The organism is Pedobacter sp. GW822-FHT03F06, from assembly GCF_058801365.1.
On sequence record NZ_JBXANE010000013.1, the window covers coordinates 1 to 185,112 of the forward strand.

165 protein-coding genes and 1 pseudogene are annotated in these 185,112 nt (G+C 38.6%); 87 read left to right on the top strand and 79 right to left on the bottom strand.

The window, feature by feature from the left end:
• Window positions 1-398: 398 nt before the first annotated feature.
• The 5 genes from AC1RJ8_RS20350 (at window position 399) to AC1RJ8_RS20370 (ending at window position 7,520) form a co-directional block, all read left to right on the top strand.
• Window positions 399-1,601 carry an ankyrin repeat domain-containing protein gene (locus tag AC1RJ8_RS20350; RefSeq protein ID WP_492955377.1) on the top strand — a complete coding sequence of 401 codons (1,203 nt, stop codon included), beginning with the start codon at window positions 399-401 and terminating at the stop codon, window positions 1,599-1,601.
• A gap of 9 nt (window positions 1,602-1,610) precedes the next feature.
• Window positions 1,611-2,957, top strand: coding sequence for an ankyrin repeat domain-containing protein (locus AC1RJ8_RS20355; RefSeq protein ID WP_492955378.1), 1,347 nt, complete (start codon window positions 1,611-1,613; stop codon window positions 2,955-2,957).
• 130 nt (window positions 2,958-3,087) lie between these two features.
• Window positions 3,088-3,660, top strand: a complete 573-nt coding sequence (locus AC1RJ8_RS20360; protein WP_492955379.1) for a hypothetical protein — start codon at window positions 3,088-3,090, stop codon at window positions 3,658-3,660.
• Between the two features lie 407 nt (window positions 3,661-4,067).
• A complete protein-coding gene (locus AC1RJ8_RS20365; protein ID WP_492955380.1) occupies window positions 4,068-5,387 on the top strand; it encodes a PQQ-dependent sugar dehydrogenase in 1,320 nt (439 codons plus the stop codon).
• 81 nt (window positions 5,388-5,468) lie between these two features.
• Window positions 5,469-7,520, top strand: a complete 2,052-nt coding sequence (locus tag AC1RJ8_RS20370) for a TonB-dependent receptor (protein ID WP_492955381.1) — start codon at window positions 5,469-5,471, stop codon at window positions 7,518-7,520.
• 55 nt (window positions 7,521-7,575) lie between these two features.
• Here the strand turns inward: AC1RJ8_RS20370 and AC1RJ8_RS20375 are convergent, their stop codons facing one another.
• The gene (locus AC1RJ8_RS20375) at window positions 7,576-7,923 is read right to left on the bottom strand and encodes a single-stranded DNA-binding protein (RefSeq protein WP_492955382.1); all 348 of its coding nucleotides are present in this window, start codon (window positions 7,921-7,923) and stop codon (window positions 7,576-7,578) included.
• A gap of 241 nt (window positions 7,924-8,164) precedes the next feature.
• Between AC1RJ8_RS20375 and AC1RJ8_RS20380 the strand changes: the two genes are divergently transcribed.
• The 6 genes from AC1RJ8_RS20380 (at window position 8,165) to AC1RJ8_RS20405 (ending at window position 11,349) form a co-directional block, all read left to right on the top strand.
• Window positions 8,165-8,530 (top strand): hypothetical protein, encoded by a 366-nt coding sequence (locus AC1RJ8_RS20380; protein ID WP_492955383.1) that lies wholly within the window; start codon window positions 8,165-8,167, stop codon window positions 8,528-8,530.
• A gap of 99 nt (window positions 8,531-8,629) precedes the next feature.
• Window positions 8,630-8,968 (top strand): avidin-fold protein, encoded by a 339-nt coding sequence (locus AC1RJ8_RS20385; protein WP_492955384.1) that lies wholly within the window; start codon window positions 8,630-8,632, stop codon window positions 8,966-8,968.
• Window positions 8,969-9,056: 88 nt separating this feature from the next.
• Complete coding sequence (locus AC1RJ8_RS20390; RefSeq protein ID WP_492955385.1) at window positions 9,057-9,590, top strand: MepB family protein; 534 nt, start codon at window positions 9,057-9,059, stop codon at window positions 9,588-9,590.
• An 80-nt stretch (window positions 9,591-9,670) separates the two neighbouring features.
• Complete coding sequence (locus AC1RJ8_RS20395) at window positions 9,671-10,510, top strand: methylated-DNA--[protein]-cysteine S-methyltransferase (RefSeq protein ID WP_492955386.1); 840 nt, start codon at window positions 9,671-9,673, stop codon at window positions 10,508-10,510.
• 6 nt (window positions 10,511-10,516) lie between these two features.
• The gene (locus tag AC1RJ8_RS20400; protein WP_492955387.1) at window positions 10,517-10,765 is read left to right on the top strand and encodes an Ada metal-binding domain-containing protein; all 249 of its coding nucleotides are present in this window, start codon (window positions 10,517-10,519) and stop codon (window positions 10,763-10,765) included.
• The gene (locus AC1RJ8_RS20405; RefSeq protein ID WP_492955388.1) at window positions 10,741-11,349 is read left to right on the top strand and encodes an alpha-ketoglutarate-dependent dioxygenase AlkB family protein; all 609 of its coding nucleotides are present in this window, start codon (window positions 10,741-10,743) and stop codon (window positions 11,347-11,349) included. Before AC1RJ8_RS20400 ends, AC1RJ8_RS20405 begins: the two co-directional genes overlap by 25 nt.
• Before the next feature lie 268 nt (window positions 11,350-11,617).
• Here the strand turns inward: AC1RJ8_RS20405 and AC1RJ8_RS20410 are convergent, their stop codons facing one another.
• Window positions 11,618-12,406, bottom strand: a complete 789-nt coding sequence (locus AC1RJ8_RS20410) for a hypothetical protein (protein ID WP_492955389.1) — start codon at window positions 12,404-12,406, stop codon at window positions 11,618-11,620.
• A 261-nt stretch (window positions 12,407-12,667) separates the two neighbouring features.
• Between AC1RJ8_RS20410 and AC1RJ8_RS20415 the strand changes: the two genes are divergently transcribed.
• From AC1RJ8_RS20415 to AC1RJ8_RS20445, 7 genes are all read left to right on the top strand, one after another.
• The gene (locus AC1RJ8_RS20415; protein ID WP_492955390.1) at window positions 12,668-13,141 is read left to right on the top strand and encodes a response regulator transcription factor; all 474 of its coding nucleotides are present in this window, start codon (window positions 12,668-12,670) and stop codon (window positions 13,139-13,141) included.
• Window positions 13,142-13,398: 257 nt separating this feature from the next.
• Window positions 13,399-13,941 carry a DUF4199 domain-containing protein gene (locus AC1RJ8_RS20420; RefSeq protein ID WP_492955391.1) on the top strand — a complete coding sequence of 181 codons (543 nt, stop codon included), beginning with the start codon at window positions 13,399-13,401 and terminating at the stop codon, window positions 13,939-13,941.
• Between the two features lie 54 nt (window positions 13,942-13,995).
• Window positions 13,996-14,346 carry a DHCW motif cupin fold protein gene (locus AC1RJ8_RS20425; RefSeq protein WP_492955392.1) on the top strand — a complete coding sequence of 117 codons (351 nt, stop codon included), beginning with the start codon at window positions 13,996-13,998 and terminating at the stop codon, window positions 14,344-14,346.
• A gap of 49 nt (window positions 14,347-14,395) precedes the next feature.
• Window positions 14,396-14,899: a DinB family protein gene (locus AC1RJ8_RS20430; RefSeq protein ID WP_492955393.1), complete on the top strand. Its 504-nt coding sequence runs from the start codon at window positions 14,396-14,398 to the stop codon at window positions 14,897-14,899.
• A 39-nt stretch (window positions 14,900-14,938) separates the two neighbouring features.
• Complete coding sequence (locus tag AC1RJ8_RS20435) at window positions 14,939-15,463, top strand: GNAT family N-acetyltransferase (protein ID WP_492955394.1); 525 nt, start codon at window positions 14,939-14,941, stop codon at window positions 15,461-15,463.
• Window positions 15,464-15,538: 75 nt separating this feature from the next.
• Window positions 15,539-15,937: an META domain-containing protein gene (locus tag AC1RJ8_RS20440; RefSeq protein WP_492955395.1), complete on the top strand. Its 399-nt coding sequence runs from the start codon at window positions 15,539-15,541 to the stop codon at window positions 15,935-15,937.
• 75 nt (window positions 15,938-16,012) lie between these two features.
• The gene (locus AC1RJ8_RS20445) at window positions 16,013-16,936 is read left to right on the top strand and encodes a YihY/virulence factor BrkB family protein (protein WP_492955396.1); all 924 of its coding nucleotides are present in this window, start codon (window positions 16,013-16,015) and stop codon (window positions 16,934-16,936) included.
• 31 nt (window positions 16,937-16,967) lie between these two features.
• Here AC1RJ8_RS20445 and AC1RJ8_RS20450 read toward each other — a convergent pair whose 3' ends face one another.
• From AC1RJ8_RS20450 to AC1RJ8_RS20465, 4 genes are all read right to left on the bottom strand, one after another.
• Window positions 16,968-17,402 carry a MarR family winged helix-turn-helix transcriptional regulator gene (locus AC1RJ8_RS20450; RefSeq protein ID WP_057932573.1) on the bottom strand — a complete coding sequence of 145 codons (435 nt, stop codon included), beginning with the start codon at window positions 17,400-17,402 and terminating at the stop codon, window positions 16,968-16,970.
• A 133-nt stretch (window positions 17,403-17,535) separates the two neighbouring features.
• Entirely contained in the window at window positions 17,536-17,955 is a 420-nt protein-coding gene (locus AC1RJ8_RS20455) for an organic hydroperoxide resistance protein (RefSeq protein ID WP_057932574.1), read from the bottom strand.
• 171 nt (window positions 17,956-18,126) lie between these two features.
• The gene (locus tag AC1RJ8_RS20460) at window positions 18,127-18,717 is read right to left on the bottom strand and encodes a porin family protein (RefSeq protein ID WP_492955397.1); all 591 of its coding nucleotides are present in this window, start codon (window positions 18,715-18,717) and stop codon (window positions 18,127-18,129) included.
• 12 nt (window positions 18,718-18,729) lie between these two features.
• Complete coding sequence (locus AC1RJ8_RS20465) at window positions 18,730-19,026, bottom strand: hypothetical protein (RefSeq protein WP_029277458.1); 297 nt, start codon at window positions 19,024-19,026, stop codon at window positions 18,730-18,732.
• Window positions 19,027-19,159: 133 nt separating this feature from the next.
• On the opposite strand from AC1RJ8_RS20465, the gene AC1RJ8_RS20470 reads away from it, so the two are divergent.
• A complete protein-coding gene (locus AC1RJ8_RS20470; RefSeq protein WP_492955398.1) occupies window positions 19,160-20,314 on the top strand; it encodes a tetratricopeptide repeat protein in 1,155 nt (384 codons plus the stop codon).
• Here AC1RJ8_RS20470 and AC1RJ8_RS20475 read toward each other — a convergent pair.
• The 6 genes from AC1RJ8_RS20475 to AC1RJ8_RS20500 form a co-directional block, all read right to left on the bottom strand.
• Window positions 20,311-20,772 (bottom strand): DUF4268 domain-containing protein, encoded by a 462-nt coding sequence (locus tag AC1RJ8_RS20475; RefSeq protein ID WP_492955399.1) that lies wholly within the window; start codon window positions 20,770-20,772, stop codon window positions 20,311-20,313. The two genes, AC1RJ8_RS20470 and AC1RJ8_RS20475, sit on opposite strands and share 4 nt — an antisense overlap.
• 172 nt (window positions 20,773-20,944) lie before the next feature.
• Complete coding sequence (locus tag AC1RJ8_RS20480) at window positions 20,945-23,593, bottom strand: family 78 glycoside hydrolase catalytic domain (RefSeq protein WP_492955400.1); 2,649 nt, start codon at window positions 23,591-23,593, stop codon at window positions 20,945-20,947.
• A gap of 169 nt (window positions 23,594-23,762) precedes the next feature.
• A complete protein-coding gene (locus tag AC1RJ8_RS20485; protein ID WP_492955401.1) occupies window positions 23,763-24,347 on the bottom strand; it encodes a riboflavin synthase in 585 nt (194 codons plus the stop codon).
• A gap of 129 nt (window positions 24,348-24,476) precedes the next feature.
• Entirely contained in the window at window positions 24,477-25,982 is a 1,506-nt protein-coding gene (gene accC, locus AC1RJ8_RS20490; protein ID WP_492955402.1) for an acetyl-CoA carboxylase biotin carboxylase subunit, read from the bottom strand.
• Between the two features lie 84 nt (window positions 25,983-26,066).
• Window positions 26,067-26,765: a hypothetical protein gene (locus tag AC1RJ8_RS20495; RefSeq protein WP_492955403.1), complete on the bottom strand. Its 699-nt coding sequence runs from the start codon at window positions 26,763-26,765 to the stop codon at window positions 26,067-26,069.
• Between the two features lie 48 nt (window positions 26,766-26,813).
• Window positions 26,814-27,836: a threonine aldolase family protein gene (locus tag AC1RJ8_RS20500; protein WP_492955404.1), complete on the bottom strand. Its 1,023-nt coding sequence runs from the start codon at window positions 27,834-27,836 to the stop codon at window positions 26,814-26,816.
• 220 nt (window positions 27,837-28,056) lie between these two features.
• Here AC1RJ8_RS20500 and AC1RJ8_RS20505 point away from each other — a divergent pair, with 220 nt between their 5' ends.
• Window positions 28,057-28,917 carry an N-acetylglucosamine kinase gene (locus AC1RJ8_RS20505; protein ID WP_167293179.1) on the top strand — a complete coding sequence of 287 codons (861 nt, stop codon included), beginning with the start codon at window positions 28,057-28,059 and terminating at the stop codon, window positions 28,915-28,917.
• 200 nt (window positions 28,918-29,117) lie between these two features.
• Here AC1RJ8_RS20505 and AC1RJ8_RS20510 read toward each other — a convergent pair whose 3' ends face one another.
• Window positions 29,118-29,807: an NUDIX hydrolase gene (locus AC1RJ8_RS20510; RefSeq protein ID WP_051692040.1), complete on the bottom strand. Its 690-nt coding sequence runs from the start codon at window positions 29,805-29,807 to the stop codon at window positions 29,118-29,120.
• A gap of 111 nt (window positions 29,808-29,918) precedes the next feature.
• On the opposite strand from AC1RJ8_RS20510, the gene pfkA reads away from it, so the two are divergent.
• Genes pfkA through gap (AC1RJ8_RS20525) form a run of 3 tightly spaced genes read left to right on the top strand, consistent with a single transcriptional unit; the run spans window position 29,919 to window position 32,755 of the window.
• A complete protein-coding gene (gene pfkA / locus AC1RJ8_RS20515; protein WP_057932582.1) occupies window positions 29,919-30,905 on the top strand; it encodes a 6-phosphofructokinase in 987 nt (328 codons plus the stop codon).
• A gap of 1 nt (window position 30,906) precedes the next feature.
• Entirely contained in the window at window positions 30,907-31,749 is an 843-nt protein-coding gene (locus tag AC1RJ8_RS20520; RefSeq protein WP_492955405.1) for a hypothetical protein, read from the top strand.
• A gap of 7 nt (window positions 31,750-31,756) precedes the next feature.
• Complete coding sequence (gap, locus tag AC1RJ8_RS20525) at window positions 31,757-32,755, top strand: type I glyceraldehyde-3-phosphate dehydrogenase (RefSeq protein WP_029280245.1); 999 nt, start codon at window positions 31,757-31,759, stop codon at window positions 32,753-32,755.
• A 624-nt stretch (window positions 32,756-33,379) separates the two neighbouring features.
• On the opposite strand, the gene AC1RJ8_RS20530 is transcribed toward gap (AC1RJ8_RS20525), so the two are convergent.
• The 4 genes from AC1RJ8_RS20530 to AC1RJ8_RS20545 are packed head-to-tail and all read right to left on the bottom strand — an operon-like array spanning window position 33,380 to window position 35,219.
• Window positions 33,380-33,820: a DMP19 family protein gene (locus AC1RJ8_RS20530; protein WP_492955406.1), complete on the bottom strand. Its 441-nt coding sequence runs from the start codon at window positions 33,818-33,820 to the stop codon at window positions 33,380-33,382.
• Complete coding sequence (locus AC1RJ8_RS20535; protein ID WP_492955407.1) at window positions 33,798-33,998, bottom strand: hypothetical protein; 201 nt, start codon at window positions 33,996-33,998, stop codon at window positions 33,798-33,800. The genes AC1RJ8_RS20530 and AC1RJ8_RS20535 overlap by 23 nt, the downstream gene beginning before the upstream one ends.
• A 16-nt stretch (window positions 33,999-34,014) precedes the next feature.
• Entirely contained in the window at window positions 34,015-34,446 is a 432-nt protein-coding gene (locus AC1RJ8_RS20540; protein ID WP_492955408.1) for a hypothetical protein, read from the bottom strand.
• Window positions 34,447-34,469: 23 nt separating this feature from the next.
• Entirely contained in the window at window positions 34,470-35,219 is a 750-nt protein-coding gene (locus AC1RJ8_RS20545; RefSeq protein WP_492955409.1) for a DeoR/GlpR family DNA-binding transcription regulator, read from the bottom strand.
• Between the two features lie 96 nt (window positions 35,220-35,315).
• Between AC1RJ8_RS20545 and AC1RJ8_RS20550 the strand changes: the two genes are divergently transcribed.
• Window positions 35,316-35,867 (top strand): 5' nucleotidase, NT5C type, encoded by a 552-nt coding sequence (locus AC1RJ8_RS20550; protein ID WP_492955410.1) that lies wholly within the window; start codon window positions 35,316-35,318, stop codon window positions 35,865-35,867.
• 185 nt (window positions 35,868-36,052) lie between these two features.
• On the opposite strand, the gene AC1RJ8_RS20555 is transcribed toward AC1RJ8_RS20550, so the two are convergent.
• The 9 genes from AC1RJ8_RS20555 to AC1RJ8_RS20595 form a co-directional block, all read right to left on the bottom strand.
• Window positions 36,053-37,408, bottom strand: a complete 1,356-nt coding sequence (locus tag AC1RJ8_RS20555) for a glycine-rich domain-containing protein (RefSeq protein ID WP_492955411.1) — start codon at window positions 37,406-37,408, stop codon at window positions 36,053-36,055.
• A 417-nt stretch (window positions 37,409-37,825) separates the two neighbouring features.
• Complete coding sequence (locus tag AC1RJ8_RS20560) at window positions 37,826-38,434, bottom strand: Crp/Fnr family transcriptional regulator (protein ID WP_492955412.1); 609 nt, start codon at window positions 38,432-38,434, stop codon at window positions 37,826-37,828.
• 366 nt (window positions 38,435-38,800) lie between these two features.
• The gene (locus AC1RJ8_RS20565; RefSeq protein ID WP_492955413.1) at window positions 38,801-39,772 is read right to left on the bottom strand and encodes a PorP/SprF family type IX secretion system membrane protein; all 972 of its coding nucleotides are present in this window, start codon (window positions 39,770-39,772) and stop codon (window positions 38,801-38,803) included.
• Between the two features lie 40 nt (window positions 39,773-39,812).
• On the bottom strand, window positions 39,813-40,748 hold the full coding sequence (locus AC1RJ8_RS20570; RefSeq protein WP_492955414.1) for a T9SS type B sorting domain-containing protein: 936 nt from the start codon (window positions 40,746-40,748) through the stop codon (window positions 39,813-39,815).
• Window positions 40,749-40,780: 32 nt separating this feature from the next.
• A complete protein-coding gene (locus AC1RJ8_RS20575) occupies window positions 40,781-41,500 on the bottom strand; it encodes a hypothetical protein (protein WP_492955415.1) in 720 nt (239 codons plus the stop codon).
• A gap of 38 nt (window positions 41,501-41,538) precedes the next feature.
• The gene (locus AC1RJ8_RS20580) at window positions 41,539-43,764 is read right to left on the bottom strand and encodes an Ig-like domain-containing protein (RefSeq protein WP_492955416.1); all 2,226 of its coding nucleotides are present in this window, start codon (window positions 43,762-43,764) and stop codon (window positions 41,539-41,541) included.
• 440 nt (window positions 43,765-44,204) lie between these two features.
• On the bottom strand, window positions 44,205-45,641 hold the full coding sequence (locus AC1RJ8_RS20585) for an AAA family ATPase (protein ID WP_492955417.1): 1,437 nt from the start codon (window positions 45,639-45,641) through the stop codon (window positions 44,205-44,207).
• 179 nt (window positions 45,642-45,820) lie between these two features.
• Window positions 45,821-47,785 carry a 1,4-alpha-glucan branching protein GlgB gene (gene glgB / locus AC1RJ8_RS20590; protein ID WP_492955418.1) on the bottom strand — a complete coding sequence of 655 codons (1,965 nt, stop codon included), beginning with the start codon at window positions 47,783-47,785 and terminating at the stop codon, window positions 45,821-45,823.
• Between the two features lie 60 nt (window positions 47,786-47,845).
• The gene (locus tag AC1RJ8_RS20595; RefSeq protein ID WP_492955419.1) at window positions 47,846-50,308 is read right to left on the bottom strand and encodes a glycoside hydrolase family 31 protein; all 2,463 of its coding nucleotides are present in this window, start codon (window positions 50,306-50,308) and stop codon (window positions 47,846-47,848) included.
• A 339-nt stretch (window positions 50,309-50,647) separates the two neighbouring features.
• Between AC1RJ8_RS20595 and AC1RJ8_RS20600 the strand changes: the two genes are divergently transcribed.
• Entirely contained in the window at window positions 50,648-51,775 is a 1,128-nt protein-coding gene (locus AC1RJ8_RS20600; RefSeq protein ID WP_492955420.1) for a TlpA family protein disulfide reductase, read from the top strand.
• Window positions 51,776-51,911: 136 nt separating this feature from the next.
• Here the strand turns inward: AC1RJ8_RS20600 and AC1RJ8_RS20605 are convergent, their stop codons facing one another.
• Window positions 51,912-54,836, bottom strand: a complete 2,925-nt coding sequence (locus AC1RJ8_RS20605) for a TonB-dependent receptor domain-containing protein (protein WP_492955421.1) — start codon at window positions 54,834-54,836, stop codon at window positions 51,912-51,914.
• Between the two features lie 196 nt (window positions 54,837-55,032).
• Here AC1RJ8_RS20605 and AC1RJ8_RS20610 point away from each other — a divergent pair, with 196 nt between their 5' ends.
• The 3 genes from AC1RJ8_RS20610 to AC1RJ8_RS20620 are packed head-to-tail and all read left to right on the top strand — an operon-like array spanning window position 55,033 to window position 58,831.
• Window positions 55,033-57,462 carry a penicillin acylase family protein gene (locus AC1RJ8_RS20610; RefSeq protein WP_492955422.1) on the top strand — a complete coding sequence of 810 codons (2,430 nt, stop codon included), beginning with the start codon at window positions 55,033-55,035 and terminating at the stop codon, window positions 57,460-57,462.
• Between the two features lie 6 nt (window positions 57,463-57,468).
• Window positions 57,469-57,828, top strand: coding sequence for a hypothetical protein (locus AC1RJ8_RS20615; RefSeq protein WP_138820517.1), 360 nt, complete (start codon window positions 57,469-57,471; stop codon window positions 57,826-57,828).
• A gap of 19 nt (window positions 57,829-57,847) precedes the next feature.
• Window positions 57,848-58,831, top strand: a complete 984-nt coding sequence (locus AC1RJ8_RS20620) for a LuxE/PaaK family acyltransferase (RefSeq protein ID WP_492955423.1) — start codon at window positions 57,848-57,850, stop codon at window positions 58,829-58,831.
• A gap of 3 nt (window positions 58,832-58,834) precedes the next feature.
• On the opposite strand, the gene AC1RJ8_RS20625 is transcribed toward AC1RJ8_RS20620, so the two are convergent.
• Genes AC1RJ8_RS20625 through AC1RJ8_RS20660 form a run of 8 tightly spaced genes read right to left on the bottom strand, consistent with a single transcriptional unit; the run spans window position 58,835 to window position 63,032 of the window.
• The gene (locus AC1RJ8_RS20625) at window positions 58,835-59,272 is read right to left on the bottom strand and encodes a Fur family transcriptional regulator (protein ID WP_492955424.1); all 438 of its coding nucleotides are present in this window, start codon (window positions 59,270-59,272) and stop codon (window positions 58,835-58,837) included.
• Window positions 59,273-59,292: 20 nt separating this feature from the next.
• Window positions 59,293-59,742: a hypothetical protein gene (locus tag AC1RJ8_RS20630; protein WP_492955425.1), complete on the bottom strand. Its 450-nt coding sequence runs from the start codon at window positions 59,740-59,742 to the stop codon at window positions 59,293-59,295.
• Window positions 59,739-60,173: a hypothetical protein gene (locus AC1RJ8_RS20635; RefSeq protein ID WP_492955426.1), complete on the bottom strand. Its 435-nt coding sequence runs from the start codon at window positions 60,171-60,173 to the stop codon at window positions 59,739-59,741. Before AC1RJ8_RS20635 ends, AC1RJ8_RS20630 begins: the two co-directional genes overlap by 4 nt.
• Complete coding sequence (locus AC1RJ8_RS20640; protein ID WP_492955427.1) at window positions 60,173-60,613, bottom strand: hypothetical protein; 441 nt, start codon at window positions 60,611-60,613, stop codon at window positions 60,173-60,175. The genes AC1RJ8_RS20635 and AC1RJ8_RS20640 overlap by 1 nt, the downstream gene beginning before the upstream one ends.
• A gap of 16 nt (window positions 60,614-60,629) precedes the next feature.
• The gene (locus tag AC1RJ8_RS20645; RefSeq protein ID WP_492955428.1) at window positions 60,630-61,832 is read right to left on the bottom strand and encodes an ABC transporter permease; all 1,203 of its coding nucleotides are present in this window, start codon (window positions 61,830-61,832) and stop codon (window positions 60,630-60,632) included.
• Complete coding sequence (locus AC1RJ8_RS20650) at window positions 61,832-62,458, bottom strand: ABC transporter ATP-binding protein (RefSeq protein ID WP_492955429.1); 627 nt, start codon at window positions 62,456-62,458, stop codon at window positions 61,832-61,834. The genes AC1RJ8_RS20645 and AC1RJ8_RS20650 overlap by 1 nt, the downstream gene beginning before the upstream one ends.
• The gene (locus tag AC1RJ8_RS20655) at window positions 62,451-62,609 is read right to left on the bottom strand and encodes a hypothetical protein (RefSeq protein ID WP_492955430.1); all 159 of its coding nucleotides are present in this window, start codon (window positions 62,607-62,609) and stop codon (window positions 62,451-62,453) included. The genes AC1RJ8_RS20650 and AC1RJ8_RS20655 overlap by 8 nt, the downstream gene beginning before the upstream one ends.
• 27 nt (window positions 62,610-62,636) lie before the next feature.
• Complete coding sequence (locus AC1RJ8_RS20660) at window positions 62,637-63,032, bottom strand: MerC domain-containing protein (RefSeq protein WP_492955431.1); 396 nt, start codon at window positions 63,030-63,032, stop codon at window positions 62,637-62,639.
• An 86-nt stretch (window positions 63,033-63,118) separates the two neighbouring features.
• Here AC1RJ8_RS20660 and AC1RJ8_RS20665 point away from each other — a divergent pair, with 86 nt between their 5' ends.
• Window positions 63,119-64,321 (top strand): GTP-binding protein, encoded by a 1,203-nt coding sequence (locus tag AC1RJ8_RS20665; protein WP_492955432.1) that lies wholly within the window; start codon window positions 63,119-63,121, stop codon window positions 64,319-64,321.
• A gap of 366 nt (window positions 64,322-64,687) precedes the next feature.
• Here AC1RJ8_RS20665 and AC1RJ8_RS20670 read toward each other — a convergent pair whose 3' ends face one another.
• Together AC1RJ8_RS20670 and AC1RJ8_RS20675 are read right to left on the bottom strand one after the other, a co-directional pair.
• Window positions 64,688-65,404, bottom strand: coding sequence for a LytR/AlgR family response regulator transcription factor (locus AC1RJ8_RS20670; protein WP_492955433.1), 717 nt, complete (start codon window positions 65,402-65,404; stop codon window positions 64,688-64,690).
• Window positions 65,379-66,494, bottom strand: coding sequence for a sensor histidine kinase (locus tag AC1RJ8_RS20675; RefSeq protein ID WP_492955434.1), 1,116 nt, complete (start codon window positions 66,492-66,494; stop codon window positions 65,379-65,381). Before AC1RJ8_RS20675 ends, AC1RJ8_RS20670 begins: the two co-directional genes overlap by 26 nt.
• A 202-nt stretch (window positions 66,495-66,696) precedes the next feature.
• On the opposite strand from AC1RJ8_RS20675, the gene AC1RJ8_RS20680 reads away from it, so the two are divergent.
• A complete protein-coding gene (locus AC1RJ8_RS20680) occupies window positions 66,697-69,057 on the top strand; it encodes a TonB-dependent receptor (RefSeq protein ID WP_492955435.1) in 2,361 nt (786 codons plus the stop codon).
• 44 nt (window positions 69,058-69,101) lie between these two features.
• Here AC1RJ8_RS20680 and AC1RJ8_RS20685 read toward each other — a convergent pair whose 3' ends face one another.
• Together AC1RJ8_RS20685 and tyrS are read right to left on the bottom strand one after the other, a co-directional pair.
• Window positions 69,102-69,542, bottom strand: coding sequence for a hypothetical protein (locus AC1RJ8_RS20685; RefSeq protein ID WP_492955436.1), 441 nt, complete (start codon window positions 69,540-69,542; stop codon window positions 69,102-69,104).
• Between the two features lie 14 nt (window positions 69,543-69,556).
• On the bottom strand, window positions 69,557-70,840 hold the full coding sequence (tyrS, locus tag AC1RJ8_RS20690) for a tyrosine--tRNA ligase (protein WP_492955437.1): 1,284 nt from the start codon (window positions 70,838-70,840) through the stop codon (window positions 69,557-69,559).
• 171 nt (window positions 70,841-71,011) lie between these two features.
• On the opposite strand from tyrS, the gene AC1RJ8_RS20695 reads away from it, so the two are divergent.
• From AC1RJ8_RS20695 to AC1RJ8_RS20720, 6 genes and pseudogenes are all read left to right on the top strand, one after another.
• On the top strand, window positions 71,012-71,686 hold the full coding sequence (locus tag AC1RJ8_RS20695) for an ACP phosphodiesterase (RefSeq protein WP_492955438.1): 675 nt from the start codon (window positions 71,012-71,014) through the stop codon (window positions 71,684-71,686).
• A gap of 35 nt (window positions 71,687-71,721) precedes the next feature.
• Window positions 71,722-73,224: a hypothetical protein gene (locus tag AC1RJ8_RS20700; RefSeq protein ID WP_492955439.1), complete on the top strand. Its 1,503-nt coding sequence runs from the start codon at window positions 71,722-71,724 to the stop codon at window positions 73,222-73,224.
• Between the two features lie 30 nt (window positions 73,225-73,254).
• Entirely contained in the window at window positions 73,255-75,270 is a 2,016-nt protein-coding gene (ligA, locus tag AC1RJ8_RS20705) for an NAD-dependent DNA ligase LigA (protein WP_492955440.1), read from the top strand.
• A 114-nt stretch (window positions 75,271-75,384) separates the two neighbouring features.
• Window positions 75,385-75,738, top strand: a pseudogene (locus AC1RJ8_RS20710) (GxxExxY protein).
• Window positions 75,739-75,803: 65 nt separating this feature from the next.
• On the top strand, window positions 75,804-76,691 hold the full coding sequence (gene dapA / locus AC1RJ8_RS20715; RefSeq protein ID WP_492955441.1) for a 4-hydroxy-tetrahydrodipicolinate synthase: 888 nt from the start codon (window positions 75,804-75,806) through the stop codon (window positions 76,689-76,691).
• A 223-nt stretch (window positions 76,692-76,914) separates the two neighbouring features.
• A complete protein-coding gene (locus tag AC1RJ8_RS20720) occupies window positions 76,915-77,205 on the top strand; it encodes a hypothetical protein (RefSeq protein WP_492955442.1) in 291 nt (96 codons plus the stop codon).
• Between the two features lie 140 nt (window positions 77,206-77,345).
• Here the strand turns inward: AC1RJ8_RS20720 and AC1RJ8_RS20725 are convergent, their stop codons facing one another.
• The 17 genes from AC1RJ8_RS20725 to mraZ form a co-directional block, all read right to left on the bottom strand.
• Complete coding sequence (locus AC1RJ8_RS20725) at window positions 77,346-77,828, bottom strand: GNAT family N-acetyltransferase (protein ID WP_492955443.1); 483 nt, start codon at window positions 77,826-77,828, stop codon at window positions 77,346-77,348.
• 188 nt (window positions 77,829-78,016) lie between these two features.
• Window positions 78,017-79,000 (bottom strand): helix-turn-helix domain-containing protein, encoded by a 984-nt coding sequence (locus tag AC1RJ8_RS20730; RefSeq protein ID WP_493008059.1) that lies wholly within the window; start codon window positions 78,998-79,000, stop codon window positions 78,017-78,019.
• A 302-nt stretch (window positions 79,001-79,302) separates the two neighbouring features.
• Complete coding sequence (locus AC1RJ8_RS20735; protein WP_029278061.1) at window positions 79,303-79,479, bottom strand: Hc1-related histone H1-like protein; 177 nt, start codon at window positions 79,477-79,479, stop codon at window positions 79,303-79,305.
• Between the two features lie 261 nt (window positions 79,480-79,740).
• Complete coding sequence (locus tag AC1RJ8_RS20740; protein ID WP_492955445.1) at window positions 79,741-80,982, bottom strand: aminotransferase class I/II-fold pyridoxal phosphate-dependent enzyme; 1,242 nt, start codon at window positions 80,980-80,982, stop codon at window positions 79,741-79,743.
• Window positions 80,983-81,146: 164 nt separating this feature from the next.
• On the bottom strand, window positions 81,147-82,778 hold the full coding sequence (gene ftsZ / locus AC1RJ8_RS20745; protein ID WP_492955530.1) for a cell division protein FtsZ: 1,632 nt from the start codon (window positions 82,776-82,778) through the stop codon (window positions 81,147-81,149).
• Window positions 82,779-82,908: 130 nt separating this feature from the next.
• Window positions 82,909-84,267 (bottom strand): cell division protein FtsA, encoded by a 1,359-nt coding sequence (ftsA, locus tag AC1RJ8_RS20750; protein ID WP_055915204.1) that lies wholly within the window; start codon window positions 84,265-84,267, stop codon window positions 82,909-82,911.
• Window positions 84,268-84,272: 5 nt separating this feature from the next.
• Window positions 84,273-85,523 (bottom strand): cell division protein FtsQ/DivIB, encoded by a 1,251-nt coding sequence (locus AC1RJ8_RS20755; RefSeq protein WP_492955446.1) that lies wholly within the window; start codon window positions 85,521-85,523, stop codon window positions 84,273-84,275.
• Window positions 85,516-86,871 carry a UDP-N-acetylmuramate--L-alanine ligase gene (murC, locus tag AC1RJ8_RS20760; RefSeq protein ID WP_492955447.1) on the bottom strand — a complete coding sequence of 452 codons (1,356 nt, stop codon included), beginning with the start codon at window positions 86,869-86,871 and terminating at the stop codon, window positions 85,516-85,518. The genes AC1RJ8_RS20755 and murC overlap by 8 nt, the downstream gene beginning before the upstream one ends.
• 147 nt (window positions 86,872-87,018) lie before the next feature.
• Window positions 87,019-88,122, bottom strand: coding sequence for an undecaprenyldiphospho-muramoylpentapeptide beta-N-acetylglucosaminyltransferase (murG, locus tag AC1RJ8_RS20765; RefSeq protein WP_492955448.1), 1,104 nt, complete (start codon window positions 88,120-88,122; stop codon window positions 87,019-87,021).
• 107 nt (window positions 88,123-88,229) lie between these two features.
• The gene (locus tag AC1RJ8_RS20770; protein ID WP_492955449.1) at window positions 88,230-89,423 is read right to left on the bottom strand and encodes an FtsW/RodA/SpoVE family cell cycle protein; all 1,194 of its coding nucleotides are present in this window, start codon (window positions 89,421-89,423) and stop codon (window positions 88,230-88,232) included.
• 15 nt (window positions 89,424-89,438) lie between these two features.
• Window positions 89,439-90,827: a UDP-N-acetylmuramoyl-L-alanine--D-glutamate ligase gene (gene murD / locus AC1RJ8_RS20775; RefSeq protein ID WP_492955450.1), complete on the bottom strand. Its 1,389-nt coding sequence runs from the start codon at window positions 90,825-90,827 to the stop codon at window positions 89,439-89,441.
• A 153-nt stretch (window positions 90,828-90,980) separates the two neighbouring features.
• On the bottom strand, window positions 90,981-92,228 hold the full coding sequence (gene mraY, locus AC1RJ8_RS20780; RefSeq protein WP_492955451.1) for a phospho-N-acetylmuramoyl-pentapeptide-transferase: 1,248 nt from the start codon (window positions 92,226-92,228) through the stop codon (window positions 90,981-90,983).
• Entirely contained in the window at window positions 92,228-93,685 is a 1,458-nt protein-coding gene (locus AC1RJ8_RS20785) for a UDP-N-acetylmuramoyl-L-alanyl-D-glutamate--2,6-diaminopimelate ligase (protein ID WP_492955452.1), read from the bottom strand. The genes mraY and AC1RJ8_RS20785 overlap by 1 nt, the downstream gene beginning before the upstream one ends.
• 130 nt (window positions 93,686-93,815) lie before the next feature.
• Window positions 93,816-95,915, bottom strand: a complete 2,100-nt coding sequence (locus AC1RJ8_RS20790; protein WP_492955453.1) for a penicillin-binding protein — start codon at window positions 95,913-95,915, stop codon at window positions 93,816-93,818.
• Window positions 95,905-96,327 (bottom strand): FtsL-like putative cell division protein, encoded by a 423-nt coding sequence (locus tag AC1RJ8_RS20795; protein WP_057932628.1) that lies wholly within the window; start codon window positions 96,325-96,327, stop codon window positions 95,905-95,907. The genes AC1RJ8_RS20790 and AC1RJ8_RS20795 overlap by 11 nt, the downstream gene beginning before the upstream one ends.
• Window positions 96,324-97,229 (bottom strand): 16S rRNA (cytosine(1402)-N(4))-methyltransferase RsmH, encoded by a 906-nt coding sequence (rsmH, locus tag AC1RJ8_RS20800; RefSeq protein WP_492955454.1) that lies wholly within the window; start codon window positions 97,227-97,229, stop codon window positions 96,324-96,326. The genes AC1RJ8_RS20795 and rsmH overlap by 4 nt, the downstream gene beginning before the upstream one ends.
• Complete coding sequence (gene mraZ, locus AC1RJ8_RS20805; protein ID WP_492955455.1) at window positions 97,219-97,686, bottom strand: division/cell wall cluster transcriptional repressor MraZ; 468 nt, start codon at window positions 97,684-97,686, stop codon at window positions 97,219-97,221. The genes rsmH and mraZ overlap by 11 nt, the downstream gene beginning before the upstream one ends.
• 543 nt (window positions 97,687-98,229) lie before the next feature.
• Between mraZ and AC1RJ8_RS20810 the strand changes: the two genes are divergently transcribed.
• Complete coding sequence (locus AC1RJ8_RS20810; protein ID WP_492955456.1) at window positions 98,230-99,801, top strand: PepSY-associated TM helix domain-containing protein; 1,572 nt, start codon at window positions 98,230-98,232, stop codon at window positions 99,799-99,801.
• A 307-nt stretch (window positions 99,802-100,108) separates the two neighbouring features.
• Here the strand turns inward: AC1RJ8_RS20810 and AC1RJ8_RS20815 are convergent, their stop codons facing one another.
• The 5 genes from AC1RJ8_RS20815 to AC1RJ8_RS20835 form a co-directional block, all read right to left on the bottom strand.
• On the bottom strand, window positions 100,109-101,083 hold the full coding sequence (locus tag AC1RJ8_RS20815; RefSeq protein WP_492955457.1) for a 3-keto-disaccharide hydrolase: 975 nt from the start codon (window positions 101,081-101,083) through the stop codon (window positions 100,109-100,111).
• Window positions 101,084-101,349: 266 nt separating this feature from the next.
• Window positions 101,350-102,543: a phosphoglycerate kinase gene (locus AC1RJ8_RS20820; protein ID WP_492955458.1), complete on the bottom strand. Its 1,194-nt coding sequence runs from the start codon at window positions 102,541-102,543 to the stop codon at window positions 101,350-101,352.
• A gap of 6 nt (window positions 102,544-102,549) precedes the next feature.
• Entirely contained in the window at window positions 102,550-102,987 is a 438-nt protein-coding gene (locus AC1RJ8_RS20825; protein ID WP_492955459.1) for a GNAT family N-acetyltransferase, read from the bottom strand.
• 372 nt (window positions 102,988-103,359) lie between these two features.
• The gene (locus AC1RJ8_RS20830; protein ID WP_492955460.1) at window positions 103,360-104,697 is read right to left on the bottom strand and encodes a paraquat-inducible protein A; all 1,338 of its coding nucleotides are present in this window, start codon (window positions 104,695-104,697) and stop codon (window positions 103,360-103,362) included.
• 28 nt (window positions 104,698-104,725) lie between these two features.
• On the bottom strand, window positions 104,726-105,976 hold the full coding sequence (locus AC1RJ8_RS20835; RefSeq protein ID WP_492955461.1) for a paraquat-inducible protein A: 1,251 nt from the start codon (window positions 105,974-105,976) through the stop codon (window positions 104,726-104,728).
• 396 nt (window positions 105,977-106,372) lie between these two features.
• On the opposite strand from AC1RJ8_RS20835, the gene AC1RJ8_RS20840 reads away from it, so the two are divergent.
• Complete coding sequence (locus tag AC1RJ8_RS20840) at window positions 106,373-106,774, top strand: DoxX family protein (RefSeq protein ID WP_492955462.1); 402 nt, start codon at window positions 106,373-106,375, stop codon at window positions 106,772-106,774.
• Here AC1RJ8_RS20840 and gap (AC1RJ8_RS20845) read toward each other — a convergent pair.
• The 6 genes from gap (AC1RJ8_RS20845) to AC1RJ8_RS20870 form a co-directional block, all read right to left on the bottom strand.
• The gene (gap, locus tag AC1RJ8_RS20845) at window positions 106,764-107,759 is read right to left on the bottom strand and encodes a type I glyceraldehyde-3-phosphate dehydrogenase (RefSeq protein ID WP_492955463.1); all 996 of its coding nucleotides are present in this window, start codon (window positions 107,757-107,759) and stop codon (window positions 106,764-106,766) included. The two genes, AC1RJ8_RS20840 and gap (AC1RJ8_RS20845), sit on opposite strands and share 11 nt — an antisense overlap.
• Window positions 107,760-108,470: 711 nt before the next feature.
• On the bottom strand, window positions 108,471-109,550 hold the full coding sequence (locus tag AC1RJ8_RS20850; protein WP_492955464.1) for an MraY family glycosyltransferase: 1,080 nt from the start codon (window positions 109,548-109,550) through the stop codon (window positions 108,471-108,473).
• A 179-nt stretch (window positions 109,551-109,729) separates the two neighbouring features.
• Window positions 109,730-110,470: a glycosyltransferase family 2 protein gene (locus AC1RJ8_RS20855; RefSeq protein ID WP_492955465.1), complete on the bottom strand. Its 741-nt coding sequence runs from the start codon at window positions 110,468-110,470 to the stop codon at window positions 109,730-109,732.
• 664 nt (window positions 110,471-111,134) lie between these two features.
• Entirely contained in the window at window positions 111,135-111,707 is a 573-nt protein-coding gene (locus AC1RJ8_RS20860; RefSeq protein WP_492955466.1) for a hypothetical protein, read from the bottom strand.
• A gap of 351 nt (window positions 111,708-112,058) precedes the next feature.
• Window positions 112,059-112,481 (bottom strand): hypothetical protein, encoded by a 423-nt coding sequence (locus AC1RJ8_RS20865; protein WP_492962927.1) that lies wholly within the window; start codon window positions 112,479-112,481, stop codon window positions 112,059-112,061.
• A gap of 602 nt (window positions 112,482-113,083) precedes the next feature.
• Window positions 113,084-113,461 carry a hypothetical protein gene (locus AC1RJ8_RS20870; protein WP_492955468.1) on the bottom strand — a complete coding sequence of 126 codons (378 nt, stop codon included), beginning with the start codon at window positions 113,459-113,461 and terminating at the stop codon, window positions 113,084-113,086.
• Window positions 113,462-113,833: 372 nt separating this feature from the next.
• On the opposite strand from AC1RJ8_RS20870, the gene AC1RJ8_RS20875 reads away from it, so the two are divergent.
• The 40 genes from AC1RJ8_RS20875 to pepE all read left to right on the top strand — a co-directional run bounded on the left by AC1RJ8_RS20875 (window position 113,834) and on the right by pepE (window position 153,959).
• On the top strand, window positions 113,834-114,649 hold the full coding sequence (locus tag AC1RJ8_RS20875) for a polysaccharide biosynthesis/export family protein (RefSeq protein WP_492955469.1): 816 nt from the start codon (window positions 113,834-113,836) through the stop codon (window positions 114,647-114,649).
• Window positions 114,649-117,054 (top strand): GumC family protein, encoded by a 2,406-nt coding sequence (locus tag AC1RJ8_RS20880; protein ID WP_492955470.1) that lies wholly within the window; start codon window positions 114,649-114,651, stop codon window positions 117,052-117,054. The genes AC1RJ8_RS20875 and AC1RJ8_RS20880 overlap by 1 nt, the downstream gene beginning before the upstream one ends.
• A 120-nt stretch (window positions 117,055-117,174) precedes the next feature.
• Entirely contained in the window at window positions 117,175-117,678 is a 504-nt protein-coding gene (locus AC1RJ8_RS20885) for a UpxY family transcription antiterminator (RefSeq protein ID WP_492955471.1), read from the top strand.
• Between the two features lie 160 nt (window positions 117,679-117,838).
• A complete protein-coding gene (gene asnB, locus AC1RJ8_RS20890) occupies window positions 117,839-119,626 on the top strand; it encodes an asparagine synthase (glutamine-hydrolyzing) (protein WP_492955472.1) in 1,788 nt (595 codons plus the stop codon).
• On the top strand, window positions 119,616-120,803 hold the full coding sequence (locus AC1RJ8_RS20895) for a glycosyltransferase family 4 protein (protein ID WP_492955473.1): 1,188 nt from the start codon (window positions 119,616-119,618) through the stop codon (window positions 120,801-120,803). Before asnB ends, AC1RJ8_RS20895 begins: the two co-directional genes overlap by 11 nt.
• Window positions 120,796-121,650 (top strand): ABC transporter permease, encoded by an 855-nt coding sequence (locus tag AC1RJ8_RS20900; protein ID WP_492955474.1) that lies wholly within the window; start codon window positions 120,796-120,798, stop codon window positions 121,648-121,650. The genes AC1RJ8_RS20895 and AC1RJ8_RS20900 overlap by 8 nt, the downstream gene beginning before the upstream one ends.
• A gap of 113 nt (window positions 121,651-121,763) precedes the next feature.
• Entirely contained in the window at window positions 121,764-122,072 is a 309-nt protein-coding gene (locus tag AC1RJ8_RS20905; RefSeq protein ID WP_492955475.1) for a four helix bundle protein, read from the top strand.
• 102 nt (window positions 122,073-122,174) lie between these two features.
• Window positions 122,175-123,416, top strand: a complete 1,242-nt coding sequence (locus AC1RJ8_RS20910; protein ID WP_492955476.1) for an ABC transporter ATP-binding protein — start codon at window positions 122,175-122,177, stop codon at window positions 123,414-123,416.
• Between the two features lie 8 nt (window positions 123,417-123,424).
• Complete coding sequence (locus tag AC1RJ8_RS20915) at window positions 123,425-125,185, top strand: TIGR04325 family methyltransferase (protein ID WP_492955477.1); 1,761 nt, start codon at window positions 123,425-123,427, stop codon at window positions 125,183-125,185.
• On the top strand, window positions 125,173-126,000 hold the full coding sequence (locus tag AC1RJ8_RS20920; protein WP_492955478.1) for a class I SAM-dependent methyltransferase: 828 nt from the start codon (window positions 125,173-125,175) through the stop codon (window positions 125,998-126,000). The genes AC1RJ8_RS20915 and AC1RJ8_RS20920 overlap by 13 nt, the downstream gene beginning before the upstream one ends.
• Window positions 125,997-127,040 carry a hypothetical protein gene (locus AC1RJ8_RS20925; protein WP_492955479.1) on the top strand — a complete coding sequence of 348 codons (1,044 nt, stop codon included), beginning with the start codon at window positions 125,997-125,999 and terminating at the stop codon, window positions 127,038-127,040. The genes AC1RJ8_RS20920 and AC1RJ8_RS20925 overlap by 4 nt, the downstream gene beginning before the upstream one ends.
• Window positions 127,024-127,389, top strand: a complete 366-nt coding sequence (locus AC1RJ8_RS20930; RefSeq protein ID WP_492955480.1) for a sugar 3,4-ketoisomerase — start codon at window positions 127,024-127,026, stop codon at window positions 127,387-127,389. The genes AC1RJ8_RS20925 and AC1RJ8_RS20930 overlap by 17 nt, the downstream gene beginning before the upstream one ends.
• Window positions 127,386-128,483 carry a DegT/DnrJ/EryC1/StrS family aminotransferase gene (locus AC1RJ8_RS20935; protein WP_492955481.1) on the top strand — a complete coding sequence of 366 codons (1,098 nt, stop codon included), beginning with the start codon at window positions 127,386-127,388 and terminating at the stop codon, window positions 128,481-128,483. The genes AC1RJ8_RS20930 and AC1RJ8_RS20935 overlap by 4 nt, the downstream gene beginning before the upstream one ends.
• Window position 128,484: 1 nt before the next feature.
• On the top strand, window positions 128,485-129,243 hold the full coding sequence (locus AC1RJ8_RS20940; RefSeq protein ID WP_492955482.1) for an FkbM family methyltransferase: 759 nt from the start codon (window positions 128,485-128,487) through the stop codon (window positions 129,241-129,243).
• 31 nt (window positions 129,244-129,274) lie between these two features.
• Window positions 129,275-130,153 carry an alpha-1,2-fucosyltransferase gene (locus tag AC1RJ8_RS20945; protein ID WP_492955483.1) on the top strand — a complete coding sequence of 293 codons (879 nt, stop codon included), beginning with the start codon at window positions 129,275-129,277 and terminating at the stop codon, window positions 130,151-130,153.
• 28 nt (window positions 130,154-130,181) lie between these two features.
• Window positions 130,182-131,090 carry a hypothetical protein gene (locus AC1RJ8_RS20950; RefSeq protein ID WP_492955484.1) on the top strand — a complete coding sequence of 303 codons (909 nt, stop codon included), beginning with the start codon at window positions 130,182-130,184 and terminating at the stop codon, window positions 131,088-131,090.
• Window positions 131,091-131,119: 29 nt separating this feature from the next.
• Window positions 131,120-132,109, top strand: coding sequence for a glycosyltransferase (locus tag AC1RJ8_RS20955; protein ID WP_492955485.1), 990 nt, complete (start codon window positions 131,120-131,122; stop codon window positions 132,107-132,109).
• Window positions 132,102-132,983 (top strand): glycosyltransferase family A protein, encoded by an 882-nt coding sequence (locus AC1RJ8_RS20960; protein WP_492955486.1) that lies wholly within the window; start codon window positions 132,102-132,104, stop codon window positions 132,981-132,983. The genes AC1RJ8_RS20955 and AC1RJ8_RS20960 overlap by 8 nt, the downstream gene beginning before the upstream one ends.
• The gene (locus AC1RJ8_RS20965; protein ID WP_492955487.1) at window positions 132,983-133,660 is read left to right on the top strand and encodes a class I SAM-dependent methyltransferase; all 678 of its coding nucleotides are present in this window, start codon (window positions 132,983-132,985) and stop codon (window positions 133,658-133,660) included. The genes AC1RJ8_RS20960 and AC1RJ8_RS20965 overlap by 1 nt, the downstream gene beginning before the upstream one ends.
• The gene (locus AC1RJ8_RS20970; RefSeq protein ID WP_492955488.1) at window positions 133,647-134,399 is read left to right on the top strand and encodes a glycosyltransferase family 2 protein; all 753 of its coding nucleotides are present in this window, start codon (window positions 133,647-133,649) and stop codon (window positions 134,397-134,399) included. Before AC1RJ8_RS20965 ends, AC1RJ8_RS20970 begins: the two co-directional genes overlap by 14 nt.
• Window positions 134,383-135,438 (top strand): glycosyltransferase family 10 domain-containing protein, encoded by a 1,056-nt coding sequence (locus AC1RJ8_RS20975; RefSeq protein WP_492955489.1) that lies wholly within the window; start codon window positions 134,383-134,385, stop codon window positions 135,436-135,438. Before AC1RJ8_RS20970 ends, AC1RJ8_RS20975 begins: the two co-directional genes overlap by 17 nt.
• Window positions 135,428-136,396: a glycosyltransferase family 2 protein gene (locus AC1RJ8_RS20980; protein WP_492955490.1), complete on the top strand. Its 969-nt coding sequence runs from the start codon at window positions 135,428-135,430 to the stop codon at window positions 136,394-136,396. The genes AC1RJ8_RS20975 and AC1RJ8_RS20980 overlap by 11 nt, the downstream gene beginning before the upstream one ends.
• Window positions 136,357-137,562: a glycosyltransferase family protein gene (locus AC1RJ8_RS20985; protein WP_492955491.1), complete on the top strand. Its 1,206-nt coding sequence runs from the start codon at window positions 136,357-136,359 to the stop codon at window positions 137,560-137,562. Before AC1RJ8_RS20980 ends, AC1RJ8_RS20985 begins: the two co-directional genes overlap by 40 nt.
• Window positions 137,559-138,509, top strand: coding sequence for an acyltransferase family protein (locus tag AC1RJ8_RS20990; protein WP_492955492.1), 951 nt, complete (start codon window positions 137,559-137,561; stop codon window positions 138,507-138,509). Before AC1RJ8_RS20985 ends, AC1RJ8_RS20990 begins: the two co-directional genes overlap by 4 nt.
• Entirely contained in the window at window positions 138,510-139,556 is a 1,047-nt protein-coding gene (locus tag AC1RJ8_RS20995; protein WP_492955493.1) for an acyltransferase family protein, read from the top strand. It begins immediately after the preceding gene.
• A gap of 31 nt (window positions 139,557-139,587) precedes the next feature.
• A complete protein-coding gene (locus tag AC1RJ8_RS21000) occupies window positions 139,588-140,469 on the top strand; it encodes a glycosyltransferase (RefSeq protein ID WP_492955494.1) in 882 nt (293 codons plus the stop codon).
• A gap of 5 nt (window positions 140,470-140,474) precedes the next feature.
• On the top strand, window positions 140,475-141,332 hold the full coding sequence (locus AC1RJ8_RS21005) for an FkbM family methyltransferase (protein WP_492955495.1): 858 nt from the start codon (window positions 140,475-140,477) through the stop codon (window positions 141,330-141,332).
• 4 nt (window positions 141,333-141,336) lie between these two features.
• Complete coding sequence (locus tag AC1RJ8_RS21010) at window positions 141,337-142,353, top strand: glycosyltransferase (RefSeq protein ID WP_493008060.1); 1,017 nt, start codon at window positions 141,337-141,339, stop codon at window positions 142,351-142,353.
• Entirely contained in the window at window positions 142,350-143,288 is a 939-nt protein-coding gene (locus AC1RJ8_RS21015; protein WP_492955497.1) for a hypothetical protein, read from the top strand. The genes AC1RJ8_RS21010 and AC1RJ8_RS21015 overlap by 4 nt, the downstream gene beginning before the upstream one ends.
• Before the next feature lie 4 nt (window positions 143,289-143,292).
• Complete coding sequence (locus AC1RJ8_RS21020) at window positions 143,293-144,519, top strand: glycosyltransferase family protein (protein ID WP_492955498.1); 1,227 nt, start codon at window positions 143,293-143,295, stop codon at window positions 144,517-144,519.
• Window positions 144,516-145,793, top strand: a complete 1,278-nt coding sequence (locus AC1RJ8_RS21025; protein WP_492955499.1) for a glycosyltransferase — start codon at window positions 144,516-144,518, stop codon at window positions 145,791-145,793. Before AC1RJ8_RS21020 ends, AC1RJ8_RS21025 begins: the two co-directional genes overlap by 4 nt.
• Window positions 145,794-146,612: an FkbM family methyltransferase gene (locus AC1RJ8_RS21030; RefSeq protein WP_492955500.1), complete on the top strand. Its 819-nt coding sequence runs from the start codon at window positions 145,794-145,796 to the stop codon at window positions 146,610-146,612.
• Complete coding sequence (locus tag AC1RJ8_RS21035) at window positions 146,605-147,759, top strand: glycosyltransferase family 4 protein (protein ID WP_492955501.1); 1,155 nt, start codon at window positions 146,605-146,607, stop codon at window positions 147,757-147,759. The genes AC1RJ8_RS21030 and AC1RJ8_RS21035 overlap by 8 nt, the downstream gene beginning before the upstream one ends.
• Window positions 147,749-149,158, top strand: coding sequence for an exosortase Y-associated Wzy-like protein (locus AC1RJ8_RS21040; RefSeq protein ID WP_492955502.1), 1,410 nt, complete (start codon window positions 147,749-147,751; stop codon window positions 149,156-149,158). The genes AC1RJ8_RS21035 and AC1RJ8_RS21040 overlap by 11 nt, the downstream gene beginning before the upstream one ends.
• A gap of 13 nt (window positions 149,159-149,171) precedes the next feature.
• Window positions 149,172-150,473, top strand: a complete 1,302-nt coding sequence (locus tag AC1RJ8_RS21045) for an XrtY-associated glycosyltransferase XYAG1 (RefSeq protein WP_492955503.1) — start codon at window positions 149,172-149,174, stop codon at window positions 150,471-150,473.
• A complete protein-coding gene (locus tag AC1RJ8_RS21050) occupies window positions 150,457-151,311 on the top strand; it encodes a glycosyltransferase family 2 protein (RefSeq protein WP_492955504.1) in 855 nt (284 codons plus the stop codon). Before AC1RJ8_RS21045 ends, AC1RJ8_RS21050 begins: the two co-directional genes overlap by 17 nt.
• Window positions 151,312-151,332: 21 nt before the next feature.
• Window positions 151,333-151,914: an exosortase Y gene (xrtY, locus tag AC1RJ8_RS21055; protein WP_492955505.1), complete on the top strand. Its 582-nt coding sequence runs from the start codon at window positions 151,333-151,335 to the stop codon at window positions 151,912-151,914.
• Between the two features lie 25 nt (window positions 151,915-151,939).
• Window positions 151,940-152,494, top strand: a complete 555-nt coding sequence (locus AC1RJ8_RS21060; protein WP_492955506.1) for a WcaF family extracellular polysaccharide biosynthesis acetyltransferase — start codon at window positions 151,940-151,942, stop codon at window positions 152,492-152,494.
• 198 nt (window positions 152,495-152,692) lie between these two features.
• Window positions 152,693-153,088 (top strand): hypothetical protein, encoded by a 396-nt coding sequence (locus AC1RJ8_RS21065; RefSeq protein WP_492955507.1) that lies wholly within the window; start codon window positions 152,693-152,695, stop codon window positions 153,086-153,088.
• 175 nt (window positions 153,089-153,263) lie between these two features.
• A complete protein-coding gene (pepE, locus tag AC1RJ8_RS21070; protein ID WP_492955508.1) occupies window positions 153,264-153,959 on the top strand; it encodes a dipeptidase PepE in 696 nt (231 codons plus the stop codon).
• A 140-nt stretch (window positions 153,960-154,099) separates the two neighbouring features.
• On the opposite strand, the gene AC1RJ8_RS21075 is transcribed toward pepE, so the two are convergent.
• The gene (locus AC1RJ8_RS21075) at window positions 154,100-155,371 is read right to left on the bottom strand and encodes an MFS transporter (protein WP_492955509.1); all 1,272 of its coding nucleotides are present in this window, start codon (window positions 155,369-155,371) and stop codon (window positions 154,100-154,102) included.
• Window positions 155,372-155,611: 240 nt separating this feature from the next.
• Here AC1RJ8_RS21075 and AC1RJ8_RS21080 point away from each other — a divergent pair, with 240 nt between their 5' ends.
• The 3 genes from AC1RJ8_RS21080 to AC1RJ8_RS21090 all read left to right on the top strand — a co-directional run bounded on the left by AC1RJ8_RS21080 (window position 155,612) and on the right by AC1RJ8_RS21090 (window position 160,088).
• Window positions 155,612-156,361: a hypothetical protein gene (locus AC1RJ8_RS21080; RefSeq protein ID WP_492955510.1), complete on the top strand. Its 750-nt coding sequence runs from the start codon at window positions 155,612-155,614 to the stop codon at window positions 156,359-156,361.
• A 521-nt stretch (window positions 156,362-156,882) separates the two neighbouring features.
• Entirely contained in the window at window positions 156,883-157,482 is a 600-nt protein-coding gene (locus AC1RJ8_RS21085) for a GIN domain-containing protein (RefSeq protein ID WP_492955511.1), read from the top strand.
• A gap of 332 nt (window positions 157,483-157,814) precedes the next feature.
• Window positions 157,815-160,088 (top strand): GH92 family glycosyl hydrolase, encoded by a 2,274-nt coding sequence (locus AC1RJ8_RS21090; RefSeq protein ID WP_492955512.1) that lies wholly within the window; start codon window positions 157,815-157,817, stop codon window positions 160,086-160,088.
• 87 nt (window positions 160,089-160,175) lie between these two features.
• Here AC1RJ8_RS21090 and AC1RJ8_RS21095 read toward each other — a convergent pair whose 3' ends face one another.
• Complete coding sequence (locus AC1RJ8_RS21095) at window positions 160,176-160,466, bottom strand: hypothetical protein (protein ID WP_492955513.1); 291 nt, start codon at window positions 160,464-160,466, stop codon at window positions 160,176-160,178.
• Window positions 160,467-160,749: 283 nt separating this feature from the next.
• Between AC1RJ8_RS21095 and AC1RJ8_RS21100 the strand changes: the two genes are divergently transcribed.
• Complete coding sequence (locus AC1RJ8_RS21100) at window positions 160,750-161,259, top strand: PRC-barrel domain-containing protein (protein WP_492955514.1); 510 nt, start codon at window positions 160,750-160,752, stop codon at window positions 161,257-161,259.
• Between the two features lie 241 nt (window positions 161,260-161,500).
• Here the strand turns inward: AC1RJ8_RS21100 and AC1RJ8_RS21105 are convergent, their stop codons facing one another.
• A complete protein-coding gene (locus tag AC1RJ8_RS21105; protein WP_492955515.1) occupies window positions 161,501-162,169 on the bottom strand; it encodes a hypothetical protein in 669 nt (222 codons plus the stop codon).
• Between the two features lie 169 nt (window positions 162,170-162,338).
• Here AC1RJ8_RS21105 and AC1RJ8_RS21110 point away from each other — a divergent pair, with 169 nt between their 5' ends.
• On the top strand, window positions 162,339-162,791 hold the full coding sequence (locus tag AC1RJ8_RS21110; protein ID WP_492955516.1) for a hypothetical protein: 453 nt from the start codon (window positions 162,339-162,341) through the stop codon (window positions 162,789-162,791).
• Between the two features lie 95 nt (window positions 162,792-162,886).
• Here the strand turns inward: AC1RJ8_RS21110 and AC1RJ8_RS21115 are convergent, their stop codons facing one another.
• A complete protein-coding gene (locus AC1RJ8_RS21115) occupies window positions 162,887-163,666 on the bottom strand; it encodes a hypothetical protein (RefSeq protein ID WP_492955517.1) in 780 nt (259 codons plus the stop codon).
• A gap of 394 nt (window positions 163,667-164,060) precedes the next feature.
• Here AC1RJ8_RS21115 and AC1RJ8_RS21120 point away from each other — a divergent pair, with 394 nt between their 5' ends.
• Window positions 164,061-166,421, top strand: coding sequence for a mechanosensitive ion channel family protein (locus AC1RJ8_RS21120; protein ID WP_492955518.1), 2,361 nt, complete (start codon window positions 164,061-164,063; stop codon window positions 166,419-166,421).
• A gap of 11 nt (window positions 166,422-166,432) precedes the next feature.
• Entirely contained in the window at window positions 166,433-167,248 is an 816-nt protein-coding gene (locus tag AC1RJ8_RS21125) for an MOSC domain-containing protein (RefSeq protein ID WP_492955519.1), read from the top strand.
• Between the two features lie 97 nt (window positions 167,249-167,345).
• On the opposite strand, the gene AC1RJ8_RS21130 is transcribed toward AC1RJ8_RS21125, so the two are convergent.
• The 8 genes from AC1RJ8_RS21130 to AC1RJ8_RS21165 all read right to left on the bottom strand — a co-directional run bounded on the left by AC1RJ8_RS21130 (window position 167,346) and on the right by AC1RJ8_RS21165 (window position 180,029).
• Complete coding sequence (locus AC1RJ8_RS21130) at window positions 167,346-167,897, bottom strand: GNAT family N-acetyltransferase (RefSeq protein ID WP_492955520.1); 552 nt, start codon at window positions 167,895-167,897, stop codon at window positions 167,346-167,348.
• 631 nt (window positions 167,898-168,528) lie between these two features.
• A complete protein-coding gene (locus tag AC1RJ8_RS21135) occupies window positions 168,529-170,382 on the bottom strand; it encodes a glycoside hydrolase family 2 protein (protein WP_492955521.1) in 1,854 nt (617 codons plus the stop codon).
• A gap of 338 nt (window positions 170,383-170,720) precedes the next feature.
• Entirely contained in the window at window positions 170,721-171,800 is a 1,080-nt protein-coding gene (locus tag AC1RJ8_RS21140) for a glycoside hydrolase 5 family protein (protein ID WP_492955522.1), read from the bottom strand.
• A gap of 14 nt (window positions 171,801-171,814) precedes the next feature.
• The gene (locus AC1RJ8_RS21145; protein WP_492955523.1) at window positions 171,815-172,846 is read right to left on the bottom strand and encodes a glycoside hydrolase family 43 protein; all 1,032 of its coding nucleotides are present in this window, start codon (window positions 172,844-172,846) and stop codon (window positions 171,815-171,817) included.
• A gap of 133 nt (window positions 172,847-172,979) precedes the next feature.
• The gene (locus AC1RJ8_RS21150; protein WP_492955524.1) at window positions 172,980-173,957 is read right to left on the bottom strand and encodes a glycoside hydrolase family 43 protein; all 978 of its coding nucleotides are present in this window, start codon (window positions 173,955-173,957) and stop codon (window positions 172,980-172,982) included.
• Between the two features lie 230 nt (window positions 173,958-174,187).
• Complete coding sequence (locus AC1RJ8_RS21155) at window positions 174,188-174,889, bottom strand: DUF3823 domain-containing protein (protein ID WP_492955525.1); 702 nt, start codon at window positions 174,887-174,889, stop codon at window positions 174,188-174,190.
• 12 nt (window positions 174,890-174,901) lie between these two features.
• Window positions 174,902-176,806: a RagB/SusD family nutrient uptake outer membrane protein gene (locus AC1RJ8_RS21160; protein WP_492955526.1), complete on the bottom strand. Its 1,905-nt coding sequence runs from the start codon at window positions 176,804-176,806 to the stop codon at window positions 174,902-174,904.
• A gap of 19 nt (window positions 176,807-176,825) precedes the next feature.
• Window positions 176,826-180,029 carry a SusC/RagA family TonB-linked outer membrane protein gene (locus tag AC1RJ8_RS21165; protein ID WP_492955527.1) on the bottom strand — a complete coding sequence of 1,068 codons (3,204 nt, stop codon included), beginning with the start codon at window positions 180,027-180,029 and terminating at the stop codon, window positions 176,826-176,828.
• A gap of 911 nt (window positions 180,030-180,940) precedes the next feature.
• Between AC1RJ8_RS21165 and AC1RJ8_RS21170 the strand changes: the two genes are divergently transcribed.
• Entirely contained in the window at window positions 180,941-184,111 is a 3,171-nt protein-coding gene (locus tag AC1RJ8_RS21170; RefSeq protein WP_492955528.1) for a ligand-binding sensor domain-containing protein, read from the top strand.
• Window positions 184,096-184,920 (top strand): response regulator transcription factor, encoded by an 825-nt coding sequence (locus AC1RJ8_RS21175; protein WP_492955529.1) that lies wholly within the window; start codon window positions 184,096-184,098, stop codon window positions 184,918-184,920. The genes AC1RJ8_RS21170 and AC1RJ8_RS21175 overlap by 16 nt, the downstream gene beginning before the upstream one ends.
• The last annotated feature ends 192 nt before the right edge of the window (window positions 184,921-185,112 follow it).

Genomic DNA, 185,112 nt, shown 5'->3' on the forward strand with positions numbered 1-185,112 from the left:
AAAGCATTTAAATTAATGCTTCTCAGAAGATAAAATTTTATCAACTTTTATTTGCTTTTAAAGACAGTACCTTTCCGCTTTATCCAGATAAATCGGAGAGCAGGGCTATAAACTTAGGGCCGTGGTACAGAAACTCAACCTAATTGCGCAGGACTAACTAAACTAAACCTGATCGAACGGATGCCATTTTTCATGGCAGCAGGTAGAGCAGGAAGACATTAACCGATAGAATACTGCAATTGCTTTTCAAAAAAAAATAAACGACCATATCATAATGAGGTATAGTTTTATCTGTCTTTAGTGCAACACCCCAATATTTTTTTGTGAACCATTTCTTTGGCTAAACTTTTGTAGCGTCAAAACCATATATCTATCTAGTTTAAACTTTTTAATTGAAAATGACCGAACCTACCTTAGATCAACAGTTAAATGCCCGCAAATTCGAAGAGGCTAAAAGCATGATGCATAACGGCGAAAAACTTTCTAAAAGCATTCAGGAACATCATAAATCATCAATTTTTGATCATCTGGTGAGAGAGAAACAGTACGAAATCCTGAATATGATGCTAAAAGACAAAACCATCGAAACCGACGTCTATGAATTCGACAGTTTTGACAAAAGCATTTTTCAGGCTATTGTCCGTAACCTTGGCAATGATGATGAAGATATTGCATTTTTTAATGAATTTATTACTCATTTCGACAACTTAAATGACGAGGTTAACACCAAAACACTATTAAGTTATTTCTTCGAAAACGGGGTGAGCTTAGCACTGATCAAAGCATGTATCAATGCAGGTTGCACCACCACCTTCAAAAACAATGCAGAGGAAAACTACATCCACCAGGTAGTAAAAAGCAGTTTCCGAAGGTATAACCTAAACGATGAACAGACTACCGATCTGCTTAAAGGATATATCGATATCCTCCTTAACGAAGGTGTTGATATCAACGAAGGCAATGTGGTGCAGGAAAGTCCATTAATTACCGCAATAAAATTCAACAAGAAAAATTTAATTGCCCATCTGCTCGAAAATGGCGCCGATCCCAATCATACCGACCGCGATGGAAATTCAGCTTTCTTTTATGCAGTGGCGCATTTACAGAGCGAAAACATATATGATACGCTGCGCAATTTCGCCTCACCAGCTTTCGATCAGGTTAATAAAAACGGCGAAACACTATTATTTGAATATGTAAGGATGATGTCGAACAGTGAAAGTGGCACCAAATTCCTTAAAAAACTGATTGAAGATGGCGCTGATTTATACCAGGCAAGTACGTGGTATGGCGCTGATAAAACACCATTGGATATCATTGCCGAAAAACAGGCTGATATTTTACAGGCTGTTTTAGAAACCGGACAGATAGATGTAAACAGGGCCGATAATAAAGGAAATACCCTGCTGCATAAAGTTTGTACCTACAATGTAAATTATGAAGCAGAAAAAGCGAAAGAAACCTATCGAAAAGTAAAGCTCCTGCTCGAAAACGGTGCAGATATTACTATCACCAACGATCAGGATCAAACCGCTCTGATGCTTGCATCTGATGATAACCTGAAAATAAAAACTGTAGAACTGCTCATGAAACAATCTTAAAATATGTCGATGTCATTTATTATTGCCTGCGAAAGCGGCAAGCGCAAAATAGCCGAATTTTTATTGGCCAACCAAGAGGTAGAGGTAGGCTATACCGATGAAAAAGGCAGAACAGCCCTCCATTATGCCGCCCACCGCGGGTATTTAGACCTTGTACAGATTTTGTTAGATCGTGGGGCAGCTTTAGATTACGAAGATCATGCCGGCGAAACACCGTTTTACTTTGCCTGTTTACAAAAACAGAAACAAACCGCACTATTTCTTTTAGATAAAGGTGCAAGAGTTGACATTAAGGATTTTAAAGGCAACAGCTTATTACACCTTACTGCTCAAAGCGGGCAGATTGAAGTATTAGAAAAATTACTTAATGAAGGTCTTGAAGTTGATGGCGAAAATAATGAAGCAGAAACGCCTTTGCTTATTGCTGCAGGCTGGCGGAACAAAGAAATTGTTCAAAAATTATTGGAATTTGGTGCCAATATCAATACCACTAATAAACATGGCGATTCACCCCTAATTTTTGCGGTAAAATCTAAAAACACGCCAATGGTTGAATTGCTGATTGACAAAGGCGCCAATATTAACCATGTTAACCACGCAGGCGAATCGGCACTGCTGCTTGCCTGTTATGACGCCAACCGCATGCTCACCAAAACATTGGTAGAAAAAGGTGCCGATGTATTCGTTTCTTCAAAAGATGGTCTCTCACCAATCTGGTATGCCTGCGCCAATAACCAGAAAGAAATTGTCGATTTATTTTTAAGCCAGGGTGTAGATGTAAATTATGCGAAACCACTTTCGGGTAACGACGATTCCATGTATTCATATTTAGAATGGGTAGAAACCGCCAATAACATTTCCATTTCGGCCAGTTTCTCTTTCGATAACAACTACAATTACGGAGGCGAAAGCATGTTACATGTAGCAGCCAAAAGCGGCCATTTAAGTATGTTAAAGCTATTAACAGAAAAAGGTGCTAATGTTAATATTCAGGATGAAAGCGGAAACACAGCTTTACATTATGCAGCTGCGAATGGTAAAAAAGATGCAGTAAAATTTTTACTCGAAAAATCAGCTGACCCTTCCATTGTAAATGTTAAGGAACAGAAAGCAATAGATTATTCGAACATTAAGGGGTTCAATGAAATTACAGGACTCTTGTTAAAATTTGGTCCTTCAAACATTTCTAACCAACCAATCAAGGGTACAGCACCTGCTGAAAACAGTACAGAACCGACTAAAAATGATATCACATCAAAAAAACAGGCACTGTTAGATCTGAAAGAATTATTGGATGCCGGTATTTTATCGCAGGAAGAATTTGATGCCGAAAAAACCAAAATATTAAAAGGTTAAGTGATGATACTATAAAAAATTACCAAAAAAGTTTAAGACTTAAATTTTAGTTATAAATTTATGTCATAAGATTTTTCCTGGCTGAATGACTAAATTTAGCCAGTAAAATTCAACTTTAATGCTCACACAAATGAAAAACCTCAACAAAATCAAACTGCAGTTATTTGCCTTAATTGTTATTGCTCTTGTGATATATAGCTGTTCGCCAAAACTGTATCTGGATGAAACTAAACGCTATCAGGCAGGAACATTAACCGATTCACAAGTAGATTCCCTGCATCTTTTTTTAAAAGAAAACCAAAGGCTTGCTTTAAAAGATACCATTATCATTAAATACGATTTCAATAAAGACGACTGCTGGAAAGACCTTAGTTATCAGAACGCAGAATTCCTGAACAATGTAAGGTGGACCTTTCAGAAAAACATTCTCGAAAAAGCAGAGGCCAGACCAAAAGTTGCCATTTACCAATACCGCGAAGTAGGAAAAAGTTTCAGTCCGATTAAATCGAAAGGTTTAGAGATAGAAACCGATTCGGGCTTTCTTAAGAAATTATTATTTAAAGAGGCCACTTCTTGTGGAACTTCAGCAATCATCCTTCCGAACGGAAAATTTTTACTGGTAAAATCAGACCCGCAATTCTCTGCGCTGATCTTAAACGCTAAAGACATCGAGAAAAAATTACAGGAAAATCTGGTTAAATAATAGCCAAAAAAATCCAGCCTTCGCATTAAAAACGATTTAACAAAATTTAACTAAAAAATTAGGTGTAATACTGTAATTTAGTTTTAATTAATCGTTTTCAAATTAACAACTGGAAATTTATGCTCAAATTCCTTTGCTACACTCCCATAACTCTAAAAACGGATCGTCTTTTCGGTGATCAGATTTTTGTTGCTCAATCAATATCTCAATTTTAAAAGATTATATAAAAGTACTTCCCTGTTAACCATAGCATTGGGCCAGGGAAAATAGTATGCGCTCTCCAGGAAGGTACTTCAGGGTACTTTCCTTTTATTATTTTACAATGATCTTTGTGCACCGGCAAACCATCTGTCCGTTTTTGATGTTATATTTTTCTGAACTAATTTCCTTTATCAAAACGGATTAACATGAAAAATAGAATTTTCTGCACAGCAATACTTTCATCCATTATTTTTTTCGGATGTCGGTCTGATTCAGGTTCGCAAAAGCAAGGAGAAGATACAACACTTACTACTAAAAGCGGAACCGTAAACTTACCTGCACCAGATACCAACGCAGCCAAAAGTAAATTTAGTAAGGTTATCGATTGGCCTGAAGGTAAAACGCCAATTGCCCCAGCGGGTTTTGTGGTAACCAGATTTGCTTCAAATATTAAAAGCCCGCGCAACACATATATAGCTCCAAACGGGGATGTACTTGTGGCCCTTTCCAATTCAGAAAGAAGTACTGCAGAGGCCGTTGCCAACGCAGTAACCGGCAAAGCTAAATCTGAAGTACCTGGTAAAAGTGCCAATACGATTTTACTATACCGCGATGAAAATAAAGATGGCAAGCCAGAAACTGTTACCACTTTTTTGAACGGGCTCAATCAGCCTTTCGGAATGCTGATTATTGGCAATTCATTTTATGTAGCCAATACCGATGGCTTGTGGCAATTTCCTTATAAAACAGGTGATACGAAAATCAACGCTACAGGCAAAAAGATCCTGAGTCTCCCAGCTGGTGGATACAATAACCATTGGACGAGAAATTTAATTGCCAATGCAGATAAAAGCAAAATTTATATTACCGTTGGATCGGGCAGTAATGTTGGTGAAAATGGCATGGAAAACGAAGCAAGAAGAGCTAATATCCTGGAAATCACCACAGATGGAACTGGTGAGAAAATTTATGCGAGTGGTTTGCGCAACCCCGTGGGAATGGATTGGGCACCAGCTACAAATATGCTTTGGACAGCTGTAAACGAGCGCGATGGATTGGGAGATGATCTTGTTCCCGATTACATCACCAGCGTTAAACCTGGCGGTTTCTATGGTTGGCCATATTCTTATTTTGGTCAAAATGAAGATCCCCGTTTAAAAGGTAAAAACCCGGAGCTGGTTAAAAAAGCAATTGTGCCTGATGTTGCTGTAGGTGCGCATACCGCCTCTTTGGGCTTAGCTTTTTACAAAGGCACAAAATTCCCTCAAAAATATCAGGGAGGTGCATTTATAGGTCAGCATGGATCATGGAACCGCTCTGCCATTTCCGGATACAAAGTTGCATTTGTGCCCTTTAAAGATGGAAAGCCAGCAGGCAAACCAGAGGACTTTTTAACTGGTTTTGTAGCTGATGCAGATAAGGCCGAAGTTTATGGCAGGCCTGTTGGCGTTACCCTGACGCCCGATGGAGCATTACTGGTTGCCGATGATGTTAGTGGCATAATTTGGAGGGTTGCTGCTAAATAGTTTACAAAATAACCGCAGGTTAGCAGAATATGCGCTAAATTTATCTGCCAATCTGTGGTTAAACCATCAATTATTATCCTATTGAAACCGAACCTTCTACTATTCTTGACTTTATTTTCCTTTACTGGTTTAGCGCAAACGATAAAACCCGATTCGACCAAAAAACTCGAAGAAGTTACCGTTAAAGGTTATTACAATCCGCACTCATTATTAAGATCGGTATCAGCCGTAAATTTGATCGATAGCAATTTAATCGGAAATCAGCAGAACAGTTCCTTAGTGAGCACTTTAAATACTGTACCTGGTGTAAGAATGGAAGAACGTTCGCCTGGTAGCTATCGTTTATCGCTCCGAGGCAGTTTACTGCGATCTCCTTTTGGCATTCGAAATATTAAAATTTACATTGATGAATTCCCCTTAACTGATGCAGGCGGAAATACCTACCTCAATGCTTTAGATGTTTCTGCAGTAGGTATGATGGAAATTTATAAGGGGCCTGAAGCCAGTATTTTTGGTGCAAATACAGGTGGTGCTATTTTACTTAATCCTCCTGCCATAAACCACAATGAAATTAATATTTCAGCGATTGGAGGCTCTTATGGTCTTTTACATCAAACGGCGTCAATCAAACAGCTATATAAAAAGTATAGTTTCAGCTTTAGCGAAGGATACCAGAGAAGCGATGGGTATCGGCAAAATAGTGCAATGGGCAGAAAATATTTTCAAACGATACAGCAATGGAATTATAGCAATGCTGGCAGTTTAAAGGCTTTTGCTTTTTACAGCGATTTAAATTACGAAACACCAGGTGGATTAACGGCTGTACAATTAGATCAAAACCCTAAACTGGCCCGTCCGGCAACACCAACATTACCTGGCGCCATTTCACAGCAAGCCGCCATTTACAATAAAACCATTTTCGGGGGAATATCCAATTCATACCAAATCAATAAACATCTAAAGCATGTTATTGCTTTGTTTACCTCGTATACCAACTTCAAGAACCCGTTTATAACTAATTACGAACAGCGCTACGAAAGTACGCTTGGGTTAAGAACATTTTTAGAATACGCTCAGGCAAATGAAGACATTAAATTTAATGCCCAGATAGGACTAGAAAGTTCTGCTACCAAAAGTCAGATTAAAAACTATAATAACAATGGTGGGGAAGCTACTTCAATGCAAGCCTCAGACCGCTTAAAAGCCAGTCAGGATTTTGCTTACTTCAGAGTAAACTTCGACATTAACAATAAATTTCTGATCGAACTTGCATCAAGTTTAAACTTCTTCAGCTACAGCTATGAAAGCTACTTTCCTGTAACAATTGCAACAAAAGAGCGCAAGTTTAATACCCAATTTATGCCAAAGGCTGCTTTATCTTACTTAATCGCAAATGACCTCTCTATCAGGGCTTCTGTAAGTAAAGGTTATTCAACGCCTACTATCGCAGAAGTGAGGTCGTCTGATAACAACATCAATAATGACCTGCAAGCAGAGTCAGGCTGGAATTATGAACTGGGCTTAAGGTATAAAACGGGGAATAACCGTTTTTACGCCAACGGAAATGTATTCCATTACGAGTTAAAAAATGCTATTGTAAGAAGGCTAAATCAAAATGATGCTGAATATTTCATAAATGCAGGTGGAACAAAACAGGAAGGTATTGAATTGGAAACAGCCTTGTGGGTTATCAAAAACAATACTTCATGGTTAACAGGATTACAACTAAGAAGCAATTATACCTGGAGCCAATTTAAATTTGAAGATTTTGTAAGCGGCACTAACAATTACGCGGGTAACCAACTTACTGGCGTTCCAAAAAATATATGGGTTAATAGTCTCGAATTTAACTTTAAAAAGGAACTTTACTTCTTTGCTCAACACAACTACACCTCAGCTATTCCGCTAAATGATGCCAATACCACCTTTTCTAAAAGGTATCATCTGCTTGAAGTAAAAGCCGGAATAAAAAACCTGAGATTAAGCAGAACCCATCTTGATTTATTTGCAGGCATAAACAATCTGCTAAATGTTGATTACAGCTTAGGCAATGATTTAAATGCCGCAAATGGGAGGTATTTTAACCCAGCCCCAGGAATTAATTTTTATACTGGCCTTTCTATTAGATTGTAATCTTTAAATCGCATCATATAAATCAAATATTTACATGATGCGATTATTCTACAGGCTAAAAAGCATCCTGTTTTTCATTTTCTCTAATTACGACGTCACTAACTACTACATCTACTCCATAACGCTTTTTCCCGTCATGACCATCGTAACTATTAGCCTGTAACCTGCCCTCTACCCTTAAGCCTGTACCCTTTTTAACCTTAGCTTCGGCAATGTCGGCTTTTGCATTCCAGAAAGTTAAATTGAACCATTGTACTTTTTTTACGTCCTCGCCTGAAGCATTCCTATAGCTTTCGTTTATGGCCAGGTTAACCCTTGCTAATTTTTGATTTCCAAAAGTTTTAATCTCAGCATCTGCTCCTGCAAATCCGCTCAATACTACTTTGTTAATTGCACTTTCCATGATCTTTAAATTTTAAGTTTCTAAATATTTAACGAACAGTCATCACCTCGATAACCGACAGGACAAAAGTGCCAAGATGATCAAAAATTAGTCGGATTGTAAACATTTATAGTCGGTTATAAACGTTTATACACGGAAAACATGCATTTAAAGCTTCAAGAGGATGTTTTATATTTTTTTTATTCCACCATTTTATTTTATAAATTAGGTCATCATCCCATAATAAAAAAAAGAAATTATTATGGAACGTTTATGTTTAGACTGCGGAACCCTGATTAGAGGAAGGGCCGATAAAAAATACTGCGATGATTCTTGTCGCAACAATTACAACAATCGTTTAAAGATTGAGAATAATCTCGTGATTAAAAGGGTAAATAGCATACTCAGAAAGAATCGTGCTATCCTTGCTGCGCTTAATCCAAATGGTAAAACCAAGGTTACCGGTAAAAAGCTAATTTCGGCAGGCTTTAATTTTGAATACCATACTTATAGTTATGAAACCCAGAACAGTAACACATACATTTTCTGCTATGAATATGGCTATTTAATTTTAGGTGATGACAGGTACCTGCTGGTAAAAAGGGAGGAAAAGCTTTGGTTGGCCTAGGTTAAAACGCTTTGGTTTGCTAGGTTAAACACCTAAAATTGTAGAAGGCTCATCCTATGATTTTTTTATTCTGGAAGAGATGATTAGTTTTATCATCTTATGATAAACTATAACAACAAGCTTTTTAAAGCGATCAATAATACAGAAAATGGTGAAACATCAAATGAAACCGTTTTTAGCTATAAACAAACCGTAAATATCCTTACTGCTGAATACACGGGTGGAAAAATTATTTCCGGTCATTTAATTGGCTTAGTTGATGAAAACGGCAACATCGAAATGCGCTATCACCAGGTAAATAATCAAGGGGAACTCATGACCGGGATTTGCCATTCAAAGCCAGAACAATTAGCCAATGGCAAAATCAGGCTTCATGAAACCTGGCAGTGGACATCAGGAGATAAATCGAAAGGAAAATCGATCATCGAAGAGCAATAAGCGCTAGGCTATTTAAGCAGCTAAGATCAATCAGATAAAAACGTCTTATTTTCGTTCAGTTTCTTTCATCCCCTATTTTTTAACCAACATGTCGATAACTAAATTACCCTTGATATTACAAACTGCATCAAATTTAGTTTACCACCCGTTAGGCTATCAAATAAATAATCTGCAAACAGAAAGTGAAAGCCGGGAATATGTGGCCTGTACTTTTGAATTAAACAGGTTAAAAATCAAACATCGCCTTTCTAAAATCACCCCAACTAAAACCGGGCAATTTGTAACCATATGGAAGCGGAATGAAGCAGGAATTACTACACCCTTTAATGATCAGGATGAATTCGACCTATTAATAATCTCTACCAGTAGTGTTGACCGATCTGGCCAGTTTATTTTTCCAAAAGACATATTGGTACAACATAAAATTATTACCAAAAATGGAATAGAAGGTAAAAGAGGGATTAGGGTTTATCCGCCCTGGGATACGGTAACAAATAAACAGGCAGAGAAAACCCAACAGTGGCAAGCGCCTTATTTTCTTCAGATTGATATCAATGGAAATATCGATCTTGCAAGGGCGGAGAAATTAATCAGCAACGAAATTAAACAAACAGGATTTTAAAATCCCGGTTCAACTTAGCAAGTTTCGGGTAGTTTACCGTTTCTTTCCAAACTACTTTTGGATATAAATTATTCAAGACCATGAAAGCACAAGAAGAAATCAATTTCAATCGCATAGCCGATGCCATTGGCTATATCAAGGCGAATTTTAAAACACAGCCTGGTTTAGAAGAAATTGCAGAAAAAGTAAATTTAAGCCCTTTTCATTTCCAACGATTATTTAGCGAATGGGCGGGCACTACGCCTAAGCGTTTTTTGCAATACATTAGCATTGGTTATGCCAAAGAAATGCTGAAAGAAAACCAAAGTTTATTCGATACTGCATTAGAAACCGGTTTATCGGGAACAAGCAGACTGCACGATCTTTTTGTAAACATTGAAGGCATGACGCCCGGAGAATATAAAAACGGTGGCGAAAACCTCCACATCAATTATAGTTTTGCAGAAAGTCCGTTCGGCAACATTATTGTAGCCAGTACCACAAAAGGAATCTGCCATATCGCTTTTTATGACGACAAAAATATTGCTTTGGCGAATTTGCAACGCCAATTCCCAGCGGCTCAATATCAGCAGATATTAGATAAAGAACAACAGAACGCATTATTTATTTTCAGTCACGATTGGAACAAATTGCACCAGATTAAACTGCATTTAAAAGGTACTGATTTCCAGTTAAAAGTTTGGGAAGCTTTGTTAAAAATCCCTATGGGTAAATTGGCCACTTATGGTAACATTGCCAAAAAATTAAAAAATCCTAATGCATCCAGAGCAGTGGGCACTGCAATTGGCGATAATCCGGTTGCGTTTCTCATTCCTTGTCACAGGGTAATACAATCGAGTGGTGCCTTGGGCGGCTACCATTGGGGAGTAAACCGAAAAACAGCCATGATTGGCTGGGAGGCTGCAAAAACTAATGCTTAATGCCGTATGATCAAACATGCAGATATTTCAACGGAGGAACTCAAAAAACATTTAAAAAACAAAGATATTTGCCTTGGTGGAAATGCCCGATTGAAGATTTACGGATCACTTAGATGTACATCGGGAAAGCGGATGAAGAAAGAAAACCGTGTATTTTTCCGTTCTGTAGATGAAGCACTTCAACATGGCTACCGCCCTTGCGGGCATTGCTTAAAAACAGCATATAAACAATGGATTTATTCAACACCACAATAGATGTTAATCAAAATCTGCTCCCATACGGCGGAACAGTAAATTATTACGGCAAATTATTCCAGGTATCCGAAGCCGATCATTATTTTGATGTACTGATGAATACCATTGAATGGAAAAATGATGAGGCTTTTATTATGGGCAAACACATCATTACCAAAAGAAAAGTTGCCTGGTACGGAGATGAAGCCTATTCTTATACCTACTCCAATAAATCGAAAATGGCCTTACCATGGACAAAGGAGTTACTGGAGTTAAAAAAAATTTCAGAGGAGCAAACAGGTACCACTTTTAACTCTTGCTTACTTAATTTATACCACAACGGTAATGAAGGAATGGCTTACCACAGTGACGACGAGAAAGCCTTAGCTGAAGATTCTGCCATTGCATCATTAAGTTTCGGTGCAGAACGAAGGTTTCTTTTTAAACATAAAAAAACTAAAGAAACGGTAACTTTATTTTTAGAAAATGGAAGTTTATTGGTGATGAAAGATGAAACACAAACCAATTGGCTACACCGCCTTCCACCAACCAAAAAAGTAAATAAACCAAGGATAAACCTCACCTTTAGAACAATGGTGGTTTAGTTTACTTGGGTTTAGATATCGTCATTGCTAGAAGGCTTTTTCAGCCAACGAAGCAATCTTTATGGCAAGGGTCACTAGTATAAAAGATTACTTCGTCGTTCCTCCTCAGCAATGACGACCATTGTATTGGAGCCTGTCAATGGTAACCTGCCGAAGGACAAATATTTTGTTTCCGACCAATAAAAGGTCTTCGACAAGCTCAGATTGAAAATAATTCTAATTGAATTAAGGCATATTATAATCCCAGCCCATAAAACTTCAAAAAATTTTAGTGCTTAAACTCCTTAATATCTACAATGCGGTCATCATCAGCATTTTTCTTTAAGAAAGATGTTCCATTTGCATTCGCTACCCAAGTATAATCTCTTTGAATATTTCCGACAAGGGTTTCAGGTTCATTTATTAATGCTGCTGGCAATGGCAGGTTAAAAGTTTCGCCTGTTGCCGTATTTACCTGGTACAAAGAATTGGCGGTTAAAAAGACTAATGTGGTTTTATCGCTAGAGTACATGAAAAATTTCCCCTGGATACGCTCGTCAGGATTTTGTCTCTTAATAGGGTAAACCCTTGAATTTATAGTCGTGATAAAGAAATCGTTATTCACCAAAATATTACTACGTGTTAATTCTTCTAAACCGTTCGTATATTTTTTATCTTCAGCACCTTTTGATGGTTTATTCAAGCTCACCACTTCGGTTTTCCCATCATTAACAGAAATGATATAAAACGGAGCCATTTTACCCGTTTCATTAGCTACCTGTACCAATACAGCTGTTTTTTGTGTATTGATGAATAATGCAACAATAAATTTCTGCGCAGCGGCGTTTGGAGCATCGTCAACAATAATAGTGGTATCTTTATATTGAATGGCAAAGCGATCGGCTGCTGCCACAGTGCCAGAATCTGTTTTTAGGATAGTAAGTACATTTTTCTTCGATTTCGGGAAAACATTAAAATCGTCACTAACAGCAAATGGTCTTGCCTTGCAGGCTTTTTCAGATTTACCGCAGCCAAATAAAACAACGGAAAGTAAGAGTGCATAAAGCGTAATTTTCATAGATATGATTATTTATTTTTTTTGCTAATTTATAATCTTTATTGCGCTTATTTTATCAAAGTCACCATAAAATTACCGCATCTGCTTAAAAAGCACAACAGATCGTGTTTTATACCGGTATCCCACTATCTGTTAATCATAAAAACCACATCCGCTTGCATTTGCATCTCCGTCAGATTCAAACGACTTAGCTTCTGTATTTAGAGGGCAGAATTTGACTACTTCAGACTAAATTCCTTATTTTTGATTAACAGATAACCGATGGCAAACACACCGAATTTTCTCGCTAAAAATAAAAGCGTAATCTTATATGGGGTTTTCCTGGCTGTACTACTGTTTTTGCTGAAGTGGCTTGAACTTCGTTTCATTATCATCGACCATGCCTTCGAAATTTATGCCGGTTCGATAGCCGTTATTTTTACCACTTTAGGCATTTGGCTCGCGCTTAAATTAACCAGGCCCAAAACCATACTGATCGAAAAAGAAGTTTTTACGGAGAGACCTGAAACATTTATCCTCAACGAAAAAGAACTGACCAAACTCAACATCAGCAAAAGAGAGCTGGAGGTTTTGCAGCTCATGTCTGCGGGTTTAAGCAACCAGGAAATTGCGTTAAAGTTATTTGTATCTTTAAACACCATAAAAACACACAACGCCAGACTTTTCGAAAAACTGGAAGTTAAACGCAGAACACAGGCCATAGAAACAGCCAAAAGACTCAGTATTATCCCTTAATGAACTAATACATTGGTATTAAAAGGCTACCGATCTGAAAAATCACCCTAAAGTATGATGGTTAAAAAAAATAATCGAAGCAATTTTGTGGTGTAAACCTCTTAAAATTATAAACAGATGAAACCATCATAAGCAAACGCTCACAAACAGAGATGAACCGAGCCTGTGAGCTCTTGAACACAAAAAATCAAATAGAGACTGGTGAAAAATATTGCTCATGATAGTTTCATCACAATTAAAAAACAAACTATATACTGATGAAAAAGAACGTAATTGTATTCGGATTAATCGCCGGCTTAATTGTATCAACATTAATGGTGCTCTCTATGGCGAGATGTTATAGCGACCCGAACCTTGAGCATAGCATGCTTATAGGCTATGCCTCAATGGTATTGGCTTTTTCATTTATTTTTGTCGGCATAAAAAACTACCGCGATAAATACAACGATGGGTTAATCACTTTCGGCAAAGCTTTTAAAATCGGTGCATTGATCAGCTTAGTAGCTTCTACCATATATGTTATTGTGTGGTTGATTGATTATTATGTATTTATGCCTGATTTTATGGATAAATATGTTGCCCAGGCACTTAGAGAGGCCAAAAGTGATGGTGCATCCGCAGCTGAGCTGGCAGCTAAGACAAAAGAACTGGCTTCCAGTCAGGAAATGTACAAAAACCCGGTCATGGTTGTTCTATTTACCTATTTGGAAATACTGCCTGTAGGGATACTGATCTCGTTGGTAGCAGCACTCATCCTTAAAAGAAAACCAGGCACTCCATTAAATGTAAACACCGCTTAAGATACCTGCTTATCTGATTTCCTTTTATTAATTAAAAGCCATTAAAAAACAACTATGTATACGATACCCTTTACCAATATAGATTGGAGTCAGATAGAAAAAGTAGAATACCCTGGCGAAACAGGTATGGCAACCTGGCAAACCTTAAACCTGGATGGCTTAAGGATCAGGATTGTTACCTACTCTGCGGGCTACCTTGCTGATCATTGGTGTAAAAAAGGGCACATTGTACATTGTTTGGCGGGTAGCTTTGTAAGTGAAATGGAGGATGGAGCAACATTCGCGCTTAGCGCGGGGATGACCTATGTGGTTTCTGATAATTTAAGTTCACACCGGTCAGTATCACAGGAAAGCGTGAAACTTTTAATCATTGATGGCAGTTTTTTAAAACCAAAAGACGCTTAAGGTGATTTATTAAGCACCACCCCATTTCGCAGTTATTATAAAAAATAAAATGATGCTGGTTAAATCACTTTTGGGTGAATTTCTTCATGAAGCAGAAAACACCCGCAAACTTTTAAACGCAATACCAAACAGTGCTTTGGATTTTATACCTTCAGCATACTCCTGGACTACGGCCCAATTGGCATCGCACATTGCTGAAATATACGATTGGTATCCCGGGACTTTTCATGGTAATGAATTTAACATGGATACCTATAAGCGTGACGAGGTAGATATCAGCGATATCGAAAACATTATAGGCAAATTTGAACGGGCCTTTAACAGGGCTAAAGAAAGTATCGAATCGGCCACCGATAAAAGCATGTTCGAAGACTGGAAAATGACCGCTGGAGGTAAAACGGTTCTCCAGCCCATGCCCAGAATCCAGGTGATACGGGGCTTTTTAATGAACCATATTTATCACCACCGGGGCGAAATGATTGTATACCTGCGTTCAACAGGAAATAAGGTACCAAGTATGAACGGGCCCATTTACGAAGACAGTCTTAGATAAGGTTTAGAAATTATCTTAATTTTGAACAAAAGATTGTAAATGAAGATTTTTGCCGAAACCGAACGTTTAATTTTACGCGAATTGCTACCTACAGATGCTGAGGGCATGTTTGAAATGGACGGTGATCCTGAAGTGCACCTTTACCTGGGAAATAAACCTGCAAAATCAATCGAACAGAGTATCGCAGAAATAGAATTTATCAGAAAACAATATATCGAAAACGGTATTGGCAGATGGGCTGTTATCGAAAAAGCAACGGGGAATTTTGTGGGCTGGTCGGGCTTAAAACTAATTAAAGAATCTACCAATAGCCATATTAATTATTACGATCTGGGCTATCGGTTCAGTAAACGGTTTTGGGGCAAAGGCTACGCTACAGAAACTGCAATGGCGGCACTGGACTATGGTTTTAATGAACTCAATCTAAATGAGATCATTGGCATAGCAGATATCGATAACCTGGGGTCTATTCATGTTCTGGAAAAAGTGGGCTTAAAACGGATCTCTATTTTCGATTACCGCGGCATAAAACACCACTGGATGAAGATTGAAAAACCAATTTAGCGTTTTCAAAAAGCAATTTTATCTTTATGGTTTAGTTTTTGATGTTAAAAAGGAAAATCATTTAAACCTTACATTATGAAACACCTTATGTTCTGCGGAATGCTGATCTTATTATTGAGTTCTTGTAAAGAAAAATTAGATCCGGCGAGCTTTACCAATACCAAATGGGAGTTAACAGCGCTGCCAGGTTTAACCTTACCTACAACAGCAAAAGCAACGCTAAACTTTGCCGACAGCCTTAAAATCAGTGGAAAATCGTTTTGTAACAATTACGGTGGCCAGGGAGAAATAGCAGATAATAAAATAACCGTTAAAAATGTTTTTGGCACAAAAATGTTCTGTCAGGAAACTGATGCAGCCGAACGTGCTTACTTACATGCCCTTAATCAGGTTAATGGAGCTAAAATAACTGATAATAAGCTACATTTGCTGAATGGCGATAAAACCTTACTGGTTTTCACCAAAACAAACTAGAATCTTTACATGCATAGAAAAGGCTGAATAAAGTATTTTTACTATTTTCGGCCTTTTGAGTTTAACGCAGGAGTGATGCCATCGATAACAGAAGATCTGAAGTTTTTTTTCTCGACAATAAGAAAAGCATTTAATTTATTTCAGCAGAATGATCCCTTACGTCTGGCCGGTGCTACTGCTTTTTTTACCAATTTTGCCTTACCCCCAATATTAATTATCCTCATCAGGCTGTTTGGTATGTTTACCGATAGGCGCTTATTGGCTACACACCTTTTCGAACGTTTGGCCAGTATTCTTGACGATGAGAGTATTTTACAGATCAGAACTACATTGCGAAACATCCGGGGTATCGATCAGGCCTGGTATGTTACATTCTTTAGTTTTATATTTTTCCTTTTTGTAGCTACCACCCTATTTAATGTGATTAAAAACTCTTTAGAGCAGATTTGGAATATCGGCCAAAAAGATAAAAAAGGGATTGTTAATACCCTTAAATCAAGAGCTATATCCGTTACGATTATCCTATTTGCCGGCATATTATTTTTTATAGGCTTGCTGGCCGATAGTGTGCAGGCTTATATTGGTGCCTATCTAAAAAACGGTTCTCCTTCTTTCGGATTGGTCTTAACTTCGATCATCAACCAATTGGTTTTTGTGATCATCGTAACCACCTGGTTTACCATACTTTTCAGGTATTTAACAAACGGACGCCCTACCTGGCGTGCCGCAATTTCTGGAGGCTTGTTAACCGGATGCCTTTTTACGGCAGGAAAGTATATTTTAAGGATTTTATTGCCGTTGAGCAACATTAGCAATATTTATGGATCAGCCGGATCGATTATCGTCATTATGCTTTTTGTATTCTACTCTTCATTGATATTTTACTTCGGCGCATCATTTATAAAAGCTTTAAGTGTAGGTAGGGCTACGCCGATAATACCAAAAAATGGATCATTTGCGTACGAACTTACCGAGGTTGAACCGGAAAAAGAGAATTAATTAGGCTTGGAACGAGCGTTTACCAAATTACTTATTTGTTCAGGTTGAAAATTAACTTATCAAGAAGGCTTTTTAACTGGTTAATTTCTTCAAGGCTCACACCGAGATTATCGCTCAGCTGAGCACGCAATACAGGGGCCTTTTCTTTTAAAGCACTGCCTTTTTCTGTCAGGGATATTACAATACTCCTTTCATCTTTTAAAGACCTAACGCGTTCAACCAGTCCGGTTTCCTGCATCCGCTTAAGCAACGGGGTCAAAGTATTCGATTGTAACATCAGTTTTTGTGAAAGCACCGTCAAACTAACCGAATCAGTTTCCCAAAGCACCATTAGCACAAGATACTGTGGATAGGTAATTCCCAAACTATCGAGTACCGGCTGATAACATTTAGTTACCAACCTGGAAGCAGCATAAAGCGGGAAGCACAATTGATTTTCGAGTTTAATAGCATCATTTATTTCCATCACAACTTTCTTTACTAAGAATAACAAAATATTCAGCTAAGTAAATAATTTTTAACTGAAATTTTCTATCACGGGCCTAATCATTGAAAATCGTTATTGCGGGATGCACAATAACGATTTCATTTTGATTCTATTAAATTACTTCCAGCTTAACATCGATGTTTCCGCGGGTGGCGTTAGAGTATGGACAAATTGTATGGGCTTTTTCTACCAGTTGCTGAGCTTGCGCCGCCTCAACTCCTGGTATATGTACCTGTAGCGATACACCAAGTACAAAACCTCCCTGCCCATTCGAATGAAGAGCAACATTTGCTTTAACCGTAGAAGGTTCTTCAGGTTTAACTTTTGCCTGGCCCATAACTAAATTAAGTGCGCTATCAAAGCAAGCTGCATAGCCTGCAGCAAAAAGTTGTTCGGGGTTGGTATAGCCTTGCTCGCTTCCACCCAATTCTTTTGGCATTCTAACTTCTAATTCCAATGCACCATTTTCACTTGTTATTTTTCCATTACGGCCACCGGTTACGGTAGCACTAGTTTCATACAACGTTTTCATATTATGTCTATTTTTTTAAATCGTAAACGATTATATCGCTTACGATACAAATATATATATCTATTTATTAAAAACAAATTTTATTGCTAAAACTTATTTCTTTAAAATATTGGACACAAAAAAAGGTGTCCATTAGTTAATGAACACCTTTTAAATTTTTAATAAGTAGGCTTAAAAAATCCGGTAACCTAAGCCAACTGTAAATAAGTTTAACTTAGTTCCAGGATAACCTGCTTTATTAATTTTTGATAAGCCAAGTTCGTAACGTGCATCGAAGCTTAATTTTTTAAGGTCTAAACCTGCTCCAAACTGCCAGGCCAAAGCCTGATTTTTAAAGTCGGCCCTGAAAACGCTCCCAGCAGCCTGACCAAAACTTTGATTTTCATCTAATATCAATGAAAACATTGGTCCGGTGTTTAAACGGAGTCCAATACCAGCGGCACCAAACTTAGTACCTACCAATAATGGCACATCTAAACTTGTGAAACGTACTTTATTTACCTCTCCCGTTGACTCACTTACCAAATCTGCTTTCTTTCCCGACACATAAAGTTCAGGTTGGAAGTAAACGCCTGCCGCACCTACCCTGGCCCAAAGGCCACCGTAAAAACCAGCGCGGTTGTTACTGTTAAAAGTGTTTTCACTATCAAATTTCGAAAAATTTGCCCCAGCTTTAATGCCCAGCTGGAAAGATGGCAGTACCTGTGCGCTGGCGAATAAGCCAACAAGCAAAAAGGCAACGGTTAAAGATAAAAATTTCATATGCGATTAATTTTAGCTGGTGGCGTTGTTAATGGCTTCCTGTTCTTTTAAAGCATCAACATTGTTTTTATCACCAAAGTTTTGTGTTTTACCTGCAAAGTAATCTAAAATTCCCGAAATAGTATCTAAGTTATCAGCTAAATTTTGATGAATATCCGGTAAATCTTTTTCCAGGCGGTTATCGCCCAATTCGATATTATCGACTTCAATTTTACCAATTTTTTGAATAAGTGCCTGCTGAGAGTTTTGCAAATCTTCCAATTCACGCACGATCTTTTCCATTAATTCAAACTTCTTTAAAGTATTCATAGGTTCTTATTTTTAGTTAAACTATTCCTTATAAACCCCTTAGCGTTGGTTTTGTTTTATTTAGCCAATCTTTTAACAAAACAGATTTGGAAATACCGAAAACAACTAATAAATTAGTTTAAAATTATTTGTTATGAAAAACCTCCTTACACTATTGGTCTTATTTGGTTTAGGTTTAGCTGGTTACGCACAAAATATCAGCGCTGTAGATAAGGAGAAACTTTTCGATTTCTATCAGACCCAGCGTTACGGCGATGCCGCTCAATACCTCAAAGGTATTTATGGAGAGGACGTGAATGATTTTAAAAACCTCAGCCAGATTGGTTATTGTTTTTTAATGGCGGGCAATAATGTAGATGCTGAAAAATTTTATGCCAAGGCCTATTCACTACAACCGCAGAACCTGCCTATTCTTTTCAGCCTCGGCAGTATTAATACAAAAAGGGGTAATACCGAAAAGGCCAAACTGTATTACAGTGAAATTGTAAAAATAGACAGCAATAATTTTAATGTTTATAAGCTGCTAGCCAATTTGTACACTTCTCCAAAAGATGATTCGCTCAAACTCGTTTACCTCTTAAAGGCTAGCCTGATCAATCCACTGGAAGGCGACGTTGCTGCTGATCTCGCGGAGATCCATTCTGCTTATCAACAATATGAAAAAGCTTATCACGTACTCGATGTTGCCATTAAGGGAGACAGTGATAACCTGGTGCTGCAAAGGGCGAAACTTCCCATTGCCAACCAGCTTAAAAAGTATAGTGAAGTGATCGCTTCAGGCGAGAAATTATTGAAAGATGGTGCAGATGCAGGGGTAATAAAAGATGTAGCAAAGGCCTATTACTACACTAAGAAATATCAAAAAGCGATAGCGCTTTTCAGACAATTGGAGGCTGCAGCGATGCAAAATGAGGCTACCTTATACTATACTTCTCTCAGTTACCGGGCCTTAAAAGATTATCCGCAGGCTGCTCTTTATACTAAGAAAACCATAGATGAGGCCATCTCACCCAATACTTCCAGTTATTATTCTTTATTGGGCTTGGTTTACGAAGAAAACAATCAACTGGCTTTGGCAAGCGCAGCCTACAAAAAAGGCCTGCAATTTAAAGCAACAGCAACTTTATATTATCGTTTAGCCGTATTTTACGATACCCGCTTAAAGCAGGGAAAAAATGCACTAAAATATTATAACCTTTATCTAAAAAGCAAACCGAGTTTAACAGATGATAAAGAAGAAATTAAATTTTCGAAGGATAGGATTGCTCAACTAAACCTGGCCGATTAAACCAGATCTTCGAAAACAGGTTTGACATTATCCCAAAATTCATCTAAGGCAATTATTCTGGGTTTAAAAAAGGAGATTAATGTAGACCAGTGCTGTTGATTAAAAATGCTCACTCCGGAAATGCTGATCGAAATCTGAGATACTGTTTTACCGAAATCATCGGTTGCATCTTTAATCCAATCCCATTCTTCGTTTACGGTATTGGTAAATAAGAGTTTAAATTCTTCAAACTGTTCGAAAATAAGGTGTCTGATGTCAGTATCTGGATGTGATAACTGAATGCTGATAAAGGCCTTTTTACCATCAACATCCATTTTAAAGAAGATGTTCTTCACCCCCGTTTTGTAGTTCGTCCAGTTTACGGTAGAACCACTCGCCGAAGGGACGGGTTTCATGTATTGCCCGAAACTGATCCAAAACTGTTGGCGCAAGCGTGCTGCTTCTTCTTTACTGTACATTTAATATTTAAAATCGATAAGAGCTATATCATAAAGTTAATTTCAATTCGAATTGTCACGTTGAGCCTGTCGAAACGCCTACCATACATTATGCTGGTCCTTCGACAGGCTCAGGATGACAAATCTATAATATTTATATAATCTCTTTTAACGAAGCTGCAATTATAAGCGATTAATATTTATATTCAAAATGATAGCTACCTGAGCCTATTTCTTCCTTTTTATCGTTTTTTGGTAATATCACTGTAGCGGTTGCATTGGCAGGAACGGTTACATCGAGTTTAAAAACACCATCTGCAATCGTCCATGATGACTTAACAGTACCATACACCGTTTCCAGTTCTGCGGATGCGCTGGTTAATTTCCCGCCCGGTCTTGGTGCAATTAAAATGGTTTTGTAACCTGGTTGCGCTGATACCGGATTAATACCGGCAATATTTTTATACATCCAATCGCCGATAGCTCCGTAGGCATAATGGTTAAAAGAATTCATATCAGCCGTTTGGAAAGATCCATCTTGTTTAATACCGTCCCAACGCTCCCAGATGGTGGTTGCTCCCATTTTAACCGGATATAACCACGAAGGATAATTTTCCTGCAGTAACAGACTGTAAGCTACATCTTCATGTCCAAAGCGGCTCAATACGTGGCACAGGTATGGCGTGCCCAAAAAACCTGTCGTCAGGTGGTTTCCGTAATCTTTTACATTATCTACCAATCTTTGTGCAGCCTGTGCACGTAAGCTTTCAGGCAACATATCAAACTGTAAGGCCAAAACATATGCGGTTTGGGTGTTAGAGATCAGTTTGCCATTGGGCGTCATATTTTCCTTGATATAAGCCGCTTTAATCTGCTCCAATAGTGCAGTATATTTGGTTACATCATCTGTTTTGCCCAATACCTTTGCTGCATTTATAAGCAACTGTGTAGAATGCGCATAAAATGTTTGGGCAATCATATACTTATCTGTTACCGCGGCACGGCCATCATTATCATCATTAGGACGGTAAAACAACCAATCGCCAAAGTGGAAACCCGTGTTCCAAAGATTGTTCTTTGTTACCGAAGAAATATAATCGACCCACTTTTTCATGCTACCATATTGTGCTTCCAATATGCCTTTATCTCCGTACGAAACATACATATCCCAGGGGATAATAGTGGCAACATCGGCCCAACCAGCAGAACCGGCGTCATTTTGGTTGAGCACATTCGGAACAACAAAAGGAACACTGCCGTTAGGAAGCTGATCTGCAGAAACATCTTTTAGCCATTTGGTAAAAAAGCCCGATACATCCATATTATATGCTGCTGTTGTGGCAAATGCCTGTGCATCGCCTGTCCAGCCTAAACGTTCGTCCCTTTGCGGGCAATCTGTCGGCACATCAACAAAATTCCCTTTCTGTCCCCATGAAATGTTATGCTGCAATTGATTGAGCAAAGGATTTGAAGTCGTAAATTTTCCGCTTGTTTTCATATCCGAATAAACAGCTACAGCGGTAAGGTTTTCCAGTTTCAGTTCGCCAGGGTATCCATCTATTTTGACGTATCTAAACCCCTGAAAAGAAAAATGAGGTTCAAATACCTGTTCGGTTCCGCCTTTTAAAATATAATTGTTCTGTTGCTTGGCCGACCGGAGGTTAGTGGTGTAAAAATTCCCTTCTTTGGTTAATACCTCAGCATGGCTGATGGTAATTTTGATACCTGCTGCACCTTTGGCTTTTAACATTACCCAGCCCACTAAGTTCTGCCCAAAATCAACCACGGTTTCACCTTTTGGGGTTTTAAATATTTTTAAGGCTTTAAACGTTTCGTGTTTGCTTACCTGCGGTCCGCTCATCCCAACCAGTTTTTCAGGGCCCTTGGCGAGTTCCGTCACGGGTTTCCAGGAAGTGTTTTCTTTAAAACCAATATTATTCCAGCCTTTGGACTCTAATCGGGAATCGTAGGTTTCTCCGTCATAAATATTAGAGGCAAGTATTGGCCCATAACCTGTTTTCCAACTGTTATCGCTTATAATGGTTTCTGTGGTTCCATCAGTATATTCCACTTCCAGTTGCAGCAATAAAGCCCTGGTATCGCCATAAAATTGTTTTTGATTACTAAATCCGATACGTCCCTTGTACCAGCCATCGCCTAGCGCAATACCAATTACGTTGGCCCCTTTCTTTAGCGACTGTTTAACATCGTAAACCTGATATTGAATATGATCTTTATAACTTGTCCATCCTGGTGCAAAATAAGCATCGCTAACACGCCCGCCGTTAATATTGGCCTCATACAAACCCTTAGCCGTAATGTAAGCCATGGCAGACCTTACATTTTTTTTCAGGTTAAATTCTTTCCTGAACAAAGGACTGGCCAGGGAGGTATCTGTTCCTGCTACCGAAATCCATTTTGCACTCCAGTCTTCAGGTTTTAAACCTGTTTGAAAAAACTGAACGGGTGACCATGCAGACGCATTTCCATGGTTGTCTTTTACCCTAACCTGCCAGTAATATTTAGTTTTTGAGGATAGCCCGGGGCCATCGTAGGCAATCAATACCGATTGATCATCTTTTACCGCCGCTTTCCATAAAACTTTGTTAATATTTGCTGTTGTACCCAGCCTGATTTCGTAATTGCGCTGTTTGGTATTTTTTAGATCCGAAACGATTTTCCAGCTAAATCTGGGTTTTGGATTATCAATACTAAAAGGATTTACTAAATGCTCAACAGTTAAATCTTTTACAGAGATTTTCTGTGCTAAAACATTCGTCGTAAATATAAGCAATAAGGTAAGGGTAGCTATTGTGCCTGAGTAACGGGAATTCTTGTTCATATTGGTTAGCGTTAATTTTTTAATCTTAACTGTACGATAATCAGAAATATTATTTATCCAACCATCCTGTACTGTTATGAAAAATTAAGCGTTAGCACAACGACAATAATTAACAAAATACTATTTATCAACCACTTACAAACACAAACTAATATTAAAAGAATATAGCTTATCGGTTCATTAACCGGGCAACATATTTGCCGATAATATCGAACTCTAAATTTACGGTATCGCCAACTTCAACTTCCTGTAAATTGGTATTGTCGAAGGTATAAGGGATGATAAATACCGAAAACTCATCTGGCTCGGAATTTACGACAGTGAGGCTGATACCGTTTACACAGGCAGAACCTTTTTCTACGGTTACATTTCCGGCCGAAGCATCGTATTTAAAGCGGTATTCCCAGCTTCCGTCCAATTCTTCGCGTTTTATACAAACGGCAGTCTGGTCTACGTGGCCCTGCACAATATGACCATCTAAACGGGCATTCATCTGCATGCAACGCTCAAGATTAACTTTACTGCCTATTTTTAAACCATCGAGATTGGTTTTACTTAGCGTTTCATCTATAGCGGTAACGGTATGTGTTCCATCATTTAAGGCCACCACTGTCAGGCACACTCCATTATGGGCTACACTCTGATCGATTTTCAGCTCATGGCTAATTGCAGAAGAGATGGTAAAGTGGATATTGGTATGGTCGTTTTTAATGGCAGTAACTTCGCCAAGTGTTTCTATAATTCCTGTGAACATTTTATATTTATTTACAATAAGGTCGTCATTTCGACTGGAGTGCAGCGAAATGGAGAAATCTATATTATTTTAATAGATTTCTCCACTACGGTCGAAATGACGATCCCACACAATGACGATTCATTTATTCTAATATTTCAATCTATTTTTTCTCCAATCAGAGCCATTTTTAACCAAGCTATCACCCAACTTCACCTCTTTCTTTTCAAACAGCTTTGCTGCAATTACCGCAGCAATCAGGGCTTCTGTTTCATCATGTACCTTTAAGCTTTCTGGCTTAAAGTATTTACCTACAAAATGCGTGTCGAAATTACCTGATTTAAAAGCTTCATGCTGCATCACAAATTTACCAAAACCCAAAGTAGTTTCTATCCCGGTAATATCATATTCTTCAATAGCCCTCACCATTCGCTCAATCGCTTCTTCCCTATCTTTACCATAAGTGATCAGTTTGGCAATCATCGGATCATAATAAATCGGAATCTCCATGCCCTGCTCAAAGCCATCATCAACCCTTACGCCATTGCCTTTGGGTGTGCTGTAAGTCTCCAATGTACCAATATCAGGCAGAAAATTATTGGCCGGATCTTCGGCATAAACGCGAAGTTCTATGGCATGTCCATTGATTTTCAAATCCTCCTGACTAAAGCTCAGTTTTTCGCCTGAGGCAATTTTTAGCTGCTCTTTTACCAGATCTATACCTGTGATGAGTTCGGTTACCGGATGTTCTACCTGTAAGCGGGTATTCATTTCCAGGAAAAAGAAATCGAGGTTCTCATCCAAAATAAACTCAACGGTACCTGCGCCGGTATAATTAACCGAACGGGCCACATCTACCGCACATTTACCCATCTGTTGCCTGATTTCCTCGGTTAAAACCGATGAAGGCGCTTCTTCCACCACTTTCTGGTGACGGCGCTGTACAGAGCATTCCCGTTCAAAAAGATGAACAATATTGCCATGGGCATCGCCCAAAACCTGTATTTCGATGTGCCTTGGTGAGGTAACATAACGTTCGATAAAAACAGCCCCATCACCAAATGCCGAAGTAGCTTCACTTACGGCAAGCTGCATCTGTTCTTCAAAATCTTCAGCCTGCTCTACAATACGCATTCCTTTACCTCCGCCGCCTGCAGCTGCTTTGATCAAAATCGGAAAACCAACTTCAATAGCACGTTGTTTTGCTTCGTTTACATCCTGTATCGCTTCTTCCGTTCCCGGTACCATAGGGATGTTATATTTTAAAGCGGCTGCCTTTGCCGAGAGTTTATTACCCATCGTTTCCATCGCTGCCGGTGAAGGACCAACCAAAATCAGCCCTGCATCTGCAACCATTTGTGCAAAACCAGCATTTTCTGATAAAAATCCATAACCAGGGTGAATGGCTTCTGCACCCGTTAATTTACAGGCTTCGATAATCTTCTCACCCACCAGATAACTTTGGTTAGATGGAGCCAGCCCGATGCAAACCGCCTCATCAGCATAACGTACATGCAGTGCATTACGGTCAGCTTCAGAAAAAACGGCAACTGTTTTTATACCCATTTCTTTCGCCGAGCGCATGATACGCAAAGCAATTTCGCCACGGTTAGCGACGAGGAGTTTGGAGATTGGCTTGTTGGTTTGCTGACTCATTAGTTTGGCATTTTTCGTTGTTTCTTTTTTCTAATTGCACCATTTAAATAATGTATGGACTTTTTAAAACATCCATTTTATTTACTATTTTGACCAAAATTGCCACCAGAGCCGTTTAGCTTTTAATTCTTCTACTCTCGTATTAGCGCTATTATCAATATTTCCGATCTGAAAGGTGATAGGTACTGATGAGGAATCTGTACTTGTACTAAAACTGAGTTCATATTTTGTAATGCCACTATCCGCTACTATTTGTTTTGCAATTTTATGATCAGGCAGTATTTCTTTGAGTTGAAATACACATGTTGTTTTGTTATTTTGAGAAAATCCTGCAAAATTCTCTTTGATAAAATTGAGCACATAGAATGTATGCTGTTCAATCAAAGCCAGGTAACCTAAAAATGATAAGGCAGCTCCACTTTCAGTTTCATCAGCACTATAAATCTTACTAGCAGCATAGTGCAAGTTTTCGTGGGTGAATAATTTACCAATTGATACGCATAATTGTGAAGGCATTGGAAGCGGGTTCTCATTTTCTGATAAAAATCGTTGACAGTAAATAAAAATGTCAGTTACTTGATTCAGATTTTCGTTTTTAAATCGATTACGCAAGCTGGCGACCGCTTCTTTTCGAACATCTTCGTCCTTTGTTCCTTCAATAAGCTCAGTAGTGTTAACAATATCATCATACAAAGCCATATTAATATTTTCAATTGACTTTTCATGCTGTTGTTTTAAAATTCCTAGAAATCCATCCAAAGGTGATTGATTGTTTTCACTCATAATATTGATGTTTACATTTGGTTATAGCGACAAAATATAAGTTTCTGATTAAAGGTGCAAAATTATTTCGATAGCCTGATCGATCATTTCAGTACTAAGATCCAGGTGTGTAACCAAACGGATCGTACTTGCACTGGTGGTATTGCAATGCAGTCCTTTTTCTTTCAATTGGTGTACAATTTTCTCTGCCGCTCCCTTTTCTACTTCAAAAATAACAATATTGGTCTCAACAGGCATGACCGATTTTACATATTTTGCCCTGGCCAGTGCATTTGCCAAAGCCTGCGCATGGGCATGATCGTCTTTTAAGCGTGTTACATGATGGTCTAAGGCATAAATGCCAGCAGCAGCCAAAAAACCTGCCTGGCGCATACCTCCGCCAAAAGCTTTTCTAATTTTCCTGGCTTTATGGATCATTTGTTTGCTGCCCAATAGCACAGAGCCAACTGGTGCACCAAGTCCTTTAGATAGGCAGACCGAAATGCCATCAAAATATTTCCCGTACGCTCCCGCCTCGTCGCCTGTAGCCACAAGTGCATTAAAAATACGCGCACCGTCTAAATGCAGTTTCAATCCTTTTATATTACAGAGGTGATGGATCGGGGCAATCTGTGATAAGGTATAACAGCTTCCGCCACCTTTATTTACTGTATTTTCTAAAACAACCAAACTGGAGTTGGGATAGTGGATATTATCTTCGTTGATTTCAGGCTCAATCAACTCTGGTGTCAAAATTCCGCGCTCGCCATACAACAACCTTACCGATGCGCCAGAGTGATAGGCAATGCCTCCAATTTCGTAGCGGTAAACATGTGCGGTCTGATCGCAGATCACCTCGTCCATGGGCTGGGTAAAACATTTGATTGCAATCTGGTTGGTCATTGTTCCAGATGGACAAAATAATCCGGCTTCCATGTTAAAGGTAGAAGCCAGTTTTGTCTCTAACGCGTGCACCGTTTCGTCTTCACCAAAAACGTCGTCGCCCACTTTTGCATTCATCATGGCATCCAACATTCCGGCAGTAGGTTTGGTTACCGTGTCACTCCTGAAATCTAAAAATCTGTTATTCATTTCGCTATCTGGTTGTAAAATATTGTTGATGTTAAAAAAAAAGACCAATGCCTTTTCTGGTATAATTTTAAGGTTTTTAGGCGATTAAACACCCTATATAGTGTATTTTTTACACACTTAATTTTCGACAACAACAAATTGTTAAAAAATTATTAAAAAAAAGGATACAAAATATAAGACTTTTTATACTTTTATCGTGCTAAAACCAAAAATAAATAAAATGATAGTAATTGCAGACGGCGGATCTACCAAAACAAATTGGTGTTTGATTAACGAGGCCGGCAGAAAAATTTACTTTAACACCGAAGGTTACAATCCATATTTTTCAAAAGGAGAGTACATTGTAAAGTCTTTGAATGAGACTCTTCCAGACCACTTGGAAAGAGAGAAATTAACAGCAGTTTATTACTACGGTGCCGGCTGTTCTACACCTGCAAATGTTAAGATTGTGGCCGATGCCATGCAACTGATCTTTACCAATGCAACCATTTTTGTAGGCCATGATTTACTTGCTTCATCTAGAGCACTCCTTGGAAACGAGCCAGGATTTGCTGCTATTTTAGGTACAGGTACAAATTCATGCCTTTATGATGGATCTGAAATTACCATGAACATCGATTCATTGGGTTATTTCCTGGGGGATGAAGGTAGCGGATCGTACATCGGTAAACGCATTTTAAGCGATTACATGAAAGGTTACATGCCGAAAGGGCTACGTGAAGCTTTTTACGATAACTATGCTTTAACCAACGAAGATATTTTCGACAACATTTACAATAAGCCATTGCCAAACCGTTTCTGCGCAAGCTTTAGTAAATTCTTATACGATTTTAAAGATAACTATGAGGATTATGCCTTTGCTACCATTGATTATGCTTTTACTGCATTTTTCGAAGCTTTGGTCATCCACTACCCTAACTACAAAGACCACAAATTGAACTGTGTGGGTTCAGTAGGTTATAGTTTCCGTGATATTTTAAGTATTGTAGCCGACCGTTACGAAATGGGCGTGGGCAAGATTATCCGCTCACCTATAGATGATCTGGTTCATTACCACCTGGAGCTAGCGCCTAAGGCTTAGTTTTCAGTTTGGAGTTTCCAGTTCTGATCCCAAATTCAGAGTCCTAAGTCTGGAGTCTTTAGTCCGGAGTCAAATACGAGTTACAATAAAAATCCCCGATTTGAAATTCAAACCGGGGATTTTTTTTTTATTTATAATTGATTCAGTTGCTTTGGTCTTTAAGCTCCGCTATCTCACGTCTCAGATCTAATGTCTCACATCTAAAAAGAGATCTCCTTACCAAAAAGCTTCGCGTACTTACGCTTATCAAAACGGTACAAAGTAGCCGCCCGGTAAGAAACACCTTTTTGTTTTTCATCAAGCTCTTTTAGCACACCAAAACTCACAATCTTCTTTCTAAAGTTCCTTTTATCGAGTTTTTTACCCAAAACCAGCTCATAAACATGCTGCAATTGTGTTAAGGTAAACTTCTCTGGCAAGAGTTCGAAAGCAATGGGTTGGTGTTTAATCCGGCGTTTTATTTTTTCTAATCCTTTATCGTAAATTTTCTGGTGATCGAACGCCAGTTTAGGCAGGTCGGTAATCGGCAGCCAATTGGCGCGTTTGGCATAAGTACTGATCGGGCGTAGCTCTTTATCTCCACCCAAACGGATCAAAGCATAATAAGCCAAAGTAATTACCCTTCCTTGCGGGTGCCTGTGCGGATCGCCAAAAGCATAATACTGCTCCATATAAATACCGCGCAAACCAGTAAGTTCGTACAAAATGCGGGAGGCTGATTGATCTAAACTTTCATCAGGGCCAACAATGTTACCGGGCAATGCCCACCAATCTTTAAACGGTTCTTCATTCCTTTCAATTAGCAGGATTTTTAATTCCTTACCATCAAATCCAAACAAAACGCAATCTATCGAGAATACAGAATCTAAATGAGGTAAAATTTGTTCCAAAGTAAAATTTAGTTATTTTAAGCAGATAAAGGTATGACTTTCAATATTAAGTAAAAAAAATAAAATAAATTACTTAGTGTAAAAAATACACACTATATTCGTGTTATAAAGATGGAGCCAAATATAAAAAATATAGCTGTATTAACTTCTGGAGGCGATGCCCCAGGAATGAATGCTGCAATCAGAGCTGTTGTACGTACCGGAATTTACCATGGCATTAACATGTTTGGTGTAATGCAAGGTTACCAGGGTTTAATTACCGACAACATAAAACCAATGGACGCCCGTTCTGTAAGTAATATTTTACACTTGGGCGGTACCATATTAAAAACTGCACGCTGTTTAGAGTTTAAAACAGACGAAGGTCAACAGATTGCCTACAATAACTTAAAGAAAAACGATATTGATGGACTAGTGGTAATCGGAGGTGACGGAACATTCACCGGAGCGAAACGCTTTTCAGAAACTTTCGGCGTTAAGGTAATCGGTATACCGGGTACGATTGATAATGACTTAGTTGGATCTGATTTTACCCTGGGTTACGATACTGCTATTAATACAGTAATCGAAGCGATCGATAAAATCAGGGATACTGCCGATGCCCACGACCGTTTATTCTTTATAGAAGTAATGGGCCGCGATTCGGGATGTATTGCACTAAGAAGTTCGATTGCAAGTGGTGCCGAAGCGGTTTTGTTACCTGAAAAGGAAACCAGCGTTAACGAATTGATTAATAAACTGGCCTTAGGCGCAGCTACAAAAAAATCATCGAGTATTGTTATTGTGGCCGAAGGCCATAAACAAGGTGGCGCTTATGATATTGCCAAAAAGGTAAAAGAAACTTTTGATCATTACGACACCAAAGTAACCATACTTGGCCACCTTCAACGTGGCGGTAGCCCAAGCAGTTTCGACAGAATTTTGGGCAGTCGTTTAGGTTTTGCCGCGGTAAATGCGTTAATTGCAGGCGAAACGGAGCAAATGGTAGGCTTAAAAGGAAACGAAATAAAATTAACCAGCATAAGAGAGGCTTTAACCGCTCATTCTTTTAAACTCGAGCCCGATTTAATGGAAATGACAGAGGTACTTTCAATATAATATGATAGCAGTTGTTTATAGCGGATCGAAAACAGCATTTTGGAAAATAACACAAAATGGACAGGTAGTGGCACATTGCAACACTACCGGCTTAAACCCCTGCTTTGTTGATCCAAAAACGATCTTACAGATCTTAAACAAAAAAGTTGCTTTGGTTAACAATGCAGAAAACATCAAGAAAATTTATTTCTTTGCAGCCGGAGCATCATCAGCAGACAGAAAAGAGGAATTGGCCAAAACCCTTGCATCATTTTTTAAATACAGCAAAATTGTTGTAGAGAATGATTTATTCGGTGCCGCCAAAGCCGCCTGTTATGATCAGCCCGGTATTGTTGGGATGCTAGGCAGTGGAGCACATTGCGCTTACTTTGATGGAAAAAAGCCAATAAACAATAACTTTGGATTAGGCTATATCTTGGGCGACGAAGGTTCTTCAAATTACTTTGGGAAAATACTCCTTAGGGAATTCTTGAGCCTTAAAATGCCTAAAGACATTGAAACCAAATTCACATTAACCTACAATCTAGACCGCCCCCAAATATTAGAACGTATTTACAATAAGCCACAGGCGAATATATTTTTAACTTCATTTTTCGATTTCTTTACCCAAAACAGTAAACACGAATATATCCGCAAGCTTATTGACGGAGGGTTTGAAAAATATATGGAAACTTATGTTTTACCGATGGCAGAAAAATACAACGACCGGGAAATACATATTGTAGGTAAGGTAGCTGCCGAGCTCGAAGACCGGTTAAGGTTGGTAGCAGACAGGTACGACATAAAAATTAAAAGCATTATCAAAGAACCAATACAAAATTTATTAAAACATTACATTAATTAACAGAACAATGAGCAAAATTGGAATAAACGGCTTTGGCCGTATTGGCCGACTGGTTTTCAGAGCCGCATTAAAAAGAGGATTAGATATTGTAGCGATCAACGATTTGATCGAGCCAGATTATATGGCCTACATGTTAAAATATGATACTACACATGGCAAATTTGATGGCACTATTGAAGTTGTTGATGGTAATTTAGTGGTTAATGGTAAAACAATCCGCGTAACCGCAGAAAGAAATCCAGCTGATTTAAAATGGGATGCTGTAGGAGTTGAAGTAGTAATCGAATCTACAGGTTTATTCTTAACCCGTGCTGATGCGGAGAAACACATCGCTGCCGGAGCTAAAAAAGTAGTTTTCTCTGCTCCTGCTAAAGATGGCGATATCCCTACTTACGTAATGGGCGTAAACCACCATAAATTAACTGCAGATCAAACTATTGTTTCTAATGCATCTTGTACTACAAACTGTTTAGCACCAATTGCTAAAGTGTTAAACGATAACTTCGGTATTGTTGAAGGTTTAATGAGCACAATCCATGCGGTAACTGCAACTCAAAAAACAGTTGATGGTCCTTCTGCTAAAGATTGGAGAGGTGGCCGTGGCGGTTTCTCTAACATTATCCCTTCTTCTACCGGTGCTGCTAAAGCAGTAGGTATGGTTTTACCTGAATTAAAAGGTAAATTAACCGGTATGTCTTTCCGTGTTCCTGTTGCTGACGTTTCTGTTGTGGATTTAACTGCACGTTTAGAAAAACCAGCTACTTATGAACAAATCAAAGCAGCTATGAAAGCAGCTTCAGAAGGTGAATTAAAAGGTGTGTTGGCCTATACTGAAGACGAAGTTGTTTCTTCTGACTTTATTGGTGATGACCACGCGTCTATTTTTGATGCAAAAGCAGGTATCTCACTGAACGATAATTTCGTTAAAGTGGTATCTTGGTATGATAACGAGTGGGGATATTCTTCTGCACTAGCTAAATTTGTAGAATATTACGCAAGTTTGTAACAAAAAAAGTGCTTTAAGCACTTTTAAAATATATATAAAAGGCAACATTATTCATTTAATGTTGCCTTTTTATTTTAAACACAATTTTCACCTATAAAATTCCATTTCAATACTATATCGAAAATTTATTTTATTCAATTTTTACATCAAAAATTCACTTAATCACTTACAAAAACTAAAAAATCGCCAATAAATTTCAAAATAACCACTTTTAATCAGGAATTAAACAAACGTTTGCCTAAATCGTACCATAAATTGACAATATTTAACAATTACTTAACATATTTTTCTGCTATATTTGCAACACAGTCGTTTTAAACATCAAAATCTCCTACAAAAGGGTCGGTAAATAAAAAATGACAAAAAAAATACTTAAAATTTTCTTAGTGTATTTTTTACACTATCAAATTTTTTACTATATTTGTAGAGTAATAAACGGAACGATGTTTATCACCACAAAAAAAGATAAATCATTTTCTTGAAAAACCCCGGTTTAGATAGAAGATTAAAGACAAAGCCTGGCTCATAACAGGTTTATATTTGGTTAGAAAAAAGAGACAAGTCTGGATAGATTGTCTCTTTTCTTATTTAAGGGCATTTGTACCTGATTTATCTTCAAATTGCTTACTTCAGGCTTCCATCTTGATATTTATAAAACTTTTTATCTAACATGTCCATCTTCTGACTTATTTCCTCATCATAAAGTTCTTCAACTTTATTTTGCCTCAGCTTTTCGACAAATTCAGTTTCTTTTATGTTTCTTGGGTTTATTAAAGAGATTGCCTCTTCCAAGATAGCTGCCGTATTTGTTTTACCTGTTTTCTTTAAGAGCCTGAGTGTTTCGTAACAATTCTGCCCAGATGAGTTGATGAAATACTGGTTTAAACCTCCATTATTTACTTCCATTTCCAATTCATCAATATTAGCTACCAGTATTATTTTCTCCTGCTCAATTCCTTTCTTTTGTTGCTTAACATTTTCATGAGAATCGACCTTGCTTTGATTATTACAACTGGAGAATGCTGCAATGAATAACAATGCTTTAATTATTGAAGTACATTTCATGTTTTAGATAAAAAATGTAATTAAACTGAACGGACTGAAGGTAAGTTTCTTTAATCCATTCTATGCCTTTTGTTCCTAAATTGATGTCGGCCACCAGAATGACCAGATCAGCATTTCCGAAAGATAATTCAGAAACACCAAATTCTTGATGTAAATCACTTATGACCTGTATTTTCAATTGTTTATTTCAATTATTACTGCCACAAAATGCAATTGATGCTACAAAGAAAAGTACTTTTAATAGGCTTGCCATTTACCACAGGCGCTTTCCAGCCCTTCAGCACCAAAAGCTTTGCCCTCATTTTAGCTTCACAGTCTTTGGTGAGGCTTTCATCAGGAAAACCAACATCTGTTATATCTCCCTTTTCGTTAATATACAGGAGCATCTTTAATTTAGTTGGAGGATACCCACTGTTCTTAAAAACCTCCTTATCCATTAAGGGCATTACCTCATTACTTAAATACCTATAAAACACACCTATCCCGCCTTTTGTATAGGTTGGTAAAGTATTTTCATATTGGGACTGGGGAACAACTTTTTTAGATGTACTGGTTTTGATCTGCCCATGCCCCTCATAAAAGCATGCAACAATTAAAACCAAAAGAATAAGACGAATGCGTTTCATCTTATGAAGATAAAAAAAATCCGCTAAAGCACCTCAATCCCCAAATGCCTATAAGGCTCCAGGATCGCATTATCAGGACCTGTTTCAGTGATAATTACATCTACATCGGTAACCGGGCAAACATAGTAAGGCTCCACGGTATTTATTTTCTCAAGCGCGGATAGCGCAATGATTTTCTGCGCCTGGTTAATCATGATATTGTTCAGCTGGGCATCTTCATATATTATGGAGGTAATGCCCATGCTATAGTGCAAACTACAAATGCCAAGCATACAGACATCAGCCCTGACCTTTCTAAAAGTATCGATGGTTTCTTGTCCCATAGTGGTAAATGCCGTTTTATGCAATCTTCCGCCGGCAAATATTACTTCGGCATTGGGGTGATCTTCCAAAATATTGGCAACTGGAAAGCTGTTGGTAATAATGGTGATTTTTAAATCTTTAGGCAATGCCGCAGCCAGCGCCACTACCGAGGTACCGCCATCGAAAAATACCACCTGACCATCTTTCAAAAACCCTAAGGCTTTGTTTGCAATAACCTGCTTGTGCTGCTGATTGTACTTTTCCCTATCCCGGTAATGCTGTGGAATGGGCGAATGGGAAATTGCGCCACCCCTAACCGCTCTGAGCAGCCCTTGCATATCGAGCTCCTTAATATCACGGCGTACAGTATCTTCTGACACATTTAACAACGCACTCAATTCGTTCAGCCGTACTTTACTGTCCTTTTCCAGGGTATTAATAATGATCTGCAGACGCTCTTCTTTTACCATAACAATGCAATATGTTGCAAATATATAAATTTCTCAAGATTATAATTTGCAATATACTGCAATATTAAATATTTTTGTTGCAAAATATAGCAAATAATGAGAAAATCAATAGGCATTGATATGGATGGCGTTCTCGCCGACATAGAAGACCATATACTTCAGACCTACCAGGCAGAAACAGGCATTTCACTTACCCGCAATGACATAAAAGGTAAATCGGAAGAAGAACTTTTTCCGGACAGGGCAATGGTCATGAAGATATGCAATAGAACAGGCTTTTTCAGAAACCTGCCTGTTATGGAAGGTGCTGTTGAAGCCGTAAAAAAACTAATGGAAGACTACGAGATCTATATCGTTTCAGCCGCTATGGAATTCCCTTTATCGCTCTTCGAAAAACGCGAGTGGCTTGCAGAGCACTTTCCTTTTATCAGCTGGAAGAATATCATCTTTTGTGGCGATAAGCGCATAATAGATACCGATTATTTAATTGACGACCATTGTAAAAACCTTGATTTCTGTAAGGGAAAAGCCTTAATGTTTACAGCATTTCACAATGTAGAAAAAGATCATCACCAAAGGATAAATCACTGGAATGAGGTATCATCATTATTGAAGGAACTTGAAGAGACAAATCTTGCAATCGTCTAGTTAACATTTAGCCCCCTCATATCATATGCCAGGAATAAAAAAGGATGTAGCCACTGGCTACATCCTCTATCTAAATTAACGCTCTCAACTAGAAGTTGATATAAGGCTCTCACCCCTTATGCCCACAATATTACGGCAGAAAGATTAAGATTTGATGAAGATTTTAGTTTAAAGCAAAAAAATTATTAGTCGCCTCCACAACCACCGCAGCTACCACAAGAACTTCCGCAGGATGAACCGCAAGAACTGGCTCCGCCGCCGTCTTCCCCTCTACTCCTTTCGTAACTTACCAATGGAACAAGAGTTGCAGTTAACACAGCCGATCCATATAAAAAGTAACTCCATCGCCAATCCTGTTCATCTTTTATTGCAGGCAAAATTGCCGATTTATACAAATCAGGGATGGTACGGATGCAAAACTGCTGATTGAGTACATAAAGGTGTTTAACCATAAAAATCATCAAAAATCCTGTCAGAAGTGCAATCTCAAAAGTGGGTTTATCCCTTATAATACCTGTTATCAAGCGAATGAGCGGAAACATAGTAAGTGTTGCAAAAACTGTAAAATTCAAGTAAAACAGTCGTGCAAACTGTTTCGATTGGCTGAAATACCATTTAAACATGTCCATACTTTTGGCAGTATTTCTGAAAATCGCTCTTGTCTGCAATTGCCCTAGCAGTTCTGGGTAGAAGACTTCGCCTTTATCTTTTAATACCGAAACAACCTGGAGCTGCTCTCCTGAAAGGCTATCTACTTCTTTTGAAATATAAATACGGCGACGGGCATTTACATTTAGTACACCTGCATGAATAAGTTCGCTTATGGCCCCGTTTATTACCTCGGCAAGTTTCTGTCTTTTAAGATAAATCAGTTCAAATGGTTTAAGGTGGTAAACGAACGACTGCCGATCGAAATCGCGCGCAATCTGTTTAAATCTGTTTTTGGTATATAAACTGAGTATTACATAGGCGGGAAGCGCCAACCCGAGAAAACCCAAAATAAAATAAGGGTTATCAATATGGATATAAACAGGTTTAAGCAAATAATAAAATGGAACAGAAAGCAAGATGAAAACCAGTACACCGTATAAGATAAAAAAACCAGTCTTAAGTTTGGCCGATTCAAGCTTCAAGCCGGCCAACATGGTATCATATTCCCAAATAGCTTTGGGCTGTGCTCCAAAATGATCAAGGTAAACGCGCTTCGTCTGTTCTTTTGCCAGCCTAAACTGCTCTGCCTGCTCTTTTTGATGTGTAGAGGGCACATGCTGGATCTGCTTACCAACCAGCGCACAAAAATCCTGATAAGATTGTGTAAAAATGAGGTGCTGATGCCAAACCGTATCGACAATGGCTGAAGGGGAAACCATTACATCAGAAATGGCAGCCAGATACATAAATTTTTTATATTCTAGTATGGCTTTTTCGGTAAAGTCTTTTGTCCATTGGTTTTCACTAGCCAACCTGATCGAAAAGCTATATTCGCCCGGTGGATGATCGAAATCAAATTGCTGTATGCTTTTCCAGAGGGTATCATTCATATCCAGATGCCACTTACTTTTCAAATTCCAGCCACTTCCCTATCTTTTTCCAGGGAATGCCAAGTAACATAATTAATAATCCAACTACTACTTCCATATATAAATATACGACTAATCAGAAACATTAACAATATTGAGTAAAGGCTTAACCGTGTATATAAGCACTGGCAGGCTGAAACAAAATAAGCCTCCCTTAAAAGAGAGGCTTACGAGTGTAATCTAAATCGTCCCGTTGATTTAATTTTTACTTACCCAAATTTAAACACAAATATGATGTTTGGTATATGCAATTTAAGGTTGTACATCAATATGTAAAAAGTGTATAATGTATGTAAACATAGCGTTTAAAATACGTATTCTTTCCGCACGGATTTATCTAACCTGTTATGACCGACTGGGAAATAGTTTTTTAGTTAACTACACCATCTCTCTTACCAGCTTACTTCGTATACGGCTAAGTGTTTCCAAACGCATACCTAAATAACTGGCGATGCATCTTAATGGCACTCTAGATATATCAAAAGAGTTCATTTCCAAGAATTTTTCATAACGCCTTTCTGCCGAAGGAATTCGAGCTATTATGGCCCGCTCTGAGGCGGCATGATACTGGAGCGCTAAAATCTTTCTGCCAATAACATTCGTTTCCTGGTAACTGGCGTAAAGCTCATCAATCAATAAGTGTGGGATGGCAACCAATTCTGAATTTTCCAATGCCTGCAAATATTCAATTGAGGGTTGGGTGTTTGCATCGGGATGTTGAATCGCTCCAATAAATTCGTTCCCTAAACTGATCCAAGTGGTAATCTCTTTATTACCTTCTTTAATAAAACCTCTTACCATGCCTGATACTACAAAAAAAACATAATCATTATTATCAATAGGCGATAAAATGTATTTATTTTTCTTGATTAGCAGCGCATCTACATTTTTTTCTATTTCCTGGATAAATCCAGAGGTTATAGGACATAAACTGCTGAAATAATTTAATACAGCGTTCACTAAAAATACCTTTCGGGATTCGAGCATACACAAATAGGGATAGACTTTAGACCCTTAATAATAGTATTTTTTAACGAAATATAAAAATAAAGTAGATTATTGAGCCAATTATGATGTTTAAATACCTCTATAATGAGAATTTATTAATATTTTGAAGCACAAACTGATTTATTCTAGCAAAAAATGCTAAGCTTAATCTTAAAGAACCCGAATAGAGTAAACATAACAGAAGCTGACCATCTTAATATAACAGATGAAGTAAAATATTTTTGTAACATTCATTTCGTTCATTTTTTTTTACAAAAAACAATGCATGTAGCCCATGCAGAGATAATAGACGTTCAGTAAAAAAGAAAAGAAATAAAGAAAGTCGGGACCGAAAGCACCCGATTATTAAAAGTAACATTTTGGCCTTCTGCTTTTTGCAGTTTGCAGATAATACCCAATAGATATTTCGTGCGAACCATAATCATAGCTGCCGAATTTATTTAAACTATAATCGTAACCATAGCCAATCCGGAGGTTTTCGCGGACAAAGAACTCGGTAATCAATCCGATGGCACTCCTTGCCCTTAAATCGCTTTGTAATGCTGGCTTAGGATAAAATTTTACGGAGGTCCTATACGCAGCACCTAACCAAAGTTTTTCTTTGATCATTAAAAAAGCATTAAGATCCAATGAGGTTGGCCCGTTCAAATCATCTTTGATCAAAAAAGTAGGTTTGAACATAAAATCATTGTTCACTGGAAATACCATTCCCGCCGTTAAATAAAAATGCGGCTTAGAAGTAATACTTAAGAGATTATTATCCCTAAAAACAGGAAGGTATTGTGTAAGCAGGTTATTGGCAGAGAAACCGATAAAGAATTTTTCATTCGAATAATGTACACCGGCCCTAATATCCGGTACAATACGGCTTTCATATCCTGTTGGAATCTTGTTATCGCCAGTTTCATTTGGATCTAACAAACTCCCGTTTAGCCCCATTTGCATTACGCCCACTCCAACGCCAAAAGCAAGTACATTGGTTTCGGTACGATCTAGCTTAATGCGGTAAGCAAAATTCCCTGATAGGTTTAATGAGTTCTGTGCGCCAATTTTATCTTTCGACACCAATAAACCCAAACCTAAACTTTCTTCCTTAACCGCTTCATCTACCGATATGGAAAGTGTTTGAGGAGCACCCTGAATACCCATCCATTGAGCCCGGACAAAAGCCTGCATATATAGTTCTTCTTTGTAGCCCGCATAAGCTGGGTTGATGTATAAACCATTGAACATATATTGTCCAAACTGGGCATTCTGCTGAGCGAACAGACAAAGGAAAATTAAATTAAATAATGCCGTTACAACAATCTTTTTCATCTGTATAATTTAGTTTCATACCCTCATATTTTAAATCCACTTATCTGATTACAGTAACATAACCTTTAAATTCCTGCCATTGAGCACTTGCAGTTTTTACTTTAAGCACATAGAAATACGTTCCATCTACCAAACCGTTAGCTGTCCAGTCATTTAAATAACTATCTTTTTCATAAACAGTACTTCCCCAGCGGTTAATAATGGTAAGCTGGTTTTCGCTATAGCGGTCTAAGCGTTCAATAAAAAAGGTTTCATTTTTTCCATCGCCATTTGGCGTAAACACATTAGGTATTTTAAGCCCTGTAATTTCTTTGGTATCAACTGATGTATTATTAGACGGATCGGGATCTATTTCGTTGATGGTAACCCTGGCACTATTAATAACATTACCAGGTTTCATTGCCCTTACATTAATGATCAGCTCAACAAAACTGCCGTTGGCAAGTGATGGGATCGCCCAGGAAACTGTCTTAGTTTGATCGTTATAACTTGCGGTACCAACAATTGTAGGATCGACACTTACAAAGGTTAGATTTTCTGGAAGGTCATCCTTTACCTGTATGTTCGTAGCTTCACCAAGTCCGTTATTGCGCACCAATAAATTGTATTTAAATACTTCAGTATTGATTACCTGTCTGGTTTCAGATCTTTTAACTATGGAAACATCTGCTGATATGGCTGTCTCCATCACCACTTCCATTTCTTCTGACAGATCAGAGCTACAGCCACCCAAACTAAAAGTAATAACTGTATATTTCCCTGCGGTATTTACAACATAATCTTGCTCGGTAGCCCCCAAAATGGCATCTCCATTTCTGAACCATTGATAAGAGGTAGCACCTGTACCATTGGCCCTCAGTTTAACAGTAACGCCTGGTTTAAGATTAAGCGTATTCGGATTGCCAGATTGCGCAAAGCATGCTGCTGCAGAAAGCAGCAGCACGCCGAACACAATTATCCTTAACCTGTTAAACATCACGATAGTTAAACCTTATAAACAATAACACCTTATGGCGCTACAGTGATAGTTGCTTTACCTGGTTTAACGGTAACGGTAATGGCTTTACTCGCAGTTGCAGTACAAGTTGTTGCAGGTACAATCTGAACACCACCTGTAGCATAACTTCCAATAGCAGTGAAAACATACGCACCTGGAGCCACGCCAGCTTTAAGTGTAAAGGTATCTCCAGAACTAGATGCTGTACCTAAAGTTGTAATGTCTGCTACGGCAGTACCGCCTAGCGTTGCAGACCAGAGATAAGTCATGGTTACGCCCGTTGGTAATGTTATTGAGGCATCCTTACTCGCCGTAATTACCGTGGCCGCTGTTTGATCGGTACAATAAACACTTCCTGGAGCTGCAACAGCGATAATAGGCGCAGGTAATTTTTCTACAACGGTATTATCAGAGGCATCACTGGGACAGAGATTCGCATCTGCTGGCTGAACCTGAACAGAGTAAGTATGGTTTCCGACTGCCAATCCTGCTGCGATCTGATAAAAAGCATTTGTTCCATCAAATACAACTGGAGCTTGCGCAGTTCCATCAACGGTCCATACAATTTTATCGCCGTTAACAGGTGTATAACCAGTGAAAGTTGGATTCAATTTTACAGTACCTGTTCCGCACAGGTATACATTTGGCGCTTGTGCAAAGGCACCCAGCGGCAATAAAAACATTAAAAATACAAAGATTCTTAGGTTGCGTTTTGTAGATTTTTTCGTCATGATGTTAATTTGTTAGGGATGAATAATTTATTTTCTTTTTAATTAATAGATACTGTGGGTTTATGTGGCACAAGCTTTACCCTAAAACTAAAAGGGATAGCCCGTTCGCAGCCATTTGCATTTTTAATGGTCAATACCCCTTGATATACTGCTACCGGTGTATTTGATGGAACGTTGATCGTAATTTCATTTGGTGGCAAGGCTTGATTTGAAACATTCGAAATTGGTCCAGCCACCCAGGTGATGCTGTAGCTAACAGGATTAAAAACCGGATTAGTGTAAGCCATTTTGGTTGTATTAAGTCCCTCACAAATACCTGGATTTGATTCCAGCGTTAAATTTGGCTGCGGATTTACGGTTAAATTAAAATCCACTTTCTTCCCACAATAGGTAACATCATCAGCAATAGTGTAACTAATTACGGCACCGCCAGCGGCAACAGCTGTAACTTTTCCTGTAACATCTATCGTTGCAATGGTGGCATCACTAGTACTCCAAATGCCAGAAGGATTATCATTGGTTAAAGTTGTGGTAGTTCCTGCACAGATGGTATTTACGCCAATAATCGGATTTACAACAGCAATAGGTTTAACATTTACCAATACTGCTTTACGCCCCCCGGCATTCTTACAGCCTGTTAATGTATTAATGGCTTCTACGTAGTAGGTAGTATTCGCATTAAGGGCAGGTGTTGTATAGGTTGCCCCAGTATTAAAGGGTGTAACTCCATTGGCAGTGGTGTACCAATTGTAGGTATATTGGATGATATCGGAATTGCTGACCGCTAACGTAGCCGTTGCTCCGCTGCAGATTGTTGTGCCCGGAACATCGAGCGGAGGTAACGGATTAACCTTTAATTTTACACGGAGCCTTTCAGAAACCCCTGTTACGCAGTAGGTTCTGCTACCTTGTACATAATAACTATAATCTCCGGCAAGTAGGGAGGATGGAGGAGTATAATTTTCTCCGGTATGCAACAAATTGCCTCCTGTTTCAGCATCGTACCATTTATATTCTGTACAGGCCTGTGGATTGTTAACGGAAAAGGTGGTGGTTTCTCCCTGACAGATGGCCCTGGCATCTTCAGCAATAGGATCGATCAATGTGCGTGGTTTAGCCAATTTTCTTTTAATATCGTAAACCTGAAGTGAGCCCAGCACACCGGCCAATCCACCGGTAGTAATTTCTAAACGGTCGTAAACCTCGCTAATCGGAAAGGTTAATATATATTTATCTGTGGAACCCGGAAAAAGCCTAAGATTTAGAAAAGTCCCTGTATTATCGAAAGCATTCCCCGCTTTGACCCCATTTAAATAAGGTTGAATGATAAATCCCGTAAGTAAACTCAGATTAAGTAATCCACCCCCTGGCTTACCTATTATAATGCTCACAGAATCTTTCGGCTGAGAAGGTTTATTAAATATTGCCGTAAGGTATATTTTGTTTAATACCGAGACCCCAACATCCATCAGCGCATAGCTATCTTTATCGCTATCTATTGAATTGAAAGGATCAGTTACCTTTCCTGTTGCATTTAACACCCCACCAATAACAGTAGGCTGTACTCCGGATAAAACATCAATTACTTCATCACAATCAATCTTATCAGTAGTCGTTTCCATAATGTAGGCATGGAAAAGCTTTGTAGACAACGCTACCGAAAGTAAATTGCCCGATACCTTTACATAAATCCCGTTATATATCTGGTTGGGCGTGAGTGTAATCTCAACCTCTCCCGAACCGCTAATTACACCGGCTATATTGGTAGCGTTATAAATCGGAACAGTAGTTGCCTCATATCCCGCATCATGACCTGGACCAAGCAACCCCAATAATGGCCAATCAGCAGCAACAGTATGCAAACCTGTAAATGTTCCTATCTCTACACCGCTTAGAACGCTTAACACTTCGGTGGGAAGTGAAATTTTAATTGTAACGGGAGTATTGGCAGGAATTGATCTGGATGAACCTCCAGCAGCACTAAACTGTAAGAATTGTGTCGAAGATGCCAAGCCTGCCAAGCCAAGTCCAACGCCCAGTGTTGATGCATCTTTAACCTGTCCGTTAACAGCATTTGCAGCATCTGAAATGGTACCCATAATTAAAGACCCGCCTAATACCTTAAATCCGTATTGGATCGATCCTTGAAAATCTGCGTAAGTACGCTTTGTATTTTCACACTGTGCTACAACCTGCGCACGCAAATACATGGGCACAAGAAAAAGCACAAGCACCAAGAAAGATAGACAAGAGCGTCTTTTCAATTGCTTAAAGTAAAGGGAAAAATAAATAGTTTGTTTGCTCGTTAATACAAAAGTACAGCGGCGCAAAGGCAAATTTTCCGTTCACTTCATTCATTACCCCTCCCACAGCTCTGCAAAAGCCTGTTTTATTGATATTTATCAACAAAACTAAAGAACTTAAATATTACGGACATCCGGGTAGATGGTTAATGTTGAAAATATTCCAACAAGTGAGCATAACCGATATTTTTTTTACTGGTAATGTAAGAACTTAAAATACCTGGAATCGGCAGGAATAATTGATGGCTAAGAGACTGCCATATTTTTTTAGTAAATTATACTTGCAAGAAACAATGGTTATTGTATCTTTGCACCCTCTCTGGAAGCTTCCACTCCAGAGTTTAAGAAAGCCTTCCAGCAATGGGAGGCTTTTCTTATTTTAAATTAACTGATCAGTTTGGCTAATCCTCAAACAGCACATCCATTGTAATCTCTTTTTGTACCAAACCTGGGTAGCGTCCGCTATTTGCGACTCCATAAGTTGTAATCATAGTCAAGAACAATGCTTTTCTTGTTCTGGTTTGATATTGAAATACCTTTAGTTTGCTGGCTAATTCCTTTTCATAAGATTTAGTAATTTCAAAAGGCACAATAGAGAATTTAACTTCACATATATTTATACAAGAATCATTTCGATCAATAAGCAGATCAATCTGTACACCTTGTTCTTCTCTGTTTTTTGGCAAATAACGCCAAACAGATATTTCGGTATAAACATTATCTATCCCTATTGCTTTTTTAATCTGAGCGGTATGTTTCATGCAGATACTCTCAAAGGCATACCCGCTCCAGCTTTTCCATGATGTACCCGAATAAAATTTCAACCAGGTTCCAGCGCCCGTTGCTTTATTTCCGTCAATAAATTTGAGATAAAATATCGAATACTCATCAGTTAGTTTGTACAAAGAGTCTTTACTATTTTTACCAAAGGGAATATAAGGCGTAATAAAACCAGATTCTGCAAGTTCTGCAAGTAGCTGTGTAGCGTAACCGCCGCTGCTTAGCTTACAGGCATTAATAATTTCGGTACGTGTTAATCCTTTGCCTTTTTTTGCCAATGCCTGAACAATATCAATGTGATTTTCTGCCTTATCGAACAATGAATAATACAGGTTTTTAAATTCTTCAAGAAGCAGCCCATCTTTGGTAAAAAACAGCCTGTCTATAATCTGAGCCACACTCTCGCCAGGTTCTATTTCTTTAAGATACTGTGGTATGCCCCCCATAGCCATGTACACCTGCAAGAGCTGGTACTTATCGAGCTTTATTTTTCTGTATTTAAGGTATGCTGCGGTTTCGCCAACAGTAAAAGGAAGAAGTCTTATCCTCCTCGTTACACGGTTATGCAATCCTCCTCGGTTATTAATCACCTTATTGATCATCCAGGAAGCTGCAGAACCACAGATAACAACGATAAGTTTTTTTTGCCTTGAAGCCCAGCTGTTCCAAAAATTTTCAAATGCAGGCAAAAATCCTGAGCGGGGCGTATTAATCCAGGGAAATTCGTCAATAAAAATGACTGTTCTTTCTTTTTTTACTAAGGGCGTGAGGTATTGGACTAGCATTTCAAAAGCAGCTATCCAACTTTCTGGTTTGGCTAAAGGAAAACCACCTGTTACTTTTGTAAGTGCCAAACTAAAGTTTTCTAACTGCTGATTTAATGTTGCATGATGAATGCCAGAAAATTCAAATGCAATTTCTTTAGTAAAACCATTTCTAATTAAGTAAGTCTTTCCTACCCGTCTACGTCCATATACAGCAATCAATTCACTTTCACCAGATTTCTCGATCTTGCTTAACAGCAATTTTTCTTCAGTTCTTCCTACAACCTGTTCCATAAACATTTAATTTACAGTAACAAATGTAACCAAAAATTGATTTTTGGCGTAATATAAAAATACATATTACGCCAAAACCATGTTTTTATATGTAGTTTTGGCGTAATATAAAAATGTATATCACGCCAAAACTATATTTTTACATGTGGTTTTGGCGTGATATAGGAACCAATAATATTTTACTTGCTCTTAAAAATTGTTACAGCCAAAGGTGGCAGATCGACAACGACCGAGTATTCCTGTCCGTTATAATTTTCCAGATCAGGGATGATATCCCCTCTGTTATTAATGCCACCTCCGTAATATACAATATCGTCGGTATTAAAAATTTCTGTCCATTTGGTTTTAAAAGGCACCCCGATTCTATAATTCTCACGCACCACCGGCGTTAAGTTTATTGCAATAACCAAAGTATCTTTTGCTTTTGGTCCTTTGCGCATAAATGTGAAGACAGATTCGTTTGCATTATCGGCATCGAGCCATTGGAAGCCTTCGTAACTAAAATTGAAATGATACAATGCGGGTTCTTTGCGGTACAGAAAGTTTAAAGCCTTAACCGTTTCCTGCATGCCCTTGTGCGGTGCGTATTGAAGCAAATGCCAATCTAGCGATTGCGTGAAGTTCCATTCGTTGGTTTCGCCAAACTCATTCCCCATAAAAAGCAGTTTTGCTCCCGGATGGGTAAACATATAACCATAAAGTGCCCTTAAATTCGCAAATTTCTGCCAGTCATCTCCAGGCATTTTATACAACATTGGCGATTTACCGTGTACGACTTCATCATGAGAGAAAGGCAACATGAAATTTTCGGTAAAGGCATAAGTCATGCTAAAGCTCAACTGATGGTGGTGGTGTTTCCGGCCGAGGGTTTCTACTTTGAAATACTTTAAGGTATCGTTCATCCAGCCCATCATCCATTTCATGCCAAAACCTAATCCGCCAGCATGTACCGGATGGGTTACACCAGGGTAGGTACTGCTTTCTTCGGCAATGGTCTGTACGCCCTCGAAATTTCCATATATGGCAACATTCAGATCCTGCAAAAACTGTATGGCCCCAAAGTTTTCACTTCCACCATATTCGTTTGTTGCGGCATCTCCATCTTCTCTGGAGAAATTGAAATATAACATCGATGCCACTGCATCTACTCGTAAGCCATCTGCGTGGTATTGGTCAATCCAAAACAAGGCATTACTAATCAGAAAAGAGCGTACCTCGTTTCGATCGTAATTGAAAATATATGATTTCCAGTCTGGATGAAAGCCTTTCCGCATATCGGCGTGTTCGTAAAGATGTGTTCCATCAAACTCATATAAACCATGCCTATCACCAGGAAAATGAGAAGGAACCCAATCCAATATTACTGCAATATCTGCTTTATGGAGCTCATTAATCAGATACATTAAATCCTGCGGAGAACCATAGCGTGAACTTGCGCCAAAATAACCTGTAATCTGATAACCCCAGCTCGGGAAATATGGAAACTCCATTACAGGCATCAGTTCTACGTGCGTAAAACCCATTTCCTTTACATAAGGCACTAGCCTGCCCGCAACTTCCCTGCAGGTTAAAACACGTTCCGGATTTTCCGGATCGCGCTCCCAAGAGCCCAGATGTATCTCATATACTGAGATGGGTTGATCCAAAGCATTTATTTTTGCTCTTTTCTTTAGCCAGGCTTTATCTTTCCAGGTGTAATCGGTATCCCAAACAATACAAGCTGTTTGTGGCGGATGTTCCCATCTTCTGGCATAAGGATCGCCTTTTAAATGCTCAGATTCATCAAAACCTTTAACAAAGTATTTATAAACTTCGCCCTTTGCAATTCCAGGGATAAAACCTTCCCAAATGCCCGATTTATCCCACCGTACGCTCAGCGGATGTGAAGCGTTGTCCCAATCGTTAAAATTACCCACTACACTTACACGGATGGCATTGGGTGCCCAAACCGAAAAATAAGTTCCAGCGGTTCCATCAACTGTAATTAAATGTGAGCCCATTTTCTCGTAAAGCCGAAAATGCTTTCCTACAAGAAAAAGATCGATATCGTAATCGGTAAATAAACTGTGTATCCAAACGGATTTCTGTTGATCAGTTTTTGGTTGGGATGATTTTTTTACAGGAACTTTTTTTGCTGCTGGCATAGGTATTTTGGCTAGATAAATGAAGCCCCAAATACCAAACAGCATTTGGGGCTAAAAGATTTACAGACTTAAAATCTGTATATCGGTAAAGTTTTTATTGCATTTAAAATGCAGGATATTCTGATCATCGGTATAAAAATCTTTCACCTCTTTATTATCGATAATGATCTTTTTCACCTGAAATTTTACGCCGATCACATTGCAGACATAAAATTCATAATTAGGCGTATACAATCCTTCATTACGCTGGTTCACTTTAATGGTCTGGGTATCGCCTTTTACAGTGAATTTCTTTTCCAGATAAATATCCTGCTCATAGGCAAACGTATCACCATGATCTTCGTACATGTACGAATTTACCTCGTAATCGCTATGATAAATATTCAATATTACTTCAGTAATCGACTTTTCATCAACATACTGCATTACCGGATATTCTGGCAAAACTGTACCAGCTCTTACAAACATTGGCATACTGTCTATCTTCGCATCAACCGTATATTCGTTACCGCCATCCAGGATTTCGTTGGTCCAGAAATTATACCAGGTTCCTTTTGGCAAGTAAACTTTTCTGGAGATTGCACCCTGCTCTAAAACCGGGCATATCAATAGTTTATCACCATAGCAAAATTCATCCTGACGGAAACTGTTGCTGATATTTTCTTGTTCAAGCATCACTAAAGGCCTTAAAATAGGAAAACCATAACGGTGATGCTCCCAGAAAACTGAATACAGGTAAGGCATTAAGCGGTACCTTAATTCGATAAACTTACGGTTGATATCTTCGAAAAATTGGCCAAAGCTCCAAGGTTCCCGTTCAGCAGTATCGCCGGCAGAGTGTGCGCGCATAAAGGGAGAAAATGTACCTAGCTGGATCCAACGGGTAAACAATTCGCCATCTGGCTCACCACTAAATCCGCCGATATCTGTTCCACAGAAAGGCACGCCAGAAACCGATAAACGCTGGCACTGGATATTCCCAATCTTTAAATGCTCCCATGTAGCAATATTATCGCCGGTCCAAACACTTGCATAACGCTGCATGCCCGAATAACCAGCCCTTGTGATCGTAAACGGACGTTTGTTGCGCATCAGTTTTTTTAACCCCTCATAGGTAGAACGCACCATCTGCATGCCATAAACATTGTGTGCCTTACGGTGCGAGCCGCGGTAACCATCATAATTATGGCGGACATCATTAGGAAAAGTTCCTGAACCAAACACAGCTGGTTCGTTCATATCGTTCCAGAAACCTGCAACGCCCATATCTACCAGCTCCTTGTATAAATTACCCCACCAGCTCCGTACTTTTGGATTGGTAAAATCGGGAAACTGACAGCGCCCTGGCCAAACATGCCCTTCCATATAATAATCGTCGCTACGGCGACAGAAAAATCTTTTCTCTTTACCTTCTTTAAAAACCCAGTAATCGTCATCTACCTTAATTCCAGGATCGATCATCACCACGGTTTTAAAACCATCGTCAGATAATTCTTTAATCATTCTCCGCGGATCCGGAAAGTATTTTTTGTTCCAGGTAAAACAGCGGTAGCCATCCATGTAATCGATATCCAGATAAATGGCATCGCAAGGGATTTTACGTTCCCTGAACTGTTTGGCTATTTCTTTAACTTTTGTTTCGGGGTAATAACTCCAGCGGCACTGCTGATAGCCTAAAGTCCATTTTGGTGGCATCGGGTGTGTTCCCGTTAAAGTTGCATAACGTTTAACCACATCCATAATATGCGGACCATGGATATAATAGTATTGCAGTTCTCCGCCATCGGCCCAGAAACTGGTTTTATTTACATCTTCCGATCCGAAATCGAAATACGATTTAAAGGTATTATCGAAAAAGATACCATAGGCAGCCTGATTGTGCAAACCGATATAAAAAGGTATAGTGCGGTAAAGTGGGTCCTGGTTCCAGCCGAAGGAGTAAGCATCGGTATTCCAGTTTTCGAAACGGCGCCCCCGCAAGTTAAAATTACCTGATTTATCACCCAAACCGAAGAAATTTTCTTCAGGGTGGCATTTTTTGGTTGCATAGATATAATAACCACCAAAATCTACATTTTCTTCCCAGTGCATAGAATTGGCCTCATCAACCATTACTACATTGGTGATATTATCAGAAAAAGAAATGTGGAAGTTTGCTTTTTCTATTTTACAGGTTACCGCATGGGTAGAGATCGTGAAATGATCGTCGTGTTCCTGCATTTTAAAAACAGAAACTTTTTGATCTACTTCGGGTACGGCATAAGAAAAATCATCTAAGAAAACGCCATGAGGAGCCAGGCGAACGCGGATAATATCGTCGCTTACCACCCGAATTTCTACTCTTGCATCGCCATCAGAAAAATAAAAACGGTTGCCCTCCTTTTTTACTTTTTTAACTGCACCAAGGTATTGTTTAACAATTGGCTTTACCGATATATCAACTGGATTGTTTAAATGCTGTATTTCTTGCTCCTTTTCGATCAGATCACTTATCTCGTTAGGTTTGTCGTTTTGCGCTTCCATCCTTATTTATTCAAAATTTTAAATTCATGGTTCTTAAACCGGGATGTGCTTAAGAAAGTACTATAATACAAATATTTTACAAAAGGGGTGTAGCTTTTTTATGAAAAGATTGTTTTAATAGTGTGATTTTTACACTAAGTCTGTTGTTTCACAATTTTACCTGATGATTTAACCGAAGCAGTGGACAATCAACCTTAACCAAATTCTTTAGAACTTGGATTAAAAAAATCTGGTTCATTTTAACATAAGATAACATCTGTTCTGGCACAAAATTTTTCATTAATACTTATTATTGCATTTTAACAATGCTAATTAAGAGCTTTACCCAACTAGCCCTACATGAAAAAAATTGCCACAGCTTTAGTCCTTATCTCCTCACTTCCACTTTTTACCTTTGGGCAAACACAAAACTTGAAAACCTTTACCATTTCTGGAGAGGTAAATATTGATACCGGAACTGTTCAACTGCTCCCCAATGAATTAAACACAACGCTTTATCCAACCGGTTTTAAACCGGTAACGGCTAAAATACATAAAAGAAAGTTCAAATTTAATGGACAAGCGGACGGTCCAGTATGGATCTATTTTAAAATTGGAAACAAATATCAATCTGCGGGTACAGCCATAAGTGCAGGAGAGCAGCATATTTCTATTGATACTGCACTAAATTATGGAGAGCCCATAAATGATAATTTAATTATGAAGGATGCTAAAAATTATGACAAGGCATTTATTCAGGTAGAGGAACAGCGCAGGCAATACCGGTTACATTACGATAGTTTGTTCAATATTTATGGCAAAAAATTTCCCGAAGAACTTAATCTTAAATCGATGAAGGAGCTAAAAGCAACTTATGTGGTTCACGATGCTACTCTTTTGTCTTTTGTTAAAGAAAATCCAGACTCTTATTATGCGCTTTACAAACTATACTCCCTTTTAAATTTTGGCTATAATGCCACCCTGGGAAATACCTTTGAACGTTTTTCTACGCTGCTCAAAACATCAAGACTTGGCCAGGCAACTTTACAACGGATTTCATTGTCGAAACAAATAGCTGTTGGAGAAACACTTCCAAACTTTAACGTTGCCGACTTAAAAGGGAAAAAAATGGCAGACGATCCATACAATTCCAATAAATTAACACTTATAGATATGTGGTATAGCCATTGCATGCCTTGTATCGCTCAGTTTGAAGACTTAAAAGCAATCAGAAACGAATTCCATGATAAGGGATTCGAGATAATTGGAATATCAACAGATAAGTCCAAGTATGTAGAAGACTGGAAACTTGCTATCAGCAAATACAGCCTTACATGGCCTCAATTTTTAGATTTGAACGGCATTGAAACCAGCAAATACGGTATCCACATTTTCCCAACAAGCTTACTGGTTAACCGACAGGGTAAAATTGTAGCTACGGGACTTTCTACTGTAGAATTAAAAGATTTTTTAAAAAACAATCTCTAGCACTTTCCAATTAAAGCGGATTAATCACCAGTATTTTGATATTTCTCTTCAAATATATCAAATGAATAAAAGCGTATTGCACAAAAAAGCCCTCTATACTTTTAGCATAGAAGGCCCTTAAAACTCAATTAACTGATTATGGATTAAAACTAATGGCAACGTAATAGATAGCGCCTGCCTGCGGGTTACCGTAAGAAGTAAAATAATATTTATTCAAAACGTTCGAACCGCCCAGTTTAACAATTGATTGTACTGAAGGGATCCTCAAACTCACCTGCGCGTCTAAAGAGCTGTATGCAGGTACCTGACCTGAAGCAAAAGAAGAATTCCAGTAGAATTGGTCTTGCCAACGATATGCCAAATTAAAACCAAAGTTTTTAATAATTTCTTTATTGCCAAAACCCAGGTTGTAACGGATTTTTGGGGTGTTGAAATCGTTAATGTAATTAACTGGTAAATCGCCTATTTCGTTATAGGAAACGTTACCACTGATGCTATATTTACCCACTAAATAATCTAAACCTAACGCTGCACCATAAGAAGTTACCTTACCTTCTGCATTAACCGGAACACCGAATTTAACAAAACTTCCATTAACATTCTGGTAAACATCTACTGCAGTGATAAAATCTTTGTAAATGTTGTAATAACCATAAGCATCAACCAATAAATTTGGAAGAAGCAATCCTTTATAACCTAACTCATAAGATTGAACACTCTCTGGACGGACACCTTTTGAATCAAAAGTATATTGTTGCAATAATGCCGGATTAGGGGTACCTGTTGCAGCAGCCGAGGCTAAGAACGCGCGGTAACTCACGTCTGTATAGGGCTTGTTGGTATCAAGGTGGTATTTAGAAAACATAATTTCTGGCAAACCACCAATCAATCTTTGTGATCCCCCACCTACTGAAAGGTCGATGTACTGATTTTGTGTTGTTGGATTACGGTAACCTGTTTGATAAGAAACCCTGATGTTGTTATTTTTGGCAACAGTGAACACCCCAGTTATCCTTGGTGTAAACCGGCCTTCAAAATTCTGGCTTTTATCATAACGGCCTGCAAAAGTAAATTTAACTTTATCGTTAAAAAGTTTTTTACCGATCTGTGCGAATGCACCGTATTCTTTAATATCGATAGATTCATTTAGATCATTAAAAATTGTTCCGGCTGAATTTAAGTCATACAAACGATAAGATGCACCCACCTGAAACTCTACCACTTTATCAAAAAGATTGGTAAAATTGTACATCCCTTCGTAGTGATATAGATTTGACTTATCATCGAATTTCGCCCCGTAAACACTTTTTGAAGGATCCACAGAATTAATACTTGTTGCACTGATTGTGGTATTCATCACTTTATCTTTTGCAACTTCAAACTGCGGGCTACCTGGTTCGAAACGGCCTTGATTGGCAACTCCTCTTGCAAACGCGTGTGCGGCGGCATCATTTTGCCCCGCTGCTCTTGCACCAACATAATTGCCGATATACTGCGGAAACCAGCTTGTTGATGGTTTAGATATTTCGTTAATATAACTACCCAAAATAGAAGAAATATAAGAATCGCCCGAACGCTCTTGAGTAGTATAGGCTTTTACAAAAAAGTCTTCACCTTTTACTTCTAATTTATATTGTCCAATATTAAAGTTACGCAGAGAATAACGGTCGGAACCAGTATAAACTGAAGTTCCAGTACCCCAATTAGCCAACGCTACGGCTTGCACGGTACTGCTAATGTTGTAATACAATGCACCCGATGCTTTTAACGATTTGGTATTATAATCAACCAGGTTTTCTTCGTTATAACCTGTTCTGGAAATATTCTGATCAGGAATTAAACCAGCTTTCAAGCCCACGTAAAAAGGAAAATAATTTTGTACCGGAGCACGCAGCGCTGATGGTAAGCCGGCTAAAAACCCTGCCTGTTGTGCTGGATTTGGAATAGCGGCACCAAAAGTCCCGTCCATTAATGCTTTAATATTTGGTATCAAACCACCAGAGCCCGTATTGATTCCGGCGATAGTTGCATTTTGAACACTTAACGCTACATTACGCATATTCTGGCTCACCTCGTCACCATAGCTGTTTATTCCGTCGTAATTCGTATCGCTGTTTCTATCACCGCCTTTCACACTTCTGGAAACCCTGTCGAAGTTCGAGTAATTATTCCCAATCCAATCTTTGGCCTGAAGGAATGAAAATGCAGCTTTTACCCCAAATTTATTGTTCCATGATTTTGCCATGCGCACATCCAGCTGATTGAAAGGCTGCACGCTGCTGTTATCATCATTAACATGGTTTACCCCTGTTTTATATTGAAAGCTTGCACCTGGATATTTAAAAGGATCCTTTGAGGTCATTAATAAGGTACCGTTGATACCACCCGCACCGTAAAGGGCAGATGAAGCACCCGGTAAAAGCTCTACATTATCTACATCGAGTTCCGTAATACCCACAATATTACCTACAGAGAAATTCAGTCCTGGTGCCTGGTTATCCATTCCATCTATATATTGATTAAAACGGGTATTACCATTTGAATTGAAACCACGTGTATTAATCGACTTGAAAGTTAAACTCTGCATGCTGCTTTCTACGCCTTTCATATTGTTCAGGGCATCGTAAAATGACGGCGCCGCGATTTCCCTGATGGACGCTGCACTCATCCGCTCGATAGAAACCGGCGATTCTAATATACGCTCAGGTGTACGTGATGCTGAAACAACCACATCACCTCCCAATACAACCGCAGTTTCCAGTTCCAGGTTAATACCCGAAGTACTTCCGGTAACCTGCTGTTCTACTGTACCATAACCTACATAAGACGCCACCAGCGTAAAGGGAACTTTAGCTGTTGTTGTAAATGTAAAACTACCGTTGCTTGTGGAGGCCGTACCGCCAGACTGTCCTTTGATGGTTAAACTAACTCCTGCTAGTCCTTCTTTCGATTGCTTATCTTTTACGGTTCCGCTCACCGTAATACTCTGTGCCTGTGCCGCCATATTGCCTGCGTACACAAATAATAACACATAAAAGATCTGTGTAAAAATTCTGCTCATAAACGATTGTTAATTTGGTTGTTTGTATTATTAGTTATATAAACTTAAATTCTTTTTTTGAATTAAACAAATTATGTAAGCATAATAATTTCAATTCAAATTATAATTTTGATTGATATACAGTTTGTTGTATTTTGCATTAAACATAAACCGTCATTTTGCCCTATCTTAGCAAAAGACTTGTTAGCTAGCCATTATGAATAAAATTAAAGCCCTGTTCTGCATCATCATTCCGATAGCATTAGCTTTTTTATTTAACACCAAATTAGGCAGTACGCCTCCCTTGTTAAAATTCCTAAATCCTTTTATGGGTTTCTGGCAAAATGCAGAAAACAATCATTTTATGTTCAACCATAAAGCGAAGATTAAAGGGGCAATAGATCAAATCGAAATCGTTTTTGACGACCGCATGATTCCACACATTTTTGCGCAAAATGATCACGATCTGTACCTGGCACAAGGCTATGTAACGGCCATGCACCGCCTTTGGCAAATGGATTTTCAAACCCGTTTTGCAGCCGGACGAATTAGTGAGGTGGTGGGTGATAAAGCCATAGAGGTAGACCGTTATCAGCGCCGGATGGGTATGGTTTATGGTGCAGAAAACTCGTTAAAAGGCATGATGGCCGATCCTAAAGCAAAAGAAATGATCTTAGCCTATACCGAAGGAATTAATGCCTACATCAAAACGCTTTCTAAAGCCAATTATCCTTTAGAATACAAAATACTCGATTTTAAGCCCGAAAACTGGACGCCGGTAAAATGTGCTTTGCTCCTAAAACAGATGTCGGCAGTGCTGGCCATGGGTTCCGACGAATTTTACATGACCAACATCTTAAAAAAATTCGGGCCTGAAATAACCAAAAATCTTTTTCCGGATTACCCTTTCCGCGAAGACCCGATCATCCCTGTTGGCACAAAATGGGATTTTTCTCCCTTACCAAGCCCTAAAACACCAGAAAGCTTCACTCAGGCTCAAACCGGTGAGGTTAAAACAACCGAAAAGGTTGAAGGTATCGGTAGTAATAACTGGGCTTTATCTGGCGCTAAAACGGCATCAGGATATCCAATCTTAGCAAACGATCCACATTTGGATTTAACACTTCCTTCAATTTGGTACCAGATTCAGCTACATGCACCGGGTGTAAATACATACGGTGTTTCTTTACCCGGTGCGCCTGGGGTAATTATCGGCTTTAACCAGAAAATAGCATGGGGCGTAACCAATGTTGCCGCTGATGTGCTCGATTTTTACCAGATCAAGTTTAAGGATTCGAGCCATAATGAATATTGGTATAACAATAAATGGAAAGCCACAACCAAAAGATTAGAAACGATTAAAATCCGTGGTGGAAAAGATGAAATAGATACGGTTTACTATACCCATCACGGGCCAGTGGTATATTTCCAAAAACCAAAATACGGCAGAGCTGATAATGTACCTGTTGGTGATGCTTTAAGATGGATTGCACATGATGAGTCGAACGAGCTCATGACTTTCTATTATTTGAACCGCGGTAAAAATTATAACGACTACCGCAAAGCTTTAACTTTTTATACCGCACCTGCACAGAACTTCGTTTTTGCCAGTGTAGATAATGATATTGCCATTACACCAAATGGTAAGTTCCCTTTAAAATGGAAAGATCAGGGTAAATTTATACTGGACGGTACCGACCCGGCTTACGATTGGCATGGCTGGATCCCGAATGCACAGAATCCAACAGTTAAGAATCCGCCACGCGGTTTTGTAAGTTCTGCTAACCAGTCTTCTACCGATACTACTTATCCATATTACATTAACTGGGAATTTGCACCTTATGAGCGGGGCAAAAGGATTAACGACCGCTTATCGGCCATGAACAAAGCTACCTTAGATAGTATCCGTTTGATGCAGACCGATAACTACAGCATTATGGCGCAGAACCTGGTTCCTGCTTTATTGCCATTATTGAATAATGAGCAATTAAACGCAACACAAAAAGAAGCATTGGCTTACCTGAACAAATGGAACAAACGTTATGATGCCCATGAAATTGCAGCCAGCGTATTCGAAATATGGGCCAAACGCCTGTCTCATGATATCTGGGCGGACGAATTCGAGGTTAAAGGAATCCCGATGCGTTACCCTTCGAGAGACCGCACGGTGGAAATGATCCTGAAAGAACCCAATGCAACCTGGTACGATAATATCAATACCAGCAAAAAAGAAACATTATCTGACCTGGTAAACGAAGCTTTTAAATATAGCTGCGATAGTTTGGAAAGACGCTTTGGGCCGATAAACAAAGATTGGGACTGGGCAAATGTAAAACAGACCAATGTACCACACCTGGCTAAAATACCAGGATTTGGTTCGAAGGTTTTAAAGATTGGTGGCGCGAAAACAGCGATTAATGCTTTGAGCGAAGCCAACGGACCTTCATGGCGGATGGTGATTGAACTGGGTAAAACGCCAAAAGGACACGGGGTTTATCCAGGCGGTCAATCAGGCAATCCTGGAAGCAAATTTTATGATAATATGATCGATACCTGGGCAAATGGCAAATTGTACGATCTATTTTATATGCAAAGTCCTGATGATAAATCGGGCACGGTTATTTCTCGTTTAAAAATTTCTAAATAGGCTAAAATGGTTTTCATTGTTATATTAATAATCTGTTTCCTTCTACAAATGATTGCCCCCTGGTGGATCATTATTGTGATTTCTTTTGCCACCTGTGGCATTATCGGCAAAACAGGAAAAATAGCCTTCTGGCAATCTTTCCTTGCTATTTTCTTACTTTGGATCGGCTATGCTTTATTTAAAAGCTTGCCTAACGATAATGTACTCGCTGGCCGTGTAGCGATCATGACAGGTATAAAACTGTGGTGGGCATTGCTATTGGTTACTGGTATTTTAAGCGGTTTGGTGGCAGGAATTAGCGGTTACTGTGGCTATCAGTTCCGCATGGCAATGCTGGCGAAAAAAACTGACGAGAAAATAGCATAATGCTTCGTACTTTTGCCCTGTGAATTTAACAGCTAACGATATATTTTCTGTAAAAAGTACCGATGCGTTTAACGCCCTTGCCTTAAGCATTTTTAAATTACAGGCTCAAAACTGCAATGTTTACCGCGAATATATCTTTCATTTAGGTGTTGATGCGGATGAGGTGAGCGAAATTGCACAGATCCCATTTTTACCCATCAGCTTTTTTAAAAGCCATTCTATTCTTAGCAGTACAGGCCCTGTAGAAATTACTTTCAGCAGTTCTGGCACTACGGGCATGGTACAGAGCAGCCATCATGTAACTAACGTTAAATTATATGAGCAGAGCTATTTGCAGGCTTTTGCACAATTTTACGGATACATTACCGAATATTGCTTTTTGGCCCTACTCCCGTCCTACCAACAGCGAGCTGGATCATCGCTAATCTACATGGTTAACGATCTGATCGAAAAAAGCAGGCATCCACAAAGTGGTTATTTTTTATACAACCATGATGAATTGCTGAAAACCCTTCTAGATCTTAAATCAAAAAAACAGAAAACCGTTTTAATTGGTGTTACTTATGCCCTGCTCGATTTTATAGAACAATTTGAAATCGATTTCCCCGAACTGATTGTAATGGAAACGGGAGGAATGAAAGGGAAACGTAAAGAAATGGTGCGGGAAGAACTTCATGAACAATTGACCAAAGGGTTCGGGGTAAATGCGATCCATAGCGAATATGGAATGACCGAACTACTTTCTCAGGCTTATTCTTTGGGTGAAGGTATTTTCAACTGCCCCAGCTGGATGCAGGTTTTAATCCGCGACACCAATGATCCTTTAAGTTTAATCGAAAATGGCAGAACCGGGGGCATTAATGTAATCGACCTGGCCAATCTCAATTCCTGCTCATTTATTGCCACGCAGGACCTTGGCAGAATAAATCCTGATCAAAGTTTTGAAGTATTGGGCCGGTTTGATAATGCCGATATCAGGGGATGTAATCTTTTGGTGCAATAAACGCTAATTTACCTTATCCGAACAGCTTGCGCATAAACCGGTAGCAATCAGGTTAAGGTGCGCTACCTTAAATCCTGCCGGAACTTTTAATGCCGGAATTTTAACGGTATCCAAACAGTAAATTTTATGGCAGTTATTGCAGTTAAAATGCACATGTTCATCATGGTGCTCGTGTGCACTGCAGCCATCAGAGCAGATGGCATAATTGGCTGTGCCCTGTTGATCTAAAACCTTATGGATAATCCCTTTTTCTTCAAAAGCCTGCAAAACACGGTATAAAGTAACTCGGTCTGCATCCTTGCCCATCACCTGCTCCAAATAAGGCTGAGATGTTGCAGAATCTCTTCCGCTCAAAATCTCCAGCACCTGCAAACGTGGGGCAGTTCTTTTTAGTCCGTTTTTAACTAAAAGTTTTTCGAAACGCGCTGTTTTGTTTTCCATAGCAATACAAAAATAAGCAATTAATTAATCAGTTTGGCATTCTTGATGCTTATTGGCGGCGCATAGCTCGCATCCTTTTGCTCCAATTTCAAAATCCCTCTAACCCGGATAGGTTTTTCACTATACAGTACGGCATTTTCCATCTCTATCATAATCATTACCGGAATACCATTCTGCCCACAAAAATAACATTGGTTAATGGGCAAGGTAGCCAAAAGAAATTTCTGTTGTTTCTGTCCACTTTTTATAGGGATCAGGTAACCGGTTAAATCGAACTCCCTATTCTCAAAACGTCTGATCGATTCAGTAAATAGGGGCAAAAGTTCATTCTTTTCGGTAAGTTCAAATTTAACCGAGCCGATTACATCCCAGTTTAAAGAACGCAACTGATCTTTTGGGCTGTGCTTTTGCGTTTGTGCGGTAACTGAGCAAACCGAAAACAGAAAGAAAATAAAATGCAAATGTCTCATCGTTTTATAGCATCTAAAAGAAAAAAAGCAGATCGGCTATCATCAGAATCGTTGATTATAAACTTGCCTTTTAGGGTAATGGGCTCATCGGTCCAGGTAATCGGTTTTAAAGTTTTCACTTCTATCATCGAAGGGATATCGCCCGTGCCACAATACGGGCAGGAAGCAAGGGGCACAATAGAAAACATAAACTCGCTGAAGCTATTGCCAACTTTAGTAGGGATAATATAGCCAGGAAGCTCGATTATCTTATTATGGATTGCCTTTAATGCAGGTGGAAAAACAGCCTGCCAAACCAATGGTTTTACCTGCTTATCGTACTTTAAGCCAATCAGGTTCCAGGTCGGCGTGCGCATATCGGTATGTACATTTACCTGCGCAACAGCTGTAAATGAGATCAATACCAATAAAACTGTTATATATTTTTTCATCATAACTGTTTTGCATTTAAAAGAAAAAACTCGCTCCTATCATCACCCGAATCATTAATAATGAATATCCCTTTCAGTTTGATCGGTTTTTCGGTAATGGGAATAGCCGTTAACATTTTTACCTGCACCATTGATGGAATATCGCCCGAGCCGCAGTATGGACAGGATGCAATGGGTACAATAGAGAGCATAAATTCGCTAAATTTGGAGCCTACCTTTGTTGGAATGATGTAACCTGGCAGCTCGATAACCTTATTGTGTAATGCTTTTAATGCCGGTGGAAAAACGCTTCCCCATTTCTTTGGCGCAATTTCAGCATCATACCTTAAGCCGATTAGGTTCCAGGTAGGCGTGCGCATGTCGGTATGCACCTTAACCTGCGCCGCTACTACGTGGATAACTAAACATGAAACAACCAATAAAACCAATTTCTTCATCATATTAACCTCAACCAGCTTATCCGTTTTTGGTTAAAGTTTCGGCAATATCAACCTTGTAAATCTGCATAGCAGGGATAAGCGAGGCCAAAGCGCCGATAAACAGCCCGATCCAGATTAAATATACTTCCTGTGGAATTGCAGTAAGCCCTGTTAGTTTTGCCTGCGAAGATTCCTGGTAGGCTCCGATTACCTCAAGCGCAACATGGCCAATCAACAAACCCAAACAGGCACCGATAAACGTAACTAAAACCCCTTCAAACATGACCAGGAAAAACAGTTTCGATTTTGATGCGCCCAAACAGCGCATAATGGCCAGATCGTATTTACGCTCTTTCATGGCGTTATAAAGGCTGATAAAAATACTTAATGCGGCTATACCCATAATAAATATGGCAAACCATTGTAGCGTTTCGATACCAACACCGATCAGCGAAAACAACCTTGCACTTTCCATCGCCGGAGAGGCCGCCTGCATGTTTGTACTCTGGTTAACCATCCGCGGGAAAAGAATCACCGACATTGGGGAGTTATACTGAATCAGCAAAGCTGTAATCTGTTTATCGTTAATCTCTCTGGCTTCTTCCCCAACGGCATGGGTATGCTTCTCTTCGTGCATTTTATATACACTGCCAATATTAGTGAGGATCAGATTATCGGTTATATTTCCCTGTGGTTTTAATATCCCTTTTACCTGGTAAGCATGTTGTTTATGAACATCCTCATTCCCGGTTAAACCATGTGCGCCAAAAAAAGAGTCGCCAATCTTGAGCCCCGATTTTAAGGCAACAGTGCTACCAAGGGTTACTTCTAAATCTTTATGCCAAAAACTGCCCTTTAGGATAGATAAACCATAAAGATTAGAGAAAGTACTATCAGTGCCAACAATCCGATAGCCGTTATAATTATCGCCTAATGCCAACGGAACGGCCCTTTTAACCATAGGGCTATGCATTAATTTGTAAGCATCTTTAGCCTGAATATTTCCCGTTGGGTAATCGATATGGTAAACGCTACTTAATATCAACTGTAAGGGGCTTCCTTTTGCCCCCACAACCAGATCGATATCCTTGGCATTTTTCTCCAGTTTGTTGCTAATCTGTGTAGAAGCCAAAAAAAGAATAGACAGGATGCCCACACCAAAGGCAACTAAAATAATATTCAAAATTGTGGTTAGCTTATTCCTGACGAGGTTTTTGCTACTGATTTTAAAGATATTCATTAGAGTAGATAGGTTTTAGTAACGTGGTCCAGAACCCTTCGATCGTGTGTGGCAATGATCAGTGCAGCTCCATTATCTTTAGCCTGGGCAGTCAGCATCTTGATTACCTGATTGGCATTTTTATCATCTAAGCTAGATGTAGGCTCATCGGCAATCAACAGATCGGGTTTGTTTACCAATGCACGCGCCACCGAAACCCTTTGCAACTGCCCCTGACTTAATTGATCAGGATAATTTTTAGCCAGCTCGGCAATACCCAGATCGTGCAAAAGTGAAAGATTCCGTTCATGATCTACAGATAGCCCAGCCATTACCGCAGCAAGCGCTAAGTTATCGAGCACATCAAGTGAACGGATAAAATGTGGCCTTTGAAAAATGATACCGATATGTCTTCCCCTAAACCTATCCCGCTCTCTTGCAGGTAAAGTATATAAATCGGTTCCGTTAATTAAAACTTCACCCTGACTTGGCTCCAAAAGACCAGAAATAATGTTGAGCAGTGTGCTCTTTCCACTGCCCGACGCACCTAATAAAAGCCAATGTTCCATATCGGCAATTTCCCAGTATGGAAATTTTAATCTTCTCCCCTGCTCATAAACATGTGCCAGTGCACTGATCTTAATCATGATGTAACACCTTTTGCACTTTTTTAACGACCAGATTTTTGATGGCATAACGCCTGTACATTTCTATTCCATCATTTGTACCATGTTTACAGGCAGGGTTTAACATGGTGATGAACAACAATGCGGGGATAAATAAGATTTTATAATTCATTGACATATTGGTTAATAAGGATAAATTTCAGTGCTGATGATCTATGGGGCAAGACTTGAGCATTCTTAAATTAATGTAATGGGCAGCCGCAATGGTAAACCCACCAATCGGGATCAAAATCGGCTCTAGCAACTCGATTCCCGAAAAATGCCCGAAAGCAATGCAGGCAAAGCCCGAAACAAGTACCAGGATTGGCATAATACGGTAATGTTGTTTCCGGTAGGCGACACTTAAGCTCCAGATACCGATAATCAATGAAACTGCAATCATCGTAATTTCAATCGCTTCATTGGCCAGGAACCCCATATCCCACATCGGCAAAACAGTGATCAGGAATGGTAATGCGGCGCAATGTATGGCACAAAGTGTTGAGGCGGTAATGCCGATCCGGTCGAGGTTGATTTTATAACTCCGTAGTTTCATTAAAATAAATTTAGTCCACAAATATAAAAGCAATATAGTTGCATTTAAAATAATCAAGACTATATTTGCAACATAATTGCATTAACATGATAAAGAAATTACCAGTAACCGTATTGAGCGGTTTCTTGGGCAGTGGTAAAACGACAGTGCTCAACGCTATATTGAGGAATAAGCAAGATTTAAAAGTGGCCGTTATTGTGAACGATATGAGCGAGATAAATATCGATGCAGCAATGGTTAAAAATCAGCACACCTTATCTAAAACCGATGAAAAACTGGTAGAGATGAGCAATGGCTGCATCTGCTGTACGCTGCGGGAAGACCTGATGATCGAAGTGGAAAAACTGGCAAAAGAAAACCGCTTTGATTACCTTTTGATCGAAAGCACGGGGATATCTGAACCCATTCCTGTTGCACAAACATTTTCTTTTATTGATGAAGCTTCAGGTATTGACCTGAGTAGATTTAGCCGGTTAGATACCATGGTAACTGTTGTAGATGCTTATAATTTCTACAGGGATTTTGGTTCGGCAGATAAACTTGCCGACCGCAACATGGTTGATAATGTGGCTGATAAACGCACAATTGTAAACCTCCTTACCGACCAGATCGAATTTGCCAATGTAATTTTATTGAACAAAACAGATCTGGTAAGCGATACCGACCTTAAAGTACTGAAAGCATTAATTACAAGGCTGAACCCAAACGCCAAGATTTATCAGACGCTTTTTGGAGAAATAGATCCGGCTTTAATTTTAAACACAAGACTGTTCGATTTTGAATCCGCATCTGAAGGAGCAGGATGGAAAAAGGAACTAGAAGAAACCCATCAGCCCGAAACTGAAGAATATGGGATAAGTTCAACCGTATTCCGCTCCAAAAAGCCTTTTCACCCTGAAAGATTATGGCATTACATCAATAAGGAATTTCCACCGAACATTATCCGATCAAAAGGCATATTCTATCTTGCTGCCATGCCAGAGCAAGCCATTAATTTTTCGCAGGCGGGCGGTTCCTTACGCATCGATCCGGCAGGGGTTTGGTGGGCAAGTATGCAACAGCATGAACGTGAACAATACGTAGACTACCTGGAAAACAGAACTGAAATTGATGCAGATTGGGATAGTGATTTTGGAGACCGTAAAAATGAACTTGTTTTTATTGGACAGGAAATAAATAACGAAGAGCTAAAAAAATCGTTCGAATATTGTCTGTTAACTGATACAGAAGTAAAAAATTATAAAACAAAAAACACTTTTAGGAACCCTTTTGAACATATTTTACCTTAAAATGAAATAATAGTCGATGAAATGAACAAAATGGTAGTTTTTCGATGATATTCTTAGGTTTTATTTTGTGTAAATTTGATTTACCCAACCAAACTTACGCTTATTATGGAACCCTCAGAAGAATTAACTTTAGTTAAAACCCGCTTATCTTGCCCGAAGTGTAAAAATTTCGAAACTTATAGGGTGCCAAGGGGGTTTCTCTTTAAAACGCTTATGCCATGGATTTCAGTTAAGAGATACAAATGTTACAAGTGTTTTAATAAGTTTTACGTATTTAATTAACATCTATAAGTTAACATCTCATTTAAGCCACTTTAGTGGCTTTTTTCGTTTCAGGATAAACTATTACGCTAAAAGCAGTTCGCATTATTTAAGCGCGGCATGCTGCAGTTTTTTAAATACATATTCTTTATAACTTGCACCGATGGGCAATTCTTTTGTACCAATTTCGATATCGTAAGCGGTAAAAGCAGTTATTTTTTTTAAGTTAACTATAAAGGAGCGGTGTATGCGCAAAAAAGCCTTGTCTTGAAGTTCAGTTTCCAAATCGCCGATTTTATATTTCGCTGTGATTTTTTTATCTGTACAATGAATTACGATGTAATCTTTTAAACTCTCTATGTACAACACCTCTTCTTTATTCAGGTTATGGAACTTACCTCCCGCTTTTATGTAAATAAATTGCTGTGTGGTAACGGGTGATAATGCCTCAGATTTAACAATAGGGCTCCTTAATCTTAAATAACGGTCTACAGCTTTGAAAAAGCGGTCGAAAGTAATGGGTTTTAGCAGATAATCGATCAGATCAAGATCGTAGCCTTCTATTGCATATTCCCGGTAAGCCGTTGTAATAATTACAGCCGGTGGATTTTTTAAGGCTTTAAGAAAATCAATCCCTGTAATCTGGGGCATTTTAATATCCAGGAACATCAGATCAACCGGCACAGTCCTGAGTATCTCCAATGCTTTAATTGCATTTGAGCATGTACCTACAACCTCAAAAGTATCTAGCTGGTCAATGTGATTTTGGATCAACTGAATGGCCAGGGGCTCATCATCAACTAAAAGACACCTTACTTTCATAAATCTTATCTTTTTTACCTGTGTTGTTTTTTAGGTTAATATACAGTAAAACTACAAAGATATTATTGTGAGTAGTAATGCTCAGATCGTATTGTTTAGGATAAAGCAGCTGAAGCTGTTTGGTTATATTATTTATCCCGATCCTATTGTCATCTTTCTGCCTTTCCGGCATAAAACTATTTGAAACCATAAAACGGAAGCGGTTATTGATCAGCTTTAAATCTATATTGATTACAGGATCGCCAATATCTTCGCCGGCACCATGTTTAAAAGCATTTTCGACCAGGGAGAGCAAAATTAAGGGAGCAATAGTGGCATCATCGTCTGCCTCATGTGCAAAATTGACTTCTAAACGGCCACCATACCTTAGTTTTTCGAGTGCTATATAATTTTCAATCAGCGTAATTTCTGCCGATAAAGGCACATACATACCGTTGCACCTGTACAATACATGATCGAGAATTTCGGATAAACCTGCGATTGATTTTGAAGTAATTGGAGAATTAACCAGCGAAAGCGAGTAAATATTATTCAGCGTATTAAAAAGAAAGTGCGGATTTAATTGTGCCTTCAAAGCCTTTAACTCTGTTTCTGCCCTTTCCTTTTCTAAAGAAAGTTTATGCTGCTGTATAGCATATTGTTCTTTGATTAATTTAATAAAGGCAAAAATCCAGGCTGCAGAAAACGTTAACGGAAAGTAATGTGTAATAAGCTTGGGTACATCCATTGCAATTTCAAGGATAGTCTCCTGGCCAAATGGCGGTGTTCTTAAAAACGGTTCGAGCACATGCACCACCACTATTCTTGAACACAAACAGATGATGTAACTTCCTGCAAGAAAGTAAACGGCAACCACATAATAAGTTTTAGCCGTAATTAACCTGGGAATGATCAGGTAGGTTAGAAAATAGGAGGCGATAATGGTGAAGAAGATGTAGTAGGCGTGCCGAATCAGGATTTTATGAAAATCATTGTATTCATCAATGTCGTAACGGTTAAGAAACACAACAGAGGTAACCAGCCAAAAAACAATATGGCTAAGAAACCGGTGTGTGGAACTGAACTTGGCTATCCTCTCAATTAATGGCATCAACACAAATATACAATTCTTACCTGTCCGAATTTGCACCGTCGATGAACGCAACAAAAATGCCTACCGATACATCCAAATGGGTGATGAAATAGGTTAAAGTCCAAAATACATCTTTTTGGATGCCATGCTTACCTATACGGCTTCAGACAGGTTTTGACTTTGTGTTAATATCCATATTGCAGGAAATTTAAAACAAACCATGAATCAGATTAAGCGATTGTGTTTCCTGCTCCTTTTATTACCGGCACTGAAAAGCTTTGCGCAAACCGAAGTTAAACTTACCGGAAGGGTTATAGATGAAAAAACCTCAAAACCGCTCGAAAATGCAGGAATTAAACTTTTATCGGTAACAGATCAAAAAAATTTAAAAAGTACTGTTACAGATAGCAATGGCGAATTTACGCTCCTCACCCAGCCTGGCAGGTTTCACCTTAAAATCGAATTTGTTGCCTACAAAACACAGCTGCTCGAAAACAGAGAAATAACCCAGGGCTTTAAACTTGCAGACATTATCCTGAAAGAAGATGTTCAGTTGTTGAAATCGGTCGATGTAACAGCAGAAAAAACTACGGTAGAATTAAGTTTAGACAAAAAAGTATTTAATGTAGGCAAAGACCTGATCTCTAAGGGCGGTTCTGCCAATGATATTTTAAACAATGTACCTTCAGTAAATGTAGATGCCAATGGCGCCATAAGTTTACGAGGTAATGGAAGTGTGCAGGTACTCATCAACGGAAAGCCATCTATGCTGACCAATAACAATGGTTTAGAACAAATACCCGCCAGCAATATCGAAAAGGTAGAAGTAATTACCAATCCATCATCGAGGTACGAGGCCCAAGGTGGTGGCGGCATTATCAATATTGTATTAAAAAAGAATACTTTAAGTGGCTTTAACGGTTCAGTACAGGTAGGTGTAGGCGATCCGGCAAATTACAATGGTAATTTAAACCTGAGCTATAAAACCGAAAAAATCAATCTCTTTAGTAACATCGGTTATCGTTATCGGAACCTTTATGGATCGGAGCAACGATACCAAAGCGTTTTAAACAATGGGATACCGACCATACTAAGACAAAATAACGAGCAGGGAAGAAACGATGATCTTTATAATGTATACCTCGGAATGGATTATTACATCAATTCCAAAAACACTTTGACCGGAAGTTTTTATCATGATTTGCTGGTGAATAAAGACACCACGAATTACCGGTACAATTATTATAATAAAAACAATATGCTCGATAGTACAATTAACCGTTTCGAGAATTACAGAGAGCCGCAAAAATACAATCAGATCGAACTGAATTATGCAAAAACCTTTGATAACAAGGATCAAAAATGGAATACGAGTTTACAATATGTTTTCTGGAATGATGATGAAAACCAGGACATCTCCCAACAAAAAACTTTCCCAGCCACAAGTAATACCAGCCGTTTAACATCAAAGGATATTGAAAGCAGTGATGCGGTATTTATTCAGAGTGACTTTGTAGGCACTTTTTCTGGCAGTTCGAAATTTGAGGCTGGGATAAGGGCGAATATCAGATCCATCAGAAGTGACTATGGGGCCAAAGCAGATGATGTGCTGCTTCCGGCCTACAACAATAAGCTCAAGTACAACGAGAACATTTATGGCGCTTATTTTCAATACGAGAACAAATTCAAAAAGTTTAACTACCTGCTGGGCTTAAGGGCTGAATTATCTGATATCGGCATTTCGGACCGACAGGGATCTTTTCAGGCTTCAAAAGATTATATTGATCTATTTCCTACCGCAAATATTACCTATAAACTGCAAAAGAGTACAGATCTGCGTTTAAGCTATAGCAGACGGATAAACAGACCACAGTTCTGGCAGTTAAACCCGTTTTCAGGCTTATCCGATACGAGAAACTTAACCGTGGGTAATCCCGATTTAAACCCGATGTACACTAACTCATTTGAACTGGGCATCTTGCAAGGATGGGGAAAACTCACTTTCAATCCATCGATTTACTACAAACATGCCACCAATTATTTTGAATTTATACTCAAACAATCTGTTAATGGTTTTGTGAATACCCCTGTTAACCTCGATTATGAAGATCGTTACGGGCTGGAAATTTCAACCACCTACAATCCCCTATCCTGGTTGCGGTTATCGTGTGACTTTAACTATTATGCTTTTAAGCAACAGGGTACCTTTGAGAATAAAGAATATGGATCCGAAGATCGTACCTGGTTTACACGCATCAATTCACGGATGAAGTTTCTGAAGAGTTTTTCGATAGAATACAGTTTTAACTACAGGGCCAAAAACACGGATATCCAATCGGTTAATAAAGCGCAGTACCGTGCTAACATCGCCCTTAGTAAAGACCTGTTTAAAGATAAAGTTTCAGTTACTTTAGCGGTAAACAATATTTTCGATTCGTTTATCGATAAGCAGATTACCTCAACAGATACCTATTATCTAGAATCGAATTTTAAAGGAATCGGGAGGCTAACCACCGCAACATTAGTTTACCGCTTTAACCGTAAAAAAGATGAAAAGGACAGGTTACCAGATCAGGAGTAGGTTATGGAGAGCATGAATAGATTAAAATGTAATCAATTTATTTCCTACCGAGTAACGTTGTTAAAAATTTCGTGCATTTTATTTTTGGTATCAATTGATTTTTGAATATTGAGTACGCTAAAAATAAGTGCAAGAGGAAAAAACATATAATTAAGGGCAAAAAACATCCCAACCATAGCAAAAATCATCAAAATTGCCCCAGATACAGATACCGAAAACAGAAATTTTAGACTTTGCCTTTTGTTGGCCTTGATGATTTCGAAACTTCCGCTATCTACCCTATCCCAAAAGTAATATGTAGAAACAAGTTGGTCATTACTCCTTTCTTTAAACAGAATCTTTTCATGAGCCCATTTAACTACTTCATAATCGAGCGCTTCCAACTCCCGGGTTATTCGATCGAATAGAATCTGATGCGAAAGATCAACTTCCTGTTCAATTTTAAATTCGAGCCCAATGAATAGATCTTTTATTTTCAGTTTCATTGGGCTTAAAAATATTATTCGGCGATTAAAAGGAAATAGTTTTTCTTTCCTTTCTGAACGACAATGAATTTGTCGTTGATCAGATGCACAGTATTGAAAACCTGCATAGGGTCAGCTATTTTTTCTTTATTTACGGAAACGCCTCCACCCTGGATCATTTTTTTAGCTTCGCCCTTGGATGGAAAAACAGCTGCTTTTTCTGCTAGTAAAGTTGCTGCATCAATTCCATCAGCTAGTTCAGTTTTCGAAATGGTAAGCTGAGGAATACCTTCGAACATTTCTAAAACGTGACTATCTGAAAGCGTATTCAAAAATTCCAAAGTTCCATTAAATAAAAATTCAGTAGTTTTTATTGCGGTTTCTAAAGCTTCTACCGAGTGGGTTTTTATAGTAATATCCTCAGCCAAAGCTTTTTGAAGAATACGCAGATGCGGCGCAGCGTCATGTTCTTTTTCTAAAGTTTCAATCTCTTCCTTGTTTTTCAAAGTGAAGATACGGATCCATTTTTTCACATCATCGTCAGATGATTTTAACCAAAACTGGTAAAATTTATATGGAGAAGTTTTCTCCGGATCCAGCCAAACCGCACCACTTTCGGTTTTACCGAATTTGGTTCCGTCTGCTTTTTTAATCAACTGCGTAGTAATGGCATAAGCTGTACCAGCGTCTTTTCTTCTGATCAGTTCCGTACCGGTAACAATATTGCCCCATTGATCTGATCCCCCCATCTGTACCAGGCAGTTTTCGTTTTTCCATAAATGATAAAAATCGTAACCCTGAATCAGTTGGTAACAGAACTCGGTAAAAGATAAACCGGAATCGCCTTCCAAACGTCTTTTAACACTATCCTTTGCCATCATGTAGTTAACGGTAATGTGTTTACCTACATCCCTGATAAAGGTAAAAAGATTCATATCCTTAAACCAATCGGCATTGTTAACCATTACTGCACCATTTCCACCTTCTTCAAATTTTAAGAATTTAGCCAATTGCTTTTTCATCCCTTTCAGGTTATGCTCAATCATTTCAGGGGTTTGAAGATTACGTTCATCAGATTTCCCTGATGGATCGCCTACCATACCAGTAGCACCACCAACCAAAGCAAACGGCTTGTGACCAGCATTTTGAAAATGAATCAGTGTCATGATCTGCGTTAGGTGACCAACATGCAACGAATCTGCAGTAGGGTCGAAACCGATATAACCAGAAGTCATACCCTCGTTTAACTTTTCTTCAGTATTCGGCATAATATCATGCAACATGCCACGCCATCTTAACTCTTCAACAAAATTCGTCATTGTACAAACACTTTAATAATGTGCGTGCAAAGATAAAATTTTAGCTTAGTTTAAAGCAAATTAGTTGGTTTTGTAAACGAGTTATCGCAATTGTGCTTTGCAGTCCTGTATCCTTACCAATATTTTACCATTGGCGCTTTACAACCATATCAGAAAACATTACCTTGCAAGATGAACTTTTTATCCCATTATTATTTCGACCGGACAAGTAATGATGCCAATGTGGTAATGGGAACGGTTTTGCCAGATCTGATTAAAAATGCTGCAAAAGAGGCAAATTTATACCCACAGAAGAATGAATTCCTGTTTAAAGGAAATCCTGATGAAGAAAACCTGCTTTTTGGCTGGAAAAGACATTTAGCGGTCGACCTGCTCTTTCATTCCTCTAATTTTTTCCTCGAGAAAACCACCGAACTTAAACAGCTCATTAAGCCCATTGTAGAAAATACTGCGGTCCGCCCATCATTTCTCGCTCATATTGGCTTAGAACTTTTATTGGATCATTTATTGGTAACGCACAATCTGGTTCAGGTGAATCATTTTTATGATAAACTCGAAGCGGTAAAAAAAGAATCATTAAGCGATTTTCTGGAGCACTGTAACCTGAAATATCCAGAAGTATTTTTCAACTTCCTAGAAAAGTTCATCAGCAGTAAATACCTGTTGAGTTACCAAAAACTCGAAAATATCAGTTATGCTCTTAACAGGATCTGTATGCGTTTGTGGCCTGAAACGTTAAATGAAAAACAGTTGCAGCAGCTGACTTTTGAACTTGGGATTTTTAAAACCGTTCTAGAAAAAGATTACATGGATATTTTTGAGGAGATTGAGAAAAAACTGGTTTGATTATTTTGATATATTTGGGAAAACCAAACAACTAGATGAAAATTAAACTAATTCTCTCCTTATCAATCATTTTTTTGCAGTTCAACACCTTTGCTCAGCAGCAGATTAATGTTATCAAAAAACCAATGTGGAACATCAGGGCCTCTTATGACAGCAGGTACGGCACAAAGGTAGATTTATCCGGTAACGCCATCGCCATGATTGTCGACGTGCCCAAAGCCGATTTTGCAGTGGTTACCGTTGATGATAAGCTCAGTCAGAGATGGCTTACAACACTTACTGGTTTTCCAATGGCCATTGGAAAGTTTAAAAGCAACATTATGGTTGTGGCCTCTACAGACCGTAGCTACTTTAAAAGTTTTGCTAATCAATTTGTCGCCTATCTGCTGGAAGAAAAAACAGGCAAAATACTTTCGCAGAAGATAATTTATGATGGCAGCAAAGATTTCATTGAAGCACCGGAATTCTTTTTCTCTAATGATGGTTCCTATTTTAAAATGGCTAGCAGGTTAACGGGGGCAAAACGTAAAGTACATGTTGGATTACCAGTGGTTGGTATTTTAACTGCTCTTAAAATAGAGAAGGACTTTAATGAATCGCAAAGCTACACCGTAATCGATTTTAATGATAAGCTGGAGCAGATCCAGAAAATGGAACCCGACATGCCAGATGGAGATACCTGGAAGGCATCTTGTGGCGATGATGGAAGCTTTATCATCAGTACAGTAGATGCTCAGAAAGGAAAATGTAATGTGGCCATTTATTTGAGCAGTAATCCCAGCCCACTAAAAACAGTGAGCATTCCTTTGGATGCTTTTAACCAGGATGAAATATCGTCGATAAGTTTTGCAAGCAGTAAAAAGCCCCTGGTAAATTACATTGGTATATTCTACAAAAATGCGAACAAGGAACGCTCTACATTAATTGCAAGAATCGATTTCAATAATGGCACCTATACCTCAACAAAGGAAGTTTTTGATAAAGCGCACGTTAAAGAACTGCAAAAATCTTTTGTACCGGTTAACAAAAAATTCAACGATCTGACTTTTTCAGACATTAAATACATGAATATCAGACATATTGCAGAGTACAATAATACACTTCTGGTTACTATTTCCCCAAGGTTCTCTATTACGAGCAGTCATGGTTCTATTACATCTGAGGGATCGCTTCTGATGAATGCCTATGATGTTCAAATGAAACCGCTTTATCACCAATTCTTGCCCCGTGATTATACAAGTAGTATTGCCGGAGAGGGATCAGAGGTTTCGTTCAACCAGACAGAGAAAACCCTTCGGATCTTAGCCAATCAAAAAGATGGTCTTACTGCAGTTGCTACCGTATATGCTGAAATGAATCTGGAATCGGGCGCAATAAACAAAATCAATCTGATATCTAAGGACGACATCAAAAATTCTTATTATGCCAATACAGAATCGATCAGCTGGCTAAATAATAGCTTTGTTATTCCGTTTGTTGAGCGTATGGGCATTTTTAGCAAGAAAGTAGATTTACAGCTTTTACAACTAAAATATTAATCACTCTGCTCCTTTTTCTATATTTGTCTTATGTCGCTAACTGCAATAAAAGAAGAAATGGACGCCCTGGTGGCCGAATTAAACCAGCACAATTATAACTATTATGTGCTGGCTATGCCTACCATTGGCGATTATGAGTTTGATAAAAAATTAAAGCACCTCGCCGAGCTCGAAAAAGCAAATCCTGATTTCGCCGATCCAAATTCGCCTACGCAGCGTGTTGGTGGCGATATTACCAAAAACTTCATTACCGTAAACCACAAATACCCCATGTTATCGTTGGGGAATACCTATAATGAACAAGATCTCCGCGATTTTGATGAACGTATCCGTAAAGCCATTGGCGATAATTTCGAATATGTTTGTGAATTGAAATTTGACGGTTTATCGATTAGCCTCACTTACGAAAACGGCAAACTTTTAAGGGCAGTTACCCGAGGCGATGGCACCAAAGGTGATGATGTAACCAATAACGTAAAAACTATTCATACCATCCCACATCAAATCAAATCAGCTGTAGCACCTGAACATTTTGAAATCCGTGGAGAGATTTTTATGCACAAAGCGGCCTTTTTACGCTTAAATGCTGCCCGTGAAGAACTTGGTGAGATCCCTTATGCAAACCCTAGAAATTTTGCTTCGGGCACTATTAAAATGCAAGACAGCAAAGAAGTTGCCAAACGGCCCTTAGATGGTTTTATTTATTTCTTATACACCGATAAAAATGAATTTAAAACCCATTGGGAAAGTTTAAATGCCGTAAAAGATTGGGGTTTCCATGTTTGCGAACATAACCAACTAGTTTCTAACATCGATGCAGTATTGGAATTTATCCACCATTGGGAAAACGAACGTTTTAAACTAAGTTACGACATCGATGGCATTGTAATTAAGGTGAACAGTTATGCCCAACAGCAAGAATTGGGTTTCACCTCCAAATCTCCACGTTGGGCCATTTCATATAAATACAAAGCGGCAGAGGTTGAAACTATTTTAGAAAAAGTAACTTATCAGGTAGGCAGAACAGGTGCAGTTACTCCGGTTGCCAATTTAAAACCCGTTTTATTGGCCGGTACCACAGTTAAACGCGCTACATTGCACAATGCGAACGAAATAGATCGTTTGGATTTACATGAAGGCGATACTGTTTATGTCGAAAAAGGTGGTGAGATTATTCCAAAAATTATCAAGGTAAATTTAGATAAGCGATTGCCTGGCGCTACAAAGGTTCAATATTTACACAATTGCCCCGAATGTGGAACAGAATTAATCAGAAGAGAAGGAGAAGCAGTTCATTATTGCCTTAACGATGAGGGCTGCCCGCCACAGATTGTTGGAAAAATTCAACATTTCATTTCGCGCAAGGCCATGAACATTGATGGACTTGGTGATGAAACCATCGAAACCTTTTATAAACATGGTTTGATAAATCATATTAGCGATTTATATACCCTGTACCAAAAATCCGATCAGTTAAAAACCTTAGACCGTTTCGGAGAACGATCGATCGAGAACATGCTTGCAGGAATTGAAAAGTCGAAGGAAATGCCTTTTGAGAAAGTACTTTTTGGCTTAGGTATCCGATATGTTGGTGAAACAGTTGCAAAGAAAACTGCCGCTGGCGTAAAGAATATCGACAACCTTTGTAAAGCTACTGTAGAGGAATTAACTGCCATTGATGAGATCGGTCAGCGAATTGCAGAGAGTATTGTTGAGTATTTTGGAAAATCTGAGCATTTACAGCAGATAGAATTATTAAAATCTGCAGGATTACAGTTTGAAATTGAAGAAAAGATAATTACGCTTGATAGTGATAGGCTTATTGGAAAAACATTCGTAATTTCGGGCGTTTTTGAAAACTTTAGCCGCGATGAGCTAAAAGATATGATTGAGGCCAATGGAGGCAAGATGCTGAGCAGTATTTCGGGCAAATTAAATTACCTGGTAGCAGGCGACAATATGGGTCCATCGAAACTGGAAAAAGCGAATAAACTAAACGTTCCGATCATCAGCGATGCCGAACTTTTAGAGATGATAGGTGGGTAGTTTACCACAAAGACACTAAGAACACAAAGTTGATTGATTAAAAGCATCCCTATTGCTTAAAAATAAACTATTTTAATACATTAAGGGATGACTGAAAATTAAATTGCTAAATTAATTGTTAATGCTGCCTATCAGGTTCATGTTGAACTAGGCCCAGGATTATTAGAGTCGGCGTATTAAGCTTGCCTAATTTACGAATTGGTTAATGCTGGATTGCTGGTTTCCAATCAAATAGATCTTCCTGTTTATTACAAGAACACAAAGCTTTATTGTAATTACAGAATAGATATTTTGGTTGAAGAAAAAGTGATTATTGAAGTGAAAGCCGTAAGCATACTTAAAAATGTTCACTTGGCACAAACAATAACGTACCTAAAACTTTCGAACTGTAAGTTAGGGTTACTCATTAATTTTAATGAGACGAAGATAAAGGATGGAATAAAAAGAGTTATAAATGGCTATTTATAACCAAAAAAAATAAAAACCTTGGTGCCCTTTGTGGCTCTGTGGTAAAACAAAAAGTAAATTATATAATGAACAAATTTCAGGGTACTGGTGTAGCATTAGTTACACCTTTCAACACAGATGGATCAGTTGATTATAACGGCTTAAAAAACCTGATTAATCATTTGGTAGACGGAGGGATAGATTACCTCGTTTCTTTAGGTACAACCGGCGAAACCGCTACAATGACCAAGGACGAGAAGAAGAAGGTGTGGGCTTATACTGCTGAAATTAATAACAATAGATTACCTTTAGTTGCCGGCATAGGTGGCAATAACACTTTGGCTGTTGCTGAAGACATTAAATCTTTTGATACTGCTGGTTATAGTGCAATTTTATCGGTTAGTCCTTATTACAATAAACCTACGCAGGAAGGAATTTATCAGCATTATAAGTATTTAGCTGAAATTTCTCCTTTAGATTTGATTTTATACAACGTACCAGGCCGTACTGGAAGCAATATGAGTGCTGAAACCACCTGCAGACTGGCGCATGATTTTAAAAACATCATCGCTACTAAAGAAGCTTCAGGAAGTTTCGATCAGTTTAACCAGATTATGCGAGATAAACCTGCAGATTTTCTTTTAATCTCTGGTGATGACCCGGTTACTTTGCCGATGATCGCTTTAGGTGCCGCAGGAATTATTTCGGTAATCGGGAATGCTTTACCTAAGCAATTTTCTGATATGGTGAAGCTTTGTTTAGCTGGCGATTATAAAGCGGCCTTGCCTGCTCATTTAAGCTTAATAGAATTTACGCGTTTGGCTTTTGCGGAGGGCAATCCGGCAGGAATAAAAGCGGCTTTAAAACATTTAGGTGTTTGTGGCGATACGGTAAGGTTGCCATTGGTTAAAGCTTCTGAATCACTAGAAAAATCGATTATTGCAGAGATAGAAAAACTAAGCGAGGTGGCTTAAACGCTATCCTATTAATATTTTTTAGAACAGATTGTTTGATTTTGCTAAAAGGCAAATGAAGACAATCTGTTTTTTTGTGTGTAAACAAAAAATTACGCAAATAAACCAACTGACAATCAACACCTTAAAACAAAGCTTAAAGACTATAACGCTACAAAATTTTTAGGCGTATTAAAGGCATCATTATTGAATTGGCTTCGATACACACAAATAAACACACACAATGAAAAAATTAGTATTAATTGCCCTGATGGCGATAATGGCTATGGGCTGCAAAAGTAGGTCGTATGTTGAATCTTCAATAGCAATTGGGATGCCCGAAAGTGATTTTAAAAAGGCTAATCGTTCTGCAGAATTGATGTTGGCCAATGATGATGGCACAAATGTTTACCGCATGATCTCAAATTCATTTATCCCAAAACCCGAACCTTTTACTTTCTTTTATTTTTATCAGGGTAAGCTCACACGCTTTGTGAAGTCAGACCGTTTAGATGACTATAAATTTATCCATTAGGTAAAAAGAGAGATTGAATATAATATAGATTTGTCATCCTGAGCTTGTCGAAGGACTTGTTCAATGGTGTTTCGACGGGCTCAACATGACAGAATCTGAAGAGAAATTGCCTTTATAATACAAGCACTTTTTTTAAGATGCTAAGCAATCAATTTATTTCTTCTTTCCATCAGCAGGTTATCCTGCCAAACGCCTTTTGCCTTCCCTATTTTTTCGCGATAGCCCACAACCCTGAAGCCTGCTTTTTCATAGATTTTCAATATCGCAGAATTTTGCAAAAATATCCCGGCCTGAAGCATCCAAATGCCTTTCTTTTCACTTTCTTTAACCAGGGCATCTAACAATAAAGAACCTATTCCCTGGCCTTTATAACCATGTTTAACATACACTTCTGTCTCACCGACCCTGCCAATATCATAATTTGCTGATACTGGCAAAAGCGCGCTCCAACCTATAATTTCTTTACCTTTGCAGGCCACAAACCTACAAGCCTTAAGGTGTGATGAATCCCATTCTACCCAGGAAATATCAGGGGTCCTAAAACTCGCGGTACCAGTATCGATTCCTTCCTGATAAATGGTACTAACCTCACCCCAGTCTTCAGCACGCATTATTCTTATCATAGTTTTAATCAATTATGGCTAAAAAAAAGCCAGTGAAAGCTATATCGTTAATGTTAATTGAACGAAATTAGCCAATCAGGCTCCTTCTAACGAAGATAACAGGCCCGAGTTTGTCCTGTATTATAAATCGATACAACTCGCCTGCAAAAAGCAGCTTAAAGAGCCGTTTCCGTAACAAAAACGTTAAACTAAGGTTCCTCCTTTACAATGTTCTTTGCATACTCAAGAGGGCTCATTCCTACCAATTTTTTAAAAGAATTATAGAAAGCACTCCTGGACGAAAAACCTGCACTATAGGCCAATGCCTCTAGTGTGAAATTTTGCATAATCTCAGGATTACGGATACTGTCCTTAATCCAATTTACCCGATATTGATTAATATAATCAATAAAACTTTTATTGAAATAGCTGTTTAATACCACAGAAAGTATATGACTGCTTATACCGGTTTTTTGAGCGAGAGAATGGAGCCTGATGTCTTTTTGCCTGAACAATTGATGTTTGTTCACGTAGAGCTCCAATTTTCGTCCACATTCTGCGAGGTCTCGGCTTCGTTCTTTAGGTTTCGAAAAGTCTTTCTTGATGGATAGAAGTGTAGAGGCTTTAACATTCAACAAAGAGGCTACCAGCTCTAAAGGCAAACGGTCTAAATAACCTGGATTAGTTTTAGCAAAATACAGATACCTTTCTTTTGCATTCCCTACACGTATAATATGTGCTCTGTGCTGGGCATCTTTATAATATTTTTCTAAAACAACCCTAAAGATATAATTGAGCTCGAAGTGATGTGCAAAAAGCCTATTCAGTTCATTATTATGGATGGCCAACAGATCTGTATCTTCAACAGCCACCACATATTCTTCCGAATAACCCGATCCATGAAGACCTGATATGGAACTAACAAAATCGTTTTCGACTGAGATATAAGTTGTTATTTTTTGTTTATTATGGGTGGTGCAACCCATTACAGCGCCTTTAACAATGAAATAGATATACTCACATACTTCGTTCTCATTGAACAGTATCTGGTCTTTTTTAATACTTAACGTTAAAAGATGTTGCTCAAATTCTTCTTTCAATTTAGTGTCTACAGGATGCACGCTACCCAGCACATTCAGCACATACCCTACATCCTTACTTTCTGCTTTATTGTATTGCAAATGTTTTGACACCTTATACTGTTAATGATGTTAGCGCTTCATACCAAATGAATGACACAGTTGGTATGCTCTATCTACTTTGCCTTAACACAAGCTTTCCATATACCCTAAAATCAAAATTTTCGCTTAATGTTTGTGCCTAAAAGGCTAGCTGGAGCAAATAAATAGAAAGCTAAGGAAAGTTAAGCAATGAAAGACAATTTGTCTTATATATTTTACAGTAAAGATGATATTTAGTGATAAATAAGAAAATGTGGTGTACAAAAAAAGCCTCAGAAATATGCTGAGGCTCTTCATTATAATATTTTGGTCGCTTAAGCTTTGTTTTTGGTTTCCTGAACTTCCAAACGGATGGCCTGAGCTAAGTTTTTCAAATCCTGCATACCTTTACGTATACGGGTTCCAGCAGCGCTGTTACCTTTGTTATAAAATTTGTCTGCATCAGCTTCTAAAGCTGCCACTAGACTTTTTACTTCTTCGAATTTTTTCATTTTTAATTACTCCTATGGTTCTTTAAGGGTTTAGTTTTTAATTATCTACTCTAATTTAAAGGGTTTGATGAAATAAAAAAATTTTTAGAACAATAAAAAACAGCCTTCTACGCCGTTTTTTTCCACATTCTATGCATTTATAAACATATCACCTTAAAAACACGCACAACAAGTAACTGAAATACAGCTTTTTACAAAAACAACCTTAACAAAAAAGCCCTTTAAACGTATTTAAAGGGCCTTGTAAAATTTTTATAAATCTTAAACAGTAGCGAAAAGATTCTCTTTATAATATCCGTTCTCTAATTTTTCAGCAACTTCGCTAAAAGCATCTAAGGTACGCTGTACATCTTCCAGTGTGTGAACTGCTGTAGGAATTAAACGAAGTTCGATCATACCTTTTGGAATTACCGGATAAACAACGATTGAGCAAAAGATACTATAGTTCTCGCGTAAATCGTAAGTAATTGCAGTGGCATCAGAAAGTTCACCTTTTAAGAAAACCGGCGTAACTACTGAATCGGTAACCCCTAAATCGAATCCGCGTTCACGCAATCCTTTTTGCAGGGTCATTGCAATTTCCCAAAGTTTATCTTTTAACTCAGGCTTGCTTTTTAGCAATTCTAAGCGTTTTAACAAGCCGATTACCATTGGCATAGGTAATGCCTTAGCAAAAGTCTGAGAACGCATGTTATACCTTAAGAAATTGGTAATCTGTTCTGTTGAAGCAACAAAAGCACCAATACCTGCCATTGATTTGGCGAAGGTTCCAAAATAAACATCAATTCCATCAATACAATCTTGTGCTTCGTGTGTACCTGCACCGGTTTTACCCATTGTACCGAAACCATGTGCATCATCAACCAGGATACGGAAGTTGAAATCTTTTTTAAGATCAACAATTTCCTTTAATTTACCCTGAGCACCACTCATTCCAAAAACACCTTCAGTAATTAAAAGAATACCACCTCCAGTTTCTTCAACCAGTTTGGTAGCACGCTCTAACTGCTTACGGGCACTTTCAATATCATTATGTTTGTAAACAAATCGTTTACCCATGTGCAAACGTAACCCATCTACAATACAGGCATGCGATTCTGCATCATACACCACAACATCATTCCTGTCAACCAAAGTATCGATAATGGATACCATACCCTGGTAACCGTAGTTTAATAAAAACGCATCTGGTTTGCCCACAAATGCTGCAAGTTCTTGCTCCAGCTGTTCATGATAGTTTGAGTTACCGCTCATCATACGGGCACCCATAGGGTAAGCCATACCAAATTTTGCAGCAGCTTCTTCATCTGCCTTTCTAACTTCCGGGTGATTGGCTAAGCCTAAGTAGTTGTTTAAACTCCAAACCAAATGCTCTTTTCCACGAAACTGCATGTGAGGTGCAATTTCTCCCTCTAATTTTGGAAATGAGAAATACCCATGAGACCATTTCTGGTGTTGCCCAAGTGGCCCCATGTGCTTTGCTATCTTATCAAATATATCCAATGTATTATGTGTTTTTTATAATAAAATTTTGCGAATTTAAGCTTTATTCGTCTTAAAATCAACCTAATGATCTTTTAGGTGTTAATTAGATTTTTAACGCTCCAATTTTATGCCAAAAAAGCCCCGAAGTAAAATCGGGGCTTTAAAATTATATTTGGTTTGTTTTAATCAACGTTATCGTGCAAGAAAGAATTATTAGGCCTGATCTCAGTACCACCGTCTTGATCGTTGCTTAAAGTAAACCTACTCACCTGCGATTCAGAAGAATGCTGAACTTGTTGCAACTGCATTTGTTTGCGTTTATAAGCAGGTTCGTTTTCCAATTCCTGTAAACCATTGGTGGTGCGCAATTTCATGCTTAAATCTTTTAAACGTAAGATACGTTCTTTAGATTTTTTCAATTGCTCTTCCATCGATTCATCACTTTTGTCATCGTCTAAACCTACAACCGGCATTTCGATTTCTGGTTCAGGCTCTGGCATTGGCGGCATTTGGGCAGCTGGTGTTTCGAACACAAAATTAGTTTCAGCTAATTTCACTTCAAACTCAAAACCAGTTTCCTGTGCCTCCTCTACCCGAGGTTCTTCCTCCATCAAAGTACGGCGAACCACATTATTTTCTGGCTCCTGAACTTTTTGAGGTTCCGATTTATTGAACATACCACCAAAAAGATCTGCCTGCGAAACTTCTTCCTTCGTTTTTAAAACAGGCTCGTAAGATGGCGTTGTTTTAGGCTGAATGAAAGAGTTTACTGGTTCAACGGGACGAACTAGCGGCGCTTCTTCAGGTGTTAAAAGTGATATTTTCTTTTTATTTTTTTCTTCGTTTACGCGTTCTTCTGATGTTTGGAAACCTGTAGCAATAATGGTTACTGAAAGTTTATCGCTTAAAGATTCGTCGGTACAGTTACCCCAGATCAAATCAGCCGACAAACCAGCTTTCTCCTGGATGTAATCGGTAATGATCGAAACCTCATCCATGGTTACCTCGCGCAGACCAGAGCTGATATTCAATAAAATATAACGGGCTCCTTCGATTTCATTATCTTTTAACAATGGAGAAGCCAAGGCACCTTCAACAGCCTGTAACGCACGGTCTTCGCCCTCAGCGGCAAAACTACCCATAATGGCTACGCCACTATCTTTCATTACAGTACGCACATCCTTAAAATCCACGTTAATATAACCTGGCACTGTAATAATCTCTGCAATACCTTTTGCTGCCGTTGTTAAAATATCGTCGGCCTGACCAAAGGCAGAGCCCAGGGTTAGGTTTCCGAAGATTTCGCGCAGGCGGTCATTTGAGATAACCAGATAAGAATCTACGTATTTCTTCAACTCTTCCATTCCCTCGTCGGCCTGCAGTCTACGTCTTTTTCCTTCGAAAGAAAATGGTGTAGTAATGATGGCAACAGTTAAAATGTCAAGCTCTTTAGCTGCTTTCGCAATAATTGGAGAAGCCCCTGTTCCGGTACCACCACCCATTCCTGCTGTAATAAAAAGCATTTTGGTTGTACTACCTAACATGGCCTTAATATCATCTATATTCTCTATCGCTGAGTTTTTACCAACCTCAGGGATAGAACCAGCCCCCATTCCTTCGGTTAAGCTAGCACCTAATTGTACCTTGTTAGGTATTGGGCTAGATTCCAAAGCCTGGGCATCTGTATTACAAATAATAAAATCCACACCAGTAATACCAGACAGGTACATATGGTTCACTGCGTTGCCGCCACCGCCTCCAACACCAATTACCTTGATGATTGAAGACTTATCTTTTAACATTTCGAACTGCATATCTTTATGAATCAGTTGTTTAAAAATTTTTAAATTCTGTTCATTACTCAATGTAATATTAACACTTTTTCAACAGACGTTTTCCACAACTGTTGATAATGTGGAAAACTCATCTTTTGTGGAAAAATAATTAACTTTTTAAGTAATCTTCATCGCTTACATTCATGTCATCCTGAATGAAAGTTCTTGTTTTTGCCAGTAATTTATCAAACAAACCTGGTCCGCGTTTCTCTTTTTCTTTGGCTGTTTTTGGTTTTTCTACAAAAACGCCAGGCTGTTTCATTTCTTCAATTAACTCTTCTGCTTTTTGGATTCCTTTGATCAGCAAGCCTACACTGGTTGCATACATCGGGCTTTTCAGATCATCATAAATGGTTTTAGGCATATCTTCATATTTAGATAAATGCTCGTTCGGGTAACCAATACGACAATCTAAACCAGTTACATATTCAACTGCCTGAGATAAGTGTTTTAATAAAGCACCACCACCGGTAATTACAATACCACCGATCAGTTTTTTCTCATATCCGGAAGATTTGATCTCGTAATACACGTGTTCAATAATCTCTTCCATACGCGCCTGGATAACGTAAGCCAGGTTTTTAACAGAAATTTCTTTTGGTTCGCGGCCGCGTAAGCCCGGAACACAAATAATTTCGTTTTCTTTATTCTCTTCTGCCAATGCAGAACCAAAACGCGTTTTTAATAACTCAGCCTGGTTACGCATTACAGAGCAGCCCTCTCTGATATCTTCGGTAACACTATTGCCACCAAAAGGGATAACTGCCGTGTGACGGATAATACCTTCGTGGAAAATAGCAATATCTGTAGTGCCACCACCAATATCAACCAATGCAATGCCAGCTTCTTTTTCTTCCTCGCTCAACACCGATTCAGAAGAAGCCAATGGCTCAAGAATTAAATCCTGAGTTTGCAAACCTGCATTATTTACACATTTGATGATATTTTTTACTGCCGTAACCTGACCAGAAATGATATGGAAGTTAGCTTCAAGGCGAACCCCTGCCATACCGATCGGATCTTTGATTCCCGGCTCGTTATCGATGGTAAATTCCTGTGGCAATACATGGATGATTTCCTCACCCGGCGGCATGACCAGTTTAAACATATCATCAATCAGCTTATCGATATCTTTTTTACCGATTTCGTTGTTTAATTCTCTTCTTGTTAAAATCCCTCTGTGCTGTAAGCTCTTAATGTGCTGACCAGCAATACCCACATTTACCACCTGTATCTCTACATTGGATTGTCCGCTTGCTACTTCAACTGCTTGAGCAATACCCTGCACGGTTTTTTGAATGTTAGAAACCACTCCACGTGTTACACCCGCCGATTCTGCCTTGCCTATTCCTAAGATTTCTATCTTACCGTGTTGTGTTCTACGACCAACGATAACACAAATTTTTGTAGTACCGATATCCAATCCTACTACGATGGGCGACTGACTGGTAAATTTTGCCTTGTCCATATTCGTTAATTTTGCTGAGTTTTATACTGTTTTTCCAGGGCCCTGATTTCTTTCTCTTTTGCTTCTTTCTCTTTCTTCAGTTGGGCCTCAGATTTTGCCGGCTTTGGCTGTGTTGTTACCGTTTGCTTCGGTTTTTCTTTTTTATCCGCCGGTTTTGTTTCCTTCGGTTTGGCGGCCTGCGCAAGCGCTGGCTTTTTTACTTCTTTTTTAACTGGTGCTGTTTTTTTAGTTGCTTCCTTTTTCACTTCCGTTTTTTTCGGCTCGGGCTTTTTGGCTTCAACCTTCGGTACCTCTACCTTTTTAGGCTCAGTTTTTTTTGTTTGGTTTTTTTCGGACTCTTCCTTTTCAGCTGTCTCTGCCTCTGGCCGGTCATCCATCGCCGCAACAATTGTGCTGTTGATCAGTGAATCGGTTACGTTTCGCTGTATCCTCAAACTATCTGCTGCAGAAATTGTTTTTACTTTTTTTCCTAATTCTGTCGAATCTCTTTTTTCGCAAACAATTTGGTTGGTGTATTTAATATTGATGGTTTTATAAGTATCCCAACCTACCTGCGGCATGGCCTTTTTATAGAACAGCAACAGGTTTTTCATTTTCTTTTCAAGTGAATCGGCATTTCCCAAAACAATACGTTGATTACCTACCCTTGGTATCAGTTCGATGTCGTTTTTCTGATCAACCACAATCTGTTCTATCTGAGCATCCCAAAGGGTATCTTTCTTAATGTACTGCGCAGTTTTATATAAATCTCTTGCCAATTGTGTATGCAAAGTATCAACCCTGCTCCCAAAAACCTCTGTAATATGCCCTGTCGCTACAAGCACGTTCGCAGTGAAGTTTGATGAAATAGGCATCTTCAGTCCATCATTATCAATGTAAAAATCCTGTCCGTTCTCGTTCAATATGCGGAGGATAGGCTGGCGCTGTTTTACTTCAATGTGCAGTACGCCATCCATATCTACATATACTTTAGCAAAACCGATGTAAGGGTTAGACTGCAGCTTCTTTTCAATCTTATGAATGTTTATATTCTCGAGGTTACGACCTAAAAGCACACCCTGATCTTCTTTTAAAATGGCATCGATTTCTTCCCGCTCAATGAAGTTATCAGCTCCGGGAATCAGGATCTTAACATCCGTGCATTTAACAGCCTGTTTCTTCACATTGATAAAACTCAAAAGCACCACCACCCCTGCCAAGCTGATTAGCCAGGCAAAGCCAGTAAAAATTGCGCTCCAGTTTATCCTTTTAAGCATTGTTTAAAGTATTTTTAAGGGGTTCAATAATCGTGTCAATATCTCCCGCACCTACTGTTAAAATTAATTCAGGTTTTGAGTCCTTAACATACTGAACCACAAAATCTTTTCCACATAATTTTTTATTTACTAAAGTGATTTTATCCAATAAAAACTGTGCATTTATCCCTTCAAGCGGCAATTCTCTTGCCGGATAAATTTCCAACAGTATCAGTTCATCCGCAGTGCTTAAAACTTTTGCAAACTCATCAGCAAAATCCCTTGTCCGCGTGAAGAGGTGCGGCTGAAAAATCACCGTTAGCTTTTTATCCGGATACAACTGCCTTACCGCATCAAAACAAGCCCTCAGTTCTTCAGGATGATGTGCATAATCATCAATATAAATCTGATTGCTATTATTCACAATATATTCAAAGCGGCGTTTAACACCCTTAAAATTGGCAACCGCCTGTTTTACCTTTTCTGCATCGATGCCCAATTGCAGTGCAATGGCGATGGCAACCGTTGTATTTTCGACATTATGCTTGCCGGGAAGCATTAAACGAATGTCTTTGATGCTTTGTGTACTGTCGGTATAATCGAAAACAAATTTCGATCCTTCGACCCTTAAATTTTCTGCCTTTGCAGTTGCTGTTGAACTTGCCGCATAACTGATGCTTTTTTCAAGTGGAAGCCCTTCGTGCGCATAAAGTGTACCTTCTGCTTTAAGCTGGCCGGCAAACAAACGGAAAGATTCTTCGAGGTGACTTTTATCTCCGTAAATATCCAAATGATCGGCATCCATTGAGGTCACAACGGCCACATCAGGATGCAAGGTTAGGAAAGAACGGTCGTATTCATCGGCCTCTACCACTACAACATTGTTTTTACCGAAAAGCACATTACTATTATAGTTACTGGTTATCCCACCTAAAAAAGCAGTACAATCGTAGCCGGTATCTTTTAAAATATGCGCAACAATAGATGATGTTGTGGTTTTGCCGTGCGTACCTGCAACCGCAATACAGAACATTCCTTTACTGATGATCCCTAAAACCTCAGAACGTTTTTTAAGTTCAAAGCCTTTATTTATAAAATGGTTTAAAATTTTCGAATCTTTCGGAATTGCAGGCGTATAAACCACCAGTGTATCGTCATGATTATCCAAAAATGCACAAGGCAATGAAGAGGCTTCATCAAGATACGTAATGAGAATGCCTTCCTGCTCTAAGGTTTCGGTCAGCTTAGTTCTGGTTTTGTCGTAACCACAAACTACTTGTCCGCGTTTAGCAAAATAACGGGCAAGCGCACTCATGCCGATACCACCGATACCTACAAAGAAAACCCTATTTATTTTACTTAGTTCCATTTTTTTAAGCTGAAAGTTGAAAGACCAAAGCTTAAAGCTTGCCTTTCTATTGTTTTATTTTTTATTTTCTATCGCATTAAGATTGTGCTTCGGACCTTGCAATAACGATCTGTCTTTACTTTGGTCTTTATGCTTTAGTCTTCAAGCTTATTTTATCAATTTCAGTACTTCGTTCGCTATAATTTCATCTGCCGCTGGCAATGCCATTTTGCCCAGGTTTTCAGAAAGTTTTTCGCTCTGTTCTTTGTTATTTAATAATGCCAATGCTTCTTTAACCAAGGTATCTTCTGCAGAACGGTCGTTAATTAATATTGCTGCACCGTTTTTCACCAGGGCCATTGCATTTTTAGTTTGATGGTCTTCTGCCACATTTGGCGAAGGCACCAAAATCACTGGCTTTTTAATTAAACAAAGCTCTGCTATAGTCCCTGCTCCCGCCCGGCTGATAATAACATCTGCAGCCGCATAGGCCAGATCCATTTTATTCAAAAATTCCAGGATCCGAACATTGGGGTGGTATTCCAAACCCAATCTCTCCAAAATTCCTTTATAGTAATATTTACCTGTTTGCCAAATTACCTGCACATCTTGTGCAAGGATATCGGGTAAATGTTTTTCAATTGCTTTATTCAAAGTACCTGCGCCTAAACTTCCACCAGTAACCATAATGGTCTTTTTCAATGGATCGAGTTTTAGTAGTTCGGCACCCTGAAAATGTTTTCCTTTAATGTCAACTACTTCCTGGCGGACAGGATTCCCTGTTTTTAAAATCCTATCAGCAGGAAAAAACTGATCCATGTCATCAAAGGCGACACAGATTTTTGAAGCCTTTTTACCTAACCATTTATTGGTTATTCCGGCATAAGAATTCTGTTCCTGGATGAGGTAAGGAATTCCTTTCAAAGAGGCTGCATACAATAGTGGGCCTGAGGCATAGCCACCAACACCTACTACGGCATCGGGCTTAAAATCACTAATAATCTGCATGGCTTTGCGCACACTACCGATTACCTTGAACGGAAGCGCCAGATTTTTAATAATCGAGCCACGTTGCATTCCACTAATATTTAATCCTATAATTTTATATCCGGCTGCAGGAACTTTTTCCATTTCCATGCGGCCTATTGCACCCACAAACAAAATCTCACAGGTTGGCACCATGCGTTTTAGCGCATTGGCTATGGCCACGGCGGGAAAAATATGCCCGCCGGTGCCACCACCTGATATGATAATTTTTGGGGAATTATTCATTTTAATTATTATTTACCGCAAAGAGCGCTGAGTTTTTCGCAAAGTACGCTAAGCTTTCTATTATTATTCTAATTGAGTTATTGATTAGATCTCCACGCCCTAACCTGTTAAGCTATTGCTGGTATTTCACCTACTATTATTTTATTTTTTGCTTTCTCTTTTTCTTCTTTTGTTAATGCATTTGCATTTTCCTCTACATCACGGCTTACGCTGAGTATAATCCCGAAGGCCACACTGGTAAAAATCATTGATGTACCGCCCATACTTACCAATGGCAGCGGAACCCCTGTTACCGGGCCCAAGCCTACGGCTACGGCCATGTTTGCAAAGGCCTGTATGGTCAGACTGAAACTCAGTCCAGCCGCAAGCAATGCACCGAATGCCTTGGGTGCCCGCGTTACGATCTTGATACATCGGTATAAAAGCACCAGGTATAGTATCATGATTACAATTCCTCCCACAGTTCCCCATTCTTCAATAATAATGGCGAAAATAAAATCGGAATACGGATGTGGTAGGAAATTGCGTTGTGTACTATTACCTGGTCCTTTACCAAAAACACCACCAGTAGCCAAAGCAATTTTTGCCTGATCTGCCTGGAAAGTTTTATCTGAATGCTGCATTTCAGGATGTATAAACGTATTGATACGCGACATGTATGTTTTTCTCCTTGGACCCAAAAAGAAAACAAACAATAACAGTACGAAACCACCTGCACAAACAATCGCGATCTGTTTAATACTGATCCTACCGATAATTAACAGCAAAATACTTACACCAAACAGCATTAATGCTGTAGATAGGTTAGCCAGTGCTATTAAAACAAACACCACACAAACAGAGCCCATAATTGGTATAAATGACTCTTTAACATTTTTAATATTTTCTTGCTTTTTGGTTAGCATCCTGGCCAAAAAGGTAATCAATGCGAGTTTAGCCAAATCGGAAGTTTGAAAAGTTAATCCGATTACCGGTATTTTAACCCACCGAGATGCATCGTTCAAATTCGTTCCGAATATTAATGTATAGAACAGCAACGGAATGGTAACGATCATCAATATTTTCGAAATACCGGCATAATAGCGATAATCGAGCAGGTGGGCAATATAGATCATCCCGATACCCATCAGCACAAAAATCAAATGTTTGGTGAGCAAAAGCTTTTCTACCGTTTCTCCTTTTTTATATGCCAAGGTACCTGTTGCACTGTATACCGCCATTACGGATATAAGCGAAAGCAGGATGATGATCAACCAGATCCATCTATCGCCTTTTGTTTTATTAAGTAGTGCTTGGAACATATATTGTACCTCCTATTATAATTCTCTAACTGCCGCTTTAAACTGGTTACCGCGGTCTTCGTAATTTTTGAACAGATCGAAACTGGCACAAGCTGGCGATAACAATACAGTATCACCACGTTTAGCCAAATGAAAAGCAATCTGCGCTGCTTCATCTGCCGAAAAAGTATTTACAATTACTTCTACATCATCCTCGAAAGCATCGTGGATGCGTTTGTTATCCTTACCCAAACAAACGATAGCCTTAACCTTACTTTTAACCAGATCTTTAAGCATGTTGTAATCGTTTCCTTTATCAACACCGCCCATAATCAGCACTACATCGCTGGTCATACTCTCCAAAGCATACCAGGTAGAGTTCACATTGGTGGCTTTACTGTCGTTGATAAAATCGATCCCCGAAATTTTGGCCACATGCTCTAACCTGTGCTCAATATTTTTGAAATTGCCCATGCTCTCGCGGATGGTCTCATTTCTTAATTCTAAAACTTTAGACACAATGCCCGAGGCCATAGAATTGTAAATGTTGTGCTTGCCCTGTAAGGCTAAATCTGAAATAGACATGGTTAGTTGGTTATTTGGTTCTGTAAGGATATGTATAGTAGTTTCTTCTAAATAAGCACCCAGTTCTACTTTTTTAGTAATTGAAAAGGGAAAGGCTTTCGCCACAGGCTTAATCAGCGCGATGGCTTTTAGGCTCTCTTCGTCATCTGCACAATAAATGAAAACATCTTCTGCTGTCTGGTTTTGAACAATCCGCATTTTAGATGCAGCATAATTCTCCAGTTTATAATCGTAACGGTCTAAGTGGTCTGGTGTGATGTTGAGCAAAACAGCGATATCTGCTTTAAACGCGAACATATCATCAAGCATGAAGCTTGAGATTTCCAGCACATAATATTCGTAATCTTCTGTAGCTACCTGTGCTGCAAAACTCTGCCCGATATTACCAGCCAGCCCCACGTTTAACCCTGCATTTTTCAGGATGTGATAGGTTAATAAACTCGTAGTCGACTTACCGTTTGAACCCGTAATGCAGATGGTTTTTGCATTGGTATATCTTTTGGCAAATTCAATTTCCGAAACCACAGGAATCCCTTTTCCTACCAATTTTTTAATAATTGGGGCCGTAGGCGGAATACCCGGACTTTTAATTACCTCTGTTGCATTTAAGATCAGTTCTTCGGTGTGCTTTTCAGATTCGAACGGAATAGAAAGTTTTTCTAATGCAGCGCTATATTTATCGGTAATTACCCCATAATCGGAAACAAAAACATCGAAACCTTTTGCCTGGGCCAATTTTGCAGCGCCAACCCCACTTTCGCCGGCACCAAGAATAACCACACGGCCCTGCCCGGTCATCGCTGACTTAGTATTGCTTGATGTGCTATTATTCGTGCTCATTTTTTTAGTATCAAGTAATGGGTATCGAGTATCAAGACACGAATACCATCACATTTTAATTTTTTACCTTATTTTTTATTTACCACTAAGGGTATTTTATTTATTATTCTCTCTTTTACCTTTAGTCTTTCAGCTTTTCCCTTAAACCTCAACCTACCTTAACTTCAATGTTACAATGGTCATAATTGCAAGCATGATTCCGATAATCCAGAAACGCGTTACAATTTTGGCTTCATGATATCCCTTTTTCTGATAATGGTGATGTAAAGGCGACATCAGGAAAATCCTGCGGCCTTCGCCAAATTTCTTCTTGGTATATTTAAAATAAGATACCTGCATAATTACCGACACCAGTTCTACCAGGAATATTCCACATAAAATCGGAATCAGCAGCTCCTTGCGGATCATGATGGCAAATGAGGCAATGATTCCGCCAATGGCCAAACTTCCGGTATCGCCCATAAAAATCTGCGCCGGGTAAGAATTGTACCACAGGAAACCTACGCAGGAACCCACAAATGCACCTGCAAAAATCATCAGCTCTGCAGAGTTTGGGATATACATAATATTGAGGTAATCGGCCATAATGGTATTACCCGATACATAAGCCAAAATGCCTAGCGTGATCCCGATTACTGCCGAAGTTCCCGTAGCTAAACCATCAATCCCATCGGTAATGTTTGCCCCGTTCGAAACCGCGGTAATGATAAATACCGTTACAATCAGGAAGATAAAAAATGCATATTTCTGGTAATCGGCACCCAAAAACTTCAATACCTTTGCATAATCGAACTCATTGTTCTTATAAAAAGGCATATTGGTTTTAGTCGATTTTACATCTTGTGTATAATAAAAGGTTTCTCCTTTTTGGCGTAATACCATCGGAACCGTAGAAGTGCTTTTTACATCGTCCTGTACAGTTTCCCTTACCACAATATTTGGATGAAAGTACATGGTACAACCTACAATTAAGCCTAAACCAACCTGACCAACTACTTTAAAACGACCTGCTAAACCTTCTTTATTCTTTTTGAAAACTTTGATATAATCATCTAAAAAGCCTACTACCCCCATCCAGATTGTGGTGATGATCATTAAAATCACATAGATATTGGAGATATTGGCAAATAACAAGGTCGGAATAAGAATGCCCAGCAAAATAATGATACCACCCATTGTTGGTGTCCCTTGTTTTTGCATCTGTCCTTCTAAACCTAAATTTCTTACGGTTTCTCCAACCTGTTTCTTATGCAGATAATCAATTAACCTACGTCCGTAAACGGTGGTAATTACCAATGATAAAATAATAGAGATAGATGCACGGAAAGTGATGTACTGAAACAACCTTAACCCAGGTATATCATAATGCTTATGCAGGTATTCGAATAATAAATATAACATTAGCTGATTGGTTTTAATTGTTCAAGTAAAATTTCTTTATCATCAAAATGGTTCCTTACGCCATTAATTTCCTGGTATTTCTCATGCCCTTTACCAGCAACAAGAATAATGTCTCCTGGTTGCGCTAAATGGCAGGCTGTTTTTATAGCTTCTTTTCTATCTAAAATAGATAGGGTTTTACGCTTATTGGTCGGTGAAACACCTGCTTCCATTTCGCTGATAATCGCCTGTGGATCTTCCGTTCTGGGATTGTCGGAGGTCAGGATCACTTTATCGCTCCAATCGCATGCTACCTGAGCCATAATAGGGCGTTTGGTTTTATCTCTATCCCCGCCACAGCCCAGCACTGTTATTACCTGTTCTGTTCCTTTGCGGATATTGGCGATGGTGCTCAACACATTCTGAACAGCATCTGGCGTATGCGCATAATCTACAATGCCTATAATCTTATCTGCAGAGGTGATGTAATCAAATCTTCCTTCAGCGCCTGATAAACGGCTCAACAAAGTCAGCACCTTTAATTTATCCTGCTCCAACAAAATGGCTGTTCCATACACGGCCAATAAATTGTAGGCATTGAAAGACCCTACAAGTTTGAAGTAAACGTCTTCGTTATCGATATCTAAATGAAGGCCACTGAACTGGTTCTCAATAATTTTTGCTTTAAAATCGGCCAGTTGTTTAAGCGCATAGGTTTTTTTATGTGCTTTAGTGTTCTGCAGCATTACCACACCGTTTTTATCGTCGATATTGGTGAGTGCAAATGCCGATTTAGGCAGCACATCAAAAAATGCCTTTTTAGCTTTCAGGTAAGCGTCAAAAGTTTTATGAAAATCTAAATGATCGTGTGTTAAATTCGAAAATACACCACCTGAGAAAGTCAAGCCTTCAATCCGGTGCTGAGAAACCGCGTGTGAGCTTACTTCCATAAAACAGTAATCGCAACCTGCATCGACCATTTCTCTTAAGAGTTGATTTAATGCGATCGGGTTTGGTGTGGTATGTGTTGCGGCCACTACCGTATCATTAATATAATTCTCTACCGTTGATAAAAGCCCGGTTTTGTAACCTAAATCCTTAAATAACTTAAAAAGAATAGTGGCTATAGTAGTTTTTCCGTTGGTTCCTGTTATGCCGATCAGTTTCAGATCTGCCGATGGATTTCCAAAATAATTCCCGGCAATGATACCCAAAGCCACAGCAGTGTTTTCTACTTTAATATAAGTAACCGTAAAATCATCGATCTCTGGCAAATTCTCGCAGATAATTACTCCTGCCCCTTGCTGAATGGTCTGCTCAATAAACTGGTGTCCATCTGCCACAGTACCTACTACAGCAAAAAAGATATCATCTTTACTTACTTTACGCGAATCGAAATTCAGCGCATTGATTTCCCTATCGGTTTTACCAACCAATTCTTTAATCGTTACGCCAAAAAGTAAATCCTGTAATTGCATTTTTTTATTCTTTTAGTATCGAGTAGTAAGTATCAAGTAGTAAGACCTGAAACCTTTCTACCCTCAACCTTCTACCTTTGTTTAGTATCGGTTAGCAAGACCTTAAACCCTACACCTTTTACCTTACACCTTAATTCAATTCTATCTGTACACCCAATCCTTTACCCACCTTTGTTCCGGCGATGATGGATTGACTCACCACTTTTCCAGAACCCGAAACCTTTGTTTTCAAACCTGCATTCCCTAAAAGGTACAATGCATCTTTCAGTCCCATTCCCGCCACATTTGGCATCACACCTTTGCGCTCGTTATTTTCCTGAAAAACTGTTCCTGCACTGGTATCAATAATATTGTAATACTCAGATTTTGAAGCAAAAAGTGGCTTAAAACCAAATGCTTTATACACTTTCTGAGTTGCTTTACTCTGTCCTGCTTTTGTTGGCGGATTACCCGTATTACCTACCAAACGGGTCGGCATATCGTTATACATCTGCATATCACTTGCATAAATACGGTCAGCCACTTCCCTAAAAACAGGTCCGGAAACCAAAGCACCGTAATACCCTCCTTTGGGATCATTAATTACCACAATCATTGAATATTTTGGCTTATCTGCAGGAAAGTACCCCACAAACGAAGCCTGGTATTGTCTTTTAGCCTTATACCCTTTATTTGCATCAGCTACCTGAGCGGTACCTGTTTTACCAGCAATTTTATAAAGTGGGTTGTGAACATATTGTTTACCGCTTCCTTCAGTAACCACCCCTTCTAGCATGTTTTTGATTTTACTCAAAGTAACTTCTGAACAGATCTTATCTTTAATCACCCTGGCTTTAAACTGCTCTATCGGGTTACCCAGCCTTCTGATTTCTTTTACAAAAATTGGCGCAATATATTTTCCATTATTTGCAACCGCATTATAAAATGACAACATCTTTAATGGGGTTAACTGCATCTCGTACCCATAGGCCATTTGTGGCAAAGTCATGTTTTTGTTCCAACTTTTATTTGATGGATTTTTTACTACAGGCTTTGCTTCACCTGGTATTTGTAAATCCATACTTTCGTTCAGGTGCCAATTATATAAATGATCGGTAAACTTTTTAGGATTAGCACCATATTTACTATTCACAAGATAAGACACAGCTGCATTTGATGATTGTTCGAATGCTTTTTTAACGGTTACCACGCCAATACTTCCGTGTGAATCCTTAATCATATGGCCGGGTATTTTATAATTACCTGTGCCTACCATTGTATTGGTATCTACCAGTTCATCTTCAAGTAAAGCCATATAAGAGGCTAATTTGAAAGTTGAACCCGGATCCTGATTACCCGCAATCGCGTAATTAAATTTTTCTTTGTAAACACCCTCTTCCACTTTTGAGTAATTGGCTACTGCTCTGATTTCGCCAGTAGCAACCTCCATTACAATTACCGCTCCGTGGTCGGCATCGTACTTAATCAACTGCTTCTCTAAGGCACTTTGCGCCAGATCCTGCATATTGATATCAATGGTTGAAATAATATCAGCACCATCTTTCGGGGCCACTTCGGCTTCCTCGTTTACCGGGATATAAACACCTCCAGCGATGCGCTGCATTAATCTTTTTCCGGTTTCGCCGTTGATATATTCCTTATAAGCTCCTTCTAAACCAACACCGTTTTTAACATTCTCATTTTTATACCCAATGGTACGGGCAGCCAAAGCCTGAAAAGGAAGAATCCGTTTGTTCTGCTGAACAGCAATTAAACCGCCACTAAACTTCCCGATGTTATATAACGGAAAAGTCCTGATGGTTTTAAGATCAGCATAACTTACTTTTCGGTGAATCAGCAAATAGCGCGAGCTGTCCTGACGGCCTTTACGCAGGTAGCGCGCATATTCTTTAGCGGTTTTATCTTGAAAAATCTGCGAGAGTTTATAACCTAAAGAATCAACTTTTTCATTGAACACATCTTTATCAGCAATGCCACCGGCGAACATATCCATGCGCAGTTCGTATTCCGGGATCGAAGTAGCCAGTAAACTGCCATCATTAGAATAAATATTCCCACGGGTGGCCTCCACATTTACATATCGTGTAGAAAGACTATCTGCCATAGCTTTCCATTTTTTCCCTTGCACATACTGTACCTGACCGAGGCGTAAAAACACCGCGAAAGCAAAAAGCACAATTAAGCCAAATGCCAGATATACACGAAGCAAGATGTTTGCTCTAATATTCATCGCTTTTAACAATTATTTTTTTTGGTGGTTCAATCAGTTCTTTTATCCCAAGGGTATCTACCTTTTTGGCAACCTCTGTCAGTTTACTTTTAAACATCAGGTCGGCCTTAAGGGATTTATACTCCCATCTTAATTCTTTTACTTCTTTATTTAATTTATCAATCCGGCGAACATTGTTTACCGCAAAGTGGCTATTGGCAATGTAAATCATTCCCAAGAGTGCCAGAAAACACAAATAAGGCAAAGCATCAGTTGCCGCCTCTTTACTCACTAATCCATCATTAAAAAGCTTGCTGATAAATGAATTGCTATCCATTTTTTCTTCAGCAGTTTTTGGCCTTTTGGGCGCAGCTTTCAGCTCTGGTTCGGGCCCAATCTCTTCCTCTTCTATCTCTTCCCTAAACCTGTTCATATCTTTTCCGCAATTCTTAGTTTCGCACTGCGGGCCCTATTGTTTTGGGCAATCTCCTCATCAGTGGCAATTATCGCTTTTCGTGTAATTACATTAAATGGTTTTTGCTGGTTTCCGAAGAAATCCTTTTCTACTTCACCCTGAAATTTACCTTTCGCCATAAAGTTTTTAACTGGCCTGTCTTCTAAAGAATGGTAAGACATCACCACTAAATGACCGCCAGGCTTCAATACATCAGCTGCCTGCAGCAGAAAATCTTCAAGCACTTGTATTTCAGCATTCACCTCTATGCGCAGCGCCTGAAACACCTGCGCCAGATATTTATTCTCTTTTCCTTTCGGGATATAATCAGCAATTGCCGACTTCAAACTGTCGATATCTGTAAATGGCTGCTCCAAACGCGAAGTCACGATGGCACGAGCCAATGATTTAGCATTTTTCACTTCCCCATAAATCCCAAAGATTTTATGCAGTTTATCCTCCGTATAGGTATTCAATATTTCAGCAGCCGTTAAATCACGATGCTGATCCATACGCATATCCAGATCGGCATTATGACGGATAGAGAAGCCACGTTGCGGCACATCAAACTGATGCGAGGAAACCCCAAGATCAGCCAGAATACCGTCAACCTGCTTAAAACCTTTTAAGCGGAGATTGTTTTTTAAAAAACCAAAGTTCTGGTCGATAAAAATAAAACGATCGTCAGCAGGAACATTCGCCTGGGCATCAGGATCCTGATCAAAAGCAATCAATTTCCCTTTTGACCCAAGATGTTTCAAAATCTCTCTCGAATGACCACCGCCACCAAAAGTAACATCCACATACACACCGTCAGGTTTAATATTCAAACCATCAATGCAAGGCTGCAACATCACAGGAACATGGTAATTATTCGCCATCTGCCCCTCCTTTCTTATCACCCATTACTTTCTGGGCAAGGCTTGCAAAATTGGCCGGAACATCATCAAAAATATCTTCGTATGATTTTTTATCCCATACTTCGATGCGATCCAACTGGCAGGCCAGCACAAGATCGCTACCGATACCCGCATATTCTACCAAAGATTTCGGTAAAAGCACACGGCCGGCAGCATCAAGCGAAAGCTCGGTTGCCCCGCGCGTAAACGCCCTAACAAATGCGCGGTTTTCCTGATCGTAAATATTAAGCTTGGAAAGGTCGGCCACAACGGCATCCCATACATTTTTAGGATAGATCACCAGGTTTTTCTCAAAACCACGGTTAATAATGAGCCCATCATTCTCGGCATTAGGCAATTGTTTCTTAAGCGCAGCAGGTACCATAAGGCGGCCCTTTGCGTCAAGTTTACAATCGAATTCTCCTAAAAGTTGGGTCATAGTGGTATCTACACTTTTTATCTAGTGTAAAAGTAAATAGTTCTACCACTTTTTACCACTTTTTACCACAAAAAAGTTTTCCACATCCTTTTTGTTACAATTATGGCGACACAAGATAAACAGAATAACTTGTTAAGCATACGAAGAAACACATTAACCGCTGATAATTAGCCTTTTAAAATATTTTAGCATAAAGTGTCAGCCTGGCCCATTTTTTAATCAGATTTCTATAATTTGATAAAAAACGCTCATTTACAGTGATTAATTGGTGGGTGATCCGCCCAATTTTAGAAGACATCTTATTTGAAAGTAGCAAGAAGCAAGGAGAAAATTGCCTTAACAAAACGCTTTAATTAATAATCCATCCTTAATATTGTCTTTTTTATTTAGCGGCGACTGCTATTTTAGGCATTGTAAAATTGATTTGCATAAAGCGCATTTATTATTTAGACTGATTAAGAATAATTTGGATTGGAGCGATTAAAACGATTTCTTTGTAAGACAAACTATTTTTAACAGGAACTAAAGCATAGATGCGCTAAAATGAAGTCAGAACACAAACCTAAAAGTATAAACTGGGCAAAACACCAAAAAAGATGGTTTGGCAAGTGGCATCTTTATGTTGGCATAATTGCAGGTGCAATTGTTGCTTTTATTGGTGTAACGGGAAGTATTTTGGTTTTTCAGGACGAAATTGACAGGGCGTTAAATCCTGATTTGTTTGAGGTTATTGCACAAAAGAAGAAAACGTCTGTTGAGGAAATTGTGCCAATCATTAAAAAGAACTACCCCGGGTTAAAAATCGACTACCTCATGCTGAATAACTTCAAAAACCCCAATGAAGCATATAGCGTGATGAACTTAAAAAGTGAGGAAGAAACATTTATCAACCCATATACCGGGCTTACAAGTGGTAAAAGAATCCATACCAGTTCTTTTATCCATGTGGTTACGGAACTGCACCGAACATTGCTGATTCCAGTTGCCGGCCGTTACATTTGTGGCTTGGCATCTCTGTGTCTTTTGATTTTAACCATTTCGGGTTTGCGTTTATGGATCCCAAAGAAATGGAAACAGCTAAAATCGGCGCTTAGCGTAAGGTTTAGTGGCTCATTTAAACGCCAGAATTACGATTGGCACAATTCGCTGGGTTTTTACTCGTCACCTATTGTGGCGATACTAAGCCTCACGGGTTTTTCCATTACTTTTTCTACCCTGGTAATCCCTTTCCTTTTTTTATTAAGCGGAAAATCGCCGCAAGGCGTAGCCCAATTATTAGGTGCTAAATCGGCCTGGCATGCGCAGGCCGTGCCACTGCCGCTTGAGGCCATTACAGCAGCGGCCAAACAAAAAATGCCCAATGCCCATATTGGAGGAATCGCTTTTCCGGCTGATAAAACCGGTACTTACCGTTTAGATATGCTAAGCGGAAACCTGCCTAAAGTAGGAAAGAGGGAAATGCTCATTGTTGATCAGTATACAGGTAAAGTACTACTGAACAGCCACCAAGATTTTCCTAATGTAGGTAATGCTTACCTCAGTTGGCTAACACCAATCCATTATGGGAGTTTTGGCGGCAGGCCTACACAAATTATTGCCATTATTGCCGGCTTAATGCCGCTTGCGCTTTTCATTACCGGATTCATTATCTGGTGGCCACGCTATAAGAAACAAAAGAGAGGCAAAAAACAAAAAACAGATGAAGCAACCTTGGATGAGGCATTGGGAATTCCGACGGTTGAAAAAGAACCAAAGCCGGCAAAAATCGAAATACCACTACCAAAACTGGGCAGATATTTCCTGATCCAGTTTAAATCGGGCTTTAAATATGCCATTGTTATTCTGTTGATCAGTTTTATGATGGGTGCACTCTATGGCCTTCCTTCAGGAATAATTATCCAGCCGGCCATTTTCGTAGTGGCGTTTAGCTGCGTAATGGTCTGCTTGAATTTTATATGCGCATTGTTATCCGAAACATTCAATATCCTTTTTCTGCTGCCTTTTAAAAGGGGAAGTCATAGGGTAACCAGGTATTTTGCACTATCATCAGCTTTTTTAGTATGTTATTTGGTCGTTTATATGGTATTGCTTAATACCGGTTTAGCAATTTTCTAGCATGAACGCTTCTAAAAGATATCTTTTACGCTTTTCACTGATAGGCTCAATAAAAATAACCAGATTAAGAATCGTTTGATTTTCATGTATAAACCTTTTTAAACAGTGAATACTTCTACAAGGCCCGGGCATTTAACATAACCAATAGGAGGCTGTATTACAACCAGTGATCCATTCGAACTTATCATGTTGAGCTTCTCGAAACGTTTTGTGAAACATTTAAACAGTCCCTTCAACAGGTTTATCTAGTCCTTTGGATAGGATAACAATTTCTATATTGTGATACAGCCTCCTTTATTAGAGATACTTATTTCGCCGGTGTAATTACAATTTTCCGGTATTCGATCGGTTCGTGATCTCCCTGAAGATAAATAGGTCCGGGCTCTCCCTCATTACTATCCAATGCTCCTCCGGTAATGCCCGGAATTTCCTGGTTACTGATGATGGTTTTACCATTGGCTACCACGGTTACTAAACGGCCAACAAGGGTAATATCGTAAGTTTGCCATTCATCGGGGCCGAGCGTAACCATTTCATTAGCGGTTAAAAATCCATAAATACCACCGAAGAGTACACTGTTAGGATGAGCATCTTTTTTACTATCTTCAATCTGAACCTCGTAACGGCCTCTTAAATATACCCCACTGTTTCCCCCTTTGGTGTATTTAAATTCAACGTGGAGCTTAAAATCATTATACTTCTGTTCGGTAATAAGATTTGAACCTGCTTTCGGACTGGTTAAAACACCGTTTTTCACGATCCATTGGTTTTTTCCACTAGCTTTCCATCCAGATAGATCTTTGCCGTTAAACAAATTAACAGGTTTACCCCATACCGGCGCAACAGCCCTTTTCAGGTAAGGGGCCTTAATACCTTTCCAGCTATATTGTTTACCGTCGCAATTTGTCATTGTCCCCTGGAGCCTTGCATCGGCAACCGTACCATCGATAACCAGATTCGAGGTGCCGCTTTCCCATTGTGGCGGGATTTCGAACCTAAACTTTCCATTATCAAACTTTACTTCCGATACCGGACGCGCGCTACCGGCAGTAGATACAAAGTAGCCCACTAAAGTTTTATAACCCGATAGTTTTACTTCCAGCCAGGCAGGTGCCGGTTTCCCGTTTACATCAACGGTAATGTCCCATCGGCCGATCAGCGCAGCAGGCTCAACATCCAGTTGAATGTTATCAGATACCGCTACTGTTGCAGCCAATGTTTTTTGATACAGACCTGCAAGCAGCAGACAGCTTATACTAAACAAAAAGATTTTTTTTCTCATATTATAATTTGATGTTTTATACCCAAAACCAATAAATTACAGGCCAAGGCAAATTACCAGTAAGGTATGATTTATTTGTTTTAAGCACAAGTAGTGCTTCACTCCTGCACAGCATCGTTACACGACCACTGTACCGTTATAACAATAAGTCTTAATAAACACGTGTGCTAACCCATGTACAAAACAGCGTGAGTTGAAAATCATCTAAAAGCAAAGGCCCTTGCAAGTTGATCTGCAAGGGCCTCGTTTATGTTAAGATTGATGTTTTATCCATTAATGGCTTTAACACCTGGCAATTCTTTACCTTCCATATATTCGAGTAAAGCACCACCACCGGTAGAAACATAACTTACTTCATCCTCCATACCGAATTTTGCAATTGCCGCAGCAGAGTCGCCACCACCAATTAAAGAGAATGCACCGTTATCTCTGGTTGCAGCTACAACTGCTTCTGCAACAGCTTTAGTTCCTACCTGGAAACTTTCCATTTCGAAAACCCCCATCGGGCCGTTCCATAACAAGGTTTTAGATTTTTTTATCACATCCTGAAACAAGGCAACCGATTTTGGCCCGATATCCAGTCCCATCCAATCTGCAGGAATCTGACCAGAGTCTACATCTTTTTTATCTGCATCGTTTGCAAATTTATCAGCAATTACCGTATCTACTGGTAAAATCAGGTTTACACCCTTCGCTTTTGCTTTTTCGATCAACTCTAAAGAAAGTGCTTGTTTATCGGCTTCTAATAATGAGGTACCAATTTCGCCACCTTGTGCTTTAGCGAAGGTATAGGCCATACCGCCGCCAATAATCAGGTTGTCTACCTTATCCAGCAATTTCTCGATCAAAAGAATTTTATCTGATACCTTAGCACCACCCATAATTGCAGTAAAAGGTCTTTCTGCATGGTTTAATATTTTCTCTGCATTTTCTACTTCTGAGGCCATTAAATAGCCAAAGTATTTTGCATCTGGAAAAAACTGGGCAATAATTGAAGTTGAAGCATGTGCACGGTGAGCAGTACCAAAGGCATCATTTACATAAACATCGCCTAATTTTGATAATTTCTCTGCAAAGGCAACATCACCTTTTTCTTCTTCTTTGTAAAAACGAAGATTTTCTAACAATAAAACTTCACCCGGTTTTAAATCGGCTGCCTGCTTTACGGCACTTTCACCAATACAATCATCAGCAAACTTAACTTCAACACCAACAAGGGCAGACAGATCTGATAGGATATGTTTTAAAGAAAATTTATCAATTGGGCCATCTTTCGGGCGGCCTAAGTGAGACATTAAAATAACCGCACCACCATCTTTTAAGATTTTAGAAATGGTTGGCAAAGCCGCCCTGATTCTTTTATCGTCTGTAATTTTAAATTCATCATCTAAAGGCACATTAAAATCTACCCTGATTAATGCTTTTTTATCTTTAAAGTCAAACTGGTCAATTGTATTCATGTTTAATTATTTTTGATTTAAGTTTAATTTCATTTCGTAATGGAAACCGATGCCAGGGATATCGAACTCCGGCGATTCGGTAGTGAAGCCGATTTTCTTGTAAAAAGCGGCCGCCGTTGAACGGGCATTACACCATAAATAATCGGTTTTATATTCTTTTAGGTATTCAATGGCAAAAGTAACCAGTGCAGCACCATAACCATTTCCAACGGCATCGGGATGAGTGGCCATGCCCCTAAGCTGATAGCCCTCCCCTTCTTCCGGAAAAAAATCGTTCCGCATAAAGGTCGCAATTGATTTTATTTCCCCGTCTTTTAAAAAACCAAGATGAAAGGTATCGTAGGCCAGATCGCCTTCAAAAATGCATGCTTCGAATGGTTTGCCGTTGCGCAAAACCAGGCTTCTTAAAGGCAGTACTTCTTCTGGAAGAATAAATTTGACCATATTTTTAGTATCAGCTAGCTTACATCTGGTGTGAAGACATTGCTATTGGATGCGCTGCAAACGTTTGCAAAGTTAATAAAGCAATTGAAACCCGATAATAATATCGGCCAGAATTTTTAACATTTTAGATACTCACTGGGCAGGTATCAAAAATAAGTTGAAAATAACGGCTGTTCTATCTTTATACTTGAAAGAAAGAAATTAGGCGTTTTGTATTTTCTTGCAGTACCAAGGTGTTTAGCCCTGGGCGTAGCGGCATCCCCAGAGCGCAGCGCAGGGATATAGCGAAGAACGGGAGCAAACTTTAATAACGGTACGGGCCCTGCGCTCCTAAAAAAGAAATATTTTTATTAATGCAGCATATTTCCTGTTCTATTGCTCACATGAACCATTTCTCTCATCAATACGCTTAACTATAAAAGAAAGCACCTTTGCATAGGCCACATAAGCTACAAACACAAAGAATCCAAGTTGCAGTGCCGAATTGTTGGCCGTAACAGTAGTTAGCGTATCGTTTTTGATATTTAAGCCGGAGAGCTGGCTTTTAAGTATTCCGTTTAGGCCGATATAGGTCATTGCGATACCCACTACCATTACATCAGCCATATCCCATTTGCCGAGATCGAATGCCATAAACCGCAGTACTTTCTGGCTACCGAAAAGATGTCCGCAGGATACGTGTACTCCTCTTGCCACAATACGGAGCAGCGGCAATATCACAACAAATAAGAGCAACAATGCACCAACGAGTACGGCATCGGGTTTAGGCTGCTCAATTAATGTCCCTATAATTCCCAGTATGCTTTTGCTCTGGAAAAAAAGCACTTGATTACTAAAAGCAATTTTATCGCCTAAAAGACCAAATTCGAGTGACTGGATGCGCGCATCAACTTCTATAATCGGCGAGGTAACGCCAACAGTAAGCAAAATCACCGCAAACAACAGCGACATGATAAATAGTGGTACATGCAACTGTACCGATTTTCTTAAAAAAAGCCATAATATGAGTGCAATAGCTACGCAGCCCAGCATCCCCAACCCACATTGATAAGTCTCTTTTTTGATCTGTGCAAGCCTTGAGTTTACTAAACGGTCATACGCGGTTGCATTAGCAACATGATACTTATGGTAGATATTCTGCTCTACAGTGGTAATGGTGGTATCGGTACTGTCGTAGGTCTGATTTTCCAGCTCATCTAACTTACTCGTTGCTACATTTTTAAGCCTTTTCAGGCTTGTTGGACTGGTAATTTTAGACACAATAGTTTTCGCAAAAGAAGGAACCTGGGCATGAAGCTCATCAACATCAACAAAACTGTTAAAGGCCAATTTTTTCAGTTTACCGCCAAGGGTTTTCTGAGGCTTGGTAATCTCTGAAACTGCCTTGTTTACCAATCCATGCAGCTCTTTTTCAACCTCCTTGCGCATGTCTTTTTTCTGCTTTGCAGTTAAGTTGAATCCTTTTACCCTTCTGTCAACAACTGCCGAAATTTTTTCTCCCCACCGGTCAACCGAGAATATTCCAAAAGTAATATTGTTCGACAAGCTGTAATCTTCTTTGATCCGTTTCTGTTCGTAAGAAAGTGAATGGAAGCGGTAGCCAAAATAGGCCTCGCCCAGCAAAAGGATGCTGAGGCCAACGATCAGTGCAAGTGGTGCAACCCAGTTCTTTTTTGTGTGGATATTTTTAGGGGTATGTGTTGTTGCCATAATAAATCAGTCAGCTTTAGAAAACGGGTTAGTGAGCATCATGTGGGGTAATAAACTTCAATATTGTAGAAAGAATGAGGCCATAAAGTACAAAACTGATGAATATGATGTATCCGGGCTGCAATGCCGTATTATTGGTGGTTAAGATGGTAAGTGAATCGTTTTTGATATTGAGTGCCTGGAGCTGACCTTCGAGCAGGCCGTTTAGTCCGATGTAAGCCATTAGGATAGCGATTACAATTACATCGGCCATACTCCACTTGCCCGATTGGAAAGCGAAGTACTTAACAATCCCATTTTCAGCCAAACGTTTACTGCCCAAAAGATGCACCCCTGTTGAGCTCAGTTTAACTACCGGGAAAAGGATGCTAAATACCAATATCAGCACCCCTACCAGGATAGAATCAATTCCGGGCTGGCTAATAAGCACCCTCACTACATCCATAATACTTTTACTCTGAAAAAACAGCACCTGATCTTTAAAAACCACATGCTCGCCAAGCAGCACAAAATCGAGCGAACGGATCCGGGCATCCACCTCGATCATCGAGGCGGTAAGGCCTACGAAAAGGAGAATGAACGCAAACAGCAGCGACATTACAAAAAGTGTAATATGAAGATCTCTGCGTTTGCGGAGCCCCCACCAAAAACCAAGAACAACCACTACGCAGGCGAGCATACCAAAGGAATAGCCATAAGTTTTTGTGCGGATATCGGCGAGTGAGGCACTGAGCTTTTTATTCAGCAGCACGGTAGAGGATACCTGGTATTTACGGTACATCGCCTTTACAGAAGCGCCGTTTGCAACGAAGGCACTGTCGAGCTTTTCCTCGTTGGCCAATTCGTTAAACTCGCCCATGGCCATTTTACTTAATTGCCTCTTGTTCTTAGGATTATCCACCTCGGCTATAATTTTCCTGGCAAAACCGGGCACCTGCGCCCGTATGCTATCAGCGTTCACAAAATTACGGATCGCAAATTTCTGGATCTTTCCGCTTAAAGTCTTTTTTGGCTTATTCACTAAGGCTTCTGCCTTATTAATGAGCGCAAGCAGCACCTGCTCTACTTCTGTTTGTAATATTTTTTTTTGTTTTCTGGTCATCTTCAGGTTGCGGACCTGGTGATGCACAATCCTGGATACATTGTTCTTCCATTGCTGCACCGAAAACAGCCCATAGGTAATGTTGTTGATATCAGCATAATCTTCCTTAATGCGCTCCTGCTGATCAGAAAGCTCGTGCAGCCTAAATCCGAAATAAGCCTCCGTGCCCAGGAGCATGGAAAGGGAGAGGACGAGCAGAAATTTGGGCAGCAGGGACTTTCGACGCCCTGTATTTTTTTTATGTGTTTCCAAGCCTATCGGTTTACGCGGTTTATATCAATTTTTATCTGTTTCCCCTGCCCAAACCAATAGCAGCGCTTTAATATGCGCTTACCGATCGGAATATCAGGCCTAATATTGGCAGATAAAACCAACAACACACAAAAAAAGTTTTTGAAAGGTGAAAATATAGCCCAGCAGTTGTTTGAAGGCTGTATTAAATCATTTCATATTAGAATCCCTGTATTTAAACATCCGCCCAGTTAGGTAAATTTCATGAGCTAAATTAATTCAAACAGATTTACTGATCGCTTGTTAAATGATATATCTCATTTTGATCTGATCCGAAATATTATGAAAGAGGAAAATATAAAAAAAACTGCCAGGATATTGTTGGGCGTAGGTTTGATTACTGCCGGAATCGGTCATCTGACTTTTGCGCGTAAACCTTTCCAGGCGCAGGTACCAGATTGGGTTCCTTTAAAAAAAGATGATACAGTAGTATATTCGGGTTTTGTCGAAATTGCATTGGGCGCGGCCTTAGTGCTAGCGCCCAAAAAATATGAAGATTTAGTAGGTAAGGTATCCGCAGGATTATTTGTTGGCGTATTCCCTGGGAATATTTCACAGTACACTCATAAACGCAGCGCCTTCGGCCTTAATACTGATAGTAAACGTTTTTTACGCTTATTTTTTCAACCAGTATTGGTTTATTGGGCATTAAAATCTACACAAAAATCTAAAATCAGCCTTTAGCAAGCATGTCTATTTTTTTCACCACATCGATCAAACGGCTGCTGTAACCAAATTCGTTATCGTACCAGCCCACTACTTTAACCAGATCGCCAACGATAGAGGTTAATAGCGAATCGAAAATACAGGAATGTGGATTGTCAATAATATCGACTGATACAATTGGATCTTCAGTATACTCTATAAGACCTTTCAATTCGTTTTGTGCAGCGTATTTAAAAGCTGCATTAATTTCTTCAATACTTGTCTTCTTCTTTAGCAAACAGGTAAAATCGGTTAACGATCCGTTTAAAACCGGAACCCTGATTCCTGCCCCACCTAAACGGCCATCCAGTTCAGGAAAAATATGGGTAATGGCTTTTGCTGCTCCTGTTGTAGTTGGAATAATGGAAGATGAAGCTGCCCTTGCACGGCGCAGGTCCTTATGGTTCGCATCGTGCAGATTCTGATCGCCTGTCATCGAATGGATGGTCGTAATATAACCTTCTTCTACCCCCCAGTTATCGTTCAAAATCTTAATCATCGGAGCAATATTATTCGTTGTACAACTGGCATTTGATAGTACTGTGCTCTTTAGATCGATCTGATGGTCGTTTACACCCAATACGACCATCGGAATATCATCTGCCGCCGGGGCTGAGATGAGCACCTGTTTTGCGCCTGATGTAATGTGTTTTTCGGCCAATGACTTGGTTAAATTTTTACCTGTACAATCGATAACCAGATCCACCCTAAGTGCCGACCAAGGCAATTCATCGGCATCCTTGATAGCAAAAACCGGAATAGAAAGCTGATTGATGACCAATGCATCAGGTTTTGCAGAAACACTACCTGCAAAAACACCATGAACAGTATCGTACTTAAATAGATGAGCCATCGTTTTGGCATCTGCCAGGTCGTTAATGGCCACTACTTCAAACCCCTCAGCCAATGCTAAGCGTAAAAATGTTCTTCCTATTCTACCAAAACCATTTATTGCCAGCCTCATTATTATAAAAATTAGAGCGCAAAATTAGTATTTATTTATCAAAGCAAAGACCTCATTATATAAGATGGAAAAGGGATGATGAAACCTTATTGTAGCGGTTATCCTTTTTCTTAAAAAGTCAATTTTGCTTCTTTTTTTAAGGCAATCGCCATGTTGAATTTATTTCAGCATCTATCCTATTATTAAATATTCTGCTTGGCACCACAAAAGATAGAAGGGAAAAGAAAGATCGCAGCAACCGTAAGCCTACAATGCTTTACTAAAAAAGTAAAATTAACTTTAAGCGTGCAAAGTCTCCTACTTTTTTAAATAATAGGGTTCTTTTTTAGGAGCGCAAAGCCTATACAGCTATTAATGTTTGTTCCCGTTCTTCGCTATATCCCTATGCTGCGCTCCGGGGATGCCGCTGCGACCGGGGCTGGTTACTTCTAATCTGCAAGGAAACCGATACAAAGCTGCCCATGGTTTTGTGCTACAGACCCTGGTTAAATAAACCTTATTGTAGCGGCTATCCTTTTTGTTGCAGCAACAACAACATCCTGCTAACCTCCACAAAAAGATAGGAACGGAAAAAAGGACTGCCCAAACCGATACGCATTATACGTGCTTTACTAAAAAAGTAAAATTTAATTTTCTGGAGCGCAAAATTACCTGTTTTTATAATCAGGTTCTTTTTTTGGAGCGCAAAGCCTGTACAGCTATGAATACTTATTACCTGCCTCTCTTTTTAAGCAGGCTTAAGGTGAGCAAGCAATTAAATACGATGCAGAGACCGATAATGAGCAAAATCAATACAAAATTTCCAAGACGCTGAAGGAAAATGGTGGCCGCTATTGTAGCCAGATTAAACCCCGCAGTAGAAATTACGATCCAGCTGGGCTTAAACCCTAACTGCTCTAAACGGTGGTGGATGTGGTTCCGGTCTCCCTTAAACGGAGAACTTCCTTTTAAAATACGGATGGTAAAAACTCTTAATGAGTCGAAAATGGGTACAATCAGTATGGCTACTGCTATTGCTGGCGCAGAATAAAAAGCAGGTTTATTTTCACCTGTAAACTTATTGAGTTCTATAAACTTAATGGCCAGGGCAGCAGAAATAAGCCCGATGATCAGTGCGCCTGTATCGCCCATAAATATTTTAGCAGGAAACCAATTGTATTTTAAAAAGCCTGCGATCGCACCCGCAAGGGCAAAGGCTATAAATGCATACGGTATTTGTCCCATCAAAGAAAACAAAATACCGAAAGCCAAGCTTGTTAAAATGCCGATTCCACCTGCCAATCCGTCAATGCCATCTATTAAATTGAATGCATTATTCAGGAAAATAATTAATGCAATCGAAAAAAGGCTTCCCCATAAGGGCGGCATATCTGCTATACCCAATACACCGTACAAACTTGTTAAACGAAAGGCACCAAAAAAAACCAGGATAAAGGCTACTACGATCTGCAGAACAAATTTTGTACTGGTATTGGTTCCATAAACATCGTCTTTTAAACCAAGTGCCGCAAGGATAATGCACGATGCGATTAAAAAATTAGCCTCTTTAAAATTAATAATGGCCGAAAAAAGCAAGATACATACGGTAAAACTACCTACAATGGCCAAACCACCTAAACGTGAAATATTGCGTTTATGGTTTTTACGGTAAAGGTCATTCTTATCAAAAAGGCCATATTTTAACGAAGTATAGATTATACTTGGAATACTGATAATTACGATTGAAAAAGCCAAAATAAATATGGCTATAGAGAAATAGTCAGGGCTGGTATTCAGAATATCTTTTAGCAAAACTTATAGGGACTTGCAAGCAAATATAACTATACTTAGCTAAACAAAATTGAGCTATAAAATGTTTGACATGACATATATCAAAATAATCAATTTACGTCATACTAAACAGACAAAAAAAAGCTCTAAACCTTAAACCGCCAAGCAACAAACAAGTGCTAAAGTGCTGTTTATTAACACTAAAACTGACTGATTTTGCTTAACTTTTTCTGCAACAATACCCAAAAAGGCAAGGGCATCTTATTCCTTTTTAAAGCTTTATAATCATTAACAAAGGCAGAGACCCTGCTCATCACAGATTGGTTACTTACCCCTCCCATACGCATATTCACCATTAAGATGGGCAGGTAAACCGCTTCTATTTTATGGGTATAAAAGTAACGTAGTATTAATTCGTAATCGGCAGCAGTACCCAGATCTAAGGCATAATCGCCGTTTTTTTCAAACAAAGATCTTTTCAAATACAGTGTAGGGTGAGCGGGCATCCAGCCTTTTTTAAGATCCTGAAAAGTGTTTTGCCGTGATTTCCAGGTCCTGATCGTTTTAAATGTTGTGGCATGGATATAATTGAGGTCGCCATAAAGTCCATCTATCTTCGGCTGATCGATAAAGGTTTTGGCAACTGAGGCCAATACATCAGGACTGGCAAACAGATCATCTGCATTTAAGATTCCGATCACCTCTCCTGTTGCCCTCTGGATCCCTTTATTAATGGCATCGTATAAACCTTTATCTTTTTCTGAAACAAAATAATCAATCGCAGATTGGTTCTCCTGAATAATATTCAACGTTCGGTCTGTCGATCCCCCGTCAATCACCAGGTATTCTACATCAGGATAAGTTTGCGCCATTACAGAATTAAAGCATTCCTGTAAAAATGCTTCACCATTGTAAACGACAGTAATAAGGGATATCTTCATGGTTACCAAACGGGGTTTTCGGCTTTTTTAAGCTGAAAATGTGGTAAAGATAAAGAATAGCTTTACATATACCGAATGGTCCCCTATTCGAGTTAACAAAGATGATTTATGGTTTATTTCTTCTTCTGATTATGAACACACCGAAGAGACCTGCGGCGGCGCCAAGGGTCCAGGAGTAGTCGTCGAGGTTGCATTCTACCATGGTATATGTGCCAACATATCCCTGAAGCATCGCTCCAGATTGACACCCATTTACAAGACCTAAAAAAAATGTATAATTTGTACATACCCCACAATTGAAAGATCCAGTAGGTGTAGGTGTCCAGGAGCAGTAATTGCTACTTAAAGCAGCTCCAGATGTATAAAGATAAGAATCATTCCCTCCTAACAGTAGCTTCAAAATATCATTCACCAAAGCATTTTCCTTAGTTTGGTAAACGACATTTGTAGATGGGACTAAACAACCAGTAGCTGATCCCTGAGCAAGTGCACCAACAGTATTTAAGAAAAACAAGAATATAATAGCTAGTAAGCGCCCCTTCATTTCATATCGATACTGATTCGATATAAAATTAGTCAGCTTTCATTGGGGATTCGTTGTTCCTTTTGTTCAATACTGTATGTTACCGACGACAAAAAACAACAAGAGTAATTGCTTATAGTACTATATATGAATTGATATTTTTTTACGAATTATGATGAAACCAAAAACTCCAGAAGAGCATATGATAAATGGCATGTAATCATCAATGGGTAAATTATTTGGCTGGCTGGCACAGGGATAACTTGGATCTGCATCGGAATAATATGCGGGATCGTTATACCTATAATCGACCTCAGTTCCTTCATTTCCGCTGCCGCTAATAAAGTTTGGAGAATAAGAAGTGGCAGTTGCACACCTTGTACTGTAGGTTGCAGTAATTTCATTTGCTGCGTTATAGGATACGGTAGAATTTGTAGCAGATACATATCTGGTACCTGCTGGATATACATTTATATAGCCACATCTATATCCGCTGTAGCCATTACCTGTAATTATGGGTACAATAGGAGCATTGGCTTGATAAATGCGAACAGATTGACTAGGGTCACTATTGTAAATAGCAGTTCCTAAAAATTGCGTTGCTACAGAACTTCCCAGATTGCAGCCCCGCCCAGTGACTTGACAAAATGATGGTGACATAAATAAGAAAAACAAAACTGTAGACAAGACGGTTAAAGAGAGATATTTCGACATTATTGTTTGGTACTAATGGGTGCACATACGTAACTCCCACCATTTGAGATGTTCTGCGACATTTTTTATAATAATAGACAACTAAAGTTTGGAGATAAGTGATGATATAAACCAAACACAAAACTCCAATAATCGTAAGATTAATATTACAAAATTAACCAAAAAAGTATAATTAAACTACCAATGGAATGAATATGACACGCTCATTCCACGCTATAATTAGTCAAAAATGGCCCCAGGAAGCACTAAAACAAAGAAAAAGTAAGAATTCGCTTGAAAAATAATCAGAAATCCTTGACAATTGTCATGAACAAAATGAATAAGACAAGTTCAATATTGGTTAAAAACGATTTAAGACAAGCTATAATTACTTGCCCAACATACCGCTTGTTTTCTGATTACAAAAAAGCCTAAGGCGGCCAGAGCCAATATCATATAGGGTATATAATCATCTATGGGGCACTGATAAAAGTTTTGAGCTAACACCCCCCCATACCATTGAGTAGAAGTACCCCTTACAACACATTGTCTTGTTGAATTGGGTATCGGATCTCTGTAACAGGAGTAACTGACAGCTACACTAGCACCCAAACCATCATAAACAGGAAGCCCCTGAATATCAGCACTCTCTGTTGTAGGTACCGAATAACTTGTAAGCGTTGTGTAAACGTTCGGGAATGAAGCAACCGCCCCATAAGGGAATACAATTATACATCCTGCTGGATTAGTCTGCGCAATAGCCGAAAAGGACGATAGTACAAAAATGAAAAGCACTAAATTCTTAGCTTTAAATAACATAGATGGGGACGACGCTGGATGATTCCGTACTACAAACATAAACAAAATAAAGTTAATAATACTAACAAATCTATTTAATCATACAAATTAAACTATCCATATACTTATTAATAAGTAATGAAAAGATTTTTTTAATAAAAAATTATTCAAATGGAGGTATTATGTTGTAATCGGTGAGCCATCGACCATGGAGGAGGTTTTTACACAAATGTACCTGATTTAGCAAAAAAGCTAGGCAGAATTAGAATGAATTAAGAAATTTTTACTGGAGCAACCAGTAGATATCGGCATCATTGAATAAATGTTTTCTGTTTCGAATGAATATACGCCAAGTAATCTCATTGAGAACATTAAGGACCAAGCGTAACCGTCTATCTGACAATCTACAGCGTAATTATATTCTGTATAGGTAGGGATAATACAAACAAAAAAGAAAATTGCACCGCCGCGTTGGTAGTAATTGATTCTCCAGAAGCACAGTAAAAATTTAAAAAATCTCGACCACGAGTATAAGACGCGTATTTTCCGGTCGTTTAAATTATTTTAATTAAACGCAAAAAATAAATAAGGGGTATAAGCTAACCAATCAAACCAAGTAACATTCTGTTTCTTACAAAACCTGCTCCTAAACAGCTTGCGAGTAAAACAAAAAAAGGTAAATAGGTATCAATAGGACATTGAATGTGGTTCTGCAGTAATAATCCACCATAAACAGTGCCTATAGTACATTCTCTTGTTAAAGTACTTGCTGGCTCGGTGGGCCAGCACCCAAAAGGTAAACTGACAGGGGTTCCGCCATAATTTGGACCAAACGTTCCCGTTCCACCTAAAGGTGTAGGATAATAAACTGCATCAAAACCTGGCCCATAATATTTTATGCAACCAGTTTGGTCTCTTGCTGTTGTAGAAGAGACAAGGCATAAAATAGATGCAAAAAGCACCAGTATTTTTTTCATAATAGGGATAGAGACATAATTTTAAAATCATCACAAACCTAGTTAAAATCGTAGTAGTAAAACTACAACAACAAACAATATTGTTGATATTTATCAATGCAAAAATAATGCGTAAAAAACTAACTCCATTTTTTATTGTTTGCCGATTTTAAACAAATGGCGTTAAAAAACGTTGTTAATTAGGTATTAACTAATAACATTGATAATAATGGACAATAAAACTATACCTTATTCATCGCCTCCTTAAAAGACAATAAGTAAATCTTACTTTTCAGTTTATTTTTTTTTAAGCATCTTTAACCCATATTTTAATCATCTTTAACTATATCTTGCGTGTAAGCCATTGCACAAACCTATTTCCTCATCCAAATTATGATCCCAACAAAAGCAATATTAAAATCTGTCTGTATTTTATTCATTTGCTCAATTTTTTTAGGTTGTGCTGCCCGAAAGGAACATAGCTTGTTTAATGCACCAAGCGATATTGTTACCGACACCATTAAACAGGTATATGTAGTAAACGATCAGGGCATTAGTGATGCTTACTACAAAATAAAGGTTAATGATCAATTGGCCATCCGAAATGTGCAAAACAAAGAGTTTGGCGCTTCAGCTTCTTCTAGCAACCCAAGTGGTAACCAAAATGTAGTAGCTGGCAGTATCAATGGTACCTTATCTTATCTGGTCGATCTGGATGGTAAAGTAAATTTACCGGCTATCGGAAAAGTTGAGGTAGTGGGACTGAGCAGAAGGGATGCTGCCATTAAAATACAGGATTTATATGCAAAGCAATTGTTGCGCGATCCAATTATTGAGTTGAGTGTAGTAAATTTAAAAGTTACTCTACTTGGCGAATTTAGTAGGCAGGGCAATTTTTTGCTTGAGCGGGAAAATACTACACTGATTGACATTATTGGCGAGGCAGGCGGCATTAACAAAAGTGCAGATCCTAAAACCCTTAAAATTATCCGTGGGGATCGGAGCCATCCAGAAATTATCTACGTTAACTTAAACGATATTAACAGCTTGGCCAGTAAAAAGCTGATTCTTCAGAACAATGACATTATTGTACTTCAACAAACCAAGAGCTCGGCGCTGACCGAAAAACTAACAAGCGTAAACAACATCGTGCAGCCACTGCTTGTTGTAGTTAATTTAGCTGTATTAATCTTTACCCTTACACGCTAATGGAGAATACGACATCAACCGAAAGCAAAAAATTAGCCAGCCAAACCATAAACTACTGGAAAATAGCCTTAATTTTTTTAAGTAGGTGGTATTGGGTTGCAGGAACTGTATTGATTAGTTTTGTTATGGCTTGGCTTTACGTTAGAAGCATCACGCCTATTTATATTACTTCAGCATCATTAAAACTAGATAGCGACCAGCAACAGCAAATGTCGGCTTTGCCAACTTCGCCTGTAAACTACCGTCCTTTTAACCAAAACCAGATTCAAACCGAAGGTATTATCATGCGTTCGGAAGATGTAATCTTAAATGCAATAAAAAATCTTGATTATAAAATAAGTTACTATTTAGAGGGAAGGGTAAGGGTGACTGAGCTTTATCCGAAAAAACCTTTTTTAATTGATATTTTAACGCAGGATTCTGTTAATTTCAGTAGGTCAACCTACTCAGTTAAGCCTGTTGATAACCGCACATTTGAACTATCAAGTAGCGACGACAATAACAAAACCGTAAAAAAATATAACTATGGCCAGGCCATCAATTTAGGGAATATGGTTTTTACAGTTAAAACTGAGATTCCGCAGGCAGGTAATTATAGTTTTAAATTTAATGGTGCAAGAGATTTATATGGACGCGCTGTTGGTGGACTGAATGTATTTGAACAGGAAAAAAACACCAATATCATGGGTGTAACCCATACTGATAGCAACCCTGTTTTTTCGGCTGACATACTTAATGAAATCATTAAACAATATGTAAAAAATGATGCCCAGCTAAAGAAAAGATCGGCCAAACAAACCATCGATTACCTGGATAGCCAGATTGCATTTTTAGATGCACAGGTAAGCAAATCGGGCAACAAGCTTTCGAGTTTTCAAAGCGATAATAAATTAATCGATCCGGCCAGCGACCGTCAGCTTGGAAATTCGAAGCTTATTAATTTACAAAATCAGATTGCAGAATTGCAATTACAGGAACTGGGCATTCAACAGTTAGAAACACAGGTAAAAAACAATAAAGAGCGGATTCAGCTTAATCTAAATCTCGAAGGCACAAATAGCACATTATTAACTGGTTTAATTACCCAGCTTAACGGCCTGATCATAAACAGGGAGAACAAATTACAGAATTTCAACGCCGATGCCCAACCGATCAAGGATATTAACCGGCAGATTAACGAGGTAAAACAAGCCATTGTGACCAATATCCGCTTATTGCATGAGCGAAATCAAAAAACCATCAGTTATATTAACGGGCAAATTAGCCAGGCGAACCAGGCACTTGGCAGCATCCCAGCCAAACAAAATGATTTTGCCAAACTGCAAAGTAACTTCGATATTAATCAACGCATGTTTTCAATGCTGTTTGAGCGGAAATTGTCGGCACAGATCAGCTCGGCAGCAGTAATTTCAGGTGCTACAATTATTAGCGCAGCACAGCCTTCATTTTATCCAATCTCCCCTATTCCAAAAAAAATATACTCTTCGTATTTATTTATGGGACTGTTTTCGGGCCTTGGATTAATTTTACTTGTAAGGATATTAAACCCTTACCTTTACGACATAGAAACCATCGAAGGATTAACCACAACCCCGATAATTGGTGTAATTCTAAAATATCCTAAAAAAGTTGAGCTTGGAGAAAGTGTTTTATCAATAGAAAAGCCAAAATCCATATTTGCAGAATCAGTTAGATCTGTTCGTACCAACCTGAGCTTTATGGCCAGTGACCAGCCAAACAAAGTAATCTGTATTACTTCTGAAGTTTCTGGCGAAGGCAAATCATTTGTAAGCTTAAACCTGGCCGGAACATTATCAATTATTGATAAAAAAGTAATTCTTATTGCGGCAGATTTACGAAAATCCAAATTGCATCATGCCTTTGGTTCTGACAACCACCTTGGTTTGAGTAATTATTTATCAAAACAGGCTGATTTAACCGAAATTATCTTTTCAGATGAGAAACACGGGATTGATTATATCACTTCGGGTCCGGTTCCGCCAAACCCTTCAGAGCTGCTGCATAATAAAGCAATGGAAACGCTCATCGAAAAACTTAGGGAAAAGTATGAATATATTATCGTTGATACTGCGCCCGTAGGTTTGGTATCGGATTCGATACCGCTCATTAGAAAGGCCGATATCAATCTTTTTATTATTCGCTCGGGCGTTTCTAAGTTCAGGGCAGCAACCATTCCTGATCGTTTGTCAAAAGAATACGGCCTTAACAATATTGCCATCATATTAAACTCTTTTGGGGATGAGAAACTGCATGCAAATATTTACACCACCAATTATGCCCATGGTAATACCGGAACTTATTATTACTCTAATTATACCGGCTACGGAAAAAGTGGTTATTATGATAATGAAAGGAGTTGGTGGGAATTTTGGAAGAAAAAATAGATGGGAAACGGCAATGAATAGAGCAGAAATAAACAGGTGTTAATTGATTAATTATTGAAAGCAGCTAGTTGTTATAATTAATGAATGGAAAGCAGTTACCCAGCTTATACTATTAACTAAATGATAGATCAAAATTACAGGTGGTATCCGGTTTATACACGTTCGAGAGCAGAAAAAAAGGCGAATGAAGAATTGAACAGGAAAGGAATCCAAACTTATTTACCTCTTAAAAAGGCCGTTAAGCAATGGAGCGACCGTAAAAAAATCGTCGAAGAGCCCTTGATTAAATCTTATCTATTTGCGTATATTTCGGCCAGAGAATATGCAGAAGTTTTGATGACCAATGGTGTTGCCAAATTTATTTATTTCTCCAGCCAAATCGCTTCTATTCCTGATCAACAAATCCATGACCTTAAGCTCTTGCTCGCTACAGATGCCGATCTGGAACTCATTGATTATGACATTAAACCAGGTGAAAGCGTATTGATTAAAGCCGGACCTTTTAAAGGCATAATTGCCGAATTGGTATCAGTGCAGAACAAACAGCGTATTATTTTACGTTTACAAAATATGGGTTATTCGATTAATATTAATACATCGATAGCATTTGTAGAACCACTTTAGGGAGTCGTGAGATTTGAGACCTGAGATGGGAGATTTGAGAGAGGGCTCAGCAAGATATATAAAAAAATAATCAGTTCATTTTGAAAATAAGATGTGACTGAGGGGGCGAAGCTGTATCCGGTGCAGAATAAATAGTCCAAATTTTGCTCAATAAATAACAATGTGTCGCATAGCAGGCATTATCAATAGCAAGAATTCTTTCGAAAAGGTTAATCAACAGGTTAAAGCCATGTGCGATAGTATGCAACATGGCGGGCCAGATGATCATGGTATTTATGCTGCTGAAAAAGCGCCCCTATGTTTAGGTAACCGCAGGCTGGCTATTTTAGATTTGAGTTCAAATGGACATCAACCGATGGTAAGCCATAAAGAAGACCTTGTGATCACTTATAATGGTGAAATTTATAATTATAAGCAGATTAGGACTGAATTAATTAATTTAGGCTATATTTTTAAAACACAAACAGATACAGAGGTAATCCTTTACGCCTATCAGCATTGGCGAGAAAAAGCTTTCGAAAAACTAGATGGCATTTTTGCATGCTGCATTTTTGATAAACGGGAACAATGTGTGTACCTGGTCCGGGATCAAAACGGAATAAAACCGCTTTATTATCATTTTGCTAACCAAACTTTAACTTTTGCATCAGAAGTAAAGGCATTCAAACATGCTGATATCTATCAGGAAAATGATAATTGGCGAATCTACTATCTTGCATTTGGCCATATCCCCGAACCTTATACTACACTTAAAAATGTATGTAGCCTGGGCAAAGGCTGCTTTCTGAAATATAACATCAGAAGCGCTGAACATCTTATTCAATCGTACCATGAGTTTGAAAGCACATCTTACATTAACAATGAAAGCTACGCTATAGAAAGAATCCGCGAACAACTTAGCCATTCTATCAAACAGCAGATGATTTCTGATGTTGATATAGGTGTACTATTCAGTGGTGGCCTCGATTCGAGCATCATTACGATACTGGCCAATCAATATAATAACAAACGGTTATCCAGTATTTCTGCCAATTTTAATGAAATAGATTTTTCCGAAAAAAAACAGCGGAATAGCCTGCTTCAAAAAATAAATATTCAAAAAATTGAACAGCTTATTACTTATCGCGATTTCGCACAGAATTTCGAAACCGTTTTAGCTGATATGGATCAACCTACAAATGATGGTATTAATACCTGGTTTGTGTGTAAAACAGCAAAAGAGCAAGGTATAAAAGTGTTACTATCGGGTTTAGGTGCCGATGAGCTTTTTGGAGGATACCCCTCTTTTGATCGGATCCATAAAATACAAAACCTAAATTGGCTGAGTAAAAGCGTTTTACGGAGCATGCGTTTCTCCAACAACACCAAATTTAAACGGCTATATTACCTTAGCTTAAACTCACCCATTGGCGAATACCTCTGCCTCCGGGGCGTTTACTCGCCTGATGTAATTGCAGAACTATTAGAAATCGATATGAAAACGGTTATCAATTGCCTGGAAGATATCCCGCTTCACCCCGGGATAAAAAAAACCAGTAACGAAACAAGAGCGAGCTGGTTTGAATTTAACATGTACATGCAAAATCAGTTGTTAAAGGATACCGATTTTATGAGCATGAGTCATGGTGTTGAAGTAAGGGTTCCGTTTCTAGACCGTAATTTTGTCGATCTGGTTCTTTCCATCTCAACAGACATAAAGTTTAATTACGAACAGAAAAAAAAACTCTTGGTCGAAGCATACAAAGAAGATCTGCCTGTAGAAACCTGGAAAAGACGGAAAATGGGTTTTACTTTTCCATTTCAGGAATGGATGAGAAAAAGCTGCGATATTGCCGATCCATCACGATATGCAAATAAACGTGCAAAATCGCTCATAAAAAACTTTGGAGAAAACAAATTGCACTGGAGTTCTGCCCTAGCCTTATACAGAATATATCATGCCGATTAAGGTTTTATTTTTAACCCTTAAAACTTTTAGTTTTACTGGTGGCATTGAAAAGGTTTGCAGAAGTTTATCCCGTGTGTTATACGATTTAAGCGAGGAAGAGCTTGTTCAATCGACAGTATATTCCATGTATGATAAAAATACCGACCGCGATTCCAGGTACTTGAGCAAACACCAGTTTCGAGGTTTTAATGGAAACAAAGAACGCTTTGTGATTCAATCTTTTTTAAGCGGATTAAAAGCAGACGTAATTTTGTTAAGCCATATCCATTTGATCAACATTGTCTATTTCATCAAAAAAATACATCCCCATAAAAGAATCTATTTATTGGCACATGGTATAGAAATTTGGAAAAAGCTATCCGATTCCAAGCTCAAAATGTTAAACCAGTTGGATAAGATTATTTGTGTAAGTCATTTTACTGCCGATAAAATTATGGAAATGCATCACATTCCTGCAGATCACATTGAAGTATTAAACAATTGTCTTGACCCCTTTTATTATCTGCCTGCCCAGTTCGAAAAACCACAGCGTTTATTGGATCGCTACCATTTAAATCGCGAAAACTTAGTGCTATTTTCGCTGTCCCGCTTATCTTCTTCAGAGAAGTACAAAGGATACGACCACACCATTGAACTATTGCCACAACTCTTGGAGAAATACCCAAACCTGATTTACCTATTGGGTGGAAAATGGGATACTGTGGAAAAGAAACGGCTAGAAGATTTAATTGCAAAGAACCAACTTCAAGATCATATCAGAATGATCGGTTTTATTGATGAAGCTGAACTTACCGAACATTTCTTATTGTCTGATCTTTTTATTTTACCCAGTAAAAAAGAAGGTTTCGGCATTGTATTCATCGAAGCCCTGGCCAGTGGCCTCAGGGTAATTGCCGGCAATAAAGATGGCAGTGTAGATGCGCTTCAAAACGGGGCGCTTGGTGTATTGGTTGATCCTGATGATCGGCAAGAAATGCTAAGCAGTATCTACAATTTATTAAGGCATGCTCAAACCGAGGGTGAGAAAAAAAATCTTCAAGAAAAATGCATGGAGGCGTTTGGATATACACACTATCTTCAGTCGGTAAAGAGCTTAATTTTAAATGGCTCAATTAATCATACAGAATCTAATAAGGATCAAAACATGCAGATAAATAAACTTAATAGCTATGGTTAAGGAAGAAGAGCAATGGACCATTGAGGCAAAATCATCCCTATTCGACCTAAAACTGCATGAAGTTTGGGCCTATCGGGATTTGTTGGTACTATTGGTTAGGAGAGATTTTGTTTCATTCTATAAACAAACCATTTTAGGGCCGCTCTGGTTTTTTATTCAACCCCTGTTTACCACCATCATCTTTACCTTTATTTTTGGCAACCTTGCAGGCATATCAACTGATGGTTTACCAAAACCCCTATTTTACATGGCTGGCATTACCGCATGGAACTATTTTGCAGATTGTTTAACCAAAACATCATCTGTGTTTAGAGATAATGCAGGGATTTTTGGCAAAGTGTATTTTCCACGGTTAATTATGCCATTAAGTATAGTGGTGAGCAATCTGGTTCGTTTTGGCGTGCAAATGCTCTTATTTCTAATTTTAATGGCCTATTATTATTTTTTAGGTGCTAATTTTAGTGTCAGTTGGGCAATTGGCTTATTCCCTTTTATTGTACTGTTAATGGCTTTATTGGGCTTGGGTACGGGAATGATTATCTCTGCCATGACTACCAAATACAGAGATTTGGCTTTCCTGATCAGCTTTGGCGTGCAGTTGCTGATGTACGCCACAACGGTAATTTATCCCTTATCCGAAGCAATTAAAAAATATCCGGAATATGCTTGGATTATTAAATACAACCCAATGACGCCAATTATCGAAACCTTCAGATACGGTTTTTTAGGCGAAGGAAGTTTTAGCTGGTTTAGTTTGGGTTATGCTGCCGTAGTTACCGCAATGCTATTGCTGGTAGGCACATTTATTTTTAATAAGGTAGAACGGAATTTTGTAGATACGGTGTAAGAAGATAGAAGTTTGGGTTTAGTATGCAACGTTTACGGATTAAAGTTGAGTTTTAACAAAACTTTTATATTCATAGCAATAATCCCTTGTTTATTTCATTTATAAAAAAGGATATGCATACTTACTCGTTTAAAAAATTAGAAGTCTGGCAACTATCCAGATCATTTAGAAAAGACATTTATCAACTAATACTAAAGTTCCCAAAGGAAGAAACCTTTGGCTTAACGAGCCAGATTAAAAGATCGGTTAGTAGTATTGGGGCATGCTTAGCCGAAGGATCAGGAAAAATCACAGTGAAAGACAAAGCGCATTATACCAATATGGCTTATACCACTACACTCGAAACACTAAATTACCTAATTGCAGCAATGGATTTTGATTATATATCCAATGAAGGTATTTATTGTGTCGATCTAAAATAGTAAACATAAAGATTAAGCTGACCGGACTTAGAAATTCGCAGATCAATGCAAAAACTTGAGAAATATAAGTTTCACCATATTAACCTCTAAACACTAACTTCCTTGTCAAATATCGCTATAAAAGTAGAAGATTTAAGTAAAGCATATCAACTGGGTCAGATTGGCACTGGTACAATTAGCCGTGATCTGGAGCGCTGGTATGCACGCATCCGCGGTAAAGAAGATCCATTTTTGCGGATCGGGGAAAGTAATGACCAAAATACCAAAAGTGAAAGCGATGTTGTATGGAGCTTAAAAGATATTAATTTCGAAATTGAACAAGGTGATGCTGTAGGTATTATTGGTAGAAATGGGGCCGGCAAAAGCACGTTGCTCAAAATATTGAGTAAAGTAACCGCTCCTACTACCGGTAAAATATCGGGCAAAGGAAGAATAGCAAGTCTGCTTGAAGTTGGAACAGGTTTCCATCCGGAACTTAGTGGTCGTGAAAATATATTTCTCAATGGCGCTATTTTAGGCATGCGTAAAAAAGAAATTCAACGTAAGCTAGAAGAGATTGTAGATTTTGCAGGTATAGAACGTTATTTAGATACACCAGTAAAAAGATACAGCTCTGGCATGTATGTTCGCTTGGCCTTTGCCGTTGCCGCACATTTAGAAAGTGAAATATTAATCGTAGATGAAGTACTTGCTGTTGGTGACGCAGAATTTCAAAAGAAGTGTTTAGGCAAAATGGGAGAAGTGAGCAAGGGTGAAGGAAGAACGGTATTGTTTGTAAGCCATAATATGCATGCTATCCTTGAATTATGTACTAAGGGAATTGTACTCGAAAAAGGTGTAATGGCCAATGTTTCTGTTATAAACAAGGCTGTAGAATATTATCAGAAAAATCAGGTCCAATATTTAAGCAGTTTATGGGTCAGGAAGGAAAAACCTTATAATCCTTCTTTTTCAAGAATAGAAATTGAACTGGAAGGTGAACAACCAAACCTAACCTTACACATTAAATTTACCATTGATAGCCAAATAGATTTCCCACCGGCATTTGTAAACTTCAGCATTAAAAATAGTCTTGGAGCCATCATTTTACATGCATACCCATCTTTAGAGCAATTTATTTTTTACGGCGGTCAACCGAAAACATACCAATGCCAGATGCAACTAAGCAACTTAATTCCCGATCAGTACGGTCTGGAGGCTTGGCTAGGCGCTGGCGAACATGAGGTATTTGATTGGGTATCTAACGAATTGGGATTTGAAATATTTGAGGCGCCAATGATCAATAGAACAATTCCGTTCTATCCCCAGCATGGATCTATTGTTGCACCATCGTTTTTAAAATAATTAACTTTATGTCGCTGGCCCCAATCATATTATTTGTTTATAACCGTGTATTAAACACCGAACGTTTGCTCGATTCTTTGATGGCAAACCAGCTTGCTAAACACTCAATTTTATATATTTATTGCGACGGTGCCAAGAAAAATGCTGATTCAACCGAGATTAAGAAGATTAACGCTGTAAGAGAATTTGTAAAAAGTAAAAATTGGTGTAAAGAAACCCATGTCGTAGAAGCTGAAACGAATCTGGGTTGCGCACCCTCAATTATTAAAGGCGTAACTGAAGTAATCAATAAACACGGTAAAATTATCGTTTTAGAAGACGACTTAATCATTTCGTCATTCTTTTTAGATTTCATGAATGATGCTTTAAATCTATATGAGAATCATCCAAAAGTTTCATCAATCGGGGCATGTAATTTTTTTGCCAATGGTGCTAAATATCCAAAATCATTCTTTTTACCATATCCAGATTGTTTAGGTTGGGCTACCTGGGGTTATAGATGGAGTGCCTATGAATATAATGGGCAAAAATTATTGGATGAACTAAAAAGCAAAAAACTGATAAAAAAATTCAACAGTAACGGTGCTTTTGATATGGAGGGATTATTAATCGCACAAATAAATAATGCGGTTTCTGCATGGGATGTTCAATGGACAGCAACTTGTGTGTTAAATGATTGGTTAACGCTGTATCCAAACGAATCTATCTCCCAACACCTCTATTTAAATGATGCAACCCATTCTACCTTTAATGTATTACCTCCGCTATTGCAAAATAAAATAGACTTGATAAAACAGGAGGTAAAAATAGATCCTCAGGTTTTAAAAGCAATGAGGTTGGGGTATAGTGGTAAAGGTGATTTTTATGGCAATAAATTGCCAGTAAAAATAAATAGGGCATATTTTGTTAAGCTTTATAAGCATTACCAAAACGACTTTAAAAAATCTACCCGAAAAATACTCAAACAAGTTGTTCCTAAGCATTTAGTTAAAATGATTAGGAAACTTAAAAAAACTACCGAATTTGCATGGTTTACACCCTACCCGAGCTGGGAAGAAGCAAAAAAAGCATCAACAGGATATGATGCACAAAATATTTTAGAAAAATGCAAAAATGCGCTCTTAAAGGTCCGTGATGGCGAAGCAGTATACGAACGGGATTCTGTTATTTTTGACGAAATTCAATACAGTTGGGGGCTTTTGGCAGGTTTACAAAAAGCTGCACTTGCCAATAACAATGAGCTTTGCATCATTGATTTTGGTGGCTCTTTAGGATCAACCTATTATCAGAACAAAAAATTCCTTCAAGATGTAAAAAAGATAATTTGGTGCATTGTTGAACAACCTCATTTTGTTGAAGCGGGAAAACATTTTTTTGAAAATGAAGATTTAAAATTTTATTCAAACATAGAAGATTGCTTAAAAGAACAAAAACCCAATGTTTTAATATTAAGTAGTGTTTTACAATACCTGGAAAACCCTTACGAATGGGTTGATAAATTTATTTCTTATCAAATACCTTTCATTATTTTCGATCGCACAGCCATCGTTATAGATTACGAAGATATGATCTGTCTTCAACAGGTACCAGCAGAAATTCATGAAGCAAGCTATCCCTGCTGGTTCTTTAATAAAGAAAAATTATTGGCACACTTCGAAAAAACATATGATTTTTTGGGTGCTTTCGACAATGGTTTCATGCCACCATCAATGCTTGAAAATAAAAAATTAATTTGGGAAGGATTTATACTTAAAAAATGGCATATCTAAATCTAGGATGCGGAAATCATTTTTCGCCCGACGAAATATGGACCAATCTGGACTTTATCAGTACGGATAAACATGTGATTCCGCATAATTTACTAAAAGGAATTCCAATGCCAGATGAATCATTTGAGGTTGTTTACCATTCTCATGTCCTTGAACACTTCACCAGGCCTGATGGTTTTAAATTTCTAGCCGAATGTTACCGGGTTTTAGCGCCAAATGGTATTATCAGAATTGCGGTTCCCGATCTGGAGCAAATTGCAAGAAACTACCTTAAATTTTTGGATAGCGGGCTGCAAGATGAGCAAAATGAACAAACCAGGGCCAACTACGAATGGATGTTATTGGAGATGTACGATCAAACCGTTAGAAATTACGGTGGCGGCAACATGGCTAATTATCTCTTTCAGGATGAGATCATAAATGAAACATTTGTTTTCCAACGCATTGGCGAAGAGGGGAAAGCTTTAAGAAATTACGTTGTTAACGGTGTAACTACAGCATCACCAAAAAAAAGAAGATCACTGATCGATTTGGGAAAAGCAGTGGTACGAAGATTAAATCCATTCAAAATGAAAGCCCAGGATCAAACAGCACTACAAATTGGCCGTTTCAGATTAGGAGGCGAAATACACCAATGGATGTACGACCGCTATTCTTTAAGTCATTTACTTAAAACTTTAGGATTCTCAAATGTAACCGTAACCAACGCCTTTACCAGCAATATTCCCAATTGGGTAGGTTATGAACTGGATGGGAAAGACGGTGAAGTTCGAAAACCGGATTCTTTATTTATTGAAGCTATTAAAAAACCATGAACTTTGCCACTCTTTTCGATATCAATTACTTAAGTAGGGGCTTATGTTTAATTGATTCGTTAACCCGGGTTTTGAAGCAGGACTATCAGCTTTACATTTTAGCATTAGATGAAGAAACCGCAAGCTATTTTTACAACCAAAATAACCCTCAGCTTGTTGTTATTTCATTGCCTGAAATAGAAAAAAAATATCCCGATTTATTAATCGCTAAAAACAACAGGAATAAGGTCGAATACTATTTTACTTTAAGCCCAGTTTTACCATTTTATATATTAGAAACCTATCCAGATTGCGAAAGAATAACAACACTTGATGCTGATATTTACTTTTTTTCTAATCCATCGGTAATTTTAACCCACTTTCAAAAAGACGACATACTCATCACACCGCACGATTTTTCTTCTAACCTTCTATTTTTAGAAAACTATGGCCGGTACAATGTTAGTTTCCAGTCTTTTCCAAACACAACAGATGCCAAAATCTTGCTCCAAGATTGGATGAAAAAGTGTTTAACATGGTGTAAAGATGTTCTTGATCCTGTTACCGGTTATTTTGCCGACCAGAAATATTTGGACAGATGGAAAATAGATTTTAAAAACGTTTGCGATATTGATTTAAAAACCGCTGGAAGAGCACCCTGGAATATAAACGAAACCCCTTTACACTTAAAACAAGGAAAATTATTGGTAAATGGCCAGCCCCTAATTTATTATCATTTTCATCATTTAAGGATATATGATCATTTTATTGCGCACGGTATTAATTTATACGGGCCGGCAAAAGTTAACAGGGAAGTTAGAAAGCTTTATCGCACTTATATTTTAGACCTGAAAAAGAACAGCAAATTTATTAAAACCGTGAGCGACAATCAAGTTATCCGGTACAATTCCCCTACCCAATCCAGCTCCCTGCTTTCTACTATGTGGCAAAGAGAATTGGGTGCAATATATATCCTTCAAATGGTGATCTTTTTTAACCTAACTTATATCAAGCGGGTTTACAGATATCTTTTAAAAAAGAAAAATGGCCTATTTAATTGATTTAAAAACATTTACCGATGAGCGGGGAAACCTCACTGTAATTGAAAAAAATATACCTTTTGATATCAGGCGGATCTTTTATATTTATGGTGTTGATAAATCAATAAGGGGCGGACATCGACATTATAAAACTATACAGGCTGCTATTTGCATCCAAGGAAGTTGCCGGATTTTTAACAACAACGGTAATGTGAGTGAATACTTTACATTAGATGCGCCTGATAAATGCTTAATTATTAAAGAAGAAGATTGGCATAAAATGGATCAGTTTAGCGAAGATGCAATATTGATGGTGCTCGCTTCTGAGTATTTCGACGCATCTGATTACATTTACGAACCTTATTTATGATTGAATACGAAAACCTTGCATTGGTAAATAAACCTTATCAGGAGAAATTTGCTGCTGTTTTTAATAATTTCTTAAACAAAGGATGGTATGTACTGGGCGAGCAGGTAAGCCTCTTCGAAGATGAATTTGCCTCCTATTGCGGCAGCAGATACTGTATCGGGCTTGCATCAGGTTTAGACGCGCTTTACCTGTCGTTAATAGCATTAAATCTTCCAAAAAACGCAGAGGTTATTGTACCTTCCAATACCTATATAGCTACGATTTTAAGCATCATTAACGCTGGTTTAAAACCTGTATTGGTAGAGCCCAGAATAGAAACTTACAATATTAACCCCGATTTACTTCCACAATATATTACCAAAAATACCAGAGCACTAATGGTAGTGCATCTGTATGGAAAATCTTGTGAAATGGAAAAGATAATGGAAATTGCCAACCACTATCAAATCCCTGTTATCGAAGATTGTGCACAGGCACACGGAGCGCACATTAACCAAAAAAAAGTGGGTACCTGGGGCAAATTTGGCGCTTTTAGCTTTTACCCAACAAAAAATCTTGGTGCATTGGGAGATGCTGGAGCAATCGTTACGGATGATGAGGATTTGGCTTTAACATTAAAAGCACTCAGGAATTACGGCTCCCACCAAAAATATTATAATGATTATGTTGGTGTTAATAGCAGATTAGATGAACTACAAGCAGCTTTTTTAAGAATTAAACTTAAAGATTTAGATCAATCAAATCAGCATAAAAAAGAACTGGCCAATGCCTACTTCAGTTCCATAAGTAATAAACAATTAACATTGCCGGTAAGGCAGGAAGGTTTTTATGATGTTCACCACATTTTTAACCTACGTCTTAAACAGAGAGACGAGCTGAAGTTATTTTTATTTAAAAATGGGATTAAAACTGAAATTCATTATCCTGTAGCACCGCACCATCAAAAAGGTTATCAAAAATTTTTCAAAGGTTTATCGTTTCCTATTTCAGAGTTGATACATCAAACCACCTTAAGTTTACCGATCTCGAATTCGCTAACAAAAGAAAATGTAATTCAAATTTCTGATAAAATAAATGCCTTTAACATCTCTTAGCGTGAAACGGATAATTAAAACGTTCCTAAATAAATTAGGCTACGACTTAATTAATAAAAGGCCATTTATTGCTGGTTCTGCCAGTAAGCCACCACACAGCAGTTTTCGTTCGGTAATGGAAGATTTAATTAGTAGGGGCTTTAGGGCAGATACCATTTTCGATGTAGGTGCTAACAATGCCGAATGGAGTAAAGCCACACAACAGCTTTTTAAACATTCGAAATTTATCTTAATAGAACCGCAGCAAGAAATGGAAAAATACTTAAAAGATTTCTGTACTGAAAATGAAGGATCAAGGTATTTTTTGTGTGGTTGTGGCAGCGAGAATAAAAAGCTTACACTAACCATTTGGGCGGATATGGCAGGAAGCTCTTTCATTCCCTTGCAAGCTGAAGTCTTTGATTATGCCTCAGAAAAAAGGGAAGTTGAGGTTAAAACAATAAATTCATTAATCAATACCCATAAGCTTGATATACCAAATTTGGTAAAGTTAGATGTACAGGGCTTTGAAATTGAAGCACTTAAAGGCGCATCAAACTTGTTTGGAAAAACAGATGTATTTATACTGGAAGTAGCGCTTTTCAAATTTGAAGGTATGCCAATTTTCGACGAAGTGATTGATTTTATGAGTAAAAAAAATTATGTTATTTACGATTTCGCAGGGTTCTCGCGCAGGCCATATGATGGAGCTCTTGCGCAGTGTGATGTTGTTTTCGTTAAAAAGGATGGTTTCTTAAGGCAATATCAGCAATGGCGTTAATAATACTATCGACATATAAAAGTTCAAAAATTTGATAGGCGTTTTATTACAGGGAAGACTCGGAAATCAACTTTTTCAATACGCTTTTGCTTATAGCACGGCCAAAAAACTAAAAACTGAATACTTCATTGATCTTAGTCAAGAAAAATTCTTAATTCCCTCCTATTTCACACTTGAGCCCTCTTTAACCAACTTACTAAGCCGTTATATCTTTAGCATAACCGGTTTTAATAGCATTTTCAGTATTCACCTTAAACGATTTTTTTCAAAAGCATTGAAACCTGTTTCTTTACAGCAAGAAGTACGTTTTGGATTCGATATTTATCCATATAAAGTATTAGAAAATTTAGAAAACGATATTCAATATAATGGTTACTTTCAATCAGAAATTTACTTTCAGGAATATCAACAAGAGATCAGAAAACTGTTTACCATTAGAACAACGGTACAAAAAACATATGAACGAACTTATAAATCTATTTTTAGTGGCAAGAAAATAGCAACATTTCACATCAGGAGAACGGATTATACACAACTCGAGCAATTAAACTTAGGAAAACCAGATCTTTCACTTCCCAGAGATTATTATCATAACATCATTTCTAAACTTGATAAAAACAACTTACTGTTTGTTTTTATCAGCGATGATCCAAAATTCGTAGCAGAAGAATTTAGTTATGTAAAAAACAAATATATCTCGCAGGCTAATGAAATTACCGATTTTCAACATATGTTAAATGCCGATATATGTGTTATTTCGAACAGTACGTTTAGTTGGTGGGCGGCTTGGTTAAACGCAAACCCCAACAAAATGGTTTATTGCCCGAAATACTTTTTAGGTTTCCACATTCAAAAAACAGTACCTCCAGAAATTTATCCATCAAACTGGACCCTAATGGATGCTGATTAAAGTTATGATAGAAAAGTAAATTTAGATAATGGCAAGCCGATCCGTAATACTAGTTGGTACAAATACTAAGAAATATTTAAACTTTGCTTTAAGTTGTGCAGCCTCCATTCAACTGCATAACCCTGAGCTGCCTATTTTTATTGCAACAAATATTATCCCGCAAAAAAAATATAGAGGCATTCATTTTATTGAGGTAGAAGAGCACATTGCCAAACTATTTATTGAGACCAAACTTTACCTTGATACTTTTTTACAAACCGACGAAACTTTATACATTGATTCGGACATGCTTTGTTTTGGAGATTTGACCCCGATTTTTGATGCTTGTAAAGAAATGGATGTGACCGTGCTCGGAAAACTTCATCCCATTGAGGATTATTGGGGAGATCAGGCTGATTTTGCCAGAAAAGAGTTTAGCATCGACCATTCTATTCTGTTTAACGGTGGTCTGTATTTTCTTAAAAAAACAGACCTAACTACTAAAATCTTTAATAAAGCCAGAAAGATTTCTGAACGTTATGATGAATATGGATTTGGTAGAATCCATAACAATTGGAAAAATGAAGAAGACATGGTTTCAATCGGAATGATTTCCAACCAGCAGCTGCCTATTGATGATGATGGGCAATTTGTAGCCGGTTTCTCTACTGAAAAACCGCCTAAAAAATTTAATGTACTTAAGGGTATTATGACTTTTAATTACAATTCTGCAGCTGCGTTGAAAACAAAAGAACATCCTATCAAACCGATACTCTTTCATTTTGGAGGAGAAAATATGTATTCGCCATTATATATTGCCCAAAATACACTACTCAAATTACACAAGTGGAATATTCCTGTTCAATTGGGAAGTTTAGTTGTAGCACTAGGTGTAAATATGCCGTTCAGCATCATGCGCTATATAAAGCAAAAGTTATCAAAACTTGCAAAAAACTAACATTTGCAATGAAATACCCGGTTAATTAAATGAAAGGAATATCAATCATCGTCTGTTGTTATAACAGTGTTGATAGGCTACAGCAAACCTTAGCACATCTTGCTGGCCAGATAACGGCAAATGTTCAGGGGATAGAGCTCATTATAGTGGATAATAATTCGACTGATAAGACCTTAATCTGTGCCCAAGAAATTTGGGGTAGGTTAAACCAACCATTTGAAGCTTTTTTTTTTCATGAGCCAAATCCCGGACTCACCCATGCAAGAAAAAAAGGTATTGAAAATGCCAAATATGATTACCTGATTTTTTGTGATGATGACAATTGGTTGGATAAAACATACAGTGAAACTGCTTATTCTTATTTTGAATCGGATCCAGAATTAGCCATATTGGGTGGTACCGGATCAGCAGTTTTTGAGCAAGAGAAACCTTACTGGTTTGATCAATTTTATCATGGCTATGCAGTGGGCAAACAAGCACCTCAAACGCAATATTTAAATAGTGTTTATGGAGCAGGCATGGCGCTTAGAAAAAGTGTGATAGTAAGCGATCGATTTACTGCTGTACCACTTATTTTAAACGATAGAAAAGGAGTTAGCTTATCCTCAGGAGGAGATGCTGAAATCTGTTTAAGGGTTAGGTTATTGGGCCATAAAATATTATTTACCGATGAATTAACATTTAAGCATTTTTTAACCCACTCAAGACTCCGTTGGGCATATCTCAAAAAATTACATGATGGTTTTACCGCGGCATATATCCCCCTGCATATTTACGAGCTTGTAATGAACGGTCAAAAAATTGGAAAGTTTTATTGGCTACAACAAAGCTTTTTAAACTTTGGCAGATGGATAAAATACAACATCGTTTATTTTAATAAGATTGTTGGAAATGATGAAGGAAATACAGAAGCAATCAGGCTAAGGGGATGGTACATTCTTGGCGTCGATTTTTTAAGAAATAATTTCAAAACTAACCGGATTTATAAAACCATCCTGTCTATTAAACAAAATGATTAATCTCTCTTATCTCATTTCTACTAAAAACAGACTGCCTTATCTTAAAATTACATTGGCGCATTTGATGCAAAATTGTTTACCGGATGAAGAAATTGTAGTTGTTGATGCCCACAGCTCTGACGGTACTGGAGAATACCTTAAAGCGCTATTGAAGGAAGGAAAGATCCATCAGCTCTTAATCGAAACGGATAAAAACCAAGCACATGGCTGGAATAAGGCAATGATGATGGCAAAGGGAATTTTACTCAAAAAAATTATTGATGATGATGTTTTTTGTTTTGAAGCCATCAGAAAATGTAAAAATCAATTGCTTGCCCATCCCGAAATCGACTTTTGTATTTCAAACGCACTTTCAGTTAATTTATCAAACCCTGCATTAATTGAACCAAGTTCGAGATTTGAACAATTTTCTGCATGGAAAAATGGATCTACAAAATCTTTCAGTTTCAGCGATGTTTACCTCATGATCAGAAAATCAGCATTAGCCTATACCGGTTTGTACAATACTCAATTTGTAATGCTTGATTGGGAGTTCGCACTGCGGATAAGTTATTTAAAATGTAATATCACTTATTATACTGGTTATATGGCAATGGGCGTAGGAACGCCATCCAACATCACATCACTTACATCTAAAGATATCCTAAAAAACGAAGGAAAGATTGGTGCATTTTTATACCAGTATGAGGGCGATAGCAATGATATTAGTTTATGGAGTAAAACGAAGATATTTGCAGGTAAGCTGCTAAAAAAAGAAAGCAAAAATGCCAGCTTAAGGATTCAAACTTCTGATTTGGATTTACAGGCCATTTACAACGATTTTTATCAGGTAATTAACCAAAAGGAAATTACGGCAGATGAAACTTTTTATTAATGTACAGTAAAACTGATTATCAAGCTAAGGAAGATAGCTATTTTCAACATGCAAGAGAAGAAATGTTGCAGTTTATACCAAAAGATGCTGCAAACATCTTAGAAGTTGGCTGTGGAGATGGTTCTTTTGGGGCTTATGTTAAAAAAAATATCCCTTGTACCTATTTCGGTATTGAGCCTAACGGAAGGTTTAGTCAATCAGCAACTGAAAGACTAGATCAGTTTGACAATAGCTTGTTTACTGCTGAAAGTAAATTACCACATAACCACTTCGATTGCATTGTATTTAATGATGTGCTGGAGCATTTAGCCGAACCGCAAGCTACATTAATCAATTGTAAGGCTTTTTTAAAGGAAAACGGCGTAATTGTAAGTTCAATACCAAATATAAGGCATGCACCTTATTTATACCGCCTTTTCTATCTTGGCGAATTTCAATATGAAAATTCAGGAATCATGGATAAAACCCATCTTAGGTTTTTCACCAAAAAAAGCATAAAAAAAATGTATCAATCTTTAGGCTTTGAAGTAATACAGCATGTAGGTATTAATGAATCATTATCACCAAAGTTCAAATTTATTGTCAGTATACTGAACCTAATCACGTACAATAAATTTGAAGATACAAAGTTTCAGCAATATGCCACAGTAGCCAGAAAGGTAAATGACAAATATTGACATTATTATTTTAAGCTATGCCAAAAATGAAGCGTTGAAAAACACAACGCTCGAGGCTATAGGATCTTTGCTGGCAAGTGAAGATCCAGATCTTATCAAATTCAATATCATTGTTATCGAATCAAATAAATTACTGGCACCATTTCAATATCCAGAGAGCAAAACAATCTACCCAAACCAAGGGTTTGGTTTCCATAAATATTTAAATATAGGCATCGCATCAACTCAAAACGAATTGATCTGTTTTTGCAACAACGACCTTATTTTTCATAAAGCTTGGGCCACAGCTATTTTAGAAAGTATTAGTGTAGACCCAACAATAAAAAGTTTTGGATTATTTTGTCCAAAATTTCACTCTGAAAAAACTGAAGTAGAAAAAAAACCTATAAATTATGGCTACAAAAATGGAATATTTTTCACCGGATGGTGCTTTCTTGTAAAAAGAGAAATTTTTAAATCGACTGGTTTATTCGACGAACGATTCAAATTTTGGTTCTGCGATGACGACTTTAGGCTCACCCTTCAAAAGCATAAAATCAAAAATGCCCTTATCCGGGATGCCCGGGTAACACATCTAACAAGCGAAACCCTGGCCAACGAAAGTGATTATAAAAAAACCTACCTCAAATATATCAGTTTCGCTTTGTACAAATATAAATGGCAGCATCATAATCTGATGGTTTATCTGTTTGAACGGCTTAAATACAAGTTAAAAATTCTTTATGCAAAGTTTGGCTGAGCCGGGTCTAAAAAAAACAATAAAAGTTAGGCTACAAAATGGCTTGGATTTTGAAACTTTCAAAAAAGAGGTTTTTGACATTGAGAAACTTGATGATCATTTTGATTTTCAGCAATCGGATGAGCCACAATTTATCATTTTCGGCCCATATGGAAATGATATTCCTCAAAAAGGGAATTATACCAGGGTAGGCTATTTTTGCGAAAATATTACACCAGATTTTAGCCATTGTGAGTGGGCTTTTGGTGTTCCGGATGAAAATGAAGTAAAAAACCCTAAATACAAGCGGATTCAATGGCATGGTTTGGCACCCGAATCTTTATTAAAATCGTTAACAGATAATGACATAGATTTAATCCTCCAACAGAAAAATAAATTTTGCAATTTTTTGTATTCTAACCCGGTAGCCTATCGGGAGCAGTTTTACAAACAACTTTCTAAATATAAAAAGATAGATGCTCCGGGCAAATCAATGAACAATATGGCTTCTATTGATGAACTGTACAAAGGGAATATTTGGGAAAGAAAACGTCAATTTCTATCCGAATATAAATTTACAATCGCTTTTGAAAATTATGCTTATCCAGGATACCAAACCGAGAAGCTTTATGATGCCATGCTTTTAAATAGTTTACCTGTTTATTGCGGTGATGAAAACATTCACCAAGTATTCAATCCGAAAAGTTTTATCAATGTTGGCGACTTTATTGAACTCCAGAAAGGGAAATTGGTTTCGATGCTTGAGCGTTCTTCGCAGCAAAGTTTTGTTGATATCAGGCCGCAATTTTTTAAAAGTCCTATCCATCGCCTAACAAGGAAGGTGAAAGCAATTGGAAGAGAACTGAAAATGAAATTACAATATAACAATCTCGATTTTTCAGATCTGATTGATCGGATCATTGAAATTGATAATAACCAGGAGCTCTATATTGAATATTTAAAACAGCCTTGTTTCCATAATAATACCATACCAACCAACACATTGAACCGAGACAGGTGGATTCAAATTTTTAATAGCCATCAAGCTGATGAAATCTGATTTAGTTTCGGTAATTATCCCTGTGTATAATGGTGCATCCTATCTATCAGCATGTATTGAATCGGTATTGGCTCAATCTCATCAAAACCTCGAGATTATTATTGTTGATGATGGTTCATCTGATGATTCATTAAAAGTGGCCATGAAATTTGAAAATGAACGCATACATATCATTTCGCAAAACCGGAAAGGAGCCTCCTCAGCCAGAAATTCAGGGCTCTCGATTTCTAAAGGAAATTTTATCCAGTTCTTAGATGCAGATGACCTTCTTGGTGAACATAAATTGAAAAATCAGCTCCAGGTACTACTAGAAAAACCAGGCTATATTGCCAATTGCAGCACCATACATTTTTATGATTCAGACAATATTGCTAACCTTCGACCAAGTGCTTACGAAGACAATTTTTACGAGAGCACTACTGAAAAAGATGAATTTTTAATTAAACTTTGGGGTGGCTATTCAGCATTCGGTTCGATGGTTGCTACCCATGCCTGGTTAATTCCAAAATCACTTATTGCCGTTGCAGGTGGATGGAATACAACATTGACGACTGATGATGATGGAGAGTTTTTTGCAAGAATAATATTAAACTGTAAAGGGATTATTTATTGCCCTGATATTTTTGTTTATTATCGCAAACAATATCTTCCTTCCCTATCAAGATTAGATTCTGAAGAAAAATTGCGTAGCTTATTATTATCAGCAACACTAAAAACAGATCATTTATTAAGCGTGAACTCATCTGAGGCCGCAAAATTGGCCACTTATAAAATAATTTTAGATATTGTAGTAAATAGCTATCAAAAATATCCCGATATCTATAAAACAGCTTTACAGGCCTTACCTACAGTAAAAAACAATAAATATGTGCCTAGCATAGGTGGCCCGGTTATTCAAAAAATTGCCAGGTATCTGGGGTGGAAAACCGCATTGAATTTGCAAAAGTTTTTCAGATAAAAGCAACCGTGAAGATTTTCCTTTCTTTTTTACAATCAAAACATCAGCATCCCATACCAGCGTATAGTTTTTGGGAATATTATCTCAAAAATGGTCTGACCGAGGGAGCACACGAATGGGTTGAATGTGAGGATGTAGATTGGGCCAGGGGGCTTGTACCACAGTCTGAGGAAGAATTAAGCAAGTGGAAATCCACCAGCTGGGAAAAAACACTTCATAAAATAAAACTCACTAAACCAGCTATATTCTTAAGTTATTTATATCCACAGCAAATAGATGAGCAAGCCATTTCGGAGATTAAAAAACTAGGGGTTTATTGCGTAAATTTCTTTTGCGACCATGTAAGGGAGTTTAGTGCGGTCCCCGCAATTTTTGGCATATTCGATCTTAATTGGGTACCTGAGCATGCCGCTATTGCCATGTATAAGAAAGCTGGTTTCGATTATATTTATTTACCCATGCCCATGTGGGTAGCTCCAAGCCACAGAAACATTACAACTACTGAAACGGGACAACTTTCGTTTATTGGCTCATATGATGTACAACGGTTATTACTCTTAGAGGAATTAACACAAACTAACTTTCCATTTGAAGTATATGGCTCAGGCTGGTTGCCAAATGAAGAAAAGCCAGTGAATCAACCGCTTCATTATCCGGTAGCTCAAAAGCTACTCTTCCAATACAGTTTCTTAACCAGATATGGCTTAAAAGCGTATATACGAAAATTGCAGCAAAGAAATTTCAAACCTTCCAGCAGCAATAACCTTAAAAGCCATCTTAATGGCAAAATAAATTTTGAAAATTATGTCCGCATTACGCAAGATAGTATGATTACGCTGGGGATAAACCGCTACCCTAGTTTTAATTTCCCCTTACGGCACCCAAATACTTATTCGAGGTTAAGAGATATCGAGGCACCAATGCTTGGCGCATGTTACTTAACAGAATTTACCGCTGGATTGGAAGAGCTTTACGATGTTGGAAAAGACATTTTGGTTTATAAAAACACCAGCGAATTAATAGAAAAAGCAAATTGGTTAAAAGAAGATGTGAATATGCGTTTTCAACTCAGAAAAAATGCTCAACAGGTAGCCCTTAACGAGCATTCCATTCCAAATGCTATAGCCAAAATTATACAGCGTCAAAGAAAAACAATAATCCCTTGAGATTAAAAAACATCGATATACTCAGAGGGATTGCAGCCATTTCTGTTACCTATTTCCATCTTTCAGGAAGTTCCGGTTTATCAGCACAAACAGCAAACACAGGAAAATGGGGTTATTTAGGCGTAGAAATTTTTTTCGTAATCAGCGGCTTTATCCTGCCATATAGTATGCATAAGCGGAAATATCAAATTGAAAGCTTTTTTAAATTTATTTTAAAAAGGATCATCCGGATCGACCCTGCTTATTTTGTTACCATCATCGTTTCTATTTTGTTAACGATTGCGGCAAAACAACCCATTCCAAATTGGGCAACCATACTATCTCATTTGGGTTATTTAAATTACATATTGGGTTATGAAGCTGCATCCCCAGTATTTTGGACTTTAGCCATCGAATTTCAATTTTATTTATTATTAGCCTTATGTTTTAGTGTTATCGCTAATCCATCCAATGTATGGCCATTCCTATTTATCGGTATTATTTTGGCATTATCATTTGTTTCGTCGCCACATTTTTTGCCAGCATGGTTTAGCCTGTTTGCCATGGGTATACTTTTATTTAGAAAGGTGGTTTTGAATATAGATTCAACTGTATATTGGCCGGCAACAATTACTTTGTTAATTTTTACATGTTACAACAATGGTATTCTAGAGGCTCTTGTAGCATTGCTTACGGTGCTTTTTATTTTATATATTAAAATTAATACCAATACTTACAGCAGTAAGCTCATGCTTTGGTTTGGAACCATCAGTTATTCGCTTTACCTTATTCATTGGCACTTAGGGCGGGTTGGTGTAGCCATTTTTCGGCATGTTCCGGTTTTAGGCCACTCAGAGTATTTAAGGCTGGCTGCAGGAATGGTTACAGCAGTTTTTGCCGCTTGGATTTTATATTTATTAGTTGAAAAACCATCGCATAAACTGAGCAGTAAAATTAAATACAGCTAAATGTTAGTTAAAAGCCAAGAGAGAATAGCGAATATTGAGTTGTTGAGAGGTATTGCCTCAATTGGGGTATGTCTTGTTCATTTACAAATGTTTAGTGGCTATACCCAATTTCCTGTTATTGATAAACTAATAAATGGAGGCCAATTAGGGGTTTATGTTTTCTTTATAGTATCAGGCTTCGTACTTCCCTATTCACTTTACAAGAATAACTACCGGTTAAAGGACTTTTTTACCTTTTTGTTTAAAAGAAACCTACGCATAGATCCTCCATATTTTATTGTGCTGATACTAAGCATCTTTATTTTACAGTTAGAAAACTTCAGTATTAAAAACTTTATATTCAACCTGTTTTATCTTGTTCCTTTTGTAAAAGGTGCTTATTGGTATGATACACTTTTTTGGACCTTGGGCATAGAAATGCAATTTTATATTCTACTAGGGCTATTGTTTCCTTTGTTTAAACAAATCTCACCATTAATTACCTTGGTTATATTGGTAATATTATTCCATTTTATTATCTACATCAAATTTGGTGATGGCAGAAGCTTCATAATTGAAAATTTAACTTTTTTTATTGTTGGTGCCATCATGTTTATGGTGTATAAACGCTTGGTTAATTTTACACTAGGCATCACAATTTTATTTGTATTGTGTATTGAATGGTCATTTTTGGTCGCAATACGATATACCTTAATTTCAATCCCAACAGTAGCGTCGGTTTTACTTTTTAAACCGTTTAAGCAAAAAATCGGGCTCTTTTTGGGTCAAATTTCTTACTCGCTTTATCTTACGCATATCCTTGTTGCAGGTTTAACAATTAATCCATTAATGGCACTTGGCATTTCGCCGTTTGTCTGCTTTATTATTCAAATCTCACTATCTATACTTGTTGCAAAACTATACTATCAATTTATAGAAAGATACTTCATCAGGTGTTCAAAAAAAATCCCTTACCATCGTGATAAAAAATCGAATTTTGGTTTATTTCAAAAAAGAACCTTTAAAAGATCGTTTTTTCTTTGGAGACCGTTTTTTAAAAAAGATTAGAAACTATATTCTACCTCGGAAAACGGGAAGCTTGGAATTGGTCTTTCTCAACTTGTGTAAAGGTTTTGAAAAATTAAACATTGGGTATAAAAAAAATTTACCTTTTCACAAAATTAAACCAACTGATTATATTGTAGTTTTGGGCACTGGCAAAGAAGTGTTTAAAGGTTACCAACAACCAAATAAAATAATTGCAGGTATTGGCTTAATGACACATCCTGCGCAATGGCCTACCCTTTTTAACGATTATCCGGTTGTTGCTTATTTACAGCACTCTACCTGGACTTCGAAACTCTATAATCGTTATTTTGGCAATAACAGTTGCAAAATTTGGCCTGTTGGCATCGATACCGATTTTTGGAAACCAAAACCAAACGTTACTAAAAGCCATTTGCTCATTTATGTTAAATTTCTTTGGGATAGGGAGCAGAATACAAAAAATCTGCTTCATCCAATTTTGGCATATTTAGCCGCACATCAAATAAACTATCAGGTGATTACCTATGGCAGCTATCAGCTTAAGGATTATAAAGAACTACTTGCTGAAAGCGTTGGAATGATCTTTCTGTGCGAACATGAGAGCCAAGGAATAGCATATCAAGAGGCCATGTGCATGAATGTTCCAATTTTTGCCTGGGATATGGGAAAATGGCTTGACCCCAACCGATTAGAATGGGGTGAAAAAGAGGTTGTAGAAGCCTCATCAGTACCATATTTCGATAGTTTGTGTGGCGACAAATTTCAAAACCTGAGCGAATTCGAAAATAACTTTGAATCATTTTATGCTAAGGCATTGAATAACGAATATCATCCACGAAATTACGTGATTGAAAATTTAAGTCTTGAAAAAAGTACCAGCAGAATGCTTGATATTATTCACGAAGTTTATCATTATAATTTATCCAATATTTAGCTTGAATGAGTAAAATCCTAAGAAAAATTGCGTTTAAAATTAGGCATGCCCCACTTTTGGAGAAATACAATTGGTTTTGGGATTTTCTTAGAAAGCCTTATCACCAATTTTTAAACTTACTTCACTATACAAATGGTGTTAAGTTCGAAATCAACAGGCAAATAACAATCAATTTACCGCCTGCTTACACCTCTACCCAATGGCAAGATTATGAACCCGAGCATACCACCTTTCTCATCAATTGGGTTAAATCAAATCCAAAAGCACTCATACTGGATTTAGGTTGCTCTACAGGTTATTTTTCTGCCATTTGCCTTTTTGCTTCAGAACAGGCAACCGTTATCGCATTTGATTCAGATCTGCAAAGTTTACAATCAACCAAAAATATGGCTCAATTTGCCAAAGGAAACAGATTAAACTTAATATATGGTTTCGTTTCGGCAGAATCGACAACAGGATTTGATGTCCAAACGGCTATTCACGATACAAATACTTTACTTGCTTCGGCAAAACTTAGTGGTAAACCCGGAACAACAAAATACATCAATTTAGATCACACTCACGATAAAGAAATCCCAATCAATAGCATAGATACTCTTTTTAAAGAGGAAGAAATTACACAAACCGTACTGATTAAGTGTGATGTAGAAGGCGCAGAATTTTATGTACTTACCGGGGCCAAAGAATTTATATTGAAACATCAGCCCAACTTACTTTTGAGCGTCCATCCAGATATTCTTCCCGTTTTTAATCATTCGGTTAAAATGATCAAAGATTTTTTATTTTCATTAGCTTATAGCTATGAGATAATTGCCATCGATCATGAAGAGCATTGGTTTTGTAAACCAGGACAAAAAGAATAGTGATATGAGGATATTACTGATTATGGATCCTGGAATACCTGTACCTCCCCCACTTTATGGCGGACATGAACGTTTGGTGCATATGTTTGCAGAAGAATATGCAAAAAAAGGGCATACAGTAAGCCTGCTTGCCGGACCAAACTCCAATATATCCGGAAATACATATAGCTTCGGAAAAAATGACCTGAATCGTTCTAAATGGCAAAAATTTAAAGAACTTCTTCAAGCCTGGATTTTCCTCTACCAGAAACGGAATGATTTTGATGCGATTCATAATTTCGGTCGGTTAGCCTATCTCATTCCAATAATCAACAAAAAGGTAAAAAAAATAATGACTTATGGCCGACCAGTTTCCCAAAAAGGTATCAGTGCAATAACACGGCTACCGCATCAAAATTTAACTTTTACGGCTTGTAGCAATTATTGTGTGTCAACAGGAAATATTACAGGTTACTGGAAAACCGTTTATAATGCGATAGATTTTAAAAAGTACAACTTACAAGAAAAGGTAAAAGCTGATGCTCCGCTTATGTTTTTAGGAAGAATGGATAAAGTTAAAGGCTTACATACGGCCATTAATATTTGCCTCTCTACCGGTAACCAGTTATATATAGGTGGGAATATTCCAACCACTCCTGATAATTATTTATACTACAAAGAGTTTATTGAACCAAAATTTGATGGTAAACAGATTATTTACCTCGGTCCTTTAAACGATGATGAAAAAAACCACTACCTGGGGAAGTCAAAGGCGCTTCTTTTTCCAATTGAATGGGATGAGCCTTTTGGGATGGTTATGGTTGAAGCCATGGCCTGTGGAACCCCGGTAATTGCCTTTAACAGAGGCTCCGTTCCTGAAATTGTAGCCGATGGCATAAATGGCTTCGTGGTTAATAATAAGGAGGAAATGATAAGCGCAATAGAAAAAGTTGAGTCGATAAAGCGAAAATCCTGTAGAATTTACGCAGAAGAAAGATTTAATACGCAAATAATAGCCGAAAGATACTTGTCACTGATATGATCAAAAAGATATATAAAAAGATTGTTTACGAATTAAGGTTTGACAATCCTCAATATTACCATAGAATTTCGGAAAAAGTTTTAAAAACATATTACCAAAAGAAACTTAAAAGTTTGCTTCAGCGGTTAAACCCTATTGAGTTACAAACAAAACCAACCGAACTTACAGTTTGCATGTTATCAGGGCACCGGCATTTTTTAGAATCAGTTGCAGCCATTTATAGCTTCAGTGCCTGGGAAAGAAATTTTAACCTGCATTATCATGAGGATGGTACTTTAACAGCCAATGAAATTGAATATTTACAACAGAAATTTAAAGGCATCAAAATATTCAAAAAAATAGAACAAAATGATAAGATTGATCAATTCCTCTTGAAGAACAATCTCGTAAAATCAGCAGAACTAAGAAAAAAATATGTATTTGCATTGAGGTTATTTGATGCTGTTATTGATAACCAATCGCCATTTTTACTTCAATTCGATTCTGACGTTCTATTCTTTAAAAAACCCGAAGAAATTTTAGATATTATAGAGAAAAAAGATGCTAAAGGCTGTTTTAACAAAGATATTGTTGATGCATACTCCTTTTCACCAGAAACGCTTAACAAGTACGTTAAAAGTCCTATGCTAAAAATGTTTAACTGTGGCTTATTTCTCCATCAATTTGAAAAATTGCCTTTTTTTAATTTCATAGAAGAAATTCTTACAGCCGAGACCGAATCATTGCAATCATGGCACATTGAACAAACCTTATTTGCAATGTACGCCACTAATGAAGGTGGTTATAAACAATTGCCTATTGCTTACGATCTTGCCAAAAAGGAGCGCAATAAGGGAAATTCAATTACCAGCGAGCATTACGTACATAGTACTGGATATGATTTTCATAAAGATTTTATTTACAAAATCTATCCAACAATTAAGGAGAAGTTTTAGCTAAATGATTGTCTTAATTAGTTCAGGTCAACCCACGCTAAATCCCAGATTGGTAAAAGAAGCTGATGCGCTTACAGATGCCGGTTTTGAAGTAACTGTAGTTTATCAATTTTGGAATGATTGGGGAACTGAATACGATAACCGATTGCTTCCAACCAAGAAATGGAAAAGTATAAGAGTGGGCGGCAGCCCGAAAACGCAAAAATACGATTATTGGAAAACACGGTTCATACAAAAAATTGCTATTTTTCTTGCTACCACAATGGGTTTTAAAAATGGTATTGCCGAACGCGCAATTGGACGGTGCACCTATAACCTGGCCAGAAAAGCGATGACCATCCCGGCCAACTTGTACCTTGCACACAACTTGGCCGCTCTTCCTGCGGCCTATCTTGCCGCAAAAAAAAACAAGGCTAAATGCGGTTTTGATGCCGAAGATTTTCATCGCAACGAGGTAAGCAACAATGAAAAAAGCCATGATGTGCGGTTAAAAACATTTATAGAAGATAAATACCTGCCACAACTGGATTATTTTACTACAGCCAGTCCTTTAATCGGCAAAGCTTATTATCAAATTTACCAGAGGTTAAATCCAACTACAATTCTAAACGTTTTTCCGAAACAAAATTTAGAACAAAGAAACAGCTTAACCGATAAAATTAATTTATTTTGGTTTTCACAAACAATTGGACAGAACAGAGGCCTTGAGACTGTTATTGCTGCGCTTGGTTTATTAAAGAATGTCGATATTGAGCTCCATTTATTGGGGGCGCACGATGAAAAAATGATAACCTTATTTAAAGCGCTTGCTAGTAAAAACAATTTCACCCCTGATAAGATCATTTTTTATCCTCCAATTGCTCCTGATGATATTTATAAATTTTCAGATCAGTTTGATATCGGTTTGGCAACAGAAACTAACCAACCTAAAAACCGTGATATTTGTTTAACCAATAAAATATTCACCTACATCCAATCTAGCTTAGCTATTATTGCATCAGATACAACTGCACAAACGAAACTTTTAAAAGCATTCCCCGATATGGGTTTAGTTTATGAGAAAAATAATCCTGAATCTTTAGCGGATGTTTTAAAAACGTATGCCGAAAATAGAACACTATTAACCGAGCATCGAAAACAAGCGCGAAAATATGCTGATGAGGCGCTAAATTGGGAGATTGAAGGACAAAAATTTTTAACTACCGTTCAACAGCTATTTAAACTCAATTGAAACGCCTACTCATTATATCTCCATACTTTCCGCCTGCCAATACAGCTGATATGCATCGCATTAGAATGAGTTTATCTTATTTTAAAAAATTTGATTGGGAACCAGAAGTTGTTGTTGTTCAAGAAAGCTATCTCGATGTGGTTCAAGATCCGTTATTATTACAATCTCTTCCTGCTGAAGTTAAAATTCATAAAATAAAAGCACTTGATAAAAAATGGACAAGCAAGTTTGGTTTGGGTAGCGTAGCCTTGCGTGCTATGTGGTTTTATAAAAATGAAGTGAATAAATTATTACAAAAAAATAAGTTTGATCTGATCTATTTTTCAACTACCGAATTTCCCCTATGCATTTTAGGCCCTTACTGGAAAAAAAAGTTCGGTATACCTTATATAATCGACATGCAAGACCCATGGCATACCGATTATTACAAGAATTTGCCCAAAATAGAGCAGCCTAAAAAATACTGGTTTTCATACCGGCTAAATAAATACTTAGAGCCCATTGCAATGAAAAAAGCCGATGGGCTAATCAGTGTATCAAGAAGTTATATTGATACACTTAAAGAACGGTATCCACAGCTAAAAGAAAAACCCAGTGCCGTTATTACCTTCGGCGCATTTAATATTGATTTTGAAATTGCCAAAAAAAACGACAAAGCACTCACTTTAGTTTTCGATACGAAAAAAAACCGTATTAATTTAATTTACATAGGAAGAGGTGGAAATGATATGAAACCTGCATTAAAAACTTTAATAGAAGCTTTTAAAAAGGGGTTAGCGGCAGAACCTCAACTATTTTGCAATATACAGATGCATTTTATAGGCACTAGCTATGCACCAAAAGGTAAAGGTGTGCCAACAATTATTCCGGAAGCCAAAGTAGCAGATATTGATACTTACCTTACTGAATACACCGATAGAATAGGTTTCTATCAAAGCATTAAAAATCTACAAAATGCAGATGGTTTAATTATAATAGGATCAAACCAGGCAGCATATAATGCCTCAAAATTATATCCTTATATATTGGCGAAAAAGCCTTTGCTTGCTGTTTTACATCAAGATAGTAATGCGGCTAAAATGATAAAAGATTGTACTGCAGGCCATTTAATTAATATTGAAGAACCAGCAGACAAGGCTTTTGAAACAATGTTATCTTACCTCCAAAGCGTTTATAAACAAATTCCGCCCACAACAAACTGGCAACAATTTGAACATTATACGGCATATTACATGACCAAAAGACAGGTAGAATTATTTAACAAGGTGGTTTAAATGATGCAGAAAGTTTATAAGTTTATATTACACAGACCACTTTTTAAAGGTCAGGACCGATTGTTCAATTATTTATTTACCCATAACAAGCTTGATAAGCGGCCCATTATTGTAAAACCTATAGAAGGCGATTTCAAGATCTGCTGTGATCCTTCTACTTGGATAGGCGCTAAAGTTATTTACACTGGTAATTACGAAGCTGCTATTAAAAAAATCTTTAAATCAGTTATTAAAAAGGGAGATCGCATTTTGGATATTGGTGCAAACATCGGTTTTCATACACTCTATTTTGCAGAATTAACCGGTACCAGTGGAAATGTAATCGCTTTTGAACCTGTACCACATAATTACAGTGCTTTAAATTTCAACATTGGCCTAAATAATTTTAAGCACATTACTGCTAAAAATATTGCATTGAGCAATAAAAACGAGCTGATTTTAATCGCTGCTGATGTAAGCAGCCCAAATCCAGGAGCTTATAATTTATTTGATAAAAATGGAGATATATCAGTTAATTGTTTTGTAGGCGACGAAATTATCAACAATGACCGTGTTGATTTTATTAAAATTGATGTAGAAGGTTATGAGAGTTTCGTAATTGATGGCCTATTACAAACCATCAAAAACAACAAACCAAAAATTATATTTGAATACGACAAACATTATCATCAAAAAACCGGCCGATCAGAAGATTATATTTTCGTTTTGTTAGCTTCATTGGGCTATCATTTTCAGTACATTTATAACGATGGCCTTCAAGCCATCAGTAATTTCCAAAAGATGGTATCGGGTAATATTCTAGCACTTCCAAATGGGTAAAAAACTGGCCATCATTACTACCCATCCGATTCAATATTATGCGCCTGTGTTTCAGCTTTTAGCAAAGCAACTACAACTTAAGGTTTTTTATACATGGGGTGAAGATTCACTTAATAAATTCGACAAAGGCTTTGGCCGGGAGATTGAATGGGATTTACCACTGTTAAAAGGATATGAATATTCATTTCTAAAAAATACAGCAAGCAATAAGGGCACGCATCGCTTTAAAGGAATTGTTAATCCAACTTTAAATAAGGAAATTAAAGATTATAACCCCGATGCCATTTTAATTTATGGTTGGGCCTGGCATAGCCATTTAAAAGCTATGCGTTTTTTTAAAGGCAAAATCCCGGTTTATTTCAGGGGCGATTCCACACTATTAAACAATCAACAAAAATTAAAAGCCTTTTTTAGGAGTGTTTTTCTTAGATGGGCCTATCGCAATATTGATGTGGCCTTTTGTGTAGGCACTGCCAACCAAGCATATTTTGAAAAGTATGGTTTAGAGAAATCACAATTGATTGTAGCCCCACATGCCATAGATAATAAAAGGTTTGCTGCAATCCAAAATGAGAAAGCAGAAAAACTAAGAATCGAACTGGGCATTAAAAATGATGAAATTTTAATCCTTTTTGCTGGCAAACTGGAGCCTGTAAAAAACCCGCTATTATTGCTTGATGCATTTAAATCAATAAAAAAAATTAATATACATTTGTTGTTTGTTGGAAATGGGATTTTAGAAGAAAACCTAAAATCTGAATCTAAAGATTTAAAAAATGTTCACTTTATCAACTTCCAAAATCAAACCCAAATGCCTGCAATTTATCAGGCCTGCAATCTATTTTGTTTACCATCCACCAGTGAAACCTGGGGCTTAGCTGTAAATGAGGCTATGGCTGCTGCAAAAGCCATCTTGATTTCTACACGGGTTGGTTGTGCCACTGATTTAGTAAACCCATCAATTAATGGTCAAATATTTGAATCAGGTAATGTGGATGATCTTGTACGTAAGCTAACCGAACTTACAAATAGTAAAGAAAAACTGACTCAAATGGGGATAGTATCACAACAAATTATTCAAGGTTGGTCGTTCGAAAACCAGGTTAAAGTAATGGTAGATACTTTTTATAAGAACCATGCAAAATAACAACCCTACCAAACTCACCTTAACCTTATACTTCCCGGTTCTGGTATCATATTTATTAATCAATAGTCCGATTATATCGTATTTTGTGGCTTGGTTTGGCTCATTATTTATCTTTTATACCACTATATTATCTCCCGCCGCTATTATTAATCGCGATTTACCCATCCATAAACAAATTATGAGGCCAATTTTTCTTACCCAGCTCATTTTTGCAGGCTTTATGTGTACCACCTCCATATTTTATTTTATGGATCATTTGGGCTATCGCTACCTTACTGAAATCAATTACGGTGCCCAGTTTAAAGAAAACGAACAAACTGTACTTATTGCCAGCTGCCAGCGGATGAGTTTACTCGCCCATGCAGCTTTGGTTACAGGAATGCTAATTGTTCAGAAACATAAAATTAAACTTAAAAGTACCCAAGCTTTCGATGATGATTTTTTGATCTGGCTCAGTATTATAGTCTTCGGATTAGGCTCTATTTGCCAATTTTTTCCGGGACTTAACCAGATTGCCCTTCCACTTACGCTTATAGGAATATCCTGCGCAGCAGTATTATTTGTTAAAGGATTTATTAAAAAAAACTTTAATTATTTAGCCATTGGAGCCACAATCTTTACCATTAACTTTATCCATGCATCACTTTCTGGCTTTAAGGAACCCATTATTACCAATGTTATCATATTGGCCTGCGTATTTTTTCCTTATTTTAAAAAGTTGATACTCTATCTGGCCATCCCCGTTACTTACGTATTACTGTATTTCTTGCCTACCTATAACAACACTGTCAGACAAAGCTGGGGAGGAGAGGTAAGTGCTGAAGAGGCACAAAACCAAGCTTTTGAAACCTTTAACTCAGATAATGTAGAAGAAATTGAAGATACAAACTGGGGGTTTCTCACCAGAAGGCTAAGTGAGATCGAAATGTTTACCCAGTTTGCAGATTTTGTACCTAGTCATCATCCTTATTACGGTTGGGAAATTGTTGAAGATTCTTTTGAAGGCCTTGTTCCAAGGATTTTTTGGTCTGGCAAACCCAATATGGAAACTGTTTCTATGCAGCGGGTTTATGATGCAGGTGTTGCCAATAAAATGTCAACGGTTTCTGCCAAAACACGGCCAGTAGTTGATGCTTATCTGAGTTGGGGTATTGTTGGAGTATTTCTTTTCATGCTGCTTTATGGGATATTGGTGCAACATCTTTCTGATAAGTCTGAACAAATATTTGGAGGTTACGAGCTAGGCTGTGTAATTATGTTCAATAGCATCTTTCAGGGGCTTTGGCGGGGAAATAACTTCGAATTTATGTTCAACAATATATTTTGGGGATACGTAATTATGTGGGTTCTGTTTTATTTACTCAGAACCTTAAAAGTACTAAAACCAACATTTGATTAACATTATCTAACCTTTGAAAATCATTCATATTACTGCATCTTACAAACCTGCCTACATATATGGTGGGCCTATACAAAGTGTAGGTAAGTTGTGCGAAGTCCTGTCAGTTGATAAGCGGTTGGCGGTTGACGGTAATAATGCCACTGTACATGAACTGGAGGTATTGACTACTACAGCAAATGGCAAAAATGAGTTAGATGTTATAACTGGTGTACCTGTTTTAGTTGATGCCGTGCCTGTTACCTATTTTAAACGCTGGACAAAAGATCACAGTCATTTTTCGCCTGGGTTGTTGTGGATGTTGAGAAAAAAGATCCTTCGCTACACTCAGAATGACAAACTAAATATAGCCAATCAAAACCTAAAAAAACCACCCCGTCTTACAGACACCCCTCCAAAGGAGGGGAATGTTTTACACATCCATGCCTGGTGGAATTTAGTTTCGGTATTAAGCTGTTTAGTGGCCAAATGGTATAAAATACCCGTTGTTTTGTCTCCTAGAGGAATGCTCACCTCCTATACATTCGGTAACCGGAATTCTCTTTCAAAAAGGATCATCCACAAATTAATGGGTGAAACTTTATTAAAATATTGCCATATCCACGCCACCAGTGAACAGGAAAAAAGAGATATTTTAACAATAGTGCAACCTAAAAGTATTAAGGTAATCGCCAATCTGGTTAGTTTAGGTGCTGAGGTTACAAGTAGTGGGTATCAAGTAGCGGGTAGCAAGTATCAAGAACCTCTAATTTTTAACATTATTTTTCTTTCGCGTATTGAAGAGAAGAAAGGACTTGAATTGCTTTTTGAAGCTTTAACACTTGTTAATATTCCATGGCAGTTAACCATAGGTGGTACAGGGAAGGAAGATTATGTACAAAGTTTAAAAGACAAGGCCGAAAAGCTAAAATTTACCAAACGAATGAATTGGCTTGGACAGGTAAATAATGAAGAGAAGTTTAACCTAATGGCCGAGCATGATCTAACAGTCCTCACCTCTTACAACGAAAATTTCGCTAATGTGGTGGTTGAAAGTTTAAGTATGGGCACCCCTGTATTGATCAGCAAATTTGTTGGTCTTGCCGATTATGTGGCTGACAAAAACCTGGGGTGGATTACCGGGTTGAAAGTTGAACAGATAAAGGCTGGCATCGTTGCAGCTTATCAGGATATTGAAAAAAGAAAAAAAATCAGGACCACTGCTCCATTGCAAATCAATGCTGATTTTAATGATGAGATTTTGGCTAAACAATACGTTGAATTTTACAAAGAAATTCTAGCTACCCATAATAACTTAAATGAATCAAAATTTTAGTTTTATCATATTAACCTTTAATGAAGAAATTCATTTGCCCAGGCTGTTAGAATCTATTAAGAAGCTTAATGCCAGCACATTTATTTTGGATAGCGGGAGTACCGATAAGACATTGGAAATTGCTAATATTTATGGTGCAACGGTAAAACAAAATCCTTTTATAAACCATCCGAAACAATGGGATTTTGCCTTAAAGCACTTTGAGGTAGAAACGCCCTGGATAATTGGCCTCGATGCCGATCAAATCGTTACACCGGAGCTGTTTGAAATGCTGTCCAACTTTAAAGATCAAGACCACCGCGATGTTAATGGCATTTACTTTAACCGTAAAAACTTCTTTCAAGGAAACTGGATCAGATTTGGCACCTACTACCCTTTTTATCTTTTAAAGATGTTCAGGACAGGGATCGGGTTTTCTGATCTCAATGAGAACATGGATCACCGGTTTATTGTGCCGGGCAAGACCAAAATCTGGAAGAAAGGCTGGATTTTGGAAGAAAACCTAAAAGAGAATGATATTGCTTTTTGGAAAGCCAAACATGAACGCTATAGTGAACTGGTGGCGCAAGAAGAGGTAGAAAGGATGTTAAAGTTGCGCGCACAAAGTTTAAAGCCTAACTTACTGGGCAGTCCTGACGAAAAGCGGGCATGGTTAAAACAATTGTGGTGGAAACTTCCACTTGGATTTCGTCCCTATCTTTACTTTGGCTACCGGATGTTTTTTAAACTAGGTATATTTGAGGGCTCCACGGGTATTAAATTCCATTACCTTCAAGGCTTCTGGTTTAGAAAACTGGTAGATAAAAAAATTAAAGTAATTCAAAAAAACAGAAGTTAAATTTATAAATGCCGACAACATATGACCTCAGAAGAAGCAAAAAAGGAAGCGAATAAAAAGGCCATCAAATTTGTGGTTGCCTTGTTTATATTATACATCCTGTTTAGCCAGGGCAATCTGTTTATGAATAGTGTGATGACACCTGGTTCCAGATTTTATAATGCCTATATTGCCGATCACTTTGATTATATTCAAGGTTTAAAAACGGCATTAATTGTACCCGCCGTATGGATTATTAAGGCTTTTGGCTTTTATGCCATTCATAATGAAATGGATGTCATGGTAGTAGCCGGGCCTTATCTGCGTGTTAATTATTCCTGCCTTGGCCTAGGTGTAATGAGTTTTTTGGCCGCTTTTGTACTGGCATTCCCCGCGTCCTGGAAATCAACTTTTAAAATGCTGGTGATCGGTTTTATTGCCATCTACGTTCTGAATGTATTGCGTATTGCGGGTTTGGGTGTATTACTTGGATTCTTTAAATCGCAGCGGAACAATTTTACCTATCACCACGAAGTTTTTAATATCATTGTATACATCTGCATTTTTGCCATGTTATACATTTGGATCAGGAAAAGCACAAAATTAGCTAAAGCTAAAGGCTAATGCCAACAACAATAAATAAGAAATTTTGCTAAAAACGCAGTTACATAAGAAATTTGATACCGGCAATTTTAAGGTTGGTGCCCCCATCCTAAAGCAGCTTTTGTGGTACTTTACGGATGTTGTCTTTTTTAAGAGCCGTTTGATGCCAGTCAGCTCGGTACTAGTTACTTTCTTACGGTTATTCGGTAGCAGGATTGGTAAAGAAGTTCGCATAAAACCAGGCATTCACATTAAATATCCATGGAAACTGGAAATTGGCGATTACAGCTGGCTCGCTGATTGTTATATAGACAATTTGGATCGGGTAAAAATTGGAAAAAACTGCTGTATTTCACAACAGGCTGTGCTCATTACCGGAAATCACAATTATAGCAGCACAAATTTTGACCTAATGACTGCCCCCATTGTGCTGGAAGATGGAGCGTGGATTGGTGCTGCAGCAACAGTTGGTCCTGGTGTAACTTTGCATAGTCATGCGGTGTTAACAATGGGAAGTGTGGCGAACAAAAACTTATTGCCTTACAGCATTTACCAGGGCAATCAGGCGGTAAAGGTTAAAGACCGTGTAATGAAAGCGTAATACAAATTCAGTCTAAAATATAAAACGGATTGCCAAACAGCAATCCGTTTTTTTTTGAATAACGATTTCACTATTTATTGACAAATATCAATGGCTTAAGATTTCTTAACAATCAAAAATTACCTTATTTCAAAAATTATCAAGACATTTGCATCGTCTGTCGTCTTAAACCTATTTAAGTTGGTAAATTTTAAATTAATGAAGAATAGGTATTCCTTATCTTCTAATCTTATTTTAATTACTTTTTTAATCGGGATAGTAAATCTGTTTTTTTACGATTATAAGAGTACACAGGAACTGGTTATTTTTGTATCAATTCTGATCACGCGTTATCTGCTTTTTATCTTGATCAAACGCAGGTTCGGGTGGAGCAAGTACTTATTGGTGCTCATTATTATAAGAAGCGTATACCGCCTATGTATTGTAATGGGTGATGCAGATATTCATCCGGTGACCAAGATAAACCTCTCTTTACAGGCGGTCATTTCCATACTGGCCTTTGCAATCCTATTTCTTGTTCCAAAGCTAAAAGAGTGGACAAATGAGCGAAGGAAATATCTTTCTGCAGCCAGGGTGTCTAACGCCCAGCCTTAGTTTTTATCTGAAAGGCATAAAGAAAACATGCTTTAAAGGAAAAACTGACCTTCACTTCTGAAAAAACCTTCAGTTTTGCTGTTTCTCATTAACTAGAAAATGGCCGATTTTTCTACTGGCTCTGCACAACAATTATTTCAACGAAAAACGGTATAATTGCCGAAAGCAAAATAAGATGAATGTTATCCTGGCCTCTACTTCTACGCTGTTTGGCGGTAATTATCTGGAATACCTAAAAGATGAGCTCATTACGCTCTTTGCCGGAATAGATGAAATTATATTTATCCCTTATGCAAGGCCAGGAGGCATTTCGCATGAAGAATATACTGCCAAAGCCCGCGATTTTTTCTCACAGCTAAATATCAGCGTTAAAGGCCTGCACGAATTTAACAACCCCATTGAGGCGATCCACGCAGCCCAAGGATTTTTTACCGGGGGAGGCAATACTTTTCTGCTGGTAAAAACACTTCATGAGCTCGGACTAATGAAGCATCTAAGTGATAACATCAAACTTGGTAAAGCTTATTTGGGCTGTAGCGCCGGAAGCAATATTGCTGGCATAAATATGAAAACCACCAATGATATGCCTATTGTGTATCCGCCCTCTTTTGATTGCATGGAACTGGTTCCTTTTAACCTTAATCCCCATTACCTCGACCCAAATCCGGAGTTGAAGCATAATGGAGAAACAAGAGAAACCAGGATCATGGAGTTTCTAACGCAGAATAACATAAAGGTTATAGGGCTGCGCGAAGGCAATTGGATCAGGATAATAGGCGATGAAATCACTACACAGGGAAGCGAAAACACAAGGATTTTTGAAGCAGGCAAAGCCCCATATGAGCTCCCGACGGGCAGTTCTTTGTTATGAATAATTTATTGAAGCCAATGCAGCAATCAAAAAATAAATCATAAATATCTACAAGTTATGATGGATTTAGCATCATAAACCTGTAGATATTACTCTTCTCATGTATTTGGTGAATAATGTACTAAGTGATTATCTTTTATTTACAAAGCTACAGACCTGCTCTTTTTTCGTGAACGCAGGTAGATAACCAATCCGCCGAAGGCCACAATCAATATGATAGGGATAATCAGTGTGGCCTGCAGAATTTCAGGACCTGCCAGGTTTTTGGCATTGGCAAGCGCCTGCGCAGATGCTGAATTTTCAGGAGCTTTTAAATAAGCGCTTAACGAGGCACCAGCAGGTAAATGTTTAACAATCAGGTTATCGTAAAAGCTCCCCATAAACATCGTATAAATAGAAACAGCAAACATCCCCGCACCCCCCATCAGGTTTAGGCCTAGTGCTCCTGATTTAGGGACATTTTCGGCCACAAAACCGATCATGGTTGGCCAGAAATAACAAACACCTATGCCGAAAATTATTGCAGCGAAGAAAATAGAATTTCCGGTAAAAGTGCTCAGCATGTAAAGTCCGGCGGCAGCAAATATTGCAGATAAGAGCAGTACACCCTGAGGGGCAAGGCGGTGAACCACAGGTTCGGCAAAACCGCGGCCGATTACCATAATCCCGGTAGTAAGCGTGAGCAATAAAATGGCATTATCCGTTACGTTTTTCAACAGTAAACCTATCCATTGACCGGTAAATAACTCGGTAATGGCCGTACCGAACATACAGATGAACATAAAGATAAACAATGGAGAAAGTACGGCTTTATACATATCCGAACTGGAGTAACCAGATGATACCCTTTCGGTAACCGGAAAATCTAACTTTGAAAACAGGTATCCGTAAATTAAAGTAGGAATAATCATCATGGCCACCTGCACCTTCCAGCCCAGTCCGAGCTGAACAAACAAGGTAACCAGCAAGGTGCCGATCACAATGCCCCCAGGAAACCATAGGTGAAAATGATTTAAGCGGGTGGTTTTATTTTCTGGGTATAAAGCGGCTACCAATGGGTTACAGGCGGCCTCTACGGTACCGTTGGCAATCCCGATTAACAGGGTAGATAAAAACAGGCTCCAGTAGCCCTGAGCAAAAATGGTAAGCACAATTCCGGCCAGATGGAAGATAAAGGCCATTACCAGCAAACGTTTCATGCCGATCATATCGACCACAAATCCTCCGACCACAATAGCCAGCGGAAATCCCCAGAAAGCAGCTGCCGTAATGGTACCCAATTGTGTAGTACTTAATTGAAAATCGATCCCGAGCTGGTTCATGATTCCCGCGCGGATGCCGAAGGAAAGCGAAGTAACCAATAACGCCAGGCAACTTGCCCAGAATAGTTTGGTGTTTTGAATGTTAAGCATATGTTAGGTTTATATTGGTTTTATTTTTTTGGAAGAAAAAAAGGTTTCTTCTCTAAATTTAGAAATATTTTTGTGATAAATAGTTGTTCTTTCTTCACTAGTGCAATCTGACATATTCGAGCAGCTACGCCTATTGTAGGTAACTGATTAATATAGATCGTATGCTGAACGATAAATTTGATTTTCTCCGTTTCATTCTATAAATTGAGGCGGAATCTTATCCAAGCTCCATTAACCGTTATGAAAAGATATTTTTTTATTCTCTTTTTAGCAATCTCTTTTTCTGTACAGGCACAGTCTAATGCTGCCAATTACAAGTACATCATTGTACCCGAGAAATTTAGTTTTCTCAAACAGGTTAATCAATATGGTTTAAATACCCTTACCAAAACTTTTTTTGAGGAGAAGGGCTTTACGGTTTATTTTGATAATTCGGAAATACCAGAAGAAATTGCAACCGATAGATGCAAGGCCCTGGTAGTAGAATTGCAGGAAAACAATAGTATGTTCGTTACCAACCTTACCCTTTTACTTAAAGATTGTAAGGGTGCTGTAGTGATAAAAAGCAAGGCAGGTAAAAGCAGAGAGAAAGAATACGAGACTTCTTACAATTTGGCATTGAAAGACGCATTTACATCTTTTAACGATTTTAAATATGTTGCAGGCAGCCCAACTGCAGTTACCAATCCAACACCTGCCCCGGCAAATGTAGCGGCTAAAGCAATGCCTGAACCGGTTAATCAACCAATCGCCGCCAAAACAGAACAACAAGAGGGGCTATTGTATGCACAGCCCATAAGCAATGGCTACCAACTGATTGATGCAACGCCTAAAATTGTAATGACCTTACTAAAAACCTCAGTAGAGGATTGTTATATTTCGAACAATGGCAACGCAAACGGTATCGTTTTAAAAAAGAATGGAACCTGGTTTTTCGAGTACTACAAAAACAATGTTCTTGTTTCTGAAAAACTATCGATTAAATTTTAGCCATTATAGCGAAACCCAACGGGCAGAATATTAAACCATCTGCCCATTTAAACCCAGGTTCTGCGCTTGGGTAATATTGATCTCGCACATCGATTATTGACCTATACCAATTATTTTTCAGGCAGGTAAGTAATTCTGCCAGTCTATACGTGTAGCTTATTTCAGGCTCCTAACTCATTAACCGGCCCTAATTTTTCTTTCATTTTTTTTCAACCGAACGGTCGTTCTCATGACCTCAATTTACTGGAACTTATCGCATAAGATTAACAGGCCTTAAAGCAAATGTTCAGCTATTGTTAATTCTAAGCCAACAAGATTATGGTCGTACATAGAATTAAGCGATAGGTATGAAAGTATTCGTAAAAATGAACTCTTTTTCGCCCGATTTTTAAACCCGTTCGTCGAGAATAAAGCTGTGTTGGTATAATTGAGGGTTTTCTGCTGCAACGTTTCGGCCTTGGTGGTGTCTTATCTACAAAAACAATCATAAAATATTAATTAAAAATATAAACAACAGCATTATGAAAACCTCAATCAAAACCCTAACAAAATCAGTATTAGCAGCTATCGTGTTAACTTCTGCTATTTTCTCAACAAGTGTAATGGCAGACGAGAAACAGCCAATCAAAATGTCGGCACCTAAAAACATTAACCAGGTTATTGTAAGTGGAAATGTAGAAATTACGTTGATACAAGGAGAAAAAGAAAGTGTAAGCTATAATGACGACAACACCGGTAAAGTAAAAGTAATCCAGGATGGACATGCACTAAAAATCAGTTCGGCAGATGGAAATACGGCGAAGATTACCGTTTATGTAAACAATATTTTCAGGGTACAGGCTTCAGAAAATGCCGTAGTAAAAACAGCGGGCAAATTGGATGCTAAATACCTACAGTTATTCTTAAAAGGAAATGCAGTTGCAGAAATCGATTCAGATACAGAAAGTTTATATACTGTAATTGAAGGCCGTGCAGATTTAAAATTAAGCGGCGCTACCGGAGAGCATATCTTAGTAATGGGAAGCACACCAAAATTGAATCTAGACAGATTTGCAGCAATGAAAACACAAATGAGCTCACCAGTAACCGGTACAGAACAAACTGCTTCATTAGCAAAATAATAAATAGAAATTTAACAATCGAAGAGCGATGAAATCTATTCATCGCTCTTTTTTTTGTTGATACACCACTCACATTTAGGCCTTAACCTAATTTTTTGGCATCAGGCATTGTAATTTTACGCTAGTAAAATACTACATGCTCATAAGAAAAGACTTTTTCTGCTGTTGATTTTTTGATAAACTGATCCTTTCCATTAGATTTGATAAATCGTTTTACTATTTAAGTAGGTTAAAAAAAATACATCATTAATGATACAGTCGGCAATTCATCAGCGGGCTGAATATCGTTTTTGAAAGTGCTATGTTTATCACATCTAATCGAAATCCATTATATGAAAAAATATACATATTCTTTATTGAACGCAATATTTTTGCTAATAGTTTGCATCAATTTTGGACATGCACAAGCTAAAAAACAACCCGTAGACTATGTTAACCCATACATTGGTAACATTAGCCATTTACTTGTACCCACTTATCCTACTGTTCATTTACCTAATAGCTTATTGCGGGTTTATCCGGAGCGTGATAATTTTACCAGTAATACTATAGATGGTTTGCCTATTGTGGTTACCAGCCATCGGGGAAGCTCAGCCTTTAATTTGAGCCCTTTTCAGGGCGACCTCAAAAATGTGGGTAACGTAATTTCTTATGGCTACGACAATGAGGTGATTAAGCCTTATTATTATGAGGTTGACCTGGATGATTTTGGGATAAATGTACAATTTGCGCCATCGCACCAATCGGGGATATATGCACTCAATTTTTCGCAGACAGATGTTCCGGCTTATCTGGTTTTAAACACCAGGAATGGGGAGCTAAAGGTGAGCCAGAATGTGGTAAGTGGTTTTCAGAAACTAGGCAATAATACCAAGGTTTACCTCTATTTCGAAACTGATTTAACACCCGTTGAATCAGGCAGGCATCAAGAAGCTAAAATTGATTCTAGGGAACAGTCTGCTTCCGGCCGTGATGCTCATCTTATTTTAAAATTTCCTGCTCAAACCAAGCAGATTAAGGCACGCTATGGCATATCATTTATCAGTGAAGAACAGGCAAAACACAATCTTCGTCGAGAAATCAAGGATTATAACCTGAACCAGGTGGCGCAGATAGGAAAGAATATCTGGAATGCCACGCTTGGAAAGATCATGGTAACAGGCACTGATGAAACAGCCAAAACCATATTTTACACTTCCCTTTATCGCACTTACGAAAGAATGATCAGCTTATCTGAAGATGGAAGGTATTTTAGTGCCTTCGACGGAAAAGTGCACAATGACAATGGCATGCCATTTTTTACTGACGACTGGATTTGGGATACCTACCGGGCAACACATCCACTCCGTGTGATTATTGAGCCAAAAATGGAAAGCGATATGATTAATTCTTATCTGCGGATGGCACAACAGATGAAAGACCATTGGATGCCAACTTTTCCGGAGGTAACTGGTGATAGCCGGAGGATGAACAGCAATCATGGCGTGGCCACCGTAATTGATGCTTATAACAAGGGTTTAAGAAATTTTAATCTTGAGGAAGCTTATCAGTATTGTAAAGCAGCCATTACCGAAAAAACCCTGGCCCCGTGGTCTTCAAAAAAAGCAGGTGTTTTAGATCAGTTTTTTAAAGATAATGGCTATTTCCCTGCTTTACCTGAAGGCGAAAAAGAAACTGCAGCAGAAGTTCATGGTTTTGAAAAACGTCAACCGATAGCCGTTACCCTCGGTACGGTATATGATGAATGGTGCCTGGGCAATATTGCTCAGCAATTGGGTAAAATCGACGAAGCCAAATACTTTTTAGATAAAAGTAGCAGCTACCATACGGTGTTTAATCCGGACACCCGATTTTTTCATCCGAAAGATGCGGAAGGTAAATTTATTAAACCGCTGGATTACCGGTTTTCGGGCGGACTTGGTGCCAGAGAAACTTACGACGAAAACAATGGTTGGCTTTACCGATGGGATGTGTTGCACAACCTGGGCGATTTGGTAAATATGATTGGCGGCAAACAGGCTTTTGTTGATGAACTGGAGAAAATGTATAATACACCGCTTGGGAAAAGCAGATTTGATTTTTATTCGCAGTTGCCTGATCATACAGGTAATGTTGGACAGTTTTCCATGGGCAATGAACCTGCTATGCATATTCCTTATTTGTACAATTATGCGGGACAGCCCTGGCGCACGCAAAAAAGAGTAAGGAGTTTATTAAGTCAGTGGTTCCGTAACGATTTAATGGGCATTCCTGGCGATGAAGATGGCGGTGGCCTTACTTCTTTTGTAGTATTTTCGCAGATGGGTTTTTACCCGATAAGCCCAGGCTTGCCCATGTATGTAATTGGCAGCCCCACGTTTGCCAACGTAAAACTTGATCTGGGAAATGGCAAAAAGTTTGAGCTGAACTGTATAAACTATTCTCCTGAAAATAAATACATTCAATCGGCTAAACTGAACGGGCAAGTATGGAATAAATCGTGGTTTGCTCACGAGGATTTAATGAAAGGTGGCAAATTGGAGCTGGTAATGGGCAAACGTCCGAATAAATTATGGGCGGCGGATGAAGCATCACTTCCACCTTCTTTTAAAATGCCTGCTAAATAAAAAGGACTGGAGATGTTGGGAGATTAATATTGTTCAGGTATTATCTCCCCAGCATACTGGTGCTAAATGATAGGTAATTTATACCCATCATGATAAAAAACGCTGTACCAATTCTTCCCATTCCTGATCTAATGATAATTGGGGCCTTTTCTCTCCGGCTTTAACATACCAATAATCGGCATTCCAAATATCGCCTTCTTTGCGGTGCAGGTAGGCGTGGATACGGGCAGAGGCAACATCGCCTAAATGATCTACCTGGTTATGGGCCCTATGCCAATCTCCTTTTGCATCGTACCAAAGTGCGCGCAATTGAACTGACATGCTATTATCAGGCCTATCTTCTTTTAATGACATTCTAAATTCAGCTATATTCTTCATTAACTTCTGATTCTATTTAACGATTATACAAAATAATCATAAAACAGCATGCTCGCCGCCTGATAAAAAAATATTTCGATTAATATTTTTGTTGCTTCCCACATCTTTTACTGTCAACACAAAACACTAGATCACAAATACTTACCGTTAATTACCTCCTTTACGTTATTTGTTTTAGCCGCCAAATCCTTGCATACTGGCGTCTTAGCATAAAAACCATCTCCTGAAAAACTTGTTGTAAACATAGGCATCGTTATTAATGCCCCCTTTAAAAAAAGTAATTATGGATTCAGGAACTATTGTATACAGCAATTTAGAAGAGCTCTCAAAAAGTAGTTATCAATTAACAGACGGCGAGGCAAACATTAAAGGTTGGCCAGTAAGAAATGAAGCTGGCGATTCGGTTGGAAAAGTGCGCGACCTCCTATTTGATCCCGAGCAAAATGCAATACGCTATGTTATTGTGGAGCTTGTTGATATGGGCGGAGATTTGGAGGAAAAGGTTGTGCTGATACCCATCGGGCTCGCAAATTTAGGCGAAGATAAAAAAGAAGTTATTTTACCCGATATCCACCAAGATCAGTTCAGGGCAATGCCGAGATATATTATTGGTGAGGTTACCCCTGAATTGGAGAACCAGATCCGCAGCGTAATTGGAAGTCCGGCGGCGTTGCGGATGGAAGATGAAATTGTAGAGATTGACCGTGCAAACTTTTATCGTCACCATCATTTCGATAAGAATAATTTTCCAGCGCACAATCTCCGCAATCAGGATTCCGACCCTTTAATTTAATGGATACGTTAAATCTGTAAATGATGCACATGCATCGCCCAGTATAATTTATATTCAAAAAAAACAAGGTTGTATCATAGAGGCGATTTCAACTTTATGATACGTCCTCGTTTTATTTTTAAACTGATTCACTAAACTCCCTTGTGCCAAAAGCATTTTGAGGTAATCATGAAATTGCAGTGAAACGCTGCTGGGAAACGACCATTTATGATGCTTGTTTTATAATTTCAGCAGATTCGAATCAATTAAATATTTGCCCCTCGCGATAATCGTGGTCTATACTTTCCAGCTTACCTGCCTTGAAATGAAGGGTTACTGTTGAAGATCCGCTGATGTTTGCACTTACAAAATTTGAAAAGCCAAACTGCCATTCATTATGATTATTCATATCCGGATCGTACGGTTTGTTTAATGGCTTATCGGAAAGTACAAATCCATAAGCTGCATAGGCTGGTAACTGATGAATTTTGATCAGCTTTGCTGTTAAACCTGAAACAGGGTCATCAACTTTTATTGCGGTATCATCAGCCACATTTTCCGGCCATTTGCTTACTGGTGTGCTGAGGCCACTGCCCGTGGCAATCTGCTGTACTTTATCTCCGCTAAAAAACAGCACTACACGGTCTAAAGTCCCGGTATTGTTATAAATAGTGAGCGCATAATAATAAGGAAGAAGCTGGCCGAGGCTTTCTGGCGAACGGTAAGGCTTGTGGCCAAAAATTGCCACATGCTGAAAGTCGAGGCTTGGTCCTGCCTTTTGCAGTTGGGTGTATACTTCAGCATGTGAACTGCCGATCTTTATTCCCCATTTTTCGCCCTTTGTTATAGTTTCAGAATAATTTCCCTGTTTTTCCTTTTTACATCCGGCGATACAAAATAATACCAGTAAAATTGGCAAGATTTTTTTCATTAATGCTTAGTGTTAATTTAAGGTATAAACGTGTATATAGCGTTACTTGCTACAAGCCGAGGTAAATAAATTTAAATGTGCCAATTCAATTACAGATAGCCGGGTTCGCGTATATTAGATTTGTGAATTCGTTTTGGTTTATTTAACTTCAATCATCTAAAGGCCAGGTATGAAACGTATTTTATTGCTGTTATGTATCATCATCAATATATCGGGTTGCAAAAAAGACACCGATAATGGTACGAATGAAACCCTGAATGGCAAATGGTCAACAGGTGGATATGACCTCGAGCTTTATAATTCTTCGGGAGTCAAAGTTAGCCATTCCGTGGCAGATGCCATAAAATCGTACTGGACATTTGACAATAAACAGGTAAAATTTTCTACTGATGTTAATACATCGGTAAAATTTTCGGATTATATCCTGAGCCGAAATGCAGATACCCGTATCCTCACTTTTAGCAATCCTAATTTTGCCCCGCAGACCACTTGGAGCATTGTAGCGCAGACTGATCAGTACATGCGGATTAGTGCTGAGGTAAATGATAAACAATGGCTTATTTATGGAACTAACCAAACTGCGGCAAGGGCTGTAATGAGTATTTACCTCACAAAGGAATAAAACTAATTATCCTCTGTTTAAATTCAAACGAAGGGCTTATATTTCAAGCTAATGGCTTTTAAAAACAAGGCTCCTTGCATGGCGATGTTTTGCCATTATTCTGAGAAAACCGTTGTCGGGTCAATCTCTTTAAAAAGATAAGGCGGGTGTTGTGGCAAAGTACCATGGCTAACTGCAGCAGGCATATCCTCTTTCATGGTATTAATATCTTCAACCGTTAACTTTCGGTTTAAAATATCATAGGTTGCCCTGGTTTGCTGGCCTGCACCCGCGTTATACGTTTCCATATAAGTAAAAACAAGTTTGTTGTCTATAAAACGGTACCTGGTTTCGCGGTTACCTACCGGACCGCTGCCGTAAGTTGATATAATTAAATTTCTTTTTTGATCTATGCTGATGTCTTCACTGTCATATTGCTGGTAATCGCCATTAATATAGGCGGCGCCAATGGCCAGCCAGGAGCTGGCGTATAAACGATACCCACCTTCCGGCTGCTTCAACAAAACTAAGGTAGGTCGTAAATCTGTACTGTCTTTCTTATTCTGGAGCACTAAAACTACATCTTCCAGTTCGTCATTATTTAAAAGGCCTTTGGTATCCATTGCAATTTTATATAATCCGGGAACAAAATCGTCAACAGTGTTTCCGCTTGGTGGAAATTCGATCTGCGTTGCTTCCTTCGGGCTTTCAGTTTTAGGTTTAGATGTTACTGCTTGTGTATCGGATATAGCCTCAACAACAAGATCAGGGTTGCTGATTGCCTCATGCTGAGGTTTCATACCCGCTCCAAACCAATGCAGTTTATACATCAACGCAATGGCTAACAATATGATGCACGCTAACACCCCAAGGATAATTTTATTCTGTTTCTTCATCGATTGTTTGTGGTTAATCTCCTGCAGATTTTATTTATTTTTCAGGACGGAATCAAAATCTTTCACAATCTGCCGTGTGGCCTGTGCAGTTACCGTAATAGAAAAGCCTGATAAAAACAAAGCAAAACTGTATTTTGTTAAAAATTATTCACAATAGCTCATTTTTATGCTTTTAAACTTGAAAATAGCAAATGCTGGATTGAAATTATTTAATTTTTATCGAACAACAGTATAAATTTTCATTAAATTCATTCTGGCATTAATGCGCTCGCATTTATTAAGGTTCATTGTAAATGAAATAGCCAAAACCACCGGCTGTAAAATCAATTCTAATCCTTATTTTTGGCAACATATATCCTTAAAAAGGATATTTCCCAATACTTCTTTAAATCTAATGATAACAATAAATAATTTCCCTATACTATTCCGAAATCTATTACTCCTGCTTTTTACCGTTATTATTATGGGTAATGCATTTGCACAAAAGGACAGGTCATCAGATAAGGGCCAGGATGTATCTATTCTGTCCGATTCTGCAACATTAACCAAAGGCGATTATCTCGCACACCTGGAAAAAGTATTCGAAACCGTTAATAAAGTTCCTGTAACCGTTGGCTCATTTAAAAAACTTAAGCCAATAGAAGCACATTTAACCCAGGATGAAGCTGCACTGGCACTGCTTAAAAGCCGGTTAACGCAAAACGACAGATCCCCTAACCTGCAAAACCTGCAGATGGATCAAACCTTGCTGGAAGAATTACAGAGCAATAATAAAGATTGTTTATCAGACCTTGATGAATATGAAAAGGAGTTACGGGCTTTAAAAACCGAAATTCTTAACCTGCGCAAAGATACCGTATTGATTAAATTGTTTACGGTACCTACCATACAAGCAATGTTTAAAGATCAGTTTGCAGAGTTAAAGAAGAAACGTATAGTGATGGATAGTTTACTGAAAACGACTACCTTATCCATTAACAACCTGCAGGCCAGAACCTCTTCTAACCTGATCAACATTAAAGAGTTAATGTACCTTACCGATAGTCAGCTCGATGCGGTAAGCATTAAGGCCTTTGGCAAAGAGCGCCGTTACTTATGGGAATCGGTAAACAAACGGGCCAATAAAAGCATGGGTTTCCGTAGGTTTATTAAAGGGGAACAAGAAATATCAGGCTATTATTTCGTGTATACCAGGAGTAGCCGGTTGTTATTACTTTTTACCTGTACCATATTCTTCCTTTGGGTATTCTTCAATTTTAGAAGCGTAAAACAGCGGGGCCGTTTAGAAACCCTTGATGGTTTTTCACTGGTCAGTCCGCAGCCCTATTTACTTACTTTTATCATGCTCTTTGCATTGGCCCCAATATTCGATCTGAGGGCACCCGCACTATACATCGAAGCAGTTGAGCTTATTCTGGCCATTTTGCTCACTGTATTTTTCCGCAAAAAGCTAGGCTCAAAGTTATTTTATTATTGGTGCATATTTGTTGTACTTCTTCTCGCTCCGGTTTTTTTACGCCTTTTGGGTATGCCACCAAGATACCAGCGCTGGCTGCTGCTGTTCTTAACCACCAGCTCCGTTGCTTATGGCATTATGGTATGGAAAATGCTCGACGAGAAAACCAAAAGATACAGAATGATCCTCACCACGGGTTTTATATATGTTGGCTTTGCCATCATTGCCACCTTTTGTAATCTATTTGGCCGCTTTACCCTTACGCAGATTTTTTACTCTACCGGGGTAAGCTCACTTTTAAATGCCATATCATTAACCATCCTGGCTAAAGTACTGGTAGAGGCCTTTTTGTTACAGATGAAAAGCAGCAGGATCCGTAAAGGATTTCCAGAGTATTTTGATTGGCAGCCTGTAATTACCGGACTTAAAAGGTTAACCGGCATTGGTGCTACCCTAATCTGGTTTGTAATATTTACCACCAACCTGAATATTTTTAATGGATTATACCAGTCGGTAATGGAAATCCTCACCGAAAAAAGAATCATAGGCAACTTCTCTTTTACCTTTGGAGGCATTGTATTGTTTTTGGGCATTATCTGGGTGGCCAACTTTTTGCAGAAATACATTGCCTATTTCTTTGGCGATACAGGCGATGACAGTTTTGACGATAACAAAGGCGAGCGTTCGAAGTTACTCGTAACCCGTTTGGTGTTATTAATTGGGGGCTTTTTAATCGCGGTTGCAGCCTCCGGACTTCCAATTGATAAAATAACGGTTATTCTTGGTGCATTGGGTGTTGGAATTGGGTTGGGCTTACAGAATATTGTAAGCAATTTTGTATCGGGAATTATCCTTATTTTTGATAAAACCATCCGAATAGGCGACATTGTGGAGCTGAGTAATAAAAAAGGAAGGGTAAAGGAAATTGGTGTACGCTCCAGCACCTTACTTAGCGACGAAGGCGCGGAAATTATTATCCCTAACGGCTCTATTTTATCGAACAATATCATCAACTGGACACTGAGTAACAACCAGATGCGGGTAGATATTTCTTTATTGATTGCAAAACCCTTTAATTCTACCGAAGTGGTAAACCTGATCAGAGAAATTATTGTAGAGAACAGCAATGTTTTTATCAGCAAAGAACCTATTATTATGATCAGTCCGGTGAGTAAGCTCAACAGTACCATCAATATTTATTTCTGGTGCAAGGATATATCGAAAGCCGATTTGACCAGAAGCATGATCAATGCACAGATATTTGAGGCATTTGAGCAGAAGAACATCGAAATTTTATAGTTGCAGATAACATGAGCAAATTTATCCTTTCCGAAATCAATATTTATCCCATCAAATCGCTGGGAGGCATAAGTCTTCAGGAAGCGCAGCTTGAAGAAAAAGGCCTGCAATACGATAGAAGATGGATGCTTGTTGATGAGGAAGGTATATTTATTACCCAACGGAAACATTTCGAACTGGCACTGCTTCAGGTAAATATCAGTGATGGTAAATTAAGCGTTTCCCATAAAACTTCACCAGGGCAAAGTATATCCTTTTCTTTGGATGAAGATACCGGAGAAGAGCTATCTGTTGTAATCTGGAACGATACTGCCACCGCAATTGAAGTAAATAAAAAGGTAAGCGATTGGTTTTCTGACTTCCTGAAGTTTAAGGTGAGGCTGGTAAAAATGCCTTTAACTGAAAAAAGATTGGTAGATCGGGATTATGCTACAAATGATGAAATAGTGAGTTTTGCCGATGGTTATCCCTGCCTGCTTATCGGCCAATCGTCGCTTGATGGGCTTAATCAAAAGCTTGCCGATCCGATCCGAATGGACCGTTTCCGCCCAAATTTTGTTTTTACCGGCGGAGCGCCCCATGCTGAGGACAATTTTAAAAATTTTTACATCGGGGAGGTTTTATTTGCAGCTGTAAAACCATGTGCCAGGTGTGTGCTCATTACCATTGATCAGCAAACTGGCGAAAAAGGGCAGGAACCATTAAGAACATTGGCCAGCTACCGTACGGTAGGTAAAAAAATCATGTTCGGCCAGAACCTGCTTCACCAGCAATTGGGGATTATCCGTGTTGGCGATGAGGTAAAGGTTGTAGATTGGAAAGACTAATACTAACCTCTTATCGCATAAGTTTTTTAATCGGGAAACATGAGTGGAACTATTATTTTTAAAATATTGATGGCTATTGTTATTGGCGATTTTCCTTTTATTGTTTTGGATAACCAGTAAGGATAAATGTGAGCATGCCCGGAACATTTACATGCGTATTTTGATGATCGCTTGAAGCAATTTTAAAGCCCATTTTTTCAAGTAGTTTTACAGAAGGCGGGTTGTCGCTGGATGGGTAAGCAACAATGGTTTTAATGCCCATTACCTCAAATGCATACTTGATTAAACAGGTAATAATCTCTACCATTATACCTTTACCTTGAAACTCCGGAAGCAACTCATATCCCAATTCTACAGTCTCATTCCGGAGATCAAAATTCCAGAGGCAGGCTGCTCCAATCATAGCATTATCGCCTTTATAAGAAGCAACCCAGTAGATAGATTCATCATTATTGATTAGATGATCATTTTTTTTGATATATGCGATGGCTTCATTAATATGCACAAAAGGAGCCTTGCCTGTTAAAGCAGCCACTTCAACATCCGAACGCAATTGATAAATTACCGGAGCATCTTCCAGTGAAAGCCTGCGAAGGATCAACCTGTCGGTTTCTAGTATTGGGAAAGTGGAAAAATCGAGTGGTTTCATCTGGTTAACTTAAGGAAGAATTGGTGCGGTCAAGATTATTATCTAGTGGAAGATAACGATTTTTTCATGTGAATGAAAGTTTCTCGATCAGTACAAGGCGAATATAACCAATTACCACTTAAAGGTACTTGCTGGCGGGCAGCATCGGCCCCGACTCACCGAAAAAAGCCCAAACGCAGCCTCTGGCTTTACCTTTTAGGTAACCAGGAGGTAAAGAAAAGGTAAGCCAGGGGTTAACCTGGGGTTAACTTGGTATAGAGAAAGGGTAAACAACAGGTAATAAAGGGGTAAACAAATATTAGCATATTTCCTTGCCCAACACAAAGCACCCTTTCAGTTGCGGACAAATAAAAAAACTCATTTACAATAATAAAATCATTGAAGTTGTATCATAAAAATGGAATTGTCATCCTGAGAGGTTAGTTTTAGAAAAACAAAGGAGGGGTGATAACAGGCCCGCAGAATCGTCATTTCGACCGCAGTGGAGAAATCTTTGAAGTATGTTAAAGATTTCTCCATTTCGCTGCGCTTCAGTCGAAATGACGACTGATTTTCTAAAATTTAGTGATTTACAGATACAATTGCAGCGCGCCTTATTATGCTGAGCATACAAAAAGCGATAAATGATAAGTTATTGCTTTACCGGCACATTTATCTGGTAAAGCTTATCGTGCAAAGCTTTCATCTGTGCTTCCGAAAATTTGATATCTTTTCTGTCGTAGGTCATCAAGCCATTGGTTTCTACCTCTACATCGGTAGTTTGGGTATACACTCCGGCAGAAAGCCCTAATGGTATTAATTCTGCTAAACGTTTCGTAAACTGGGCGTATTTATTAAAAAGATCGGTTTTGTTTTTAAAACTCTGATAACCCCAGTTGTTTTTCTGTTGCCACACGTGGCCATCAATAGGCAGGCCAAGCCCACCAAACTCACCCAGCACAAGGGCATACTCTTTTCCAAAATAATCAGGACTCGGCATAGCCGGGTGTGGGTAATTGTGCAGGTCGATAATATCGCCTACCGGATAGAAATTACCTCCACTGGCCGTATTCACCAATCTTGAAGGATCTTTCTCTTTTGTCCATTTGGCAATTTCTACTGTTTTAAACTGGCCCCAGGCCTCGTTAAAAGGTGTCCATACCACAATAGAAGGTACATTGTAAAGTGCATCGATAATGGCATTCCACTCTTTTTTATAATATCCTTCAGATTCGGCACTTCTGTTTTGGTCTGATCCATGGTCTAAAACACCAGGTCGGTTCTCCCAGCCGTTACCAAGGTCGCCGCTTGGCATATCCTGCCAAACCAGCATACCTGCTTTATCGCAGTAGTAGTACCAACGTGCAGGCTCTACCTTAATGTGCTTTCTGATCATATTAAAACCCATTTCTTTGGTTTTATCTACATCGAACTTTAAAGCGGCATCTGTTGGTGCGGTGTAAAGTCCATCTGGCCACCAACCCTGATCTAAGGGACCATACTGGAAAACAAATTCATTATTTAACAGCATACGCTGAATACCGTTCTGATCTTTTCCGATTGAGGTTTTACGCATGGCAAAATAACTTTTCACCTCATCAACCTTTTTATTTTTAGCGATCAGCTCCACTTTCAGGTTGTATAAAAATGGATTTTTGGTATTCCAAAGTTTAGGATCCGCAATTTTTAAACTGATTGCGCCCGTGCCATCAGCGGTCTGCTCAGCCACTTTGGTCGTACCATCCCATGCTGAAACCTTAACCAGATCGCCTGTGCCGGCGCCAGTTAAAAACGGGGTAACCGATACGGTTTGCTGATCGATATCGGGCGTTACTTTAATGTGATCGATATGTACTTTATTTACTGCCTCAATCCACACCGTTTGCCAGATACCGGTTACTGGGGTATACCAGATGCCTTCCGGTTTTTTTACCTGTTTTCCCCTTGGTTGAGGGCCTTCATCTGTCGGGTCCCAAACTTCTACTGTTAAAGTCTGGTTTCCACTCTTGTTTAAAAACGGCGTAATATTAAAACTGAAAGGATCGAAACCGCCTTCATGTTTACCTACCGCTTTACCGTTGATGCTCACTGTACTTCTCCAGTCAACCGCACCGAAATGCAGCAAAATTTCTTTGCCTTTCATGTTTGCAGGCACAGTAAAGCTGGTTTTGTACCAGAGCAAACTATCTTTACCTACTGTTTTGCCAACACCCGAAAGCGAAGATTCTACCGCGAAAGGCACAAGAATTTTACCCTGGTTAATTGCAGGTTGTTGTGATTTTGCAGAAATGGCATAATCCCAAAGCCCGTTCAGGTTTTTCCAGTTGCCGGTCCGCTCAAACTGTGGCCGCGGATATTCTGGCAATACATTTTTAGGATTAACGTCCTGCGCCCATGGTGAAGAGATTTTACCTTTTACCATCGACCACGATTTGTCCTGCTGCTGCGCAGAAAGGGAAAGCGAAAGTCCCAGCAGCGAGATAAGGATGGATACTTTTTTGTTCATTGGTTTAAATTTGTGTGTTAAGGTTTGGGTTTGGCAATGTTTTTAATTTAAGCAAAGAATAGTTTCATCCTGTGGGCTTATTTGTTTCATAAAAGTCAATATGAATGACATTTTTTGAATTGATAGGCTGCGAGGAGTCGTCATTCCCAACCCGATTGGGGATCTTAATGCAATAAGCCTTAAGATCCCCGCCTACGCGGGAATGACGAACCCTTTAGTGAAACCTGTCAATGGTAACCTGTAGAAGGACCTTTTTTTCAAATAATGGTCTTCGACTCCGCTCAGACTGACAATAATTTTTATGAATCTCTTCTTCGGATCTTCCTACTGACAATAATTTATTTGTTATTGAGTTTTTTAATCAGGTTAACTTCATCCAGGCGGTATGGGGTACCATCGGGCTGAAAGATTTCGTGAAACCACTCAATCGGATCAGATCCATCGGCAAGTGGGGTATCCCAGGCATATTTGGTATTGGTTTTACCCGCAGCAAAACCCCAGTTAATGGCGCCTACATTTTCGTTCTTTAGCATGGGCAAAATATTAGCGAATCGGCTGTTGCGCGATCGGGCCATATATTCGGTGCAGATTAGCGGCCGGCCGCTGGCTTTTAACAGATCGATGGTTCTTTGGTGCCAATCTGGTGCCTCGTAGTTATGATAGGTTACAATATCTGAATTGGCCACCTGTATTTCGTTAAGCTTTTCGAAACCCCAGCTCCACAATCCGATAGAAATGGGCTGATCGGGATTAACCGACCTTGCCCAGCTAATGGTTTTGGTTAACAAAGGGATGGTGGCTTCTAACTTCCCGCTATTTCCGGGTTCATTGTATAAATCCCAAAGTAAAATTCTTTTATCATGTGCAAAATGAGTAAGTACATCTTTCACATATTTTTCGAGTTCAGGGAAATTGGCTTCTTCTTTAAAAGCCGGATCGCCGGGATCTTGCAACCAGCCCGAATTGTGAACACCCGTTTTAGGTTCGGGCTGCTTACCAATGGCCGAAGTTTTATTCCAGCAATCGTCGAAAAAAACAAACATTGGTTTAATGCCATGTTTTTGGGTAATAGTCAAAAATTGATCCATTCTCTTTTTAAAACCTTCAGGATCCTGACTCCAGGCTTTACTGAACAGGAATACACGCAGTGTATTAAAGCCAATTCCTTCAGCCCAGCCCAGTTCTTTATCGATCAGATCGGGAGAAAAAGTATCGGCCTGCCACATTTCCAACTGGTTAATGGCATTGGAAGGAATGTAGTTGGCACCTGTTAACCATTTATGTTCTTTGTACCAGGCATTGGCTTTTTCAATCGACCAAACCTTTGCAGGTTCAGTGCTTTTTTTAGTTTTTTGCGCAAAACCCAGGCTGATGTTAAAGCTCAAGACAGCAAGTAGCGCGTAGTTTTTTAAATTCATATCGGTATATCTGATTATTTTTTATTGTGGTTTGATGGTGATGTTAAGTTCAGCCCTGCTTTTACCGGGGTTCCAAAATTTGGTGTCCCATCGCTATTCCAGCTAAACTTTTGGGCCCGGGGCGAGCGGAAACCTCCGCAGCCCTGGCCCGGTTTATCATTGGCGTGATATAGGATCCAATCTTCTTTTCCATCTGGCGATTTAAAAAATGAGTTATGGCCCGGGGCATAAACGCCGTCTTTTGGCGATTGCTGAAAAACTGGTTGATCGGATTTTGTCCAGGAGGCAGGGTCGAGCAGATTGCTTTTAGCCGAAGCTGAGAGCATACCCAAAGCATAAAAATCTGTCCAACAGCCACTGGCCGAATAAATGATAAACATTTTATCACCATGAGGCAAAAACTGTGGTCCTTCGTTTACATCCACGTGCGCTCCTCCACCAAGGTCTCCGATTTTTTCCCAGCTAAATTTGGGCGTAGAAATCTTCACCCGCTTCCCATCTACTGTCCAGGGGTTTTTAAGTTTGGCAATGAAAATTTCCTGCTTACCGTTTTCATCTCCCTCCCATCCAGACCAGATCATATACAACTGGCCTTTAAAATCGATCACATCGCCATCAATAGCCCATTTATCAGTCGGATCGGTAATTTTGCCTTTAAACACCCACTCACCTTTCATCGGATCGGCCGAAGTATTTTCTAAAACATACATGCGGTGGTTTTCGTTTCTCCCATCATCTGCTGCAAAATAAGCGTACCATTTGCCCCTCAAAAACATCACTTCAGGTGCCCAGATTTCTTTACTATACATAGTTCCTGCTGGTGCTTTCCATATGGTTTTCCGCTCCGCATCTTTTAAGCCATCCAGGGTTTTGGTTTTCCAGAGATCTACACGGTTTCCGGTTGTATGGGTATAATAGTAATATCCGTCTTTGTAATAACTATAAGGATCAGCTCCCGACGGCAATAAAGGATTGGTAAAGGTTTGTGCATATAAACCTGCTACAGGTAACAGGCACAATGCGACAAACAGATATCTTATTTTCAAAGCATTCATTTTAAATCTTCACGTCTTTAATGTTTTTTGATCAACGATTAGTTAATCTTTAAAAAAAGCGATTTATTTTCTTAAACCGGCCTATTTTTATCTCAATATTTCTACAAATGCAATCAATTAATCTTTAGAACGTTTTTGCTGCACTTTGCATTAAAAACCGAAAGCTTTCGGGATCGATCTGCATTCGAAAGTGCCCATTTTTATCTTTTGTAAAGGCCGCTTTGATTATAGCTGTAGCCCTTGGCGATACTTTACGATTGGAATGATGGGTATGGAAAACATATTGTAATGCGCTGTTTTCATCCATAAAGAAATCGCCATGCCCGGTACCGTTTATTTTCAATACCTTTTTACTGATAATCGGGTTGCCCTCATACTTTATCCATGGTCCGGTAGCTGAGGTTGAGGTAGCATAACCCACTGCATAATCAGGATTTCTGAAATCATTAGCCGAATAAAAAAGATAGTAAAGATTTTCCTTTTTGATTACCGTTGGTCCTTCAGTTACCGGCCAATCGGTTTTCGCTGTATTTTCCCAGGGTGCTGTTCCCGATAAACAAAATTTTGTTGTTTCGGGTATTACATCAGACAAATCATCTTTCAGTTGTGCTACAAAAATCCTGTTGCCATGATCGAGCTTTACATGGAAGAGGTAGTTGTTTCCATCTGTATCGGTAAATACAAAAGGGTCGATCTGCTTGCCTATGCCTGAAATTGCTTTTATTTCTTCCTGAACAAAAGGCCCTGCGGGGCTATTACTACGCGCAATGGCAATCTGCTCATCGGCAGTATAGGCCATAAAATAGGTTTTACCTCTTTTAAATACCTGCGGCGCCCAAAAACCCTTGTTTCCAAAGGTATCGCCCTTTTTCAATGCAAATCCTTTATTTTTTCCAGTGGGTTTAGTCCAGTTTTTAAGGTCGCTGGAAGCATAAACCAGAAAACCTTCATCGCCACTGGTGCCATATAAATAATAGACACCGCCATCTAAAAAAATCGTTGGATCGGCCAGGTAAATGGTATCGTTTAATTGCTTAGCAAATGCGTTTTTACCAATAGAAAATACGAAGAAGCATAAAAAAAAGGCGAAAATATATTTCATTTAATCATGATTTACTAAGGGTAAGGTAATGATAATCAATAATACTTCGATTGATCGTCATTCCCGCCTGCGCGGGAATGACGAAACTTTAAAGTATAAATATTATCTTAAGAGATCGTCATTTCGAGCGGAGTGCAACGTAGCCGAGAAATCTATTAGATCTCTCTCCCGAAAGTTCGGGACTGCGCTACAGTCGAGATGACGATTTTTCTCGTGGATACTGTCATTAACTAAAAACTTATTTTAGTAACAGGCGTAAAAATCAGGTCATCTACTCCTGCAATTTTAACCCCTATCCTGGCAAAAACATAATTTTGTGTTGGTACAATTGTAGGGATACTTACACTCATATTTAAGTTATTAAGGTCGGCAAGCGCTGCACCTCTAAGTTCTTGTACCCCGATATTATTGCCACCATCTACAAACTGTGTTTTGTTGATATAGAGCGATACACTTTCTATGTCCTTTGCATTGGCATCAGTGATAATTTTTTCCAGTTTGCAGAATCCGTTCACTTTTCCAGATGCAGCGGTTAAACTGGCATTACGGATCATGTAGTAAGGCATTACCTCAATATCCATCACTTTGTTACCGCTAATGTTTATCGCGATGGTATCTTGTTTACCGGCTGCATTCTTTTTCCACAAAAACGGACCCTGGTTTGGGGAGAAAACCAGTTTATAGTTCCCATCAAATAACTTAGCCGAATAATTACCATCCTGATTAACATTTACGTTTAATGCGGAGTAGTTGCCAAAGCCAGATTGCCAAAGTTCGAAATTTACCTGGCCATACTGCACACTGATTGCTTCGCCCTTATATACGATCCGTCCTGTAAAATCGGCTGCGGGTGCCTCGTAATTATCTTTTTTACAAGAGGAGAACAACACGGCTATAACTGCCCCTATGATGAAATAAAATCTATTTTTCATGTCTGTATCTGATTATTGATTAGGGTTTCTGATAATTTTCGGGTTGCCATTAAGTACATCCTGCCCGATTGAAGAGTAGTAATTACCGATACGGAAGCGGTGCGCTGCAGTTACACGGCTAGGTTTAATCACTTTAAAGATATACTTCAGGTGATTGGCATTACCTGGGTTGTAGTATTTATAGGGCCACAAGCCAAACACCTGTGTGCTGGTACGTGTTGCACTACCGATATTGCTGGCATTGGTAAAATCAGCAACCGACATATTGTTGCCGTTCCATACTTTATCGGCCAGTCTCCAACGTTTCATATCCCAAAGCTGATGTCCTTCAAAGGCAAATTCTACTTTACGTTCGTGTACGATACGGTCGAAAGTAATATCGGCCGGACTTAGTGCTGTGGTTAACCCCGCGCGGTCTCTTACTGGTTTAATATAATTGGCTGCAGTAGCTGCATCGCCCAATTCAAAAGCGGCTTCGGCAGCATTTAACAATACTTCGGCATAACGGTAACGGATCCACCATACCTCACTTCGGGTACCAATCTGGCCTGAACCTGTAGCAGGATCTAAATATTTACGCACATAAAAACCAGATTGTGCACTGAATTCAAGTCCATCAACAGGGCCATCACCACCCACTACCTGCACCGAACCTGGGTTACCGGGAAGTACATTGCTTTTACTCTGCGCAAAATTGTCGCCCGTTACAATTGTACCATTGGCTAATTGATAACCCGCCCATATATCAACCGTTTTACCTTTAAACTGTGTTCCGGGGAGAATTACAGTACCGGCCAAACGCGCATCGCGGCCAGCAAAAATATCGGTAATATTGGTATAATAAACCGGGTTTCCGCTGCCATCAACCGAAGCTAAAGAGGCATAGGTATTATCCAGTTTTTCGAAAGACTGCACCAGATTTAATGAGGGGTTTAACCTTCCTCCCTGTGCTTCTTCGGCAGAAGAGCGTGGCTGGTTATCGATTGTAAAACCATGTACTTTATTGGTTTTCAATTTAAAATCTTTAGCAAATATTACCTCCGGATTGCTGCCTTTATCGGTAAAAAGGGCTGCAAAATTATCAGACAGATTTGGGTTCTTTTTGTAAAGCGAATATTTACCGCCATCGATAATTTCTTTTGCGGCATTTAAGGCTTTGGTAAAATAACCGTTGGCCATTGCAGCAGGAATGCCAACCTCTCCACCCGGAAGAGTTAATTGGGCATTGCTATATTTTGCAATAGAACCTGCATAAAGTGCCGCTCTCGATTCCATGGCCAGGGCCGCAGCTTTTGTAGCCCTGCTCTGTATGGTTGCATTATCCGGAAGTATGGTTTTAACGGCTTCCAGTTCAGCAATCACAAAATCGTAAATTTCAGATTCCTTTGCCCTTGGGTATTGCAGGTAACTTGGATCTCCACTATAATCATAAGTCAGGGGAATAGTAATCAAAGGCACACCGCCCATTCTTTTTACCATTTCGAAATAAACACCAGCCCTGATAAAACGCGCCTCAGCTAAAAAACGGTCACGATCTTCAGCCTTCAAAGCGGTAGCTTCCTGGCCACGTTTAATAAACAGATTCAGGTCGTTTACCAGCCTGTAAACGCCCATATCCCAGTATCTCCACGCGTCGTATCCGTATTCTAAATTCTGGTGGCGACCATAATCGCCGCCTGCTGAGGCAAAACCCTCATCAAAATCGGCAAATAACCACCATGATTCGATACGTTGAAAATCAGGGAAACGATCGTACAGATCGCCAACCACAGTAAGTACCAGGTTAGGGTCTTTCCACACTGCATCGATGGGCAGGGTACTGGTAGGTTGCTTATCCAAAAATTCAGAATCTTTTTTACACGACTGCGCAAAACTTAAACATGCAATGGCAGCAAATGCGTATATATATTTTTTCATTTGATTAGTCTTTTTCATGTTACAGCGTTAGTTTAAGGCCTATATTAAAGAACTTGTTCTGTGGATACTGCAATCCATTATCGTCTGCAATCTCCGGATCTACACCATAATCTTTTAGGTTATCGATAGAGAACAGGTTATACCCGTTTAGATATACCCTTGCATTCTGGATCTTGATTTTTTCTGCCCATCTTTTTGGAATGGTGTATCCGATTTCGAGTGTACGTGCACGCAGATAACGTACGTTGTGCAACCAGAAAGTCGAGTTTCTGGTATTGTTACTATGATCGCGATCATTAAAACGTATTGCAGGATATTTACCAGCTACCCATGGACTGTTAAGGTCGTAAAGATTAGTACGGTGCCAACTGTCATCAGCAAAATTCTGCAGCAAAGCACCTCCGTTCTGGAATGCCCAACGCTGCTCCCAGTTCTGGTTCCATGAATACATGGCACCACCAGAAAAATCGGCCGTAAAATCGAAGTTTTTATAAGCGCCACCGATGGTGAAACCAAAGCCAACGTTAGGCTGCCCCGCTGTGGTATAACCAATCGGTCTTTCATCTAAACCATCAATAATCCCATCACCGTTCTGATCCTTGTAAATTAAATCGCCAGGCAATAAAGAGCGGTTTCCTTTTCCATCGATATTCACTTTGTAATTATTAATTTCATCAATGCTCTGGAATTGCCCCGTTACTTCGTAACCCCAAAAAATATCGGCATATCTATCGGTACCATTACTTCTATAATTCTCCCATGAGTTACCAAAACGTGGTTTATATCTTTCTAAAAGTTTTTTTCTGCTAATGGAAATGTTTCCGCCTACATTGTAGTTAAACTCGCCGATTTTATCTCTGTAGTTTAAAGAGAATTCACCTCCAAACTGTGCATCGCTCTCCAGGTTTTCAACATTTAAAGGATATCCCAGTTCAATCGGAACAATCACGTCGTTTTTAATGGCGGGTAAGCCAGAGCGTTTTCTATAAAAATAATCTGCTGTTCCCGAGAGTTTGCTTCCGAACATCGTAAAATCGAGACCGATATCGGTAATTTTGCTTTTAAACCAGCTCAGGTTATTGATAATGGGGCCTTTATCCCTCGAAGTAGTAATGTTTTTTCCATCCAATATCACGCTGCCCTGATTATAGTTATAACCCGGGATATAGGCAAAAGGATCGATCCCCACATCATCATCCCCTAATACGCCATAAGAAGCACGAAGTTTCAAATCGTTTAAGATGTTGCTTTCGCCTAGAAGCGATTTCATAAATTTCTCTTGTGTAATTCTCCATCCAATTGATGCCGAAGGGAAATAACCTACACGCCTATCGGGTGCAAATTTCCAAGAGGCATCTCTACGACCGGAAAGCTCCAGGTAATATTTATTGTCGTAGTTGTAATTTAACCTACCTACATAACCGATACGGGCCTGTTCTTCCTGTATATCAGCAAAATCCTGCCCATCCATATCGGCAAACTGCAGCACAGGTAAAATATTAGTTTGTGGTACAGCGTGTTGAAAGGTATAAGTTCTAAAACGGTCTAAACGCTCGGCTACCAATACCCCACCAACGGTATGTTTGCCAAAAGTGCGGTTATAATTGGCCTGAAGCTGATAGGTATTGGTGTATACTTTTTCGTTCCTACGTTCTCTGTACGGGTTTGAACTGCCTACTTTTTGTTCGTAAATGCCCGTTTCCGGGTGGTAGGTATATACATTATAGGTATACTCATGTCCATTAATTACGTTATCGGCAATGTAATAAGAATATAAACCTTTTATTTCCAAACCTTTAATGGGCGTTTCGTAAGAGGCTGATAAATTGGTCTGTAAAACCCTCCAGTCTGATTTCCAATAACCGCTTAAGGCTTTACTCTGAACAGCGAACTGCTCGGTATTGTGCCCGATATCGTTCGGGTAATTCGGATTGCCATTGGCATAAGCCTGTTCGGTAGGCCTGTTCCTCAACAAGGCAAAACGGGCCGCCCAGTAATCATCTCCTCCGGGTACACCTGGCTGATCGCGGCTTTCGATACGGCCATTGATGAGCATCCCCACTTTAAAACGGTCGGTTATTTTAGCCTCGATATTACTCTGAATATTGGTCCGGTTAAATTCGAATTCCCTTGCCGTTCCATATACACCCTTCTGATCTAAACGGGTAGCAGAAAAGTAATAGTTTGCCCGGTCACTTCCGCCCGAAGCACTTAGGTTTACTGAAGTTTGCGGAGCGTTTGGTGCAATGATAATATCTTTCCAGTTTTGACTCTGATAGCCATACTCTGTACCCGCTTTCCATTTATCCAGTTCGGCCTGGGTAATACTGGTTGATCCGTTCTGGTTCATTTCTGCAGTAGCCTGTCCCACTTTCCACTGGTAAGCATTGGTGGTTTCCGGAAAACGTACCCAGTTCTGCCAGCCCGTGTAAGCATCAACACTAAAAGTATTGCGGGTACTGTTTTTCCCCCTTTTGGTGGTTACCAAAATTACACCGTTTGATGCCCTACTACCATAAATAGCAGCCGACGCATCTTTAAGCACACTGATACTTTCGATATCGTTAGGTGAAATGTTATTGAACTGGCCAGCATCCTGTTGAATACCATCGATAACATAAAGCGGGTTACCCATGTTACGGATCTGGATATTGGCGCTCGCACCAGGTCTTCCGTCAGGCATCCTGAAAGATACACCTGGCAGCTTTCCGGCCAAGCCTGTACTTACCGTGGAACCGCCGTGCACTTTTTCGAGGTCTTTGCTACTGATTGATGAAATGGCGCCCGTAATGGCTTCCTTTTTCTGTGTGTTGTAGCCCACCACAATAACTTCAGACAGGTCGTTATTAGAAGGCTTAAGGCTAATATTGATTTGTGTACGACCAGCCAATGCAACTTCCTGATTGGCGTATCCCACATAAATAAAGATCAGGGTAGCATTTTTATCGCTTACCTGAATTTTGAATTTTCCATTACCATCGGTAGTAACTCCCGTGTTGGTACCCTTAACTTTAATACTGGCACCAACTACCGTTTCGCCCTTTTCATCAGTTACTGTTCCGGTAACAGCTGTTTGCTCCTGGGCACTGAGCTGAAAGGAAAGTAAGATTAAGGTGATGGAAGTAAAAATAGCGGAGAGGACTTCACGTTTCAAAAACATTTTTTGAAGCGGATACCAATCCAGGCAGACAAAGCCACCATAAGAGAATAAACTTCTTTTCATATTAGGTTAGGGATTTGGTTAGTTAAAGAGCTAAATGGATTTAGTTCTATTTAAGTCTTATCCAAAGATTCGGTTTTTAGCTTTTCGGAGGGATACGCATTTGTATCAATCTTTCTTCATTTTGTCTCGATTTGTAATTGAGAAGTTAGTTTTGCCACGGAGGCACAGAAAAACGGAAAATGCCACTCAATGCGTCATCCTGAGTTCAGCTCAGGATCTTAAGCAACAGTTTTTTTTGGAAATGAGGGGCTGGCACATTTCGGTTAGGAAAGCCCTGCTATCTCTTCAAATCCCCTCCCGATGAAAAATCCTACCGTGTGGACACAATTAATTATAATATTCTTCTATCGCTCTATGCCGCGGGGGCATGGTAGTTTTTCGCAGATCATGTTATTCTTATTTGTGCTCAAGAATGCTGGCGCATTTTGGAGCGCCAAAGTACCCAAAGCGCTTGTCAGTCCAACAAGGTGGCTTCTCACTGCTCCACGCACATCAAAAAAACAGCGGCACTTTGTTTAATCAGGTATTGTTTTTGTTTTCTTTGGTCTGATTGAGCCCTTCGGGGTTTGTGTTCGATTCCTTTATCACTTTAAATTATCGTTTATGAACACAAAACCACTGCGTTTCAGGTTTGGTGGTGCCGTTTGTTCTGCATTGCACCTGTTTTTTTGATCCTCTTGCCACTTGGGATTGACAGTTAACAGTTTTATAAAGAAGAATAATACGCAGATTAGCCTGCTATTGGCAGTTGAGAGTTTTCAGGCCTATAAAATTTGAGTTTCTTAAATCTTTAAGGCTCCACCAAATAAAAATAGAATCTGTCTCAATCTTTCTACGTATCCGCTCAAATTCAATTTAGCCTGAAAGCAAAGCATTTCTTTAATATATTTGATGCAGCTGACCAAGATATCTTGAAAAAACTCTTCATCCTTTTATGTCTTTTGTTTTCGGTGCACCTGCTGTGGGCGCAACCTTATTATTTCAGGCATTATCAGGTAGAAAACGGACTTTCTAACAATACCGCCTTTTGTAGTGTGCAGGATGGAAACGGTTTTATGTGGTTTGGCACAAAAGATGGCTTAAACCGCTTTGATGGCTATTCTTTTAAAACCTATCGCCACGACCCAGACCAGGCCGGCAGTTTAGGTAACGATTTAATCTATGCACTTCACCACGATCGGGAACAAACACTTTGGGTAGGCACCAACAGCGGCGTGTACCAATACAATCCGGCTAACGAGCGCTTCAGCATCATCAAAGAAACCAAAGGGATGCGGATTATAGATCTGGCCAGCGATCTGCATGGAAATTTATGGATCTTGTCTTCATTCAAAATATACCTTTATCAAAAGCGCACTAAGACGGTACGGGCTTTTACGCATAATGCACCTTTCGATGCCGCCCTGGTAACGGTTTTAAAAGATGGCAGCGTATGGATCAGTACCGGAAGGGGGACCCTCGAAAAATACAATCCCAAAGCGAATAATTTTCAGCGTTTTAATATCAATGGTAAAAATGCCAAAACCGAATATGGCTGGGTATCCAGAATTGCAGAAACCGAAAGTGGAAATTTACTGGTAGGCACCACCAATCAAGGTGTCAAACTTTTCAACCCTCTTACTTTAGCATCGAAAAATATACTCCGGTTAAACGACGACCAAACACCAATTTTTGTTCGGGATATCAAAAAAACAGGCCCTCATGAGTTTTGGATTGCCACCGAATCGGGCATTTACATTTACAATGATGAAAATGGAGCGATTATCCACATTAAAAAACAGTACAATAACGATTATTCTTTAAGTGATAATGCCGTTTACACCATTTGCCTTGACCGCGAAGGAGGCGTTTGGACAGGCACCTATTTTGGCGGTGTAAATTACTATTCGAGCCATACTTCACTCTTTACCAAATACTTTCCGCAAAAAGGCACTAATTCGATCAGTGGGAGCGATGTAAGGGAAATTACGAGGGATGGCAACGGAAATTTCTGGATCGGTACGGAAGATGCCGGCCTGAATAAACTCGATATAAAAACAGGAATATTTAAACACTTCTTACCCGATGGAAAACCTGGAAGCATCGCCTATTCCAATATCCACGGTTTATTGGTTGATGGCGACAAACTCTGGGTTGGCACTTTCGAACATGGACTGGATGTTTTAGACCTGAAAACAGAAAAAGTAATTAAACATTACCAGGCAGGTGTTGGAAATGCCTTACGCACCAACTTTATTGTTACTTTCTGTAAAACACGGTCTGGTGAAATTTTAGTTGGAACCATTAATGGAATTTACCGTTATAACCGCAAGCGCGATGATTTTGAACCTATTGCCGGTCTCCCCTTTATTTTTTACGATTCGGTTATTGAAGACAGCAAGGGCAATATCTGGTCGGGCAGTTTTAATGATGGTTTATTTCAGTTTAACCTATCTAAACCTGGATATGTGAACTACCGAAATAGCCCCGGGGATGCGAACAGTTTAAGCCATAATACCGTAAATAGTATTTTTGAAGACAGTAAACAACACATTTGGGTAACCACAGATGGTGGCGGACTTTGCAGATTTGATCAGCAAACACATCAGTTTAAGCGTTATGGAATAAAAAATGGTTTTCCCAGCAATTACCTGTTCCGGATTGAAGAAGATGCTGTAAACAAGTTTTGGATTAGCAGTACCAGAGGGCTTATCCATTTTGACCCCAACACAGGCCTTAACAAAACCTATACTAAAGCCAACGGATTACTTACCGATCAGTTCAACTACAGTTCTGCCTATCAGGATGAGGATGGCCGAACCTATTTTGGGAGCGTAAAAGGGCTGGTCAGCTTCAACCCCGCAAACTTAAAGGCAACAGCTTACCAAACGCCTGTATTTTTAACCGGGTTTCAGATCAACAGTTCAGAAATCGGTGCAAATGGGACAGATTCTGTTTCTAACAGATCGATCGTTTATGCCGATACCATCGAACTGAACTATAACCAATCTTCTTTTAGTATCGATTTTGCGGCATTAAGTTATCTCTCGCCCGAAATGACAGAGTATGCCTATAAAATGACAGGGCTTTATAAAAACTGGGAATATTTAAAAACCAACAGGAAAGTTTATTTTACCAAACTTGCCCCCGGGAATTATATTTTTGAAGTGAAAGCATTGGTTGAAGGAAGTAGTACCTGGAGCACCAAAAATGCCAAATTACTGATCAAAATCCGTCCTCCTTTTTACCTCAGCCCTATCGCCTATCTGCTTTATCTGATCGCCGCAGGAGGAATTATTTTCTTCCTGGTACGGAGATACCACCGAAAAATTGCGTTAAAAAACAGCAGAAGAATGGAAGTTTTTGAGCATGAAAAACAAAAAGAAGTGTATCAGGCAAAAATCGAATTTTTCACCAATGTTGCCCACGAAATCAGGACACCGCTCACACTGATTATCGGCCCGATGGAGAAATTGATTAAACAGGCCGAAGCCATACCTGCAATAGAAAAGAATTTACGGATTATGGGGCGGAACACCGATAGGTTGCTCAAATTGACCAATCAGTTACTGGATTTCAGGAAAACCGAAACCAGTGAATTTTCATTAAACTTCGTAAAGGCCGATATTTCAGAAATCCTCAAAGATGTATTTCTTCAGTTTCAGCCCGCTGCAGAACAACAGGACATGAAGTATAACCTGCATTTACCTGAGAAAAAACTCTATGCTTATATCGACGTTGAGGCGTTTTACAAAATGATCAGCAATTTGGTAGACAATGCCATTAAATATGGAAAAACCACAGTACACATCAACTTAGTATTACAGGAAGGCGATAAGTTTGCGGTGAGGGTGAAAAACGACGGACATAACATCCCCATTGAAATTAAAGACAAGATATTTGAACCTTTTTTTAGGGGCAAAGAAACCGAAATAAAGGCAGGAACGGGAATAGGTTTATCGATTTCGAAATCGCTTGCTCAACTACATAGCGGGGAGCTTTATTTAGATTTTAATGATCGTGATTTTAATATATTTGTATTGGAACTGCCTATCCATCAACTTATAGAATTTAACCTGAACGGAAAATGGAAGAAATTGTAGGCAAGCTGACCATAAAAGATGCTGAGGATATGGAAAGATCTGTCGTGTTACTGGTTGATGATAATGAAGATATCCTTGATTTCATTTCAGATGATCTGGAAGAAAAATACCATGTACTACAGGCCAGAAACGGTATAGAAGCATTAGCAATATTACAGCGTGAAATTGTTCAGCTCATCATTAGCGATGTAATGATGCCGGAAATGGACGGTTTCGAATTTTGTGCAAAGGTCAAATCTACCTTAGAATTCAGCCATATCCCCGTTATCCTGCTTACCGCAAAAAATTCATTGCAATCTAAAATTGAAGGTTTGGAACTGGGTGCCGATGCCTATGTAGAAAAGCCCTTTTCTCCGGAATTTTTACAGGTACAGATTTCGAGCCTGATTAAAAACAGGAACAAGATCAAGGAATATTTCGCGAACTCTCCCCTGCTCCACCTTAAAAGTATTGCTTATTCAAAGGCAGACGAACTGTTTTTAGAAAAATTACAGAATACCATTAACAAGAATATCAGCAATCAGGATCTGGATGTGGAGCATCTGGCAGAAAAGATGAATATGAGCCGGCCAACCTTATACCGGAAAATTAAATCCATTTCTAACCTTAGTCCGAACGAACTGATTAACTTGGCAAGGCTAAAAAAAGCTGCAGAGCTTTTAAATGAAGGGGTATTAAAAATTTACGAAATCTCAGAAATGGTTGGTTACAGCTCTCAATCTCACTTTGGCAGAAACTTTGCCAAACAGTTCGGCATGTCGCCCACTGATTACGTAAACAATAAAATAGCGGAGAAGAAGAAAGGGTAATTTTAAAGGGTTACCAAGGATTGAAGCGTATATAATCGTCATTTCGAGCGGAGTGCAGCGTAGCCGAGAAATCTACGTATATAGATCTCTCTCCCGAAAGTTCGGGACTGCGCTTCAGTCGTATTCTAGGTTTACCACAATTGCAAATTTATTTTAAGAAAAACTCTTTTTTTGGAGTTTTTCTTAGCTTTT

Excerpts from the sequence above, each read along its gene's own strand:
- AC1RJ8_RS21120 (WP_492955518.1), top strand. The coding sequence starts at position 164,061 with ATGATAACAATAAATAATTTCCCTATACTATTCCGAAATCTATTACTC.
- AC1RJ8_RS20640 (WP_492955427.1), bottom strand. The coding sequence starts at position 60,613 with ATGATGAAGAAATTGGTTTTATTGGTTGTTTCATGTTTAGTTATCCAC.
- AC1RJ8_RS20360 (WP_492955379.1), top strand. The coding sequence starts at position 3,088 with ATGAAAAACCTCAACAAAATCAAACTGCAGTTATTTGCCTTAATTGTT.
- AC1RJ8_RS20395 (WP_492955386.1), top strand. The coding sequence starts at position 9,671 with ATGAAAGCACAAGAAGAAATCAATTTCAATCGCATAGCCGATGCCATT.
- mraY (WP_492955451.1), bottom strand. The coding sequence starts at position 92,228 with ATGTTATATTTATTATTCGAATACCTGCATAAGCATTATGATATACCT.
- AC1RJ8_RS20410 (WP_492955389.1), bottom strand. The coding sequence starts at position 12,406 with ATGAAAATTACGCTTTATGCACTCTTACTTTCCGTTGTTTTATTTGGC.
- mraZ (WP_492955455.1), bottom strand. The coding sequence starts at position 97,686 with ATGACCCAACTTTTAGGAGAATTCGATTGTAAACTTGACGCAAAGGGC.
- murD (WP_492955450.1), bottom strand. The coding sequence starts at position 90,827 with ATGAGCACGAATAATAGCACATCAAGCAATACTAAGTCAGCGATGACC.
- AC1RJ8_RS20500 (WP_492955404.1), bottom strand. The coding sequence starts at position 27,836 with ATGAATAACAGATTTTTAGATTTCAGGAGTGACACGGTAACCAAACCT.
- AC1RJ8_RS21080 (WP_492955510.1), top strand. The coding sequence starts at position 155,612 with ATGAAAAGATATTTTTTTATTCTCTTTTTAGCAATCTCTTTTTCTGTA.
- AC1RJ8_RS20735 (WP_029278061.1), bottom strand. The coding sequence starts at position 79,479 with ATGAAAAAATTCGAAGAAGTAAAAAGTCTAGTGGCAGCTTTAGAAGCT.
- AC1RJ8_RS21125 (WP_492955519.1), top strand. The coding sequence starts at position 166,433 with ATGAGCAAATTTATCCTTTCCGAAATCAATATTTATCCCATCAAATCG.
- AC1RJ8_RS20815 (WP_492955457.1), bottom strand. The coding sequence starts at position 101,083 with ATGAGAAAAAAAATCTTTTTGTTTAGTATAAGCTGTCTGCTGCTTGCA.
- AC1RJ8_RS20405 (WP_492955388.1), top strand. The coding sequence starts at position 10,741 with ATGGATTTATTCAACACCACAATAGATGTTAATCAAAATCTGCTCCCA.
- gap (WP_029280245.1), top strand. The coding sequence starts at position 31,757 with ATGAGCAAAATTGGAATAAACGGCTTTGGCCGTATTGGCCGACTGGTT.
- AC1RJ8_RS21030 (WP_492955500.1), top strand. The coding sequence starts at position 145,794 with ATGATGCAGAAAGTTTATAAGTTTATATTACACAGACCACTTTTTAAA.
- AC1RJ8_RS20650 (WP_492955429.1), bottom strand. The coding sequence starts at position 62,458 with ATGATTAAGATCAGTGCACTGGCACATGTTTATGAGCAGGGGAGAAGA.
- AC1RJ8_RS20425 (WP_492955392.1), top strand. The coding sequence starts at position 13,996 with ATGTATACGATACCCTTTACCAATATAGATTGGAGTCAGATAGAAAAA.
- dapA (WP_492955441.1), top strand. The coding sequence starts at position 75,804 with ATGAACAAATTTCAGGGTACTGGTGTAGCATTAGTTACACCTTTCAAC.
- AC1RJ8_RS20875 (WP_492955469.1), top strand. The coding sequence starts at position 113,834 with ATGATCCCAACAAAAGCAATATTAAAATCTGTCTGTATTTTATTCATT.
- AC1RJ8_RS20935 (WP_492955481.1), top strand. The coding sequence starts at position 127,386 with ATGATTGAATACGAAAACCTTGCATTGGTAAATAAACCTTATCAGGAG.
- AC1RJ8_RS21065 (WP_492955507.1), top strand. The coding sequence starts at position 152,693 with ATGAAGAATAGGTATTCCTTATCTTCTAATCTTATTTTAATTACTTTT.
- AC1RJ8_RS20970 (WP_492955488.1), top strand. The coding sequence starts at position 133,647 with ATGACAAATATTGACATTATTATTTTAAGCTATGCCAAAAATGAAGCG.
- AC1RJ8_RS20695 (WP_492955438.1), top strand. The coding sequence starts at position 71,012 with ATGAACTTTTTATCCCATTATTATTTCGACCGGACAAGTAATGATGCC.
- AC1RJ8_RS20855 (WP_492955465.1), bottom strand. The coding sequence starts at position 110,470 with ATGAAGATATCCCTTATTACTGTCGTTTACAATGGTGAAGCATTTTTA.
- AC1RJ8_RS20595 (WP_492955419.1), bottom strand. The coding sequence starts at position 50,308 with ATGGAAGCGCAAAACGACAAACCTAACGAGATAAGTGATCTGATCGAA.
- gap (WP_492955463.1), bottom strand. The coding sequence starts at position 107,759 with ATGAGGCTGGCAATAAATGGTTTTGGTAGAATAGGAAGAACATTTTTA.
- AC1RJ8_RS20480 (WP_492955400.1), bottom strand. The coding sequence starts at position 23,593 with ATGAACAAGAATTCCCGTTACTCAGGCACAATAGCTACCCTTACCTTA.
- AC1RJ8_RS20665 (WP_492955432.1), top strand. The coding sequence starts at position 63,119 with ATGATAAAGAAATTACCAGTAACCGTATTGAGCGGTTTCTTGGGCAGT.
- AC1RJ8_RS21015 (WP_492955497.1), top strand. The coding sequence starts at position 142,350 with ATGATCAAAAAGATATATAAAAAGATTGTTTACGAATTAAGGTTTGAC.
- AC1RJ8_RS20885 (WP_492955471.1), top strand. The coding sequence starts at position 117,175 with ATGATAGATCAAAATTACAGGTGGTATCCGGTTTATACACGTTCGAGA.
- AC1RJ8_RS20840 (WP_492955462.1), top strand. The coding sequence starts at position 106,373 with ATGAAAGAGGAAAATATAAAAAAAACTGCCAGGATATTGTTGGGCGTA.
- AC1RJ8_RS21150 (WP_492955524.1), bottom strand. The coding sequence starts at position 173,957 with ATGAAATATATTTTCGCCTTTTTTTTATGCTTCTTCGTATTTTCTATT.
- murG (WP_492955448.1), bottom strand. The coding sequence starts at position 88,122 with ATGAATAATTCCCCAAAAATTATCATATCAGGTGGTGGCACCGGCGGG.
- AC1RJ8_RS20905 (WP_492955475.1), top strand. The coding sequence starts at position 121,764 with ATGCATACTTACTCGTTTAAAAAATTAGAAGTCTGGCAACTATCCAGA.
- AC1RJ8_RS20610 (WP_492955422.1), top strand. The coding sequence starts at position 55,033 with ATGAATAAAATTAAAGCCCTGTTCTGCATCATCATTCCGATAGCATTA.
- AC1RJ8_RS20960 (WP_492955486.1), top strand. The coding sequence starts at position 132,102 with ATGATTAATCTCTCTTATCTCATTTCTACTAAAAACAGACTGCCTTAT.
- AC1RJ8_RS20995 (WP_492955493.1), top strand. The coding sequence starts at position 138,510 with ATGTTAGTTAAAAGCCAAGAGAGAATAGCGAATATTGAGTTGTTGAGA.
- AC1RJ8_RS20955 (WP_492955485.1), top strand. The coding sequence starts at position 131,120 with ATGAAAGGAATATCAATCATCGTCTGTTGTTATAACAGTGTTGATAGG.
- AC1RJ8_RS21075 (WP_492955509.1), bottom strand. The coding sequence starts at position 155,371 with ATGCTTAACATTCAAAACACCAAACTATTCTGGGCAAGTTGCCTGGCG.
- AC1RJ8_RS20625 (WP_492955424.1), bottom strand. The coding sequence starts at position 59,272 with ATGGAAAACAAAACAGCGCGTTTCGAAAAACTTTTAGTTAAAAACGGA.
- AC1RJ8_RS20495 (WP_492955403.1), bottom strand. The coding sequence starts at position 26,765 with ATGAGTGAAAACAATCAATCACCTTTGGATGGATTTCTAGGAATTTTA.
- AC1RJ8_RS20880 (WP_492955470.1), top strand. The coding sequence starts at position 114,649 with ATGGAGAATACGACATCAACCGAAAGCAAAAAATTAGCCAGCCAAACC.
- ftsA (WP_055915204.1), bottom strand. The coding sequence starts at position 84,267 with ATGGACAAGGCAAAATTTACCAGTCAGTCGCCCATCGTAGTAGGATTG.
- AC1RJ8_RS20920 (WP_492955478.1), top strand. The coding sequence starts at position 125,173 with ATGGCATATCTAAATCTAGGATGCGGAAATCATTTTTCGCCCGACGAA.
- AC1RJ8_RS20570 (WP_492955414.1), bottom strand. The coding sequence starts at position 40,748 with ATGTTTAACAGGTTAAGGATAATTGTGTTCGGCGTGCTGCTGCTTTCT.
- AC1RJ8_RS20375 (WP_492955382.1), bottom strand. The coding sequence starts at position 7,923 with ATGGAAAGTGCAATTAACAAAGTAGTATTGAGCGGATTTGCAGGAGCA.
- AC1RJ8_RS20975 (WP_492955489.1), top strand. The coding sequence starts at position 134,383 with ATGCAAAGTTTGGCTGAGCCGGGTCTAAAAAAAACAATAAAAGTTAGG.
- AC1RJ8_RS20790 (WP_492955453.1), bottom strand. The coding sequence starts at position 95,915 with ATGAATATTAGAGCAAACATCTTGCTTCGTGTATATCTGGCATTTGGC.
- AC1RJ8_RS20770 (WP_492955449.1), bottom strand. The coding sequence starts at position 89,423 with ATGTTCCAAGCACTACTTAATAAAACAAAAGGCGATAGATGGATCTGG.
- AC1RJ8_RS21085 (WP_492955511.1), top strand. The coding sequence starts at position 156,883 with ATGAAAACCTCAATCAAAACCCTAACAAAATCAGTATTAGCAGCTATC.
- AC1RJ8_RS20655 (WP_492955430.1), bottom strand. The coding sequence starts at position 62,609 with ATGAATTATAAAATCTTATTTATCCCCGCATTGTTGTTCATCACCATG.
- AC1RJ8_RS21165 (WP_492955527.1), bottom strand. The coding sequence starts at position 180,029 with ATGAAAAGAAGTTTATTCTCTTATGGTGGCTTTGTCTGCCTGGATTGG.
- AC1RJ8_RS21155 (WP_492955525.1), bottom strand. The coding sequence starts at position 174,889 with ATGAAAAATAGATTTTATTTCATCATAGGGGCAGTTATAGCCGTGTTG.
- AC1RJ8_RS21050 (WP_492955504.1), top strand. The coding sequence starts at position 150,457 with ATGAATCAAAATTTTAGTTTTATCATATTAACCTTTAATGAAGAAATT.
- AC1RJ8_RS20505 (WP_167293179.1), top strand. The coding sequence starts at position 28,057 with ATGATAGTAATTGCAGACGGCGGATCTACCAAAACAAATTGGTGTTTG.
- AC1RJ8_RS20825 (WP_492955459.1), bottom strand. The coding sequence starts at position 102,987 with ATGGTCAAATTTATTCTTCCAGAAGAAGTACTGCCTTTAAGAAGCCTG.
- AC1RJ8_RS20575 (WP_492955415.1), bottom strand. The coding sequence starts at position 41,500 with ATGACGAAAAAATCTACAAAACGCAACCTAAGAATCTTTGTATTTTTA.
- AC1RJ8_RS20870 (WP_492955468.1), bottom strand. The coding sequence starts at position 113,461 with ATGAAAAAAATACTGGTGCTTTTTGCATCTATTTTATGCCTTGTCTCT.
- AC1RJ8_RS20830 (WP_492955460.1), bottom strand. The coding sequence starts at position 104,697 with ATGGCAACAACACATACCCCTAAAAATATCCACACAAAAAAGAACTGG.
- AC1RJ8_RS20555 (WP_492955411.1), bottom strand. The coding sequence starts at position 37,408 with ATGAATGATACCCTCTGGAAAAGCATACAGCAATTTGATTTCGATCAT.
- AC1RJ8_RS20685 (WP_492955436.1), bottom strand. The coding sequence starts at position 69,542 with ATGAAACTGAAAATAAAAGATCTATTCATTGGGCTCGAATTTAAAATT.
- AC1RJ8_RS20795 (WP_057932628.1), bottom strand. The coding sequence starts at position 96,327 with ATGAACAGGTTTAGGGAAGAGATAGAAGAGGAAGAGATTGGGCCCGAA.
- rsmH (WP_492955454.1), bottom strand. The coding sequence starts at position 97,229 with ATGGCGAATAATTACCATGTTCCTGTGATGTTGCAGCCTTGCATTGAT.
- AC1RJ8_RS20660 (WP_492955431.1), bottom strand. The coding sequence starts at position 63,032 with ATGAAACTACGGAGTTATAAAATCAACCTCGACCGGATCGGCATTACC.
- murC (WP_492955447.1), bottom strand. The coding sequence starts at position 86,871 with ATGGAACTAAGTAAAATAAATAGGGTTTTCTTTGTAGGTATCGGTGGT.
- AC1RJ8_RS20645 (WP_492955428.1), bottom strand. The coding sequence starts at position 61,832 with ATGAATATCTTTAAAATCAGTAGCAAAAACCTCGTCAGGAATAAGCTA.
- AC1RJ8_RS21115 (WP_492955517.1), bottom strand. The coding sequence starts at position 163,666 with ATGAAGAAACAGAATAAAATTATCCTTGGGGTGTTAGCGTGCATCATA.
- AC1RJ8_RS20470 (WP_492955398.1), top strand. The coding sequence starts at position 19,160 with ATGAAAAACCTCCTTACACTATTGGTCTTATTTGGTTTAGGTTTAGCT.
- AC1RJ8_RS20925 (WP_492955479.1), top strand. The coding sequence starts at position 125,997 with ATGAACTTTGCCACTCTTTTCGATATCAATTACTTAAGTAGGGGCTTA.
- AC1RJ8_RS20430 (WP_492955393.1), top strand. The coding sequence starts at position 14,396 with ATGATGCTGGTTAAATCACTTTTGGGTGAATTTCTTCATGAAGCAGAA.
- AC1RJ8_RS20365 (WP_492955380.1), top strand. The coding sequence starts at position 4,068 with ATGAAAAATAGAATTTTCTGCACAGCAATACTTTCATCCATTATTTTT.
- ftsZ (WP_492955530.1), bottom strand. The coding sequence starts at position 82,778 with ATGCAGTTCGAAATGTTAAAAGATAAGTCTTCAATCATCAAGGTAATT.
- AC1RJ8_RS20585 (WP_492955417.1), bottom strand. The coding sequence starts at position 45,641 with ATGGAACAGGTTGTAGGAAGAACTGAAGAAAAATTGCTGTTAAGCAAG.
- AC1RJ8_RS20485 (WP_492955401.1), bottom strand. The coding sequence starts at position 24,347 with ATGTTCACAGGAATTATAGAAACACTTGGCGAAGTTACTGCCATTAAA.
- AC1RJ8_RS20700 (WP_492955439.1), top strand. The coding sequence starts at position 71,722 with ATGAAAATTAAACTAATTCTCTCCTTATCAATCATTTTTTTGCAGTTC.
- AC1RJ8_RS20835 (WP_492955461.1), bottom strand. The coding sequence starts at position 105,976 with ATGCTCCTGGGCACGGAGGCTTATTTCGGATTTAGGCTGCACGAGCTT.
- AC1RJ8_RS20465 (WP_029277458.1), bottom strand. The coding sequence starts at position 19,026 with ATGAATACTTTAAAGAAGTTTGAATTAATGGAAAAGATCGTGCGTGAA.
- AC1RJ8_RS20615 (WP_138820517.1), top strand. The coding sequence starts at position 57,469 with ATGGTTTTCATTGTTATATTAATAATCTGTTTCCTTCTACAAATGATT.
- AC1RJ8_RS20755 (WP_492955446.1), bottom strand. The coding sequence starts at position 85,523 with ATGCTTAAAAGGATAAACTGGAGCGCAATTTTTACTGGCTTTGCCTGG.
- AC1RJ8_RS21035 (WP_492955501.1), top strand. The coding sequence starts at position 146,605 with ATGGGTAAAAAACTGGCCATCATTACTACCCATCCGATTCAATATTAT.
- AC1RJ8_RS21110 (WP_492955516.1), top strand. The coding sequence starts at position 162,339 with ATGAAACGTATTTTATTGCTGTTATGTATCATCATCAATATATCGGGT.
- accC (WP_492955402.1), bottom strand. The coding sequence starts at position 25,982 with ATGAGTCAGCAAACCAACAAGCCAATCTCCAAACTCCTCGTCGCTAAC.
- AC1RJ8_RS20560 (WP_492955412.1), bottom strand. The coding sequence starts at position 38,434 with ATGCTCGAATCCCGAAAGGTATTTTTAGTGAACGCTGTATTAAATTAT.
- AC1RJ8_RS20390 (WP_492955385.1), top strand. The coding sequence starts at position 9,057 with ATGTCGATAACTAAATTACCCTTGATATTACAAACTGCATCAAATTTA.
- AC1RJ8_RS20680 (WP_492955435.1), top strand. The coding sequence starts at position 66,697 with ATGAATCAGATTAAGCGATTGTGTTTCCTGCTCCTTTTATTACCGGCA.
- xrtY (WP_492955505.1), top strand. The coding sequence starts at position 151,333 with ATGACCTCAGAAGAAGCAAAAAAGGAAGCGAATAAAAAGGCCATCAAA.
- AC1RJ8_RS20725 (WP_492955443.1), bottom strand. The coding sequence starts at position 77,828 with ATGATAAGAATAATGCGTGCTGAAGACTGGGGTGAGGTTAGTACCATT.
- AC1RJ8_RS20415 (WP_492955390.1), top strand. The coding sequence starts at position 12,668 with ATGGCAAACACACCGAATTTTCTCGCTAAAAATAAAAGCGTAATCTTA.
- glgB (WP_492955418.1), bottom strand. The coding sequence starts at position 47,785 with ATGCCAGCAGCAAAAAAAGTTCCTGTAAAAAAATCATCCCAACCAAAA.
- AC1RJ8_RS20785 (WP_492955452.1), bottom strand. The coding sequence starts at position 93,685 with ATGCAATTACAGGATTTACTTTTTGGCGTAACGATTAAAGAATTGGTT.
- AC1RJ8_RS20810 (WP_492955456.1), top strand. The coding sequence starts at position 98,230 with ATGAAGTCAGAACACAAACCTAAAAGTATAAACTGGGCAAAACACCAA.
- AC1RJ8_RS20475 (WP_492955399.1), bottom strand. The coding sequence starts at position 20,772 with ATGTACAGTAAAGAAGAAGCAGCACGCTTGCGCCAACAGTTTTGGATC.
- AC1RJ8_RS20545 (WP_492955409.1), bottom strand. The coding sequence starts at position 35,219 with ATGGTAAAAGAAGAGCGTCTGCAGATCATTATTAATACCCTGGAAAAG.
- AC1RJ8_RS20600 (WP_492955420.1), top strand. The coding sequence starts at position 50,648 with ATGAAAAAAATTGCCACAGCTTTAGTCCTTATCTCCTCACTTCCACTT.
- AC1RJ8_RS20670 (WP_492955433.1), bottom strand. The coding sequence starts at position 65,404 with ATGAAAGTAAGGTGTCTTTTAGTTGATGATGAGCCCCTGGCCATTCAG.
- AC1RJ8_RS20930 (WP_492955480.1), top strand. The coding sequence starts at position 127,024 with ATGGCCTATTTAATTGATTTAAAAACATTTACCGATGAGCGGGGAAAC.
- AC1RJ8_RS20820 (WP_492955458.1), bottom strand. The coding sequence starts at position 102,543 with ATGAATACAATTGACCAGTTTGACTTTAAAGATAAAAAAGCATTAATC.
- AC1RJ8_RS21090 (WP_492955512.1), top strand. The coding sequence starts at position 157,815 with ATGAAAAAATATACATATTCTTTATTGAACGCAATATTTTTGCTAATA.
- AC1RJ8_RS20860 (WP_492955466.1), bottom strand. The coding sequence starts at position 111,707 with ATGTCGAAATATCTCTCTTTAACCGTCTTGTCTACAGTTTTGTTTTTC.
- AC1RJ8_RS21140 (WP_492955522.1), bottom strand. The coding sequence starts at position 171,800 with ATGAATTTAAAAAACTACGCGCTACTTGCTGTCTTGAGCTTTAACATC.
- AC1RJ8_RS20450 (WP_057932573.1), bottom strand. The coding sequence starts at position 17,402 with ATGGAAATAAATGATGCTATTAAACTCGAAAATCAATTGTGCTTCCCG.
- pfkA (WP_057932582.1), top strand. The coding sequence starts at position 29,919 with ATGGAGCCAAATATAAAAAATATAGCTGTATTAACTTCTGGAGGCGAT.
- AC1RJ8_RS20400 (WP_492955387.1), top strand. The coding sequence starts at position 10,517 with ATGATCAAACATGCAGATATTTCAACGGAGGAACTCAAAAAACATTTA.
- AC1RJ8_RS20565 (WP_492955413.1), bottom strand. The coding sequence starts at position 39,772 with ATGAAAAAGATTGTTGTAACGGCATTATTTAATTTAATTTTCCTTTGT.
- AC1RJ8_RS20900 (WP_492955474.1), top strand. The coding sequence starts at position 120,796 with ATGGTTAAGGAAGAAGAGCAATGGACCATTGAGGCAAAATCATCCCTA.
- AC1RJ8_RS21160 (WP_492955526.1), bottom strand. The coding sequence starts at position 176,806 with ATGAAAAAATATATATACGCATTTGCTGCCATTGCATGTTTAAGTTTT.
- AC1RJ8_RS20435 (WP_492955394.1), top strand. The coding sequence starts at position 14,939 with ATGAAGATTTTTGCCGAAACCGAACGTTTAATTTTACGCGAATTGCTA.
- AC1RJ8_RS20980 (WP_492955490.1), top strand. The coding sequence starts at position 135,428 with ATGAAATCTGATTTAGTTTCGGTAATTATCCCTGTGTATAATGGTGCA.
- AC1RJ8_RS20530 (WP_492955406.1), bottom strand. The coding sequence starts at position 33,820 with ATGAAATGTACTTCAATAATTAAAGCATTGTTATTCATTGCAGCATTC.
- AC1RJ8_RS21175 (WP_492955529.1), top strand. The coding sequence starts at position 184,096 with ATGGAAGAAATTGTAGGCAAGCTGACCATAAAAGATGCTGAGGATATG.
- AC1RJ8_RS20635 (WP_492955426.1), bottom strand. The coding sequence starts at position 60,173 with ATGAAAAAATATATAACAGTTTTATTGGTATTGATCTCATTTACAGCT.
- AC1RJ8_RS20460 (WP_492955397.1), bottom strand. The coding sequence starts at position 18,717 with ATGAAATTTTTATCTTTAACCGTTGCCTTTTTGCTTGTTGGCTTATTC.
- AC1RJ8_RS20380 (WP_492955383.1), top strand. The coding sequence starts at position 8,165 with ATGGAACGTTTATGTTTAGACTGCGGAACCCTGATTAGAGGAAGGGCC.
- AC1RJ8_RS20385 (WP_492955384.1), top strand. The coding sequence starts at position 8,630 with ATGATAAACTATAACAACAAGCTTTTTAAAGCGATCAATAATACAGAA.
- AC1RJ8_RS20915 (WP_492955477.1), top strand. The coding sequence starts at position 123,425 with ATGTCGCTGGCCCCAATCATATTATTTGTTTATAACCGTGTATTAAAC.
- AC1RJ8_RS21100 (WP_492955514.1), top strand. The coding sequence starts at position 160,750 with ATGGATTCAGGAACTATTGTATACAGCAATTTAGAAGAGCTCTCAAAA.
- AC1RJ8_RS20455 (WP_057932574.1), bottom strand. The coding sequence starts at position 17,955 with ATGAAAACGTTGTATGAAACTAGTGCTACCGTAACCGGTGGCCGTAAT.
- AC1RJ8_RS20445 (WP_492955396.1), top strand. The coding sequence starts at position 16,013 with ATGCCATCGATAACAGAAGATCTGAAGTTTTTTTTCTCGACAATAAGA.
- AC1RJ8_RS21105 (WP_492955515.1), bottom strand. The coding sequence starts at position 162,169 with ATGAAAAAAATCTTGCCAATTTTACTGGTATTATTTTGTATCGCCGGA.
- AC1RJ8_RS20950 (WP_492955484.1), top strand. The coding sequence starts at position 130,182 with ATGGCAAGCCGATCCGTAATACTAGTTGGTACAAATACTAAGAAATAT.
- AC1RJ8_RS20420 (WP_492955391.1), top strand. The coding sequence starts at position 13,399 with ATGAAAAAGAACGTAATTGTATTCGGATTAATCGCCGGCTTAATTGTA.
- AC1RJ8_RS20540 (WP_492955408.1), bottom strand. The coding sequence starts at position 34,446 with ATGAAACGCATTCGTCTTATTCTTTTGGTTTTAATTGTTGCATGCTTT.
- AC1RJ8_RS20440 (WP_492955395.1), top strand. The coding sequence starts at position 15,539 with ATGAAACACCTTATGTTCTGCGGAATGCTGATCTTATTATTGAGTTCT.
- AC1RJ8_RS20350 (WP_492955377.1), top strand. The coding sequence starts at position 399 with ATGACCGAACCTACCTTAGATCAACAGTTAAATGCCCGCAAATTCGAA.
- AC1RJ8_RS21040 (WP_492955502.1), top strand. The coding sequence starts at position 147,749 with ATGCAAAATAACAACCCTACCAAACTCACCTTAACCTTATACTTCCCG.
- AC1RJ8_RS20520 (WP_492955405.1), top strand. The coding sequence starts at position 30,907 with ATGATAGCAGTTGTTTATAGCGGATCGAAAACAGCATTTTGGAAAATA.
- pepE (WP_492955508.1), top strand. The coding sequence starts at position 153,264 with ATGAATGTTATCCTGGCCTCTACTTCTACGCTGTTTGGCGGTAATTAT.
- AC1RJ8_RS20605 (WP_492955421.1), bottom strand. The coding sequence starts at position 54,836 with ATGAGCAGAATTTTTACACAGATCTTTTATGTGTTATTATTTGTGTAC.
- tyrS (WP_492955437.1), bottom strand. The coding sequence starts at position 70,840 with ATGACGAATTTTGTTGAAGAGTTAAGATGGCGTGGCATGTTGCATGAT.
- AC1RJ8_RS21130 (WP_492955520.1), bottom strand. The coding sequence starts at position 167,897 with ATGAAACCACTCGATTTTTCCACTTTCCCAATACTAGAAACCGACAGG.
- AC1RJ8_RS21010 (WP_493008060.1), top strand. The coding sequence starts at position 141,337 with ATGAGGATATTACTGATTATGGATCCTGGAATACCTGTACCTCCCCCA.
- AC1RJ8_RS21135 (WP_492955521.1), bottom strand. The coding sequence starts at position 170,382 with ATGAACAAAAAAGTATCCATCCTTATCTCGCTGCTGGGACTTTCGCTT.
- AC1RJ8_RS21020 (WP_492955498.1), top strand. The coding sequence starts at position 143,293 with ATGATTGTCTTAATTAGTTCAGGTCAACCCACGCTAAATCCCAGATTG.
- asnB (WP_492955472.1), top strand. The coding sequence starts at position 117,839 with ATGTGTCGCATAGCAGGCATTATCAATAGCAAGAATTCTTTCGAAAAG.
- ligA (WP_492955440.1), top strand. The coding sequence starts at position 73,255 with ATGTCGCTAACTGCAATAAAAGAAGAAATGGACGCCCTGGTGGCCGAA.
- AC1RJ8_RS20720 (WP_492955442.1), top strand. The coding sequence starts at position 76,915 with ATGAAAAAATTAGTATTAATTGCCCTGATGGCGATAATGGCTATGGGC.
- AC1RJ8_RS20965 (WP_492955487.1), top strand. The coding sequence starts at position 132,983 with ATGTACAGTAAAACTGATTATCAAGCTAAGGAAGATAGCTATTTTCAA.
- AC1RJ8_RS20550 (WP_492955410.1), top strand. The coding sequence starts at position 35,316 with ATGAGAAAATCAATAGGCATTGATATGGATGGCGTTCTCGCCGACATA.
- AC1RJ8_RS21095 (WP_492955513.1), bottom strand. The coding sequence starts at position 160,466 with ATGAAGAATATAGCTGAATTTAGAATGTCATTAAAAGAAGATAGGCCT.
- AC1RJ8_RS21005 (WP_492955495.1), top strand. The coding sequence starts at position 140,475 with ATGAGTAAAATCCTAAGAAAAATTGCGTTTAAAATTAGGCATGCCCCA.
- AC1RJ8_RS20630 (WP_492955425.1), bottom strand. The coding sequence starts at position 59,742 with ATGAGACATTTGCATTTTATTTTCTTTCTGTTTTCGGTTTGCTCAGTT.
- AC1RJ8_RS20895 (WP_492955473.1), top strand. The coding sequence starts at position 119,616 with ATGCCGATTAAGGTTTTATTTTTAACCCTTAAAACTTTTAGTTTTACT.
- AC1RJ8_RS20355 (WP_492955378.1), top strand. The coding sequence starts at position 1,611 with ATGTCATTTATTATTGCCTGCGAAAGCGGCAAGCGCAAAATAGCCGAA.
- AC1RJ8_RS20675 (WP_492955434.1), bottom strand. The coding sequence starts at position 66,494 with ATGCCATTAATTGAGAGGATAGCCAAGTTCAGTTCCACACACCGGTTT.